The sequence below is a fragment of the Rhodoferax sp. ZS1R8 genome (assembly GCF_056521325.1).
The window spans coordinates 169,658-400,343 of record NZ_JBWMBA010000004.1; the positions used below are offsets into that span (position 1 = coordinate 169,658).

The following is a 230,686-nucleotide window of genomic DNA, read 5'->3' on the forward strand; positions in this document are numbered from 1 at the left end:
CTTGCGCGCCAGCAGGGCGCCGTTGGTGGTCAGCGTCAGGTCCAAAGGCATGCCGTCGACGGTGCGCAGCGCAGACAATTTTTCAATCAGGATTTCTATGTTCTTGCGTAGCAGCGGCTCGCCACCCGTGAGCCGTATTTTTTGGACGCCATGGCTGACAAACTGGCGGGCAATGCGCTCAATCTCCTCGAACGTCAACAGCGATGTATGGGGCAGGTAGGCGTAATCCTTGTCAAATATCTCCTTGGGCATGCAGTAGCCACAGCGGAAATTGCAGCGGTCGGTCACGCTGATGCGCAAGTCGCGCAGCGGGCGACCCCGTGTATCGGTCAACAGCCCCCGGGATGCCGGGCTTGTTGGCGCTACCGCCGCCGCGGGCACGGACAGGGTGGATGCGCGCAGGTCGCGCAGCGGCACAACTTTGGGACTGAAGCGTTCGGACATGACAGCATTGTCCCTCGTCTGTTCCGCTGTGGGTGTCACCCATGAAAAAGCCCGCTTGCGCGGGCTCACTTTGGCTTGCAGGCAGGGCGGTATCAGCCGCCGTGCACTTTCATCACCAGCGGTACGATCAGCAGCGCCACGATGTTGATGATCTTGATCAACGGGTTGACGGCGGGGCCGGCCGTGTCCTTGTAAGGATCGCCAACCGTGTCACCGGTGACCGCTGCCTTGTGCGTCTCGGAGCCCTTGCCGCCGTGGTGACCGTCTTCGATGTACTTCTTGGCATTGTCCCAGGCACCGCCGCCGGTGCACATGGAGATGGCCACAAACAGGCCGGTCACGATGGTTCCCATCAGCAGGCCGCCCAGCGCGGCGGGGCCAAGGACCAAGCCGACAACGATCGGCGCAACCACGGGCAGCAGACTGGGGATCATCATTTCCTTGATCGCGGCCGTCGTCAGCATGTCCACAGCCGTGTCGTATTCGGGCTTGCCGGTACCGTCCATGATGCCCTTGATGTCGCGGAACTGGCGGCGCACTTCCACCACCACGGCGCCGGCTGCGCGGCCCACGGCCTCCATAGCCATCGCGCCAAACAGGTAGGGAATCAGCCCGCCGATGAACAGGCCGATGATGACCTTGGGGTCGCTCAAATCGAACGTGACATGGGCACCCAGGCCTTCGAGCTTGTGGGTGTAGTCGGCAAACAGCACCAGGGCTGCCAGGCCGGCGGAGCCAATAGCGTAGCCCTTGGTCACAGCCTTGGTCGTATTGCCCACGGCGTCCAGTGGGTCGGTGATGTCGCGCACACTCGGAGGCAACTCAGCCATTTCGGCAATGCCACCGGCGTTGTCGGTGATGGGGCCGTAGGCATCCAGCGCAACCACAATACCCGCCATGCTCAGCATGGAGGTGGCAGCGATGGCAATGCCGTACAGGCCGGCCAATGCGAAGGAGCTGTAGATGGCGGCACAAACAAAGATCACAGGCCAGGCTGTCGACTTCATCGACACGCCAAGACCGGCAATGATGTTGGTGCCATGGCCTGTGGTAGATGCCTGCGCAATGTGCTGCACCGGTGCGTATTGCGTTCCGGTGTAGTACTCGGTGACCCAGACCAGCGCGCCGGTCAACACCAGGCCCACGGCGCAGGCGCCGAACAGGCTGTTGGAGGTAATCACATGGCCATCCGTTAGCGTGACCGCTGCGGGGAACAGCGCCTGGGTGACGAAATAGAACGCAACCAATGACAGCACGCCGGCAATGGCCAGGCCCTTGTACAGCGCCGGCATCACATTCTTCATGCCAGGCGAGGCCTTGACGAAGAAGCAGCCGATGATGGACGCAATAATCGACACGCCGCCCAGTGCTAGGGGGTACAAAGCAGCGCTAGCCCCCGCCGCGCCTGCCAAAAGTGCTCCTAAAACCATAGTGGCAATCAGGGTAACCGCATAGGTTTCAAACAGGTCGGCGGCCATGCCAGCGCAGTCTCCGACGTTGTCGCCCACGTTGTCTGCAATCACGGCCGGGTTACGCGGGTCATCCTCGGGGATGCCGGCTTCGACCTTGCCCACCAGATCCGCGCCCACGTCGGCGCCCTTGGTGAAGATGCCACCGCCCAGACGGGCGAAGATGGAAATCAGCGAGGAGCCAAACGCAAAACCGATCAGCGGGTTCAGCAACTGCGCAAACGCCTTGCCGTCGGCCGGCACGCCGCCCATGGTCAGGAACCAGTAAAAACCGGTCACGCCCAGCAGGCCCAGGCCCACGACCAGCATGCCGGTGATGGCGCCGCCGCGGAACGCCACGTCCAGCGCAGGGCCGATGCCCTTGGTTGCGGCTTGCGCCGTACGCACATTGGCACGCACCGACACGTTCATGCCGATGAAGCCACAAGCGCCCGACAGCACGGCACCGACGACAAAGCCGACGGCGCTCAGACTGTCCAGAAACACGGCAATCAGAATGGCCAGCACCACGCCAACAATGGCGATGGTCTTGTACTGTCGGGAAAGATAGGCCGCTGCGCCGGTTTGGATAGCGGCTGCAATCTCTTGCATGCGCGCATTGCCGGCGTCTTGGGAAAGGATCCAGCTGCGTGCCCAAACGCCGTAGATCACGGCGATCAGCCCACAGCCAAGCGCCAGAAATAGCGCTGTGTTACCCGTCATAAGAATCTCCTCTATTGTTGTTTCGCGAAGAAAGAGGCAACGCTAGTGATGGTGCCCCCACTGCGTTGCTTCCTCTAAGCTCCAGCCCAACAGAGCGTGACGGAGTTGATTGGCCAACAGGCGGACTCTAACGTGAAAAAAAGGCGTTTTTGTGAATAGCAAGAGTCGAGTCAGTAAAATGAGGGTAAATACCGAGCGCTTTCAAGCTTCGTAAACCTTTTTTTCATAGCCTAGAGAGTTCACATGTCCCTTGATAAAGTCACCCCCGGCAAGAACGCCCCCGAGTCCTTCAATGTGATCATCGAGATCCCGATGAATGCTGACCCGGTGAAGTACGAGGTGGACAAAGACAGCGGTGCCATTTTTGTGGATCGCTTCATGAGCACCGCCATGCACTACCCAACCAACTACGGTTATGTGCCCAAGACCATTTCTGGCGACGGCGATCCGGTCGATGTGCTGGTGATCACCCCCGTGCCGCTGATCCCCGGCGTCGTGGTTCCCTGTCGCGCCATCGGCATCCTGAAGATGACTGACGAAGCCGGCGAAGACGGCAAGGTACTTGCCGTGCCCATCGACAAGATCCTGTCGCTGTACAGCCAGTGGAAGAAGCCTGAAGACCTGAACCCCTTCCGCCTGAAGACCATTGCCCACTTCTTTGAGCACTACAAGGATCTGGAAGAAGGCAAATGGGTCAAGGTGCAAGGCTGGGAAGGCCCAGAAGCCGCCAAGAAGGAAATCATGGACGGCATCGCCAACTACAACAAGCAGGCCGCCTAAGTCCTTCGGCAAGCGTCCACGCAATGCCGCCCCTCGGGGCGGTATTTTTTTGTGTGTTGTCCGCAGGTACGGCGTGTATGATCATTCAAGGGGCCTGCATCGCACACTCTGGCGAGCCCTTTGCGTTAAGGAAACCGCCATGCCATCACCAACGAATACACCTTCTCTTCATCCGAAAGCTGCACCGGGTGCGGCGGTTACCGCGGATTCGGGGCAGTATTTGACTCTGCGCTTGGGCGGTGAAGAGTACGCCATCGACATCATGCGTGTCCAGGAAATCCGCTCCTACGAAGAGCCGACCCGCATGGCCAACTCGCCCAGCTTCATCAAGGGTGTGATCAATCTGCGTGGTGTCATTGTCCCCATCGTGGACCTGCGCATGAAGCTCAACGTCTCCGAGGTGGTCTACAACGAGTTCACCGTCGTCATCATCCTGAAGCTCAAGGGTTCCGTGATTGGCGCCGTTGTGGACGCGGTATCAGATGTGGTGACACTGGACTCCAACAACATCAAGCCTGCGCCGCAGTTTGAATCGGCGATCGATGCGCGTTTTATCCTGGGTCTGGCCCAGGTCGGCGAACGCATGCTGATCGTCATGAACATGGAAACCCTGCTCAGCAATGCCGAGCTGGGCATGGCCGGTTAGAGATTGCCCCCACGCTCCGCCGCTGCGCGGATCGCTGCCCCCCGGGGGCTAATTTCCCTTGGGACGGCCCGGCGGGAAATTGCGCTAGGTCGCAGTTTTCTTTTTGCGCGCTGCTGGCTTCTTGGGGGCGGGTGCGGCTTCAATGCCCAGTGCGGCTTCGAGTTCGGTGATCGCGTTCTGCGTGTAGTCCAGCATGCGCTGCAGGGCCGGCACCGAGCGGCGGCAGGCGATGTAGCCGAAGCCCAGGTTGTCTCCATAGCCGCTGATCGTGATGTTCATCGCCAGGTAGTGGGTGGGTATCGAGACCGGATACGCCTCATCCAGCCGCGCACCGTTGAGGTACAGCGTGTCCCGCGGGCCGGGGACGTTCGATATGACCAAATTGAACAGCGGGTGCTTCTCGGCCGTGCCGGTGACGATGCCCAAGCCCAGCGGCGAGATGGACGTGATGCCGTGCGCCATCTTCTGCAGGCGCGTCATCTTGGTCAGGCGTTCCTTGGCATGGGTCGTGGACTCCACGATGCGTTTAAGACGTTTCAGGGGGTCGGCAATGTGTGTGGCCAAGCTGGCTAGTAGCAATGAGACCTGGTTGCCACCCGCACTGGTTTCCCCGTGCAGCGACACTGGCACCATGGCCACCAACGGCTTCTTGGGTAGCTTGTTTTGGACCAGCAGGTATTCGCGCAGCGCACCGGCGCAGATGGCCAGCGTCACGTCGTTGACGGTGGCTCCGGCAGCTTCACCAATCTTCTTGAAACGGGCCAGCGAATACGACTGCGATGCAAAGCGGCGTGAGCCGGAAATCTCCACGTTAAACGGCGTCGGCGGCGCCTGGAAGGGCAGGGCACCGACGGTCTCTTCGTCCGATGGGCGCACGATGTCCCACAGTCCGCTGCCTATGCCCGGCAGTATGTCCTTGCCGGCCTTGGCGACCTGGCCCAGTTGTTCCAGCCAACTGGGCGGTGCCGCTTTGGCACGCGATGTGGGGTGCTGGCCAAAGGGCAGGGCCCACATGGGTGCCTTGGTGTCTTCGGCGTTTGTATTCATGGCGTTCGCCGCCATGCGTGCACCGGTTACCCCATCTATCAGCGCGTGGTGCATTTTGGAATAGGTGGCAAAGCGACCGCCCGGCAGGCCTTCGATGACATACATCTCCCACAGCGGGCGATTGCGGTCCAGCAAGTTGCCGTGCAGCCGGGAGACCATGGCCAGCAGTTCACGGATGCGGCCGGGCTGGGGCAGGGCCAGGTGGCGCAGGTGGTAGTCCAGCTCGAACTCCTTGTCCTCTTCCCAGTACCACAAACCCATGCGCAGCACGGGCCGTAGATTGAATGGTGCCAGGGCCACGGGGTGCTGGTTCCACTGGGCCAGCAACTGGCTTACAAAGTCTGGCCCTGAGCCTGGTGGCGGCGTGTAAATGCTTAAGCCCGCGACGTGCATGGGCTGGTTGCGGGTCTCCATCCACAGGAAAGCGGAATCGGTGGGGCTTAGGGCATGCATGGTGGGTTGGATGGTTTAGGCTGTTTGTCCCACGACTGTATAGCGTTCGCTGTTGTCGCGCAGCCACCGCACTGACAGCGACGTGTCCTGCTGGCGCGGGTGAAATGTCGGCGCCTTGTAGGCGCGCCAGGCCGCGGCATTGCCCCGCACCATGCCGTCCTTGGCAAACAACATCGTGAAGCCACTCTTCCACGTGCTCCACTTGAACACAGCTCCGTCGTGCCACAGGTTGCGCACGGTCTGCCGCGTGATGTCCGCGGCAAAGGTCAAGGTGATGTAGTGCAGCAGGCGCAGACGCCACTTCTCTGTGCCGTCCAGCGCGCGGTAAACGTCAAAAGCGGTGCTGCAGTGTTCGGCCTCTTCCGCGGCATGCCACATCCACAGCGTTTGCAGCCTTGGCTCGGCTCCTTGCAAAGCCTCCGGGTGGCGGAACATCCAGTCGGCAAACATGGCGGTCAGGTGCTCGGTAGCGGCGGTGGCGGCCACGTGCAGGCGCACGTCCAGGTGGGCGTTGTCGCGTATGCGCTTGGCGGCGCGCCGCTCCAGCACGTTGTTGAAACCCAGCTTGTCCAGATGGCTGTTGAACAGCGCGTGGATGCGCCGGTGCGTGGCTTCCTGTCCGACAAAGCCTTGCACCTCGGCGGCCAACGCGGTCTTTTTATCGTCGGGGAGGGCCTTCAGCCCGGCGCGCACCGAATCCATGAAGTATTGCTCGCCCACCGGGAAACTCATCGACAGCGCGTTGAACAAGGCGGATCGAAAGGCATCGCCACCATTCCAGCGCGCTGGAATGGGCGCGACCAGGTCCACCAATAGTTTGCGTACCACCAGATCGGTCATGTGCTTGCTCCTTCGATTGCTCCGTTCGCGTCGGGCTTGTCGGGGTTCAGCCCGCGCAACTGCTCGTAGATCCATCCCCGGACTGATTTGTCAAGACACATCTGCAGATGGCCAATACCGTCAAAAACGGCGGCTTCCACGCCGGGGAAAACCTGGTCCCTCTGGGGGAAAACGATGTTGTCTTGTGGCGTGATGGCAATGCGGAAGCACTCGCGCAGCGCGTCGTTTTCGCTGGCCGCCAGTTCCGCCAGCCAGGGGCTCTGCCACGCCATTTGCTTGCCGTTCGCAGTGCGTGTACGGGGTTCGATCCGTGTGCCGGCGTGGGGTGTGCCCAAAGTCAGAACCCGTGCAACGCGGTCCACACCGCAGGCACGCATCCAGGCCCTGATGGCCAGCCCGCCCATGCTGTGGCCAACCAGCGCCACCTTGGACGCACCGGTCTGCTGGCACAGTTCCATGACGGCCACTTCGATAGGCTTCACATATTTATCAATGGAGGTGAACAGCGGCTCCAGGTTCACGGCTAATACGGTGTGCCCCTGGGCACGCAAGCCCTTTGCGACGCTATCCCACACGCGGTGGTTGCACAGATATCCATGCACCAGCACCACGGGGATCTGGTGCGTGGAGCCGGTGGCCGGCAACACGCCCGGTGCATCAACTGTCCACGGCTGGCGCAACAAAAAAATCAGCACGCTGGCCCGGAACTCGCCCCACACCGAACGCAACCAGTGCCCCATGGGCTCCCCCTTGGCTTTAGACCGGAGCCCGCTGACTACGCAGACCAGGAAGGTAGAGACGATGGGCACGACCAGCGCGCCTACCAGCGCACTCCAGGGCGCAGTACCGGCAAACTGGTACAACAGAAAGCCCAGCAGCGCGCCCGTTGCAGCCTGCGTAAAAATCAAACGTCGAAGCAGGCTGGCAAGCATTTGGGGGGCCTTAGTATTGGGGTTGGTGTTTGCGGATTGCAGCTTTGACTGCGTCAGTCAGTGTAAAGCCCGCACCATAGCGTGTTGCCAGCTCGGCGGCCCGCGCTTCAAACGCTTCAATACCCATACCGTAAATGAATTGCATCGCACCGCCGGTCCAGGCCGGGAAGCCAATGCCGAAGATGGAGCCGATATTGGCGTCGTGCACCGTGGTCAGCACGCTCTCAGACAGGCAACGCGCGGTTTCCACGGCCTGGCGGTACAGCAGGCGGTCCTTTAGGTCAGTGATGTTCCACTCTGCGTCGGGCTTTTCGAACAGGTCTTTCAACTTGGGCCACAGGAATTTTTTGGCACCCTTCTTCGCTTGCTCTTCGGCAGGGTATTCGTAGAAACCACCGCCACCGGCACGGCCGGGCCGCTCATGCTTCCGAACCATGTCTGCCACCAGCAGTTCGCCCGGGGAGGGCGTGTAGGTCTTGCCCTCGGCCTCATAGTCGGCACGGGTCTGGTCCATGACGTGCAGGCTCAGCGTCAGCGCGGTTTCGTCCAGCACGGCCAAGGGGCCAACCGGCATGCCGCACTGGATGCCGGCGTTTTCCACGGCGGCCGCGGGTATGCCTTCGCCGACCATGGCCACGCCTTCCATGACAAAGGTACCAAACACGCGGCTGGTGAAGAAGCCACGCGAATCGTTGACGACGATTGGCATCTTGCCAATGGCTTGCACATAGTCAAAGGCACGCGCCACGGTCTCATCATCGGTTTGCTTGCCGCGGATGATTTCGACCAGCTTCATCTTGTCGACGGGGCTGAAGAAATGGATGCCTACAAACTTTTCTGGCGAAGTGCTGGCGGTCGCCAGGCCGCTGATGGGCAGCGTGGAGGTGTTGGAGGCAAAGAAGCCTTGCGCCGCCAGCATGGGCTCCGATTCCCGCGTGACGCGGGCCTTGAGCTCACGGTTCTCGAACACAGCCTCGATGATCAGGTCGCAGTCCTTCAGGTCGGCCACTGCGCCGGTAGCTTGGATGCGGTCCAGCACCTTTTTCTGTTCCTCGGCCGTCGTGCGACCCTTGTCGACGCGGGCCTGGGTCAGCTTGGCGGTGTAGCCCTTGCCCTGGTCGGCTTTTTCCTGGCTCACGTCTTTGAGCACCGTGGCAATACCCTTGGTCGCCTGGGCGTAGGCAATGCCGGCGCCCATCATGCCGGCGCCCAGCAGGCCTACCTTGGTGGGCCTGAAGCGCGGCGATGTGCCGGGGCGGCTGGTGCCGCTCTTGATCGCGTTGAGGTTGAAGAAAAAGGTGTTGATCATCGAGCGGGCATTGGCGCCGGTCATCAGCTTGGCCAACGCGCGGCTCTCAATGCGCAGCGCGGTTTCGATGTCCACCTGCAAACCTTCGACCATGCAGGCCATGATGGCCTCGGGGGCTGGGTACAGGCCGCGGGTTTGTTTCTTGATCATGGCCGGTGCTACCGGCAGCATTTGTGCGACCGCGGGGTTGGATGGCAAACCACCGGGCACTTTGTAGCCCTTGGCTTCCCAGGGGTGTTGGGCCGAGGGGTTGGCGGCAATCCAGGCCAGGGCCTTGGTGCGCATCTCGGCAGCAGCGTTCTCGCCGGGGGCCACCAGATCGTGCACCAGGCCGAGGCCCTTGGCTTCGGAGGGTGAAAAGATCTTGCCTTCAACCAGGTAGGGTTGCGCACCCATCAGGCCCAGGTGGCGCGTCATCTTGGTCACGCCGCTGGCGCCGGGAAGCAGGCCCAGCGTCACTTCTGGCAGGCCTAACTGGATCTTGCGGTCGTCGATGGCGATGCGGTGGTGGCCCACCAGCGCTACTTCCCAACCGCCGCCCAATGCCGTGCCGTTGATCAGGCTGACCACGGGCTTGCCCAGGGTTTCGATGGTGCGGAAGTTTTGCTTCAGGCGCTCGATTTCGGCGTAGATCGTGGGCGCATCGCTGGGTTTCAGGCGCATGGCGCCCTTGAGGTCGGCGCCGGCGAAGAAGGTGGGCTTGGCGGAGGCCAGCAGGATACCTTTGATGGCGTCCTTGTCTTTGAGCACCTGTGCGGCTAGTTCCGTCATGTCCTCCTGCCACTGCAGGCACATGGTGTTGACGGGGGAGTTGGGCTCATCAAAGGTGATGGTGGCAATGCCGTCAACGAGGGAGTACTGGATGGTTTTCATGCTGCGTTTGTTCCACAAAAGTGCTATTATTTTGGTAGCTGGTTACGCTTGATACACGAGGGCTGGCGGCCGGTTTGACTTAAATTCGCTCCACAATCGTGGCTATGCCCATGCCACCGCCCACACACAGCGTCGCCATCCCATAACGCAGCTTGCGGCGGTGCAGTTCGTCAATCAGCGTGCCCAGGATCATCGCGCCGGTGGCACCCAGCGGGTGGCCCATGGCGATAGCGCCGCCGTTTACGTTGACCTTGTCGTGCGGCACCTTCATCTCCTTCATGAAGCGCATCACGACGGCGGCAAAGGCTTCGTTGACCTCGAATAGGTCGATCTGGTCAATCGTCAGCCCTGCCTTGGCCAGCGCCTTGCGGGCTGCCGGCATAGGCCCGGTCAGCATGATGGTGGGGTCTGCACCGCTTAGCGCCGTGGACACGATGCGTGCGCGCGGCGTCAGCTTGTGGGCCTTGGCAGCGGCCTCATTGCCAATCAACACAGCCGCCGCGCCGTCGACGATGCCGGACGAGTTACCCGCGTGGTGCACATGGTGGATGCGCTCCACTTGGGGGTAACGGGTCAGCGCCACCTGGTCGAAACCCATGCCGCCCATTTGCTCAAACGCAGGCTTCAGCCCGGCCAGGCCTTCCAGCGTGGTGTTGGGTTTGATGAATTCGTCGCGCCCCAAGATGACTTGGCCCAGGCTGTCTTTCACCGCCACCACGGATCGGTCAAAGTAACCGGCCGCCTGTGCCTTGGTGGCGCGGCGTTGCGATTCCAGTGCAAAGGCGTCCACATCGGCGCGGCTAAAGCCTTCGAGCGTGGCAATCAGGTCGGCGCCAATGCCTTGCGGCACAAAGGCGGTTTGTGAATTGGTCTCGGGGTCCATGGCCCAGGCGCCGCCGTCCGAGCCAATCGGCACACGGCTCATGCTCTCCACGCCGCCAGCGACAACCAGGTCTTCCCAGCCCGAGCGGACCTTTTGCGCTGCCATATTGACGGCCTCCAGGCCCGAGGCGCAGAAGCGGTTGATCTGCACGCCCGACGCCTGGAAATCCCAGCCCGCCTTCAGCGCCGCCACCTTGGGGATGACCGAGCCTTGGTCGCCCACAGGGGACACCACGCCCATCACCACATCGTCGACCATCGCGGTGTCAAATTTATGGCGCTGTTGCAGGTCGGTCAGCAGGCCGGCCAGCAGGGTCACGGGCTTGACTTCGTGCAGGCTGCCGTCTTTCTTGCCCTTGCCGCGCGGGGTGCGGATGGCGTCAAACACAAATGCTTCGGTCATGGCGGTGGTTCTCCGGTTCAGGGGGATGTCAGTGGGGATGGGGTGGGCAAAAAGGGAGCGGTGGCTTGCCGCACCTGCTCATGGAACCAGGTCAGCGCGACTTCGGCGCGGCCTACGGTGATGTGGGTGTTGGCCTCGGTCTTGAGGCCACGCTGGATGCCGATGGCGCAGTGGATGTCTTCCTTCTGGAACACACCTTGCTCGATCAACTGGAAGGTTTTCTCCCAATGGGGTGTCCAGTCGGGTGTGGACTTGTCTGCGGGGATCAGCATGCGGTGTGTCCAGCGCAAGGTCTCCGGCCCGGTGGGCACGACGCTGATCAGGCTCATGTAGTCCGGGTGGAAGATGGTGACCGTGTTGGGGAAAATCACCTGGCTGGTGGTGGCCAGTTGGCTCAGGCCTTCCACCGTGTCGGGTGCCGGGCTGCCGGGCCTGTCTGCCCACTCCTGCGCGGCACGGCGTGCCACCAGCGAATGGATGTGAGGCCCAAAGCGCTCGGCTGCCGTGACGCTATCGACGAAGAAGGGGTAGATCGTCTTTTGGTGCAGCACGCGTATGTGGTACGACTCCAGAAACGCGTCGATGATCAGTTTCCAGTTGGCCGGGTACTCAGCCTCTATGGTGCGAAAGTGCTGCAACTTTTCGATGCCGAAGAAGGGGAGTTCGGCATTGAGACCGCCCAGATACTCATCCAAATCCAGCGTGCTTGTGGCATCGGGCACGACCCAGATCAGGCCATGGCGTTCGGCGCAGGGCACAGGTGCCAGATCGCGCGCACCCTGGGCGCAGGTGTCAAACGCCTCTGCATGCAGCATATGGCGCAGCGTGCCATCCAGCCGATACGTCCAGCCATGGTAGGGGCAGACCACGCTGTTGCGTGTCTGCGCACAGCCGGCTTCCAACATGCGCATGCCGCGGTGGCGGCAGACGTTCAGAAAGCAGCGCAATGTTCCATCGGCGTCGCGGCTCAGCAGCAGGGGCACGCCAAATGCATCGTGGGCCATGGCCTGACCGCTCGCCAGTTCGCTGCTGTGTGCGGCGATCACGGGCAGCGGCTTGAACAAAGCTTGTAATTCTGCCTGCCAGACCTCGGGCGAGAAATAGCGGGCCACCGGAATGCGCATCTCTGCGTCGGTAGAGGCTTTCCACTCCGGCTGGCCGCTGGTGAGCTGGTTGCGCACGCGCTCAAGCAAGTCTGCTGTGGCGTTGGGGAGGTCGGGTGCTGTTTTTTGCATGGAAATTGCAGTATATTATTTTTGCCAAGCAAATGCTTTGTAAAATTAAAGCCTGCCAATAACCCAAGGTAGCCACCATGATTGACAGAACCCTTTTCTCTTCTGACCACGAATCCTTTCGGGACAGCTTCCGTCGCTTTGTGGAGAAAGAGATTGCGCCCTTCCATGCCCAATGGGAAGAGCAGGGTTACGTAGACCGTGCAGTGTGGACCAGGGCCGGCGAGAACGGTTTTCTGTGCATGAGCATGCCCGAGGAGTACGGCGGCTCTGAGGCCGACAAGCTGTATTCGGTGATCCAGTTTGAAGAGATCGCGCGCGCGGGCTGCACAGGTATTGGCTACAGCCTGCACAGCGAGATCGTTGCACCCTACATCCTGCACTACGGTACGGCCGAGCAAAAGGCCCGCTACCTGCCCAAGATGGCGACCGGCGAAATGATTGGTGCCATTGCAATGAGTGAACCCGCTGCGGGCTCAGACCTGCAAGGCATCAAGGCCACCGCCATCCAGCAGCCGGATGGCAGCTATCTGCTGAACGGCAGCAAGACCTTCATCACCAATGGCTGGCATGCGGATGTGGTGGTCGTCGTGGCCAAGACCAATCCGGCAGCCGGCGGCAAGGGCACCAGCCTGCTACTGGTGGAGCGTGGCGTGCCTGGCTTCTCGGTCGGCAAACGCCTGAAGAAGATGGGCATGAAGGCCCAGGACACATCCGAGCTGTTTTTCGACAATGTACGTGTACCGGCTGAGAACCTGCTGGGCGGCGCGGCGTATGAAAACAAGGGTTTTATCTGCCTGATGGAGCAGTTGCCGTGGGAGCGTTTGCAGATTGCTATTTCCGCAGTGGCCGCTGCGCAGGCTGCAATTGACTGGACGGTGGACTATGTGAAGGAGCGCAAGGTCTTTGGCCAACCGGTGGCCAGCTTCCAGAACACCCGCTTCAAACTGGCCGAGCTCCAGACCGAGGTGCAGGTGGCGCGCGTGTTTGTCGATAAATGCTGCGAGCTGATCTGCCAGTACAAGTTGGACACCGCCACAGCCAGCATGGCCAAGTACTGGACCACCGATCTGCAGTGCAAGGTCATGGATGAATGCGTGCAGCTGTTCGGTGGCTACGGCTATATGTGGGAATACCCCATCACCCGCGCCTATGCGGATGCACGCGTGCAGCGCATCTACGGCGGCACCAACGAGATCATGAAAGAGGTCATCACCCGGGCCATGGGCTTGGGGGGCAAGTAACCGGCCCGCGGCCCGACGCCGCTACTTGGGCTTGTAAGGCTGGAAGATTTTGCTCAGTTCGCCGCTCTTGGACAGCTTGTCGAGGGCGGCGGTCAATTTCTCCTTGACGCCCGGCTGCGCTTTTTTGGAGACGATAAAGAAGCGGCCCTCGGTCGTTAGCTGCGCGGGCAGCAATTTGACCTTGTCAGACAGGTTGTCGCGCCTGATTTCATCGACTAGCGCAAAGTCGTTGTGCAGGATAAAGCGACCACGCCCGGCCACCAGCTTTTGGAGGTTTTGCGAAGTGTCTTTAGCCGATGAGTCCACCTTCAGCCCCGGCTGCGCGGAGGCCATTTCAGTCTGTACAGTTTGCGTGACCGTCAACACAACGGTGTCCGCCCCTAATTTACGGATGTTGTCAAAGCTCTTGACGTCCGCCGTGTCGTCCTTGCGGGCCGCAAAAACCAGGTGCGTGGTGTAGATGGGGATATCGATGACGTCAAATTTTTCCTTGCGGTCCTTGGTGCCGGCCAAGCCACAGATCACATCCAGCGTACCCTCCTGCAACTGGGATTCTGTGCGTGGTAACGGGGTGAAACCTGTTAAAGCAGGGAATTTGAGGTCCGGGTCGGTGCGCTCAATGGCCTTGAAAATGTCTATGCACAGGCCGGTGACAGTGGGGCCGTCCTTGATGAACTTGGGCTGGCTGTCCTGTGCAGCGGTGCGTACCTCCAGCGCATGGGCTGATACCAAAGCCAGAGCGCACAGCAATGCACTTGCGGCCGATTTTCCGATATGACCTCGCATGGGTATCCTCTTCTGGAGTGTGGACTGAGAGTCCAATGTGCACCAGTTCCGGGCGCCCGTCAATCGGCGCGTCAGAGCACGGTTTGCTTGACGGCGTGTTCCCAGCGCCCCATCAACTCCTGCGCGCGGGCTCGGTCCAGCGTCGGCAAAAACCGCCGCTCGGCACGCCACAGCGCAGACAGCTCGTCCGTGCTTTTATAGACACCCACGGTCAGCCCCGCCAAATAGGCCGCGCCGAGCGCTGTGGTTTCAATGACTGCCGGCCGCACGACCGGAATTCCCAACAGGTCGGCCTGAAATTGCATCAACAGGTCGTTGATACAGGCGCCACCGTCCACACGCAATTCCGACACGGTTGCGCCGCCCACGTCGGCTACGTCACGGCCCATGGCCTGCAACAACGCGGCGCTTTGGTAAGCAATGCTCTCCAGAGCCGCTCGGGCAATATGGGCCACCGTGCTGCCGCGTGTCAGGCCGGTGATGGTGCCCCGAGCATCCGGTTTCCAATACGGAGCGCCCAACCCGGTAAAGGCCGGGACCACGATCACGCCACCAGAGTCTGGGACGCTCTGGGCCAAGGCCTGGACCTCGCCACTTGCTTGTATGGCATGCAGGCCATCACGCAACCACTGCACCACCGCACCGCCGACGAACACGCTGCCTTCGATGGCGAACTGCGGCACGGCGTGGGTCTGAGCGCCGGGCCTCCCCAAGCCAGACCGCTCCCCCTCGGGGTACAGCGCAGTACGCGAAGCGACAAGCGTGGGGGCAATTTGCGCTGCGCTGGTGGTGATCAAGCCGTTGTGGGACGTTTGGAAGTTGCCGCCGGTGTGCATCAGCATGAAGCAACCCGTGCCGTAGGTGTTCTTCACCATGCCGGCCTTGAAGCAGGCCTGGCCAAAGAGGGCACTTTGCTGGTCGCCCGCCACGCCTCCGATAGGTATGGCGTGGCCCAGCAGCGCGGGTGCAACTTCACCGTACTGTGCGCTGGAAGCTTTGACGGTCGGCAGCATATTGGCGGGAATGTCCAGCGCCTGCAGCAGTTCGGCATCCCACTGGTTGGTGTGCACATTGAACAGCATGGTGCGGGACGCGTTGCTGACATCGGTGGCGTGCACGGCCCCATCAGTCAGCCGCCAGATCAACCAGCTGTCTACCGTGCCAAACGCCAGCTCGCCGTTGGCGGCCTGTTGCCGGGCGCCCGTCACGTTGTCCAGTATCCACTTGAGTTTTGTACCTGAAAAGTAGGCGTCCACCAGCAGACCGGTCTTGGCCTGAATCGTGTCAGCCAGGCCGCGTTCGCGCAATGCCACGCAGGTGGGTTCGGCCCGGCGGTCTTGCCACACGATGGCGTGGTGAATCGGCAGGCCGGTGCGCCGGTTCCACACCACGGTGGTCTCGCGTTGGTTGGTGATGCCAATGGCCTGTACCTGGCTGGCCTGTATGCCGGCCTTGGCAAGTGCCTCACGGGCCGTGGCCAACTGGGTGCGCCAGATCTCCTGGGGGTCATGCTCTACCCAGCCGGGCTGCGGGTAGATCTGGGTCAGCTCCTGCTGCGCCTGTGCCACGGTGCGGCCTTCGGCGTCGAACACGATGCTGCGTGAGCTGGAGGTGCCCTGGTCCAGGGCGAGTAGATAGGTCATGGATTCACCTTGAGGGTAGATGCAGGCGTAGTGCCGGATGCGACGGTGTAGCGTAGCTGTGCCTCTGCCAGCAGGTCGGGGAATGGATCGGGCGGAGTCGCGTCAGTAAACAGACGGTCAATCTGCGACAACTTTGCGACCTCCACCATCGCGGGGCGGTTGAATTTGCTGCTATCTGCTGCCACCCACACTTCACGCGCATGGGCAATGATGGTTTGCGATACCTTGACCTCGCGATAGTCAAAGTCACGCAGCGTGCCATCTGCTTCTATGCCTGAAATGCCGATCAGTGCAATGTCTACCTTGAATTGGCGGATGAAATCCACCGCCGCCTCGCCGACGATGCCCTGGTCCCAGCCACGCACGACGCCACCGACCACGATGACCTCGCTGTTGGCATTTGCACTCAGGATGCTGGCCACGTTCAGGTTGTTGGTGATGACGCGCAGGCCTGTGTGGTTGAGCAAGGCCCGCGCTATGGCTTCGGTTGTCGTGCCAATGTTCAGAATGAGCGAGCAGTCGTTCGGCACTGCGGCCGCCACCTCACGGGCGATGCGTACCTTGCCTTCGGCATTCAGGTTTTCGCGCTGTTTATGGGCGATATTTTCAATGGTGGAGCTAGGCACCCGCACACCGCCGTGGAAACGCGCCAGCAGCCCTTCGTCGGCGAGGCGCTGCACGTCGCGGCGCACTGTCTGCAGGGTCACCCCCAACGTATCGGCCAACTGCTCTACCGAAACAGTGCCATGGGTTTGCACGTAGGCAAGCAATTCAAACAGTCTGGGGTGTCGATTCATTTGTGTTCCTTTGGCGGGCCATGCCAGGGCTTACATCTTAAAACGAATTAAAAAGAACATATTTAGGGTAAATACCGATAAAAATCGAAAGCAAAAGAATAACAATCGCCTAATTCGAATTCAGACGAAACATAAAGAAAAGGTGGCGTGATGCAGTTGACCCTGGAAGGCATCAACAAAAAAGTGGGGCCGCAGACCTGGTTGCACAACATGAACATCGCGCCCCGCAGCGGTGCGGTCACGGTGTTGCTGGGCGCGACGCAGGCCGGCAAGACCAGCCTGATGCGCATCATGGCCGGGCTGGATGTGCCCACTTCGGGGCGCGTGCTGGTGGATGGCCGCGATGTGGTGGGTGTGCCGGTGCGTGAGCGCAATGTCGCCATGGTCTACCAGCAGTTCATCAACTACCCCTCGCTCAAAGTGCGCGACAACATTGCGTCGCCGCTGAAGTTGCGTGGCGAGAAAAATGTGGACCAGCGCGTGCGCGAGCTGGCGGAGAAGCTGCACATTGAAATGTTTCTGGACCGCCTCCCGGCCGAACTGTCGGGCGGGCAGCAACAACGTGTAGCCCTGGCCCGCGCACTGGCCAAAGGCGCACCGCTGATGCTGTTGGACGAACCGCTGGTGAATCTGGACTACAAACTGCGCGAAGAATTGCGCGATGAATTGACCGCGTTGTTTGCGGCCGGCAACTCCACCGTGGTCTATGCCACAACAGAACCGGGTGAAGCCTTGCTATTGGGTGGCTACACCGCAGTGTTGGATGAGGGCGAACTGCTGCAATACGGCCCCACGGCCGAAGTTTTCCACAAGCCTGCGTCTCTGCGGGTTGCCCGCGCCTTCAGCGACCCACCCATGAACCTGTTGTCAGCCACGGCTACCGCCAATGGCGTGCAGTTGGAGGGAGGCCCACTGTTGACAATCGGCCTGTCGTCCAAATCCACGCCGAAATTGACGGTTGGCGTGCGGGCGAGTGCGCTGCGCGTCCATGCCCAAGAGGGCGATGTTGCGCTGGCCGGTAAGGTTGAGCTGGCAGAAATCTCAGGCTCTGACACCTTTGTCCACGTACACACGCAGGTGGGTGAACTGGTGGCGCAGCTCACAGGTGTGCATTATTTTGAACTGGGTGCGCAGATTACGCTGCACTTCAACCTCGCACAGGTCTATGTGTTTGATGCCCAGGGAATGCTGGTGTTGGCCCCAGTGCGTGGCGGAGGACGTTGATATGGCACGCATAGAACTCGATATGGCGCACGCGTACCGGCGCGACCCCAAGCAGGATAGCGATTACGCGCTGTTGCCGCTGAAGATGGCGTTTGAGGATGGTGGCGCCTATGCGCTGCTGGGCCCCTCGGGCTGTGGCAAGACCACGCTGCTCAACATCATGTCCGGCCTGGTGACGCCATCGCAGGGGACCGTGCTCTTTGATGGACGGGATGTGACCCAGGCGTCGCCCCAGCAGCGCAATATTGCGCAGGTGTTCCAGTTCCCGGTGATCTACGACACGATGACGGTGGCCGAGAATCTGGCCTTCCCGCTGCGCAACCGCAAGATGCCCAAAGAGCAGATTGCCAAGCGCGTGGGTGAGATCGCCGAGATGCTGGAGATGAGCGGCCAGCTGAACCAGCGCGCAGCAGGTCTTGCCGCGGATGCAAAGCAGAAGATTTCGCTAGGCCGCGGCCTGGTACGGCCCGACGTGTCCGCAGTGTTGTTTGATGAACCGCTGACCGTGATCGACCCACATCTGAAGTGGCAGCTACGGCGCAAGCTCAAGCAGATCCACCATGAGTTGAAGCTGACGCTGATCTACGTAACCCACGACCAGGTAGAGGCCTTGACCTTTGCCGATCAAGTGGTGGTGATGACGCGGGGCCGCGCCGTGCAGGTGGGCTCACCCGCTGACTTGTTCGAGCGCCCCAGCCATACCTTTGTCGGTCACTTCATCGGTTCGCCTGGCATGAATTTTCTGGCTGGACATGTGGGCGGGCAGGGCGTGCAGGTTGGCGGCAGCACACTGGCCGTGCCCGCAGGCCGTACGCTGCCGGCTGGTGATATCAAGCTGGGCATACGGCCGGAGTATCTGACGCTGGTGCCCCCGCAGACCGACGGCGCCCTGCCCATGACGGTTTCGCGGGTCCAGGACGTGGGCACCCATGTGATGTTGAGTGCGGACTTTGCAGGGACTACCGTGAAGGCGCGCCTGTCAACAGATGCGGCCCAACTTACGCCTGGGGCCGCCGTGTGGCTCAAGGTGTTGAATGAGCACACCTGCATTTACAAGAATGAGGAGATCGTGGCATGAGCACAACGACCAAACCGGTGAACCAGAAGGCTTGGTTCTTGATACTGCCCGTGCTGCTGTGCGTTGCGTTCTCGGCCATCCTGCCATTGATGACTGTTGTGAACTATTCGGTGCAAGACATTATTTCTCCGGAGCGACGGGTCTTCGTGGGCACGGAGTGGTTTGCCGCCATCATGCGGGATGAGGAGTTGCATGGCGCGCTGTTGCGGCAGTTGACCTTTTCTTTCTCTGTGCTGGCGGTTGAACTCCCGCTGGGCATTTTGTTGGCTTTGTCCATGCCATCGCTAGGCTGGAAATCATCCGCCGTGCTGGTCATCGTATCGCTGTCGCTGCTGATTCCGTGGAATGTTGTGGGCACGATCTGGCAAATCTTCGGGCGGGCCGACATCGGCCTGATGGGGGCCGCGTTGCAGGGTGTCGGCATTGATTACAGCTACACCGGAAACCCGACCCATGCCTGGCTTACGGTGTTGCTGATGGACGTGTGGCATTGGACGCCACTGGTGGCATTGTTGGGCTACGCAGGGCTGCGTTCCATTCCCGATGCCTACTACCAGGCAGCCAGTATTGACGGAGCCAGCAAGCTGGATGTCTTTCGCTACGTGCAGCTACCCAAAATGCGCGGCGTCTTGATGATCGCGGTGCTGCTGCGCTTCATGGACAGTTTCATGATCTATACCGAGCCCTTTGTGCTGACCGGGGGTGGCCCCGGCAACGCGACCACGTTCCTGTCGCAATTCCTGACGCAGAAGGCCGTGGGACAGTTTGACCTGGGACCTGCAGCCGCGTTCTCGCTGATCTATTTCCTGATTATTTTGTTGCTGTGTTTCATCTTATACAACTGGATGCAGCGCGTAGGCACCCAGTCAGTGGAGGGCGGTCAATGAGCGCAGTGCCGGGCCGCCCCAAACAAGCTCGCACCCCCCTGGGGGGCTGCGAATACACGAAGTGCATCGCATGGGGGTCGCATGTCTAAGCCTAAGTTCCAGAAACGCACGCTGTTTCTGATTGCGTACATCGTCTTTGCCCTGCTGCCCATCTACTGGATGGTCAACATGTCATTCAAGACCAACCAGGAGATCGTGGCCGGCTTTTCATTGTTTCCAGAGCACTTTACCTGGGCCAATTACGTCACCATATTCACCGATTCGTCGTGGTATTCGGGCTACATCAACAGCCTGGTTTACGTAGCCATCAACACCGTCATTTCATTGACGGTTGCGTTGCCAGCGGCCTATGCATTCTCACGCTACAGCTTTTTGGGTGATAAGCACGTGTTCTTCTGGTTGTTGACCAACCGCATGACGCCGCCGGCGGTGTTTTTGTTGCCGTTCTTCCAGCTCTACACAACGGTCGGCTTGATGGATACCCATGTGGCGGTTGCGTTGGCGCACCTGTTGTTCAATGTGCCCCTGGCGGTGTGGATTCTGGAAGGGTTCATGAGTGGCATTCCGCGCGAAATCGACGAGACCGCCTACATCGACGGCTATTCATTCCCCACCTTCTTTGTCAAGATCTATCTGCCGCTGATCAAAGCGGGTGTGGGTGTTGCCGCGTTCTTCTGCTTCATGTTCAGCTGGGTGGAGCTGCTGCTGGCCCGCACACTGACCAGTGTGAATGCGAAGCCGATCGTGGCCATCATGACGCGCACGGTCTCTGCGTCGGGCATGGACTGGGCGACGCTTGCGGCCGCTGGGGTTCTGACGATAGTCCCAGGCGCCATCGTGATCTGGTTTGTTCGCAATTACATCGCCAAGGGCTTCGCGATGGGACGCGTTTGAGCCGCAACTGAACTGTTTCGCAAAGGGAATTCACCATGTTTGAATGGATGGCCTGGACTACGCCCGTGGCAGTATTTTTCAGCTGTATTGTGCTGATGCTGGTGGGTATGACCGTGTGGGAAATCAAGTCACCTACGACGCTGCGCCGCGGCTTTCTTCCGATGGAGACCACCCGTGGTGACCGCTTGTTTATCGGCTTGCTTTCAGCCGCCTATGTCAACTTGGCTTTCGTGGGCCTGAGTGGTCGTTTGGTCGAGTGGATGGGCCTGCAGGCCGAGCCTTCGATCTGGTTCAGCTTTGTTCTTTCCATGTGCTTGCTTGCGTTGATCATGCGCAAAGGCTAGTTCAAGACGGATGAAAAGGTTCGGCTTATTTCCCCCTGGAGCCGTTCAAGCCTTCTAAACAGGGGTGTTTCGACCTGAGGAGTTAGACAATGAAATTAAGGTATTCGGTATTGGCAGTCGCCCTTGCTTGCGCAGTGGGCAGCCAAGCTTGGGCTGACGAAGCCGCAGCCAAAAAGTGGATCGACGACGAGTTCCAGCCTTCGACCTTGTCCAAGGCCCAGCAAGCCGCTGAACTGAAGTGGTTTATTGACGCTGCCGCGAAGCTCAAGGCCAAGGGCGTCAAAGAGATCAGCACGGTGTCGGAAACGCTGACTACGCACAACTACGAGTCCAAGACCCTGGCCAAGGCCTTTGAGGAAATCACTGGCATCAAGGTCAAGCACGATGTCATCCAAGAAGGCGACGTTGTCGAAAAGCTGCAAACCTCTATGCAATCGGGCAAATCCATTTATGACGGATGGATTTCTGACTCGGACCTGATCGGCACCCACTACCGCTACGGCAAGATTTTGAACCTGACCGACTACATGACCGGCGCAGGTAAAGAGTGGACCAACCCCGGGCTGGATGTCAAAGACTTCATCGGCACCAGCTTCACGACGGCTCCCGACGGCAAGATGTACCAATTGCCTGACCAACAGTTCGCCAACCTGTACTGGTTCCGCGCGGATCTGTTTGCCAAGCCCGAGCTAAAGGAAAAGTTCAAGGCCAAGTATGGCTATGACCTGGGTGTGCCATTGAACTGGAGCGCCTACGAAGACATCGCCGAGTTCTTCACCAACGATGTGAAGACCATCGACGGCAAGCCGATCTATGGCCACATGGACTACGGCAAGAAAGACCCATCACTGGGCTGGCGCTTCACCGATGCTTGGTTGTCCATGGCCGGTACGGCAGACATCGGTATTCCCAACGGCAAGCCAGTTGACGAATGGGGCATCCGTGCCTCGGCAGACGGCTGCAACCCACAGGGTGCTTCCGTGGCCCGTGGTGGTGCTACCAATTCGCCAGCAGCCGTCTACGCTTTGACGAAGTACATCGACTGGATGAAGAAGTACTCGCCCAAGGAAGCCATTGGCATGACCTTCGGCGAAGCAGGCCCTGTGCCAGCGCAAGGCCAGATTGCACAGCAGATTTTCTGGTACACCGCCTTCACCGCCGACATGGTCAAGCCTGGCCTGCCAGTCGTTAATGCCGACGGCACCCCCAAGTGGCGCATGGCCCCCGGTCCCAATGGACCGTACTGGAAGCAAGGCATGCAAAACGGCTACCAGGACGTAGGATCGTGGACCTTCTTCAAGGACCATAACCCTGACCAAGTGGCTGCAGCCTGGTTGTATGCACAGTTTGTAACCAGCAAGACCGTGTCGTTGAAGAAATCTACCGTTGGGTTGACCTTCATCCGCGATAGCGACATCCGCTCCAATGCCATGACTCAAATGGCGCCCAAGCTGGGTGGCCTGGTGGAGTTCTACCGCAGCCCCGCACGCGTGGCCTGGACGCCCACCGGTACCAACGTGCCTGACTATCCCAAGCTAGCCCAGCTGTGGTGGAAAAACGTGGCTGTAGCGGTCACGGGCGAGAAGACACCCCAGGCTGCGATGGACAACCTGGCCAATGAAATGGACGACGTGATGGGCCGCCTGGAACGCGCCGGCATGGCACATTGCCCGCCCAAGCTCAACGCCAAGTCGGACCCCAGCAAATGGCTGAGCGACAAGGGTGCACCATGGAAGAAATTGGACAACGAGAAACCAAAGGGTGAAACCATTGCCTATGACACGCTGATCAACGCGTGGAAGAACGGCAAGACGCGCTGATCCGGTTTGTTCGAACTCTGATGCTCTAAAGGTCGGCCGTGTGAGCACATTTGCCACACGGCCTTTTTCTTACTTCTTATGCTTACAACCATGCAGCCCCAATTGACACGGCGCGAAACGTTGATGGACCGACTGGCACAGGCCGAGGCCTATGACATCGCTATCGTCGGCGGTGGAGCGACAGGCTTGGGCGTTGCGCTGGACGCCGCAGCCCGCGGTTTCAAGGTTGTCCTTGTTGAGTCGCACGACTTTGCCAAAGGCACCTCTTCACGGGCAACAAAGCTGGTGCACGGTGGCGTGCGCTACCTGGCCCAAGGCAACATTTCGTTGGTGCGCGAGGCATTGCACGAGCGCACAACGCTGCTGAACAACGCGCCCCATCTGGCGCAACCCCTGCCGTTCATCATGCCCTCCTACAAATGGTGGGAGACACCGTTTTATGGCATTGGACTCAAGATGTATGACGCCCTGGCGGGCAAAGCCGGCCTGGGCAAAACCGAATTTCTGAATCGCGAGCAAACGCTCAAATACCTTCCCACTGCGCTGCCGCAAGGTCTGCAGGGCGGCGTCAAATACTGGGATGGTCAATTCAACGATGCCAAGCTGGCTATGGCCTTGGCCCGCACGGCCGCAAGCCGGGGCGCACTGCTGGTGAATTACTGCCGGGCGGCTCACCTGTTGTACCAAGACGGCAAGGTGTCTGGCCTGGTATGTGAAGACACCTTAAATGGCAAGCAATACACGATCAATACCCGCTGCGTCGTGAATGCCACTGGGGTGTGGGTAGACGAACTGCGCCAGAAAGATGGCGCTGCCAGCGGCGCAAGCAGCAAGCGCGCCACCGAACCCATGGTGACGCCTAGCCAGGGCGTGCACATCGTCGTGGACCGATCATTTTTGGACAGCGATGTCGCGTTGATGGTGCCCAAGACGGCGGATGGGCGGGTGCTGTTCGCCGTGCCGTGGTTGGGCAAACTCATCTTGGGCACGACCGATACTCCGCGCAACGATCTGGCGCGAGAGCCTCTGCCGTTCAAGGAAGAAGTGGATTTCATACTTAACGAGTCGGCACGCTATCTGCGTAAGGCTCCGACCCGCGCTGATGTAAAAAGTGTGTGGGTGGGCCTGCGCCCTTTGGTCAAACCGCAGGACGATGACGGCGACAACACCAAGGGCATCAGCCGCGAACACACAGTGATGGTCAGCCGCAGCGGCATGGTCACCGTGACGGGCGGCAAATGGACCACCTACCGCGCCATGGCCGAAGACGTTCTGGATGCCTGCGCTAACAAGGCATTGCTGGAGAAGCGAGCCAAAGGTGTCACCACACATCTCAAGCTGGTGGGCTCCGGCATGCCGGCGGCGCAGATTCGGTCCATCTGCCTGGCACCGGGCCTGCATTCCTACGGCGACGAGCAGGCTGTAGTGCAAGCCATGCCCGGCGGTGACCGGCAGCTGTGCGAAGGCCTGACCGAAGGCATGGTTCGGTTTGCTGCACGGTATGAATACGCGATCACCGTGGAAGACATGCTGGCGCGCCGTTCGCGGCTGCTGTTTCTGGATGCACGCCTCGCAGCAAGCCTGGCGCAAGAAGTTGGGAATATCTTGTTGGAGGAGACGGGCATTGACCCCGAGGTTGAGGCCTTTGGCGCACTGGCTCAGCATTATCTGGACCTGCCGATTTAGGTTGTTGTCCGTCGGGTATGGCAGCCTGTTTCTACCTATTGACGCCGCTGTGCAATTACCGGACTATGGTGCCGATGCGTGAATAAAAAGGAGACAACACCGTGAAAATTTTTACGCGTCTGGCGCTGCTGGGTGGCATTTTGTCCGCACTGCTGCTGGTTGTGGGCAGCATGGGCCTCTATGGCCTGGGGGCGACCAACGAAGCTTTGCGCACGGTGTATGAAGACCGCACCGTTCCGGCCGGGCAATTGGGTGAAATAGGGGCCAAGTTGATCAGCAACCAGTTGGCTCTGTCGGCCGCGCTGATCACCCCCACGCCCGAAGTCATCGCCTCCAGTACGGCCACTGTGGACGCCAATATTGCCGCCATCTCCAAACTGTGGTCGGCCTATACCGCAATCAAACTTTCCGACGAAGAGCAGAAGCTCGCCAAGGCCTTTGTCGAAAACCGCAAGAAGTTCGAAGAAGGCCTGCAGCCCGCGCTGGTTGCGCTGCGCGCAAACGACGTGATTGAAGGCCAAAACATCCTGGTCAACAAGATTCCACCGCTGTATGCGCCTGTAAAGAAGGGTATTGATGCCCTGAGCCAATTGCAGGTGGATGGTGCGAAGAAAGAGTTCGCCGACGCCTCTGCGCGTTACGGCACTTTCAAGCTGGTATCGCTTGTTTCGATCGTAGGAGGCCTGCTGTTTGCTGCGGTGTTTGGCGGTGTAACGCTGCGCACCATCATCGGTCAACTGGGTGCAGAGCCCTCCGAGGCTGCTGTGTTGGCGCAAAGTGTAGGAGCGGGTGACCTGACCACGGCAGTGGCACTCAAGCCTGGCGACAACATCAGCCTGATGGCACAACTCAAGGCCATGCAGGACAACCTGACGCAGGTGGTGACCAATGTACGCAATGGCTCCGAAGGCGTGGCCATCGCCAGCGCCGAAATTGCGCAGGGCAACCAGGACCTGAGTGCGCGCACCGAGCAGCAGGCCAGCGCGCTGGAAAAAACCGCGTCCAGCATGGAGGAGCTGAGCTCGACCGTTAAACAAAATGCAGATAGTGCCCGCCAGGCCAACCAGTTGGCCATGAGTGCGAGCACGGTCGCGGTCAAGGGCGGCGAAGTGGTCACACAGGTGGTGGAGACCATGAAGGGCATCAACGAATCCAGCCGCAAGATATCGGACATCATCAGCGTCATCGACGGCATTGCTTTTCAGACCAACATCCTGGCGCTCAACGCGGCCGTGGAAGCCGCCAGGGCAGGGGAGCAGGGTCGAGGTTTTGCGGTGGTGGCCAGTGAGGTGCGCAGCCTGGCAGGCCGTTCTGCTGAAGCAGCCAAAGAAATCAAGCAACTCATCAACGCCAGTGTGGAGCGTGTGGAGCATGGCAGCGTGCTGGTGGACCAGGCAGGCGTCACCATGACGGAGGTAGTGAGCAGCATCCAGCGGGTTACCGACATCATGGGAGAGATCAGCGCCGCCAGCAACGAGCAATCGCTTGGCGTGTCGCAGGTCAGCGAGGCCGTGGCCCAGATGGACCAGGCGACCCAGCAGAATGCCGCGCTGGTGGAGCAGATGGCGGCGGCGGCCAGCAGTCTCAAATCGCAGGCCCATGACCTGGTAGGTACCGTGGCCGTTTTCAAGCTGGCCCACGGGGCCGCTGGCGCATCGCAGATGGCAATGCCGCGCATGCAGGCCCCCCCGTCAGTGGCCGTGCGACCCGCGGCCAGAGCGGGCGCGGCAATCACTGTCGCCAAAAAGCACGCCCCTGCTGGCAAGCCCAAAGCCCTGTCGGCACCCGTAGCTTCCAAGGCGGCGGATGATGGCAGCTGGGAGAGTTTCTGATCGCTGAGACCGGGTGGCGGCCACAGGGCGCAGGTGACTGCCCGGCCCTTTTCTCTTGGTCAAATCGGGCTGTAGCCCTCGCGGAGCGTGCGTAAGCAGCTACTAAAAACGTAGCAGCTTCAGGCGGGCGCGGCCAGAACCGCCAGCGCTTTTTCAGAAAACTCTATCCACATGGTCTCTTGCAAGATGCCGGCGCCCAGCACCAGGTGCTGCAACTGCGCTCTGCGCGAAGTGTCTCCACGGGCGAAGTCTCGGGCCTCAATGGCGCGGTACACGGCCAGCTTCTGGCGGTGCAACTCCAGCCGTCGGCGGATATCGTCGGCCAGACCGGTGGGGCCCACCACCGCCTCGGCCCGCAGGCGGACCATGAACTCGTCGCGCAGGGGTTTGGGATCCTGGTCCTCAGCTACCCAGCGTTCCAGTTCGGCGCGGCCAGCGGGCAGCACCTGATAGACCTTTTTGCGGCCGCGGCCGGATTCGGGCGGGAGGGATTCCACCCAGCCAGCAGCTTCCAGCCGCCCCAGCTCGCGGTAAATCTGCTGGTGCGTGGCATGCCAGAAGTAACCAATGGAGCGGTCAAAACGGCCCGCCAGATCGGAGCCGGAACTGGGTTGCTCGACCAGGGCGGTAAGGAGGGCGTGGGGCAGGGACATGGCCGTATTTTATGCAACCAGTTGCACAGTCGTGAGGTTTTTGCGTAGAATTGTGCAACCAGTTGCATAAAGGACCCTCGATGACCGCCCCCCATTCCCAATACGCCAACATGCTCAAGCCCCTGGACCTGGGCTTTACCACCCTGAAAAACCGTGTCCTGATGGGCTCTATGCACGTCGGGTTGGAAGAGGTGCCCAATGGTTTTGCCCGCATGGCCGCGTTCTACGCCGAGCGCGCCCGGGGCGACGTGGGCCTGATCGTGACCGGCGGCATTGCGCCCAATGAACGCGGCCGGCCCATGAAGGGCGGCGCCATGCTGACCACCGAGGCAGAGGCTGAACACCACCGCGTGGTGACCGATGCGGTGCACCAAGAGGGCGGCAAAATCGCGATGCAGATCCTGCACTTTGGCCGTTACTCGTACCAAAAGGACCTGGTGGCGCCCAGCGCGCTGCAGGCGCCCATCAACCCCTACACACCGCACGGCCTGAGCACCGACGAGGTGGAGCAGACCATTGAAGATTTCGCGCGCTGTGCAGGTCTGGCACAACATGCCGGTTACGACGGCGTGGAGATCATGGGCTCAGAAGGGTATCTGATCAACGAATTCATCGCGGCCCGCACCAACCACCGGGATGATGAGTGGGGTGGCAGTTACGAGAACCGCATGCGCTTCCCGGTCGAGATCGTGCGCCGCGTGCGAGCCCGGGTCGGGGCCAACTTCATCATCATCTACAGACTGTCCATGCTGGACCTGGTGGAGGGCGGCTCCACGCTGGACGAGGTGATCCAACTCGCCAAGGCGGTCGAGGCGGCCGGCGCCACCATCATCAACACTGGCATTGGCTGGCACGAGGCGCGCATTCCCACCATCGCCACCAAGGTGCCACGCGCCGCGTTTGCCTGGGTGACCCAGCGGCTCAAGGGCCATGTGGGCATTCCGCTGGTCGCCACCAACCGCATCAACACGCCCGAGGTGGCGGACCAGTTGCTGGCCGATGGCTTTTGCGACATGGTGTCCATGGCCCGGCCGTTTCTGGCGGACCCGGACTTTGTGCGCAAGGCGGCGCAGGGCCGCGCCGACGAGATCAACACCTGCATTGGCTGCAACCAGGCATGCCTGGACCACACCTTCGGGGGCAAGATCACGTCCTGCCTGGTCAACCCCCGCGCCTGCCACGAGACCGAGCTGGTGATAACGCCCGCGGCACAAGCCAAGCGCATCGCGGTGGTGGGCGCTGGCCCGGCCGGACTGAGCTTTGCCGTCACCGCCGCCGAACGTGGCCACAGCGTCGAGCTGTTCGACTCTGCCACGGAGATTGGTGGCCAGTTCAACATCGCCAAGAAGGTGCCGGGCAAGGAAGAGTTCTATGAGACGCTGCGCTACTTTGACCGCCAGTTGGCGCTGCGCGGCGTCAAGGTGTCGCTCAACACCCGCGTCACGGCCGATGCCCTACAGGCCGGCGGTTTTGATGAGGTGATTTTGGCAACCGGGGTTACGCCGCGCACGCCACACATTGAGGGCGTCGACCACCCCAAGGTCATGGGTTATCTGGATGTGCTGCGCGACGGCAAGCCCGTGGGCCAGTCGGTGGCGGTGATCGGCGCGGGTGGCATTGGTTTTGACGTGTCCGAGTACCTGACCCACTCCGGCACCAGCCCCAGCGTGGACGCACCCAAGTTCTATGCGGAGTGGGGCATTGATACCGCTTACGCCCAGGCTGGCGGCATCAAGGCAGCCCATGCGGAAACCTCGCCACGCGAGGTGCACCTATTGCAGCGCAAGGAGAGCAAGGTCGGCGACCAGTTGGGCAAGACCACCGGCTGGATACACCGGACCTCTCTGAAAGCCAAGCGCGTGGGCATGGCGCCCGGCGTGCAGTACCAAAAAATAGACGACGCCGGCCTGCACATTCGCGTCGGTGACCAACAGCAGGTGCTTGCCGTCGACAACATCATCCTGTGCGCGGGCCAGGAGCCGCAGCGCGAGCTGTACGGCGCGTTACAAGCTGCGGGGTGTTCCGTACACCTGATTGGCGGTGCTGATGTGGCCGCCGAGCTGGACGCCAAACGCGCCATCAACCAGGGCACACGCCTGGCTGCGACGATTTGACTTTAAACCTCAACACCAATGGAGCACACATGCACACAGCCCCAACCCAAATGAAACCCGCAGCTGCCGCATCCCTCGCCAAATGGCACGCCATGGTTGCCGCCGGCAACCTGCAAGACCTGCCCAGCATCGTCCACCCCGATGCGGTGTTCCGCTCGCCGATGGCCATCCATCCCTACCAGCCCGCGGCGGCACTGATACTGGCGCTCAACACCGTGATCAAGGTGTTCGAAGACTTCACTTACCACCGCCAACTGGCATCAGACGATGGTCTGAACGCCGTGCTGGAATTCAGTGCCCGCGTGGGTGACAAGCAGCTCAAAGGCATAGACCTGGTGCGCTTTGACGAGGAAGGAAAAATCGTCGAGTTTGAAGTCATGGTGCGCCCTTTAAGCGGCCTACAAGCACTGGGCGCGGAGATGGGTGCGCGGCTGGCGGAGAAGATGCCGGCCTTTAAGGTGAAGGGCGCTGCCTGAGTCGGTAGGTTGCAGCCCTGCCCGCAACTGCCTTTAGTTAAGTCTGACGCAGCGCTCTGGGAAGCGTTTCATAAGGTCACATTCCCGCTTGCGCATGAATTGGGCAATCGCCTGCGCGCGGGGGGAGCCTTCTGACACTCCATAGTTTGGGTGAGTGCAATATGCCGGATTGCTAGGGCACACACCCGTTTGCAGTCCGGTGGACGTATAAATGTCTTCAGCCGAAGTTGCACGCGTGACCGAGGTCTGCGCAGGCGTCGCTGTATTGTTGACCTTCATCACCTTGACCGCAGCGTCCCCTTTGTCGCACTTGTTGGCGTCGGCGTATTTGATGCCGTCGGGCGTCGTGCAATTCCAGAAGAAGCCGGCAGCGGCAAAAGCCGGCCACGCCGTGGCGAAAAGCAACAGCGCGAGCGCGAGAAGGCGAGTGAGGTTCATGGTGGTCCTGTAGGTTGGCAGCTACCGCGCACTATAGGGCATGATCCGCCGTGCTATTGCCGGGTTACGCGGCAGCCATCGCGGCCAATTCTTCCCGCAAGCGTGCGTTCTGTGCTTCCAGTTCGCGAATACGGGCTTTCACAGCCTGCACTGTGTCTTGCTCAATCGCGCTAGCGGACGCGTCGTCTTCTGTCGGAGCCCGTTTCCTGGTTTCGCGCACCCGCTTGGCGGCTTGCCGCAGCTGCTCCTTACCGCCCAGCGCAGCCGCAATCTGCTCCTGCTCGGGCAGCGTGGCCACAGCAGCGGCGGCATTCAGCGATAGGGTTCCCGATTTGACGGCAGCCACCACCTCCGGCGCCGCCTGCTTTTGGATTTTCTCGATCAGCACAACCTGGTTGCTGCTCAGGCGTGCTACTTTGGCAATGTCTTCGCGGCTTTTTAGCGGCTCGGGCGTTGTTGTCGGTGCGGCAACCGCCCCAGGGGCTGGGGTGCAGTCTGCAATTCCGTTCGGCGCGGATTTCGGTCCTCTGTCGTTCAAGATTTCGCGCTTGCGCAGCGCGAGCACACCCCGCTGAAAGTCGGACACACTGCGGCGGCCCAGGTGCTGGTCAATCATCCACAGATGGACATCTTCCATAGTCTGGAACTGCTTGCTTTGCAAGGTCTGGAACGCAATCCCGTGCTTTTGGCAAATGCCATAGCGGTTGTGGCCGTCAACCAGCACGTCGCCCCACAGTACCAGGGCATCCCTGCACCCCTCCGCCAGCAGGCTGCGCTCCAACGCATCGTGCTCTTCGGGCGTCAGGGGATCGATATAGGCTTTGAGATCAGGATTGATGACGATGGTCATGGCTTGGAAGAGGGGCTGGGTTCGGGCAAAGGGCGTGATTGTAGGGGGGGCCACTTATATCGGCTGAAAGCGGCGAGGTTGGCACAGGCATTGCTAACCCATCGGTACAACGCGCATCCCATCCACTTACACACACGAGGAGTCTGCAGCATGAACCGCATGGAAGTAACCGAAAAAATAATTAGCACCAAAGTGGCCAAAGACATTACATGGGACCATGTCGCCAAGAAGGTGGGCTTGTCCAAGGAATGGGTCACCGCCGCTTGCTTGGGCCAAATGACGCTGGACGCTAAGCAGGCCAAGGTCGTAGGCAAGATTTTTGGACTGACAGCCGAAGAGCAGAAGTGGTTGCAGGTGGTGCCCTACAAGGGCTCGCTACCCACCCCGGTGCCGACCGACCCCTTGATCTACCGCTGGTATGAAATCGTCAGCGTCTACGGCACCACGATTAAGGAATTGATACACGAAGAGTTTGGCGACGGCATCATGAGCGCCATTGATTTTTCAATGGACATCGTGCGCCAGCCTGACCCGAAAGGCGACCGCGTCAATGTGGTGCTGTCCGGCAAGTTTTTGCCTTACAAGCAGTACTGATAGCCCCGGCCAAGAATGGCCGGCGCACCAACTGCGCGCCAGTCTTGCAAACCCTAGGATAATCGTCTGAAAACATTGCGCCTGTCCCCTGCGCCTGGTTATTTTCTACGTCAGTGGTCCTGACACACCGTTTCTTGATCCGCTGAACGGACCACGTTCGCTTGTAGCGCCCACGGTACGCAGCTAACCCTTGTTCCTCCGACAAGTGGTCATCTTGGCGGCTAGGCCGGTGGTGCTCTCGCCGCCTTATTAGCTTCCGCTAACACCCCCTCAATCAACGCATCCTTGTCCCTCCACAGCTGCTGCACCCATTGTGAAAACGCCTCCCTGAACGCCGGGTCCTGCGCGTAGTCACCAACCATCAAATGCTGTGGTATGGGCAGGCTGCGCACGCGCACGATGACGCGGCGCAGCTTGCCGCGCAGGAAATCGGTGAACGTGATCGGGCCATCCGGGTAGACGATGGTGATGTCCAAAATGGCCTGAAATTTATCGCCCATGGCATTCAACGCCATGGCCATGCCGCCGGCTTTGGGTTTCAGCAGATGGCGGTAGGGTGACTGTTGCTTGGCATGCTTGGCTGGTGTGAAGCGCGTGCCCTCCAGAAAATTCATGACGCTGGTCGGAATCAGTGCGTATTTCTCGCATGCCTTGCGCGTGGTCTCCTGGTCTTTGCCGCGCATGTCGGGGTGTTTCTTGAGATATTCCTCGGTGTGGCGGCGCATGAATGGAAACTCCAGCGCCCACCAGGCCAAGCCCATGACAGGCACCCAGATCAGTTGCTGCTTCAAGAAAAATTTCAGCAGCGGTATGCGGCGATTCAGCAAGTGCTGCAGCACCAAGATATCTACCCATGATTGGTGGTTGCTGTTGACCATGTACCAGCTGTACGGGTCCAGGCCCTCCAGGCCTTGTACGTCCCACTGGGTGCGCTGGGTCAAGGCCATCCACGCGCTGTTACCCCAGATCCAGTTCTCGGCAATGCCCAACAGCAGGGGGTCTATGCGCAGGCGCACGGCCTTGAATGGCAGCAGCAGCTTCAGCGATGAGAAGACCAGCAGTATCGGCACCCAGAACAGCGCGTTCAGCACCATCAGCAGGGTTGCAATAGTGAAGATGACGGGGGAGGACAAGAAGGAAAGCATGGTGGCTGCAGGATGGGTGCTAAGAAGTGCTATCAATACAGGAGCGGGTTACGCTCGTTGGGCGAGGGCTACAGCCCATTTTCGTTGAAAAAGCACAGGGTGTTACGACCTCTGGCTTTGGCCTCGTACATCGCCATGTCGGCCTGCTTGAGTAGCTCAGGGCCGGGCGTGCTGCGACCCAGGAACAACGTAGCGCCGATGCTGGGCGTGGTGCTGTGCTGCACGCCCAGCAACAGGTAGGGTTCGTTGAGACTGGACAAAATCTTGTGGCCCACGGTAGCGGCGTGCAGTTTGGCATCGTCTTGGTTCACGCTCAAATTCTGAATCAGCACCACGAACTCGTCGCCACCCAACCGCGCCACCGTGTCCACCGCGCGGATGCATTGCAGCAGGCGGTGTGCCAGTTCTTGCAGCATCAGGTCGCCAACATCATGGCCGTGGGTGTCATTCAAATCCTTGAATTTGTCCAGGTCCAGGAACAGCAGCGCGCCGTGGGTGCTGTTGCGCTGGCTGGCGGCCAGCGCAGTGTCCAGCCGGTCGCCCAGCATGCGCCGGTTGGGCAGTCCCGTGAGCGCGTCGTGGTAGGCGAGATGCTCGATAGCTTGCTCGGCCTGTTTGCGTTGGGTGATGTTGCGCGAGATCGCGATCAGCCGTTCCTCCTCGCCCGCCAGGGTGGGTTTGCGCACCACCGACAGTTCGAACCAATGGCGCCCGTGGGGGAGCTGCAAGCTGTAGGTCTTACCTGTGGAGCGGCCAGTGTCCAAGGCTTCGCGCAAGGCAGCCATGAAAACCTCAGCCGCCTCCTGCGGCAACACTTCCGATACCAGCCTATCGATTTGCTGGGTAGCCGGCCGCAACAGCTCCTGAGAGTCATGGCTGTGGATGACGCGGTAGCGGCCCTCACCATTGAATTCGAACACCAGATCGGGCAGGGCTTTGAGCGTCGCCTGCAGTTCGGATTGGGTGGCGAGCAGTTCGCCTTCGACGTGCTTTCGCTTGGAAATATCCATCAGCGTACCCACCATGCGCAGTGGCTTTCCGTCGCGGCTGAACTGCACAACCTTTCCCCTGTTACCCAACCACACCCAGTGGTTGTCGGTGTGGCGGGCGCGGTATTCAGCCTCGTAGGCGGGCAAGGCACCACTCAAGTGGGCGCGCATGGCGTCCAGCGTGCCGGGCAGGTCGTCCGGATGGATGAGGTGGCCCCATGCGCGGCCGTGTTTGCTCTCTGACACGTCTCGGCCCAGCATGGCGCAGGAGCGCTCGTCCAGGTAGTAGCCCTTTTCGACACTGAGGTCGTGGTCCCAGCGGCCGAGGTCTGCGCTCATCAAGGCCAGCTCCAGCTGTTCGGTGGTGTCACGCAGCCGCGCTTCAGCGTCTTTGCGCGCCTGGATGCTGCGGCCCATGCCCAGCACGCCGACGATGCGGCCGTCTGCGCCACGCATGGGGGTTTTGATGACTTCGTAGATGCTGGGGTCGCTTAGCAGGGGGGAGGGCATCGGGCGTTCCTCGCTCAGCGATTGCCCGGTCTGGATGACGATACGGTCTATCCGCAGGAACTCTTGCGCAATGGCTTCGCCAACCCAATCCTTATCTTTGGAGCCCACAATTTGATCGGCGGTCGTGCCTACGTTTTCTGCAAAAGCCGTATTGCAGGCCAGATAGATGCCTTGGGTGTCTTTGAGCCAGACTCTGTCGGGTATGGTCTCCAGCAGGTTGCGCAACAGGTTTTCGCTAGTCTGCAAGGACAGCGTGGCCGCGCGCTCGCCAGTGATGTCTTCAATCGTGCCCTCTACATACAAGGTGTTGCCCTGTGCGTCGCGCACCAGGTGAGCATGCTCACGCACCCAAAACCGTTCGCCTGTTTTGAGGCGGTAGGTTTCGGACACAAAATCAGTGACTTGACCTTGGGTTTCAAGAATATCCCGGAACTCTTGGCGCCGGCCCGGCTGCACGTACGAGTCGGCACCCAGTGCGTGCGGGTGGGCCAGGCATTCGGCTTCGCTGGCGAAGCCATTGAGCCGGGCCAGCGCCGCATTGAGGCGCACAACTTTTCCCGCGGCGTCGGACCGGTAGGCCCCGATGGGCAGCAGGTCAAACAGCGTGGATAAATCGTGTAAGGCCAAGCCGCATGCTCCTGCTTTTTGTTTGCCGCTCTACTTGAGGCTGCCCGCCAAGAATTGCTGCAGGCGTTCGCTCTTGGGCGCGGCCAGCACGGTGGCCGGGTGGCCCTGCTCCTCGATTCGGCCCTGGTGCAAAAAGACCAGGTGTTTGGATACCTCTCGGGCGAAGCCCATTTCGTGCGTCACCACCACCATGGTCCGGCCCTCTTGCGCCAGGTTCTGCATGACCTTGAGCACCTCGGACACCAGCTCGGGGTCCAGCGCGCTGGTGGGTTCGTCAAATAGCATGACCTCAGGCTCCATAGCCAGCGCGCGCGCTATGGCCACGCGCTGCTGCTGGCCGCCGCTCAGGTGGGCAGGGTAGCTGTCTTCCTTGCCGGGCAGGCCGACCTTGGCCAGGTATTTGCGGGCGGTCTCAATCGCCTGTTCTTTCGGCACACCCAGCACATGCACGGGCGCCTCGATGATGTTTTGCAGCACCGTCATGTGTGCCCACAGATTGAAGTGCTGGAACACCATCGCCAGCTTGGTGCGCAGCCGAGCCAGTTGCTTGGGGTCGGCCGCGCGCAGTTCGCCATTGGATTGCTTGACCAGGTTTAGCGGTTCGCCCGCGACGGCAATGCTGCCCTCGTGCGGCTTTTCGAGCAGGTTGATGCACCGCAAGAATGTGCTTTTGCCCGAACCCGAGCTGCCAATGATGCTGATGACATCACCCGCGTGGGCCGACAGCGACACGCCCTTGAGCACCTCGTTGGCGCCAAAGCGCTTGTGGATGTTGTCAACCTGGAGTTTGAGCGGCTTTGGCGTCGTCATGGATTGGGAGAAAAGAGGAGGGTAGAGGAAGTGATGGAGGCCTCAAGCGCCCAGCAGCTCACCAGTTTTAAAGGCTTTGGCGCCAGCAATCTTGCCCAACTCACCGCCCGTGGTCACATAGCGGTCACGCACGCGGGCATACAGCACACCGCCAACGCCAGCCAGCACGCGCTGGCTGTGGTTCGCAATGGGGTCAATGATCTCTGCCACCAGGTCGCCCACCCGTAGCATTTGCCCGGGCTCTGCAGCAAACGCGACAACACCGGCCGAAGGAGCGTACAGTGTTTCGGACCCAGCCAGGGGCGTGGCCTGGCACAGTGCGGGCGGCATCGCCGGTGCATGGGCGCTGTGCACAACCTGCAGGTGCTGCAGGTAGGTCAGCAGGGCCCGGGCGTCGGTTTGGGCGAGTGCGTGGCTGACATCTGTCTCGCCGCGCAGCTCAATCGTCGTGCTGCAGCAGCCCTGCGGAAGTGGGGACGGGTTGCCGGCTGCGGCCAGGTCTTCGGCCAGGCGCCACCACACGCCGGACAGGCATTCGTCAAACGGGCCGCTACCCGAATTCTTGGCCAGCAAGATGGCCTGGCATTGCAGGAAGCGCGTCAAGGGTTCGAACTGCGGCCAGCAGGCTTCTTCGGTGTAGAAGTGCATCACCGATTCGCAGTCGCAGTGCAGGTCCAGCACGTAGTCGGCATCAAACGACAGCGTCAACAGTCGCTGGCGCAGGCTTTGCAGCTCGGTTTGGGGTTTCCAGTCTTGCAGATATTGGCCGATGGCACGGCGTACGGTGGCCACGTTGGCGTGCGCGTCGGCACCCAAACCGTCTTTGACTTCCGGCCACACGGCTTTCGACAGATCGGGGTAATGGCGGTTGAAGTTTTCAGACGTATCCAAGTCAAAGCGACCCATGGGTTTGTGGTCCAGCCGCTGCGCCAGCCCCAGCGGGTTGGCCACAGGTACCACCACTACCTCACCCATCACCTGGCCGGCGGCGTCTGCAGCTTCGAGCAAGGCTCTCAGGTGGTGGGCGACCAGCATGCCGGGCAACTCTTCGGCATGCAGACTGGCCTGGATATAGACTTTGGGCCCGCGTCCCGGTGTGCCGAAATGCAAGCTGGTCAGCGTCTTGTGGCTGCCCAGGCTGGGGGACAAGAGGGGATGGTCTACGCGTTGCATGGTGTCAGTGTGTCCGTGGTGCCAGGTAGGCCAGCAAATGCCGTTCGCCAAATTTGAACAGGCCAATCAGGCAGAACGAGGCCACCAGGTAAATGGCGGCTGCTGCCAGGTAGGCTTCAAATGGCAGGTAGTAGGTGGCATAGATGCTGCTCGCTGCGCCCGTGACGTCCAACAGCGATGGCACGGCGCTGGCCAGGCTGGTGGCGTGCAGCATCATGACCACTTCGTTACTGTAGGCGGGCAGCGTGCGGCGCAGCGCGCTGGGCAGCACGATACGCAGCATGACCTGGAATCGGCCCATGCCATAAGCCTGCGCAGCTTCAATTTCGCCAGCGCTGGTTTCGCGTATGGCGCCCGCCAGCATCTCGGCGGTATAGCCGGCGGTGTTCAGCGCGAAAGCCAGCAGTGCGCAGAAGAATGGTTCCTTGAAGTGTGTCCATGGCCACACGCTATCCCACCGCGCTTGTATCCACTCCAACTGACTCAGCCCGTAATAGATCAGGTAAACCTGGATCAGCAAGGGCGTGCCGCGGATCACATAGGTATAGGAGGCCACCAGCCAGCGCAGCGGCGCCCACGGCCCGGTCAGCAGCAATGCAAATACCAACGCCATGACAGCGCCCACCGCCAACGAGGCAAACAGCAGCGTCAGCGTGGTGGCTACACCGGTACCAAACAGCGCGATGTTTTGAGGCTCCAACAGGACGGCAAAGTTCATTTACAGCGTTCCCCGCTTGGTGCCCAGACTGAAGCGGGTATTGAGCCTGCGCAGCACAAACAGCGACACCGTGGTGTAGACGAGAAACAAGCCTGCCGTGAACAAAAAGAACACAAACGGTGAGCGCGTGGCCGCACTGGCCTGCTTGGCGGCGTAGGTCATTTCTTGCAGGCCGATCAGGCTGACCAGGGCCGTGGCCTTGATCAGCACCAGCCAGTTGTTGGTAAAGCCGGGCAGGGCGTAGCGCACCATTTGCGGTGCGGTGATGCGCACAAAGGTTTGGATACGGCCCATGCCAAAGGCCCATGCGGCCTCGGCCTGGCCTTTGGGAATGGACAACATGGCGCCGCGGAAGGTCTCGGTCATGTAGGCGCCGTAGATAAAACCCAGCGTCAAAATGCCGGCTACCAGCGGGTTGATGTCTACCGTGGCCTCACTGCCCATCCACTCCAGCGCATTGTTGATGCCAATGGTGCCGCCGTAGAAGATCAGCAGCATCAACACCAGGTCGGGGATGCCGCGAATGACGGTGGTGTAGGCCGTGGCCAGGCCGACCCAGACCGGGCGGCCCGACAACTTGGCGCCGGCACCCAGCAGGCCCAGCACGATGGCCACCAACAGGGACGCGAGCGACACGCCCACGGTCAGTACTGCACCCTGCAGAATGGCTGATACGTAGGCGTTCACGGATTGCAGTCCTCGCTAGGCGCGGGCTTATTTGCCGTAGACGTCAAACTTGAAGTACTTGTCGTTGATCTTCTTGTAGACGCCGTTGGCGCGCAGCGCCTTGATGGCCGCGTTCAGCTCGGTCTTCAGTGCGTCCTGACCCTTGCGCAGGCCGATGCCGGCGCCAGCGCCAAAGTATTTGGGGATAAACAACTCTTCCCCCTTCAACTCGTAGTCCTTGCCCTCGGGCTTGCTCAGAAAGCCGCCAGTCACTTCCACATGGTCGGCTACGGTGCCGTCCAAGCGGCCGGCGCGGATGTCCAGGTAGACCTGGTCTTGCGCCTCGTACGACACCACATCCACCCCTACGGTCTTGAGTTCACCCAGCGCGTATTTTTCCTGGGTACTAGCTTTGAGCACGCCTATCTTCTTGCCCTTCAGTGAAGCCGGGCCAGTGTAGTTAAAGGCCTTCTTGGTAACGACGCGGCTGGGGGTGCTGTAGTATTTGTCGGTGAAATCGATCTGCTTCATGCGGTCATCGGTGATGGACATGGAACTGATGATGACGTCGTATTTGCGCGCCATCAAGCCGGGGATCATGCTGTCCCACCCTTGTTCGACAAACACGCATTTGCGCTTGATCTGCTCGCACAGCGCGTTGGCAATGTCCACATCAAATCCGGCCGGTTTACCGTCCACCTTGTAGGTGAAGGGCTCATAAGTGGGGTCGATGGCGACTTTCAGGTCCTTGCCCTGGGCAAAGGATGCGACGCCAAAGGCTCCCAAAACGACGGCCAACAGTATCTTTTTCATTGCATACACCTCGGTAAAACCAAAATTTCATTCTACGGGCTGCGCGCGACCCAAATTGCCGGAGTTTTCCGCCGGTCAAGCTTTAGTGTGCGCTGTTCACTGTAAAACCTTAAAATAGGGGGTTACCCCGAAAGCACCATGAACGCCCCAGTCGACGTCTCCTTTTTCGCGCGCGCCGCAAAGCCGCTGACCAGTTACCGCAAGTACTGGGCGGCTCGCTTCGGCACGGCACCCATTTTGCCGATGAGCCGGGCCGAGATGGACAAGCTGGGCTGGGACAGTTGCGACATCGTGCTGGTCACCGGCGACGCCTATGTGGACCACCCCAGCTTTGGCATGGCCGTCATTGGCCGCATGCTCGAAGCCCAGGGTTTTCGGGTCGGCATCATCGCCCAACCCGACTGGACCAGCGCCGAGGCCTTCAAGGCTCTGGGCAAGCCGAATCTGTTCTGGGGCGTGACCAGCGGCAACATGGATTCCATGATCAACCGCTACACGGCCGACCGCAAGATCCGCAGTGACGACGCCTACACCCCCGGCGACATCGGCGGCAAGCGCCCCGACCGCGCCGCTATCGTCTACAGCCAGCGCTGCCGCGAGGCTTATAAAGATGTGCCCATCGTTCTGGGCGGCATCGAAGGCAGCCTGCGTCGCATCGCCCATTACGACTACTGGAGTGACAAGGTGCGCCGCTCGGTGGTCGTGGACGCCAAATGCGACCTGCTGCTGTACGGCAATGCCGAACGCGCGATTGTCGAAATCGCCCACCGACTGGCCGCGCGCGAGCCGGTCGAGGCCATCACCGATGTGCGCGGCACCGCCTTTGTGCGCCGCCCGGATGACGAAACCGGCAACGGCTGGATAGAGATCAACTCCACCAGCGTGGACGCGCCGGGCCGGGTCGAGTCCCACATCAACCCGTACATGACGACTTCGGAGCAGGCAGCGGGCCAAGGCAGCACATGCGCCAAGGAAGATGCCGAAAAAGATGACGCGAATGCAAACGATAAAAGCGCTATCAAAAGCGCAGCTGCTTACGCACAGCCCGCGGGGGCTACAGGCCCAAATGGCATACAGGTTCCGGTCAATGACACCATCAAACCGCTGACCTTTATGCCGAACCCCAACCTGCAGCCCGCGCTGCACGGCCTGGGCAGCTACAAGGTTCCGCCCCGCGACCGCTCGGTCATTCGCCTGCCTAGCTACGAGCAGGTCAAGAGCGACCCCATCCTGTACGCCCACGCCAACCGGGTCTTGCACCTGGAGACCAACCCCGGCAATGCCCGTGCGCTGGTGCAGGCGCATGGCGAAGGCGTCACGGCGCGCGACGTTTGGATCACGCCACCGCCGATACCGCTGACCACGGCCGAGATGGATTTTGTGTTTGACCTGCCGTACGCGCGCAGCCCACACCCCAGCTACGCGGACGAGAACGGCAGCCACGACCACGCGACCAAGATCCCGGCCTGGGAGATGATCCGCTTTTCCGTCAACATCATGCGTGGCTGCTTTGGCGGCTGCACCTTCTGCTCCATCACCGAGCACGAAGGCCGCATCATCCAGAGCCGTTCCGAAGAATCCATCATCAAGGAAGTGGAAGACATCCGCGACAAGGTCAAGGGCTTCACCGGCACCATTTCTGACCTGGGCGGCCCCACGGCCAATATGTACCGTCTGGGCTGCCGCAGCCCGGAGATCGAGGCGGCGTGCCGCAAGCCCAGTTGTGTCTACCCGGGAATTTGTCAGAACCTGACAACCGATCACGGCCCGCTGATCAAGATCTACCGCCGCGCCCGTGCGCTCAAGGGCGTCAAGAAGATCCTGATCGGCTCCGGCCTGCGCTACGACCTGGCCGTCAAGAGCCCGGAGTATGTGAAAGAGCTGGTACAGCACCACGTCGGCGGCTACCTGAAGATCGCGCCCGAGCACACCGAGCAAGGCCCTCTGACCAAGATGATGAAGCCGGGCATTGGCTCTTACGACAAGTTCAAGACCTTGTTCGAGAAATACTCGCTGGAGGCTGGCAAGAAGCAGTTTCTGATTCCCTACTTCATCGCCGCCCACCCCGGCACCACCGATGGAGACATGATGAACCTGGCCGTCTGGCTGAAGAAGAATGGTTTTCGCGCCGACCAGGTGCAGACCTTCTACCCCAGCCCCATGGCCACGGCCACGGCCATGTACCACAGCGGCCGCAACACGCTGCGCAAGATCCACCGCACGGCCGAGAGCGATGACGAGACGGTAGACATCGTCCGCGGCGAAAAACGCCGCCGCCTGCACAAGGCCTTTTTGCGCTACCACGACCCCAACAACTGGCCGCTGTTGCGCGAGGCTTTGAAAGCCATGGGCCGTGCCGACCTGGTCGGCAATGGCAAACACCACCTGATTCCGACCTTCCAGCCGCTGGGCGATGGTGGCTACCAGAGTGCACGCAAGAAGAACTCAACCGCTGCGCCGGCCAAGCCCTTTAAGTCAACGCAACCGGTAAAAGGGCAGATCCTGACCCGCCATACCGGCCTGCCGCCGCGCGACAACGGTTCGGGGCGTCCCACCGCCACCAAACTAGCGCCCAAGTTGGCGCGCAAGCCGCGTTGAAGCAATGGGGGTGGCGCCGTTTGGCACCGCCGCATCTTACCGCTCCAGGCCAAATGCCTTTGATGAAATAGGGCGCTAGCCCTCGTGGGATGTGCGTAAGCAGCTATCAATACGATAGCGCCTGTCGCAACACAAAATCCCTCTCCTGGGCCAGGCTGCTTGCTCAGGCGGGTAGGGCGGACGGGGCCGGCTTGTCGTACTCCCCAAACCACTGCAGCGCGTCCTCCCACAGCGGCTGCGCCTGGCGGCGGAAGTAGCCCATGTGGCCTATGGCGCTCAGCCCATGGTCCTTGGGGCGTATGTCCACTGCCTGCAGGTCGGTGTAGCGGTAGCCGGCCATAAAGGCGTCGCGCGACGCGGGCGGTGCCCACAAATCGTCGGTGGCGTTGGCGGCGATGATGGGTGTGGTCACGTCATCAAACAGGTCCTGCACCTGCGCGGCCATGGCCGGGTCGTCAAAGAAATAGCGAGGGTAGCCGCACCAGTGTTTCCAGTCCTTGTAGACGCCCAGCGGCAGGTCTTCCCCCATGCCCAGCTTGCTCCACGGCAAGTAGCCCTTCCACCAGGTCATCAGCGGGCCGATGACGCGCCACATCAGTTTCACCTTCCACTGTTCCAGGGCTGGCATCCATCCGTGCCAGCCGGCACCGGTGGCGAAGGTGTAGAAGCGGGCCACGCGGCGGTGGTTGGGCAGCAGGCCGAAGGCATGGCCGCCAAAGGAGTGGCCAATCATGAACAGCGGCACGGTATCGCTGGACATGGCATCCACGGCGGCGCTCAGGTCCCGGCGCGCCCAGTCCAGGTACTGCATGCGAAAGCCCCGCAGCGTGGTTGGCTTGGACAGGCCGATGCCGCGGTAGTCCAGCGTCAGCGTCGTGTACCCCTGGCTGGCGGCAAAGGTGGCGAAGTTGCGGTAGAAGCCCTGCGGCACGCCGGTGGCACCGGCCACGACCAGGTTACCGCGCAGCGGGGCAGTGGCCGGGTAACGCAGCGCGGTGATGGCATAACCGTCGTCGGTCTGCAGCGTGATGGTTTCGGCTTGGGGCGTGTTGGCCTTGTCCATGGATGTGCTCCTGTGAAAGGGGGTGGTTTGCGCGGTCAGCGCGCGGCGGCAGGAAGACTCAAGCGCACCAGATCGAGCAGGGCCTTTGACGTGGCCTGCATGGCGTCCACGTTGCCAGCCACACGGGCCTGCACCAGGGCGCCTTCGTAGGCCGACACTGTCAGCGCGGCCAGGCTGTGCGCGCGGGTGGTTTCAATGCCGGCTTGTTGCAAGGTGCTGCCAAGGCGTTCGCGGATGGCGGCAAAGCCTCTGGCGAGGGTCTCGCGGATGGCGATGTCATCGGGCCCCGACTCCAGCGCTATCGTGGCCAACGGGCAACCGCGCTCGTAGCCGCTGACGGCAAGCGCCTTCTGTGCCGACGCCATCCAGGCCTCAAGTGCCTGCACCACGTCCGGGTAGCGCTGCGTCAGTTTGTCCAGGCCGGTGGTGATCTGCGCGATGACGGCCTCGATGCTGGCGACTGCCAACTCGGCTTTGCCACCGGGAAAGTGGTGGTACAGCACGCCCTTGGGGGCCTGGGCTACGTCCAGTATTTCTTTAAGCCCCACGCCGTGGTAGCCCTTGTGACGCAGGGCGTTTTGCATGGCGGCAATCAGACGCTCGCGCGTGGTGCGCGTGTCGTCGTCGGGTAGGGGTGGCGGTGCTGGCATGGGCTTGATTCTATAGACCGGTCGGTCTAGTGTCAAGCCCAGCCAGCCACTCCCGCGCTTAGCCCGGTTGGGCGGGCTTTGTCCCTTGCGCGTTCTGGGCGCGAACGGATTCCAGAATCCGCACCTCTCGCAGTTCATCCGGGCTGAAGCGGGATTTCTCCAGGTCCTCCACCGCTAACGCCTTGGCATCCGGGCTCAGGGCAGCCTGGCTCTGGATACTGTCCTTTGCGTTGCGGTAGTTCTGCAGGCGCTGGGTCCAGGCCGCTTGCTCCTGGTCCACGGCGGCCAGGCGTTGGGCTTCTTTCGCGCCATACAGCTCGGTGCGCAGATTGCGGATCGCGTCTTCGTTGCCGCCTTGCGACTGCAGCGTTGCGATGCGAAGGTTTAGTGCTGCCTCCTTACGCTCCTGTTGCACGCGGGTACGCCTGTCTGGCGGCAGCAACTGCTCCGCCTGCACGATCAGCGCTTCTCGGTCAGCCGGGCTCAGCGACTTGTTGGCATCCGCCTCCAGCCGCTTGATGGTGTAGGCATCGTAGGCCTCGTCGTCCTTGAAGAAGACATCCGCCACCTCGGAGCCCAGGTGCTGGCGGCGAGAGGCACTGCGTCGGTCCATTGCGGCCCTGACATCCGCTACCGTGGCCATCTGGGCGTCTTGCGCGTTGCCGGCGCGGTCCGTGGAGGGTTCGAATCGCGTCAACCCGTGCTTGTAGGCCAGGTAGTTGCGAAGAATGTCCAGGGCCTCGGCCGCTGCAGTTTCCGGCAACTGGCCGCGCAGATACTCTTCGATGCGGCCCAGCGAAGTCGCCAGGCCTTCTTCGGTGTGCGCTGACAGGAAGAATTCGAACAGCGCCGCCAGGTCGGCCGAAAGTATCAGTTTGCCCTTGGCATCGGCCGCGAGATTCCAGCCAACATTGACACCGCTCAGCGAGTTCGGAAGTCGGCCGAATCGCGACTTGGCGTCGTATTCCTGTAGCGTACTGAACCGCAGCACAGGGTGGCTGTCTTGAGACTGCGGGTAGTGGCCGGTCTTGATGAAGCCGTTCGCGATGGCGGTCGCGGTGCTGGCTGTGGCTTGTGGGCCCGTCGGCGCTGGCTGGTCAGCTGAGAGGTGCCATACCACGGCACACCCTGCCAGCACGACCAGCACGCAGACGAACGCCCGTTGTGCGTTCGCTTTCATGCTTAGCGCCCGGCCTGCTTCAGGCGGTTTGCATGGGTGCGGTACACCGACACGGGGTCAGCGGCGCCCCAGGCTAACAGGCCCAGCGTCTGGTTTTGCTCGTCCACATGGTTCCACCAGTAGCTCGACGAGATGGTCTTGCCAAAGCGTGCGCTGGACACCGGTATGAACGAATCAGCGTCGCCCGTATAACCGTACCAGTTGCCGAATTTGCGGATGACCAGCAACGCCCAGTCGGCCGGGTCAGTGATCAGCGGGAAGCCCGGCGCGGTGAACGTGTCATTGTGGATATTGCCAGTAAAAGAGTAGAAAAGGATGGCATTGGGATCGGTCACCGAGCGCTCCGCACCCTGGCCATCGCCCGCCCATTTGCCCAGTGCCGTAGCGTCAGCACCATATTGTTTGGTGCCGTAGCTGCCGCCCGCAGGCACGCCTGCGCTGGGGTATTTGGCATTGAACTGTTTCATGCCGGCTTGTGTAAAGTCGTTCAGCACACCGTTGGCGTTTTGCTGGAACAGCCAGTCCAGCCGACCGCTGAACAGCGCCACCACGCTACCGGCGACGTTGATGCCGGCAATCGCCGCCATCAGCACCGGCTTGGGCAGTGTGACCGCATAGTCGGGCATCGGCGTGCCGTAGTGCGGGCCGGCAACGGTCGTGATGGACGCAATATTGTTTTCCATCAGCTTGGCCGCCACGCGGGATGTCGTCGCGCCGTGGCTGTGGGCGATGATGTTGGCCTTATGGGCTGGGGTCAGCGTCGTCACGCCGTAGTGGGTTTTCAGGATGCGGGTGATCTCGTTTTTCAGGGCCACGCCGCGCTCTTCGGTCGACATCCAGGCCGACAAGGAGACGTTGTAGGTCTTCTGTCCGTCTGAGTAGTCGCGGATGCCATCGGCAACCTTGTAGAAATACTCTATGGAGCCAAACAGGGTGTCAAAGCCCATGACCCCCGGCACCAGCACGATGGGGTATTTGGTCTTGGTGTCGCCGTTGACCATGGCCTGGGCGGTCCCGGCAGTGGACAGCAACAGGCTCAGGGCCAGGGTGGCGGACATGAGCCGCCTCAGGTAGGAATTGCGCATGGTTATGTCTCCTCGTCTTGTTGATGAACGTGCAAACGTGGACGCGCGCAGCCCTGCGCTGGAGCTGGATGGCCTGGCGATACGCGTCCGGCTGGATCAATCACGCTGCGACGGTCTTGGTGCGGGTCGTCGCTTGACGTCCCGACGCGGGCCGCGGATCACGGCAGACAGGGATGTCGTAAATAGCACGGTCGTGCTATTTGCGAATAGTAAAACGCGTTCACCCCGGTGTCACGCTGGAAAACCCGCGTGCACCGGACAGGATTTGTAACGACTTGTGTGGCAGTCGCCGTGCGGCGAGTGCCTTACAGGGTGTGCAGCGGGATGTCTTTTTCTGCAGCCAGTTGGTCGAGTTGCTGGCGTGTCTGCGTCAGCACAAAGGCAGCTACCGCTGCATGGGTCTCGGGTGCAAACATGGCCGTGATTCCCGATACCTTCAATCCCACCGCGCCGGTCAGCGCGGCCGCAAAGTGTGGCTCCAAAGCCGCCACGGCGACGCGGCCGTCCTTGCACGGATAAACGCGGTAGCCAGCATGGCCACCGCCCACTGCAGCGCCGGGTGTTGTCAGGCCCCAGGTGCGGGGCAGTGCAAGATAGCCGGCAGCGTCAGACAGCGCGATGTCCAGGCGCACGCCCTTGCCCTTTTGCAGTTGCAGCAGCCGGGCCTGCAGCACGGCCTCGGACGCCATCAGCGAGCCGCCCATGTCGGCATACAGCGTGGGCGGCAGATCCAGTCCCCTCACCAATCCGTTTTCCGCCAGATAGGTCAGATCATGACCAGGCTCCTCGGCCCGCGCCCCTGGGGCACCAACAATGGCGACCAAAGAGAGCGCGGGGTAGCGCTGGTGCAGCGCCTTCCATTCCAAGCCGATCTTGCCAAGTGCAGAGGGTCGGAACGAAGTCAGCAGCACATCGGTCTTGGCCAATTCCCGGTGCAGGGCCTTCTGGCCTTTCTCTGACTTCAAATCAGCCTGCACAATCCGCATGCCACTGTGCAACGTGTCGTAGGCCTTGCGGTTGTACAGGCCCATGGGGTCGCCCGATGTGCCTTTGGGCGCGCTGGGGTGGGGCGGCGGCTCCAACTTGACGCAGGTGGCACCCATTTGCCGGCAGCGCATCAGCGCGGCTGGGCCAGGCAAGTTCAGCGCCAGGCTGAGGATGCGGACGCCTTTGAGTGACCGCAACGGTTTGGGGTTTGAATGAGGCTGTGACGGAGTTGGCATGTGAATCTGGGGGAGGGCGCATGCCCTGCGGTCGGTGAAGGAGGCGCTGTTCGGGCCATGATAATAGGAGACAGCGCGTCATTCTTCCACGCACAAGGTAGCCCATTGAATAACAGCAACCAACTAGACTTTGCCTTTGTGGCGGACCTGCCCATAGCGCCTGTGCCTGCCAGGAAGCCCAGCGCGCGGGCGACCACACGCACCGCAACACATGTGCCTGCGCCTGCATCCCTAGCCCCGCCCACCCCTGTGCTGTTCGCCGAGCCATCGGCCGCGCCGGTGGCCGAGCCATTGGCCGATCCGCTGCGAAGTGCAGTGTCGGCTGCGACGGTGCTCCTCCCATCGGTGGACCCCGATGCGGAATCCATGGCAACAACACTCGAAGCTCACCCCGACTACCGCGTGCTGCGCCGCTTGCAGCCCAGGCTGCAGTGGCACCAGGCTTCCGAAGGGTTGGGCGTGTGCCGCGTCATCGTGCTGGATACCGAAACCACAGGTCTGGACCAGTCCAAGGACCGCATCATGGAACTCGCCCTGCTGCGCGTGGATGTCGATCTGGCCACTGGCTTGCCCGTGGGTGATGTGCAGGTCTACGACGGCCTGGAGGACCCCGGCATGCCGATACCCCAGGACGTGCAGGACATCACTGGCATCACCCCGGCGATGCTGCAGGGCCAACGCCTAGATGAGGCCCGCATCGCAACGCTGCTCGAAGGCGTGAACCTGGTCATCGCACACAACGCCGGCTTTGACCGTCCCTTTGCGGAGGCGCGCCTGGCCCAGTTTCGCGGTCTGGCCTGGGCCTGCTCATTCGCCGAGATTCCGTGGAAGACGCACGGCCGGCGCTCGTCCAAGCTGGAAAGCCTGGCACAGGACATGGGTTGGTTCTACGACGCCCACCGGGCCGAGATGGATTGCCATGCCTTGTTGGCCGTGCTGGCCGCCCAGCTGCCGCAAGCGCCGCGGACCGGCCTGGCGCATCTGGTGGAGCAGGCCTTCAAGCCCAGCTACCGCCTGATGGCAACCCACGCACCGTTTGACGCCAAGGACAAACTCAAAGCCCGGGGTTACCGCTGGAACTCCGAGCAAAAGGTCTGGCACACGCGGGTCGGCGACAGCAAGGCCCTGCAGGCGGAATTTGATTGGCTCAAGGAGCATGCCTACCACCAGCGTTCTGCAGTTGTGCAATTTGAAAAACTTGATGCCTTGGTGCGCTACTCCACCCGCGAAGGTGAGTTGCTGCACCACCAGTTGTAAGGAGCACTGCAAGTATGTCTTCTCGTAGCTATTCACTGGTCGGGGTTCAAGTCGCCCAGGCCCGCAAGGTATTGATCAGCGGGCGCACTATCCTGACCGCCATCCACAAGACGGCAGTGGCTCCTGGCCCGGTGCCCGTGGGGCCGCTGGGCCTGCTGGGCGACGAGCAAGCCGATCCGTCAGTGCACGGCGGGCTGGACAAGGCCGTTTACGCATACCCCAGCGAGCACTACGCCATGTGGCGCCAGCGGCGTGCAGATGCAGGTCTGGCGGGCATTGACGATGCATTGCCGTATGGCTCAGTGGGTGAAAACCTGACGCTGGGTGGTCTGTTGGAAGAGGATGTGTGGGTAGGTGATGTGCTGCGCTTTGCCCACTGCGTATTGCGCGTCACGCAGCCGCGCGAGCCCTGTTACAAATTCAATGCCGCCATGGGCTTCAACACCGCCGTCAAGGCCATGGCGCAAAGTGGTGCATGCGGCTTCTACTTGTCGGTAGATGAACCCGGAACCGTGGAGGCCGGCGAATCCTTTGAGCTCGTGCCTGGGCCACGGCACATGGGTATTCCGCAGCGGTTTCAGGACAAGATGTTCAAGCACATGCGCTAAAGGCTGGCCGTAACCGCAGGGGCCCCAGACCTCAGCGTTTAACGGGCGCAGTTTTACTGACTGCGCTGGCCTGGCGTTGCGCGCCTTTTACCGGTGCGAGTAGAGCCGCGCAGTTGGTGTCGTTGCCAGATCCGGTTTCGATCAGCGGCAACAGCGCAGCCAGAGGGTTGAGCAATTCCAGGGCAATTGCAGAGCCCACGCGCAGCACCAGTTTGCCCTTGTCGAGGCCGTACTGTGGATGCCTGAAACTGCCGTACAGATAGAACGGTGTACGCAGAGAAAAGATACCCGCCTTCTTCGGCTTGGGCTCAACCGTGAAGCTGAACTGCTCATCCTTCAGGTTGAAAACACCGCTGCCGTCCACCCGGGTCTGCTCGGTATCCACAACAAAAAATTGCGACGTACCCAAGCCGTCCCGCACGCCAAAAGACGCGGCGCCGCAATTGACCTTGATGTCCTTGTCGCCACCTACTAGCAGCGTGATGATCTTGCCGCCGTTGAGCCCTGCGACAGCATCCAGCATATTGGAAATACGACCATTTGCAATGGCAACGGAGATGTTGCCATCCGCATTTCCCGCCGCATCAGCGATGGACGAACCGTCTCCACTGAGCCGGATCTGGGCCCCCAGCTCGCCGGCACCCTGGGCCAACTTGGGCATGGTCGGGAATAGTTTGGCAATCTGGATATGGCGAAAATCCGCGTCCAGCGTGGAACGCAGATGCTTTTCCTGCTTGGCGTCTATCGTGATGTTGGACACGATGGTGCCCCCCGCAAAGCCGACCTGCAGAGGTTCAAGCTTGGCCACGGCATCGTGCAGGTGGAACGAAAATTTCAAGTTTTCCACCGGTAGGGCATCTGGCGCCTCCAGTCGGGCTGCAGCATAGTCCACGTCTGCATCGATGGCGCTGATGCGCCGTCCATCAAATTTGCCTCGCGGCAATATGCCATCGCCTTTGGCGGCAGCGGTGCCAGTTGGCAAAACCTTGTCGCCGGCGATCTGACGTTCCTTTGCCTGGGCTTTCCCTCGGGTTGTAGTGTCAGATGGCTGGAGCTTGGCGTCAGGCTTGTTGGCCGTGTCTTTTGTCTCCAATCCAATCAGCGGGCCCAGGTCGGACAGTTTCAGCAACTTGCTTTCCAGCTTGGCGGTCAACAATGGCCGCGGTTTTTTCTTCAGGTAGGCACCGCTGCCTTTGACGTCGGTGTCTCCGATTTTTCCGTTCAGGTCATCAATGCTGTAGCGATCACCCTGTTGCACGAGATGCCCGCGCAAGGCATAGGGCGGAGACGCTGGCAGGGGTAATAACAAAAACGGATACAGGCTGGCCAGCGTGGAACCTTCAATTTTCATTTGCATGTCGATCGCCGAGATATCCATGACATCGGCAACCGTTCCTTCCACCATCGCCCGTGTGGTACCGGCGTGCAGCCTGCCCTGGATGGGGAAGGGCGTGGCGGATTCCTGAAAGCTCAGTACGTCGCCAGTCAAGGCATCGCCGTTGAAGGCTGCGCCGTGGTATTTGCCGCTGAACTGGTAGCGGGTGGTGTAGCTGGTGTTGCGCGGCTTCGCTGCGGCTTTCACGACCCCGTCAGTAGCTGCCGGATCAAACGTGCTGGCATCGACATCGATGGCGAAGGGCTCTCCATGGTCGCTGTAGCGCAAGTGGCCTTTGTCAACAGAAAGGCTGCTGATGCGCAGGCGGCTGGCACCCGACGATTCGGAGGGCTTGCGGATCAACCAGTTCTTGCGGCCATCGGCAGCTTTCTCAAATAATAGTTTCGCGTTGGACAGAGCCACCCGCGGTACCAATATCTTGTGGTCAAACAGGTCGCGTAACGACACTGTAAATTCCAGCGAGCCCACCTGCGCCATCGGTGTGGGGTCAGACGACCAATCCGCGTTTGCAAACACCACATCCTTCATCTTGATGGTCGGCGTTAAACCCAAATCGACGTCGAGGTCGGAGATGTGGAATTCGCGCTGGGTTTTCTCTGAAACGTAACGTTCCAACGGATGGCGAAACCAGTTCCAATCAAAAACGAGCCACAGTACTACCAGCAAAGCTACCAGTGCCAAGCCAATCGCTTGCCACCGCTTGGGTCTAAACGCTGGGGTCTTCATCGTTCGGGACGATCCTTTTCTGCTGTGGGTTGGCTTTACGGTTGGGTTCCATTTTAAAGATAGGCCGGTGCGTGTCCAGCGTCGGTGCGTTGCCCTACATAGTCCAGATATAGCCTTGTCTTGTGCGACTGCGAACAGATGCCCAGCCCGCTATTTGCCATGCTATGTATGCCGTGTCCTGGTGCAGCGATGCGGCAATGTTTGATTGGCTTTTTAACTCTTGTAGGGGAACACCACCATGAACGAAACACTCAATCCCGTTAAGGACCGTGCTAACCGAGATCCCATCACGGGCGCTCCCGGGGCCCATCCGGTAGGAACAGGCGTAGGCGCTGCAGTTGGCGGCGCAGCCACTGGCGCCGCAATAGGGACCGTCGCCGGTCCAGTGGGCACAGTCTTGGGGGCTGCAGCCGGCGCTATCGTTGGTGGTCTGGCCGGCAAGGCGGCTGCTGAACAAATCGACCCCACCGTCGAAACCGCTTACTGGCGTGAGAACTACGCCTCGCGTCCGTATGTGAAAAGCGGTCATTCGTATGACGACTATGGCCCAGCCTACGATTACGGCGTCAGCTCCTCGCCCAACTTCGCTGGCCGTACCTTTGACGATGTCGAGGCAGACCTGTCGCGTAATTGGGATTCGGTGCGGGGCAAATCTTCTCTGACTTGGGACCACGCGCGCCATGCTGCGCGGGATGCCTGGGACCGGGTCCGCAATTCGGTGAGCTAAGCGCAACGGCCTGCTAGCGCAGGCATTCGAGAAGCCGTTGTACCGACACCGGCTTCACGAAGTGCAGGTCAAAGCCAGCTTCGCGTGCCCGCTGTTGGTCTGCCTGCTGGCCCCAGCCGGTCATCGCAATCAGCTTGGGGCCTGCACCGTGGAAGATGGCGCGTATCGCGCGGGCTGCCTCATAACCGTTGAGTTCGGGCATGCCAATGTCCATCAGTACCACGTCGGGTTTCTGTTCGGTTGCAAGTTGAACTGCCGTGCGTCCATCATGCGCGACCGTTGTTGCAATACCCTCGATGGCCAGTAATTCAGCAAAGCTATTAGCTGCGTCTTCGTTGTCATCGACAACGAGCACACGGCAGGGGGGTGCCTCCGTTGGCAGCCCTTTGTTGCGCACCCCAGATGCGAGCTTAGGTGCGATTGAGGCGCTCAGCGGAACGGTAATCGAAAATTCACTGCCTTTACCCGGCCCTTCGCTGCGGGCAGTGATGGCGCCGCCGTGTAGCTCTACGAAAGCCTTTGCCAAGTGCAAGCCAATACCCAAGCCGGTGGAGGGTTCACCAACAGCGCGTTCTTGCGCGAACATGCCAAAGACTGAAGTCAATGCCTTGGGCGACAGGCCATTGCCGCTGTCCCGGACAACAAAAGCCATAGTCTTTTCACGCATTTCCGCAGTGATAGTGATGTCTCCACCTGGCGGTGTGAATTTGGCCGCGTTGACGATAATATTGGCCAGACTTTGCACCAAACGCACTTGGTCTGCCAACATGGCTATGTCGTCATTCGGTACATTCATCGCAACCCGGTGCCGACGTTCACGCAGCGAAGCGCCGGCAATCTCCATAGCATGGTGGACGATGCGCTGCGCGGTGGTGGGAATCGTCTGCAAGTGGATCTTGCCGTTGTTGATGCGGGCCACATCCATCAGGTCGTCGATGAGCCGCGTCAAGTGGCTTACTTGGCGCTGCACCATTTGCACCAGCCGCGTGGTCTGCTCGGATGGGTGCAGCCGTTCGAAGATGCCGGTGGCGTTCATGATCGGGGCGAGCGGGTTGCGCAGCTCGTGGGCGAGCGTCGCCAGAAATTGGTCTTTGCGCTGGTCCATCGCCCGCACTTCGTACTGCCGGGCGCGCGCGCGCAATGCCGACTTTACGAAACTCACCAGCGCTATCGTGCGCACCGGGCGCTCCAGCAACGTAACGTTGCCCAAATGCTCCACGGCGCGCTGGGTCTCCCGAGATTCCATGCCGCTGCGGGTCAGCAACAAGATAGGTAGGTCGGACCATGCAGCCTGGGTTTCAACGGACCGCCGCACCAATTCTCCGCAGATTCCTAGGGCCTCTTCGGAAAGAAGCAAGGCACCAACGTCCTCCTGCAATTGCACGGCCAAATTTGAGGGCGTATGACACACATGCACTGTTACCCCGTTCGCACCGAGTAACTGTTCTGTCAGCGTGGCGTCGCGCCCTCCGGGCAAAAATACCAATAGCGAGTGTTCCATCAGCCGACTGCCAGGTCTGAATGTGATGCCATGGCAGCATCACCGTCGCCCAAGGGGACCGGCACGCCCGTCAGAATGCCACGGTAGCCGCGCAGCACATCGCCAATCGCAATACCATCTCGGGACATAGACAATACCCTGATCGTGCGTTCGTGCAAGCTGCCACGTTTTTTAAATACCGACAGCGCCTGGTGCACTTCTCCGTCCAGCTCGAAATAACGCATCATCAGCACGTTGTCCGCCAGGTAACTGGCGTCCAGTGCACTGGACATATTGTCGCCCAGCATGCCCTGTTGCACACCTACCAAGAAGGTAGCCACTTGGTGCTGACCCAAAAAGGTCAGGATCTCATGAAGGTGGGTCGTCATGAACCGTTCATCGGGCACAGCCTGCATGTAGCCGTTGAGGCTGTCGATGACGACAACTTTGGCACCGCGCTTCACTGCTGCCACGATGGCAGCGGAGAACTGGCCCGGCGTGAGTTCAGCAGGATCAATTTGCTGGATGGTTAGCAATCCATTGTCCAAGGAGGCGCGTAGGTTCATGCCGAGGCCGTCCGTTCGGTGCAGCAGGTTGCTGACCGACTCTTCGTACAGGAACATGGCCGCTATATCACCGCGTGCATTGGCCGCCGCCACAAACTGTGCTGCAACCGATGATTTGCCGGTGCCGGGTGGGCCTACGATCAGCGTGCTGGAACCTTCCTCGACACCGCCACCCAGCAGTGCATCCAGCTTGGGCAGGCCACTGCTCCGTTGTTGTCGCGCGTTGATGGTGCGGGTTTGTGAAGCGACGAGCCGCGGATGCACCTCCAGCCCGCCGCGTACCAGTATGTAGTCATGCAAGCCGCCCATGTACTTCTGGCCGCGGTACTTGACAACCCGCAGGCGCCGCCGCTCACTACCGTAGTCCTTCACCGCGTGGTCGAGCTGTATGACGGCGTGTGCAATGCTGCGCACTTGCAGATTACTTTGCGACGAAGTGCGATCGTCCAGCAGGATGACAGTGCATTCGCGCTTGGCAAAAAACTGCTTCAGCGCCAGCACCTGGCGGCGGTAGCGCAGCGGTGAATCGGCCAGCAACTGCAATTCCGATAGGGAATCGAGCACCACGCGGGTTGGCTTGATGCGTTCAACTGCACCCAGTATCAGCTTCAGCATGTCCGATAGCTCTACCTCGGACGGGTGAAACATCGTGTAGTGGGCATCAGCCTCCAGCAGGTTCTCGGGTGGCAGCACCACATGCACCTCTACACCCGAAATGTCCCAGCCATGGGAGTCGGCAACCGCCTGCAATTCGGACAAGCTCTCGGCCAGTGTGATGTAAAGCACCCGCTCACCGCGCCGCGCGCCCTCCAGCAAAAATTGCATTCCGAGCGTGGTCTTGCCACTGCCAGGCTCGCCCTCAATCAGGTAGATACGGTGTTCGGCTAGGCCACCGCCCAAAATGGTGTCTAGTCCGGGTATTCCGGTAAAAAGCATCTTTTTCTGCTCCGTTAATCAGTTTCTGTTGCATTGGTTTGCCGCGCGTGAGCGGTACCAACATGTGCTCCAGAACGACTGGTAGGCATGCTAATTGCCCATGCCTGATCGTTCTGTGCGTTGCGCCACACCGTCGCTTGCGTTCTCAGTGTCCAAACTCCTGCTTAGGCCGGGTTTTGTGGAACACCAGCGGCACGACTTCTGCCACGCCGGCCTGGTCTCTCCTGGCCTGGTTCAAAACCGACGTCTTGATCTTACCCACAACATGCATCTCGCAGGGCTTGCAGTCAAAGCGCAGGGTCAGCTTTTCTTTGCCGTTGATAAGCTGCAGTGGCTCAGCTTTTACTTGTCCCTGCACCCCGACTACGCCTTTGGCCTGCTTGGGACACAGGCTTAATGAGAAGCGCACGCAGTGCTTGGTGATCATCAAGCTGACTTCACCCAGCTCTTCATTGGCCTCGTAGGCTGCGGCTATTACCTTGACGCCGTGGCGGGCGTAAAAGGCGTGGGCTGCCTGGTTGTGCACATTGGCCAGATAGCTCAGGCTGTCTTGCGGGTAGGGCACGGGTGGCACTACGGGCGCGGCGCGCGCCAGGCGCTGCAGGGCCCGGGCGCGGGCTGCCTCAAGAGCTTTTACAGCCTCGCGGCGCAGTGCGTTGAGAACCGATGCCGGGACAAATAGGCCGCTAGCCCTTGCCGAATCTATCTCTAGCGCTTCAAAAATTGTAGCGCCCAGCTTTGCAATCTGATCGCGGTTATTAGCATCGGCAGCGCCGGCGTCCTTGGCACGCTGCAGCGGCATTGCGGTGTGGGCATCACCCACGCAGCCATCCTCATCGGTGTAACGCAAGCTTATGGTGCCTCGCTCTGGGCAGGCCGACAGAGACGCCCAGACGCTGATGCGCCGGTCGCTGGATTTCTTCTCCAGCACGCGGACCCAGTCCACGGCGCGGTTGCGGTTGACTTCCAGGCCTTTGCGCAGGTCCTTCAGACCAGCCACGGCGTCCTTGGGAAACACGCGCCAGCGGCCCTTGGCCGCGTTAAGGCTTTCAGCCCGGTTGATGGCCAGGCCCACCAGTTCCTTTTGCAGGTCGTAGTAGCACAAGCCGTCGCCGTTGTGTAGCACCATGCTGGTGTTACTCAGTTCCATTTCTACCCAATTCGGGCCGACCTGGGTCACGTAACCAATCGCCTGTCCCGGGTTCTTGGGAGAGTCGAAAGCGCCGATGTCTTCCTTGCGGCCCTGCACGAAGTAGTCGGTGAACTCACGGTTGAAGTTCTGGTTGGGGTCGGGTGTGAACGTGAATGTGGTGCGGCCGCTGCTGGCGCGCGCGAGTGGAAAGTGGTTGGGCTGGGCCGAGTCTTGGCGGTCTGCTATCAGCTGATCCAGCAGCTTGCGGTAATGGGCGGTGATGTTCTTCACATAGCCCAAATCCTTGTAGCGGCCTTCGATCTTGAAGCTGCGTATGCCAGCGTCCACCAACGCCGCCAGGTTTTCGCTTTGGTTGTTGTCCTTCATCGACAGCACGTGTTTATCGTGCGCGACGAAGCGGCCTTTGTCGTCCACGACCTGGTAAGGCAGGCGGCAAGCCTGGCTGCATTCGCCGCGGTTGGCGCTGCGCCCGGTGTGGGCATGGCTGATGTAGCACTGGCCGCTGTAGGCCACGCACAGCGCGCCGTGGACAAAAAATTCCAGCGTGCAACGCGTTTGGGCACGGATGGCGGCGATCTGCTTCGACGTGAGCTCACGCGCCAACACAATTTGCGACAGCCCCGCATCTTGCAGAAATCGCGCTTTCTCCGGCGTGCGGATGTCGGTCTGCGTGCTGGCATGCAACTGCATGGGCGGCATGTCGATTTCCAACAGGCCCATGTCCTGGATGATCAGCGCATCGGCACCGGCGTCATATAGCTGCCAGGCCAGCTTGCGCGCGCCTTCCAGCTCGTCGTCGCGCAATATGGTGTTCATCGTGACGAAGATGCGGCTGTTAAACCGGTGCGCATGGGCCACCAGTCGCGCGATGTCGGCAATGCTGTTGTCGGCGCTGGAGCGCGCGCCAAAAGACGGGCCGCCGATGTAGACGGCATCCGCGCCATGGTTGACAGCCTCTATGCCAATGTCGGCATCACGCGCGGGGGCCAGTAGTTCGAGTTGGTAATCGGGCAACGACATGGCGCAATTATTTCAGGCCTGCACGACCTTTTGGGTTTGCGTGCCCAAGCCGTCAATGCCCAGGTGCATGGTCTGGCCAGCGCGCAGGTACACCGGAGGCTTCTGGCCCATGCCGACGCCGGGTGGCGTGCCGGTGGAGATGACATCGCCGCTCTGCAAGCTCATGAAGCGGCTCAGGTAGCTGATCAGGAACGCTACTTGGTAGACCATGGTGGCCGTCGATCCATGTTGGTAGCGCTTGCCATCCACGTCCAGCCACAGGCCCAGCGCTTGTGGATCAGGCACCTCATCGGCCGTCACCAGCCACGGACCCAAGGGGCCAAAGGTGTCGCAGCCCTTGCCCTTGTCCCAGGTGCCACTGCGCTCCAGCTGGTATTCGCGCTCGGACACATCGTTGACGATGCAGTAGCCAGCCACATGGGCCATGGCGTCGGCCTCAGGGATGTAGCGGCCGCCCTGGCCTATGACGACGCCCAGTTCAACTTCCCAATCGGTCTTGACCGAGCCTCGGGGAATCTGCACTGCATCGTCGGGGCCGCAGATGGCGCTGGTCCATTTGTTGAAGACCACCGGCTCGGGCGGTACCTGCATACCTGCCTCAGCTGCGTGGTCCGAGTAGTTCAGGCCAATGCAAATCAGCTTGCCCGTGCGGGCCACGCAGGGGCCCAGGCGCAGGTCTTTTTGCGGTACGCCAGGCACCAGGGGCAGGGTTTTCAGGTCTAGTGCCTTCAGCCTGGCCTGTTGGGCGGGCAGCAGGGCGTCGCCGGCCAGATCGGGGACGATGCCGGACAGGTCGCGCACGCGGCCGGCCGCATCCAGCACACCGGGTTTTTCATGGCCAGAGGGGCCATAGCGCAAGAGCTTCATCTGGTGCCTTTTTTAAAAGAGTAAAAGTTTGCAACTGCCAATGAAAAACGCGGCCTTGAAGCCGCGTTTTGTCGTGCACACCATGCGTTGCCGCAGTCGGGTTTATTCGATTTTGGCTTTGGCGCGCAGTTCTTCCTGGAACTTGGCGATCTTTTGCTGTTGCAGCTGTTGGCCAATTTGCGGCTTCACATCTTCAAACTTGGGCAACTGGGCATCGCGAATGTCGTCCAGGCGGATGACGTGGTAGCCGAACTGGGTCTTGACCGGGGTCTCGGTGGTCTTGCCCTTGGTCAAACCGGTCAGCGCTTCAGAGAATTCCTTCACGTAGTTGCCGGGGTTGGCCCAATCCAGATCGCCGCCCTTGGCACCCGAGCCTGGGTCCTTGGAATCTTTCTTGGCGATCTCGTCAAACTTGGCACCCTTTTTCAGACGCGCGATGATGGCACGGGCCTGGTCTTCGGTTTCCACCAGGATGTGGCGGGCCTTGAACTCCTTGCCGGAATTCTGGGCAGCAAACTTGTCGTATTCAGCCTTGATTTCCTCGTCGGTGACGGGGTTCTTCTTCTGGTAGTCACCAAACAGTTCGCGGATCAGGATGGCCTGGCGGGCGAGTTCGATCTGGGTCTTGAAGTCTTCAGTGGCGTCCAGACCGCGGTACTGGGCTTCCTGCATGAAGATTTCACGGGCGATGACTTCATCTTTCAGCTGGCCTTGCATCTCGGGAGACACAGGGCGGCCGGAGCGCTTCACTTGCTCGGCCAGTGCGTCCACACGGGACTTGGGGATCGCCTTGCCATTGACGATGGCCACGTTCTGGGCCATGGCCGCAGGCGCCAGCGCTGCCAGCAGGGAGGCAGTCGCGAGTGCGGACAAAATTTGCTTCTTCATGCGGATTCCTTCAGGATACAAATAAATCAAAAACTGGTGCCAAAAACGGCGTGTCAAACGGATGTGGTGTTTGGCGGGTTGTCGGTCTCAATGGCCAGGGCGTGCAAGCCCCGAGCAATGAAATCTTGCAGCGCATCATACACAAGCCGGTGGCGGGCCACCCGGCTCAAACCTGTAAACAAGTGTGAAGCGATACGGACGCGGAAGTGGGTGCCAAAGCCGGTGCCATTGGCGCCAACGTGCCCAGCGTGCTGGTGACTCTCGTCCAGCACCTCCAGGCGGGTAGGTGACAGACGCTCGCGCAAGCGCGCTTCGAGCTGCTCTGCGGTAGGGCCGGTGCTCATGGAGACCCCTCTTTTTCGGCGTCGTCGTCGTTTTTGATGTGGGGTACGAGGTAAGTGCCCAAACCAAGGAAGAAGACAAGCCAGAAACCATAACCCCAGATCTTGAAATTGATCCAGGCTTCCTCGCTGTAGTACAGGACCACATACGCGTTGCTGGCGGACAGGAACAGGAAAAAGCCTATCCAGGCCGTACCGACCCGGTGCCAGACGGAATCAGGCAACTCTAGTTGGCCACCGAGCAAAGTCTTTAAAACATTTTTACCCATGCCCCACAGCATGACGGCCATGACGATGGCAGTCGCCGCGTACAGCACGCTGGGTTTCCACATGATGTATCGCTTGTCATGTATCGCCAGCGTGATACTTCCGAACAGGAGTATGGCGCCGAGCGTGAACTTGTGCAGCGCTGTCAGCTTGCGATCCAGCGCATAGATGATGGCCATTTGCACTACCGTGGCGGCCATGAGCACAGGAGTTGCGAAGTAGATGGCTTCGTCTTTGCCAACACCGAAATAGTCGTGCAGCTTGTACGCGCAGAAAAAAAGTAGAACGGGGATGAAGTCGAGCAGTATTTTCATTCAGGGCTGAAGTGTAACGAGGCGGAATTCATGCAGTAGCGCAGGCCGGTTTCCGTTGGGCCGTCGTCAAACAGGTGACCCAGGTGGGCGCCGCAGTGTCCGCACAGGGCCTCGGTGCGCGACATGCCGTGGGAGCGGTCGGTGCGGGTGGCTACGGCCCCGTCGGCAATGGCTTTGTCGAAGCTGGGCCAGCCGCAACCCGCGTCGAACTTGGTGCTGGACGTGAACAGGGGCTTGTCACAGCAGATGCAGTGGTAAGTGCCATCTTTGTAGTTGTCGGCGTATTTGCCGGTGAACGGGCGCTCGGTGGCGGCGTGGCGGGTCACTTCAAACGCGACCGGCTCAGCACCCTTGGCTTTGAGCAGGGCTTTCCATTCGTCGTCGGTTTTGGCAATGGGGTAGGTCATGGAAGGGTTTCCTTGGGGAGTGTCAGGAACTGCAGCTGATGGAGATGGTGCTGGCCCAGTCGGGCGGAAAGTCGGCAAAGGATTCCAGCGCGGGCTGCTCGTCGAACGGGGCTGCCAGCGCCTGCTGTAATTGTGCTACGACGGCATAGTCCTTGCCCTCAGCCGCGCGGATGGCCAATTCGCCCAAGTGGTTGCGCAGCACGTATTTGGGGTTGGTCTTCAGCATCAAATCGGCCGCTAGCCCTCGTGGGACGTGCGTAAGCCGCTCTGAATATCGTAGCAACCAGGCGTCGATGCTGTCCCGGTCCAGGAATAAATCCCGCACTGAATCGTCCGGGGTTACGGGGTCGTTCTCCCGGTTTTTCACCCAGTGGCTCAGGCGACGCCAGAAGATGCTGTAGTCCACGCGGTCGGCAGCCAGCAGCCGCAGCACGTCGTCCGCCAGTTCGCGCTGGCCATCCCGAACATTTTGCACGTCCGCCAAACCCAGCTTGGCCGCCATGCAGGCGTCGGCCGCTTGGGGGTAGACGGTTTTGTAGGTCTCCAGCGCGGCGATCGTCAACTCCTGGTCTTCTATCAGCGGCAACAGGGCCTGGCCCAGGCAATATAGATTCCAGTAGGCGACGTTGGGTTGCTTGTAAAAGGCATAGCGGCCCTGGTGGTCCGAATGGTTGCAAATATGGCCGGGGTCGAAGGCGTCCAAAAACTGGAACGGGCCGTAGTCAATCGTCAGGCCCAGTATGCTCATGTTGTCGGTGTTCATGACGCCGTGGCAAAAGCCCACCGCCTGCCACTGCGCCACCATCTTGGCCGTGCGCTCGGTCACCGCCTGCAGGAAGTTGGCGTAGGCGTTGCCGTTCAGGCGTGTATCGGTGCGGCAGGCCGGGTAAAACCGGTCGATGGCGTAGTCAGCCAGCTGGCGTAGCTGCGGATGCAGGTCATGGTGGCAGAAGTGTTCGAAATGCCCGAATCGGATAAAGCTGGGCGCGAGCCGGGTGACGACGGCTGCTGTCTCGGGCCGCTCGCGGTACACCGGATGGTCGGAGCCGACCACGCACAGGGCTCGGGTGGTCGGTATGCCCAGCGCGTGCGTGGCTTCACTGCACAGGAACTCGCGGATGCTGGAGCGCAGAACCGCGCGTCCGTCGCCCATGCGGGAGTAGGGCGTCATGCCAGCGCCCTTGAGCTGCACCTCTTGCGCCACGGCGTCGTCGCCCGCAGGCGGCGTCAGTTCGCCCAGCAGCGCGGCCCGGCCATCGCCCAGTTGCCCGGCCCATACGCCAAACTGGTGGCCGCTGTAAACGCTGGATAGGGGTTGCGAGCCCGGGGCGGTCTGGTTGCCAGCCAGGGTGTTGAGCCAATCGTCAGATTGCAGTGCTTGCTGCGTCAAACCCACAAGCCCGGCGGCGGAGGGACTGACGCCCACCCAGTACGGATCTGCCAAGGCTTGGGTAACCACGGGGGAGGAGAAATCGGTTCCCAAGGTGGCAAAGCTGTTGGTCCAGCGCCAGCCCGTTGCCAGGCCTGTCGGGCCGGTTTGGCCCATAGAGGTGTCATGCATGACCCTATTGTCTGGCAGCGGGTGAAACCCGTCCCGTGCAAGGGCAAGGCCGGGGAGGGCTGTGCAGTCAGGCGCCCTGCCAGTGGGTCAGCGCAGTCTCGTCCAGTATCTTGATGCGGTTCATCGACAAAGTAATAACACCGTGCTCTTGCATCGCATTGAGTACCCGGTTGGCGGTTTGGCGAGACATGCCGGACAGGCTGGCGAGCTCATCCTGTGTCAGGTCCAGTTGCCGGGTGCGGCTCCAGAACAGCCGGCTCAGCGCCAAGGCAATGCGCTGCTCGGGGCTGCGGGTACGCCCGGCATCGATCATGGCCATGGCCTGCGACAGGCGCAGGTTCAGGCAGGCTACGACGCATTGGTTAAAAGCCAGGCTGGTGGACTGCAGGTGGTGGAAGGTACCAATGGGCAGGCACAACAGTTCGGTGTCGCGCAGCGCGACGACCTGGTAGCGGCGCATTTCATTCTTCAGCGCTGCACCTTCGCCAAACCACTCTCCGGCCGCCACGCCCAGGAAATCGGAGCGCCGCCCGGCAACCGGTGGCGTCGAAATACGGACCAGGCCGCGCAGTACCCCGTACCAGCCCTGGGTGCGTTCGTTGGCTTGCAAAACGGTCTGTCCGCGCGCAGCTGACAGCGTGTAGACCTCGGCTTCCAGCACGTCCTGTTGGTCGGCGGGCATGGCATTGAACCAGGCCTGGGTTTGCAGAAAGCTGCGTACAGGGCTGCGTGTGGCGTCAAATATCAGTGAATGCGACGACGGGACGGGCGTGCGGTCAGGAGGGTGCAAAAAGGATACGGGCTCAGCATCGATGGCCCTTGGCACAAGTTGCGTATTTGCTTCGGTCATTCGAGACATTCGAGTAGATTTTGTGTGGCTTTGCAAGCTGCGACTAACCCTATCAATCCGACGCTGTCCCCATGTCGTCCAGACGACACCGTTTGCAAGTGAGCGCCCGTGCCCGCACACTCCTGCTGGTATTGGGTGCACAGGCAACGGCTGCCACGTGTGCATTAACCGCACTGCTTATAAAGGACAACAAACTACTATGATGATTTCCAGTATCCACTGTCCCAAGGAGTTTCCATGCTAGGGTTAATGCAAAGCCAACAACTGCTGATTTCGTCGCTGATCGATTTTGCCGAGCGGCACCACGCTGAGGCTGAAGTGGTGTCACGTCGGGTGGAGGGGGATATACACCGCTGTACGTACAAGGACATTGCTGTGCGCTCCCGCCAGGTGGCCAATGCACTGGATTCCATGCAACTAGCATTTAGCGACCGTGTTGCCACACTGGCCTGGAACGGCTACCGGCATCTGGAGCTCTACTTTGGCGTCAGCGGATCGGGCCGCGTGCTGCATACGCTGAACCCGCGCCTGCACCCAGAGCAGATCGCATGGATCGTCAACCACGCCGAAGACCAGGTGCTGTGCTTTGACCTGAGCTTCCTGCCCATCATCAAGGCCATACACGCCCACTGCAAAACGGTGAAGCACTTCATCGCGTTGTGCGACGCCGAGAATCTGCCGGCCGATAGCGGTGTCCCCGGACTGCAGAGCTACGAAGCCTGGATTGGTGCGCAACCCACCAGTTACGTGTGGCCGGAGTTTGATGAGAATTCAGCGTCGAGCATGTGCTACACCAGTGGTACCACCGGCAACCCCAAGGCCGCGCTGTACAGCCATCGCTCCACCATGCTGCACGCTTTGGCCGGCGCTTTGCCGGATGCGTTGAGCATGAGCGCCCGTGATTGCGTGCTGCCCGTCGTACCCATGTTCCATGTCAACGCCTGGGGCCTGCCGTATTCCGCGGCCATGACTGGCGCAAAGCTGGTTTTCCCCGGCCCGGCCATGGACGGCAAATCCATTTTTGAGTTGATCGAATCCGAAAAAGTCAGCTTTGCAGCCGGCGTTCCCACCGTGTGGCAAATGATGCTGGCCCACATGCAGGCGGGCGGTTTGCGCTTCTCTACGCTCAAGCGCACCGTTATAGGTGGCTCGGCCTGTCCACCGGCGATGATCACCGCCTTCAACGATGTCTATGGCGTCGAAGTGCTACACGCCTGGGGTATGACCGAGATGTCGCCGCTGGGCACGGTGTGCACGCTGAAGAACAAGCACTTGCCGATGGATGCGTCCGACAAGATGAAAGTCCGGCTCAAGCAAGGTCGCGGCATTTTTGGCGTAGACATGAAAATTGTGGACGAGGCGGGCCACCATCTGCCCTGGGACGGCAAAGCCTATGGTGACCTGTTGGTCAAAGGCCCCTGGGTCATTAAGGAATATTTCAAAGGGGAGGGTGGTTCGCCCTTGGTGGATGGCTGGTTTCCCACCGGCGATGTGGCCACTATCGACCCCGATGGTTACATGCAGATTACCGACCGCAGCAAGGATGTCATTAAATCGGGTGGCGAATGGATCAGCTCCATCGACGTCGAAAACGTTGCCATGGCGCACCCTGCCGTAGCCATGGCGGCCTGCATTGGCATGAAGCACCCCAAGTGGGATGAGCGCCCCATTGTTGCTGTGGTCAAGAAGCCGGGGCAAGAGGTCACCCGCGACGAATTGCTCGCGTTTTACGAGGGAAAAACCGCCAAGTGGCAGATTCCCGATGACGTGGTTTTTGTGGACGCCATTCCGCTCGGTGGCACCGGCAAAATGCAAAAGACCAAACTGCGTGAACTGCTCAAAGACTACAAACTGCCAGGTACCTGAATGGACTCGTCCCTACGCCGCCAAGTCACCAAGGTGATACGGTCTAGGGGAAACCCTCGCGTTGCAGTGCAGTAATTCTTGTACGCTCAGCTCAGTATTTTTCCAAGGAGACACTTATGAAGTTTGGTCTGAAATTCGTCGCTGCTTCGGTCGCGCTTGTCTGTGCCCAAGGCGCTTTTGCGCAAAGCGGCGAGACGGTTAAATTGGTCAGAATTGATCCATTGACAGGCCTACTCGGCCCAGTCGGTGTCAATCAGGACAAGAGCTACAAGTTCTTTGCGGAAAAATTCAGTGGCGCTGGCAACCCCGCCGGTGTCAAGTTTGAATTCACCACCATTGACAACAAGCTGAGCCCCACTGAGAGCTTGAATGCGCTCAAGGCCGCTATTGATCAGGGTGCGCGCTACATCATCCAGGGTAACGGCTCATCCGTGGCGCTGGCACTGTCTGACGCGGTCAGCAAGTACAACGAACGTAACCCTGGCAAAGAGGTGCTATACCTGAACGACTCTGCGGTAGACCCAGATTTGACCAATAGCAAATGCAGCTACTGGCACTTCCGCTTTGATGCCGACACGTCGATGAAGATTGAAGCGATGACCACCTTCATGAAGGACCAGAAGGACATACAAAAGGTATACATCCTGGGCCAAAATTACTCACACGGCGTGCAGGTTGCCAAGTTTGCCAAAGAGAACCTGGCCCGCAAGCGCCCTGATATCCAGATCGTTGGTGAAGACCTGCACCCTTTGGCGCAAGTGCGTGACTTTGCCCCCTACATCGCCAAGATCAAGGCATCAGGTGCCGATACCGTGATCACCGGCAACTGGGGCTCTGACCTGTCCTTGTTGATCAAGGCGGCCAATGAGAACGGCTACACCGGAAAATTCTTCACCTACTATGCCGGTGTAACCGGCACACCGACTGCTCTGGGTACCAATGGCGCTGGCCGCGTGTACCAGATCGCCTACAACCACTACAACATGGGCGGGCAAATGGACAAGTGGTTGAAAGAGTTTCACGACAAGTACAACGACGACTTCTACACGGGGTCCGTCATACGAATCTACCAAACCCTGGGCGCTGCGATGGCCAAGGCCAAGTCGACGGACCCCCTCAAAGTTGCGGCAGCTATGGAAGGCCTGAAAGTGGCCAGCTTCAACGGTGAAGTGGAAATGCGCAAGGCAGACCACCAGTTGCAGCAGCCGCTGTACATGTCGGTCTGGCAAAAGGCGGACAAGAAGTATCCGTACAGCCCTGAGAATACCGGCATGACTTTGGCTCCCGTCAAGGAGTTCGCGAACTATGTGTCCAGCACACCTACCAGCTGTGCGATGAAACGCCCATAAATCTCGGCCTTGGGGGCAAGCCCTTGGGGCGCTAAGACATCAGGAGCCCGAGCGGGTTTGCCGCATCGGGCTCTTTTTCATTCAACGACGATAAAGGCTTGTCGATTATGGAGTTTTTCATCATCTCGATGCTCAACGGGCTGAGCTACGGTCTGCTGCTGTTCATGTTGAGCTCCGGGCTTACGTTGATCTTCAGCATGATGGGTGTCTTGAATTTTGCGCACGCCAGCTTCTACATGCTGGGGGCCTATGTTGGCTATACGGTGTCACGCTTTGTCGGCTTCTGGCCGGCACTGGTGATAGCCCCGCTGATTGTGGGTGCCTTGGGTGCCTTGTTCGAGCGCCTGTGCTTGCGCAAGGTGCACAAGTTCGGCCACGTGCCTGAGTTGATGATTACATTCGGCCTGTCTTACGTCATCCTGGAACTGGTTCAGCTGATCTGGGGTCGCATTGCGCTCGAGTTTCAGCCGCCCGCTGCCCTGCAGGGTCCGGCTTTCACGCTGATCAACCATTCCGTCAATGGGCTGAGCCTGCTATGGGGTGCTGCGCCCGCCGAGATGTGCAGCGCTGCCGACGCCGCGGTTCGGGTGGTGTGTTCGCCATTCCCGGCGACCCGGGGCTTCATGATGCTGGTGGCGCTGGTGATGTTGTTGGGTGTATGGCTGTTGTTGACGCGCACGCGCATTGGCTTGGTCATCCAGTCGGCATTAACCCATCCCGACGCCGTGGAAGCCCTGGGCCACAACGTGCCACGCATCTTCATGCTGGTGTTCGGTGCGGGTGCCGCGCTGGCGGGCTTGGCCGGCGTCATAGGTGGCAGCACTTTCCTGACCGAACCGGCCATGGCCGCTACGGTGGGCTCTGTCATATTCGTTGTCGTGGTGGTCGGTGGCATGGGCTCTTTGTCTGGCGCTTTCCTGGCATCCGTGCTGATAGGCGTCATACAAACCTTTGCCATTGCATTTGACTTCTCGGTTGGATCCATGGCGCAGCAAATAGGCTTGAACCTTGGGGACGCCGCTCGCGACAACACCTTTGTCAAACTGACCCTGTCACAGGTGGCCCCTATCCTGCCGTATCTGTTTCTGGTCCTGATCCTGATCTTCCGGCCCAAAGGCCTCTTGGGTACACGGGAGGGATAAACAAATGAGCAACCACACACAATCCAAACCTTTCAACACAGGCCGATGGCTGGTCTGGGGCCTGTTTGCACTGGTGCTGGCGGTGGCGCCCTTGCTGTTCACCGGGGGTCTCGGCCTGACCGTGCTGTCGCAGATGGGCATTGCCATCATTGCCTGCCTTTCCTACAACATGCTGTTGGGGCAGGGCGGTATGCTGAGCTTTGGCCATGCCGTGTACACCGGTCTGGGTGCTTTTGTAGCCATCCACGCGCTCAACGCCGTGTCGGGCGGTTCTTTACCCATCCCCGTGTCTGCCGTGCCTCTGGTAGGCGGAATCGCGGGCATGGGCTTTGCCGCACTGTTTGGTTATGTCACCACGCGCAAATCGGGTACTACTTTCGCCATGATTACTCTGGGCCTGGGCGAACTGGTATTTGCCATGTCGCTGATGGTCCCTGAATTCTTCGGCGGTGAGGGTGGCGTCTCGGGCAACCGTGTCATGGGCAGTCCTTTTATGGGTATCACTTACGGGCCTGCCATTCAGGTGTATTACCTGATTGCGGTCTACACCTTTCTGTCGGTTGTGGCCATGTTTGCATTCACGCGCACACCCCTGGGCCGCATGCTCAATGCGGTGCGGGACAACCCCGAACGTGTCGAGTTTGTGGGTTACAACACGCAGCGCATACGTTACACGGCTTTCATCATTGCGGGCTTCTTTGCCGGTATTTCCGGTGGCTTGGGCGCCCTGAACTTCGAGATCGTGACGGCTGAGGTGGTCCACGCTGCGCGGTCGGGTGCTTATTTGCTGTTCACATTCCTGGGCGGCGCGACCTTCTTCTTCGGCCCCATCATTGGCGCGGTATTGATGGTGCTCGCGTTTGTGCTGTTCAGTGAGTTCACCAAGGCGTGGCTGCTCTACCTGGGCCTGATCTTTTTGTTCATGGTGATGTATGCCCCGGGAGGCATTGCCAGTCTGATCATGATGAATCTGCGCGTGGCCATGTTTGGCAAACTGCGCGGGCTGGCGCTGAACTATCTTGCGCTGGCTGTTACCGGCCTGGTTGCATTGACCGGAGCGGCCGCCATGATTGAGATGACCTACCACCTGCAGCTTAGCTCTTCACAGGGCCCAGACATTGCATTCATGGGGTTGCTGCTCAATACCACCGGCCTGGAGTCCTGGCTGGGCGCGGCGGTGGTTTTGGCTATTGGTTTGGTATTGTTTGAAATGGCGCGTCGCCGGTTTGCACAGAAGTGGGAAGGTATACAGGCCTTCATAGAGAAACAAGTAAACAAGGAGGACGCGCAATGACCGCAGCACCGGATTCTTTCGCGCTGGAACTGAAGGACTTGCGCAAGAGCTTTGGCAAGACCGAGATCATTCGCGGTGTCAACCTCGCTGTGCGCCACGGGGAGCGTGTAGCTGTCATTGGGCCGAACGGCGCAGGCAAATCCACACTGTTCAACTTGATCAGCGGCCGCTTTGGCGCCACCAGTGGCGATGTACTGCTCAACGGCACGGTAATCAACGGCCTGAAGCCCTATGAGATCAACCGCCTGGGCCTCTCCCGCAGCTTCCAGATCACGAATATCTTTCCCAAATTGAGTGTGTTTGAGAACCTGCGCTGCAGCGTGCTGTGGAGCATGGGCTACAAATACAGCTTCTTTCGCTTCCTGGCCAGCCTGCATGACGCCAATGCGCGGGCCAACGAGCTGCTGAAGATGATTCAACTGGACAAGAAGCACGACGTGCTGGCGATGAACCTGACCTACGCCGAACAGCGGGCACTGGAGATTGGCATCACCATCGGTGGCGGAGCCAATGTGATCCTGCTGGACGAACCCACGGCCGGCATGAGCCGTAGCGAAACGACCCGTTTCATTGCGCTGATCAAGCAAGTGACGGAAGGCAAAACCCTGCTGACCGTTGAGCATGACATGGGCGTGGTGTTCGGACTGGCCGACAAAATTGCGGTGGTGGTGTACGGCGAGGTTATCGCTTTTGACACCCCCGACGCGGTGCGGGCCAATCCGCAGGTGCAGGAAGCGTATCTGGGCTCTGCGGTTGCTGACGCGCAAGCGGGAGGACACTGATCGTGTTAAAAGTTTCAAATTTGCATGCCTACTATGGCAAGAGCCATGTTCTGCACGGCGTGGACATGGAGGTCAACGCTGGCGAGATCGTGGCCTTGCTGGGGCGCAACGGCTCGGGCCGCTCCACGACGGCCAAGGCCATCATGGGCCTGGTCGATTGCCAGGGATCAGTCCTGTGGAAGGGCAAAGAAGCCTTGGGCAAAAAGACCTTTGAAATCGCCCACCTGGGTTTGGGCTATGTGCCCGAGAGCCGCGACATCTTCCCCAAGCTAACCGTCCACCAAAACCTGTTGCTGGGCCAGAAGCGGGGCCAAAAGAACCCGCGCTGGTCGTTTGACGACATGTACAAGATGTTCCCACGCTTGAAGGAGCGTGAGCATACCGAGGCGGGTGTACTGTCCGGTGGCGAGCAGCAGATGCTGACGCTGTGCCGCACGCTGATGGGCGACCCTGACCTCATCATCATCGACGAGCCCACCGAAGGCCTGGCGCCCAAGATCGTGGAATTGGTAGCGGAATATTTGAAAGAGCTGCGCAAACGCGGCGTCTCTGTGCTGCTGATCGAGCAAAAGCTGACCATTGCGATGCAGATTTCAGACCGCTGCTTCGTCATGGGCCATGGCAGCATTGTTTTTGAAGGCACGCCCGAGCAACTGCGCAACAACACCGAAATCCGCAAGGAGTGGTTGGAAGTATGACCCCAACAGTCGCCCACCGTGTGCGGCCCCCCCCCATTTGTCCCAACCGTGACAAGACCGCTTCCAGCGACCGCAAAACCCCCTACAATTTAAAACGAACGATCGTTCTATTTTGAATGTTCCACTTTCTACCTTGAGGAATGCAAGCATGACCGCCCAATACCAAGTCCATGGTGACGTCGCCATCATTACGCTCGACAACCCCCCCGTAAACGGCTTGGGTCTGTCCACCCGCCAGGGAATTGCTGACGGCATGGCCAAGGCTAACGCCGATGCGGCGGTCAAGTCCATCATCATCACCGGCGCTGGCAAGGCCTTCTCGGGTGGTGCCGATATCAAGGAATTTGGCAAGCCCACCGCCATGCAGGAGCCCAACCTGAACAGTGTGATTGGTGTGCTGGAGAGTTCTGCCAAGCCCGTTATCGGCGCTATCCACACCGTGGTCATGGGTGGTGGTTTGGAGCTGGCTTTGGGTTGCCACTACCGCATCGCGGCACCCGGCACCAGCGTTGCGCTGCCCGAAGTCAAACTGGGTCTGTTACCCGGCGCTGGTGGCACACAGCGCCTGCCCCGCGTGCTGGGCGTTGAGCCAGCGTTAAACATGATCGTCAGCGGAGAGCCCATCAAGGCAGAAATGCTGGCTATGCTGCCCGGCCAAAAACTGTTCGACAAGATGGCCGCATCTCCCGAGAGCTTGGCTGAAGAAGCGCTGGCTTTTGCCCGTTCTGTGGCCGATGTACGTCCACTGCCGCTGGTCCGTGACATGAAGTGCAAGCACCCGCAGGGCGATGCCTACTTCCAATTTGCCCGCAACATGGTCAAAGGGATGTCTAAAAACTTCCCGGCGCCTGCCAAGTGCGTGGATGCTGTCGAAGCTGCCACCAAGAAGAAGTTTGACGAAGGCATGGCGATCGAGCGCGATATCTTTGTCAATCTGATGTGGACGGCCGAAAGCAAATCCCTGCGCCACCTGTTCCTGGCCGAGCGTGCTGCATCAAAAATCCCCGATGTCCCCGCAGATACTGCACAACGTGCTATCAACTCCATAGCGGTTATCGGTGCCGGCACCATGGGCGGCGGCATTGCCATGAACTTCTTGAACGCCGGCATTCCCGTCAAGATGCTGGAGATGAAGCAGGAAGCGCTGGACCGTGGCGTAGCCACCATCCGCAAGAACTACGAAGCCCAAGTCAAGAAGGGCAAGCTAAAAACAGACAAGTACGACCAGCGTATGAGCCTGCTGACTACTACGCTGAGCTACGACGACCTGAACGGCACCGATATGGTGATTGAGGCGGTGTTCGAAGAGATTGGCGTCAAGGAAGCCGTGTTCAAGGAACTGGACCGCGTCATGAAGCCCGGCGCCATTTTGGCGTCCAACACATCCACATTGGACGTGGACAAGATCGCATCCTTCACGAAGCGTCCACAAGATGTGGTCGGCCTGCATTTCTTCAGCCCTGCCAACGTGATGAAGCTGCTGGAAGTGGTGCGCGGCAAAGAGACTGCCAAAGACGTGATGGCCACCGTGATGTCGGTCGCCAAGAAAATCAAGAAAACCGCCGTGGTATCCGGCGTCTGCGATGGTTTCATCGGCAACCGCATGATCGAGCAATACGGCCGCCAAGGTGGTTTCTTGCTGGACGAAGGCTGCACGCCAGCCCAGGTCGACAAGGCCATGGAAAAATTTGGTATGGCCATGGGGCCATTCCGCATGGGAGATCTGGCCGGCAACGACATTGGTTGGGCCATCCGCAAGCGCCGCTACTCCGAGAAGCCTGACATGAAGTACAGCAAGACCGCAGACTTGCTGTGCGAAAAAGGCCGCTTTGGCCAGAAGGTAGGCAAGGGCTGGTACGACTATGTCGAAGGCAAGCGCGATGCCATCCCCAACGCTGAAGTGGTCACCATGATTGAAGAGCACCGCAAGGCGCTGGGCATCACACCGCGCAAGATTTCGGACGAAGAAATCGTGCAACGCCTAGTGTTCAGCCTGGTGAATGAGGCCGCCCACATCCTGGAAGAGGGCATTGCCAACAAGGCCAGCGATATCGACATCGTCTACATCTTTGGCTATGGCTTCCCTGCACACCGCGGTGGACCCATGAACTACGCCGACCAGGTGGGCTTGTTCAACGTGGTGCAAGCCATGAACCGTTTTGCGCAGAACCCGCTGGACGATGCCAAATTCTGGAAGCCAGCGCCCTTGCTGGCCAAGCTGGCAGCAGAAGGAAAGTCCTTCAACTAAGTCAGCCTCGTGATCAAAAGGATTCTCTTGGGCGTGCTGGCCATCGTGCTGCTGTTGGCAGCTGCGTTGACCATCAACACACTGCGCAAAGGCTCGCGCCAGATGGAGGTTGCGCCATTGGCTGCGATCGCCGTCGACGAGGTGGGTGCTTCTGCGCGCCTGGGCGAAGCGGTGCGTTTGCGCACCATTTCTTCCCGAGAGGATGCCAGCCTGAATGCCGACCAGTTCACGCAATTCCATGCGTTACTGCAAACCAAATTTCCCAAAGTCCACGCTACGCTCAAACGTGAAGTGGTCGCGGATCTGAGCCTGCTCTACACCTGGGAAGGCAGCAACCCCAAGGCCGAACCGATTTTGTTCCTGGCCCACCAGGACGTGGTGCCGGTCGCGTCCGGTACCGAAGGAGATTGGCAGGTACCGCCGTTCTCAGGCGAGGTGAAGGATGGCTTCGTATGGGGCCGCGGCTCGTGGGACGACAAGGGCAACCTGATGTCGCAGCTGGAAGCAGTAGAGATGCTGCTAACTGCCGGCTACAAACCCGAGCGCACGGTCTACTTTGCGTTCGGTGCCGATGAAGAGGTCACCGGTGCCCGCGGCGCGGCGAAGATTGCCGCGGTGCTGGCTGAGCGCAAGGTGCATGTGGGCTTCGTCATTGACGAAGGCTTGCTCGTGCTGGAAGGCGTGATGCCGGGCATCGCCAAACCCACTGCATTGATTGGTGTGGCAGAAAAAGGCTACATGTCGGTCGTGCTGAAGATGTCGGCGACACCAGGCCACTCGTCGATGCCACCGAAAAAAGGCACCAGCGCCATTGGCATGATGAGTGCCGCGCTGAAGCGCCTGGACGATGAGCAACTGCCCGGTGGCATCCGCGGCGTAGCCGGGGAAATGTTTGACACCATGGCACCCGAGATGGGTGGCTTTTCCCGCGTCGCTTTATCCAACCTTTGGTTGTTTGGCACGGTGGTGCAAAAACAGCTGGAAGGTGCAGCCAGCACCAACGCCATGTTGCGCACCACTACCGCACTGACCATTGTCAACGCGGGCAACAAGGAAAACGTGGTGCCCGGTCGTGCCGAGGCCACGGTCAACTTCCGTATCCTGCCCGGTGATACCAAAGAACAAGTTTTGGAGCACGTGCGCAGCCAGGTCACGCAGGCAGTCGGGGCAGACAAGTTTGAGTTGTTTGCATTGCCCGGCGCTGTGGATGCCTCTAAGGTAGCCCCTACCGATTCGGCCCAGTACAAGCTGCTGAACAAGACTGTGCGTGAAGTATTTCCGGATGCCTTGGTGGCGCCCGGCCTGATGGTAGCGGCGACCGATTCCGTCCACTACAGCGCCATCAGCGACCACATTTTCAAATTCTCGCCGATCCGTGCCAACGCAGAAGATCTGAAGCGCTTCCACGGCACGAACGAACGCCTAAACACCAAGCATTACGCCGACGCGATCCGTTTCTACCACCGACTGCTGAGCGAGGCCGCCCGGTCCGCGCAGCCCTGAACCCCCATTTTTTTTGAAGAAGAGGAATCCAATATGACTTCCGCAGTAATCGTATCCACCGCACGCACCCCCTTGGCCAAGAGCTGGAAGGGCGCTTTCAACATGACACACGGCGCCACGCTGGCTGGCCACGCCGTCGAGCATGCCATCCAACGCGCCGGCATTGAAGCCGGTGAGGTGGACGACGTCATCATGGGCTGCGCCACACCCGAAGGCGCAACCGGCGCCAACATCGCACGCCAGGCCGCACTGCGCGCCGGCTGCCCCGTCACCGTGTCGGGCATGACCATCAACCGTTTTTGCTCGTCCGGGCTGCAGACCATTGCAACCGCCGCGCAGCGCATCATCGCCGATGAGGGCGACATCTATGTGGCCGGTGGTGTGGAAGCGATCTCCTGCGTGCAGCAGGAGATGAACACCCACATGATGACCGACCCCTGGTTGGTGAAGAACAAGCCAGAGATCTACTGGAACATGCTGCAGACCGCCGAGAACGTGGCCAAGCGCTACAACATCGGCCGCGAGGTCATGGACGAATACGGTGCAGCCAGCCAGCAACGCGCTACCGCCGCGCTGGAGGCTGGTCTGTTCAAGGCCGAGATCGCCCCGATCACCGTCACCATGGGTGTGGCCGACAAGGTCATGGGCCTGATGACCAAGCAAGTCACCGTCAGTGACGACGAAGGCATCCGTGCCGGCACCACCTATGACGGCATCAAGGGCCTGCGCTCTGCCGTTCCCGGTGGTTTGATCACTGCAGGCAACGCCAGCCAGTTCTCCGATGGCGGCGGTGCCGTGGTCGTCATGCACGAGAAGATTGCCGAGCAAAAGGGTCTGAAGCCCCTGGGCCGCTTCCTGGGCTTTGCCGTGGCGGGCTGTGAGCCAGACGAAATGGGCATTGGCCCCGTCTTCGCTATCCCCAAGGTGCTGAAGCGCCTGGGCCTGTCGGTCAGCGACATTGACCTGTGGGAACTGAACGAAGCCTTTGCCGTGCAGGTCATCTACTGCCGCGACAAGCTGAGCATTCCCGCTGACAAGCTCAACGTGAATGGCGGCGCCATTGCTGTGGGCCACCCTTACGGCGTATCCGGCCAACGCCTGACTGGTCATGCGCTGATCGAAGGCAAGCGCCGTGGCGCCAAGCGTGTCTGCGTGACCATGTGTATTGGTGGTGGCATGGGTGCCGCTGGGGTTTTTGAAGTGCTGTAACCCTGCGCGGTTCACGCCCAGCGAAGTTGCCTCTGGTGTGAAGCACCAGGGGCGTTTTTTTTGGGCGCATGGATACACTCCCCGGGTATCTCCCACCTGGCACCTGCGTGCAGACGAAGCGCGGACTTTGATGGCCAAGTTCGCACACCCAGCGATCCTACTTCTTGAAGGCTGCAATGAAAGTTCTGCAATCGGTATTGGTGTGCGCCGCCTTGTCGGCCTGCGCAGACGCTCCGGTATCGCCCACCAAACCGGGTACGCCCGCGGACGCTATCGCCGCCAGGCCTGCGCCCGACTTGGTGCAAACCTATGCTGATTTACGGGCTGCTGGCGGTCGCGTGTTCACGCTGAACCCGAAAACATCCAGCCTGCGCATGTACGCTTTCCGTGCGGGCAAGGCTGCCAAGTTTGGCCACAACCATGTGCTGTCGGCGCCAGAGTTTCAGGGCTTCTTTAGCCTGTCGCCCGAGGGCCCTGCGGCTTCACGCTTTGACTTGGTGTTCCGTTTGGACCAGATGGCGCTGGACGATCCGCAGCACCGCGTTGCGCTGGGGCCCGCATTTGCCTCCGCGATCTCCGACGAAGACCGCGCCAGCACGCGCAACAACATGCTGGGCGACAACAACCTGCAGGCAGCACGCTTTCCTGCGCTGCGCATCCGGTCGCTGCAGATTGTCGGGGAGGTGCCCAAGTTCGCGGCAAAGATTGCGCTGGAGTTGCACGGCCAGGCGCGCGAGCTGTGGCTGCCGCTGACCGTGACGGGCCTGCCCGAAAAGCTGACGGTGCAGGGCGCGTTGGTGCTCAAACAATCGGACTTTGGCATCAAGCCTTTCTCGGTTTTCGGCGGCCTACTCGCCGTACAGGACGAAGTCGTAGTTGAATTCACGCTTTCGGGCGACGCGCCGTAAGCGCTTCGAGGTAGCGCTGCAGGCACCAGAAGCCTGGTTCCATAAATCGCTATAAGTTTAGTAGCGGCTTACGCTCGCCCCACGAGGGCTGCAGGCCGAAAAGGCTACTAACTACTTGGCGGCAGGGCAGTTGCACACTGGGTTGCCCTTGTCAAAGATGATGCGCCAGGTGTTAGGGCCTTCACGGCGCCAGATGGACGTGAAACTGGCAAACACCTTCCCGTCCGGATCTGCCACGGGCCCCGAACTGATGGCCAGGTCGCCAGCGTCCAGCACCTCCACCTCTTTGGGCTCCCACGAGAAAGGGGCCTTGGGCTCAACATACAACTTGGCCCAAAAATCCACAACCGCCTGTTTGCCATGCAACGGCGTGGGGCCAGAGAAGAATACGGTGTCGGTGGCGATAAAGCTGGCGAAGGCTTTGTGGTCGCGATCGGCCATGGTCTTGGCAAACGCTCGCTCGGTCGCCATTACCTGTTCGCGGGCGCTGGCTGCGCCCGTTGCAGGGGGTGTGCTTGTCGTTGCACAACCGGTGATCCACAGACACAAAAGCAGGGCGGCGCTGGTCTTCATCAGGGTCTCCAATCAGGTCAAAACAGTGTAGCGAGTTCCCGACAGGCCGATCCAGTGCTTTGGCCCATTTCGAAAACGGTGGCACAATCCGCAGCGTAACTAGGCCCTTCCCCCGCCACAGTCGCATCCGCCAAACGGTTCAGCCGTGCCGCGGAAGGTTAATCAAAACAGCTTTAACCAGCTAATGTTTCCTGCAGGGAAACGGAGGTCAGCGGAATATGAGTGAATCAACGTCGCAGAAGACGAGTCCAGAGTCTGTCTACAGCGCTTACGCAAGCAATACGTACCTCTTCGGTGGCAATGCGCCATACGTCGAAGAGATGTACGAAAACTACCTCGCCAACCCCGGCAGCGTGCCCGACACGTGGCGCGATTATTTTGACGCCCTGCAGCACGTTCCCGCAGTGGACGGCACCAACGCACGCGACGTACCCCATCTGCCCGTTGTCAACGCTTTTGCCGAGCGCGCCAAGCAGGGCGGTACCAAGGTGGTCATGGCCACCGGCGCCGACTCTGAGATGGGGCGCAAACGCACCGCCGTCCAGCAACTGATCGCCGCTTACCGAAACGTGGGCGCCCGTTGGGCCGACTTGGACCCGCTCAAGCGCACCGAGCGTGCCAACATCCCTGAGCTGGAGCTGTCGTTTTATGGTTTCAGCGACGCGGATCAGGAAACGGTTTTCAACACCAGCAACACCTTCTTCGGCCGCGACTCCATGAGTCTGCGTGATCTGATGAATGCCCTGCGTGAAACCTACTGCGGCACCATCGGCGCCGAGTACATGTACACCACGGACCAGAACCAGAAACGCTGGTGGCAGGAAAAGCTGGAAACCATTCGCAGCAAGCCCCACCTCAGCAAAGAGAAGAAACTGCACATCCTGGACCGCCTGACCGCGGCCGAAGGGCTGGAGCGATTCCTGCACACCAAATACGTGGGCCAGAAGCGTTTCTCGCTGGAAGGCGGCGAAAGCTTTATCGCCTCCATGGACGAGCTGATCCAGACCGGTGGAACCATAGGTTTGCAGGAAATTGTGATCGGCATGGCCCACCGCGGTCGTTTGAACGTGCTGGTCAACTCGCTGGGCAAAGTGCCCGCCGACCTGTTTGCCGAGTTTGACCATACCGCCCCCGAAGATCTGCCCAGCGGGGACGTGAAATACCACCAGGGCTTCAGCTCCGATGTGACCACCCCCGGCGGTCCGGTGCATTTGACGCTGGCGTTCAACCCCTCACATCTGGAAATCGTCAACCCCGTGGTCGAAGGCTCGGTGCGTGCCCGCATGGACCGCCGCGGCGACCCCAAGGGTCTGCAAGTGCTGCCGGTACTGGTGCACGGGGACGCCGCTTTTGCAGGCCAGGGCGTGGTCATGGAAACTTTGGCGTTGGCCGAAACCCGTGGCTACACCACCGGCGGCACGGTCCATATCGTCATCAACAACCAGATCGGCTTCACCACCAGCGACCCGCGCGACAGCCGCTCTACGCTGTATTGCTCCGACGTCGTCAAGATGATCGAAGCGCCGGTGCTGCACGTCAACGGTGATGACCCCGAAGCCGTGGTGCTGTGCACCCAGCTGGCGCTTGAGTACCGCATGGCCTTCCAGAAGGACGTCGTGGTCGACATCATCTGCTTCCGCAAACTGGGCCACAACGAGCAAGACACCCCCGCGCTGACCCAGCCGCTGATGTACAAGAAGATTGCCCAGCACCCCGGCACGCGCAAGCTGTATGCCGACAAGCTGGCCCTGCAGGGCTTTGGCGAGACGCTGGGCGAAGACATGGTCAAGGCCATGCGCGCTGCCTTGGATGCCGGCAAGAACACCTTCAACCCAGTGCTGACCAACTTCAAGAGCAAGTACGCCGTGGACTGGGCTCCCTTCGTCGGCAAGAAGTGGACCGATGCCGGTGATACCGCCATCCCCCTGACCGAGTGGAAGCGCCTGGCCGAACGGTTGACCTCCATCCCGGCCAACATCACACCGCACTCTCTGGTGAAGAAGGTGTATGACGACCGCGCCGCCATGGGCCGCGGCGAGATCCCTGTCGACTGGGGCATGGGCGAGAGCATGGCCTTTGCGTCCCTGGTGGCCAGCGGCTATGCCGTGCGCCTGTCCGGCGAAGACTGCGGCCGCGGCACCTTCACCCACCGCCACTCGGTGATACACGACCAGAACCGTGAAAAGTTCGACGTTGGTACCTACACGCCGCTGGAAAACATCACACCCAACCAGGCACCGTTTGTGGTCATCGACTCCATCCTGTCCGAAGAGGCGGTGCTGGCGTTTGAATACGGCTACGCCTCCAACGATCCCAATACCTGCGTGATCTGGGAAGCCCAGTTTGGCGACTTCGCCAATGGCGCCCAGGTGGTGATCGACCAGTTCATCGCCTCCGGCGAAGTGAAGTGGGGCCGCGTCAACGGCATCACGCTGATGCTGCCACACGGCTATGAAGGCCAAGGCCCTGAGCACAGCTCGGCACGCCTGGAGCGTTTCATGCAGTTGAGTGCGGACACCAATATGCAGGTGGTGCAACCCACCACGGCCAGCCAGATCTTCCACCTGTTGCGCCGCCAGATGGTGCGCAACCTGCGCAAGCCGCTGGTCATCATGACGCCCAAGTCGCTGCTGCGGGCCAAGGATGCCGCGTCGCCGCTGTCCGAGTTCACCAAAGGCTTCTTCCAGACGGTGATCCCAGAGAACAAGGAGCTCAAGGGCGATAAGGTCAAGCGCGTGCTGGCCTGCTCCGGCAAGGTGTATTACGACTTGGTCAAGAAGCGCGAAGAAAAGGGCCTGGACGATGTGGCCATCATCCGCGTCGAGCAGCTGTACCCCTTCCCGCACAAGGCATTTGCGACGGAACTGAAGAAGTACCCCAATGCGACCGACATCGTGTGGTGCCAGGACGAACCGCAGAACCAGGGCGCCTGGTTCTTCATCCAGCACAACATCCACGAAAACATGGCCGATGGCCAGCGCCTGGGTTACTCCGGCCGTGCGGCTTCTGCCTCGCCGGCAGTGGGCTACTCAGACCTGCACCAGCAGCAGCAAAAGGCATTGGTAGAGGGCGCGTTTGGCAAGCTCAAGGGCTTTATTTTGACCAAATAACCCAGCAGTACCCATACGCAATCAACACATTACGGAAAGAACAATATGGCAATCGTTGAAGTAAAAGTCCCTCAGCTGTCCGAGTCGGTAGAAGAAGCCACGCTGTTGCAGTGGAAGAAAAAAGTGGGTGATCTGGTCCTCGTCGACGAGATCCTGATCGAAGTCGAAACCGATAAGGTTGTGCTTGAAGTCCCCGCGCCGAGCGCTGGCGTGATCGTGGAACTGGTCGCTGCTGACGGCGCGACCGTCGCCGCCCAGCAACTGATCGCCCGCATCGACACCGAAGGCGCAGTGGGCGCGGTCGCCGCGCCTGCTGCTGCACCGGCGGCGGCCGTTGCTGCAGCGCCCGCCGCGGCTGCTGCAAACACGTCCAAGGCCGGTGTGGCCATGCCCGCCGCCGCCAAATTGTTGGCCGACAACAACCTGTCGGTTAGCGCCGTCTCAGGTACCGGCAAGGATGGCCGCGTTACCAAGGGTGATGTATTGGGTGCGGTCGCCGCTGGCGCCTCATCTGCTCCTAAAGTAGTAGCTGCATCGCCAATTCCAACGGGGGCTAAGGCGGCATTGTTGCCTCAGGTATCCGTTCCATCAGCCGATTTTGGTGACCGCCCCGAGCAGCGCGTGCCCATGAGTCGCCTGCGCGCCCGCGTGGCCGAGCGCCTGCTGCAATCGCAATCCACCAATGCGATCCTAACGACCTTCAACGAAATCAACATGGCCCCGGTCATGGACATGCGCAAGCGCATGCAGGAGAAGTTTGAGAAGGAACACGGCGTCAAGCTGGGCTTCATGAGTTTCTTCGTCAAGGCCGCAGTGCATGCGCTGAAGAAATTCCCCGTGCTGAACGCTTCAGTGGACGGAAACGATATCGTCTACCACGGCTACTTCGACATCGGCATCGCCGTGGGTTCACCCCGCGGTCTGGTGGTGCCTATCCTGCGCAATGCAGACCAGATGAGCTTTGCCGACATCGAGAAGAAGATTGCCGAATTCGGCCAGAAAGCCAAGGACGGCAAGCTGGGCATTGAAGACATGACTGGCGGTACCTTCTCCATCTCCAACGGCGGAACGTTTGGTTCCATGATGTCCACCCCCATCATCAACCCGCCGCAAAGCGCCATCCTGGGCGTGCATGCCACCAAGGACCGTGCCATGGTGGAAAACGGTGTGGTCGTGGTGCGCCCCATGAACTACTTCGCCATGTCCTACGACCACCGCATCATCGACGGCCGCGAAGCCGTGTTGGGCCTGGTGGCGATGAAGGATGCGCTGGAAGATCCGGCACGCCTGCTGTTTGATATTTAGTACACCCCCGTGCGGCTTTGCCGCCTCCCCCTTGCAGGGGGGCAACACCAGCAGCCCGGCAAAGCCGGATCTGCGGTGTTCCTGGAAGGGACTTCGCTGCGCTTGCCATGAATGAGGGCACGCGCTCCGGTCAGGGTTTTGAATGAAGTGAGAAAAGTATGAGTAAACAATTTGATGTAATCGTCATCGGCGGCGGCCCCGGTGGCTACATTGCAGCCATCCGCGCAGCCCAACTGGGCTTCAACGTGGCCTGTATCGACGAGTGGAAAAACGACAAGGGTGGCCCGGCATTGGGCGGCACTTGCACCAACGTGGGCTGCATCCCGTCCAAGGCGTTACTCCAGTCGTCCGAACACTTTGACCACGCCAACCACCACTTTGCGGACCATGGCATTTCGGCCTCTAATGTCAGCATCGACGTGGCCAAGATGCTGGCCCGCAAGGATGCCATCGTCAAGCAGAACAACGACGGCGTGCAGTACCTGTTTAAGAAGAACAAGGTCGCCTTCTTCCACGGCCGTGGCTCGTTCGTCAGCGCGGGTGCCGACGGTTATGTCGTCCATGTCGCCGGAGCAACCGAAGAGTCGCTGCTGGGCAAGCACATCATCGTGGCCACCGGCTCCAACGCCCGTGCGCTGCCGGGTGCGCATTTCGACGAAGAGCGTATTTTGTCCAACGACGGCGCGCTGCGTGTGGGCGCCGTGCCCAAGAAGCTGGGCCTGATCGGCTCTGGTGTCATCGGCCTGGAAATGGGTTCGGTGTGGCGCCGCCTGGGCTCCGAGGTGACGATTTTGGAAGGCCTGCCAACCTTCCTGGGCGCGGTGGACGAGCAAGTCGCCAAGGAAGCGTTCAAGGCGTTCACCAAGCAAGGCTTGAAGATCGAACTGGGTGTCAAGGTTGGCGAAATCAAGTCCAACAAGAAGGGCCTGTCCATTGCCTACATCAATGCCAAGGGCGAACCGCAGACGCTGGAAGTGGACAAGCTCATTATTTCCATCGGCCGCGTGCCGAACACGATTGGCCTGAACAGCGAGGTTGTGGGACTGAAGCTGGATGAACGCGGCGCCATTGTGATCGACGATGACTGCAAGACCAACCTGCCCAATGTGTGGGCGATTGGCGATGTGGTGCGCGGCCCGATGCTGGCGCACAAGGCGGAAGAAGAGGGCGTTGCCGTAGCCGAGCGCATTGCCGGCCAGCACGGGCATGTCAATTTCAACACCGTGCCCTGGGTCATCTACACCAGCCCTGAGATTGCGTGGGTCGGCCAGACCGAGCAGCAGCTCAAGGCCGGCGGCCGTGCTTACAAGGCGGGTTCATTCCCCTTCCTGGCCAATGGCCGGGCCCGTGCGCTGGGCGACACGACCGGTTTCGTCAAGGTGCTGGCCGATGCCACCACAGACGAGATCCTCGGCGTACACATCGTCGGCCCCCAGGCCAGTGAGCTGATCTCTGAAGCCGTTGTGGCGATGGAGTTCAAGGCCAGCGCGGAAGACATCGCCCGTATTTGCCACGCCCACCCGAGCCTGAGCGAGGCCACCAAGGAAGCCGCCTTGGCGGTGGACAAGCGAACCCTGAACTTTTGATCGTCAATTGAATGGAGACGACCCCACGCTGCACCGCTTCGCGGGTCGCTACCCCTGGGAGTGTTTCACCTTGGGGTAGCCCCGGTAGTGAAGAGAATCAGCCGCTAGCCCCCGTGGGACGGGCGTAAGCAGCTACTAGATTGATAGCACTCAAAAGACCTTTGTTTTGAACGTCAAACAAACCTACGAAGCCGAACTGGCCACCCGGGGCTATGTGGCCGACCCCGCGCAACTGCGTGCCGTGGATGCACTGGAGCGCTGCGCGCTGGAATGGATCGATTTCAAGGAACAGCGCTCCAACGCCTTCAAGAAGCTGATCAACCGGCCCGATATTCCCCGCGGCGTTTACCTGTACGGTGGGGTGGGGCGGGGCAAGAGCTTTTTGATGGACTGCTTCTACAACGCCGTCCCCCTCCAACGCAAAACGCGTCTGCACTTCCACGAGTTCATGCGCGAGGTGCACCGTGAACTGGCCGACTTGCAGGGCACGGTCAACCCGCTGGACGAGCTGGCCAGGCGCATGTCTAAGCGTTTCAGGCTCATCTGTTTTGACGAGTTCCACGTAGCCGACATCACCGACGCAATGATCCTGCACCGGCTGCTGGCTGCGCTGTTCGACAATGGGGTTGGCTTGGTGACCACGTCCAATTTCAAGCCGGACGACCTGTACCCTGGCGGCCTGCACCGTGACCGCGTCCTGCCGGCTATTGCGCTGCTGAACGCGAACCTGGAAGTCGTCAATGTCGACAACGGCACCGATTACCGCAAGCGCACGCTGGAGGCGATGACGCTGTATCACATGCCCAACGGTCCGGTGGCCGATGCGGAAATGGAAAAAGCCTTCAACGCGCTGGTGGAAACCCGTGACGAGGAGCCGGTGTTGCACATCGAATCACGCGACATCTGGGTGCGGCGCAAGGCTGGCGGCGTGGTTTGGTTTGACTTCAAATCGCTGTGTGGTGGACCGCGCTCGCAAAACGACTACCTCGAAATTGCCACGCAGTTTCATACGGTGTTCCTGAGCGACGTTCCGCATATGCCGCTGCGCATGGCGTCGGAAGCGCGGCGCTTCACCTGGCTGATCGACGTACTGTATGACCGGCGGGTCAAGCTGGTGATGTCGGCCGAAGTGGCACCGATAGACCTTTACACTGAGGGGCCTTTGGCTCATGAGTTTCCGCGCACGGTGTCTCGCTTAAGCGAAATGCAATCCCAGGAATACCTGTCACAGGAGCGGCGCACGGTGGATACGGGGCTGACATGAAGTATCGGCATGCCATGGTTGCGCTGTCTCTGGTTGCGATCGGTACCTGTGCCCGGGCACAGGTCGAAGGGGGACTCGCAATTGGCAATGCAGACGCAGAACGTGCGCGCATTGCATCTATCCGGGCGGAAAAGACCGCGAAGCTGGATGCCGAAGATGCCGCTTGCCTGACCAAATTTGCAGTGACGGGCTGTCAGAGCGAGGTGGGACAGCGCCGCCGCCAGATGATGGGCGAACTCAAGCGCCAGGAAGAGATTCTCAATGCCGCGCAGCGGCAGCAAAAAGGTGTGGAACAGATTCTGCGCACCGAAGATAAAGCGATTGACGATGCGCGCCGGCGTGCGGATGCAGAGGCTACGGCAGAGAAAACTGCGCAGGAAGACCGCCAAACGGCATTGGAAGACAAGCGCAAGGCCCATAAGCAACAGGCAAGCGGCAACAAGGCGCCTGAAAGCAAGTCCACATCTGTACTGGATGCGCAGGAGATTGCTAAAAACCGTGAGGCCTATCTGGAAAAACAGAGGGCACTGGACAAACGCCGCCAAGAGCGTGACGAACGCCTCAAGGACCATGGCAAGGGCGGCCCGCCACTGCCATCCAATCCGCCCTCTAATCCCTGAGATTTCGCGTTTGTTAAGGGGTCAGCGGTTCGAGCTTGACCACGACAATCGACAAATTGTCACCCACACCGCGGCCGCGGGAACGGGCTTTCTCGATCAGGAATTCAGTGGCTTCGCGCGCACTGAGCGTAGACAGTACCGAACCTAATTCACCGGTGTTGAAGTAGTGCCAGATGCCATCACTGCAGGCCATCAGCACATCGCCTGGGCGCAGCTGGGAGATGAAGTGGAAGTCCACCGGAGGATCGTTCTCGGTGCCCAGGCAACCCATCAGGATATTGGACTGTGGGTGCACCGCAGCCTGCTCTTCGGTGATCTCGCCACGGTTGACCAAGGCCTGCACGTAGGAGTGGTCCATGGTGCGTTTCACAAAGCGGTTGCCATGGAAGTGGTAAATGCGGGAGTCGCCGGTGTGGGCCCAATGGCAGTCGCCACCGGCATTGATTAAAAAGGCTGCCAGCGTACTGTGCGGCTCTTCTTCGGACGATATGGCGGTGAGCTTGATGACGACGTGGGCTTCTTGCACGACCTGCGCCAGGATGGCCGAGGCGTCGTCGGTATCGGGGTCATAACGTTCGAACAGCTGTTTGGAGGTCATCATGACCTGGTCTGAGGCTTTGCGTCCGCCGCTGCGTCCGCCCATGCCATCGGCCACGATGGCCAGAATGCAGCCGTTGACACGCGGGTGTTTGATCAGCGCGATCTGGTCCTGCTGGTACTCGCGGTCGCCCTTGTGTATGCCGGTGGAGGCTGTAAGTCGGTAACCAGTGGCCATGTTGAGTTGCTTCTGAAGCAATACTTTCTGCAAAAGGACAGTATGGTCGTATTATCAAGCCAGCACGACCTTCGATCCCGTAGTTTAAACCCGTACTTGCTGGCAATCCCCTTGGTAACAAATCTCCACTCGCCTGAGCGCCACCTTATCGAGCTGCGCATCGAGCATGCCGACCTGGATGCCATGATCGACCGCGTGGCGCACAGTTCACCGGTGGACGAACTGATGATGCGACGCCTGAAGAAGCGGCGCTTATCCTTGCGTGACGAGATTGCGCGGGTGGAACACGAACTGCAGCCCAACGAGCCTGCCTGACGCATGCTTCTCCAGGATGCGGTGGCGCGTGCTTTCAGCGCCGACGGTGCATTGGCGCGGTGCGTGGATGAGTTCAGTCCCCGCAGCGGACAGACCCATATGGCCCAGGCCGTGGCCGCCACGATGGAGGCCGGTGGTGTGCTGGTTGTGGAGGCAGGGACCGGAGTAGGCAAGACCTTTGCCTACCTGGTGCCGGCATTGCTCAGCGGCGAGCGCGTCTTGTTGTCCACAGCGACCAAAACCCTGCAAGACCAGTTGTTTGGCCGGGATATTCCGCGCCTGGTCAAAGCGCTGGGCATGCCGGTGCGTACCGCCTTGCTGAAAGGCCGTAGCAGCTACCTGTGCATGCAACGGCTGGGTGATGCCCGGCACGAGGATACGGCCTACAGGCCGTCGGTGCAGCGGGACCTGGCGCGCGTGGAGGCATGGGCGCAGGCGACCCGAGCCGGGGACATCGCAGAGTTGACGCAGCTCGATGAGCGTTCCCCCGTCATCCCATTGGTGACGTCCACCCGCGACAACTGCCTGGGCGCCCGTTGCCCGCAGATCAACAACTGCCATGTCAACCTGGCCCGGCGCGAGGCCATGGCGGCTGACGTGGTGGTCATCAACCACCATCTCTTCTTTGCCGACCTGAACATCCGCGAATCCGGCGTGGCCGAGTTGCTGCCGACGGTGCATTCGGTGGTGTTTGACGAGGCGCACCAGCTCAACGAGATCGGCGTTCAGTTCCTCGGGCGCCAGCTCACCAGCAACCAGTTGGACGGGTTTGGCCGCGACTTGGCTCTGCAGGGCCAGAAGATGGTGATGGCCCACGCGGCTTGGCCAAAGATGCTGGCCGAACTCTGCCGCAGCGTGGTGGATCTGCGTGCGCTGTGCGCCGACGACCAGGCCACCGGGCGCTTGGCGTGGGGCGCGGAACAGCCCTCCGGAATAGCCGCAGAGGATTGGCAGCGCGTGGTGGCGGACGTGCATACGGCCTTGCAACACATCGATGTTGTATTGCGCAGCATGGAGGAGTTGTCCCCCGAGCTCAAGGCCCTGCACGAGCGGGGTTCGCGTTTGATGGCAGAGCTGGACGTGTTTTCACACGCGGTCCAACCGGGTGCTGTGCGTTGGCTGGAGGCAACGGCTTCCCACGTCCGTCTGGTTCAGTCACCGTTGGATATCGCGGACGCCATGCGCACCCGGGTCATCCCGTCAGACGCTGAAGCGGGGGGCAGCCGCAAGTCGTGGATTTTTACCTCGGCCACCTTGGGGCATGACGCGACGATGGCGCATTTTGTAGAGTCTTGTGGTCTGCAGGGCGCGCAGGTCCTGCAGGTACAAAGCCCTTTTGACTACCTGACACAAGCCGCGTTGTACATACCTCTGCAGATGCCCAAGCCCAGCGACGCCGGCCACAGCGCCGCGGTGGCGCGCGTGGTGGCTCAGGGAGCGACGGCTTTGGGCGGGCGGACGCTGGTGTTAACGACCACCTTGCGTGCCATGCGCGACATTGCTGCCGCCCTGCGACAGCACTTTGATGTGTTTGCGTGCATGGACGTGTTGCTACAGGGAGAGTCGCCCAAACGGGAGCTTACGGAGCGATTTGTGAAGGGCTCCGTGGCCGGCAACAACGGGTGCATCTTGGTCGGTTCGGCCTCTTTTTGGGAGGGAATTGACGTGCCTGGCGACGCGTTGCAGATGGTGGTCGTCGACAAGCTGCCGTTTTCACCGCCTGGCGATCCGGTTGTGGAGGCGCGGGCCCGCCAGCTGGAGGCGGGTGGTAGCAATGCTTTCCACCACTACCACGTTCCCCAGGCGGCTATTGCTTTGAAGCAGGGGGCCGGGCGATTGATCCGCAGGGAAACGGACCGAGGTATCCTGGTGGTTTGCGACGTGCGCTTGAGCCAGATGGGCTACGGGCGTCGCATCCTGGCGGCACTGCCCGCCATGCGTCGCATCACAACGGAACAGGAATTTGCCGAATCTTTGGAAGAGATTGCGGTTACCAGATCTTCCACCACGGGTCATTGAGTGTGCGCGAGCCGTGCACCAGGAAGTCTGACCCTGGGTAGTTCTTCTCCAGTACACGCTTGGCATCGTCGCGCAACTGCGTCATGCCCAAGGCGTCGTAGGATCTGTACATGATGTACAGCGCTTCTTCAATCGCTGCAACTTCGCGGTAGTCAGAGACCGCCACCTGGGCCCGGTTAACGGCGGCCAGATAGGCCCCGCGCTTGTAGTAGTAGCGTGCCACGTGGACTTCGTACTGGGCCAAAGAACTCACAATGTAGTTCATGCGCAGGCGCGCGTCGCTCGCGTAGCGCGAATCAGGAAAGCGATCCACCAGCTCCTTGAACGCTTCAAAAGACTCCTTGGAGGCTTTTTGGTCGCGCTCGGTCAGATCCTGGCGCGTAAATTTGGCAAACAGACCCAGGTCATCGTTGAAGTTGATGACGCCCTTAAGGTAAATCGCGTAGTCCATGGCCGGGCTGACCGGGTGCAGCTTCATGAAGCGCTCCAGGGTTGCCAATGCCTGTGCTGTTTCAGCCGATTTGTACTGTGCGTAGGCCTTGTCCAGCTGGGCTTGCTGGGCCAACGGTGTGCCTGCAGCACGGGATTCCAGTTTCTCGAGCAGGGGTACAGCACGTTCCCATTGACCAGCTGCCATTTCTTCCTTGGCATCCGCGTAAATCTTGTTGGGACTCATCGCGGCAGTCTTGTCCACCGGTGTGCTGGAGCAACCGGCAGTCAATAGTGCGGCGGTCGCCAGCAGTGAAATACAAACGACCGATAATTTGACACGCAGCATGTTAGGAAACCTTCTTGAAACAGAGCACAGGAATTATATCTAGCGACCCAACGGTCACAGACTTCGAGGAGTTGGAGGACGCAACCGCCGAGGTGGAATGGCGCAAGCTTAGCGTGTCGGCCGCACAGCATGGCGAACGCCTGGACAAGGCCTTGGTCGAGGCCGCGCCCGAATTCTCCCGAAATTACCTGCAGCAGTTGATCGAGGCAGGGCAGGTCACGGTGAACACCCAGGTGGCCCGCAAAGCCTCGTTGAAGGTGAAGGCTGGCGATGGGCTGGTGATAGAACTGCGTCCCACGCCCCAAAGCCAGGCTTTTACCCCCCAGGCCATGCCACTGGACGTGGTATTTCAGGACGCGCACCTGTTGGTCATCAACAAGCCAGCCGGGCTGGTGGTGCACCCGGCGCCTGGCAATTGGAGCGGAACCCTGCTTAACGGCTTGCTGGCCCATGACCCGGCGATTGCTGCCGTGCCCCGGGCGGGCATCGTGCACCGGCTGGACAAAGACACCAGCGGACTGATGGTGGTGGCCCGCACCCGTGCGGTCATGGATGCGCTGGTGCAGGCCATTGCCGCGCGGGATGTCAGCCGCCAGTATCTTGCGATCGCCCACCGGCCGTGGACCGGGGCTGCGCGCCAGACCGTGGACGCACCGATCGGCCGCGACCCCCGGAACCGCCTGCGTATGGCTGTTGTCGACCTGGACAGCCAGGCCGGCAAAACGGCGAAGACCGACGTCGTGTTTCTGGACAATGCAGACGGTGGTTGCTTTGTCCGTTGCATTTTGCATACGGGGCGCACGCACCAGATCCGGGTCCATATGGCGTCCCTGGGCCACCCGTTGGTAGCAGATACGGTGTACGGTGGAACCTGCGTGGCGGGCATGCAGCGCCAGGCCTTGCACGCTGTGCGCCTGGCCTTCGCCCACCCGGTGACGGCCGAGCCAATGGTCTTCCAAGCACCGTTGCCGCAAGACTTCAAAGCCCTTCTCGCCGCGTGGGGCCTGCGTTACAATCCAGACCCACGGGTCGAAAACCCGTAAACGCCCCGGAACATTGCCGAGGCCTGGCACGGTGAATCCTTCACATCTGCTGCCGTCCGTTTGGAATCTCATTGATTGGTCACCGTGATGGTGGCGTTTCCGATAAAGCCTGACTATGAACATGGCAGACGCAAAACGGGTCTTGGAGACCGCGTTGATTTGCTCACAGCAACCTTTGCCGTTGCGCGACATGCGTTCGCTCTTCAACGAGTCATTGGGTGCAGATACGATCAAGAACCTGCTCGAAGAGATAGGCAGCGAATGGGGAGGCAAAGGTGTTGAGCTGGTGAATATTGCGTCCGGGTGGCGTTTCCAAAGCCGGCCGGAAATGCGCGAGTACCTGGACCGGTTGCACCCCGAGAAGCCACCGCGCTACACCCGGGCCACATTAGAGACCCTGGCCATCATCGCCTACCGCCAACCGGTTACGCGGGGCGATATGGAGGACATCCGTGGCGTCACCATCAACTCTTTGTTGATCAAACAATTGGAAGACCGGGGTTGGGTCGAGGTCATTGGTCACCGCGAAGCAGCCGGGCGGCCGGCCTTGTATGCCACCACGCGGCAGTTTCTGGATGACCTCGGGCTCAAGTCCTTGGACCAGTTGCCCCTGTTGGAAAGTGTCGCCAACCAGGACGGCGTGTTCGGAGCTCTGGTCGAGTCGGCCGGTGAGGCATTGGCGATGCCTGCCGCCGAAGAACCGGAAGCGAGTGACGAAAAGATGCAATTGGATATGCCGCTGGAAGCCGCGCATCCCGAGACGCCCCCACCTTTGAATGGACCTGCAGAATGAATGAGAACACGCCCGCTGAGCCAACACCTGAAGAGGTTGCGTCCGATAACAGCACCATCACCCTTGCTGCGCTGCCAGACACTGCGCCTGATACCGCGGTAGCGGCTGCGCCGCAGGACCAGGTAGTGGGCGGCAACCGTTTCAGTGATGTGATCTCGGGTCAGTTTGATGCTGATGAGGAACTCACTGAACTCACACCGCCCAAACGCGTGCTCGCGCCAATGGCCGAAACACCCAAGCTGCACAAGGTACTGGCGCAGGCGGGTATGGGGTCGCGCCTGGAGATGGAGCAGCTGATCATGGAGGGGCGGATCTCGGTCAACAACGAGCCAGCCCATATCGGTCAACGCATACAGTTTGGCGACAATATCAAGGTCAATGGCAAGCCGATTCGCTTTCGCATCGACCCGCCTCCTGCGCGCGTCATTGCGTACCACAAGCCTGTGGGAGAGGTTGTAACCCATGATGATCCCCAAAACCGGCCCACGGTGTTTCGTCGCTTGCCAAAACTGCACCAGGGCAAGTGGCAATCGGTCGGGCGTCTGGATCTGAACACCGAGGGCTTGCTGTTGTTCACCAGTTCAGGTGAACTGGCCAACAATTTGATGCACCCTCGCTTCGGTCTGGAGCGCGAATACGCGGTGCGTGTTTTAGGTTCTTTAAACAAGGACGAGAAAAAAATGCTGTTGGAAGGCGTCAAGCTCGACGACGGCATGGCCCAATTCGGCTCTATTGAAGACGGTGGCGGGGAAGGCTCCAATTGCTGGTACCGCGTCACCATTTCCGAAGGGCGCAACCGTGAGGTGCGTCGCATGCTGGAGGCCGTCGGTCACGCAGTCAGCCGCTTGATCCGTATACGCTATGGCGCCATGGTCCTGCCGCGCGGACTCAAGCGCGGGGCTTGGATGGAGCTGGATGAGGCGGATATCCGTTCGTTGGTTCAAGCCGCCGGTGGTCCCCGCACAGTCGATGGAAACCGGGAGGAGGGTGCACCGCGGCGACCCCCACAGGGCAATGGCCAACGCCGAGGTGGACGCACGGGTGGACCTCGTGGGGCAAACGCCGGCGGTCAGCCTAATCCGGTACAAAGCGGTTTCAAAGGAAGAAACGGTCAGCCGGGCAACAAGGGTGGAGGGCGACCCGATGGCAACCGTTTTGATGCGCCGAGGGGTGATCGTGGGGGAGCCTCCCAGCCGGACCCGATGAAGACCGCTTTTGGATACATAGGTGCAGACAGTTTCACCCGCCAGCGGCAAGACGGTGGGCAAAGGCCTCCCGGCGGTCCCGGTGGACAGCGCCGCAAGGGCCGTAGCCGTTAGCAGCAATGCTAAAATAGCAGGCTTTGCCCCGACTAGGGAGCAATAAGACAGATTTTCAATCAGATCAGGAAATACCATGACAATCGAACGTACTCTCTCCATCATCAAGCCCGACGCCGTTGCCAAGAACGTCATCGGCCAAATTTATGCCCGTTTCGAAGCTGCTGGCCTGAAGGTCGTCGCTGCCCGTATGGCCCATTTGTCGCGTGGTGAAGCCGAGGCTTTCTATGCTGTCCACAAGGCCCGTCCTTTCTTCAAGGACTTGGTCGATTTCATGATTTCCGGTCCCGTCATGATCCAGGCGTTGGAAGGCGAAAACGCAATTTTGAAGCACCGTGACCTGATGGGCGCCACAGACCCTAAGAAGGCTGCTCCGGGTACCATCCGTGCTGACTTCGCCGACAGCATCGATGCCAACGCCGTGCATGGTTCCGACGCCGCCGAGACCGCCGCTGTCGAGATCGCGTTCTTCTTTGCTGGCATGAACGTTTTTTCCCGCTAAGCAGTCATGCGATGACGGCCAATCTGCTTGATTACGATCTGGAGGGATTGGCCGCGTTTTGCGAGCGGCTCGGGGAAAAGCGCTTCCGCGCAACCCAGCTTTTTCGGTGGATCCACCAAAAAGGAGCTTCTCAGTTCGAGGATATGAGCGATCTCGCCAAGTCACTGCGCGAAAAGCTCAAGACCACCGCCCATGTGCAGGCACTCCCTGTGCTTTCCCAGCATATTTCTTCCGACGGAACCATCAAGTGGTTGTTTGACGTCGGCGGTGGCAATGCTATTGAGACCGTATTTATTCCCGAAGACGATCGCGGTACCCTCTGCGTGTCGTCGCAGGCCGGTTGTGCTGTAGCCTGTCGGTTCTGTTCTACAGGCCACCAGGGATTCAGCCGCAATTTGACCGCTGGCGAGATCGTCTCCCAGCTCTGGTATGCCGAGCACTTTTTGCGCAGGCATTTGAAGCAAGACGAGCGGGTCATTTCCAATGTGGTGATGATGGGCATGGGCGAGCCCTTGCAGAACTATTCCTCGTTGGTGCCTGCGCTGCGTGTGATGCTGGATGACCATGCGTATGGTCTGTCGCGCCGCAGAGTGACTGTGTCCACGTCGGGTGTAGTGCCAATGATGGACAGACTGGGCAAAGATTGCCCGGTGGCTCTGGCGGTTTCCTTGCATGCGCCCAACGATGCCCTTCGGGATGACTTGGTTCCGCTGAACCGCAAGTACCCCATTGCCGAGTTATTGGAAGCCTGCAAGCGCTATTTGGAAGTTGCCCCCAGGGACTTCATCACGTTCGAGTATTGCATGCTGGACGGCGTCAACGACACGCCTGCGCATGCGGCTGAACTGGTCAGGCTGGTGCGACCTGGCGTTGGGTCTCGAGCGTGGTGCAAGTTCAACCTGATCCCTTTCAATCCTTTTCCCGCGTCCGGTTTGGTCCGGTCAACGCAGGCGGCTGTGCTTGCTTTCTCCAAAGTTTTGAGTGATGCTGGCATTGTGACGACGATCCGCAAGACCCGGGGGGATGACATTGATGCGGCCTGTGGCCAACTCGCAGGCGATGTGCAAGATAGAACGAATATTCAGACGCGAATCAACAAGCGACGCACTATCATCATCAAGCCCGAAAATGAATTGGCTCCGCAGGGGAGCGAGGACACTGTTAATGATCAATAAACTACGCATCAGCGTCGCGACGCTTTCCTGGATCGTGTGGTCCTGTTTGGCCGGTTCTGGCGTTGTACTGGTTTCCGGTTGCGCGTCCAATATGACCGGCGCCGGCATGAATTCAGACCGCGTCACGGAATCGGATGAGCCGGAGGTCCGCAAGCGGGCGCGACTGCGGTTGGAATTAGCTGTAGCTTATTTCGACAAAGGACAGACCACCGATGCGCTGGATCACCTCAAGCAATCGATCACGGCGGACCCGACTTTGTTTGATGCGTATAACCTGCGCGGCCTGATTTACATGCGGCTCAACGATATCCCTCTTGCGGAAGAGAGCTTCCGTCGAGCGCTGTCCATCAATCCCAAAGCTGCGACGGTCCAGCACAACTATGGCTGGTTGCTATGCCAGCAATCTCGGTTTGCCGAGTCCACACAGTTGTTTAGCGCTGCCTTGGCCGAACCAACTTATGGCGAGCGCGCTAAGACCTGGATGGCCCAGGGTCTGTGCCAAATGAAAGCGGGGCAGTCCGCAGAGGCTGAGAACAGTTTTTTGCGTTCGTACGAGTTGGATGCAAGCAATCCTATTACGGCATACAACCTTTCGCAGTTGCTGTACCAACGCGGAGAATTTGTGCGTGCGCAGTTTTATGTACGTCGGCTCAACAACAGCGAACTGGCCAACGCAGAATCTTTGTGGCTGGGCATCAAGGTGGAGCGGCGCATGGAGAATCGCGACGCCATGGCACAGCTTAGTGCCCAGTTGAAGAAGCGCTACCCGCAGTCCCGTGAAAACCTGGCTTTGGAGCGAGGTGCTTTTAATGAGTGATATGGGGCTCTCCGAAGTGGTGGGTGCGGCACACAACGCCGTTTCGCCCGGTGACATGACAGCGGGTGCGATGATGCGAACTGCCCGTGAGGCCGCTGGCCTGCATGTGGCGGCCTTGGCTGTGTCGATGAAGATCCCGGTGAAAAAGCTGGAGGCATTGGAGGCAGATCGCCTGGATCTGTTGCACGACGCTGTGTTTGTGCGCGCGCTGGCCGCCAGTGTATGCCGGGCATTGAAGATCGATCCAACACCTGTATTGGGCAAGCTGCCGCTGAACGCCGCCCCCAAATTGAACTCAGACGAGGGCGGGATCAACGCGCCTTTTCACACGTCGGGTAACACGACGGGAATCTTGAGCCCGGCGCTTTTTTCCAAACCCTCGGCCATTTTGGCCTTGGCTCTTGTTGTCGCAGGCATAGCGGTTTTCTTCTTTCCGGATATCAAGTTGCCCGAGTGGTCCGGTGAGCGCACCCCTCAAGTCGCAAAGCCTGCGGACACGGTGCAGTCGATGAAGGAATCGGAGGCCTTCCCCAATAGTGGGTCGACGACAAGCACGGTACCCAACCTGAACAATACGCCCAGCCGTGAGGCGACGACAACGCCCACCGTTACGCCTTCGGCGGCTGCAGTGCCGACGGTGGCAGTGGTGCCGTCTTTTGCTAGTGCTCCGGTGGTCCTAGCCGCATCCGTGCCTGCTGTTAGCCAACCTCTGGTGGCCGCAAGTCGACCGGCCGCCGCCGCGAGCCGCGCTACCGCCGCTGCAAGCGTTCCAGCCGTGGCGGCAAGCCGAGCGACATCGGCGCCCGCCTTGCCATCAACAGGCGTGGTCGTCTTCAAAGCAAAGGGCGCGACCTGGGTCAAGGTGGTGGACGCCAAAGGCGTTGTGCAGCTGAGCAAGACGCTTGGGCTGGGCGAGGTTGTGGGCGCATCCGGTGCTATGCCGCTGTCAGTGGTTATCGGGCGCGTGGATGTGACCGACGTTGAGGTGCGCGGCCAGGCATTCAGCCTTGGCACCGTGTCCAAAGATAATGTTGCGCGATTTGAGGTGAAGTAGTGGATTCCAATTTAGCCATTGCCTTGTCGACGCCTATACGCCGTAAATCCCTGCAGGCGCGTGTGGTGTGGGGTAACCGCATTGTTACGCTCGGCGGGGATGCTCCCGTGCGTTTGCAGTCGATGACGAACACGGACACCGCTGATGCCATCGGCACCGCCATCCAGGTCAAAGAGCTTGCAATAGCCGGATCAGAAATGGTCCGTATCACGGTGAATACACCCGAGGCCGCCGAAGCGGTGCCTTACGTTCGTGAACAGTTGGACCGCATGGGCATTGACGTGCCCCTGATTGGGGACTTCCACTTCAATGGCCATCGTCTGTTGACGGACTACCCTGAGTGCGCCAAGGCCCTGTCTAAGTACCGTATCAATCCGGGCAATGTCGGCAAAGGCGACAAACGCGATAAGCAGTTTTCGCTGATGATTGAAGCGGCCCTGCGTTGGAACAAGCCGGTGCGCATCGGCGTCAACTGGGGTAGTCTGGACCAGGAGTTGCTCGCGTCCTTGATGGACGAGAACAGCCGCCGTGCCGTGCCATGGGGTGCCAAACCAGTCATGTACGAGGCTTTGATTACGTCGGCTGTCGAGTCGGCCCAGCGGGCAGAAGCCTTGGGCATGGACGCCAGTCAGATCATCTTGTCCTGCAAAGTCAGTGGTGTACAGGATCTGGTTGCCGTTTACCGCGAACTTGGACGCCGCTGCGCCTATCCCCTGCACCTCGGGCTTACAGAGGCTGGCATGGGTACGAAGGGAACCGTGGCCTCGTCTGTTGCGCTGGGTGTGTTGTTGCAGGAAGGCGTAGGGGATACGATTCGCGTTTCGCTAACCCCGGCTCCCGGCGAATCACGTTCTCAAGAGATCGTAGTCGCGTCAGAAATCATCCAGGCTTTGGGTCTGCGCAATTTTGTTCCAAGCGTGACTGCCTGTCCCGGTTGCGGCCGGACGACCAGCACGACTTTTCAGGAACTGACGCAACAAATTGACGACTTCCTGCGAGAAAAAATGCCAGTGTGGCGTAAGAGCTTCCCTGGCGTCGAGAATCTCAAGGTGGCAGTAATGGGGTGCATCGTCAACGGCCCGGGCGAAAGCAAGCACGCCGATATTGGCATTAGTTTGCCGGGCACCGGAGAGGCGCCGGCCGCTCCGGTGTTCATCGACGGCGAGAAGCGCATGACACTGCGCGGTGAATCCATCGCCGCAGATTTTCAAGCCGTGGTCGAGAACTATATCCAACAGCGTTTTGGCGCCGTGGATGCCGTGCCTACGCCTTAGCAGCTTCCCGCCGTCCCCGAACCCTTGGCGCGCGGGCCAAGCGCCTACAATCCTCGGCTTAACTGAATACTCACATGGCAAACCATCTAGACCTCGAAGAACAAGAGCAGCTTGACCAGCTCAAGCATTTTTGGAAGCAATACGGAAACCTGATCACCTGGGCTCTTATCATCGTTTTGGGCGGCGTGGCTGCCTGGAATGGTTACCACACATGGCAGCGTAACCAGGCCTCACAGGCCGCAGCGATGTTTGATGAAGTCGAAAAGGTCGTCAAAACCGGCGACGCACAAAAAGCCGAACGGGCGTTCTCTGACATGAAGGAACGCTTCGCCAAAGCAGCTTACACGCAACAGGCGGGGCTGCTGGTGGCCAAAATGACGTACGAAGCCGGTAAGACTGATTCCGCGAAAGCGACATTGAATTGGTTGGTAGAGAATGCTGCAGACAAGGGTTACGCCTCTGTGGCACGGTTGCGTCTATCTGCCGTGTTGATGGACGCAAAGGCCTATGACGAGGCGTTGAAGTTGTTGGGATCTGGCATCGCAGATGAATTTGCTGCACTGGCCTCAGACCGCAAGGGTGACATCTATATGCTGCAAGACAAAAAGTCCGAAGCGAAGGCAGAGTACGAAAAGGCCTATAAAACTTTTGATGAACAGTCAGAATATCGCCGCCTGGTCAGCGTGAAACTCAATGCACTGGGTGTCAATCCACAGGCGGACCTGAAGACCGCTGCGGCGGCGGAGGGCGCAAAGTGATGTTTTTTCGTCAAAAGTTTTGGCAACTAGCTTTGTCTGTTGGCGTCGTGTTGGCGGTAGCTGCCTGCGCTAGCTCTGACAAATCCAAGCAACTCGACTTGGGGCCTAACACCGCGCTCATTGGCGTGCGTTCCGCATGGACGGCGAATATTGGTTCGGTGAACTTTCCTCTGGAAATCCGGCCGGTAGGCAATCTGATTTTTGTTGCCAGTTCCGAGGGTACCGTTGCGGCCATCGATGCGCGAACGGGTGGCGATCTTTGGCGTACTTCGCTCGGTACCAAGCTCTCCGCAGGGGTCGGCAGTGATGGACGCTACGCTGCAGTTGTCAGCCGCGACAACGAACTCATCGTGTTGGACGGTGCCAAGGAACTCTGGCGACAAAAACTCGGCGCCGTGACATTGACCGCACCATTTGTCGCGGGGGGACGTGTGTTTGCGTTATCCGCAGACCGCTCCGTGTCAGCCTTTGATATGGTGACAGGGCGCAAGCTCTGGCAACAGCAACGCAGCGGCGATGCTTTGGTGTTGGGGCGGTCCGGCATCGTCATGGCGATCGGGGATACGCTGGTAACCGGTTTGGCAGGCCGTCTGGTGGGTATGAATCCACGGGATGGAAAAATTCGCTGGGAGGCGCAGGTGGCCAACAGCCGCGGTACCAACGAAGTGGAGCGCCTGGTGGATCTGGTATCGGGTGTCAGTCGTCTGGGGAACCAAGTGTGTGTTCGCGCGTTCCAGTCCTCAGTTGGGTGTGTGGATGGCGTGAACGGCAGCGTGGCTTGGAGCAAGTCTGCATCCGGATCTACTGGGCTGGACGGCGACGGCGCTGAAGTATTCGGCGCCGAGAGTGATGGCCGGGTCGTTGCATGGAAACGGGCAGATGGAGAACGGCTCTGGACCAATGAGCGGCTGCGCTTCCGTAGTCTGACAGGTCCCGTTCTGGTTGGGCGTTCACTCGTCATCGGCGACGAAGTCGGCACATTGCACTTCTTGTCTCGCCAAGATGGATCCCCTTTGAACCGTGTGGCGACCGATGGCTCAGCGATCCAGTCTTCTCCCGTTTTGGTTGGTCAAACGCTTGTTGCGGTGACCCAGCGGGGCGGTATTTTCGGCTTCAAACCCGAGTGATGGTATGAACCGCACAACATGAAACCTGTCATTGCATTGGTTGGCCGCCCCAACGTCGGCAAATCAACCCTGTTCAACCGCCTCACCAAGACGCGCGATGCCATCGTCGCCGACTATGCGGGCCTGACGCGGGACCGCCACTACGGCAATGGAAAACAGGGTCAACACGAATTCATCGTCATCGACACCGGTGGTTTCGAGCCCGACGCGACAGCTGGCATCTACAAGGAAATGGCCAAGCAGACGCGGCAGGCAGTGGCCGAAGCGGATGTGGTGCTGTTCGTCGTCGATGCCCGCGCAGGCCTTTCGGCGCAAGACCACGAGATTGGCAAATACCTGCGCAAGCTGGGCAAGCCATGCGTGTTGGTGGCCAACAAGTCCGAAGGCATGACCGCGGGTGCCCAGCTCGTGGAGTTTTTCGAGCTTGGTCTGGGTGAGGTGTTCCCGATCTCCGCGGCCCACGGGCAGGGCATCGCACCCTTAGTTGACCTTGCTTTAGGTCCTCTGGTCTCCGCTGAAGACGGCGCCGAAGAAGCCGAGCAAGATCCTGGCGTCATTAAATTAGCCGTTGCCGGTCGCCCCAATGTCGGCAAATCAACGCTGATCAACACTTGGTTGGGAGAAGAGCGCTTGGTTGCCTTTGACCTGCCGGGAACGACGCGCGATGCCATCTCGGTGCCGTTCGAACGCAACGGGCAGCGCTTTGAACTGATCGATACCGCTGGACTGCGGCGCAAGGGCAAAGTTTTTGAAGCTATCGAAAAATTCTCAGTCGTTAAAACCCTTCAGGCGATCGAGTCGGCCAGCGTCGTGCTGCTACTAATCGACGCCACGCAGGGCGTGACGGACCAGGACGCGCACATCGCCGGCTACGTGTTGGAATCGGGTCGCGCGGTGGTTGTGGCGATCAACAAATGGGATGCGGTAGACGAATATGCACGCGAACTCGTCAAGCGTTCGATCGAGACGCGTTTGGGTTTTCTGAAGTTTGCCGCTCTGCATCTGATCTCCGCTCAAAAGCGCCAGGGCCTGGGCCCGCTGTGGGACTCCATAGCACAGGCGCACAAGGCGGCGAACTGCAAGATGTCAACGCCGGTACTGACCCGTTTGCTGCTAGAGGCAGTACAGTTCCAGACACCTAAGAAGTCGGGCATGTACCGTCCCAAGCTTCGCTATGCGCACCAAGGTGGCATGAACCCCCCCATCATCGTGATCCACGGAAATTCTCTTGAACACGTGACCGACGCCTACAAGCGTTTTCTGGAAGGACGGTTCCGCAAGGAGTTCAATTTGATCGGTACACCGTTGCGCATTCAGATGAAATCTTCGTCCAATCCGTACTCGGACAGAGACGACAAGTAGGTGCTCCGGACATAAAGCGCCGCATTCGCATACGGTATTGTGGCTATGCGGCCGGAAGCGCTTGATTCGTGTGGTATCGTCCAATCTTCTTAATTTTTGAACACGGAGAATATCGTGAGCAACAAAGGGCAGTTACTGCAAGACCCATTTCTCAACGCTTTGCGCAGAGAACATGTTCCGGTCTCCATTTATCTGGTCAATGGCATCAAGCTGCAGGGGCAGGTTGAGTCTTTTGACCAATACGTAGTCTTGCTGCGCAATACGGTGACGCAAATGGTCTATAAACACGCCATTTCCACTATCGTGCCCGGACGCGCGGTCAATTTCGCCGCACCCGCTGGCGATACGCCAGAAGCTGCGTGAGCTCCGGGGCCTAATGGCCCCGTTTTCGAAAAGCCCGCTTTTCCGTAGTTCATTTGACAGCCGCGCTTCAAACTCCTAACACGCCCACCATCCTGGTCGGCGTAGACCTGGGCGGCTCCAACTTCGACGGGGAGCTGGAAGAGCTCGGATTGCTGGCGCAAACCGCTGGCATGGTGCCTGTGGCGCGCGTCACCTGCAAACGCAGGGCGCCTGACGCGGCATTGTTCATCGGGTCGGGCAAGGCCGACGAAATTAAATTGTTGGCCACACAGTTGGGTGCGAAAGAGGTGCTGTTTGACCAAAGCCTGAGCCCGGGCCAGCAGCGCAATCTTGAACGCCATCTTGAACTGCCTGTCAACGACCGCACCTTCCTCATTCTCGAAATATTTGCCCAGCGCGCGCGCAGCCATGAGGGCAAGCTGCAGGTCGAATTGGCCCGGCTGCAGTACCTGAGCACACGCCTGGTGCGTCGTTGGTCGCACTTGGAGCGACAAAGCGGTGGCATTGGTATGCGCGGCGGCCCCGGTGAGGCCCAGATTGAGCTGGACAGGCGCATGATTGGTGAAACCATCAAGCGCACCAAGGAACGTCTTAGCAAGGTCAAGAAACAGCGCCAGACCCAAAGGCGCCAGCGGGAGCGTCGCGATGCCTTCAACATCTCGCTGATTGGCTACACCAACGCTGGAAAATCCACGTTGTTCAATGCGATGGTCAAAGCTCGCGCCTATGCGGCAGACCAGCTCTTTGCGACATTGGACACCACAACCCGTCAGCTGTATTTGGGCGAAGCGGGCCGTTCCGTATCCCTGTCAGACACCGTGGGCTTCATCCGCGACCTGCCGCACGGGCTGGTCGATGCTTTCCAGGCAACGCTGCAGGAGGCGATAGATGCCGACCTGTTGCTGCATGTCGTCGATGCCGCCAACCCCCATTTTGCAGAACAGATCGCGCAGGTGCAAAGCGTGTTGAAAGAGATTGGCGCCGATGGGATTCCCCAGCTTCTGGTGTTCAACAAAATTGATGCGCTGGACGCTGAGCACCAACCACTTAAACGGGAAGACGAGTTTGAGATTGATGGCGTGCAAACGCCGCGCATATTCGTCAGTGCCAAGGATGCGTCTGGCCTACCAGAACTGCGTAAACGATTGGCTGAAATTGCACGCCTGCCGGCTGTTGAAGAGAATTCTGCTGGACTTTCCCCCGCAAGCCTTGGGGACGGCCATTGAGTAGGCACAATCCGGGGACAGACCTATGAAAAACGACGAAATGAAACCACCTGTTAGTGCTTTTGCACTGCCGGTACCCTCGGCACCCCGTTGGGTACAGCGAATGTTTAACTTGAACGACTCCCGTTGGGGGCGCGGTGACGACAAGCCGTCAGAGGGCGGTAAGGCCGAGGGATCACCGCCATCCGACCAAGAGCCCAGCAAGCCACCGAGCGACAACGGTCGCAAGAACGCTCCGGGTGGCGGGCCGCCAGACCTGGACGAGTTGTGGAAAGATTTCAACCGTAAATTGGGTGGTTTGTTCGGCAAGCAGCCACCGCAAGCTCCGCGGGGCGGTTCAGGCGGCGGGTTTCAGCCCGATATGAAGAACGCCGGCATCGGCGTTGGCTTGATCGCCGCAGTGCTGGTCATGATTTGGTTGGGCACCGGCTTCTTCATTGTGCAGGAAGGGCAGCAGGCTGTTATCACCCAGTTCGGTAAGTACAAGGGCACAGTTAATGCCGGCTTTAATTGGCGGCTGCCATACCCCATTCAAAACCACGAGCTGGTGTTTGTCACACAGATTCGGTCTGTAGATGTCGGTCGCGACACAGTGCTCAAAGCCACGGGATTGCGCGAGTCGGCAATGCTGACGCAGGATGAAAACATTTTGGATATCAAGTTTGCCGTGCAGTACCGTTTGAACGATGCACGGGCTTTCCTGTTTGAGAGTAAGAACCCGGCGGATGCCGTCGTGCAGGCCGCCGAAACTTCGGTGCGTGAAGTCTTGGGCAAGATGAAGATGGACGCAGCCTTGTCCGAAGAGCGCGACCAGATTGCGCCACGCGTACGCGCCATGATGCAGGCCATCCTTGACCGCTACAAAGTCGGTGTGGAAGTCGTTGGCATCAACTTGCAGTCTGGTGGTGTGCGTCCTCCCGAGCAAGTGCAGGCCTCCTTTGACGATGTCCTCAAGGCTGGTCAAGAACGCGAGCGCGCAAAGAATGAAGCGCAAGCCTATGCCAATGATGTGGTTCCCCGAGCAGTGGGTTCCGCATCGCGGTTGAAGGAAGAGGCAGAAGCCTACAAATCACGCGTCGTGGCGCAGGCCCAGGGTGATGCACAGCGTTTCAAATCTGTGTTTGCTGAATACCAGAAAGCACCGCAGGTCACACGGGATCGAATGTATCTGGACGCCATGCAACAAATTTACGGCAACGTGACCAAAGTACTGGTCGACTCTAAGCAAGGGTCCAACCTTTTGTACCTGCCGCTGGACAAAATCATGCAGATGAGTGGTGCTGTGGCGGATCCAGGGGCTGCTATGGCGCCAGCCACCCCACCTGCTGTCCAAGTGGTGCCGCCTAGCGGGGCCGGGGCAGACGTTCGAAGTCGCGAAGCGGCTCGTACACGTGATCGCGAATCTCGCTAGGAGCACCCCATGAACCGGATTGGATTGATTATTTCGTCGGCGCTGGTGCTGCTCGTGTTGGCCAGTTCCACATTGTTTGTTGTGGACCAGCGCCAGTTTGGTGTGGTCTATGCGCTGGGTCAGATCAAGGAAGTGATCACCGAGCCAGGCTTGAATGTCAAGCTGCCCCCGCCGTTTCAGAACGTGTCGTACATCGACAAGCGCTTGTTGACACTGGACAGCTCGGACACTGAACCCATGCTCACTGCGGAAAAGCAGCGTGTCGTCATCGACTGGTACGTGCGCTGGCGCATTTCCGAGCCTACAGAGTACATCCGCAATGTGGGCCTCAACGAGGGCGCAGGCACCGTGCAGCTGAACCGCGTGGTCCGCAACGCCTTCCAGGAAGAAGTCAACAAGCGCACCGTCAAGGAATTGCTGTCGCTGAAGCGTGAAGACCTGATGGCCGATGTCAAGGCCGAAGTGCTAGCCAAGGTTAAAGGCGCCAAGCCTTGGGGCATTGATATCGTCGATGTCCGTATTACCCGCGTGGACTATGTGGAAGCAATCACTGAATCCGTCTACCGCCGCATGGAAGCAGAGCGTAAGCGGGTTGCCAATGAACTGCGATCCACCGGTGCTGCCGAAGGCGAAAAGATCAGGGCCGATGCCGACCGCCAGCGCGAGGTGACCATCGCCAACGCCTACCGCGACGCGCAGAAGATCAAGGGTGAGGGCGATGCCGAGGCCGCACGCATTTATGCAGAAGCCTTTGGCAAGGATCCGCAGTTCGCCCAGTTCTACCGTAGTCTGGACGCCTACAAGGCGAGCTTTGCCCACAAGAGTGACCTGATGGTTTTGGATCCTTCATCGTCCGAATTCTTCAAGGTTTTCCGTGGTGGCACAGCGCCCGTTGCCCCTGCAGGCAAGAAATAACAGCTCGTGAGTGGTGACACGATCTGGTTTGCCCTAGCCCTGGTTCTGGTTGTAGAAGGGCTGTTTCCGTTTTTGTCACCCGCCGGTTGGCGCCGGATGTTCGTGCAGCTGCTGTTGCTCAGCGATGGGCAGATTCGCTTCTTCGGCGTGTGCAGCATCTTGGGCGGTTTGCTGATGATTTGGCTGTTGGGCAACTGAAAACCGGGCAGCAAGCCCGGTAAAATCTAGGTTTTAATAGCCTGCACTTTTCACATGTCAGCCTGGGTCTTACCGGATCACATTGCCGATGTGCTGCCTTCCGAGGCGCGCCACATCGAAGAAATACGAAGAGACCTGCTGGACATGGCGCGCTGCTATGGCTATGAACTGGTCATGCCACCGCTGCTGGAGCATCTGGAGTCGCTGCTGTCGGGCACCGGCGAGGCGCTGGATCTGCAAACCTTCAAACTTGTCGACCAAATCTCCGGGCGCATGATGGGCCTGCGGGCCGACAGCACGCCCCAGGTTGCCCGTATCGACGCCCACTTGCTGAACCGCAAGGGCGTCACCCGCCTGTGCTATTGCGGTCCCGTGCTGCACACCCGTCCCGATGGCCCCCACGCTACCCGTGAACCCCTGCAGTTCGGCGCTGAGATTTATGGCCATATGGGTCTGGAAGCCGATCTGGAAACACTGACCCTGGCGCTGGACTGCCTGAAGGCCGCCCAGGTGGGCGATATCAGCGTGGACATGGCCGATGCTCGGATCGTGCAGGACTTGTTGAAAGACCTGCCGCTTTCTTCAGCGCAATTGGCGCAAGTCCACGCTGCGCTGGCCGCCAAAGACGCCAGCGAACTCAAGGTCTTACTGCGCGACGCTCCCCCCGCCACATCGCGCGCACTGGTTGATCTGCTGCAGCTCTACGGCGATGCTTCCGTGTTGGACGAAGCGCAAAAGGTATTGCCACCCGTTCCAGATATCCAGACGGCACTGAACCATCTGAAATGGCTCTCCAGCCACGTGACAGGTGCCGACGTGTCGTTTGACCTTGCCGATTTGCGCGGCTATGCGTATTACAGCGGCGCCATGTTCTCGTTGTATGCGCCAGGTGCAAGTGACGCGCTGGCCCGCGGTGGGCGCTATGACGAAGTTGGCAAAGTGTTCGGTCGCAAGCGACCGGCGGTCGGGTTCAGCCTGGACATCAAAGCGCTGACCGCTGTAGCCGCTGATCGCCCGCTGCGGGCTGCCATCCGGGCGCCCTGGGGCGAAGCCGCGGAGCTGCGCGCAGCAATTGCCGCCTTGCGCCGCCACGGTGAAACCGTGGTCTGCGTGCTGCCCGGCCACGAGAGTGAAGTGGATGAATTCCATTGCGACCGCGAACTGCAACAGTCCGCCGGTCAATGGCTTGTAAAAGTATTGTGAAAACCTTCTGGGACAGTCCGTAGCGCAGCGAAGCTCTGTCTCCAACCAACTGGACACCAAATGAACACAACCAAAGGACGCAACGTCGTCGTCGTCGGCACGCAGTGGGGCGATGAAGGCAAAGGCAAACTGGTCGACTGGCTCACCGAGAGCGCACAGGGCGTGGTGCGCTTCCAGGGCGGCCACAATGCGGGCCACACCTTGGTCATCAATGGCGTCAAGACCGCCTTGCACCTGATTCCTAGCGGCATCATGCGCCCGGGCGTCAAGTGCTACATCGGAAACGGTGTGGTGCTGTCGGCGGCCAAGCTGTTCGAAGAGATTGAAGGCCTGGAAAAGGTGGGCGTGGAGTTGCGATCGCGCCTGCGCATCAGCGAAGCTTGCCCGCTGATCTTGCCGTTCCACGCTGCACTGGACGTAGCGCGTGAGGCCTTCCGTGAGAAGGGTGGCACCGCCAAGATTGGAACCACTGGCCGCGGCATTGGTCCAGCTTACGAGGACAAGATCGCCCGCCGCGCACTGCGCGTACAGGACCTGAAATACCCTGAGCGCTTTGCTTCCAAGTTGCGCGAGCTGCTGGATCTGCACAACCATGTGCTGACCAGCTACCTGGGCTCCGCTGCGTTCGACTTTGGTCCCACCTTAGCGCCCTATATGGCCGACGGCAAAGTATTGTTTGAGCCCGTGTTCGCCGAGGCCATGCGCCACGCCGAGCTGCTCAAGCCGATGATGGCCGATGTATCCCGCGAACTGAACGAAGCCAATCTCAAAGGCGCCAACCTGCTGTTTGAAGGCGCCCAGGGCACGCTGCTGGACGTGGACCATGGCACCTACCCCTATGTGACTTCGAGCAACTGCGTGGCCGGCAATGCCGCCGCAGGCGCCGGAGTGGGCCCGGGCATGCTGCATTACATCCTGGGCATCACCAAGGCCTATTGCACCCGTGTCGGTGGCGGCCCGTTCCCCACCGAACTGGACTGGGAAAAGCCAGGTACGCCTGGTTACCACATGAGCACCGTCGGGTTCGAGAAGGGTGTCACCACCGGCCGATCACGCCGTTGCGGCTGGTTTGACGCCGCGCTGCTCAAGCGCTCGGCCCAGGTCAATGGCCTGTCGGGCCTGTGCATCACCAAGCTCGACGTGCTGGACGGTTTGAAAGAACTGCTGCTGTGCACCGGTTACGAGATGGATGGCGAGATCGTCGACATCTTGCCGATGGGCGCGGACGACATCGAACGTTGCAAACCGGTCTATGAAGTCATGGATGGCTGGAGCGACAGCACGGTGGGTGTTACCCAGTATGACAAGTTGCCCGTGGCCGCGCGCCTGTACCTGCAGCGCATCGAGCAGGTCACCGGCGTGCCCATCCACATGGTGTCCACCAGCCCAGACCGTGACCACACCATCATGATGCGCCACCCCTACCTGGCTGAGTGATTTATACCGATTTCTCTAAGTTAAATGGGGCTGTAGCCCTCGTGGAACGTGCGTAAGCAGCTATAAAAACAGGAGCAACCCTATGTTGACAGAAGACGGTAAACATCTCTACGTGAGCTATGACGAGTACCACAACCTGATCGAGAAGTTGGCCATCAAGATCCACCAATCCGGTTGGGAATTTGACACCATCCTGTGCCTGGCCCGGGGCGGCATGCGCCCGGGTGACATCCTGTCGCGCGTGTTCGACAAGCCGCTTGCCATCATGTCCACCAGCTCCTACCGCGCCGAGGCCGGTACGCAACAGGGTAAGCTGGACATTGCCCGCTACATCACGACGCCCAGGGGCGAAATCGCCGGGCGCGTGTTGCTGGTCGACGATCTGGCCGACTCTGGCCACACGCTGAAGGCCGTGGTGCACCAGTTGAAGCACGACTACGAACCGATCAGCGAACTGCGTAGCGCCGTCATCTGGACCAAGGCCATGTCCACGTTCGAACCGGACTACTCGGTGGAATTCCTGCCCACCAATCCATGGATCCACCAGCCGTTTGAGGGTTATGACGCGATGCGGCCGGAGCAGTTGATCCAAAAATGGAGCGTGTAGTGGGCGAGGGCATATTCGCATGACCCAGCAAATCACCGGGCTGATCCACCACCCCTACCTGCCGCCCCCAGGTTTCGAGGCACCCCAGCCAGGCGTATTCAAGGCCTCGACCGTGTTCTTTCCTACCGTAGCCGCCATGCGCAGCCGGGAGTGGAAAGACAAGACGGCCTACACCTATGGCCTGCACGGCACACCCACCACCTACGCTTTGGAAGAACGCCTTTGCATGCTCGAAGGTGGCGTGCAGTGCCTGCTGGCTCCCAGCGGTCTTGCGGCAGTGGCTCTGGTGGCGCTATCGCTGTTAAAGCCTGGTGACGAAGTCCTGATGCCTGACAACGTCTACGGGCCAAATAAGACATTGGCTGAGGGCGAGTTGCAGAGCTGGGGCATCACGCACCAGTATTACGACCCGATGGACCCCGCCGATCTGGCGTCTCGCCTGTCGGACCGTACCCGCTTGGTGTGGGTGGAGGCCGCAGGATCCGTGACACTGGAATTCCCCGACCTGGTTGCCTTGGTGCGTGCCTGCAAGGCCAAGGGCGTCTGCATCGCGCTGGACAACACCTGGGGGGCGGGCCTGGCCTTCAAACCCTTTGATCTGTTGCCCGGCACAGAACCGAGCTTGGGTGTGGACATTTCGGTCCACGCGCTGACCAAATACCCCAGCGGCGGTGGCGACGTGCTGATGGGCAGCGTCACCACGCGCGACCCTGGTTTGCACCTGCGGCTCAAGCTGACCCATATGCGCCTAGGCCTGGGCGTAGGCGCGAACGATGCCGAGGCCGTGTTGCGCGGTTTGCCCAGCATTGCGCTGCGCTACGTCGCCCACGATGCTACAGCCCGCGTGCTGGCGCAGTGGTGCCAGACGCAGCCAGCGTTTGCGCAGGTATTGCACCCGGCTTTGCCGGACTCACCGGGGCATGCGCACTGGAAAGCTCTGTGCAAAAACGATGTGGGCGGTGCCGCCGGCCTGTTCAGCGTTATCGTGGACGCCCGCTACGGCCAAGAACAGGTCGATGCGTTTTGCAACGCGCTGCGCCTGTTTCGCCTGGGTTATAGCTGGGGTGGCCCCATCAGTTTGGTTGTGCCCTACGAGCTGCCGACGATGCGCAGTGGTTGGCCTGCCCATCTGGCGCGGGGCACGGTAGTGCGTTTCGCCACGGGCCTGGAGGCGGCAGACGATCTGCAGGCCGACATTGCGCAGGCCCTGCAATTCCTAGCCTGACGGACGCAGCTGCTCCGCGCGACTGTGCCTTGGTGGTACAGTGTCAACAACAACAGAAAGCACACCTTGGCAACACCCAATTACGGCTACGAAAAGCGCCAAAAAGAACTGGCAAAGAAGAAGAAAAAAGAAGAAAAGCTCAAAGAAAAAAATGAGCGCAAGGCCCATGGCCCCGGAGACGATGGCATTGCGTCCGCCGACGACGACACATCTTCTGCGGACGCTCCCCCCGAAGTTGGGCCGCAGGCAACTTAAGGTTTCACATCCAATGGCGGCTGCACAGCCCCCATCTGCAGCAGCATGCGCCGCGCCAGCTGGCCCATGGAGATGAGAGACCGGTCCTCTGACGTGATGGATTGCGCATGGGCATATTGCGCGAAATTGCGCTGCATGGACTGCAGGTAAACCGGGTCGTAATGCTGCGTCAGCAGGTCCTGCACCACCGGAGAGAAGTTTCCGGCCATCACCTGGTCTTTCCACCCCTGCACCACGGCCTTGCCGCGGAATTCGGCCAGCACATCCAGTCGGTTGCAGAAATGGGCGCTATCCTTTACAAAAAAGTCGTAGTCTTCCAGCAGCAGGGCTACGCGCTCGGCCATTGGCAGGCTCAAGTCCCAGCACGGGCTGGCACGCATGCGCTCGACCAGCGACACAGGCACCGCCACGTTTCCAACTTTTTTGCTTTCGCTCTCCACAAACACCGGACGCAGTGGATCAAACCGTCGCAAACTGTCCCAGATCAGCGTGTCGAAACGCTTTTGTGTGGGTTGGGTCTGGCCGGGAATCGCTCCTAACACCGAGCTGCGGTGACGTGCCAGGGCTTCCAGGTCCAGCACCTGGGCACCGGCCTCTGCCAGGGTCTGCAGCAGACGCGTTTTGCCTGAGCCCGTAGTGCCGCAAACCACCTGAAAATCTAATTGATTGACCCGTTGCGCAATGTCCAGCAGCATCGCCGCGCGAAAGGCCTTGTAGCCGCCTTCCACCAGCGTCACGCGAAAGCCGATCTGGTCCAGGATCAGGGACAAGGACCCGCTGCGCTTGCCGCCTCGCCAGCAATAGGCCAGCGGCCGCCATTCCTTGTGTTTGGCGACGACCTCGCGCTCGATATGGCCAGCGATATTGCGCGCTGCAATGGCCGCGCCGCGCTTCTTGGCCTCGAACGCATTGACCTGCACATACATCGTGCCGATCAGCTTGCGCTCCTCGTCATTCAGCGTCGGCCAATTTACAGCGCCGGGCAGGTGGTCCAGCGCGAACTCGGCCTCGCTGCGGGCATCGATGATGGTGTCAAAACCGTCCAGTTGCGCCAGCAGTTCGCCTGCGGGCAAGATGCGCAGGCTCATGACAACTGCTTTTTCACCGCCGGCCACACGTTGTTCAGTATCGTGGGGTGGGCTGCTTCGGTGGGGTGTATGCGGTCGTTCTGGAACAGGCGCAAAGCGTCCGGCCCATCTGCCACGTCTTTCAACATGAATGGGACAAGGCCCGCCTTGTTGGCTTTGGCGACGGTGGCATACATGGCTGTAAAGCGCGCGCCGTAGTCCTGTCCGTAATTGGGAGGCATCTGCATGCCCAAGAGCAACACCTTGGCCTTGGTGGCTTGGGCGGCCTGGGTCATGGCTTGCAGATTGTCTTGTGTCATGGTCAGTGGCAGGCCGCGCAGCGCGTCGTTGCCACCCAGCTCGATGATGACAACGGTGGGCTGGTGTTTCGCCAGCAGTGCCGGTAGCCTTGCGCGTCCGCCCGACGTGGTGTCGCCGCTGATGCTGGCATTGACGACGGTGGCCGGTATTTTTTCTTGCGCGAGGCGCTGCTCCATCAGCGCCACCCAGCCGCTGCCGCGTTTGAGGCCATACTCGGCACTGAGCGAGTCACCCACGATGAGTATGGTTGCCGGCGTGCGAGCCGGGGGTGGTGCGGCCTCTGCCGGCAAAAACCCCGCAACTGCGGCCAGCAGACCCAGCGCGATACAGTGTCGTCGAACCAAAGAGAGCCCTATGAGTGAAGAAGAAGTCATTATTTCTGTTGAGCACGTTTGCAAGTCGGTGACCGATTCCACCGGCACGTTGGAGATTTTGCGCGATATTGATTTTGCGCTCAAAGCCCGCGAGACGGCGGCCATCGTCGGGGCGTCGGGTTCGGGCAAGAGCACTCTGCTGTCCATCATCGCCGGTTTGGATACCCCCACCACCGGAACGGTGCATTTGGCCGGTACCGACCTGTTTGCGATGGATGAAGACGCCCGGGCTGGCCTGCGCGCCAGCAAGGTCGGCTTTGTGTTCCAGAGCTTCCAGTTGCTGGGCAACCTGACGGCGCTGGAAAACGTGATGCTGCCGCTGGAACTGGCCTCACGCAGGGACGCTCGCCAGGCCGCCACCGACATGCTGGCCCGCGTCGGCCTGTCACAGCGGCTGTCGTCGTATCCCAAGGTGCTCAGCGGCGGTGAACAGCAGCGTGTGGCGCTGGCCCGTGCCTTTGTTGTGCACCCGGCCGTGCTACTGGCCGACGAGCCTACCGGCAGCCTGGACTTTGCGACCGGCGAGAAGATCATGGAGCTGATGTTTGACTTGAACCGGGAGCAGGGGACGACCCTGGTGCTGGTGACACACGACCGCGCCATTGCCGCGCGCTGCGACCGGCGGATCACCATCGAGGCGGGCCGAGTCGTTTAGTGGCAATTTGGGAGCCTGGGCGGCAATACGTTCTGCTCCCCGGCTTCCACGCTGAGCTCCGCCCGCCACGCGGGCTCCCCCTTTACCTGCGCAGAACGCATTGCCACCCAGGCTCCGTGCCGTTGAATGCACGAGCGGCGATAATCCCAGCATGTCATCCCCCAAAGTCCTGTTCGGCTTCCATGCCTTGGGCGTGCGCCTCAAAACCGCCCCGCAATCCATCATCGAGATCTATTTCGAACCCTCGCGGCGGGATGCCCGCATGCGCAGCTTTTTGGACCGGGCCAACGAGGCAGGCGTCAAACTGATCGAATCCGATGGTGCGCGCCTGTCCAAGATCTGCGGTGGACACGGCCACCAGGGCATCGCGGCCAAGGTGCAAGCCATCGCCCAGGTGCATTCTCTGGACGAACTGCTGGAAGACTTGGAAGCCGCCAACGCCGATCTGCCGCCCGAGCAGCGCACCCACCCGCTGATCCTGGTGCTGGACGGCGTCACAGACCCGCACAATCTGGGCGCCTGCCTGCGTGTGGCCGATGGTGCCGGCGCCCACGCCGTGATCGCCCCCAAGGACCATGCGGCCGGCATCAACGCCACCGTGGCCAAGGTGGCCAGCGGTGCGGCCGAGACCGTGCCGTACTTCATGGTCACCAACCTGGCGCGCACGCTCAATGAGTTGAAGGAACGCAATATCTGGATCATCGGCACCAGCGACCAAGCCCAAGCCACGCTGTACCAGACCGACCTCAAGGGTCCAGTGGCACTGGTGCTCGGAGCCGAAGGCGCCGGCATGCGGCAGCTGACGGCCAAGACCTGCGATGCGCTGGTCAGCATCCCGATGCGCGGCGCGGTCGAGAGCCTGAACGTGTCCGTGGCCAGCGGTGTCTGCCTGTACGAGGCGCTGCGCCAGCGCACGGTGTAGCGGGGTGCCGCCAAGTCTGCTACCAAATCAGTAGCGGCTTACGCACATCTGACGGGGGCTACAGCCCGATTTTCCATAAATTCCTGAGCAGCAAGCTCACAACAGCCCCAGCGCGCCCAGCGCAGCGCCCACACCCAGCAGCCACAGCATATGCAGCCTGGTGCGCCACACCAGCAGCGCTGTCACCACCGTCAGCAGCCACAGCCGCCAGTGCTCCACCGGATTACCTTGCGCCGCCGCCAGAATCCAGCCGGTGGCAATCAGCAGCGCGATGACGATGGGCGCCATGCCCTGCTTGAAAGCTCGCACCGCCCTTAGCTCGCGATTCTGGTGACCCCAGCGCGCCGCCGCAAACGTCAGCGTAGTGCTGGGCAGCATGATGCCGACCATGGCAACGGCCACACCCGCCAGCCCCATCCACCATGCGTGCCAGCCAGCACCTATGCCGCCGCCGGCGTTCATGCCCACGTTCCAGCCCAGTAGCGCGATGAACAGTACGTTCGGCCCCGGTGCGGCCTGTGCCAGCGCGATGGAGGATGTGAACTGGCCGTCGCTGAGCCAGGCCTTCTCGTTGACCAGGTAGCTGTGCATCTCCGGCGCGGTGGTTATGGCGCCGCCAATGGCCAGCAGCGACAGGGACATGAAGTGCAGCAGCAGGGCCAGCCAGTCGGCCGCAGTGAACGTGACGGTCATCATGGCGGGCCCTCCGCTGCTTTGGCGCTAGCTAGCTGGCTATAGGCCCAGAGACAAGCCACGCCACCCACACCCAGCAACACCCACACCAGCGGCAGCCGCAGCAGCGCGATGGCGTTGAAACTCAGTACCGCAAACAGCCAGCACACGGCCAGCCCCATCACATTGTTTTTGAGTGCCCCGATCAACTTGATACCGGTTGCTGCAATCAGACCCGCAGCCACCGCCCCCATGCCACGTAAAGCGCCCTGGGCGGCGGCTGTATCGGCTATGCCGCCAAACAGCACGGCCAGCGCCAGCACAATCACCAGCGGAAAAGCCAGCATACCGGCCAGCGCGGACAAGGCGCCGGCAAAACCAAAATACCGGTCGCCAATCATCAGGGAGAGGTTGACCACGTTGGGACCGGGCAGGATCTGGGCCACGGCCCAGTCCTCCATAAACTCTTCCTGCGTTAGCCACCGTTTTTTTTCGACCAACTCGCGCTGCACGACGGCCAGCACGCCGCCAAAGCCCTGCAGGGCCAGCTTGGAAAATGAGACAAAGAGGTCGGTCTTCGATTGCGGGCGCGGGTGCTGCGCGGGGCCCGCAGGCTGCGGGCCAGATTCCTGGGGTGACATGGTATGACTTTAGCGGAAATACCTGACCTTGCGGTCAGATTGGTTACAGTCGCGGATCATTGAAACATGTTGGATGCATAGGAGATGCTAATGGGTCGTCGCTTTGAAAACCTGTCTGCCGTGGCGCAGACGCTCCGTTTAGTGGGCACGGGTTGCCTGGTCATGCTGCTGGGTAGTGCAGGGCACGCCGCCGAGGTGCGCCTGCGCATCATGGAGACCACCGACCTGCACATGAACCTGCTGAGCTACGACTACTACCAGGACAAAACGACCGACCAGTACGGGCTGGACCGCACGCTGTCGCTGATCAAGGCCGCACGTGCCGAGGTGCCCAACAGCCTGCTGTTCGACAACGGCGACCTGCTGCAAGGCAACCCCATGGGTGACTATGTGGCCAAGGTCAAACCGCTCAAGGAAGGTGAGACCCACCCTGCCTATCTGGTCATGAACCAGATGGGTTATGACGCGGCCAACATCGGCAACCACGACTTCAACTTTGGCCTGGACTTTTTACGCCGCGCCACCAAAGGTGCCAAGTTCCCTTACGTCAACGCCAATGTGTACATTGACGACAAGGACCGCGACACGGACCAGGCCAAACACGCCTTCACGCCATACGTGCTGCTGGACCGCCAGCTGGTCGATGCACAGGGCAAGCGCCACCGCATCAAGATCGGCATCATCGGTTTTGCGCCCCCGCAGATCATGCAGTGGGACAAGACCAACCTGGAGGGCAAAGTCATCGCCCGCGACGTTGTGGAGACCGCCAAAAAATACGTTCCGCTGATGCGTGCCCAGGGCGCACAGCTGGTCATCGCCATTCCCCACGCCGGTTTTGAGAAAGTGCCCGTGGCCCGCTTCTCCGAAAACGCAGTTGGCGCGTTGACCGACATCCCCGGTGTGGATGCCGTGCTGTTCGGCCACGCGCATGCCGAGTTCCCCGGCCCCGCATTTGCCGAGCACCCCAAGGTCAATCTGGAGCGCGGCACTATCAATGGCGTGGCGGCTGTCATGCCCGGCCGCTGGGGCGACCACCTGGGTGTCATCGACTTCACACTGGATGAGACACGGGGCAAGTGGAAGGTAGTGGACAGCAAGGCCAGCATCCGCCCCATCTTCGACAAGACCGCACGCAAGTCGGTGGCCGCCGCCGACCCGCTGATGGCTCAGACGCTGGCGGAGGCCCAGGCCGGCACGCTGGAATATGTGCGCAACAAGGTAGCCTTCAGCAGCGCCCCCATTTACAGCTATTTTGCGCTGGTGGCGGATGACCCATCGGTGCAGGTCGTGGCCAATGCGCAGATTGCCTATGTGAAGCGCGCCATGCAGGGAACCGACTACGAAAAATACCCCGTGCTGTCGGCCGCCGCACCCTTCAAGACCGGTGGCCGCCAGGGTTGGGACTACTACACCGACATCCCCGCCGGCCCGCTGGCCATCAAGAACGTGGCTGACCTGTATGTCTACCCCAACTCGCTGAAGGCCATGCTGCTGACCGGCGCCGAAGTGCAGGAGTGGATCGAAATGTCAGCCGGCCAGTTCAACCAGATCGACCCCAAGGGCGCGGCCCAGCAGACGCTGCTGAACGACAGCTTTCGCTCGTACAACTTCGATACGCTGGATGGCGTCAGCTACGAGCTGGATGTGACGCAACCGGCGCGCTACGACGGCAACGGCAAGCTTGTGGCGCCCGACGCGCATCGCGTAAAGAATCTGCAATTCGACGGGAAGCCGGTGCAAACCGACGCCAAGTTCCTGGTGGCCACCAACAACTACCGCGCCTTTGGCGGCGGCAATTTCCCGGGACTGAACGCGAGCAAGGTGGTGCTGGAGGCGCCGGAAGAAAATCGCCAGGTGCTGATTGAGTACCTGCGCATGATGGACACGCTGTCCGCCAACAAACAGGTTAACCCTACGGCCGATGGCAACTGGCGCATTGCGCCGGTGCCGGGTGTGCGTTTGACGTTCCTGTCAGCCAGTAGCGCCCAACGCTACTTGGCCAACCATCCCCAGATCCATTTGATCAAGGACAATGGCGATGGCTCGGCCTTGTATGAATTGACGCCCTGAGGTTTACCTCTTGGTAATGCGCCCCGGCTCAATCTGGTCCACAGCCTTGGGGTTGTCGTGCAGCCACTCCTCAAAGGCGTCGATATCCATGCCCACCACCTCGCGGTTGCGGCCCTGCTTGAGCACGTTCAGGTCGTTACCACCCTCGGCCATGAAAGTGTTGACGACTACGCGGTAATCCCGTGCCGGGTCCACGGGCTTGCCGTCGACGGTCAGTGATTCCAACACCGGCTCAGCACCCGGTGCCTGGCTCCATTGGTAACGCAGGTTGTGCGACACCTGCAGCGTTGCTGGCCCGCCGACGCGGCGGCCGTTCAGTTGCCGGCGAATCAATTCATGCAACTGGCTGCCGGTGAGGCTTAGCGCGATCAGCTCGTTGGTGAAGGGCTGGATCGCGAACAGGTCACTCAGCGTAGTCGTGAGGCCAGGCTCTACTGCCAAGTCCGCACGGATACCGCCCGAGTTGGTCAGTCCAATATCTACCGCCGTCCGCTTTTTGGCAAAACCCAGGTGCGAATCCGCTACCAGATTGCCCAATGTCGAATCCCCGAAAGGCGGGTTGGCCGAACGTGTCGCGCCGCGTGACAGCGTGGCTACCGGCTTATTGCGCGCGGCGGTGGTCAGTGTGGCGGCGCGCTGAACCAGGGCCACGAAGGCGGGGTTGGGTGCGTTTTCACCCTGCAACACCGGGTGGTTAACAGCCTGTGCATCCAGTAGCTTGCCCGTGGTGTCAAAGGTCAGTCGGCTCTCGGTCAGCCAACCGCCGAAGCTGCCGGCCTGCACCATCAAGCGACCGCCAATCTTGCAGGTGTACGCCTGGTGGGTGTGGCCGCTGACGATGATGGCGTAGGCCGGGTCCAGGCGCTGGGCGATGTCGACACCGCGGCCCTGCAGACCGGGGCAGGCATAGCTGGGATCATTGGCGGCGCCGTCGTACATGGCCCCCTCATGCATGATGGCTACCAGCACCTGGGCTCCCGCGGCGCGCAGCTCGGGCACCAGCGCGTTGAGCGTGTCCGCCTCATCGGCAAAGCGCAGACCCACGATGCTCTTGGGGATTACCACTTTGGGCGTGTCACGCGTCACGGCGCCGACAAAGGCGATCTTCAGACCACCCACCTCCTTGATCATGTGGCTGGGCAGCACGCGCTTGCCGCTGTCGATCTCGAACATGTTAGCGGCTAGGTACGGAAAGCCGGGACCTTTGAACTCAGGCCAGGCGCAAGCACCGTTGGGACACTCGCCGCTGGTTTTGCGCAGCAGTTCGGACAGGCCCCGGTCCAGATCGTGGTTACCCAGCGACGTGGCTACAAGACCCAGCTCGCCCAGCGCCGATAGTGTTGGTTCGTCATTCAACAACGACGACATCTGGGGCGATGCACCCATCAGGTCTCCGGCGGCTACAAACACATGGTTCTTGCGCTGCGCGCGCAGGCCGTTGAGCACGGTGGCCAAATAGGCCACGCCGCCGGCGGGCTGGGGCTTGATCTCACCGGTTTTGGGATCCGCCAGGCGTGCCATCAGCGGGGTGGGGGACTGCGGCTGGATGTGGCCGTGGAAGTCATTCAGCGAAAAAATGCTCACCTCTATATTCGAGGGAGTTGACTCTAAAGTGGATACCGGTGGCGAGGCGCAGGCCACCAACATTGCGATAAGGGAAAACCCTAGAGCTGACGTAAAAACGCACTTAAAGGGTGCGACAAATTGGTGCGATTTCAAGGGGTTGGCTCCAAAGAAGGGAGTCGCCAGCGGGCGGGCGCAGGCAGCGAAATATTGATCATCGATTGGTGTCCTGAATACAACAGTTGTCACCAAACTTTCCTGACTATATGGTTAACTTAATAGGTATATTGCAGATCTTTGCAAATATTTACACCCCACCATAAAACCCCCCGTTGGGACCCCATCGCTTAGGAGCTATCAGGATGCGCAGTATTCACCACATGAATTTTTCCAGTTTTTCGCGAACGGTGCTGAGTGCCGCGGTCGCCATCGTCGTTGCTGCGCCGGCCTTGGCGCAAAACACGACAGCGGCGATCGGTGGCCGTGTCACAGGCGGTGACGGCAAGCCCGTGGGAGGAGCGACTATCAGCGTAGTCCACAGTGAATCGGGTTCCGCCAGTAATTTGGTAACCGATGCAGATGGCCGCTATTCGGCACGTGGTTTGCGCGTGGGCGGCCCCTATACCATCATCGTTACCAAAGGCGCGGACAAAGAAACAAGAGAAGCTGTATTTTTGCAATTGGCGGAGACGGCAACTTTCGATTTCAACTTGGGTGTCGCAACACTGTCAGCGGTAACGGTTACCGGAAGCGCGGCGGCGAAAGTTTTTGACGGTGCCAACAAAGGCGCTGGCACACGATTGAGTCGACAAGATTTGGACACCTTTGCGTCCGTTCAGCGAAATCTGCAAGATTACGCCCGCCTGGATCCTCGCCTTGCTCAGACCGACAAAGAGCGTGGGGAAATTTCCGCATTGGGTCAAAATACCCGGTTCAACACCATCACCATCGACGGCGTATCCATCACGGATAGTTTTGGTCTTCAGGCAAATAACTTGCCAACGGCCAAACAGCCAATTTCGATAGATGCGATTCAGTCCGTGCAAATCAATATTGCAAATTTTGATGTGACGCAAAAGGGCTATACGGGGGCAAACATTAATGCCGTAACCAAGTCCGGAACCAATAACTTCAAGGGCAGTGTGTATTACGTTGGTCGTGACCAGCGACTATCTGGCGACCGCTATAGCCTCATTAATGACTCCTACAGTGCTACGCCAGAATTTAGAGAGAGCACCAAGGGATTCACGTTGGGCGGCCCGATCATTGAAGACAAACTGTTTTTCTTCGTGAGTGCAGAAGACTTTCGTAGCTCTAGAAGTTCCCCAGCCTTCGGGCCGGTGGGCGGTGGCCAGGCTAATGTCGGCATCACGCAAGGGCAGATCGATGCAGCTGCCGCGACGGCCAAGTCAAAGTATGGGATCGACGTAGGGGGGCTGGATATTCCGTCGGGGACCGAACTTACAGCAAAAGACTACACGCTGAAGCTCGACTGGAACATCAATGATAAACACCGGGCCAATCTCAGGGTGTCAAGAATTGAGCAGGTCGAACCGATTTTTTATGGATTCAACCCTACTGCACTATCACTCAGTTCGCACTGGACGGCAGAGAAAAAAATTCTAGAAACGGCAGTTGTTCAATGGTTCGCGGACTGGACGCCAGACTTTTCCACTGAGTTCAAGTTGTCGAATCGCAAAAATCCCAAAACGTTTGAAAACAACGCAACCCTTCCTCAGGTTAGCTTGGTATTTACTAATCCAGCGCCTGCCGGTGTGGCCAGCGGCAATCGCACATTGAAATTTGGAACTGAGCAGTTCAGGCATTTCAATGTGTTGGAAACCAAGACATTGGACACGTATTTGGCTGGAACGTTCTTCAAAGACAATCACGAAATCAAGGTGGGCTTGGATTACAGCAAAAATACGATCTACAACGCTTTCTTGCCGAATATTTACGGTGTCTACACCTACCAGGGAGCGGACCCAGTGGCGCTGTTCGCGGCTGGAAAACCAACGAATTACTCGGTGCAGGTCGCGCAACCTGGCAGCACGCTCGATGACGGTATTGCTAATTGGGCACTGACAAACCTGGGTATCTTTGCGCAGGATACTTTTGCGGTGAACGATCGGTTGAATGTGAATTATGGTGTGCGTATCGATCGCGCCACCACTGGTGACCGTCCCAAGTCAAATCCCAGCGTTAACGCTGCTTTTGGGTATGACAATACGACGACCATTGACGGCCAAAACCTAGTGCAGCCGCGTTTTGGCTTCAATTACCTCTTGGATTCCAACCCCGAGTCTAAATCGCAAATTCGTGGTGGTATGGGCTTGTTCCAAGGTGCCGCAATGACGGTTTGGTTGTCCAATCCGTACTCAAACACAGGCGTTGCCACGGTTACTTACAGCTGTAACAACGGCCAAGCCAATAATCTGTGCCCTCCCTCTTTGGTATTCAATCCCAATCCAGCAAACCAGCCAACCATTTCAGGGACCATTCCCGCAGCAAGTGTTGACATCATTTCGCCAGATTTGAAGCAGCCATCTGTGTGGAAGACCAATCTTGCCTACGAGGTATCGCTTCCGTTTGGGCTTATAGCAGGGGCTGAGTGGATTAACACCCGCAACAGAGATGCGTTGAACTACACCCAACTGAACCTGGGCGCACCGACAGCAACCGGCCCTGATGGCCGGGAGCTTTACTACAACGCTGCAGCCCGCGGCGAAAACTGCTGGACTGGTGTTGCAGGAATCAAAACCGGCTGTGGCGGAAATAACAAGGCCAATAAAAATCCGGCATTTGGCGACGTGATACTGGCCAGCAACACATCTTTGGGTGGTGGGAATTCATTGACCCTGTCGTTGCAGCGTCCTAGCACGTCTGGTCTGGGATGGATGGTGGCGTACACACGCACCGATGCGACGGAAGTCAGCCCTTTGTCTTCGACCCGCGCGATTACTAACTGGAGTGAACGCAATTCGTTCAATCCAAACGAAAACGTCGCCTCCACCTCCAATTTTCAAATCAAGGATCGCGTTAGCGGCAGCTTGAACTGGAGTAAGGCTTTTATTGGCAGCTACAAAACCACGTTTGGCTTGACCTATGAAGGACGCACTGGTAAGCCTTACAGCTGGACCTTCAACAACGATATGAATGGCGACGGCGTCAGTGGCAATGACCTGATGTACATCCCTAAGGCACCGGGTTCAGGCGAGGTCCTGTTCTATGGCGCGACAGCGGCCGATCGGCAAGCGAACGAGGATCGCTTTTGGTCTATCGTGAACAACGAATCGACGCTTAACCAAGCACGCGGTGGCGTAGTAGGGCGCAACGATACCGTCGCACCTTTTATCAACACCTTTGACGTTCGTGTGAGCCAGGAATTGCCCGGTTTTGCGCCTAAACACAAGGGATTGATCGCATTGGACATTCTCAACGTCGGCAATCTCCTGAACAGGAAGTGGGGCCGAATTGATGAAATTGCGTACCCGTCAAACCGCAGCTTCGTTAACTATGCAGGTATGAAAGACGGTAAATACATCTACAACACGATTGAGGAAGGCGTTTTAGTGACCAAGCAAACGAAGGGCGAATCCCAGTGGGCCGCTCAGATCACACTGAAATATGAATTCTGATAGCGCTTAGGCAAGGGTCGGGTTTCGGGCGGCAGCGCCTGAGGCAACTTCAAAGCTCCAGCCAGCAATGGCCGGGGCTTTTTTTCTTTTGGTGGGCCAAATTGTCTCTTTGGTGCCAGCGCTTGGCTCGGCTTTACCGTACGCTCACCCCCACCTGTTGCTGAAACCCCCGACGACCATGAACCTGCGCCCCACGATCGATTTTCTGCTCAACGATTGGCTCAACACCGAAGCCCTGACCCAGCGGCCACGTTTTGGCGACCATTCGCGCGACACCTTTGACGCCGTGCTGGACACCTGCGAGCGCATCGCCCGCGAGAAATATGCCCCCTTCAACCGCCTGGTCGACACGCAAGAGCCGCACTTTGACGGCGAAAAAGTCATATTGCCGCAGGCTACGCACGATGCAAACCGTGCCTACGCCGAATCCGGCATGCTCAGCGCGGCGCAAGACTACGATATGGGCGGCATGCAGTTGCCATACAGCGTAGAGGCTGCCTCCAACGCCTTCTTCGCCTGCGCCTCGGTCAGTATTGGCTCTGGCATGCTCACCACGGGAAATGCCAATCTGCTGATGGTGCATGGCACGCCCATGCAAAAGGACGTGTTTGCCAAGAACGAGTTTGCTGGCCGCTGGTCGGGCACCATGTGCCTGTCCGAGCCGCAGGCGGGCTCCAGCCTCAGCGATGTGGTGACCCGTGCCGTGCCAGACGGAGACGACTTCGAGTCTGACGCCCTGGGCCCGCGCTACCGCCTCAGGGGCAACAAGATGTGGATCTCCAGTGGCGAGCATGAGCTGACTGATAACATCATCCACCTGGTGCTGGCCAAGATCCCCGATGCCGACGGCAAGCTGGTGCCCGGCACGCGCGGTATTTCACTGTTCATCGTGCCCAAGAAGCTGGTAAACACGCAAGGCGAATTGACCGGTGTGCGCAACGACGTGGCGCTGGCCGGCCTGAACCACAAGCTGGGCTGGCGCGGCACGACCAACACTTTGCTGAACTTCGGCGAAGGCAAGTTCCCCGTCGCTGCGGACCGCGATGGCGGCGGCCCGTTCGGCAAGGGCGCTGGCGCCATTGGCTACCTGGTCGGCAAGCCCGGCAAGGGCCTGCAGTGCATGTTCCACATGATGAACGAGGCCCGCATTGGGGTGGGCATTGCTGCCACGATGTTGGGCATGGCCGGCTACTACGCATCGCTGGAATACGCGCGCAATCGCCCCCAAGGAAGGCCTATGGCAGCCGGTGGCAAGGATGTTGCTGCACCGCAGGTCGCCATCATCGAGCACTCCGATGTCAAACGCATGCTGTTGGCCCAAAAAGCGTACTGCGAAGGTGCGCTGGCGCTCGAGCTGTACTGCGCCCGCCTGGTGGACGAACACCATACGGCCGGCGGCGCAGACGCCGATGATGCTCGCCTGCTGCTGGAGGTGCTGACCCCCATCGCCAAGAGCTGGCCCAGCGAATGGTGCCTGGAGGCCAACTCTCTGGCGATCCAGATCCACGGCGGCTACGGCTACACGCGTGATTTCCCTGTGGAGCAATACTGGCGCGACAACCGCCTCAACATGATCCACGAAGGCACGCACGGCATCCAGGCCACCGATCTGCTGGGCCGCAAGGTGGTGATGGAGGAGGGCGGGGGCCTGCAACTGTTGGCCGCGCGGATTACCGCCACCATCGAAAAGGCTGCCGCCGTGCCGGCCCTGGCACCCCACGCCGTAGCGCTAGGCGAAGCTCTGCAACAGGTTTCTGTCGCAACACAAAAAGCGTGGTCAACGGGCAATCCGACAGAAGCGTTGGCAAACGCAGTCCCCTATATGCAGGCCTTTGGCCACACCGTGCTGGCGTGGATCTGGCTGGATGTGTGCATCGCCGCGCTGCAAGCCGACCCGGCTCAGGCGGTACCCGCTACGCAGGGGCGCCTGGGTTGCACGCGGTTCTTCTTTCACTACGAATTGCCAAAAATCGGTGCTTGGCTGGCCGTCGTCCAGTCGCGTGATCTGACGTGTGCGGATTTTCCCAATCACGCGTTTTAACGGAGCGGCTGGGTAATCAACCGCAATTCCTTCGGTTGACAGGTTCTCCCGGACCTAGTCATCAGTTCGTCATATCCGACGGAAAAAATGGGTGTTTTCCGCTGGCGGGACTGGCCTTCGAACCAGTCTCCGTGTGGGCAGCAGGGGGATGCGCATGCAGCAGCGCTGCATGCCCTATTGCTTGATCTCAACGCTTAGTCCATAGTTGACCCGTGGACCACTGCTCTACGAGCCAGTGTGTGTCTGACCAAGAACAAGTCAATCTCCCTGTGCGCTTTCTCACCAGCTGTCCGTGGTGTAAATCCGTTGAATAACTGAAAGGCGATCTATGAAGAGTCACATCCTGCACACCCCCTCGGCGGTGCGTCTACGAAGCATCTGCATGGGGGTCGCCATGCTTCTGGGCGCGACGGCCCCAGCCCTGGCGTCCATCGAAGACCACCATGAGTTTGAGGCCACGTTGCACGTGCCTTTTCGTGCCGATGCCAGCGTGCGAGCCGCTGGCGAATCGCGCTATTTCACGTTGGAGTTTGACTTTCCACTGGTCACTACCGAGCAATCCGCTGTATGGCGACTGGAATTGCTGCGGCCTAACGGCCAAGTTGTCGACCGCTGGTATGGCGTGGAGACGTTGACGGGCAAACCCGTGACGGTCAAGCAATTGTGGCCGGGTACGGCCCCAACTGGACGCGCTTTGCCGGATGGTCTTTACGACGTGCGCTTGACCGCTACCGCCAACGACTCCCGATGGCTCGCACAGTTCAACGGCCCCCGTGATCGGGTGGTTGAAAGTGCGCTGCGCGCAAGCACCAACGAAATCGTTGCACAAGTGTGGCCCATGCAAATTGGGAAGGTAGCCGCTGCAGCCTTACCCAATTTCACGCCGCTGGCTACCCGCAGTTCCACCGGGGCTGGACCGGCTACTGGAATGGGCGGAGCCAACGATTCCAAGGCACTGCGTTCTGCGGTAGCAGTGCTGGGCCTACCGTACACCGTGTACTACGGCAATCTCCATAGTCAGACCAATCACAGCGACGGAGGGGGCAACTTGTCCACCTGCACCGGAGCGCAGGCACCGCAAACAGGTGCCTATGGTCCGACGGACGCATATCAGTACGCAAAGGGCAAGGGGCTCGATTTTCTGATGGCCTCGGAACACAACCACATGTACGACGGGTCAGACTCTACGAATGCCTCCGCCAATCCGACGACTGCCAAAAATCTCTACCAATCCGGTCTTGCGGCAGCCAACAGTTTCAATGCAGCCAATCCCAATTTTCTGGCGCTCTATGGCCTGGAGTGGGGCGTGATCAACAACGGCGGTCACTTGAACATCTTCAACACCCCAGAACTGTTGGAATGGGAATACAACAGCGCGAACCAACTGATTGGAGATACCTTTGTGGCAAAGGGCGACTATGCCGCTCTGTACACCCTGATGCGCAGCAAGAACTGGATCGGGCAGTTCAATCACCCGGCGACCAGCGGCCAGTTCAATGCTGGCGGTGTCGATTTTGGCTACACCGCAGACGGCGACCAGGCCATGGCGCTGTGTGAAGTCCTCAACACATCTGCCTTTTCGACCAACACCACCGAAACCGAAACCGGACGCAGCAACTACGAGGCTGCCTGTAACAAAGCGTTGGAAGCCGGATTCCACGTAGCCTTCAGTTCGGACCAGGACAACCACTGTGCGAACTGGGGCGCCTCCTACACCAATCGAACCGGCGTTTTAATACCCAATGGCGTAGCGTTGAGCAATACGAGTTTTATGGACGCATTGCGCGCGCGCCGCGTATTTGCCACCATGGACAAGAAATCTCAAATTGTCTTGACCGCGAACGGCCATGTAATGGGTGAACGTTTTACTAACAGTGGTCCCTTGAACCTGGTCAGCAATTTTGCCAACAGCAACGGCCGTACAGCGACAAGTGTGCAGATTTTTGAGGGCGTACCGGGACGCAAGGGCACCGTCACGCAGCTGTCTGCGACGTCAACTACTACACTTACCCCGAATGTGGGTGACCATTTCTACTATGCCCGAATTACCCAGGACGACGGCAAAATCCTGTGGTCGGCTCCGGTGTGGGTCTCACAGACGACTGCGTCGACCGACACCGCACCGCCGGTGGTAACAGTGAGTGAGACGGGTAGCAGCGGCTCGATTACGCTTTCTGCCAATGCCACTGACAATGTGGGTGTCACGCGCGTGGATCTGGCGGTCGACAATGTGACCAAGGCAAGCCTCTTCAGCGCTCCCTACACGACCACGTTGAACTCCACCACGCTGTCCAACGGCACGCATAGCCTGACAGCCAAGGCCTATGACGCGGCCAATAACGTGGGTACCTCTGCCGCTGTTACGTTTTCGATCAACAACCCGGTTGCAGACACCACGGCGCCGAGTGTGAGTGTCAATACACCGGGTAGCAGCGGCACCATCACGCTCAACGCGACCGCAAGCGACAACGTGGGCGTGACATCTGTGGAGTTTTATGTCGATGGCGTGCTCAAGGGCAGTACCAACGTTGCGCCCTACAGCGTGACATTGAACTCGACTACCTTAAGCAATGGCAGTCACAGTCTGACGGCCAAGGCCTACGATGCTGCCAATAACGTTGGGACTGCCACTGCCGTGAGCTTCAACGTGAACAACAGCACTGCGCAGCAGTTGATTGTGAATGGCGGTTTTGAGAGTGGCGCCACAGGGTGGACCGCGACATCCGGGGTCATCACCAACGACAGCACCCTGGCGGGCCATGCGGGTAGCTACAAAGCGTGGCTCGATGGTTATGGCGCAACCCATACGGATAGCCTGTACCAACAGGTCACCATCCCATCAACCAGCACGAATGCCACCCTGAGCTTTTGGTTGAAAGTGGTTTCAGATGAGACCACGACAACGCAAGCCTACGACACCTTGCAGGTGCAGGTGCGCAGCAGCACGGGTGCGGTTCTGTCCACGCTGGCGACATACTCCAATCTCGACAAAGGCGGTAGCTACGTCAATAAATCGTTCAACCTCGCTGCGTACAAAGGCCAAACCATCCGCATCTATTTCTTGGGTGTCGAAGGCTCGGTTACAGCAACCTCTTTCCTGGTGGATGACGTGAGCTTGGCGGTCCAATAACTTGCAGGCGGAATCGCCAGGTCAGTACGCCGTTTTGGCCGGTCAAAATCGGAACACTGCCTGGCGCGCAGGGACGCATCGTTTGACTCCCTGCAGGGCAGCGGCGGCCTATCACCCCAGTGACAGCCGCACCTGCGTGAATCATTTAAATTCCAGCACAATGATTCTTTGGAGACATAAACGATGACACGCACCATACAAAAATTGTTTGACCTCAGCGGCAAGACCGCACTCGTCACTGGTGGCTCGCGCGGCCTGGGCTTGCAAATGGCCCACGCGCTGGGCGAAGCCGGCGCCAAGATCATGCTGAGCTCACGCAAGGCCGCAGACCTGGAAGAGGCCGCAGCCGAACTGCAGGCCGCGGGCATCGATGCCCGCTGGATCGCTGCCGATTGCGCCAAGGAAGCGGACATCCAGCGCCTGGCTGACGAAACTTTGCAGCGCATGGGTGATGTGGACATCTTGGTCAACAACGCCGGTGCATCCTGGGGTGCACCAGCCGAAGACCATCCCGCAGCCGCGTGGGACAAGGTCATGAACCTCAACGTGCGTGGCTACTTTTTGCTGAGCCAGGCTATTGCCAAGAAGAGCATGATTCCGCGCAAGAGCGGCCGCATTATCAATATCGCATCCATAGCCGGTTTGGGTGGCAACCCCACGGCGATGAAGACCATTGCCTACAACACGTCCAAGGGTGCTGTCATCAACTTCACGCGCGCGCTGGCGGCGGAGTGGGGCGTGTATGGCATTAACGTCAACACCATTTGCCCCGGCTTTTTCAAGACCAAGATGGCTGCCGTGCTGATCGAAACCATGGGTGAAGACAAGATGGCCGCCCACGCGCCGCTCAAGCGCATTGGCGATGAGGAAGACCTGAAGGGTTTGACCCTGCTCTTTGCGTCTGACGCTGGCAAGCACATCACGGGCCAATGGCTGGCGGTCGACGGCGGCGTCTCAGTTGTCACCGGTGGTTGAATCTAAAGAAGCCGTCTGGCAAAGGGCGGTCGGCTTCGGTGTCGACATCCCTTTCGTCACGTTGCTGGGCTTCGAACTCACCAGGTTCGAAGGCGGCCAGTCTGAGATTGTGTTCGCTCCCAAGCCCGAACACCTGAACTCGTTCTCGGTCACGCACGGCGGCGCGTTGATGACGCTGCTGGACGTGTCCATGGCCACGGCGGCACGCAGTCAGGTGCCGGAGATGGGCGTTGTCACGATCGAGATGAAAACCAGCTTCATGCAGCCCGCCATTCCGGGCTCGGGCCCGCTGGTCGCCAAGGGTCTGCTGATGCACCGCACGGCCACAATGGCGTTCACCCAAGCGACAGTGTTCGATGGTGCCGGACGCGCCTGCGCCCACGCCACCGGCACCTTCAAGTTCGTCAAACGGCTGCCAACCGGCGCCAAGACCAGCAACCCGCTAAATGCCCCGCCGGGGCCTATTTCTACTGACTAAATCGGCCGCTAGCCCTCATGCAGCGGGCGTAAGCAGCTACTAATTCAATAGCATAAAGATCAACCAGGAGCCAAATAACATGCCACGCAACCAACAAATTCACCTCGACAACCGCCCCGTGGGCGAAGCCGTAGCCAGCAACTTCAAGCTGGTCGTAGCCGATACCCCCGCTCTGGCCGACGGCCAGGTGCTGGTGCGCCATCACTTCCTGAGCCTGGACCCGTATATGCGCGGCCGCATGAACGACGCCAAGAGCTACGCCCAACCCCAAGCACTGGGTCAGACCATGGGTGGCGGCACGGTAGGTGAGGTGGCTGAGTCGCGCAACCCCAAGTTCGTGGTGGGCGGCAAGGTCGTCGGCATGGGCGGCTGGCAGGAATACAGCGTGGTCGACGCCACCCAACCCGGCGCGCTGCGCAAGGTTGACACCACGCACGTGCCGCTGAGCGCCTACCTGGGTGCAGTCGGCATGCCCGGCGTGACCGCCTGGTACGGCCTGGTCAAGATCTGCAATCCCAAGGCCGGGGAAACCATGGTCGTCAGCGCTGCGACGGGCGCAGTCGGGAGCGCCTTTGCTGCCTTGTCCAAGGCACGCGGCTGCCGCACCGTTGGCATTGCTGGCGGCCCGGAAAAATGCAAATACGCCGTCGACGAACTTGGTTTCGACGCCTGCATCGACTACAAACTGCACGACAACGCCGCCTCGCTGTCCAAGGCGATTGCCGAGGCCTGCCCCAACGGCATCGATGGCTATTTTGAGAACGTGGGCGGTATGGTGTTGGACGCTGTCTTGCCCCGCATGAACGCGTTTGGCCGTATCGCGGTCTGCGGCATGATCGCCGGCTACGACGGCAAGCCGCTGCCGCTGAGCTACCCAGCTTTGATCCTGACCAACCGCCTGACCGTGCGTGGCTTCATCGTCAGCGAACACATGGAAATCTGGCCCGAGGCCTTGACCGAACTGGGCACGCTGGTGGCCACTGGCAAGCTCAAGGCGCGTGAGTCCATAGCGCAGGGTATTGCCGCTGCGCCGGAGGCGTTTCTGGGCTTGCTCAAGGGCAAAAATTTCGGCAAGCAGTTGGTCAAGTTGATCTGATTGGAACCCGCCATGTCCGACATCATCCTGCACCACTACGCTACCTCTCCCTTCTCTGAAAAAGTCCGGCTGGTGCTGGGCTACAAGAAGCTGCCGTGGAAGTCCGTCATCGTGCCCGCCATCATGCCCAAGCCCGATGTGCAGGCGCTGACCGGCGGCTACCGCAAGACCCCGTTCATGCAGATCGGCTCTGACGTGTACTGCGACAGTGCGCTGATGTGCGATGTGCTGGAGCACATCCAGCCTTCGCCCACGCTGTACCCCGAATCGCACAAGGGCATGGCCCGCGTGTTGGCCCAGTGGGCCGACACCACGCTGTTCTGGGCGGCCATGGCCTACAACCTGCAGCCCAAGGGGGCGATGACCATGTTCGACTCGCTGGACACCGCCAAGGCCTTTGGCGCGGACCGTGGTGCCATGAGCGTCGGCATGACGCGCCTGCGCCCCGGCGACGCCGCCGCAGCCTACAAGTCCTACCTGCGCCGCATCGCCGGCATGCTGGACAGCGGCAACGATTTCCTGATGGGCGACGCGCCCTGCGTGGCCGATTTCGCTACCTACCACCCGCTGTGGTTCACCCGCGCACGCGTACCGGTAATGGCCGACATCTTGAACGCCACCCCCCAGGTGTTGCAGTGGATGGACCGCATGGCCGCTATCGGCCATGGCAGTTTCAGCGAAATGTCTGCTACAGAATCGATAGCTGCTTGCGCTCGCTCCGCGGGGGCTGCAGCCCAGAACGACACTATGTTTCAGGACGAACACGGCATTCCGCTGGGCAGCCAGGTCACGATCGCCGCCGAGACCTTTGGCCCTGAGGCGACCGAAGGTGAGCTTGTGGCAGCCACCCGCACCCGCTACACGCTCAAGCGCGTCGATGAACGCGCCGGCACTGTCCACGTGCACTTTCCCCGGATTGGCTACGTGCTGAAGGCGGTGCAAGCCGCATGAGTACCGCGCAGCAGAAAACGCCAGCCCCTGTTCTGGACTGGAAGCTGGCTGCGTTTGATGCGCTGTCCGTGGCCGAGCTGTACACCGTACTGCAACTGCGCACCGAGGTGTTCGTCATGGAGCAGAACTGCATCTTCCAGGACATGGACGGCGCAGACGACCAAGCCATGCACCTGCTGGGCACGCAGCATGGGCAGGTGGTCGCCTATGCCCGGCTGTTCCCGGCCGGCATCAAGTTTGCTGAGGCCAGCATAGGCCGTGTCATCACCCGCAAGAATGCCCGTGAGAGCGGCCTTGGTCACCTGCTCATGGGGGAGGCCATTCGCGCGGTGGAGCATCACTTTGGTACTCAGACCATTCGCATTGCCGCGCAGGCGCATCTGAAGAATTTTTACAGTCAACACGGCTTCGTAGACGTCGGCTTACCCTATATCGAAGACGGTATCGACCACCTGGAAATGGTGCGCAGTGCGGGCTAAATAGACAACTAAGAGGTGACGCCGGGGTATATGCTCAATGGGCTGCGACAACTGTTGACGTGTACCATTTTGAAAGTTCCGGATGACCCCAGAATCAGAGCGCCAGATTTTTGCCAAATTGGCAGAGCTGGAGACGGAATTCACCACTTTGCGCAGCAATTACCTCATTGTCAACAAACGTTACGCCGACGCCTTGCAGTCTATGAAGGCGATGTCGGCGCACACGCTTGAAGCTGCAATACGCTCTGCAATCGCAGCAGAAAAAGCGGCGTTAGCCTGCAAGAACGCAACCTCCGCTGCCATCGTGGCCTCCGCAATTCCCGTGATTGAAGCGACCCATGCTGCAGCAGAGGCTGCAGGGCTTGCTGCATTGGCAGCTTCGGAAGCTGCGGCCGCTGCTTCGGCCGCCGCTGCAGCGGCGGCGTCAGCCGCTGCGATGCAGGCGGAAGAATCAGCCCTTCATGCGTCTGCGGAAGCAGCGCGCGCCACGAGTCGAGCTACCGCGGCCGCGGCGGCCGCCGCTGAAATGGCGAACCATGCCTCCTCAATTGCACTGGCATTAAAAGGCAGCAGTAAATAGGTTTCAGGATACGTTGACATCCCCCACACCTCATGCCGCTAACCCAAGACAAAAAAATAGAAAACATCCTGGAGCGGCTGATGTGCCTGGATGCTGACGTGCAACGGCTGTATGAGTGTGTCCCGTTTGGGTCCTATTCGGTCGCAGACGATGGTACCTACACGCAGATCAATGCGCAGGAGCTAATTTGGTTGGAGTCTTCCAAAGAGGACCTGATTGGAAAAAGCAAACCAGTGGATTTTTTGTGTGCAGCCAGCAAAACCAAATTTGAAAAACATCTGAAAATGTTTGGGGTGCACGGGTTTGCTGATTTGGAATTGGCGATGCTGAGCCCTTCAGGAAAAACGCGCCCGATATCCGTGAGTCTGAATGGTTTTATGGATGTGTATGGCAAGCCACAGCACAACCGCTTCGTTTCATTTGACTTGACCGTGAGCAAGCAAATTTCGGAAAAGCAGCGCATTGCCGCAATCGCTTTTGAGTCGTTGGCGGGGATCTGCGTGATGGATGCCGCGGGCGTCTTTCTGCAAATTAACCAGGCTTTTACAACATTGACTGGGTATAGCGCAGCGGACTGTATAGGTCAAACAATGCAGCTGTTGAGTTCTGGTCAACAGGACAAGGCTTCTTATCGTGGCATGTGGGAGCTGCTGTGTAGAGACCGGCGGTGGCAGGGCGAAATAATTAACCGGCGCAAAGATGGGAAGGACATTGCTCTGTGGTTGTCTCTGTCTGCGATATCGGCGCACGATGGTGCGGTGAGTAATTTCGTCGGTATTTTTTATGACATTACGGCCAACAAAGCCGCGCAAGAGCAGGTCACCCACATGGCCTACTTTGATGTGCTCACCCAACTGCCGAACAGGAGACTATTGCAAGACAGGCTTGCGCAAAACCTTGCTGCATTGCAGCGTAGCACTTGTCATAGTGCATTGCTTTTTATCGACCTCGACAACTTCAAGGACATAAACGACTTGCGCGGTCACGAGGCGGGTGACCTGCTGCTGGTTCAGGCCGCGCGCCGTCTCGTAGCGGCAGTGCGGGAGGGCGACAGTGTTTCGCGCATGGGTGGTGATGAATTTGTTGTTTTGCTCGAACAGCTCGATGAAAACGATGCAGAAGCGGCACAGCAGGCCAAATTGATTGGCAAAAAGCTGCTGCTCGCATTGGCGTTGCCCTATCAGATTACCGATTTTGAGTTCCGGTGTTCGGCCAGTATCGGAGTTTCGCTTTTCAGAAGCGGAGCGGTGGCCTCCGCATTACTCCAGCAAGCGGATCTGGCGCTGTACCAGGCCAAAAAGCTCGGAAAGAACACATTGCGGTTTTTTGACCCTTTGATGCAAACCGCTGTATCGGCCCGCTCGGAGATGGAGCAGGCGCTGCACCGTGCGTTTGATCGTCGCGAGTTCCGTTTGTATTTTCAACCGCAGCTGAATCAGCTAGGAAACATCGTCGCCGCCGAAGCACTGTTGCGCTGGTTTCCGGCGGGCGGCAAGCCCATTTCGCCCGCCGACTTCATTCCGCTGGCAGAACAATGCGGCCTGATACTCCCCATCGGGGCTTGGGTGTTGGATTCTGCTTGTGCGCAGTTGGCGCTGTGGCAGGAAAACCCCCTTACTGTGCACCTGAAACTGTCCATTAACGTAAGCCCTCGGCAGTTCCTGGAGCCAGACTTCACAGACAGGGTGTTGGAGTCCATTCAAACGCATGGAATCAATCCTGAATTGTTGCAGCTGGAGGTAACGGAGAGTTTGGTGCTCGACGTTGTAGATGCGATCGACAGCATGAACACGCTACGTAGTCACGGGGTGACGTTTTCTATGGACGATTTCGGCACTGGCTATTCGTCCCTCTCTAATTTGACCAAGTTGCCGCTGGATCAACTGAAGATTGACCAATCGTTCGTGCGCAACATGCATGCCAGCGCGACCGATGCCACCATAGTGCGAACTATTATTGTCATGGCCCAGAGCTTGGGACTTGAAGTGATCGCGGAAGGGGTCGAAACACCGGCCCAACAGGCTTTTCTTGAACTGCAGGGTTGCACGCTGTATCAGGGCTATCTGTACAGTCCCGCGATTGATGTCTTGGGCTTCGAGAGGCTGCTGAAAACGACCCTTCACAAGCATTGAAGCGCTGAGGGTGTCGCCTACATGGCAGGTCGTATTGCGCGCTTGAACCAAAATCTCTGGTGAGTTTGCGTAGTGCGTATTCAAATTATCTTCTCCCCTATCCAACAAGACAGGTCTTGCCATCATGATTAGCAATTTCAAGGGTAAAACGGCGGTACTGACGGGCGCCGGCTCCGGTTTCGGTCTCGAATGCGCCCGCATAGGCGCCAAGCTGGGCATGAACCTGGTGCTGGCCGACGTGCAGCAGGACGCGCTGGACAACACCGTGGCCGAGATGCAGGCTGCCGGCGTGCAGGTGCTGGCCGTGCGTGTGGATGTCTCCAAGGCCGAGCAGATGAAAGCCCTTGCCGACGCCGCCTTTGCCCGCTTTGGCGCACCGCATTTTGTGTTCAACAATGCGGGGGTCGGCGCTGGTGGGCTTGTGTGGGAAAACACGCTGAAAGACTGGGAATGGGTCTTGGGGGTCAATGTCATGGGCGTGGTGCACGGTGTGCACTTCTTCACGCCCATGATGCTGGCCGCTGCCAAGGCCGACGCGGCCTACCAGGGCCATATCGTCAATACCGCCAGCATGGCCGGCCTGCTCAACGCGCCCAATATGGGTATCTACAACGTTAGCAAGCATGCAGTCGTGTCGCTCAGCGAAACCCTGTACCAGGACCTGGCCCTGGTTACCGACCAGATCAGCGCAAGCGTGCTGTGCCCCTTTTTCGTGCCCACGGGCATCAGCCAGAGCCACCGCAACCGCCCCGACGAACTCAAGGCAGCCGCCAAGCCCACGCAAAGTCAGCTGATCGGCCAAGCCATGAGCGACAAGGCCGTGGGCAGCGGCAAGGTTACGGCCGCCCAAGTTGCGCAGATGGTGTTCGACGCCATCTCCGCGAACCAGTTTTACATCTACAGCCACCCCAAAGCCATAGGCTCGGTCCAGACCCGCATGGAAGATGTGATGCTGGCGCGCAACCCCACCGATCCGTTCGCGCACAAGCCCGAGCTGGGTGTGGATTTGAAGAAGGCGCTGCGCGGTTGAAGGGTAGGCGTGCGGCAAACATACCTCTAAAAATTGGTTTTTGATTGGTATTAGTTTGCCGCGAATGTCACCGCATTTATAGCTTGTAACCAAGCGTTAACGCGCATTCAAAAGTGGTATGGTCAGTTTCCTAGCGTAAGCACTGATACCAAAAATGGCTTTGGTATTTATATTAGATACCACTATAAGATCAATTCAGACCTAATCTTGTAGCTGGTTGCCGTTGGTGCCTGCTTTGTCTTGGATGGATTCCACAACGCCAACTTACCCCGTGCGGTCTGCTTTGCGTTGGTCCATAGAAAGGCCTCTTTCATGCGAATTCGTTTTTCCCATCTTTTGACGGCGCTGGCCGTGACCAGCGGCGCCGGGCAGGCTCTGGCGTACGACTGCTCTGCCTTGCCTACTTGGACAAGCAGTGATATCTACGTTGCCAACAATTCGGTCAAATTTGACAACAAGGCCTACCAGGCCAAGTGGTGGACCCAGAACAACCCGCCGGTCACCAACTCTGGCCAGTGGGATGTCTGGCGTCCGTTAGGCGACTGCACAGGCAACCCGCCGACCGACACCACGCCGCCCACGGTACCCGGCGGTTTGACCAGTACGGGCCAGACCAGCAGCAGCATCGCGCTGTCGTGGAGTGCGTCGACCGACGCTGGAAGCGGTGTGGCCAATTACCAGGTCTTCCGCGGCGCGGCGCTGGTGGCCTCGCCCACCACGACCAGCTACAACGACACGGGCTTGAGCGCCGGCACCAATTACAGCTACACGGTTCGCGCGCGGGACCAGGCCGGCAACGTGTCTGCCGCCACTGCTGCCTTGCTGATCAACACCAGTAACGGAAGCTGCGCCAGCGCACCGGCTGCGCCCGCCGGGCTGAATTCGCCGAGCCACGATTCCACGTCGGTCAATTTGTCGTGGTCCGCATCGGCTGCCGGGCCTAATTGCACAGTGCAATACAAGGTGATGCAGGCCGGGCAACTGGCGGGGCAGTCGTCCACCACCTCTACGCTGATCGGTGGGCTGACGCCTGAGACGACCTACAGCTATTCCGTGGTGGCATTCAACCAGGCGGGTGCATCCGCACCGTCCGCAGCCATCAGCGTGCGGACCGACGCGGCAACGCAAACGGGCGCCAAGCGGGTGCTGGGTTACTTTGCACAGTGGGGAATCTATGGGCGCAACTACTTGGTGAAGGACATTGATGCCGGCGGCGCCGGTGCGCGCCTGACCCATATCAACTACGCCTTTGGCAATGTGCGCAACAACATCTGCGAGGTGGGCTTGACGGTGCCGTCCAGCGAAAGCACCGGCACGGGCGGCGATGCGTTTGCCGACTACACCAAGGCATTCCAGGCGGCACAAAGTGTGGATGGTGTGGCAGACACCTGGGATAAGCCTTTGCGCGGAAGCTGGGGCCAGCTGAAGAAACTGAAGGCCAAGTACCCCAAACTCAAGGTGTTGATCTCGCTGGGTGGGTGGACCTACTCCAGGGGCTTCAGCAGCGCGGCGCGGCCTGAGAATCGCCAGGCATTCGTGGCGTCCTGCATCGATGCCTATATCCGTGGCAACCTGCCGGTGTCGGACGGTGCGGGTGGCCCAGGGGCCGCAGCCGGTGTATTTGACGGCATCGACATTGATTGGGAATACCCGGCGGCATGCGGTCTGGCCTGTGGTGGCAGCGAAGACACTGGCAACTACACGGCGCTGCTGGCAGAGTTCCGTCGCCAACTCGATGCTGTGCGCCCCGGGTTGCTGTTGACTGTTGCAACGGGTGCCGGCATTGACAAGATCCGTGTCACCCAGCCCGACAAGTACCACCCCTACGTGGATGCCATCAATGTCATGACCTACGACTTCCATGGGGCCTTCGAAAGCACGACCAACTTCCATTCGGCGCTGTATGGCTCGCCTTCGGACCCATCCACCGGCGACGCGCGCAGCTACAACACGGACCAGGCGATACAAGCGTATCTGACGCGGGGTGTACCACCTGCCAAATTGTCTGTGGGCATCGGTTTCTACGGTCGGGGCTGGACCAACGTGCCCAACATCAACAACGGCAAGTACCAAAGCGGTACGGGCGCACCGGGCACATACGAGAGTGGCATTGAGGATTACAAGGTGTTGAAGAACCTCAACTACCCCAGCTTTGTGGACCCGGTTACCCGCGCGCAGTGGATCTACAACGGCACCACCTTCTGGAGCTACGACACGCCCGTGCAGATCGCCGAGAAGATGCAATACGCCAAGACCAAGGGACTGGGCGGAGCCTTCTTCTGGGAGTTCGGCGGCGATGACAGCAATGCAACATTGCTCAAGGCCATCAGCGATGGATTGAAGTAATAGCGCATTGCAAAGTCTGAAAGCTGCTTTACCATGTGCTGATGACCAGATCAGCACGGTGGGCAGCACTGAACGCAGGCATTGCGCTGGGCTACTTCCTGCTGGGCAAACTGGGCCTTGCGCTGGCCCTGCCGCCGGGCTTTGTGTCGGCCATCTGGCCGGCGGCGGGCTTCGCCTTTGCGGTCTCTATCGTCTGGGGCGTGCGGGCTGCCTGGTTTGGCATTCTGCTGGGCTCGGCGCTGACCAATGCCACGGTGGGTGGGGGCTTTCACCTCGGTAGCGTTGCCGTGTGCATTGCCATTGGTTCCACCTTGCAAGCGGTGGTTGGCGGTACAGCGCTCAGGCGCCTGATGCCCGACCTGGAACTGAATGACCCGCAGAAAGTAATGCGCTTTTCGCTGCTGGGCATTGGCTCCTGCCTGATCGCCGCAACCATCGGCAACCTGACGCTGATCGGGCACGGATTCATTTCACTGGCGCAACTGCCGCAGAGTTTTGTTACCTGGTGGTTGGGTGACGCGTTTGGCGTGCAGATATTTGCACCGCTGGCATTGGTAGCCCTGGCCCCCAGCGCGGTATGGAAACAACGTCGCCGGTCTGTGGGCCTGCCGCTGCTGCTGGCGTTTGCGCTGTCTGGCGTCATCTATCTGTTTGTACGGGACTCGGACGAGCGCCAGCTACAGCGCGACTTTGCGGCGGCCGTGGCGCCGTTCGATTACGAACTGCGCGCGCTGGAGAGGCATAACGGCCAGGCCCTTCAGCAACTGGCAGCCAGCTACCGCCTACGTGGCCAGGTGCCAGGCCCGGAGTTTGCAGACTTGGCGGCAAACATCAACCGATCTATTCCCACTTTGCAGGCCATCGCTTGGGCGCCCGTGTTGGACAAAAAGTCTGCTACCGGCGTGCATTGGCCCGTTGGATTTTTGCCCAGCGCAGATGGTTTGGTAGCCCCCGTCGTTCAGATTTACCCACAGCAGGGTAATGAAGCGGAAATGGGTATGGACCTGCTGGGCGAGCCCACGCGTGCGCTGGCGCTGCGCCAGGCGTTGCGCGGCGGGGAGTTGACGATGACCTCGCCATTGCGGCTGAAGCAAGACCCCAGTGGCCCCGCCGCCGTACTGCTGATGGCCCCTCTGCAGCAGGGGTCGGTACGTGGCGTGCTGACCGGTGTCATTCATTTGCGCCAGCTGGACGAGGCGCTGCGCACCGTCCCCGGAGCGGTCTGGGAGTTGCGCGAAGTGTCGGGCGCTGGCGAGCAAAGTATCTGGAAGAGCAGCGCGGTGGACATGCCCCAATTTGCGGGTGGAACTTACCTTGACCGAAGCGGTGTTTACAGCCAGCAGCGCACAGAAATCGGCGGCAAGGTTTGGCACACATTGGTGCATGTGCCTCACACGCGGCTGGTTGCCGGCGTGGGAAACAATTCGCTGCTGGTGTTGATGATGGCCCTGTTCGCCTGCGGCGTGGTTGCCAATTTTGTGCTGATACGCACCGGCGAACAGGAGCGGATCCGGGCTGAGGTGCTGGAAAAAACGGCCGCGCTGAATACCGAAATTGCTGAACGCAAAACCTACCAGGCCGCGCTGGAACAATCCACGCAGCTGGCGGAAAGCGCCAATCTTGCCAAGAGCCAGTTCTTGGCCACCATGTCGCACGAGATACGTACGCCACTGAACGGAATTTTGGGCATGGCTCAGTTGCTGATGGCGGACGATGTCGGCGAAGCCAAGCGTAGGGAGTTTGTGCGCACCATACTTGGATCGGGCAAGGCGCTGCTGTCGATCTTGAACGATATTCTGGACCTTGCAAAGATAGAGGCCGGAAAGATGGAGCTTGCGCTCGGCCCGTTTGATGCGGGGGCCTTGGTGGAAGACGTCGCAAGGCTATTCCGCCAGGCGGCGACGTCCAAGGGAATCACGCTGGTGGTGGACGCCCAAGTCTCGGGCACAGACCGCTATGTCGGTGACTCCATCCGCTTGCGGCAGATGGTGTCCAACTACGTGGGCAATGCCATAAAGTTCTCGGACCGGGGCCAGATCACGATAAGTCTGCATGCCCGGGAAGATATGGGAGCTTCAGGATTGAGCGTGCTGGAGTTTGCGGTGCGTGACCAGGGTGTGGGCATACCCCAGGATAAGCAGGATGGGCTGTTCCAACCCTTTGTGCAGGCCGACGCATCAGCCTCTCGGCGCTTTGGCGGCACCGGGCTGGGGCTGTCCATCGTGCGCAAACTTGCGCTGCAAATGGAAGGCGACGTGGGCGTGGAGAGCCGCGCGGGGGAGGGCTCGCGCTTCTGGTTCACGGTGCGCTGCCCGCGCACGGCCCAAGGGGCGGACGCCCGGAAGTCCAGCCGCCAACCTGCGTCAAGGCCCATTGCTGGTAGCGCAGAAGCAGCCGTTGGCGCTGGCTGGGTGCTGGTGGTGGACGATAACGCCATTAACCGCATGGTGGCCGAGAACATGCTTACCCGTCTGGGACTGCAGTGGCGCAGTGTAGAAAACGGTCAACAGGCGTTGGACCTCTTGCTTGCGCTCCAGTCGGACCCTCCCGCGCTAGTTCTCATGGATTGCCAGATGCCGGTAATGGATGGTTATGCTGCTACGCGAGCGATTCGCGCGCATGAGGCCGAGACCGCCGGGGCTCATCAACGCATCGTGGCGCTCACCGCCGGAGCATTTGAGTCTGATCGACAGCTGTGCCTGGCGGCCGGAATGGATGATTTTTTGTCAAAACCGATCGCCTATGAAGAATTAGCCCGTATCGTATACGTCTGATGGAATTGGAAATATGAAACCTGTACACCGTACTGCCTTCGAAGCCTGCCTGCTAACCATGCGGTTGGCATGCCTGGGCCTGGTTTGGCTTTTGGGTCCGGCGTACGCTGCTGGAATCACGGTCGGCGTCGCAGCAAGCCCTATGTCGGTGCCCTTTTATGTAGCCGAACGAGAAGGGTATTTTCGCAGCGAAGGCCTGGACGTGGCCTTGGTCGAATGCGCGACCGGCAGTGCGTGTCTCAGGCAATTGCTCGACTCCAAGGTGCAATTGGCGACCGCATCGGATTTGCCCATCATGTTTCGCAGCTTCGAGTCAGTGCCATTCAAGGTGTTGGCAACGTTTGCTACCACCAGCCAAGATGTCCGGCTTATTGCGCGCGCCAACTCCGGTATTGCATCCACCAAGGATTTGAAAGGCCGTCAGGTCGGCTTGGTGCGCGGAGCATCCGGACAGTATGTGCTGGAACTGGCGCTGCTCGCCGCTGGCGTGGATCCGCACTCCGTCACCAAGGCTGATGTGGATGTCCAGCGCCTGGATTTGGCGGTGGCCAATCCGAGCATCGCGGCGTTTGCACTATGGCAACCCGGTGCCCAACAATTATTGAAGTTGCTGGGCCCCAATGCCGTCGTGTTGCCCACACCGCGTCTCTACACGCTTACCTTCAACCTGGTTGCCCAGGCCGACAAGAGTGCAGTGTCCGCCGACGACCAGGTCAAGGTGCTGCGCGCACTGGTTCGTGCGTTGGAGTACGTTAAGGCCAATCCGGCCGCAGCCAGAGCCCTCGTGAGCGAGCGCCACAAAATCGATGCGGCGGATTTGGCAATGCTGTGGCCCGACTACCGATTTGGGATTAGCTTGAACCAGTCCTTGATCGCTACGCTGGAATCCACGGCGCAATGGGCGCTGCAAGAGCAGTTGGTGAAGGGCAGTACCGTGCCCAACTACCTGGATTTCATCGACGAGGTGCCGTTGAAACGGGCCTTGCCGTCAGCGGTTACTGTCATCAAATAGACCGACCAAGCCAGACCTAACCATGCGTGTGCGTCTTCTGCTAAAAATCGTCTGCGCGGTAAGCCTTGCTGCAACGCTGATGGCAGGATTTTTTGTCGTCCGTTTCTCGCAGCGGCTGGTTGAGACGGGGGCAGAACTACAACGGGTCAAATCCATCGCCGATAGCGTCACGTCGCTATTGCTGTTGGCCAATGACGCCGCACTGGAGCACTCGGAGCGCGCTGCCCGGCAGTGGGCAGTGCGCTACGGCCAGATCGCCACATTGATGGGCCCGCAGGATGGGGCCAGGGAGGATGATCCTGTTGCCGTTTTGTTATCCGGGCTGCGCGAACGGCATCAGCGTGTCGGCGAACTTTTTAACTCTGCGTTTGCCAACACGGTGACACTGGAGCCCGATGTCAAGGCAAGGCGTAAGACGCTGATGGTCGGGCGCTTACTGATCGAGGTTGAGGCCATGGTGGAGGACACCACCCAATGGGAAGACCGGGTTGCGGCCGAACGCGCACGTAGCGAAAGGGCCCTCAGCTGGGCAACGCTCGGTCTGCTGGCGGTCTTCGCGCTGGCTCTGGCGCTTGTCGTGGGAGTGGCGTTGCGCCGCCTGATACGGCCATTAGCGCAATTGGAGCAGGCCAGCAAATCGGTGGCCCAAGGAAATTTTGACGCCAAGCTGCCGCAAGACAGCGAAGACGAGTTCGGTGACGTGTCTCGCGCCTTCAACCAGATGACGCGCGCGTTGCAACAGCAGACCGTTGCGCTGTCGCAAGCCCGGGATGTGGCCGAGGCTGCAATGCACGCCAAGTCTGACTTTCTCGCCACCATGAGCCACGAAATACGCACGCCAATGAATGGTGTGCTGGGCATGCTCCAGCTGCTGCAGCACACCGATCTGTCGGGGCAACAGGTTGGCTACGTGCGCAATGCCGAGACCGCTGCGCGATTCCTGCTTGCCATCATCAACGACATACTGGATTTCTCAAAGGTCGATGCCGGTAAGCTGGAGCTCGACCTCACGCGCTTTGTGGTGGATGATTTGTTGCGTGAACTCGCTGTCATGCTAGGGACAGGTGCCAACAAAGCGGGCGTATCGGTGCGTTTCCATGTAGGCCAGCATGTGCCGCCCTGCCTCGTCGGGGACGTATTGCGCCTACGCCAGATACTGCTCAATCTGGCCGGAAACGCATTGAAGTTCACCGAGCAGGGTGAGGTGCTGATTGGCGTGCGTGTGCTGGACCGGGTGCCTGAAGAGGCGCCTGCCGAAGTTGCCTGCCTCGAGTTTTCCGTCAGCGATACCGGTATTGGCATAGCAAAAGACCACCTGGATTACATCTTTGAGGGGTTTAGCCAAGCTGAATCGTCGACCACGCGTCGCTACGGCGGCACTGGGCTCGGCCTGGCTATCAGCAAGCGTCTGGTGGCCCTGATGGGTGGGGAGCTGAAGGTGGATAGCGTGCTCGGCCGGGGTAGCCGTTTTTACTTCCGGGTGAACCTGGCACTTGCGCCCGAGGCGCAGCCCCTTGCTGTTACGCCGAAGGAATCCGGCGCCTCGTCCGAGAGCATCGGCCCAGGTGACGCCCCCGAATCACCACCACCGCCACCACAAGCGACGCTTGGTGCCATGCGCCTGTCTGGTTTGCGCCTGCTGGTGGTGGAAGATAACCTGCTCAACCAGCAGGTCGCCCGGGAACTGCTTGAGCGCAGCGGTGCCAATGTCGTGGTCGCCGGCGGCGGCCTGGAGGGTGTGGCGCTTGCGCTAGCCGCGGTGCCGGCGTTTGATGCCGTATTGATGGACGTGCAGATGCCTGATATTGACGGGTTAGAGGCAACCCGGCGTATCCACGCCGTGCAGGCGCTGCGTGCACTGCCCATCATCGCCATCACAGCCAACGCCATGGACAGTGACCGACTTGACTGCCGTGCTGCGGGGATGTGCGATCACGTGAGCAAGCCCATAGACCTGGAAGAGCTGACTACGACCGTGTTGCGCCATGTGGTACGACAGGTCGCGGTGCAAGAGAGCAGCCCTCCCATCGTCGACCGCGCCGTCGCCATTGAGCGTTTGGGAGGCAGCAGTAATTTCTATGCAACGGTTGTCGCGGTGTTTCGTCGGGAAGCCGTTGCGCAGCGGATAGGCCTGAACCAGGCTTTGGCGCAAGCGGATTACCCTACCGCCGTTCGCTATGCGCACACCCTGAAGGGGCTGGGCGCAACGGTGGGGGCGATGCCCTTGTCGGCGTCGGCTGCTTCTCTGGAGGCGTTGCTCAAAAGCGCAACTGTCGATGGGGGTGACCATTCGGACTTGCAGGAGCAATTCCGCGATGCGCTCACACAATTTGAAACACAGTTGTCGCTGGCATTGCAGGCCTTGGCACATGAAGGAGCGGCAGAATAGAAAATTTGCAAGGACGCGGGATGTCAGAGCACCATCAAATACCCGGACGGCCAACCCTGTTGGTGGTGGACGACCAGTCCCTGAATATCCAGATACTGGCCCATATCTTCGGGCCTGACCACACAGTGTTGTCGGCGACAAGCGGCGCGCAAGCTTTGCAAATGTGTCTGGAACACATGCCCGACCTCGTCTTGCTCGATGTGGTGATGCCGGACATGGATGGCCATGAGGTGTGCCGGCGCCTCAAGTTGGATGTCCGCACCAAAGATATCCCCATCATATTTGTCACGGTTCAAAACGACCCGAATGATGAAGCCAAGTGTTTGCGGCTAGGTGCAGTGGACTTCATTCCCCAGCCGGTCAATGCAGCGGTGGTGCGGGCACGCGTACACACGCACTTGCAACTGCGTCAGGCGTTGAAACAAGTGTGGGAGTTGGCCTTTCATGATGCGCTGACCGGGCTGCCCAACCGCCGCCTGCTGAATGACCGACTAGGGCAGGCCATGGCAGCCAGCCAGCGCAGCCAGTGCTTCGGCGCGCTGCTTTTTCTGGATTTGGACCACTTCAAACCGCTGAATGACGTCCACGGGCATGAGGTGGGCGATTTGCTGCTGCTCGAAGCCGCCAGGCGCTTGAAGGATTGCGTGCGAGAGGTAGACACAGTCGCCCGCTTTGGTGGTGATGAGTTTGTAGTGCTGCTGTGTGCGTTGACTACGGACCGCGCCGAGTCCGAGGGGCGGGCGAGGCTGGTGGCGAAAAAAATCCGCACTGCGCTGGCTGAGCCCTACAGCCTGGTCGTACCGCAGAGCGACGGCGTCGCGGCTACGCTCATTGAACACCGGTGCACCGCCAGCCTCGGTGTGGCACTCTTCGTCGGCAACGGCGCCTCTGCCTCCAATGTGATCAAGTGGGCGGATCTCGCCATGTATGACGCGAAGGAGGGTGGTCGCGACAACATCTGCTTTTACGCGCCGCCTGACCAGGCCGGCGCCTAGGCAAACCGGGCCGCAGGTCTTGCAACCTGGCTAGCGGATGAATTCTCTTTCCAGCTGCTGTGCGATGAGCTCGGCAAATATCCGCATCATGCCCAGATCGCGGTCATTCAAGGATTGGTCGGCCTTGCTGCTGAAACAGCAATAAGTGCCATAGACTTCGCCATTTTTCAGCCGTATCGGTACGCTGAGGTGCGCTCTGACCGGCAACGCTGTCGTTACTGCCATGCTCATGGCGTGCTGGTTCAGAAAAGCGTCCGGCATCAGTTCCGGCAGACGACCGTCCACGACACGTTGGCAAAAGCTGTCTTCCAGTGGGTCTGATCCGCCCACAGCGATAGGAGGATTGGGGTCGGCAGAGTCGATGTAGCGGAAGACGCGCCGCCCGTTGTTGAATTCGGAGATAAAGGCTACGTCCATACCAAGATGTGTGCGTATGGAGTGAAGCGCTGTTTGCAAAAAGTCATCGGCATCCTGCTCGTTGGCGGTTGCCCTTTCCATGAATTTAGCCATGGCCACTGGTGCCATAGTTGCAAGCGCTGCAAATGGAGCCGCTGTGGGCTCCACCGCATCCTCATCGTCGCGCGCAATGCGGAAGGTGTTGCGGCCAGATCGTTTGGCCTGGTACATGGCCTGGTCTGCACGGCGCACCAACACGTCTGCAGACAGCTTGCTGCCCGCATAGGAAGCAACGCCAATACTGGTGGTGACCTGCAGGCTTTGTCCGTTTACGTCGAAGGGTTGGGCCATGCCTTCCAAGATCTTCTGCGCGACGGTCACCGTGTCATCCTCGCACACCAGTTCCTGGGCTATGACCATGAATTCGTCGCCACCCAAACGTGCGACAAAATCGATTTGGCGCACGCTGGAACGCAACCGCGACGCGAACTGCTTCAAGACAGCGTCGCCCACATCGTGTCCCAGGCTGTCGTTTATGCCCTTGAAATGGTCGATATCCATAAAGAGGACTGCCATCAATCGGCGGGTCCGATCGACGAGCGCTACCGATTCCTTGAGCCGTTCATACAGATGGCGGCGATTTGGCAAATCGGTCAAAGAATCGGTTCGGGCCAACGCCAAAAGCCCACTCTCAGTCTTCTCCCGCTCGCTGGCGTCATGCAGGAAGGCGAAAAAAGTCTCATTCGGTGCAGTTCCACATGTAGAAATCGTCATTTCCACAGGGAACAACTCTCCGGATCGACGCAATGCTTGTACTTCGATGCGTCGGTTGATGACCTTGGCCTCGCCCGTTGTCAGGTAACGCGCCATCCCGGTTGCGTGGGCATGGCGGGCGGCGGGAGGAACAATCAAATCAGCCAGTCGCTTGCCGACAGCTTCGGCGCGGGGCCAGCCGAACATGGACTCGGACTTGTGGTTCCAATGGGTGATGGAGCCGTCTCGGTCCATACCGACAAACGCGTCATGCGAGGTCTCAATGATCGCCTCAACAATGGTTGGTTCTAAATTGGTCATCGCGCTCCGTACTCCGAAACCAAAATGCTGTAGTTATTGTGAGCCGAATTTGCGCAGGCCAGCACAGGTTTGAAACATTTTATTGTTGCTACACGTTGCACTTTGGCACAAAGCGACGTAGGCTAGTTTCTTACCACCACTCAACCCAAGAGTTTCCCATGAAACCCGCACCGGTCAAAGGCCTACGCAACTATGCACGCATCCCATTTGCCGCCGAGGTGCTGCTGCACGTGCGGGGTACCAGCCTCAAGGTGCACCTGATAGATATCGCGCTCAAGGGCGCCCTGGTACAAACCCAGCCGGGCCTGCAGCCGCCGCTGGCCCTGCATGAAAAATGCAGACTGCAGCTGCCGCTGGCAGACGATGGCGAGGGTGTTGTGATGTCCGGCAGCATTGCACACCTGGACCGCGAGCATGTGGGCATTGTGTGTGCAGACATCGACCTCACCAGCCTGACGCGGCTGCGCCGCCTGATCGAACTGAATACCGGCGACACCGAGCTGATGGACCGCGAAATCTCGCTGCTGTTTGGCTTGCCCTGAAGCCGTCTCAGCCTGTGGCACACTCCCGGCCTTGATTCAGTTTTGGCGCCGCCGCGCGGCCGGCTAGCCTTTCTTCTGTTACGTAGCGTCAGTTTTTCGTCATGCAAAAAATCATCGCGCAGCTCGCGCAAGAAATCCGTATCCGTCCCCAACAGGTCGAAGCCGCTGTGGCCTTGCTCGATGGTGGCGCCACCGTTCCGTTCATCGCCCGCTACCGCAAAGAGGTTACCGACGGGCTGGACGATATCCAGTTGCGTGAGTTGGAAGCCCGCCTGTCCTATCTGCGCGAGCTGCGCGACCGCAAAGAGGCCGTCATCAAGGCCATCGACGAACAGGGCAAGCTGACGCCCGCACTGATGGCCGCCGTGCACAACGCCGCCACCAAGCAAGAGGTGGAAGACATTTACCTGCCCTTCAAGCTCAAGCGCCGCACCAAGGGCCAGCTGGCCCGCGAAGCCGGGCTGGAGCCGTTGGCCGACGCGCTGTTCAATGACTCCACGCTCGTTCCCGCCGAGGCGGCGCAGGCCTACCTCAAGCCCCCGCTGACCGCTGAGCAGATTGCCGACAAGCAGCCCGACTTTTCCACCGTGCCCGCTGTGCTGGACGGCGTGCGTGACCTGTTGTCCGAGCGCTGGGCCGAGAACCCGGCCCTGGTGCAAGACCTGCGCGAATGGCTATGGCAAGAAGGCCTGCTGAAATCCACGCTGATGGATGGCAAGGACGAAAACAACGCCGACGTGGCCAAGTTCCGCGACTATTTTGACTACGACGAGCCGATTGGCCGCGTGCCCAGCCACCGAGCGCTGGCGGTGTTCCGGGGCAGGGCGCTGGACATTCTGGACGCCAAGCTGGTGCTGCCTGAGCCGGAGTTTACGGCCAATCGGCCGCTAGCCCTCGCCAGTAGCGCCCAAGCCGCTACGAAATCAGGAGCAACTTCTACGCCCGCCCGCGCGGCACCTGCGGGTTCGCTGGCCGAAGGGCGCATCGCGTTGAAGCTGGGCTGGAGCCATGCCGGTCGCGCCGCCGACGATCTGATCCGCAAGTGCGTCGCCTGGACCTGGAAAGTCAAGCTGTCCATGTCCACTGAGCGTGACCTGTTCACCCGGCTGCGCGAAGAGGCTGAAAAGGTCGCGATCAAGGTGTTCGCAGACAACCTGCGCGATTTGCTGCTGGCGGCACCTGCTGGCCCGCGTGTTGTCATGGGGCTGGACCCCGGCATCCGCACGGGCGTCAAGGTGGCGGTGGTTGACGCCACCGGCAAGCTGGTCGAAACCGCCACCGTCTACCCGCACGAACCCAAGCGCGACTGGGAAGGCTCTTTGCACACCTTGGGCAAGCTCTGCGCCAAACACAGCGTCAACCTGATCGCCATCGGCAACGGCACGGCCAGCCGCGAGACCGACAAGCTGGCCGGTGATTTGATCAAGCTGCTGGCCAAGATGGCCGCCCGGGCCGGCGCCCCCGAGATCAAGGTGGACAAGGTCGTCGTGTCCGAGGCCGGCGCGTCCGTTTACAGCGCCAGCGAATTTGCGTCGCAGGAGATGCCGGACGTGGACGTCAGCCTGCGCGGCGCGGCGTCCATTGCGCGCCGCCTGCAGGACCCGCTGGCCGAACTGGTCAAGATCGACCCCAAGAGCATTGGCGTGGGCCAGTACCAGCACGACGTCAACCAGAGCGAACTGGCCCGCACGCTGGACACCGTGGTCGAGGACTGCGTGAACTCGGTCGGCGTGGACCTGAACACGGCCAGCGTGCCGCTGCTCTCCCGCGTGTCCGGCCTGTCCGGCACCGTCGCCAAGGCTGTGGTGCGCTGGCGCGAGTCCAACGGGGCCTTTGGTAGCCGGCAGGATCTGCTGAAGGTTACCGGCCTGGGTGCCAAGACCTTTGAGCAGGCCGCGGGCTTTTTGCGCATTCGCGGTGGCAACAACCCGCTGGACATGACGGGCGTGCACCCTGAGACCTATCCGGTCGTGGAGCAGATCATTGCCAAGACCGGCAAACCCGTGGCCGAAATCATGGGCCGCGCCGACATGTTGAAGACTTTGCGCCCCGAGTTGTTTGCCAACGAACAATTCGGCGTCATCACCGTGAAAGACATTCTGGGCGAGCTGGAGAAGCCCGGCCGCGACCCGCGCCCGGACTTCAAGGTTGCGCGTTTCAACGACGGCGTGGACGACATCAAGGATTTGAAGGAGGGCATGGTGCTGGAGGGTACGGTCAGCAATGTCGCCGCCTTTGGCGCGTTCGTCGACCTGGGCGTGCACCAGGACGGCTTGGTTCACGTCAGCCAGCTGGCCCACAAGTTCGTCAACGATGCACGCGAGGTCGTCAAGACCGGTGATATCGTCAAAGTGCAGGTCGTGGAAGTGGATGTAGCCCGCAAACGCATCGCGCTGACGATGAAGATTGGTGCCGCTGCGGCCCGGTCGGCCAGCGACAAGGCAGGAGACAACCGTTACCAGGGCGCAGGGCGAGGCCAGAGCCAGTACAGCAACCAGCAGGGCAGTGGGTCTTTGGGCTCGTCGGCCATGGCGTCAGCCTTTGCCAAGCTGAAGCGCTAGAGATCGCTTGCACGGGATACGTTATCCGCGACAATGGCGTAAAACTCGGGAGGCAACGATGAAGAGCTTTGACGAAGTGGATGATGAGCGTCGCTTGTGGCTGATTCAGGCATTGGCTGCCGGGGTGTTTGGTGCGGCATTGCCGCAAGCCCAGGCACAGGGTTTCAGCATATTTGGAAGCAAACCTGCCAAACTGCCACCGAGCCAAAGCATTTACGGCCTTTCGGGTGATGTGATGGTGAACAGCCAGCGCGCGACGCTGGCGACACCTGTGAAGCCCGGCGACACGCTGCAAACCGGCAAAAACAGTGAAATCATCTTTGTCGTGAACTCGCATTCGATGATTCTGCGGGGCGACAGCAACCTGGTCATCGAACAGCCCGAATCTTCTGTCAGCAGCCTTGTCATCGGCGGACTTCGGCTGTTGACGGGCAAGCTGCTGTCGGTGTCCCGCAATTCCCCAATGAAGCTGACGACGCCCACGGCCACCGTCGGCATCAGGGGAACAGGTTTTTATGTCGAAAGCGATCCTGAGCGGTCTTACTTCTGCACCTGTTACGGAGCGACCGAGGTCCAGGCAACTGATGACCCGGAAAGCCGCGAATCCATCGCCGCCACCCACCATGACCGCCCGGTGTACATCGTCAAGGACGGCGGCCAGGGCAAGAATATCCGCAACGCGCCGTTTCTGAACCACTCCGATCAGGAGCTGGCTCTGATTGAAACATTGGTGGGAAGAACGACACCGTTCGTTTTCTCCAAGGACTCCTACAGCGGGCCCCGCAGGGCCTACTGATCGCTTCCGGACTCCTACGCCTGGCGACTACTATTCCGGCGCCCCGCTAAGGATCCAGGCCAAGATCTTGTCGTACCCCTGCCGGCCAAGGTCGCCGGGCTGAAGGTTTGTATTAAAACCGTCCAAGGCGCCTGCGCCTGCGCCGTGGTGGTTGCCTGAAGGCTTGCGCAACAGAGGGCTTGCGACAACATCGGTGAAATTGACCCGGCCACGCACTTCCGTATACAGCCACTGCCGGTTGGTGGCATCGGTAGCGGCACCCGTCATCGCACGGTCGTAGTCGTCGTAAAAGATCGGCGGCGTCAGAGTCTGCGCGGCTGGATTCCTAGTGCTGGTATGGCAGGTCGTGCAATTGCCCGCGTCCGTTTGCAGCAGGGATTTGATGTCGGAAAAGCTGACTGTTGAGGGATCCCACGCAAGCTTGCGGTCCACCACCAGTGTCATCGTCTGCGGCGTGCTGCTCTGTGTGCCGCTTGTGGTGACCAGTTGCAAGGTGTACACGCCATCGGTCGCCGCGGTGAAAGTGGGCTTCAACGTGGTCGCGCCCGACAGCGTGGCCCCGGCAGGCCCGGCCGTGATGGACCACTGGTATGCGGACGAATACAGGCTCATGCTGCCGTCCAGCACGGTCGACAGTGTTTTGACCACACGCCCAGTGCCGGGGTCGGCTACGGGACGCCCCGCACGGCTGGCCGCATCGGAAAATCCTTTGCTTGCCAGATAGCCCGCCATCGCGGTGTTGATGGATGGGGTACCCCAGTAGGTGTCGTACACCAGCTTGGCCAGCGGCATGTTGCCGCGGTCGATGATATGGGCCTTGATCCGGGGGGCGTACGCGTCGAAAGCCCTGAAATCTTCGAAGCTGATGTCGGACTGGTTGCCGGTGCCACGCAGGCTGTGGCACACCCGGCAGCTTTGTGTCACGGTATTGAGGTACAGGCTGCTCTGGCCATTTGCCTGCCAGGTGGCGGGCACAAAGGTGTCCAGCTTGGCACTGGTGGCAGACGGCAGGCCGTTGCCCCCGTACATGCTCTTGAGGTGCTCCGCGGCGATGCCCTGGTATTCATTGGGATTCGCGACCCGGCGGCAGTCGTCTTCGGCAAACCCGGTGGGCTTGCTGGTGCCGTTGGGCAGGCTGATGCCGCACAGCACCATCCTGTTGAATGTCTTGATTTTTCCTTCCTGGGCATCGCGTGAGTAACCCGGCAATGTGGAAAAGTCGAAGGAAGATGGCTCCAGCGCGTGCAGCTGGCCGGCAAGGTCACCGCGCATTCCCCCGCGGTCTGGTGCCCGAACGTCGGCACTGGACGCGACATTCATCAGCCGAGGGAACAAGCCGGACGGCGTCAGTGCGTCACCCCGTCCGCCATGGCAGGACGTGCAGATCGTTGGCATGGCCTTGTCGCCCCGACCATCCAGGTTGGCCATCAACAGCCGCGCCCCGGTTGTCGGGTCATAGGTGTAAAACTTGACGAAACTGACGGTGCCGCTGGGGCCGGGGCTGTACTCAATGGCGTTCGTGCCCAGGTGCCACTTGGTCTCGCCCTTGATGGCAGCTTCCAGGTTGAAGGGCGAGTAGGCCCCATAGCCACCGACCAGGTAGTTTTCGACGACAAATGCCAGGCTGCCATCCGGGTTCTGGCGCCCGGTCATCTTGCGGCCATAGCTCAGGTCGCGCTGGTCGCCGAAGATCACGCTCTCTTCAACGGCCCCGTTTGCGGTCGAGCCGAAACCATTGCGGGCCTTGAATTTGGCCAACGTGTCGCGCTCGTTGCCGGGATCAATCGCCTTGTAATACGCCACAGCGTAGTTCAGTGTGTTGACCTGAAGGCTACCGTCGGACTGCTTTTGCGGATTGGGGAACAGCAAAAAGCTGTCCGGCCCTGCGATTGCGGTCACCGGTGCATTCACGGTTGGCGTGACGTCATTGCTGGCGGGCGACGAACCCGCCCCCCCACCACCGCATCCGGCGAGCAGGGCCACCATGGCAGCGGACAAAAACAGTGCGGGGAGTGGTCGGGTGTGTTGCATGGACTTTTAGAACCGCATCAGATAGCTGATCGAGAACTGGTTGTTGGTGTAGCTGGCGGGGGAGGTGGCCCAGGCCGGGCGCAGGTCCGGCGTGGACCGCACGCGCCGCCATGACAGGTCAAACGAGTCGCGCGGGCCCAGGCCCACGTTGTAGCCTATCGTGGTCAACCATGTACTTGCGTCCAGCCGGTAGCTGGTGAAGCGACCGGCATCAAAGGAGTCATCGGCAACCAACATTTTTGCGATGGAGACATTCTCCAGCGACGCCAATCCGGTGGACACGATGTCGCCCTTGCGGTATTCGCCGCCCAGGTACAGCGTGGCGCCGCGGCCCAGCGAATAATCGATGTTGAAGCGTGCCGAGGTTTCCTTGGTGTTGAACACTTCACTGCGCGCGCGCCGGGCGTTGGCCGAGAGGGCGCCCGACAGCGTGATCCGGTCCGTCAGCGGTTGCAATATGGACGCACCGAGAGAGTAGCGATAGCCATCGCGCAACTCCGACTGGAAGTCTTCGCCGGTCACTTTCGCAAACAGTCCCCACGTGGCAGCATCAAACTCTGCAGAACCCCGGTACTGGAAGGCCGCTTCACCCGTCAGCGTGTACTTGCTGAGTCCGTTGAAATTCTGGAAGCGTTCACCCCCAGCCGCTGCAGTCAGCAATAAGCGGGTGGTACCACCTAGGCTGACGACCGTTGTTTTGCCAACATTGAGTGTGTACAAATTGTCGACAAGTATGTCGCTTGCAACTCGGCCGCGCGTGATGTTGTCGTCCCACGTGTAACCGGCGTCGACCTGGAGGTCGAGGTCGTCATTGAAATCCAGGTCAACACCCTGCAGCAACTTGGCCCCCCCCTTGGCGCCCAGTTCCTTGGTAACCCTTGCACGCAGCGCAAAACTGGACTCAGTAGCCGACACCCGGGATAGCTGGTAGTCCACCCCAAGCGACCAACCGTCGCGGAACAGGAAATCGCTGCCTATGCCCCAGACCAGGGCGTTGCGCTGGGTGCCCGTGGGGCTGATGGCGTAGCGCGTGCCGCCCACCTGGTCTGCATACGCGATGGCGGCTTCGCTGCTTTGGCGCAGGTCCTGGCGCCACTCCAGCCGGGCGCGTGGCACTGCAAATCCGAAGGGGGTGGCGTGGATGGATTCGCCGCGCAATCCCAGTACGCCCTGCATGGAGGAAGCGGGTTGTTCGAAGTAGGTGAGGGCGTAGTAGCTGGCCCCGGTTTCTGTGGTTTCACCCAGGCGGTCGGATGAGAACTCCAGGCGCGCGTATGGAGACAGCATCGTGGTCTTGCCGCGCCACTCATAACCGGCACCGATGGAACCGAAATACTGGTAGCCTTTGCGTGTACTCAGCGCAAAGTCGTCCATTGGCTGCACATAGCGCCGGGTATCAAAGTCAAACCCACCGATGCCTATAACCCCCTCTACAAACAGCTTGTCATCCGGCATGTAATTTCCATACAGCGCCAGCGAGTAGCCTTTGCTCTCGGTGCGTGAACCGTCGGTACCGATAGTGGCCGTGTCTTGTGCATAGCCCACGCCCAGGCCCACGGTCAATTTTTCATTGATGACCCGGTCCAGTCCTATCGTGATACCTGTGGAACTGAACTTTGTACCGCTGATGGTTCCGTTGGCATCCCGCGTACCGAAACTTGCGACACCTTCCACCCACAGCTTGGTGGTGTCCGGGGTTGGTGCCCCAGTATCGTTCGCGAACGACTGGTGGATGGCTCCGAGATCGATAGACCGGTTTTGAATCAATCCGCTGGCCACGGCATACAGTGGCGATCCTGCAATACCGAGGTCATTGGCCGCCATGGCAAGCCCTGTGGATATCGGCAGACTGGCGGGAGCATTACCTTGCGGCAACTGGGTGGCGTTCGGCAGCAGCGAAGCCAGCGTGTTGGGGGTCTGCAGCTTCACCGCAGGCTGCCCCAAGCCAGCCGCCGTGGTAGAGCCGGCCGTAAAGCCGGACGGAACCTGGGTAGCCCCGGAGGACCAACCCAAACGAGCAGCCTGAGATCGGCCGCGTTGCCGCTCGGCATGCAGGGCGTGGTTGGCAACCTGTGTCCGCGCCGCCCTCATGGCTGCATCGAGTTGGCCGTTGATGGCAGACATCACCGTCGGGTCCTGTGTGGGGTTGGGCTCGCCGGTGATGCTGACCTTCACCGATCCCGGCAGAGACTTGCCAGCCGCACCGTAGGCGACGAAGGTAAACGCATCCTGACCGAAAATTCCTGGTTTGGGGGTGTAGGTCACGACGGTCCCCGCCACTGCGGCAGTGCCCCGAGTGGGGGGCACATCAATGCCGATTCCGGTGATGGAGGATCCGCTGATATAGCCGGCAAGGTCAAAGCTGCCCGATGAATTCCGCGCCACGGTCAGTGTCACAGGCTTGACGGTAGGGGGTTCCAGAAACACGGTCACCGATACGGTTGCAGGCAGCGAATTCCCCGCAACGTTGTCAACACCAATGTAGGTAAAGCTATCGGTACCTACATAGTCCGTTGCTGGCGTATAGGTCACTGTAGTGCCCGCCACTTTCACCGTGCCATGCTGGGGACCCGTGCCGATGATGACGCTGCTGATGGCGTTCCCGCTAAGCTGTGCAAACAGGTCCAGCTTGGCCGATGTGTTTTGAGCGACGTTCAGCGTCGCAGGTTTGGCAGTCGGCAAGGGAACCACATCAACCGTAATCGTGCTGGCGGTCGAACTGATCGTAGACCCAACCATCGCGGTATAAGTAAACGTATCCCTTCCTGTGAAGTCCTTGCGGGGGATGTACGTGATGGTCTTTCCAACCGCATACGCAATGCCATTGGCCGGTGGCGTCACGGTAATGGTTGACAAGTTGCTTGTCACGATATCCGAGACGTCCACGGTCAACGTCTTGTTCATCGGCATAGCCCGGCTAATGGCAGACGTTACCGGCAAGGTGCTCACTGCAATGGACATTGTCCCCACGGTTGATGTGCCGCCAACCCCGGTTGCGGTAAACGTAAAAGAGTCCGAACCCGTATACCCAGCATTCGGGGTGTAGGTCACCGTGGTTCCGCTCAAGGTTGCCACACCCTTGGATGGTGGACTGACAATGGATGCCGATGAAAAAACGCCGGTGATGTAGGGACTCAGCGAAATGGCTGAAGACCCGGTGGAGAGAACGTTGACGGCACCCGAGACTACGGTGGGCGCGCTGGGGGAAGAGACGGTCACGCTGACCGTTGCCGTGCCGGCAGAGGCACCGCCCGCATTGGTTGCTGAATAATTGAAGCTCGCTGGTCCCACCGTCCCAGGGGTTGGCGTAAAGGTGATAGTGGATGGCCCTGTCGCTATTGCGGTTCCACCGACCGCGCCCGATGGCGTCACGCTGAGCACGGTCGCACCCACCGGCCCGATGGAGGACGCCAGGTTGATCGCCGTTGCCGTGTTGTACGGAATGAGGGCTACGGCGCCAGACACCGTTGGTGGCGGTGGGTTCACTGTGACTGTGACCAGTGCGGTACCCGACGTACCACCTACGTTTGTGGCGGTGTACGAAAACGTACCGGTGCCGAAGAAGCCAACGGTGGGCGTGAACTGGATGGTGGTTGTACCGGTCTGTACCGCAGCACCATTGGTTGCTGCGGATGGTGTAACCCCGGTAACCGCAGTGCCCGACGTTATCGAGCCCGCCAGATTGATCGAAATGGGTGTGTTGTACGCCGTGGTTGCCGAAGCTGCCACCACGGTGGGCGCGGCCGATACGTTGAGCGTGATGGTGCCGGTATTGGACGTGCCACCCGGCCCTGCCTTGGTGTAAGTGATCGTCGTCGTGCCGACGAATCCGCCGGGCGGCGTGTAGGTGATGACGTTGCCTGCAACGCTGGAGGAACCCGATCCACCCACCGTAGGCTGTGAGGCGGTAACAACATAGGTGGCCGGCGGGTTGCTTGCGACGACACCCGAAATAGAGGCCGTCACGTCAATATTGGTAGGACTCATGGACGACACGGTCTGCGGGCCGATATTGGCGACCGTGGGGGCGGGGGGAGGCCCAACATTCACGGTGGCGGTTCCATTGCTGCTCCCGCAGCTGTTGCCAGTGCCGTATCCTGGCCCTTCACCCTGGTAGCCTATGGTCACCTGGGCGTTATAGGTGGTAGGGTCTGCAGCGTAGCTCAGGGTATTCGTATTGACCACGCCCCCCGTTCCGTTGGCTGGCGCGCCCGTGATGGTGATACTAAGGACATTGACGGTACCCCCCAAAGGTACGGGTTGCGGGGTGGTAAGGTATGAGAGGCTGACTGTGGGGGAGGGGGCAGTGATCGTTGGAAACGGGGATATCGTGATCGGTATGGTTCTATTTGAGGTAGATGCTGTACCTTGACCAACCGCCGTAACAGTACCGGCCCCGCAATGGTTGGCAGTATGGGTGTACGTCAAAGCGCCTGTACCTGTGCCGTTGAGCGAGCCGTAGGTCGCAGTACCACCAAACGATGTAAGAACCTGATTGGGTGGGCCGTCATTGAGGGTGACATTGGGAACCATCAAAGTAGCGGTTGTCCCATGGTAGGGAACGTTAACGTTGCCACCCACAGTGGACGTTACTGAGGCAAGGTAGGACGCCATGTCGGCAAGGTTGCTGCCCGTACCTAAGAAGCCCGCCCTGTTCATGCCATGAAGCGTGTTGGCCGCTGAGATTACCGAGGTCGAATTTGCACCATTAAGCTGCGCCCCGCTTGCAGGGGTACTATGGCAGCCACCAGATGCGCCACAGTTGGCGTCCCAGGTCGCTTGATCGGCGCCTGCAAAGGCCAACGGAGCAAACAACTGCATGCTCGCGGCCAAGACCAGTATGTAGCAGGTGCGCAGTCTTGAGAGAAAACGCAGTCCACCGTTGGCAGCACCCGCACAGAAGCTCGAATATTTAAGGTTCATAGGGTGTTGTCGCGATGGAGACGGATGGATATTTGCCACATATTGCCGCCTGTCCCGCGCGGCCCCTGGGGTTGCACCCCGAAATGTAGCAGTTCAACCCCAAATTTGGCATAAATTGTTGCTGGGATGCATCTCCATCCCGATGCACGGCGCGCCCTGTCAGTGTGCTGCCGGCGCAGTCGGTTGGCGATCCAGACGCCATAATGGGTAACAAATAACGTTGGTCCCATTGAAGCCCGGAGATTGTCTGCGATGAAACTCAGTGCCTTGTTGGAGCAGCAGTTCAACCTGCCCAGCATCCCCAAGGTGGTAGCGCTGCTGCTGACCGAGCTGGACCGTCCTGAAGCGGACCTGCGCCGAATCACGCAGTTGATTAGCACGGACCCCGCACTGACCACGCGGCTGTTGCAGTTGGCCAATTCCGACTTTTTCCAGATGCAGGGCAAGATCAGTAGCGTCTCTGAAGCCCTGGCCGTGCTGGAGTTGGCGCACGTGAAAACCATGGCCCAGGCGGCGGCAGGCGTTACCTCGCCCAAGGCGGTGCCTGGCGTCCATCTGGCGCAGTTTTGGCAGTACAGCCACAACGTGGCCAAGGTTTCGCGGGCGCTGGCTGGCCTGGTGCGGCAAAACCAGCAGGCAGCCTTTACCTGCGGTTTGATGCACGCCATCGGCGAGCTGGCCATGCACTTGGCCATGCCCGACGAAATGGCCCTGCTCAATGCTGACGTGCCCCCGCTGGATCTGCGTCGCGCGCGCATAGAGCGCCGCGAGTTCGGCTACTGCTACGCCTCTGTAGGTGCGGGCTATGCGCGTATGTGGGGCTTTCCACAACCCAGCGTTGACGCGCTGGAGCACCAGTACGCGCCGTTTGAAAACAATGTCTACGAACCGCTGGCCGGCGTCATCCACTTGGCCACGTGGCGCGCCCGTGCCCGCGAGGCGAATATGGACGAGCGCGCGATGGCCGTGACTTTTCCGGACGCGGTTGGGGTCGTCTTGGACCTGGACATTGATGCCGTACTACAACAAGACCCATTCGACTGGGCAGCACATACATGATTGCCGGCCCCCACGCTCCACCGCTGCGCGGGTTGCCCAACTTCTGAAATGCAAGCACTCAACATTTACGCAGGCCCTCTTGCCCGCCAAGCCCTCGCCCAGAATGGCCTGCAACCTGGTTGTATACGTACCATCCCCGCCGCCGCCGGCGGCCCCAAAGGCCTGATCCTGGGCGCGCTGGATCGGTTCATCTTTGGCGACTGGCTGAACGCATCGACGCAGCCGATTGACTTGGTTGGCGCCTCGATCGGAGCCTGGCGCATGGCTACGGCCTGCCTGAACCAAGCGGCCTTTGGTTTTCGGCGGCTTGAGCATGATTACATCCACCAACACTACGAATGGCCGCCAGGTCAGAAGCGCCCCAGCGCGGCCATGGTCAGCGAGGTGTTTGGGAAAAATTTACAGGCCTTCTACAGCGGGCGGGTGCAGGAGATCCTGCAGCATCCACGCTACCGGCTGCACGTCGTCACATCGCGCGGCCGGCATTTGTTGAACACCGAGCACGGTCTGCGCACGCCGCTGGGCTACTTTGGTGCGTTTGTGACCAATGCCGTGCGCCGCAAGGCCATGGGGGCGTGGCTGGAGCGGGTCGTGTTTTCTACACCCGGAGCCGAAGGCGACCCTGGGGTCTGCGCCGCGCTGCCGTTTGGCACGGACGACTATCGGACCCGGCAGGTACCTTTGAGCGAACGCAACTTCAATGGAGCGCTGCAGGCCAGCTGTTCCATCCCCTTTATGTTGAAGGCTGTGCACAACATCCCCGGCGCACCGCCCGGCGCATACTGGGATGGCGGTATCACCGACTACCACCTGCACCTGAACTATCTCGCGACTCCCAAGAGTGCTACAAATTCAGTAGCGGCTCACGCTATCCCCACGAGGGCTGGAGGCTCATCTGATCAACAAGGATCGGTCCAAGATGGTCTTGTGCTGTATCCGCATTTCCAGAAGGCCGTGGTGCCAGGCTGGCTGGATAAAGGCTTGAAATGGCGCCATCGCGCCACGCACTACCTGGACAACATGGTGTTGCTGGCGCCCAACCCTGATTGGGTGCGGACACTGCCCAACGGCAAGTTGCCAGACCGCACCGATTTCACCCGTTACGGCAATGACCTGGCAGGCCGCGTGAAGGCGTGGAACGCAGCCTGCAGCGCCAGCACGCAGTTGGTCGACGAGTTTGGCGCTTGGCTTAACAAGCCCGATATGGGCCGTGTTCAGACTTTATGACGTAACGGCTTCGGAAGTAAACGCCAGGTCTTCAGCCTTGGCCGTGGTGTTCTTACGGCCCGGGTAGCTGAGCCAGGTCATTGTGGTGTTGAGATCATGGACCAGGGTTGCAGCGTCCAGCGTTGCGCCGTTCTCCAGTTCCATGGTCTTGGTAGAACGGACTTGTGACCTTCACGAACGGTTGCCATGGCGAAATCCCTCGTAGCAAATGATGGAAAGCGCTATTTATAGCGCCTGTTCGAGCATCGTTCGGTAATCGTCCGCACTGGCCATGCGTGGCCCGGTCTTGTGGCAGTGGTCGGCCAGCGCGCCGATGATGATCTGGTCAAACTGGGCTGCGGTGACACCCATCTCTGCCAGGCCACTGGGCAGCCCCAACCGTGCATTCATGTCCTTGATGGCGGCGCCGATGTCGCTGGCTGATTGCAGACCCATGGCGTGGGCCATGCGTTGCAGGCGCTGGTCCCGGGTCATGGACTCGGCACTGGCGTTGAAGGCAATGACGGCTGGCAGAAACATCGCGTTGAGCGTGCCGTGGTGCAGGCGCGGGTCAACGCCGCCCAGGCTGTGGCTCAGACTGTGCACGCAGCCCAGGCCCTTCTGGAAGGCCATCGCGCCCTGCATGGATGCACTCATCATGTTGTGCCGCGCTTCACGGTCCTGGCCATTCTCTGTGGCGCGGGCAATGGCCGACCAGCCGCGCTGCAGGCCATCCAGCGCAATGCCGTCGGCCGGCGGGTTGAACACCGGGGCCATGAAGGTCTCCATGCAGTGGGCAATGGCGTCCATACCGGTGGCGGCTGTCAGCTTGGGTGGCAGGCCAAAGGTCAGCTCGGGATCGCAAATAGCGGTCTTAGGCACGATGTGCCAAGAGTGGAAACCCAGCTTGCGGTGGTCATCGACGATGATGATGGCCCCACGCGCCACCTCGCTGCCGGTGCCGCTGGTTGTGGGCACAGCAATGATGGGTGCCACGCGATCGGTGATGCGCGACGAGCCGCCCTCAATGGTGGCGTAGTGGGTCAGCGGGCCTTCGTGCGTGGCGGCAATGGCCACGCCCTTGGCGCAGTCGATGGCAGAGCCACCGCCCACCGCTATCAGTCCATCACACCCGTTGGCCTTGTAGACGTCCACCGCTGCGCGCACGGCAGCTTCGGTGGGGTTGGATGGGGTCTGGTCAAACACGGCGACCGGCAGGCCGGGCAGGGCGTCCAGCGCCTTTTGCAACACACCAGCGGCTTTGACGCCGGCATCGGTCACGATCAGCGGGCGGGTGATGCCGACCCGTTCGCATTCCTGTTTGAGCAATTTGACGGCACCAAAATCGAACTGGACCTGGGTGATGTAGTAGATCAAAGCCATGGCGTGTTTGGGGTTAGGATTAAAAGCTGCACTGTAGCAAGAAGCCCAGAAAACATGAGTCTCCCACGCAACCCCCAGACCCCGCTCACACCCGCCATGCGCGGTGTGCTGGAGCGCATGGTCCGCGCGGGCCACCCGCCGTTGCACAGCCTGACACCGGTGCAAGCACGCGCGGCCTATGCTGCCGGCGCTGATGTGCTGGAGCTGCCGTCCCAGTCCATGGCCCGCGTCGAAAACTTCCATATCGCTGCTCGCGATGGATTTCAGATACCTGTGCGGCTGGTGGCCCCCATTCAGCACCTTAGCCTGCCAGTGCTGGTCTACTTCCACGGAGGGGGTTTCACAATCGGCAGTATTGATACCCACGACGGACTGTGCCGCCAACTGGCCTACCGCGCGCAGTGCGCGGTGCTGTCGGTGGACTACCGGCTGGCACCAGAGCACAAGTTCCCAACCGCCGTGGATGACGCTTGGGATGTGGTGCAGTGGGTCGCTCAGCAGGGCGCATCGCGCAATATGCTTACTACGCACATCGCAGTCGGTGGGGATAGCGCCGGTGGCACGCTGGCCGCGGTGTGCGCCATCGCGGCACGCGACGCCAACGTCCGCCTGGCGGCGCAGTTGCTGTTCTACCCGGGCACGGCGGCCCACCAGCACACCGATTCGCACCGCATGTTTGCGGATGGCTTTGTGTTGGAGCAATCCCATATCCAGTATTTCTTCAACCACTACCTGCGCGGCCCCCAGGATTGGGACGACTGGCGCTTTGCCCCGCTGGACGGGGTTGACGCGAGCGGCCACCCGGTGGAGCTGGACGGCGTGGCGCCGGCCTGGCTGGGCTTGGCCGAATGCGATCCGCTGGTCGACGAGGGTGTGCAATACGCTGACCGGCTACGCATGGCGGGCGTGCCGGTGGAGCTGGACATCTACCGGGGCGTTGTCCACGAATTCATCAAGATGGGCCGCGCCATTCCCGAAGCCGCCCAATCCCACGCCGATGCGGCCCGCGCATTGGCCAACGCTTTCAAGGAGATTCCATAAATGGCGATTACCCGACGATCCGACGTCCGCAACTTCCACCGCCTGCAGGTGCGTTGGGCCGAGGTGGACATGCAAAAAATTGTGTTCAATGCCCACTACCTGATGTATTTCGACACCGCCATGTCGGACTATTGGCGCCGGCTGGCGCTACCGTACGAAGCCACGTTGCACGCGCTGGGTGGCGACCTGTTTGTCAAAAAAGCCAGCGTGGAATACCACGGCTCCGCCCGTTACGATGACACCATTGATGTGGGGTTGCGCTGCGCTGGCATCGGCACCTCGTCGGTGCTTTTCGAGGGAGCCATTTTTCGGGGCGATACCCTGTTGATCACCGCAGAGCTGGTCTATGTGTATGCCAATCCGGACACCCGAACCTCGCAGCCCGTGCCCGATGCCTTGCGCGCTGTGTTTGACACCTATGAAGCCGGCAAACCGGTGACGCAACTGCAGGTCGGTGACTGGGCCAGCGTGCGCGAGTTGGCGTCGAGCCTGCGGACCGATGTGTTTGTCAATGAGCAGGGCATTGGTGCCCATATGGTGTGGGACGATGCGGATGCCACAGCCGTGCATGCCCTGGTGTGCAATGCCATGGGCCGACCCGTAGCCACGGGGCGGCTACTGCAACACGCGCCCACAACAGGTCGCATCGGGCGCATGGCAACCGACCGTGGCCTACGGGGCTCGCGGTTCGGGCGGGACGTGTTGCTGGGCTTGGTGCAGGCAGCACGCCAGCGCGGCGACACCGAGGTGATGTTGCATGCGCAGTGCAGCGCCGAGGGCTTCTATACGCGGCTGGGATTTGTAGCCCGTGGACCGGTGTTTGAGGAAGCTGGCATACAGCACATTGAAATGGTGCTGCCCCTGGTTTAGGGAAAAGGCCTAGAAGCCCAGCGAAGCCAGCAGGTCGTCCACGTCACCTTGGGCCAGGGCCTCTGCAGCGGCTTGAGGGCCTTGCAGCTGGTGGGTTTCCCCGGTAAATTCTTCGGCCTCTTTTTGTTCCCCCTGGTTGGGGGCACTGTCCACCAGCAGTTGCACCAGTTGGAGTTCGGTGCGGTTGATGATGTCGATGACCTTCTTGATCACCTGTCCGGACAGGTCCTGGAAGTCTTGCGCCATCATGATGTCGCTAAGGATGGCCCCTTGCTTGCCGGCAAATTGCGATGTGCGTTCGGCAAACTTGCCGCATACACCCATCAGGGCACGGGCCCGTTCCACGGTCAGATCTTCGGAGGCGGCCATGCGGGCCAGCGACTGGCCGAGTTCTTCTCCCCGTTTGACCAGGTCATCGCATTCGGGTTTGGCTGCATCCACCAGGTTGAGCACGGTGTTGGCCGCGTTTTCAGTCATTTTGCCGACGTGAGCCAGACGTTCGCGTGCGTTGGGAAACTCTTCCACGACGTTGTGCAGGTCGTTGCTGCCGCCCAGAACGCTGAATGCCTCGTGCATCTCACGGGTAATGGCGCCCAGGCGCGCAAACGCCTCATCTTTGCTTATCGGTTTAGACATCGTGAAACCAACCCCTTCTGGACATGTTTTCGGATTTTGGCCCAATTATGGAGGGCCAAACAACCACGTCCGGAATTTACCCGTAAATTGGGCGATTACACAAAGGCTGCGTCAAATGTCGTCGAGCAAGGCGTAAGGTAGTGGCAAGATTTGCAAGGCGGAACCTTGGCTGGAAGCCAGGTGCAGACTGCTGCGCTCCACCGCTGACAGCTGTGCCGAGACGATGGCGTCAAAGCCGCCTTGGGGCGCTGGCGCCGCCTGCACAACGGTGCCCACCGGTTGACTGTCGTCATCGGCGGCGAACACCTCCGCGCCGGCGACCATGGCCGCATCCGCGTGCACCACGAAGGCCCTGCGCTTGAGCGTGCCCCGGAACTGGCTGCGCGCGACGACCTCCTGGCCCGGATAGCAGCCTTTTTTGAAATTCACGCCGCCCACCGATTCGTAGTTCAGCATCTGCGGCACAAAGGCTTCGACCACCGGCGCGGTGATCGTGGCCACACCGCTGCGCACCTCGGTCCACAGCCACTGGTCGGCGGACAGGGCAGGGCCGTCGGGAGCAGGGGTGCCGGCCGGGGCTATCCACAGTTGGCGTTGCACACCGTCGGCTGGGTACAGGTTGACCACAGTTGCAGTATCAAAAAGGGCTGTAGCCCACGTGGAATGAGCGTAACCAGCTATTGATTTCGTAGCATCCCCGACAAGGCCCAACAGCGCATAATCGCCGCTGACATCGCTGAGTTTGGCTTTGGCCCGCATCACAAACATCGACAGGCGCTTCAGCGTCGCGGTCAGGATGTCCAAACTGCAAACCAGCAGAATCTCGGTCGCAGTGCGCTTGAAACCAATGAAGCTGGCCTGCATGCGTCCTTTGGCGGAGCAAAAAGCCGCCAGGCGCGCGGTGTGCAGGTCCAGCAGCGAGAAGTCGTGGGTCAGTTGGCCGTGGATGAATTTGGCAGCATCTTCACCTTCAACGCGGATGACGCCCAAATGCTTGATCGGGGCTACGCCCTGCAGGGAAGAAGTTTGGGTGCCGTGGGACTGGGGATGCGGGATCGTCGTGTTCATGCTCTGAATTATCATTCCTCTCCTCACTTCACAAGGCTTGTAGGGCTGTGCGCTTTTTCTTTGTTCTGTTACTGGGCCTTGCACTTGCCGCCGCAGGCGCCGGCTATCTGTGGTTGAACCAGCCGTTTGAGCTGCCCACAGCCACGGTGGATCTGTCTATCGAGCCGGGCACCGGCGCGCGCGAGGCGGCCAACGCCGTTGCGCAAGCCGGTGTGCCCGTCAATGCCACGCTGCTACACGCCTGGTTCCGGCTGTCGGGCCAATCCCGGCAGATTCGCGCCGGCAGCTACGAGCTGGACCGCAGCACGACACCGGCCACGCTGTTGCAAAAGCTGGTGCGCGGCGAAGAGGCGCTTCGCAGCGTGACACTGGTTGAAGGCTGGACCTTTCGCCAGGTGCGCGAGGCGCTGCGCAAGGCCGAGCAACTTAAACCTGATTCACAGGCCCTGTCGCCCAGCGACATCATGGCCAAGCTGGGCCAGCCCGGCGTACCGGCCGAGGGGCATTTTTTTCCCGACACCTATACCTATAGCAAGGGTTCCAGCGACCTGGCCGTGTTGCAGCGCGCGCTGCGGGCCATGGACAAAAAGCTGGCCGCAGCCTGGGCCCAGCGTGATCCCAAGTCACCTTTGACCACGCCCGAGCAGGCGCTGATACTGGCCAGCATTGTCGAAAAGGAAACTGGCACCCCCGCCGACCGGCCCACGATTTCAGCCGTGTTCCACAACCGTTTGGCCATCGGCATGCGGCTGCAAACCGATCCCACGGTGATCTATGGCCTGGGTGAGGCTTTTGACGGCAATCTGCGCAAGAAAGACCTGCTGGCCGACACGCCGTGGAACACCTACACCCGTGTCGGCCTTCCGCCGACGGCTATCGCCATGCCCGGAAAAGCGTCCCTGCTGGCAGCAGTACGGCCCGCGCCATCCAAGGCCTTGTACTTTGTGGCCCGGGGGGACGGCAGCAGCCATTTCAGCACCTCGCTGGACGAGCACAATAGGGCGGTCAACAAATACCAGCGTGGTCAATGAGCAGCGGACTTTTCATCAGTTTTGAAGGCATCGATGGCGCTGGCAAGTCCACCCACATCGACAGCTTGGCCCAGGCTTTCAAGGCGCAGGGCCGCATCGTCACGCTGACTCGCGAGCCAGGCGGTACGCCGCTGGCCGAGCGACTGCGCCAGATGGTGCTGAACGATCCCATGGACGCCATGACCGAGGCCTTGCTGGTTTTTGCAGCGCGGCGTGACCATGTCCAGACCGTCATCCTGCCCGCGCTGGCCCGTGGGGACGTGCTGCTGTGTGACCGCTTTGCCGATGCCACCTTTGCCTACCAGGGCGCGGGCCGCGGATTTGATTGGCAGATGTTGTCGGTGCTGGAGGCCTGGGTGCAGGGCAGGGCGGCAGATGATGCACCGGATGTACCGTCCGCCACCTTGCAGCCGCACCTGACGATCTGGTTCGACCTGCCCCCGCGCGTTGCCGCCGAGCGGCTGAGCACAGCCCGCGTTCCAGATAAATTTGAATCGCAACCGCAGGACTTCTTTGAAAATGTGGCCGGCGGTTATGCCCGGCGCCTGGACGCCGACCCCGCACGGTTTGCCCGCATCAACGCCGACCAGCCGCCCACTATGGTGTGGCAAGACGTGCTGCAGGCCGTGCAGGCCAGGGGTTTGTTGACGCCATGAGCGACGCCACGCCCACCACCCCGCCACCGTGGATTGCCGTGCAGACGCAGCAGCTGCTGGCGCAACGGGGCCATGCCTGGCTGCTGCACGGTCCGTCCGGTTTGGGCCAATATGGTCTGGCGATGGAGCTGGCGCGGGCCTGGCTGTGTGAGCAGCCGGGCAAGGTCGGTGCCTGCGGTGTCTGCGGCAGCTGCCATGCGATTGACGTGCGCACCCATGCCGACCTGTGCGCGCTGATGCCCGAGACCACGCTGCTTGAACTGGGCTGGCCGCTGGGCGAAAAGGCGCAAAACGAGATTGACGACAAGAAGCGCAAGGCCAGCAAGGAAATCCGTGTCGACGCCATGCGCGACACCGTGGAGTTTGCCCAGCGCACCAGCGCGCGGGGGCGGGGCAAGGTCGTACTGGTGTACCCCGCCGAGCAGATGAACACCATCACCGCCAACGCCTTGTTGAAGACGTTGGAGGAGCCGCCGGGCGAAGTGAAATTTGTGTTGGCCAGCGAATCGGCCCACCAATTGTTGCCCACGATACGTAGCCGTTGTCTGGGGCACGCGATGCGCTGGCCCGACGCCCAGGCCAGCGAACAGTGGCTGCAGTCCCGCGGTTTCGATGCTGGCCAAGCCCAGCTGTTGCTCAAGGCCATGGGTGGCCGGCCCGAGGATGCCGCAGCGTTCGGGGCTTCTGGCCGTGACCCTAGCGCATGGGCGGTGTTACCCAAGGCCGTGGCCAGAGGCGATGTCGGTTTCTTCAAGGACTGGAGCATGGTCCAGACGCTGGATGCCTTGCACAAGCTGTGCCACGATTTGATGGCCGTACAGGCCGGCGCAGCGCCCCGATTTTTCGCCAAGGCTGACCTGACAAGTGCTGCATCCCTGGCCACGTTGAGCGCATGGGCGCAGACTCTGTCGCGTGCGATGCGCACTGTTGACCACCCATTTAATGCAGGCTTGATGTTGGAATCGCTTGTGGGGAAAGCCCAAACGGTTTTAAACTCAAGGCACTAGCGAGATTTCATGAGCACAGCCCCAACAACCACTCCACCCCGGCCCAGCGTCATCCAGCTCTCCATCAAGGAAAAAGCTGCGCTGTATGCGGCCTACATTCCGGTGTTTGCCGAAGGTGGTGTCTTCATCCCCACGGCCCGTGAATACGCGTTGGGTGATGACGTGTACGTGTTGCTGTCTTTACCCGAAGACATGCAGCGCTACCCGGTGGCTGGCAAAGTGGCTTGGGTTACCCCTGCCAAAGCGGCCGGCGGGCGTACCCAGGGCGTTGGAATCACTTTCCCCAAAGACGAGAAGTCGCACGCGCTGAAAATGAAGATAGAAGAAATTTTGGGCGCCCACATGGCGTCTGAGCGTCCCACTCAAACCATTTGAGTTTTTTGCCGCGGCCCCTTGCTGCGGCGCAGCTATAGGGCGCAATGCATGTTTACTGATTCCCACTGTCACCTGAGCTTTCCCGAGTTGGTGGCTTCGCTGCCAGCCATTCGCCAATCCATGGCCGAGGCCAGCGTGGACCGCGCCCTGTGCATCTGTACGACGCTGGAAGAGTTTCCTGACGTGCACCGACTGGCCACCACGTACGACAACTTCTGGTCCAGCGTCGGCGTGCACCCGGACAACGAAGGCGTCACCGAGCCCACGTTGGACGACTTACTGCAACGCGGACAACTGCCCCGCGTCGTTGCCATCGGCGAAACCGGGTTGGACTATTACCGGTTGGGCGACCGAACCATCGCAGACATGCACTGGCAGCGCGAGCGCTTTCGCACCCACATACGGGCAGCGCGGCAGTTGCAAAAGCCGCTGGTGATCCATACCCGCAGTGCGTCGGACGATACGCTGGCCATCTTGCGGGAGGAGGGTGAAGACGGCTCGGCAGGGTCTGCAGGCGGCGTGTTCCACTGTTTTACAGAAAGCCATGCGGTCGCCCGCCAGGCGCTGGACTTGGGGTTCTACATTTCCTTCTCTGGCATCCTCACGTTCAAGACTGCGCAGGATTTGCGTGATGTGGCGACCTGGGTGCCAATGGATCGCCTGCTGATTGAGACCGACAGCCCCTATTTGGCGCCGGTGCCGTACCGCGGTAAAACCAACAATCCATCCTATGTACCTTTTGTCGCCAAGCAGCTCGCAGCCCTGAAAGATTGCAGCGTGGAAGAAATTGGACAGGCCACCAGCCACAACTTTACACAGCTGTTTTCGGGTGTTCAGTTATGAGAAATTACTTTAAATATGCTACGTATCTAATTGTTTTGCCTTGGTTTTCTATTGCCTCAGCTGGTTCTTATGATGACTTCTTTTCGGCGCTGCAACGCGACGATATTGTGGTGGTGCGCGGGCTGCTGAATCGCGGTTTCGACCCAAACACGGTCAACCCCAAGGGCGACCCGGCACTGATCGCAGCGCTGCGTGAACCGTCGTTGAAGGTGGTTAGCGCCCTGGTCGAAGACCCAAAAACAAAGGTCGAGGTGCGCACCGCGCAAGATGAAAGCCCGTTGATGCTGGCAGCCCTGGAGGGCTACGATGCGATTTGCAAGCAACTGATAGCGCGGGACGCCGATGTCAACAAGACCGGCTGGACACCGCTGCACTACGCGGCAACCGGGGGGCACGTCGCCGCCATCCGTTTACTGCTGGAAAACTATGCCTATATCGATGCCGCATCGCCGAACGGCAGCACGCCACTGATGATGGCGGCCCGGTATGGCGGCAACGACGCTGTAAAGCTGCTGTTGGAAGCCGGAGCGGATCCAGCATTGAAAAACGCTTTGGGTTTAACCGCCATTGATTTCGCAGCACAAGTCAAGCGGGACGACACCGTGGCGTTGATCGCTGCTGAGGTGCGCAGGCAGCGCAAAAGCGTATGGTGACGTGCCGTAATTACTTTATACGATGTATATTATGTTAAGTAATGTCAGCACGATGAAACCTCTTTTCTAGAGAATCTCGAACGTTACGGTTGGCACGCTGGCGTCGGCAAAAGACGCGCCCAGCGCCAATTCTCCCTTGCCGTGCAACACGCACTCCGCACGCCGCAACAACACGTCTGCTCCCTTGGTCCCCTCAAAACGGACCCAACTGCCGTAGCTACTGGCATCCACAAACACCACACTGCCATTGCGCCACTCCAGGCGCGCGTGGATGCGGGACACGCGTGGATCGTTGACAACAAAATCAGCATCGTGTACTCGACCTAGCTGGACCGGTAGCTCAAAGGACTTGAAGCGGCGCATGTTTCCAGACCAGGTCAGTTCCACCTCGCGCCCGAGGGCGTCCCGTTCGCCCAAAACCTGCGCAGGGTCAAAAGTGCCTTGCATCGTCAGAAAGTCCGATGCGATGTCCTCATGCCACTCGATCTGGTAGACAACACACGGCTCGGCGCGGCCGCGGATATTGATGGGCCCCAGCATGCGAAAGCTTGTTCCCTGGGTTTCGGTGGCCGAGGACAAAGATGCTGCGTTGGCCCAAATCTGGTACGGCCCGCACAGATCGCACAGTCGGGACGCGACATTGACGGCATCTCCGTAGCAGTCGCCTGCAACAATCTCAACCTCGCCGCTGGCCACGCCGATGCGCATGGGCATACGCAACTCTGTCGGTGTGCGCAGCATGCGGGCAGAATGCGTGCGTTGGATATCGACCACCGCGGTAACGGCGCTCAGGCCATCGGGAAACATCGCCAACACCCCATCTCCGAGGGTTTTGACCACACGACCACCGTTTTCGATACATTGCTGGGAAATACGCGAGGTGATCTCGGTCACTGTCTCGGTCGCAAGAGCATTGCCCAAGGCCTCAAACACCGCTGTGCTGCCATGCAGATCCGTAAATACAACGGTGGTTTGAACGCCCATTCCCGATAGTTCCGATTCGTGTCTAGGGTTAGAGTTTAGGTCATTGCGGCAATCTTGAGAACCTTAGCCAAAACGCCGCTGAAGCCGAGCTAGGCCCTATTGCACTGATCGCGCTTTATTTGGTATGGTACGACCACTTTGTCTCTGAATTAAAAAAATGAGTTGGATTCGTTCTTCCCTGATGACAGGGGTGCACAGTTTTTTCAACAGCCAGACTGGCGACCACGAGTCGAGAATGCAAGCCGCATTGGAAGACATCCGTGAAGTCATGCTGGAGAACTTGAGTGTGCCCGGCGCCGCGACCGCCTCCAAGCTGGAGCTAAAGGTAACCTATGCCAGTGATTTGAACGATCTCTGGTATTTGCGCGGCGATGTCATGGCAGCCATCGCGGCGGTAGACGGTGAGGCCGTTGCGCGCCAGAAACTCGATCAGATCAGTGGCATGTTCAAAGGTTTGTTGCCCAAATCACTGACTACGCGCGCCAGCAGCCTTCGGGACTGAACAGCGCGCATGCGGTCATAGGACTCAATGGTGGTGACCGTGGTCATCACCATGTTCGTGGCTGTGGTCATGGCCCCAAAACAGCAGCACATCCCTGCCCTCAGCCAGTAGATCGGCTTTGGCACCGACCGGTAGCAGCACTTTGGTGGCCACATGTCCGTAGGGCAAATTGGTCAGAATGGGCGTCTTGATCTGGCTGCGCAGCCATTGCACTACCGTGGCCAGTTTGAATCCCTTGTCGTGGGCAGACAGTTTGTATTCGGTGAACTGGCCCAGCACAATCGCCTTTTGTCGCGCCAACACACCAGCGTGCAGTAACTGGGTCAACATGCGTTCGATGCGGTAGGGGTGCTCTCCGACATCTTCCAGAAACAGGATGCCGCCCTTGATTTCGGGAAAATATTCTGTCCCCATCAGCGACGTCAGCATGGCCAGATTGCCGCCCCAAATGGTGGCCTTGCTGGCACGCACGGTGGCGTCTTGTGGTTGTCCGGGCTCGCGGTTCTGGCGCCAACCCGTGCCCTCGCCCTGCCCCGTCACCATGTCGTTGAAGCAGTCTTCCATGATGTCGTCAGGGACTGCGGCTTCCGCGTGGCCATGGCCGTCCAGCAGATCGGGCTTGCCGCCTACGCCAAAGCCTTCACACAGTGCCGGGCCGGCCCATGTGGTGCTGCCGGTCTTGGCCAGCATTGCCAATTGCAGGGCCGTGAAATCGCTGATGCCGACAAACTGGGTGCCACGTTCAATCGACTTGGCCAAGGCCTTGTAACGTATGCCGCCCAGGATGCGCGTCAGTCCGTAGCCTCCTCGGGAAATCATCGCGACATCGGCACCACTGGCGGCCGCACGGTGGATGGCGGCTAAGCGGGTTTCGTCATCGCCGGCAAAGCGCAGGTGGCTCTTCAATGCGTCAGCATCGACTTCCACGTCGTGGCCCAGGAACTGCAGGCGTTGCACACCGCGTTTGAAAGCGGCTTTGTCGCGAACGGCGCCGGAGGGGGAATAGATGTAGATGTGTTTCTTTTTCACCGCCCCATTATCGGGCAGTGACGGCGCCGTTTTTGGGCTCAGGCGGCCGCGCCGCGCGCTGCGATCCACTGCACCAGGTCTTGCGCTACCATGGGCTTGGCATACAGGTAACCCTGCCCCTCATGGCAACCCATCTTCAACAGGGTCTGCGCCTGCTCTTCTTCCTCGATACCTTCGGCAATCACCGTCAGGTTGAGGTTGCGCCCCAGTTCAATGACCATGGACGCAATGTGCCCGCCCATCACCGCACGATTGAGCTCGGTAACGAAGGCGCGGTCGATTTTCAAGCGGTCAATCGGCAATTGGCGCAAGTGGCTAAGCGACGAATAGCCAGTGCCAAAGTCATCGATGGCAATCGAAATATCCATCTTGCGGACCTTGTGCAGGGTTTCTAGCATGAAGTCCGGGTCTTCCATCGCGACCGACTCGGTGATCTCCAACTCCAGGCATTTGGGGTTGATGCCGGTCTCAGTCAGTGCGGAACGCAGCTTGTCCAGGAAGCCCGGATGACGGAACTGGATCTGCGACACGTTGACCGACATGCGAAGATCAGGCAAGCCCAGGGCCTGCAGGCGCGCAAGCTCCATACACGATACCCGCAACACCCAGTCACCAATGGCAATGATCATCCCCGAGGCTTCAGCTAGCGGGATGAAACGGTCCGGTGGCACAAAGGTGCCATCCTCGTTGCGCCAGCGGATCAGGGCTTCCACGCCAACCAATTTGCCGCTGAGCAGATTGACCTGCGGCTGGTAGACCACGAACAGGCGTTCGCTCTCAACTGCATGTCGCAGGGCCTGCAACAGGCGCACGCGTTCGCGGATATCGGCACCCATCTGGGCGGAGAACATCACAAAACCGCCACGCCGATTTTTCTTGGCCAGCTTGAGTGCGATGTTGGCGTCCTTGAGTGCATCGCGCCCCGCGATACCAGTCCCCAGTTCCTGCGTCAACCCCATAGTTGCCGTAACGACCATGGTGTCGTCTTGCACGTTGAATGGTGCGCGGAACAAGTCCAACACCGTCAATGGATCCAATACGCAGCTGTCGCCCATCAGGCCAAATGTGTCGCCGCCCAGGCGGGCGAGGATCACGTCGGAACCTAACTCCAGCTTCAGACGCTCGGCGACGGCTTGGAGTAGGCGATCGCCCTGCTGGTGACCCAGCGCGTCGTTGATTTCCGAAAAGTCGTCGATGTCCAGAATGGCAATGACATCAGACATGAACTGACCGGAGAACAGGCGTTCGTCGGCCAGATCGATGAATTTATTGCGGTTAGGCAAACTGCACAGCCGGTCATAAAACGCCAACTGATCCAGCTTGCGAATCTGCTCGTACGCCCGCACCGCCGCTGTCACGGTGGCATAGAGCTTGGTGCGGGTGAGCTCGGATTTGGTCTTGTAATCGTTGATGTCGAAATCGTGGATGGTTTCGATCTCAGGTGCATAGCCGGGTTGACCCGTGCGCAGGATGATGCGCAACTCCGCCAGACGCAGGTCTTGCCGAATGGTTTTGACCAGGGCCAGGCCAGCATCTTCCCGCTCCATCACAACATCCAGCAACACCACGGCGACGTCGGCTTCAGAGCCCAGCAACAGGGTTGCTTCGGCGGCGGAGTAGGCGTGCAGGAACTGTAAAGGCCGCCCGAGAATTTTGACGCCAGACAACGCAAAGGTCGTGGCCCGGTGTACGTCCGGTTCGTCGTCGATGACCATCAATCGCCAGACCAGTCCCGCGGCGACTCCGGTATCGGTTTCGTCATCCAGGAAATGTAGCGTGTCAGTATCGGTGTGCATTCAAACTACAAGTGTTGTCTGTCCGTCGGTTGCCTACCGAACATTGTGCACCACCAATTCCCAAAATGTCGGTAATGCGATAAAACAATGCAAAACATTTGGCAGCCCAGGTTGGGTTCTACCGCGATAAGCCTTGCGGACCCGCCTGCGAGCAGACAAACAAGTTAACGGCCGCCCTGGCTATGGGCTCGCCCATTTCCTGCACAAAATGCCCACCTTCTTCGACGTACAAAGGTTCCGGGCAGCCGCGCAGGGAGTGCCGTAGCTGCTCCATGACCGGCGCGCCCAGCACAGGGTCCTGCATGCCCACGGCCATCAGGGTTTGACCTTGCCACTGCAACTGCCAGAACCCGCGCGCAGCGCGCGATACCGCGGCGCCGTCGGCATCCAGGTTATTTGGCACCAGGGGCGGAAAGGCACGGGTGGCTGCCCGGTGGCCTTTGTCTGGAAACGGGGCTGCGTAAGCCGCGCATTCAGCAGCTGACATGTGGGGATTCCCTCGCGCAAAAAGGCGGGCTATGTCAAAGTCGGGGTTCTTGGCGCACATTTCGCGCCAGGCCAGAAAACCGGGCGGTAACGGCGCATCCCCCGTGGCCAAGGTGGTGTTCATAACCAAGAGTCCAGAAAAGCGTGTCGGCATGGCCATGGGCAAGGTCAAACCGATCAGGCCTCCCCAATCCTGCACAACCAGGACGACGCGCTGCAAATCCAGCCGTTCGACCAGCTCCAACAGCGTCTGGCGGTGGAAGCTGAAGCTGTGCGCAGACTCCTTCTTGAATTTGTCGCTCTTGCCGAACCCAATCAAGTCTGGCGCCACGACGCGGTGCCCAGCCTGCAGGAAAACCGGGATCATCTTGCGGTACAGATAGCTCCACGCCGGGTTGCCGTGCAGGCACAGGTAGGTGAGTCCGCTCTCCAGTGGGCCCTCGTCCAGGTAATGCATGCGCAGGCCGGCCAGCGCGGGCAGGTCGCTAACGTAGCGTGGTAACCACGGGTAGTCAGGCAAGTTGACGAACCGGTCATCTGGCGTGCGGACCGCATCGTCGCGCAAGGGGTGCTGCGCCCTCCTCTCGTGCGTTTTCGCATCCCGCCGGTTTTGGAAAAAGCTCTGCAGTGTCGTAGCGCAGGCTTCTGCCTGTACGCCACCGCGGACCTGTGTCTGGTGGTTGAGTTGCGTCTGCGCGAAGAGGTTGACGACCGACCCGGCCGCACCGGTCTTGGGGTCTGCAGCGCCAAACACCACCCGTGCCAATCTTGCGTGCAACATGGCGCCGCTGCACATGGCACACGGCTCCAGCGTGACATAGAGTTCACAGCCATCCAGCCGGTAATTGCCCAGCGTCGCCGCCGCTGCACGCAGCGCAACGATCTCGGCGTGGGCCGTAGGGTCGTGCGAAGTTATGGGCGCATTGCGGCCGGTGGCGATAACCTGGCCGTCTTTGACCAGCACCGCACCTACAGGAACCTCGCCTGCATCTGCGGCTGCCTGCGCCTGTTCCAAGGCCAGTTGCATGAAATCCGCATCGCCCAAATTTGCTACCATTTTAGGAGCTGCTTACGCACGCTGAACGGGGGCTACAAGCCAATTCGGCTTAAACCTATTTGTCATCCGTCGGCATGGGCCGGGCCTCTTGCATAGTGTTCTCCACACTTTGCTTTACCTGTTGTTGCAGCAATTGGCTTTGCTCTTTGACGGTGGCGCCTGCCGGAGCGCTGGCCAGGCCGGCTGGCGGGGCTACGGTGGTCACCGACGACAGGTTCTTCTTGGCCAGCACGCCCACAATGGCCAGCGTCAGCAGCAAGCCCACTACCCCAAACATTCCACGCATGTCAGTCTCCTGCCTTGTGTCTAATGGCTGCCGCAAGCAAGCGGCCCTAATCACCCGATTTTGCCCACTTTTGCTGGACTCTTTTGTCACTCACCGGCGCAATGCCCAGCGCGCCAGCGGTATGTGTTCTGTTTTGTTCAGCAGGCTGTGCACGAGGACGAATTCGTCAGCAACCCAACGCACTGTCTCGACCGGATGTTCTTCTACACTTTTTGCGTCGTACAACAAGGTCATATGCGGCGTGTAGGACTGTGAGTTGCCGATCTTGAGCCCCGCCTTTGCCATCGCCACGCGCAGGGTGCGCTGAAAATCGATCAACGTTGCGACCCCGTCACCGCCGAGCAAAACGTAAGGATTTTTGTCCCGCTTGGCTGCGAAACTGGCGGCGCGATCCAGTGCGATCTCAAACGGGGGTATGGCAACCGCTGCGGCCGCCCCTGCCTCTTTGGCCATGGCCACGATATGCGGCGGTAATCCGGCAAAGTCACCGACGTGGTACAGCGTCACATGGAAGCGCTCCGTCAGCAGCGGCTTGCCACTGAGCCCGTGCTCGGCGCGGAGCCGGGCTGCCAACTGTTGTACGTCGGGCGCTACGCTAGCCGTCGGGTAAATACCGAAGAAAATACGGTCTGTAGGCTCCGGCTCTGCATCGAAACCGGGCAATGCGGACTGCACCGGGCCACCCGCACGCGCCTGTCTTTGGTTGCTAGCCATGGTCCTGACAGGAACGCCTGCCTATTCCCACTCGATCGTGGCTGGCGGTTTGCTGGACACGTCGTAGGTCACGCGGTTGATGCCCCGCACTTCGTTGATGATGCGCCCCGATACCTTTTTGAGCAGCGCATAGGGCAGCTCGGCCCAGTCGGCGGTCATGAAATCACTGGTCTGCACGGCGCGCAGAGCCACGACATAGTCGTAGGTGCGGCCGTCGCCCATGACGCCGACGCTCTTGACGGGCAGGAACACGGTAAAGGCCTGGCTGGTCAGTTCATACCAAGTCTTGCCGGTGGTGTCATCCCGGAAGTTGCGCAGCTCTTCGATAAAGATCGCATCAGCCCGGCGCAGCAGGTCGGCATATTCTTTTTTGACTTCGCCCAAAATCCGCACGCCCAGGCCGGGGCCGGGGAATGGGTGGCGGTAGACCATGTCGTGTGGCAAACCGAGGGCAACGCCCAGCTCACGTACCTCGTCCTTGAACAATTCGCGCAGCGGCTCCAGCAGTTTCAAGCCCAGTTGCTCGGGCAAACCGCCCACGTTGTGGTGGCTCTTGATGGTGACGGCTTTTTTGTTGCCGGCACCGCCGGATTCGATAACATCCGGGTAGATCGTTCCCTGGGCCAGCCATTTGGCACCTTTGGCGCCTTCGCCCTTGAGTTTGGCAGCCTCTTGTTTGAACACGGTGACGAATTCGCCACCAATGACCTTGCGCTTGGCTTCCGGGTCGCTGACGCCTGCCAGCTTGCCCAGGAACAAATCGCTGGCGTCGGCGCGGATGACCTTGGCATGCAGCTTGCCGACAAACATGTCCATCACCATGTCGCCTTCATTGAGGCGCAACAGGCCGTGGTCCACGAACACACAGGTCAGTTGGTCGCCAATGGCGCGGTGGATCAGGGCTGCGGCTACCGATGAATCGACGCCGCCAGACAAGCCCAGGATGACTTCTTCGTCGCCCACCTGGGCACGGATGCGCTCCACCGCCTCGGCGATGTAGTCACCCATGATCCAGTCGGCACGCGTGCCGCAAATGCCCAGCACAAAACGGTTCAGGATGGCCTGGCCTTGTTTGGTGTGCGTGACTTCGGGGTGGAACTGAACAGCGTAGAAGCGTCGGGCCTCATCCGCCATGGCGGCTATGGGGCAGGCGGCGTTAGATGCCATCAGCGTAAAGCCGGGCGGCATCTCGGTGACCTTGTCGCCGTGGCTCATCCAGACGTCCAGCATGCCGTGCCCCTCGGCTGTGGTGCTGTCCTGTAGGCCTTCGAAAAGTTTGGTGTGACCGCGCGCACGGATCTGCGCCGACCCAAATTCGCGGGTGTGGCCCGCTTCAACCTTGCCACCGAGCTGCTGGGCCATCGCCTGCATGCCATAGCAAATGCCCATAACCGGAACGCCTAGTTCGAATACAACTTGGGGTGCCTTGTCCGTAGTTTCTTCGTAGATGCTGGCGTGGCTGCCGGACAGGATGACGCCCTTCAACAATCCGTCTTTGGCATAGTTGCGCACCCATTCTTCGCTTACATCGCAGGGATGCACCTCGCAGAACACATGGGCTTCGCGGATGCGGCGGGCGATGAGCTGGGTGACCTGGGATCCGAAATCGAGAATGAGGATGCGTTCGTGTGTCATGGGAAAAAATTCAAGCTTGAGAAATGCTGCCAGCCCGCAGCGCGCGCTGGCGTTGAAAGTGCCACACCGCCAGGCCCAGGGCCAGCATTTGTATCAGGCCGCCCACGAAGAAGGGCAGGCCCAGGCGGATATCGCCGCGCGGCGCATCGGACACCAGCGCAAGCATGCCGCCACCAGCCACGGGCGCCAGCACCGCCATAAGGCTGTTGACTGAGGACACAGCGCCCAGTGTGCGGCCCTGTATTTTCTCGTCCGCCGCGCCGGACACGATGCTTTGCAGGTTGGAGCCGGTGGCTGCCGAGAACATGTTCAATACGATGATGACAAACAGCATCCACGATTCGGTTGCTAGACCGTAGGCCACATACGCCATGCTGGCGCTGCACATGCCGATCACGGCTAGGCGTTGCGTCGAAATGCGCTTAAGTATGTGTTTCAGCAACACGCCCTGCATCAGCACGCTGACGACGCCTACCACCATCAGCGACCAGCCGGTCTCTCTCGGGCCCCAGCCAAACTTGAACGTGGTGTAGAGCACCCAGGTGGCGTGCAGCATGAATTGCGCGAGTGTGGTCAAGGCCAGCACGGCGACCAAAGGCCCGATGCCGCGCAGATCGATCAAGCCCATCAACGAGGCGATGGGGTTGGCTTTGCGCCACTCAAATGCGCTGCGCTTGGCTTGCGGCAAGCTCTCGGGTAACACAAAGTAGCCGTAGATCCAGTTGATGACGGCCAGTGAACCGGAGGCCACAAACGGAAGGCGCAAATCGACGTCGCCCAGAATGCCGCCCAGGGCGGGCCCGAGGATGAAGCCCAAGCCCATCATGGCTCCCAGCAGTCCGAAACGACGGGCCCGGTCCGGCGCTGGCGTAATGTCGGCCACATAGGCGTTGGCCACCGCGATGTTCGCCTGCATGGCGCCGCCAATCAGGCGCACGACGACCAGCAACCACAGGCTGTGGGCCGCAGCCGTCATAAAGAAGGTGAAGGCCAGGCCGCAAAAGCCGAGCAACAACACCGGGCGACGCCCATAGCGGTCGGACAGTGCCCCAAGAATGGGCGCGCCAAAGAAGTTGGCAATGCCGAATGCAAACATCATGGCCCCAAACCAGAAGGCTTGGTCGCCCTGCGAATGCGTGAACTGGCCGACCAGGTGCGGCAATACCGGAATCATCAAACCAATCGACATCATGTCGATCAGCACGGCGATCATGATGAAGCGCATCGCAGCTGGCCGGCCCTCGGCCGTGGCTACTAAGTTGTCAGTCGGCGCGGTAATTGGGGGCCTCTTTGGTGATCTGCACGTCGTGGACGTGGCTTTCGCGGATGCCGGCGGTTGTGATTTCTACAAACTCAGCCTTGTCCTGCATGTCCTGGATCGTCGCGCAACCGCAGTAGCCCATGCTGGCCCGGATACCACCTGCCATCTGGAACACGATGGAGACCATCGAGCCCTTGTAGGGCACGCGGCCTTCAATGCCCTCGGGCACCAGCTTGTCGGCATTCGGGTTGCCGGTGCTGGATTCCTGGAAGTAGCGGTCCGCACTGCCCTGCTGCATGGCGCCGATGGAGCCCATGCCGCGGTAGCTCTTGTAACTGCGGCCTTGGAACAAAATGACCTCGCCGGGGGCCTCTTCGGTACCGGCAAACATGCCGCCCATCATCACGGTACTGGCACCGGCGGCTATGGCCTTGGAGATGTCACCGCTGTAGCGAATGCCGCCGTCGCCGATCAACGGCACGCCGGTGCCCTTGAGTGCGGTGGCCACGCTGTCGATAGCCATGATCTGTGGCACACCCACACCCGCGACGATGCGGGTGGTGCAGATGGAACCGGGGCCAATGCCCACCTTCACTGCATCGGCGCCGGCTTCAACCAGCGCCAGCGCAGCGGCGCCAGTGGCGATATTGCCGCCCACCACGTCGACTTGGGGGAAATTCTGCTTGACCCAGCGCACGCGGTCGATGACGCCTTTGCTATGGCCGTGTGCTGTGTCCACAACGATGGCGTCTACTCCTGCGCGGACCAGCGCTTCAACACGCTCTTCGGTGCCCTCGCCCACGCCCACCGCTGCACCTACGCGTAAACGGCCAGTGGCATCGCGTGCGGCGTTGGGAAAGTTGAGTTGCTTGGTGATGTCCTTGACGGTGATCAGACCCTTGAGCTCGAATGCGTCGTTCACGACCAGCAGACGCTCCAGCTTGAACTTGTTGAGCAGCGCCTTGGCGGCTTCAGGGGTGGTTCCATCGGGCACGGTGATCAGACGCTCGCGCGGCGTCATGATCTCACGCACGGTCTGCTCGTAACGGGTCTCGAACCGTAGATCGCGCCCGGTGACGATGCCGACGACCTTGCCCCCATCCACGACCGGGAAGCCCGATACGCCGAGCTGCTCCGACAGTGCGATGACTTGGCGTACCGTGGTGTCGGGGGTGATAACGACCGGGTCGCGCAAAAGGCCAGACTCGTAGCGCTTGACCTTGGACACCTGAGCCGCTTGCTCGGCGGCCGTCAAATTCTTGTGGACGATGCCCATGCCGCCCTCTTGCGCAATAGCGATTGCGAGACGGGCTTCAGTGACCGTATCCATAGCTGCAGACACCAGGGGCAGGTTCAGCGCAATGTTGCGGGAGAAGCGGGTGGCGAGGGAGGTGTCCTTGGGCAGGACCTGGGAATACGCGGGGACCAACAACACATCGTCGAAGGTGAGCGCTTTGCCGAGGAGGCGCATGTCAAAGCTCCAAATGTCGAAATTGTACCCGTGGTGCAAGTCAACCAATCAGTGGGGGACAACCGTTGAACTCTATAAATGCCGCCGATCGTTACAATTTTGACACCGCCTTCGGTGTGCAACGCTACACTTCTGCCATGAAACTGACTCAAACACTACTGGTTATAACCTTGACTAGCCTAAGCTTTGCGGCGTCGGCCCAGTGGCAGTGGTTGGACAAGGACGGACGCAAGGTTTACAGCGACCGCGCGCCACCATCGGACATACAGGATAAGAATATCGTCAAACGGCCGAATAGTGCGAAGCGGCCCGCCGCACCGGGCGCAGAGACGGCTGCCGAGCCAGAGGGTGCAGCCTCAGCACCAGTCGCGGCAAACCCTACCCCGCCGGCCTCCGGCGCCAAGGTAGGGGGTACGGATAAAGACCTCGAAGCCAAGAAAAAGCAGGCGCTGGATGCAGAAGCCGCCAAACGCAAGGCTGCTGAAGAACAGTTCACCAAAGCAAAGATTGAAAGTTGTGCCCGTGCAAAGCAAGCCAAGACCATGTATGAGTCCGGCGTGCGTGTGGGGACCACTAACGCTGCAGGTGAGCGAGAAATTATGAGCGATGCAGCGCGCGCTGAGGAAATGAAGCGCATACAGGCTATTCTGAACAAAGACTGCAATTAGTCAGTACCCCGCCTTGGCTCCCACGCGGCGCTTGGCAAACAAGCCCGCGGCCTTCTTGGCACCCTGACCGACAAAACGTTCCCTGCGCGCAACCTTGGGATCAACGGTCAGAGGGCGGTAAACCTCGACACGATCCTGGTTGCACAGCACCTGCGTCAGCTCCGCTTTTTTGCCCCAGACTCCGACGCCCACGGTCGCGCAAGCCGCTTCAGGAAACTTCGCGCCCAGCCCGCTGCGCTGCAAGGCCTGCGCCACGGTAGCGCCCTCCTCCATTTGGACTATTTCTTCGGCGACTTGCCTAGGCCCAGCCGAATACAGGACGGTGATGGTCAGCGGCATGTCAGCTCCCGTAAACCTGTTCGGCGCGTTTGACAAACGCATCTACCAGATCCGTTGCGATCCGGTCGATGGCCGGAGCTGCCAGCTTGCCCAGTGTGGAGCTGTTCAGGCGGTAGTTGACGGCCAGCTCGACCTTGCAGGCGCGCTGTGAGCCATCGCCTAACGGAATGAAATTCCACTGACCATCGAGGTGCGAAAACGGTCCGTCCAGCAGCTCCATGTCGACCTGGCTATCGGTGATATGCACATTGCGCGTGGTGAAAGTTTGGCGCACGCCACCAAATGACATCGCAACTTCAGCCGTCATCCCGCCATCATGTTCTTCAAGGATGCGAGCCCCTTCGCACCAGGGGAGAAATTGGGAATACCGCTGTACATCGGTCACCAGGTCATACATCTCACGCGGGCTGTACCAGATTAAAACGGACTTGTTAACGGTTTTCATAGAATGGAGGTCTGCGCGGGATTGTAGACAAGCACTCAAGCACACCTTTCAATCCCGTCTGTCACCCCTATTTAAGTTCCATGGCCAAAAAACCCGCGATCAATACCCGCATTGCCGACAACAAAAAAGCTGCGTTTAACTACTTCTTCGAAGAACGCTTTGAGGCGGGTCTGGTGCTGGAAGGCTGGGAGGTCAAGTCGCTGCGCGAAGGCAAGGTCCAGCTGACCGATGGCTATGTGGTTATACGCGGTGGCGAGCTGTTCATCATCGGCCTGCAGATCAACCCCTTGCACACCGCATCCAGCCACGTCAGTCCGGACAAGGTGCGCACCAAGAAGCTGTTGATGCACAAGGAGCAGATCCAGCGCCTGATTGGTAAGGTTGAGCAAAAGGGCTACACGCTGGTGCCAATCAACCTGCACTGGAAAGACGGCAAGGTCAAATGCGAGATTGCGTTGGCCAAGGGCAAGGCCGAACACGACAAGCGCGACACGATCAAGGACCGTGAAGGCAAGCGGGAAGTTGAGCGTGCTATGAAGAGCAAGGCGCGCTAAGAAGAGGCTGGGCGCCAGGGGGTTTTGCGCAGGTAAAGGAGGAGCCCGCGCAGCGGGCGGGGGACACGGAGCAAAACGCTCTGGTGCCCAGCCTCTTCCCAGACTCCTAGGCCAGATCTTTCAGCGGGTGTTTCCCTGCAGGCCAGGGGCTGACAAAGAATGGTGCCACCATATCCGGCGTTACGTCCGCTATACGCGCGGGGTTCCACACAGGCTTGTGGTCTTTGTCGATGGCCAGGGCGCGAATGCCCTCTACCGTTTCGCTGGACACACCAGAGCGGTCCAAATGGGCTGTGTAGAAGCAATGCTGCACCAGGTCGCGCTCCATACGCAGATCGTCGGCTAGCGTCATCGTGCGGGCGCGTCGAATCTGCTCCAGCACCACGTGCAACATCAGCGGGCTGCGGTGGCGCAGGGTTGCTGCCATGGCGCGTGCCGATTTAGTGCCTGAGGCTTCTAGTGCGGCGACGATGGCGGAAATACCGCCCAGGCCGAAAGCAGCGTAATTCTTTACGTCGAATTCGGCTGCAGCCCCCGCGGGTTGCGCGTAAGCAGCTATTACATTTGTAGCAATCCAGGACTGCAAAGCTTCCTGTGAACCCTGTGTTTGCAGCGCAGCCCACAACTCTGGCAGTGCTGCAGACGGCACACACACATCGGCCAGACCCCATGCCACGGCTTGGGCGCCGGTGATGGTGTCGCCGGTCAGCGCCAGGTACTCCCCGACATGGCCGGGGCAACGGCTCAGGAAGTAACCGCCGCCGACGTCCGGGAACAAGCCAATGCCCGTTTCCGGCATGGCCATCTTGGTTGTTTCTGTGACGATGCGCAGACTGCCCCCTTGGCTAATCCCCATGCCACCGCCCATGACGATCCCATCCATGAAGGCGATATAGGGCTTAGGAAAGTTGTGGATCAGGTGGTTGAGCGTGTACTCCTCGGTGAAAAACGTGTCCAGCGCCGTGTCACCCGACAACGCGGCTTGGTGGAAAAAGCGGATATCGCCACCGGCGCAGAAGCCACCGAACAAGGCCTCGGGGGTGCCAGGTCGACCGATTTTGTTGCTGCCGCGGATGGCAACCGCGATCACGGCCGGGTCGTCGCGCCAAGCCAGCAGTGTGGCCAGCAGGGTTTGCACCATGGGCAGGGACAATGCATTCAGCGCCTTGGGGCGGTTCAGCGTGATCAGGCCTATGCCACCCGCAACAGCGGTGTGGACTTCAGCAATGGTGTTGATGGTTGTGGTATTCATGGTGTTTGATGACTCCTTTGTTTCCAGCCCAGCAGCTCGTTGGCAACCAGGGCACCGATAACCAGTGTTCCGCCGACCAGCACCGTGCTGCCCGGCGTTTCACCTGCCCCTACCCAGACCAGCAGGATGCCGAACAGCACCTCCAGCAAGGCCAGCAGCGACAGTTCTGGCGCCTTCAGCACGCGGGCGCACAGCACCGACAGCACGCAAGGGATCGCCAACTGAAAAGCGCCTAAATAGGCCAGCAGGCCCAGATCGTGGGATGTGGCTTGGAACGGATAGGCCAGTGGCAACGTGAGCAGCGCACTGATGACGGCACCGACAAAAACCGCCGGAACGAGATCCACGTCCTGTCCCTGGGCATTTGCATTCTGTGTGACCGTCCAGTTCGTGGCGCCGGCAATGGGCACACACAGGGCCACCAACGTACCCAGCATCTGGCCGCCGGCGATCTGCGGGGCATACATGTAGGCGATACCGAAACCTGCCACGGCGATGGCGGCCCAGGTGCGCGCCGCAATTCGGTGGCCAATGAAGATGCGTGCAATCAAGGCCGTCATCAGCGGGCCCAGCGACATCGTAATCAACACATTGGCGACGCTGGTCAGCGTCAGCGCCACCATGTAGGCGGTAAACATCACGCTCCAGCAGACGCCCGAAATCCAGAATGCACGGCCAGCGTGGCGGATATCGGCAAAGACCGTGCGCCCACGCATCAGCGGCAAGATGAACAGCAACGACACTGCCGTGAACAAGGCACGCCAGAAGGTCACTTCAAAACTGCGCGCACCATCCAGGTGCCGCGAAACCACGCCCGCAGTCGACCACATGAAGGTCACAATGACCATCAGCAGCACAGCCCGGTTATGTGTCAGTTTCATAGCTAAAAGTGACGAGACGTCACGCAGCAGGTGTCTTCGACCAGGGTTACAGCGGAACCGGCTCCGCCGGGCCGCAGGTAACGCCCCCTGGGGGGAGGCGGCCGCTAGGCCGCTTCGGGGGGTTACGAGCGCGAAGCGCGTTTTCGATCGCTCTCGCTCAGATGGCGCTTGCGCAGACGCACGCTCTTGGGCGTGATTTCAACCAGCTCATCATCCTCGATGAATTCCACGCCGTATTCCAGCGTCAATTCGATCGGTGGCGTGATCTTGATCGCGTCTTCCTTGCCGGACACGCGGAAGTTGGTCAGCTGCTTGGTACGTGTGGCGTTGACGACCAGGTCGTTGTCACGGCTGTGGATGCCCACAATCATGCCTTCGTACACCGGGTCATTGGCGCGCACAAACATGCGGCCGCGGTCGTCCAGCTTGCCCAGCGCATAGGTGAAGATTTCACCGGCGTCCATGGAGATCAGCACACCATTCTTGCGGCCACCGATGTCGCCCTTGTGTGGCTCGTAGCAGTCGAAGATATTCGAGATCAGGCCGGATCCGCGGGTCAGATTCAAGAATTCGTTGGTAAAACCGATCAGGCCACGGGCCGGGATGCGGTATTCCAGGCGGACACGGCCGCGTCCGTCCGGCTCCATGTTCACCAGCTCGCCCTTGCGTTCGCCCAGTGCCTGCATCACGCCGCCCTGGTGGGTTTCTTCGATGTCAGCCGTCACCATTTCAATGGGCTCGTGCTTGACGCCGTCGATGTCCTTGAACATCACGCGCGGCTTGGACACGGCCATTTCATAGCCTTCGCGGCGCATGTTTTCCAGCAAGATGGTCAGGTGCAATTCGCCCCGGCCCATGACTTCGAAGATACCTTCTTCGTCGGTTTCGCTGACGCGCAGCGCCACGTTGTGTTGCAGTTCCTTTTGCAGGCGGTCCCAGATTTGGCGGCTGGTCACGTATTTGCCTTCGCGGCCAGCCAGCGGGCTGGTGTTGACGCAGAAATTCATCGTCAGCGTCGGCTCGTCCACCTTCAGCATCGGCAGTGGTGCCGGGTTGGTTGGGTCGGTGACTGTCACGCCGATGCCGATGTCTTCAATGCCGTTGACCAGCACGATGTCGCCTGGGCCGGCTTCCAGGGTTTGCACACGGTCCAGACCTTGGAAGGTCAGCACCTGGTTGATGCGGCCCTTGATGGACTTGCCATCCGGACCTTCGGCAACCAGCACGTCCATGCCAGGCTTGATCGTGCCCTGGCTGATACGTCCAACGCCGATGCGGCCGACAAACGACGAAAAGTCCAGCGCCGAAATTTGCAGCTGCAGTGGTGCCGCTGGGTCACCGGAGTTGGCTGGCACGTGTTTCAGAACGGTATTGAACAGGGCCGACATGTCGGGGCCCCACTGTTCACCCTGACCGCCCTCTTCCAGCGACGACCAGCCGTTGATGCCGGATGCGTAGACCACAGGGAAATCCAGTTGCTCATCAGTAGCGCCCAGCTTGTCAAACAGGTCGAACGCCGCGTTGACGACCTTGTCCGGGTTGGCGCCGGGCTTGTCCACCTTGTTGACGACGACGATGGGTTTGAGGCCCAGAGCCAATGCCTTCTTGGTCACGAAGCGGGTCTGGGGCATGGGGCCTTCTTGCGCATCGATTAGCAGCAGCACGCCGTCTACCATCGACAGCGCACGTTCCACTTCGCCGCCGAAGTCCGCGTGTCCGGGGGTGTCGACGATGTTGATGTGCGTGCCTTCCCAGCTGACGGCACAGTTCTTGGCCAAGATCGTGATGCCACGCTCTTTTTCGATCGCGTTGTTGTCCATCACCGTGTCGACGATTTTCTCGTGCTGGGCAAAGGTGCCGGACTGGCGCAACAACTGGTCAACCATGGTGGTCTTGCCGTGGTCAACGTGGGCGATGATCGCGATATTGCGGATTTGTTTGCTACTGCTCATGGTTCACTACTTTCTCGATTGAATCTGTTGTCTGCCAGACGCCGCGGGCGCTCAGGCGGCTTCCTTGTTGCTGTCTGCTTGCTGGGTTTGAGACTGTGCAATCTCAAGCGGGCTCAGCAAGCGCCCCGGTATCAACTCTCCTGCCTCAGTGTGGGCCGTGCCCAGCAAAGCGTGTGGCTCGGCGCTGTACACCGCCACCTGCTGTGCATCCGGCCAGTTTCCGCGACGGCGCACGCCGCTCAAAAACCGAACCGTATTTTCGCTGTCCAGCATGACCGGCGTGTGGCGCCCCAGCAGCGCATCCACCGGCAGCAGGCAGGCCAACCGCTCGTCTTCGCTCATTGCCTCCAGCGCCTCCAGCGTCACGCACTGCGCGGCGGTGAAGTCACCGGTTGCGGTTCGGCGCAAGCGGGTCAGGTGGGCACCGCAGCCAAGGGCCTCGCCGATGTCTTCACCCAGGGTGCGGATATACGTACCCTTGCTACACTTCACTACCATATTGATAGCAGGATGTTCAATATTGGCGAGGGCTAGCGCCACATCCAGCTTGTGGATGGTCACGCTGCGAGCCTCCCGCTCGACTTCAATCCCGGCGCGCGCGTACTCGTACAACGCTTTGCCATCCTTCTTCAGTGCACTGTGCATGGGTGGCGTCTGGCGAATAGGCCCGGTAAACAGGGGCACGACCCGCACAATATCAGCCGCATCCACATGGACGGGCCGCACCGCAATCACATCGCCTTCCGCATCGCCGGTACTGGTTTTGCTACCCAACAGCGCCGTTGCTTCGTACTCTTTGTCTGCCTCCAGCTGCATCTGGCTGAACTTGGTGGCTGCACCAAAACACAGCGGCAGCACGCCAGTCGCCAGCGGATCCAACGTTCCTGTGTGACCTGCCTTTTCTGCCCGCAACAACCATTTCACCTTTTGTAGCGCGTCGTTACTCGACCAGCCCAATGGCTTGTCCAGCAACAGCACCCCATGCACGGGGCGCCTAGTGACCCGTGCACGTGGCGCTTGAACCATGTTCTAGCCCTCGTCCTTCGAACGGGACGCCACGGCCTGGGCGATCAGCGCATTCATATCGGCCGCACGCTCCGTCGTACGGTCAAAGTGGAAGTGCAAGGTCGGTACAGTATGGATGTGCAGGCGCTTGAACAAACCAGCACGCAGAAAGCCTGCCGCCTGGTTCAAGCCTTCCGCGCAGGCGACAGGGTCCCCGGTCAGCAGGCTGAAGAACACCTTGGCGTGCGCGTAGTCCGGCGTCACCTCCACTGCCTGGATGGTCACCATACCAACGCGTGGGTCTTTCAACTCGCGCGCGATCAGCTCGGTCAGATCCCGTTGGATCTGATCGGCCACGCGGAAACCGCGGTGGGGGGTGGAAGACTTTTTCTTCATTCACAGACTCCGCACGCCGCCGGGCCTCCCCAACGCGGGCGACAGCCCCCTCGGGGGGCAGCGCAGTACACGCAGTGACAAGCGTGGGGGCTCATAAGGTACGGGCAATTTCGCGGATTTCGAAGAATTCCAACTGGTCACCGACAGAGATGTCGTTGTAGTTCTTGAGCTTGATACCGCACTCGAAACCTTCCTTGACTTCGCGCACATCGTCCTTGACACGCTTGAGCGAGTCCAGTTCGCCGGTGTAGACCACCATGTTGTCGCGCAACAGGCGGAAACGTGCCGTGCGATTGACCAGGCCAGAGGTGACCATACAACCCGCCACAGTGCCGATCTTGGATGCCACAAACACGGTACGGATCTCGGCAGTGCCCAGAATTTCTTCGCGCTTGTCCGGCGTCAACATGCCAGACATGGCCAGCTTGAGGTCGTCCACAGCGTCGTAAATGATGTCGTAGTAGCGGATGTCCACACCGTTGTTTTCGGCCAGTTTGCGGGCACCTGCGTCAGCACGGGTGTTGAAGCCGATGATGACGGCCTTGGCGGCAATCGCCAGGTTGACGTCGGACTCACTGATGGCGCCCACCGCGGCGTACACCATCTGCACCTTGACTTCGTCGGTCGACAGCTTGAGCAGCGACTGTGCCAGCGCTTCCTGTGAACCCTGCACGTCGGCCTTGACGATGATCGGAACCATCTTGACTTCGCCGGCATTGACGTCGGAGAACATGTTTTCCAGCTTGGCGGCTTGTTGCTTGGCCAGCTTGGTATTGCGGAACTTGCCGGCGCGGTAGGTTGCGATTTCACGGGCCCGACGCTCGTCGGCCAGCACCATGAATTCATCACCGGCCTGCGGCACTTCGGTCAAGCCCTGGATTTCGACCGGAATCGAAGGGCCTGCCGTCTTGATGGACTTGCCATTCTCGTCCAGCATGGCGCGCACGCGGCCATAGGTTTGACCCGCCAGCACCACATCGCCGGTCTTCAGCGTGCCGGATTGCACCAGGATGGTGGCAACCGGGCCACGGCCCTTGTCCAAACGGGCTTCGATCACCAGGCCCTTGGCCATGGCATCGACAGGTGCCTTGAGTTCCAACACTTCGGCCTGCAGCAACACCTGCTCCAGCAGTTCGTCGATGCCCTGGCCGGTTTTAGCCGACACGGACACGAAGGGTGAACTACCACCGAATTCTTCGGGAATGACTTCTTCCACCACCAGCTCGTTTTTCACACGCTCGGGGTTGGCATCTGGCTTGTCGATCTTGTTGATGGCCACGACGATAGGAACACCAGCCGCCTTGGCGTGCTTGATGGCTTCCTTTGTCTGTGGCATCACGCCGTCGTCGGCCGCAACTACCAGAATCACGATGTCGGTCGCGTTTGCGCCGCGGGCACGCATGGCCGAGAAGGCCTCGTGACCCGGGGTGTCCAGGAAGGACACGACACCGCGCGGTGTTTCCACGTGGTATGCGCCGATGTGCTGGGTAATGCCGCCGGCTTCACCGGATGCCACCTTAGCGCGGCGGATGTAATCCAGCAACGATGTCTTACCGTGGTCGACGTGGCCCATGACGGTGACGACTGGCGCACGTGGCAAGGCTTCGGCGTGCTGCTGCAGCACTTCGTCATCGGTAAACGCTTCGGCATCGTCCAACGCGGCAACCACGGCCTTGTGGCCCATTTCCTCAACCACGATCATCGCGGTGTCCTGGTCCAGCGGCTGGTTGATGGTGACCATCTGGCCCATCTTCATCAACGCCTTGATGACTTCCGAGGCCTTGACCGCCATCTTGTGAGCCAGTTCAGCAACGGTGATGGTTTCGGGCACGTGCACTTCCAACACGCGCGCTTCCACTGGAGCGGATGCCTGCTGGTTGTGGTCGCGGTCACGGTCATTGCTGCCTCGGCGGCCACGTGGACCCGCGCGCCAGTTGGTAGAGCGTCCTGCGCCTGCACCGGTGTCGCCGCGGGTAGGAATAGCCTTTTTCTTGGCCGGATCACCAGCCCAGCTGGAGGACAGCTTGGCGGATTTAACTTCTTTACCTGCACCGGGAGCCGCATTGGCGGGGCCGCCAGCTGCCGGTTTGGCGGGCTTGGCAACGACAGCGCCTGCTGCCGGCTTGTGCAGTGTGCCTTTCATGCCGGCCTTGGCGTCTGCAGCGGGCTTGACTTCTTCAGGCTTCTTCGCAGTCAGCACCCGTTTAGGGGCAGACATCATCGAACGGATGGCAGCAGCTTCCGCCTCCGCCTTGCGGCGACGGTCATTGAGGTCCACCGCGCGGGCAGCTTCTTCTTCGGAACGGGCCTTCGATTCGGCAGCAGCTTTTTCACGCACCTCTGCTTGGGCTGCAGCGCGTGCGACGGCTGCTTCAGCGGCCTCCGCGCTGGCCTCGGTCTTGCTCAACGTGGCCTGGCTCTTCTTTTCCTGCTCGGCAGCGGCATAGCTTGCAGCGCGCTCATCCGCCTCGCGGTGGCGTTGTTCCTCTGCTTCACGTTTGCGCCGCTTCTCTGCGAGCTCTTCCTCTTGGCGGCGGATCAGCTCGGCCTGGCGGCGGGCTTCCTCTTCGCGACGCGCCAGTTCGGCATTGTCGATCAGGGGTGCTGCGGCAGCTGACTCCTGGGGTTCCACACTCTCAGGCACCGGTGCCACGTCGTCATCACGCCGCACGAATGTACGTTTCTTGCGCACTTCCACCTGGATCGTGCGGGCTCTACCTGTGGCGTCGGCCTGCTTGATTTCCGTAGTCTGCTTCTTGACCAGGGTAATCTTCTTGCGATCCGGGCTCACGGTGCCGTGGCTGCTCTGCAGGAAATTCAGCAAGCTGTGCTTGTCCGAATCGGTCAGGACATCGGAGGCGGCCGCTTTGGCGACTCCGGCCGACTTCAGCTGCTCAAGCAGCGTGTCAGTGGATTTTTTGAGTTCGTTGGCAAACTCGGCGACGGTCGTACTGGACATTTGTGTGTGTAACCTTTGGCGGCAGCCCAACTGCATAGACGCAGTTGGTAGCCATGACTGAAATTTAATTTACATAACCACTACTCTTGAGAAGCGGCTTCATCGGTAAACCAATGTTCGCGCGCTTTCATGATCAGGGTCTTGGCGTCGTCCGCAGACTGGCCAGTGATATCGGTGAGCTCGTCAACCGCCAGATCGGCCAGGTCGTCGAGTGTGTGCACGCCACCGTCCGCCAGCTTACCGATCAATTCGGGCGTCAGGCCCTCCAGATCGCGCAGGTCTTGCGACACTTCTTCTACGCTCTCTTCATGCGCGATTTCCATGGTCAGCAAAGCGTTCTTGGCACGGTTGCGCAACTCGGTCACGGTCTCCTCGTCGAAGCTTTCAATCTCCAGCATTTCCTGCAGCGGCACATAGGCCACTTCTTCCAGGCTGGTGAAACCTTCTGCGATCAGGATGTCAGCGATTTCCTCGTCCACATCGAGCTTTTCCATGAACAGCTTGCGGCCCTGGTCGGTTTCGCTGGCCTGCTTTTGGGCAGACTCAGCGGCGTCCAAAATATTGATACGCCAACCGGTCAACTCAGACGCCAAACGCACGTTCTGGCCGCCACGCCCAATCGCGATCGCCAAGTTTTCTTCGTCGACGACGACGTCCATGGCGTGGCGTTCTTCGTCCACGACGATGCTGGACACATTGGCCGGGGCCAGGGCGCCAATCACGAACTGGGCCGGGTCTTCGCTCCACAACACGATGTCGACGCGTTCGCCAGCCAGCTCATTGGTCACGCCGTTGACACGGGTGCCTCGCACGCCGACGCAGGTGCCGATGGGATCCACGCGCTTGTCATGCGACAGCACGGCGATCTTGGCGCGTGAACCGGCGTCACGGGCGCAGGATTTGATCTCCAGCAGGCCTTGTTCGATTTCGGGCACTTCCTGGCGGAACAGCTCGATCATGAACTCAGGGCTCGAGCGCGACAACACGATGGGTGCGCCGCGCAAGGTCAGGTCCACTTCCATGATCATGGCGCGCACGCGGTCACCGGTACGCAGGTTTTCCTTGGGGATCATCTCGCTGCGGCGCAGACGCCCTTCGACGCGTCCGCTCTCGACAATCAGATCACCCTTGTCCATGCGCTTGACGGTGCCAACAAAGATCTTTTCGCCGCGCGACATGAAGTCGTTGAGCAGCATTTCACGCTCGGCGTCACGGATCTTTTGCAGAATGACCTGTTTGGCCGCCATGGCGCCAATACGGCCAATCGGAACGGAAGGTATGGATTCTTCAATGTGCTCGTCCAACTCGATGTCGGGTATTTGCTCTTTGGCTTCAAACAGCAAAATTTCCTGGTCGGGCAATTGCAGGCCAGCCTCATCGGGGACGACATGCCAGCGGCGGAAGGTTTCGTAGTTGCCACTATCGCGGTCCAGGGCGACGCGAATATCCACGTCGCCGGGATACAGCTTTTTGGTCGCTTGGGCCAGGGCTGCTTCCACAGCGCCCAACACCACATCACGTTCCACGTTCTTTTCACGTGAAATTGCTTCTACCAGCATCAACAGTTCGCGATTCATGCCATGACTCTCCTGAACACTCGATTTAACCAATACAAAACTTGAAACCCCTGTGGATGCAGAACCCGGGAAGGTCCGCCACCCTTACTCGTTATTCCGTGTCGCCTTCTAAGCCTATTTCTGCGCCGTCCGTTCCGCCTGGCCCACCGCGGCCTTTGAAACTGACAATGGGCGCAAGACGCGACTCACGCACCTCATCTAGCGTGAAGCCCAAGGCCTGCAGCGGTGGCGGTACGCGCTTCTTGCTGACTTTTTGGCCCGGCTTGACCGGCGGCGCATCGCTCCAGACGATTTGCCAACCTGCAGCGCCATCGGCCGCTACAACTTTTTCCAGCGTGCCCCGAAACTTTTTGCGGCTGGCGTGCACCTGGCCGCCGGCTGCAGAACCCATCGGGGCCTTCAGCGTGATGTCAACGACATGGCCAACAAAACGCTCGTAATCCTGCAAATGGCGCAGCGGGCGATCGATACCGGGCGAGGAAATCTCCAGCCGCTTGTACTCAATACCGTCCACTTCCAATGCAAACTGCAACTGGCGATTAACCTTCTCACAATCTTCAACGTTGATGAATTGCACTGTGGCCGCAGCACCCGCTTGGGGCTGCACCCAGGGCAGATCAATCGTGATGCGCAGCAGGCCTCCGGCAGAGCGCTCGACCTCTACCAAGTCATATCCCAAACCACTCACGGTCTGTTCAACAATGTCCTGCAATGCCACTTCTAATCAATCCGTTCAAAAACAATCGCCCAAAAAAAACGGGCGGTAATTACCCGCCCGTTTGGTCGTGAGCCCGAATTGTAACGCAGAAATGTGTTAAGGACCTTGATCTGTAAGGGTTATTCAGTCCCTGGCCTCGAAATATGGGCAATTTTGGCCAGCCGCAGCAATTCTGGTACACGGGCGGTGTGCACAAATCCATTCCCCCGGCATGGGCATGCGACAATTCTGGATTGAGACAAGCACTACACATGAGGACGAAATGGGATTTTTAGCAGGCAAAAAGTTATTGATTACGGGTGTGTTGTCCAACCGCTCCATTGCGTACGGCATCGCCAAGGCTTGCCACGACCAAGGCGCCGAATTGGCCTTCAGCTACGTCGGCGAACGTTTCAAAGACCGCATCACTGAATTTGCGGCCGATTTCAACTCCAAGCTGATTTTTGACTGCGATGTGGCGGATGACGCCCAGATCGACAAGCTGTTTGCAGACCTCGCGGTGCACTGGCCCAAGTTTGACGGTTTTGTGCACAGCATTGGTTTTGCCCCGCGCGAAGCCATCGCCGGCAACTTTCTGGACGGTCTGACCCGCGAGAACTTCCGCATCGCCCACGACATCAGCGCCTATAGCTTCCCCGGCATGGCCAAGGCTGCCCTGCCCTACCTCAACGACAACGCTTCCCTGTTGACCCTGTCCTACCTGGGCGGTGTGCGCGTCGTGCCCAGCTACAACACCATGGGCTTGGCCAAGGCCTCGCTAGAGTCCTCGGTGCGCTACCTGGCTGAGGCTGTGGGCGCCTGTGGCATGCGGGTGAACGGCATCAGCGCCGGTGCCATCAAGACCCTGGCCGCCAGCGGCATCAAGGACTTTGGGAAACTGCTGGCCATCTCCGCCAACGCGGCACCGATGCGCCGCAACGTGACGATTGAAGAAGTAGGGAATGTGGCAGCCTTCCTGCTCAGCGATCTGGCATCTGGCATGACGGCGCAGATCACATACGTGGATTGCGGCGTCAGCCAGGCGGCGGTGGCTGTTCTCGAAGCGCCGTAGATCAAATCAGCCGCTAGCCCCCGTGGAAAGCGCGTAAGCAGCTATCAAAAAAATAGCGCCTTCTGGCGCTATTTTTGTTGGGGCATCTGTCTGGGCTACTTCACGCAATCCGCGAAGTAGTGGACAGACCCATCCTCGCGTCGCTCTTCCACCAGACCGTGGATGTCAGTCTCAAATCCGGGGCACTTGGCATTGAACTCGCGTGAAAACTTCAGGTAATCAACGATCTTCTTGTTGAACACTTCGCCGGGGATCAGCAGTGGAATACCGGGCGGATACGGCGTCACCAGCCCCACCGTGATGCGGCCTTCCAGCTGATCGATCTCTACCCGCTCGGTTTGGCGCAACGCGATGTGCGCATAGGCGTCGCTGGGCTTCATGGCCGGCGTCAGGTCGCTGAGGTACATGTCCGTGGTCAGACGGGCAATGTCGTACTTGGCATACAGCGCGTGCACGTACTGGCACAGGTCCGCCAGTCCCATCTGCTCGTACCGAGGGTACTTCTGGCAGAACTCGGGCAGGATGCGCCACATAGGTTGGTTCTTGTCGTAGTCGTCCTTGAACTGCTGCAGCGCGGTCAACATGCTGTTCCAGCGGCCCTTGGTGATGCCGATCGTGAACATGATGAAGAAGCTGTACAGCCCGGTCTTCTCGACCACCACGCCGTGCTCGGCCAGGAATTTGGTCACGATGCTGGCCGGGATGCCGGTCTTGGCAAATTTGCCGTTCAGATCCATGCCGGGCGTGACCACCGTGGACTTGATCGGGTCCAGCATATTGAAGCCGGTAGCCATTTTGCCGAAGCCGTGCCAATTGACACCGGCCTTGGCGTTCTTGGACTCGCCCTTGATGATCCAGTCGTCCGAATGGCCAATGCCCTCCTCGGCCAGCTTGTCCGGCCCCCAGACTTTGAACCACCAGTCTTTGCCGTACTCTTCGTCGACCTTGCGCATGGCGCGACGGAAATCCAGCGCCTCCGCAATGCTCTCCTCGACCAACGCCGTACCGCCGGGTGGCTCCATCATGGCAGCGGCTACATCGCAGCTGGCGATGATGCTGTACTGCGGGCTGGTACTGGTGTGCATCAGATAGGCTTCGTTGAACAAATGCTTGTCCAGCTTCACCGTTTGCGAGTCCTGCACCAGCACCTGGCTGGCCTGGCTGATACCTGCCAGCAGCTTGTGGATCGAGTGCGTGGCATAAACCATGGCGTGCTTGGGCCGCACGCGGCGCTTGCCCATGGCGTGGTAGGAGCCATAAAACGGATGGAAGGCTGCGTGTGGTAGCCAGGCTTCGTCAAAGTGCAGGTTCTCAACGTAGCCGTCGAGCATCTTCTTGATGGTCTCAGTGTTGTACAACACACCATCGTAGGTGGACTGTGTGATGGTCAATACCCGCGGTTTAACCGACTTGGCATCCACACCCATCAACAACGGGTTCGCAGCAATTTTGCGCTGGATGGACGCAGGTTCAAACTCTTCCTTCGGTATAGGACCGATGATGCCAAAGTGGTTGCGCGTAGGCTTCAAAAACACGGGGATAGAACCCGTCATGATGATGGCGTGCAGGATGGACTTGTGGCAGTTGCGGTCCACCACGACAACATCGCCCGGCGCCACCGTATGGTGCCAGACCATCTTGTTGCTGGTGCTGGTGCCATTGGTCACAAAGAAGCAATGGTCGGCGTTGAAGATGCGCGCAGCATTGCGCTCGGACGCGCCCACGGGGCCGTCGTGGTCCAACAACTGCCCCAGCTCTTCGACCGCGTTGCAGACGTCGGCACGCAGCATGTTTTCACCAAAAAACTGGTGGAACATCTGGCCCACCGGGCTCTTCAGAAACGCCACGCCACCCGAGTGACCGGGGCAATGCCAGGAGTAGGAGCCATCCTCCGCATAGTCCAGCAAGGCCTTGAAGAACGGGGGTTGAACACCTTCCAGATAGCTTTTGGCTTCCCGCAGGATATGGCGCGCCACAAATTCCGGCGTGTCCTCAAACATGTGGATGAAGCCGTGCAACTCGCGCAGGATGTCATTGGGAATGTGGCGCGAAGTCTTGGTCTCGCCATATACATAAATAGGCACGTCCAGATTCTTGCGGCGCACTTCCTCGATGAAGTGGCGCAGGTTCAGCACGGCGGGGTCCAAGTCGGGGCCGGGTGTGAACTCTTCATCGTCAATCGACAAGATGAAGGCACTGGCGCGGCTCTGCTGTTGCGCAAACTGGCTCAGGTCGCCGTAACTGGTGACGCCCAACACTTCAAAGCCTTCGGTTTCGATCGCCTGGGCCAATGCACGTATGCCCAGTCCCGAGGTGTTCTCGGAGCGAAAGTCCTCGTCGATGATGACGATGGGAAAGCGAAATTTCATGGGAAGGCTCCAGCCGCAGGCGCGATAAATAAGAAAACAGGCGCGAAGTGTAAGGACATATTGTGTCTCGCCGCTTGCGAGGGGCACCTTTTGCCCACAAAATGTGGTGATCTCAACACATGCAAGGAATGTATGGCCCCATCCACTCTCTGGTGGCTGCTTGCCGGCACCGCGGTAGGCATCGAATTGGCGACTGGCACCTTCTACTTGCTGATGCTGGCTATCGGTCTGGTTGCGGCGGCTATCTGCGCCCATGCAGGCGGGAGTTTGACCGTGCAGATTGTGGTGGCTGCGCTGGTCTCCACCGGGACCGTGCTGGGCTGGCGCCAATACAAGAAAGGCCAGCCTGCAAACTTGCCCGCCAATGCCAACCGCGACGTGAATCTGGACATTGGCGAAACCGTACAAGTTGACAACTGGAACACTGATGGCACCAGCACCGTCAAGTACCGCGGCGCAAGCTGGGCAGTGGCCAGCGTACCGGGCGGGCCGCTGGCTGCAGGACCACACCAGGTGGTTGAAGTCATAGGCAGCCGTCTGATTGTCCGAAAACTGTGAACCTACGCCCGGCTTCGGTTGGGCTGTATCCCTAGATCTCTTAAGGAAACCCCATGGAATATGGACTTATCTTGCTGATCGTCGCCGTGATCTTTGTCTTCAAATCAGTCAAGGTGGTGCCCCAGCAGCACGCCTGGGTCATAGAGCGACTGGGCAAGTACAACGGAACGCTGACGCCCGGCCTGAGTTTTCTGATGCCCTTCGTAGACCGCGTGGCCTACAAGCATCTGCTCAAGGAGGTGCCACTCGACATTCCGAGCCAAGTCTGTATCACGCGCGACAACACGCAGCTGCAGGTGGACGGCATCCTGTATTTCCAGGTGACCGATGCGATGCGCGCCAGCTACGGCTCCAGCAACTACGTGGTCGCCATCTCACAACTGGCGCAAACCTCGTTGCGGTCCGTCATCGGCAAACTGGAGCTGGACAAGACCTTCGAAGAACGCGACATCATCAATGCCCAGGTGGTGCAGGCTATTGACGAGGCGGCGCTGAACTGGGGTGTCAAGGTTCTGCGCTACGAGATCAAAGATTTGACGCCACCCAAGGAAATTCTGCATGCGATGCAGCAGCAGATCACCGCCGAGCGTGAAAAGCGCGCCTTGATTGCTGCATCCGAAGGCCGCCGCCAGGAACAGATCAATATTGCGACCGGTGAACGTGAAGCCTTCATCGCACGCTCCGAGGGCGAAAAGCAGGCCGCCATCAACAACGCACAAGGCCAAGCTGCCGCGATTTTGGCAGTGGCAGAAGCCAATGCCCAGGCCATCGAACGCGTGGCCGCCGCAATACGCCAACCTGGCGGTGAGCAGGCTGTTCAATTGAAAGTGGCCGAACAAGCGGTTCACGCGTATTCAAAAGTCGCTGCCGACGCGACCACCACGCTGATTGTTCCCAGCCACATGGCCGAGGTGGCTACTCTGATCGGCTCGGCCATGAAGATGACGCAACTGCCAAAGTAGCGAACCCAGGCCGTAATGGCCAAAGAAAAAGCCCCGTAGCGCAAAACGCTACGGGGCTTGTCTTTTTTCTGGCGGAGCAGGCGGGATTCGAACCCGCGGAGGGTTTTACCCCTCGCACGCTTTCCAGGCGTGTGACTTAAACCGCTCATCCACCGCTCCAGAGCCTTCGATTATAAGTCGGCTTTGGGTCGATTTCAGGACATTGGTCCGGTAAAACTTAAAAAAGGTGAAATCAGTCTTTGGGCTGTCCCATGCTGGCCAGGGACTGGGCCACAGCCGCGTTGACGGCCGCTTCCACATGCTGCTGCATGCCCGGCGCTGCCGCACGCAGGTGCTGCTCGACCAAGGCCTGTAGCGATGCCCGCAATTGCTGCTCAAGCCGCGGTCTGACCAGTTGCAGCACTTGTTCTGCCAAGCGCTCTGTGTCGATCGCAGCGGGGCTGGCCGATAGACCCGGTTGGACTACCTCGGTCAGCGTGGGAACAAATCGCGGGAGAGGATTGTTCGCTGGCATCAATCCGCACGTTTGACGGTTAGATCATGGCGCTTGATGGTGTAGCCCTGCTCGGTGTACTGACGCCAGCGCCGTCGCGCATGATCACGATCAGTTGCGTCGGTGCTTACAACTTCAATCACGCGTGCAAACCGCTCGAAGCCCTCGGGTATCGCTTCGGTCAGGTTGACCAGCACGTCTGAAAGCTGGGGGGCCTGCTGCGCATGGGTGGTCAACACCACTGGCGAACGCTGCTGCAGCTGTGCCGCTGCAGTGGCTACACAGTGCGGCACGAACTCGGTGGCCGACAAGGCCCACAGGTCGACATCGATCTGCGCAATGGCGTCGGGTTCAGCGACCAATACCACTTTTGCCCCGCTACCCACCGCCTTGCGCAACAGGCGGCAGGTATAGGCTAGCTTGTCCGGTGCACCGAAATGGAAAGCCAGTTCGGTCACTTGGCCTGTGCCTGGTCCAACAAATATTCGACCAACAGACCGACCGGGCGGCCGGTGGCGCCCTTCGCCGAGCCACTTTTCCACGCTGTACCAGCAATATCAAGATGCGCCCATGGAAACTTCTCGGTAAAGCGCTGCAGGAACTTGGCCGCCGCAATGGCACCACCCGCACGTCCGCCCAGATTGGCGACATCGGCAAAGTTGGTCTTCAAGCCTTCGGCGTACTCTTCGTCCAGCGGCATTCTCCAGCAGCTGTCCTGCGCAACTTCACCCGCTGCAAACAGGGCATTACCAAGGTCTTCATTCGCTGCAAACAAGCCGCTGCGCACGCCGCCCAGAGCGATGACACAAGCGCCAGTCAGCGTCGCGATATCCACCACAGCCGTGGGCTTGAAGCGCTCTGCATACGTCAGCGCGTCGCACAAAACCAGACGCCCTTCCGCATCGGTGTTCAAAATTTCGATAGTCTGACCACTCATGCTGGTGACCACGTCGCCCGGCTTCACGGCGCTGCCGCTGACGAGGTTTTCGCACGCGGCGATCAGCCCGACCACGTTGATGGCCGGCTTCAGCGCGGCCAATGAACGGAACACGCCCAGCACGCTTGCGGCGCCAGACATGTCGAACTTCATCTCGTCCATCTCGGCGGCGGGTTTGATGGAGATGCCTCCGCAGTCAAACGTGATGCCCTTGCCCACCAGCACGGTTGGGGCCTTGGTCTTGGCTGCGCCGTTGTACTTGAGCACGACAAAACGCAGTGGCTGGTCCGAGCCTTGGGCCACGGCCATGAAGGCTCCCATGCCCAGCTTGGCGACTTCCTTGGGGCCCAGCACCTCGCAGCTGATCTTGGGAAACTGTGCCAACTCTTGCGCTGCCTGGGCCAGCAGGGTTGGTGTGGCGTGGTTGGCGGGGCGGTTGGCCCATTCCTTGGTCAGCTCTGTACCAGCAACGATACCCACCGCGCGGTCAAATGTTGCCTGCACCTCGCTTGCGTTGGCGACGGCCACCTGTACCTTGGATAGCGTGCGGCCTTCGGGCTTGGATTTGGTTGTGGTGTAGGCGTAGCTTGCGTCCGCCACTGCTGTCACCACGGCGCGCACGGCCTCTTCGCGGGCCGCAGCGGCGAAGCTCACGACCAGTTTTTTCAGTGAAGATGATTTGACCAGCGACACGGCCGACAGCACTGCGCCACGGACATCGCGCGCAGAACCCGAGCCGATGCCGACCAGCACCACACGGCTTGCATTGGCCTGAACGGGGCGGTACAGAGACAGCGACTTGCCGGGCTTGGTTTCCAGATCGCCCGATTTGATGGCCTGTGCGATCAGCAGTGACAAATCATCCTTGCCGGCTTTGAAATCCTGGGGTACCAGGATGATCAGTGCATCGCATTTCTCGGTAGAGACCCCTGCGAGGCCGGTAGCTTTCAGTTCAAAGTTCATAATTCAGGTTTTCCTTTGCCGCCATGTTATTCCATTCCTCCATACGCAAAGAACTCGCACGCAGTTTCGGCGCAACCCTGGTTGTGCTCGTCACGGTGGTGATGACCTACACCTTGATACGCACTCTGGGTGAAGCCGGACGCGGCGTATTCAGCCCGTCGGATGTGATGATTATCATGGGATACACCGTGCTGTCCCAGATGCCGGTGATCGTGACGTTGTGCCTGTTCATCGCCGTGTTAAGCGTGTTGACGCGCATGTTCCGCGACAGCGAAATGGTGATTTGGTTTGGTAGCGGCAGGGGCCTGACCTCGCTGTTCAACCCGCTGTTCCGCTTCGCCTGGCCCATTCTGGTGGTCATCGCTGTCCTGGCCTTTTTGATCTTGCCGTGGGCCCTGAGCCGTATTGAGGACATGCGTGACCGATTTGACAAACGCGGTGATATTGCACGCATCGAGCCGGGGCAGTTCCAGGAGTCTGCTAACGGGGAGCGCGTTTTTTTCATCGAGAAAGATGCCTCCATTACCCACCCCGGCAGCAACGTATTTATCGCCACCCACAAGGACAACAAGGAAACCATTACCTCAGCCCGTAGCGGTCAGTTGAAAGAACTGCACGGTGAGAAATATCTTGTGCTACAAAATGGCCAACGGCTCGAAAAAACGGCTGGCAAGCCCGACTTGACGGTGGCCGCCTTCAGCACCTACGGCGCACAGGTGGACGCACCGGACCAATCCGCCCGCAGTTTTGTGCCGTCCGGCGCGAAGGGCACGCTGGAACTGTTTGAGCAACCGGGCAACGCGCATTGGGCCGAACTGAGCTGGCGCGCGGGTCTGGCGCTGGCCGGTATCAATTTTGTTGTCATCGGTCTGGCGGCTGCCGGCGTAAACCCCCGCGTGGGGCGCACGGCCAATTTGGGCTTTGCCTTCGGTGCCTTCATCGTGTACTACAACCTGCTAATACTGGGCAAGAGCTGGGTAGAAACCGGCCAGGTGCATGCGGGTGTCTATCTGGTGCTGCTGCACGGGGGGGCGCTGGCTTTGGCGCTGCTGTGGCTGACCAAACGGCATAACAACTGGGAATTGCAGATGCCCGGCGCTGCCCGGCGTAAAAAATGCGCTGCCAAGGACGCCGCAGCATGAAGACCCTACGCAGACTCCTGTATGGCGAAGTAGTGATGGCCGTGGTGCTGGTCACGTTGGGATTTGTCGCACTTTTCTATTTCTTCGACTTCGTCGAGGAGCTGCAGGCCGTCGGCAAGTACCGGGACACCGGTTACACCGTCGACAAGGCGCTGGTGTACGTTGCCTTGCTGCTGCCCAGCCATCTGTACGAATTGCTGCCGATCACCGTCCTGATCGGCACTATCTTCGTCATGGCACGCTTGGCGCAAAGCTCGGAGTTCACCATCTTGCGCACCAGTGGCCTGGGTCCTGGGCGGGCACTGCGCGTCTTGCTGCTGCTGGGCTTGGGTTTTGTCGTGTTCACATTTGCGGTCGGTGACTACCTCGCGCCTATGGCGGACAAGTCGGCACAGTTGCTCAAGTCTCGCTACCAGGGCAAGGTCACAGTTGGAAAGACCGGGGCTTGGCTCAAGGAACGGCAGGCTTACAGCGATTTCGCCGTGAACGTTGGCGCGCTGGCGCCAGACGGCAGAATGCGCGATGTGCGCATTTTCGAATTCGACAACCAAGGCATTCTGGTGTCAATGACGCAGAGCGAGAGCGCCATGTTTGGCGTAGACGACTCTTGGCTACTGCTGAAGGCAGACCATACAGAATTCACCAGCGCCAACGCCAGTGCCTCCAAAGTTGACCGCGCGCTGCTGGAAAGCTTCCGTTGGTCGACGCAGATCAGCAGTGAAATGGTGGCCACGGCCGTGCTGCGTCCGGAACGCATGGGTACGATTGATCTGTTCCAGTACGTACGCCATCTGGATGCCAATGGCCAGGCAGCCCAGAAGTATGAAATTCAGTTTTGGAAAAAAGTCTTCTACCCCTTGAGCTGTTTAGTCATGGTGGTGCTGGCGCTACCCTTCGCTTACCTCCATTTCCGGTCGGGCAGCGTAGCCACCTACGTATTTGGCGGCGTCATGGCCGGTATCAGCTTTGTGCTGCTAAACAACGTGCTGGGTGACCTGGGGGCGCTGCGGGGCTGGTGGCCGTGGATCACCGCTGCCCTGCCCGGCCTGATTTATTCCATCGTGTCGCTGACGGCGTTTTCATGGCTGGTGATCAGACGATGACGCCGCTCACTACCAATCGTGGCATTGTCTTGTTCGCGCATGGCTCGCGCGACCCGCTGTGGCACAAGCCCATCGAAGCGGTAGCCGCGCATATTGCGATCCTTTCGCCCCACACACCCGTGGTCTGCGCTTACCTGGAGTTAAGCGCCCCTGACTTAGCTACGGCGACCCAAACTTTGGTGAACCGCGGGGTGCGTGCCATCACCGTGCTTCCAATGTTCCTGGGCGTGGGCAAACATGCCCGTGAGGACTTGCCGTTATTACTGGCCGATCTACAAGCCGCACATCCGGATGTGGAAATCGCGTTGAAGCCGGCCGTCGGCGAAGACCCGCGGATGGTGCAATTGTTGGCACAAATCGCGCTGGACGGCTTATAGAAGCGCTTCATCCGGCATAATGAATCTCTTCTTTAGCTGAGATTCGATATGAACCTGCACCAGTTTCGTTTTGTCCAGGAAGCCGTCCGCCGCAACCTCAACCTGACGGAAGCCGCCAAGGCCCTGCACACCTCGCAGCCCGGCGTGTCCAAGGCCATCATCGAACTGGAAGAAGAATTGGGCATAGAAATCTTCGCCCGCCACGGCAAGCGCCTCAAGCGCGTGACCGAGCCGGGTCAGCACGTACTCAAAAGCATAGACCTGATCCTGCGCGAGGTAGGCAACCTCAAGCGCATTGGCGAGCAATACAGCGCCGAAGACAGTGGCACGCTGTCCATAGCCACCACCCACACCCAGGCCCGCTATGTGCTGCCCGAGAAGGTAGCCGCACTGCGCACCGCCTACCCCAAGGTCAACATCAGCCTGCACCAGGGCTCGCCCGACCAGGTGGCCCGCATGCTGATCGACGAGATCGCCGAAATTGGCATCGCCACCGAGTCGCTGGCAGACTACAGCGAACTGGTCACCCTGCCGTGCTACGAATGGCAACACATGCTGGTGCTGCCCACCGACCACCCTCTGGCGCGCAAAGAGCGCATCACGCTGGAAGACGTGGCGCAGGAGCCGCTGATCACCTACCACCCGTCGTTTACCGGTCGCACCAAGATCGATACAGCGTTCGCAACCCGCAAACTCACCCCCCGCATTGCGCTGGAAGCGATCGACTCGGACGTGATCAAGACCTATGTGCGCCTCGGGTTGGGCGTAGGCATTGCTGCCGAGATGGCGGTGCGCGATGTGATGGAAGACGGCGGCAAGAGTGGTCTGGTCGTGCGCCCCGGTGGGGGCCTGTTTGGCCAGAATGTGGCCCGCGTCGCCTTCAAACGCAGCGCCTATTTGCGCAACTTCGTGTTCACCTTTGCCGAACTGCTGAGCGACCGCCTGGACCGCAAGCTGATCGCCCGGGCGATGGATGGACATACCGAAAACTATGACTACTGAAAACCACGACACCGGCCGCCGCGCCGCGGGGCCCCAAGCAAGGGCGACACTCTCGGGGGGCAGCGCGGAGCGCACAGCGACGAGCGTGGGGATACTGCAAAGTCGGTTGCCCAACGTTGGCACCACCATCTTCAGCGTCATGTCGGCACTGGCTAGCCAACACAAGGCCGTAAACCTGGGCCAGGGCTTCCCGGACTTTGCTTGCGACCCGGTCCTGATCAACCACGTGACGCAGGCCATGCTGGACGGTCACAACCAGTATCCGCCGATGCCCGGCGTGACACTGTTTCGCGATGCTATTGCTAGCAAAATAGAAGCACTGTATGGCCATTCTTACAGGGCTGCAGACGAAATCACCATTACGGCGGGCGCGACCCAAGCCATCATCACTGCCATACTGGCCACGGTGCACCCAGGTGACGAGGTCATCGTGCTGGAGCCCTGCTACGACAGCTATGTGCCCAATATCGAACTGGCCGGTGGCACCGCGGTGCGCGTGCCGCTGACGCCCGGCAGCTTCCGGCCCGACTTTGACGCCATCTCCGCCGCCATCACACCCAAGACTCGCGCCATCCTCATTAACAGCCCGCACAACCCCAGCGCAACCGTATGGTCTCACCAGGACATGCTGCGGCTGCAAGAGATGCTGGCGCCGACGAATGTGCTTGTGATCAGCGACGAGGTCTATGAGCATATGGTGTTTGACGGCGTGCCACACGAAAGCGTGGCGCGGTATCCTGGCCTGGCCGCGCGCGCCTTCATCGTCTCCAGCTTTGGGAAGACCTACCACGTGACCGGTTGGAAGGTGGGTTATGTTGCGGCGCCCGCCGCGCTGATGGCCGAGTTCCGCAAGGTACACCAGTTCAATGTATTTACCGTCAACACGCCCGTGCAATATGGCTTGGCGGCTTACATGGCTAACCCCTCCCCGTATCTGGATCTACCTGCCTTCTACCAGCGCAAGCGCGACCTGTTCCGCGCGGGCCTGGCGGGCACCCGCCTGCGCCTGCTGCCGTCGCAGGGCAGCTACTTCCAGTGCGTGGACATTTCAGACGTTAGCGACCTGGGTGAGGCTGATTTCTGCCAATGGCTCACGGCCGAGATCGGCGTGGCGGCTATTCCGCTGTCGGCCTTCTATGGCAATGGCTTTGACCAGCGCGTGGTGCGTTTCTGCTTCGCCAAACAGGACGACACGCTGCTTGCAGCGTTGGAGCGGCTAAAGGCACTCTAGGGGTTTCTTCAGGCCAAATCGGCCGCTAGCCCCCGTGCAGTGAGCGTAACCCGCTATCTAAAGTGTAGCAATTTTCCACCACTCGGGCAGCCGTGAGCGGTAGCGGTGCTGCCGGTAGCGCTCATCGAGCAGCAGCACGGCACCGGTGTCCGTCGGCGTGCGTATCACCCGCCCGGCCGCCTGCACCACCTTTTGCATGCCGGGGAACAGGTAGGTGTAGTCGTGGCCGCGCCCGAACATGGACTGCATGCGCGCGCAGATGGCCTGGTGCACATCATCAAACTGCGGCAAACCCAGCGTCGCGATGAAGGCGCCAATCAGCCGCTTGCCCGGCAGGTCAACGCCTTCGCCGAACACGCCGCCCAGCACCGCAAAGCCGATGCCCCGCCCCCGCGCATCAAACTGCTGCAAAAAAGCCTCGCGGCTGGTCTCGTTCATGTAGCGCTGCTGGGCCCAGACTGGCAGCTCCGGGTGGCGCAGCTGCAGTCTTGCCAGCGCCAACTCCAAATAGTCAAAGCTACTGAAGAAAGCCAGGTAATTGCCGCTATGCCGCGCGTACTGCTGTGCCATCGTGTCGACCAGTGGGTCCAGTGTCAGCAGCCTGTCGTCGCGGCGGGTAGACAGCGGGTAGACGCTGACCGCCAGTTGCGCCGGGTCGAACGGGCACGGCACATCCATGGACTGGGTGGTGTCTGGTAGGCCCAGCAGGTTGATGTAGTAGTCTGCGGGGTGGAGTGTGGCCGAAAACAGCACCAGGGAGTCAGCCGCCTCCACCCGGTTGCGAATGAAGGGTGCTGGCACGATGTTGCGCAGCGTGAGGCTGCCGGCGATATCTGCGCCCTTGGCGTCGGAGCGTGTTTCAAGGCTCAGTTCGCACAGCGAATGCTCGCCAAAGTCTTCTGCCAGCGTGGCAAATGCCAGCGTCTTGAAAAAGAACGGCAACCACGTACCGGGTCTGTCGGCCGCATGGTCGTTAAGATATTCGCCCACCGCATTGTTGAAGCGCTGCAGGCTGCGCAGCCAAGCATCGGGCACTTCTTTTTGCAGGCTCCACGGCTGGACCGGTTGCTGGCGTTGTGCGGCCGCTACCAGCGCATCCCATTGGTTGAGCAGCTCGTCCGCGAAGCGGCGCAGCGCCTTTGGCAACTCAGCATGCACCGCTGCCGCCTCGGCCCGCGTCACGTCGCCGCTGTACATGCTACAGGCGCGACCGTACAAATTGTGCGCCTCGTCCACCAGCACGCTGACGCGCCATGCATTGGCAGCAGTCAGAGCGTACAACATGGCGCTGCGGTCAAAGTAATAGTTGTAGTCACCCACCACCACGTCTGCCCAGCGCACCATCTCCTGACCCAGGTAGTAGGGGCAGACCCCATGCTCCAGCGCTACCGTACGCAGGCTTTGCTGGTCCAGCCATGCGCGTTGTGCAGCGGCCTGGCGGGCTTGGGGCAAACGGTCGTAAAAACCTTGCGCCAGCGGGCACGCATCGCCGTGGCAGGCCTTGTCCTTGTGTTCGCACGACTTCTCCTTGGCGACCAGTTCGACGACGCGCAGCGCCAAGCCTGTGTGCGCCCCACGCACCGTGTGCAAGGCTTCCAACGCCACCCGGCGCCCGGGTGTCTTGGCTGTCAGGAAAAACAGTTTGTCGACGCCCCGCTGGGGCATGGCGCGCAATGCAGGAAACACGGTGCCAATTGTCTTGCCAATGCCCGTGGGCGCCTGAGCCAGCAAGCTGCCTGCTTGTACGCAGGTGCGGTATACGCCGCCCGCCAGTTCGCGCTGGCCGGGCCGGAACGGCAACTGTGGGAACTCCAGCGCCTGCAACGCCGCGTCACGGCGGTGGCGGTGCGCGGCCTCCATCTGCGCCCAGACCAGGAAGCGCGCGCACAGTGAGTCGAAAAAGATTTTCAGATCGGTAGCTAGCCAGTTTTCGTTGAAGGCATGCTCGGTCTGCTCGACGACGTCAAAATAAACCAGGCTCAAGGTGGTGTGCTGCAGGCCGCGGCTGTCGCACATCAGCCAGCCATAGACCTTGAGCTGGGCCCAGTGCAGGGCGCGGTGGTTGGGGGGAATGGCCGAGACAGCGCCCCGGAAGGTCTTGACCTCTTCGAGCACATTGCTGGCTGGGTCGTAGCCGTCGGCACGGCCACTGACGCGCAGCGTGTCCTGCGGGTCAGCAGCGTTGACTTCTGGCAGACAGGCGTACAGGCCAGTCAGCGTTACTTCCGCCTCATGCCCTGGCGGCCTCCGGCTGGCTACGAGCAGGTGGCCCTCCCTGCCCTGCTGTGCACTCGGCGACGGTGTGAAACGCAAATCCAGGTCGCCGGACTTGGCTGCGAATTCACACAGGTTGCGCACCGAAACACGGTGGCATGCTTCGTCGCTCATGGCGCCGGATCGGCAGCTTGTTCCTGCAGCATGGACTGGTCGGGCCCATCTGGGGAGCCCAGGTCGGCATGTGGGCGCAACGGGGCGGCTTTGGCCAGTACCATCCACAGCGCAAAGGGCAAGTCCGCAACCACGCGTTTGGGCGCATTGCGCAACACTTCCAGTCGGTCATTCTGCAGCGCCATGACGCCACACTCCGTAGGAATTTCATCGGCCTGGGCAATCGGCTTGCCCTTGCGATCGCAGCCCAGCACATACCAGCATTGGCCACCGGCATCGAGGTAGCTGTCGCGTTTGTCCTTGGATTTAAGGTCACCCAGCAGGTCGGCCCGGCTGACCTTGACCTCGTGCACGATGGGCTCCAGGTAGCCCGCCACCGTGGTATTGCGGATCGAGAATACATCGGGCATGCAAATCTTCCAGCGGGCAACGGCCTCGGGCTCCATGGGCAGGCGCGCGCGAATGCTCAGATCAGTCCAGACGATGCGGCCATCGCGCAGCATCTGTTGTGCCACGCGGTCCACCAACATCTCATGCGCTGAGCGCGCCTGCCGGTTGGTGTGGAACGCCTCTGCGAGAAAGGTGATACCGGCATCGGTGAGCAACACCTTGGCGTGTCCACTTGGCTCTGAAACCCTCTGCAACAAACCTGCTGCCAGCAGTTCCACCTCCACGCTGTCCAGGCACGGCCAGCCAGCAGAGCGATAGACGTCGCGCAAGCGACGGGCGTGGGTGCGACTTAAGGCGATGTCGTTAATAACGGTGGTGCGGGGCATTGGGGCTGCTGCGACAGTGCAGCCCCAAGCATACTGTATAAATAGCCAGTTATGCAAGCGCCCAAGGCTTACTTCCCGGGCTTTGCGACTTCCTTCGGCTTCTTGGCTGCGGCTTCTGCAGCGGCTCTCTCATTCTCCCTGCGCCCGGCCGCTGCGCGGTGCAACGCTGCCGCCTCATCTTCGGTCAGCGCTCGGTCGTCCGCCTGCCGCCTCGCTATTTCCTCCGCGCTATTGCAATCAACTCCGCGGTTCGCTTCACATTCGGCCACTGTCTGCTGGACACTCTTCGAAGGTCCGGAGGCCTTTGCTGCAATTGCGGGAGCGGAAGCCGACGCCGATGCAGTTGCTGCTTTAGCCCTTGCATTGGAGGCGGCGTTTTCCGCTGCCCAGTCCCGTGTTTTTCCAGGCTGGGCGGCTGGCGGCGGTAATAAGGGCACAACGGCTTCTTTGGCTCCCTCCGCTGTGCAGGGTCGTGCCGAATAGCTGACCTTGCCGTCGGTTGTAGTGCATTTGAATACGTTCGCCGCCCACGATGGCGTTGATAGTGTCAGGAGAGTAAAGGCCAACAATTGAATCCGTGACGATGTAGACATATGGTTCCAAGCTATCTTGATGGGGTCTTTTGGCGAGAGCTGCTCCACCGTATCAGAGATGCCAATTATGTGACGGCAAGATCAGCGCTGCATGCCCGCATGCAGGCTGCGTTAGCACATTCTTACAAATTTGCCCAAAAAAAAGGGCCAGCACCTTTTGATGTTGGCCCCTGCGTCAGTGCAAATCTATTGCAACTAGTCTCAGAACCGTTTCCAAAACTTAGCAAAGTAAGACGCGCCGTTCAGACCGAACTGCACGCTGTCATAAATGAAACCATTGTCGGTTTCATTGGCATCTTGCTTCGTGGGCTTGACGTTAAAGATGTTGTTGCCCCCGATAGTCAGCTTGGTATTCTTGTCAAAGCTGTAGGTTAAGGCCAGGTCGGCAGAGGTCTTGGGCTCGTAATAGGCGTTGGGCACGCCGTTCTCGGTACCCGAGAATGTGCCCAGGGTTTGGCTACCGAAGTGAATGATCTTCAGGTTGGTTTCCCAAGCACCTTGGCTGTAGTCAAAGCCCAGCGTGGCCTTGGTGCGCGGACCCCCTTGTTCGATGAACAGTCGTTCGCGCTCGGACAAGAGTACCGATTCATAGCCCTTGAGCGATGCCGGTGCGTGCACGCTGACCACATCGGTCTGGCTCAAGTTCAATGCCAGGAAGGTGTTCAGCTTGCCGCCACCCAAGTCGGCCTTGTTGGATACAGTCAGATCCAGCCCCTTGGTCTTGGTGTCAATGGAGTTGACGAAGAACTGGGCCTGGCCCACGCCCAAGCCTGCCAGCGTGGCGCCCAGCGCCGGGAAATTGTTGGCATCAAAGCGACCCGACAGGCCGATGCGGTCGGTGATGTCGATCTGGTACAGGTCGGCCGTGATCGACGTGGTCTTGCTCGGGCTCAGCGTGAAGCCCAGAGTGGCGTTCTTGGAATTTTCTTCCTTCAGCTTGGGCAAGCCAGCCGCATTGGCAATGACGCCACCGTTGGGAGCCAACACCACGTCCTGGGCTTTGCCACTGATGAAGTCAGTGAAGGTGGACGAGAAGTAGACCTGTTGCAGCGAGGGTGCGCGAAAACCCGAGCTTACCGAGCCGCGGAACAGTAGCTGTTCGCCCGCCTTGAAGCTGGCAGCCAGTTTGCCCGTCGTGGTGTTGCCAAAGTCGCTGTACTGCTCTGAGCGCACAGCGGTTTGAACCTTGAAACGTTCGGTCACGTCGGTTTCGATATCTGCGTACACGGCAGTACTGTCGCGGTTGCGGTTGGTTGCATCAGCGGGCTGAAAGCCGGGGAAACCCTGGCTGCCGGCATTGCCGCCGAAGCCTACGCCGTCGGCGTCGATGTAAGAGCCAGGCTCACCAGCGTAGATCTGGTAGTTCTCACGGCGGTACTCGGCGCCAAAGGCGATGTTGGACCCACCCAAAAAGCCGTCAAAGAAACGGCTGAAGTCGAGGTTGGTCGTGGCCTGGGAGAACAGAAATCCTCCGGCTTGGAACACGCTGGCGCTGCGGCCAGCACCGCCGCCCTGCAGGTCTTTGTTGGCGATGGAGGCATTGATGGTGTTGGAAATACGGTAGCGCATCTCGTTGGAGCCGTAGGTCTGCGACAGGTCTGCCACCCACTCGCCCACCTGCCACTTGTGACCCACGATGGCGTAGCGGTCACTGATGTCGCCATTGATGAAGGGCACGAAACCGGCGGGGTACATGGCTGCGGAATTGCGTGTGGGGATGTCGTCCGAGCCGACGCCACCGCGTGCAAACGCAGCCGATGATGCATCACGGTTTTGCGCACCGAGAGTGAAGTACAGCTTGCCGGTGCTGCTGGTGGGCAGTTCGCCGTTCAGGTACAGCGTGGCGTTCTTTGACTGGGTGTCGCCAATGATGCGCGGGTTGCCCGGGTCGGCGCGGTTGGAACGGCCACGGTCCGAGTACTCGGCGGTGATGCCCAGCACGCCGCTCTCGCCAATGCCGAAGCCGCAATAGGCCGATGGCAAGTAATTCTTGCCGTCGCCTACCGAATACTGGCTGTAGCCCAGAATGGCTTCGCAACCCTTGCTCTTCTTCAGGGAGATGTTCATAACGCCGGCGATGGCGTCCGAGCCGTATTGGGCGGCGGCACCGTCGCGCAGGATCTGCACGTTGTCGATAGCCAGCACCGGAATGGCGTTCAGATCAGTACCCGTATTTCCGCGGTTGCGCGCACCAAACAGGTTGACCAGGGCCGTTGTATGGCGGCGTTTGCCGTTGACCAGCACCAGCGTCTGGTCTGAGCCCAGGCCGCGAAGCGACGCGGAGTCGATCAAGTCAGCACCGTCAGCGCCAGTCTGGCGCGTGGAGTTGAAGGATGGCGACAGGTATTGCAGCGATTGCGACAAGTCAAATTGGCCGCCCTGCTCCGACGTTTTGGTCATCGGAATAAAGTCGATAGGCACAGGAGTATCGGTGGCGGAGGCATTGGCCCTGCGCGAGCCGATGATGGTCACGCTTTCCAGGCCTGGGGCGGCAACGGCGCCGGTGGTCTGGGCGACCGCAAAAGAAACCGGGGTCAGCGTGGCGACCGCCGCCGCGCCATACAGGCCTAGTGATAGTGCTTTGCGCAATACAGTCATAGCTCGCCTTTTGGGTATTGTGTGGATGGGGTTCGAGCTGAAATTCTAGGGGTGGGCGCGCCGCCACGGGCACGCTTGTTTCCGCCTTACCACACCGCCATGACGATTTAGTCAAACGGATACGGCCCTTTAATGGCCGTTCAGTTTTGCTAATAGAAGCCAGCGGCACCAACGCCGGGGCGCGACGCACGATTGCGTGCGCAACCCCCTGGCGATGCACCTAAACAGGGTTTATTGCGCGGTGGCGACCGCTTTGGCCAGGTCCGTGGTCTCAAAGCAATTAGCGCACAGGGCCTGTAGCTTGGCCAATTGTGTCTGGGCCTGGGCCTTTTGGCCGGTCTTCAGATACGCAATACCCGAATACTGCAGCGCGCCGCGGTGGTTAGGTTCCAGTGCGAGGGCCTTTCCATAGGCTGCAAAAGCCTCATCGTATTTGCCCAGCCAGCGGTTGGCGAAGCCCAGGTAGTTATAGGCATCGGCATTTTTGGGGTTTCGGGCCACGACTTTGTCGAAACGGGCCACCGCCTCCGTCCATTGCTTGGCATCGATGGCGGCTTTGCCAGCGGCAAAATCGTCGCTTTGGGCGTTCAGGACCGGTGTGGTCTGCATGTCCGCCGCCAGTACGGGGGCGGTTGCGGCGCCTGTCAGAAAGAAAGCTGCGAGGATTTGCAGAAAACGAGAAGAAGCGCGCATGGGTTTGGATCCTTAAAAAAGTTGTTGCGTCAGTGCGCTGCAGGGCAGCACCTGGGACAAACGATGCAAACAAGCAAACGGATGCAAAGCCGCAACAAATTATTTATGGCGAGAACCGAATGCGGGCTAGGGTCGCGCTATTTATCGCGCTATTTATCGCGCTTGTTGCGCCGTTCCATGTACGCCTGGATCTCACCTACTACGCCCTTGCGGAAGGCCATCACACACAAGACAAAGATGACACCGATGATCACCGTCACCCACGAGCCCACTTTGTCGGCCAGCATGTCCTGCAGCGCGATCACAATGCCGGCACCCAGCACCGGGCCAAAAAAGGTGCCCACGCCGCCCAGCAGCGTCATCAGGATCACCTCACCCGACATGGACCAGTGCACATCAGACAGCGTGGCAAAGCCCATGATCAGCGTCTTCAGCGAGCCCGCCAGGCCGGCCAGCGCCGCAGACAACACAAACGCAAGCAGCTTGTACTGGTCGACGCGGTAACCCAGCGATATGGCACGCGGCTCGTTCTCCCGGATCATCTTCAGAACCTGGCCAAACGGCGAATGCACGATGCGCGAAATCGCTAGAAAGCAGGCCACGAAGATGGCGACCACGACGTAGTACAGCGCGGTGTCCGATTCCAGCGGTAACACACCCAGCAAGCGGCCCCGCGGCACGCCCTGCAGCCCGTCTTCGCCACCGGTGAACGGCGACTGCAGCAGCGCAAAAAACACCATCTGCGCCATGGCCAAGGTGATCATCGCAAAGTAGATGCCCTGGCGGCGGATGGCCACCGCGCCAACCACGAGACCGATCAGGCCCGCAGCCACGGTGCCGGCCACGATGCCGACCTCAGGTGTAACGCTGTGGGTCTTGATCAACCAACCGGTCACATACGCAGCCGACCCGAAAAAAGCCGCATGCCCGAAAGACAGTAAACCGGTAAAGCCCAGCAGCAGATTAAAGGCGCTGGCAAAGATGGCGAAGCACAGCAGCTTCATCACAAACACGGGGTACAAGCCCAGCAGCGGAGCCACGACCGCAAAGACCAGCAGTGCGATGTAGGTGGCGCGTATGAGTTTGGCAGTTTGTGTCATGGACGGAATGGCTGAGATCGAAGGAGAAGTGGTGTTCATGGTTCAGGCCTCTTTGCCAAACAGGCCAGCGGGGCGGAACATCAACACAATGACCATGATGACAAACACCACAATGCTCGATGCCTCCGGGTAGAAGACCCGGGTCAGCCCTTCGATAACACCCAGGCCGAGGCCAGTCAGGATCGAGCCCATGATGGAACCCATGCCGCCAATCACGACGACGGCGAACACGACAATGATCAGGTTGGAACCCATGAGCGGGCTGACCTGGATGATTGGTGCGGCCAACACACCAGCCAGGCCCGCCAGTGCTGCACCGGCGCCATAGGTCAGCATCACCATCAACGGCACATTGATACCAAATGCTTGCACCAGGGCGGCGTTTTCGGTACCAGCGCGCAAGTAGGCGCCCAGACGGGTGCGCTCAATCAGGTACCAGGTGCCCACACACACGACCAGCGATGCAAACACCACCCAGGCGCGGTAGTTGGGCAGAATCATGAAGCCCAGGTTGGTTGCACCCTGCAGTAGCTCAGGTACCGGATATGACTGGCCGGACGCGCCAAACAGCTCGCGAAACACGCCTTCGATGATCAGCGCAAGGCCAAAAGTCAGCAGCAAGCCATAGAGTGGGTCCAGCTTGTACAGCCGCTTGAGGAACAGCCGCTCCACGACCACGCCCAGCGCTCCGACTGCCAGGGGCGCAAGCACCAGTGCAAACCAGTAGTTCACGCCGAACTTATCCAAAAGGAACCAAGCCGCGAACGCACCCAGCATATAGAGCGCGCCGTGTGCGAAATTGACCACACCCAGCAGGCCAAAGATGACCGCCAGCCCGAGACTGAGCATGGCGTAAAACGCGCCATTAACCAGGCCCAGCAATAGCTGGCCCAGAAACGCTTGGTGGGGGATGCCGAAAATTTCCATGGGAGCCCGTCAGTTCATACCTTGCAAAAAACACGCGGCCGGCCAGCAAGCCAACCAGCCGCCTGAAACGCTCGACTACTTCTTCAGCAGCGCGCACTTGGATTCAGCTGGCGTCGTAAACGCCTGCTCGCCCGGCACTTTGGCCATGAGCTTGTAGTAGTCCCAAGGCGTCGTCGCGTCCTTAGGCGCCTTCACTTGGTACAGGTACATATCATGGATCATGCGACCGTCAGCGCGGATCGTGCCCTTGTTGTAGAAGTCGTCCACCTTGGTCTTCTTCAGGGTCTCCATCACCTTGTCGCCATCGGTGGTGCCGGCAGCCTTGACGGCCTTCAGGTAGGTCATAGTTGCGGAATAGTCGGCTGCCTGCAGGCTCGAAGGCATGCGCTTGTATTTTTCGAAGAAACGCTTGGCGAACGCACGGGATGCGTCGTCCTGGTTCCAGTACCAGCTGTCCGCCAGCTGGAGACCTTCGGTGTTGGCCAGGCCCAGGCTGTGCACGTCGTTGATGAACACCAACAAGCCGGCGATTTTCATGGTTTTGTTGATGCCGAATTCCTTGGCGGCCTTCATGGCGTTGGTGAAGTCACCGCCAGCGTTGGCCAGCGCCAGGATCTGCGCCTTGGAGGATTGGGCCTGCAGCAGGAAAGACGAAAAGTCGGACGCGTTCAGCGGGTGGCGCACGGCGCCTGCCACGGTACCGCCGTTGGCCTTGACCACGGTGGAGGCATCACCTTCCAGTGAATAGCCAAACGCGTAGTCAGCAGTCAGAAAAAACCACTTGCTGTTTCCCTCTTTGACCAGCGCGGTGCCAGCGACCTTGGCCAGCGCAACAGTGTCGTACGCGTAATGCACGGTGTAGGCGGTACAGGCGTCATTGGTCAAGCGGGCCGAGCCGGCGCCGATGGCAATAAAGGGACGCTTCTTTTCTTCTGCCACCTTGGCCATGGCCAATGAGGTACCGGAGCTGGTACCGCCGACCAGCATGGCCAGGTCTTCTTTGTCGAACCATTCACGGGCCTTGGTACTGGCCACATCGGCCTTGTTCTGGTGGTCAGCGGTGACCACTTCAATGGTGCGGCCCAGTACCTTGCCACCGAAGTCTTGCGCAGCCCACTTGATCATCTCGGCGCCGGCGGGGCCGTCAATATCGGCATACAGGCTGGACATATCGGTGATGAAGCCGATCTTGACGGGACCGGTGGCTTGCGCCGAAGCTACGCCGGTGAAAGCTATAGCTAATGCAGCGACTAGAACGTTGAGTTTCATGGTGATTCCTGTTGAGTAAGGTGAGGGAAAGGCGGAAAAAATCGTAAGGTTAATAACCAGTATCTGCGGCGATCACACGCCCAAATATTCTTGCAACATGCCCATGTTCTGGGTGAGCTCCTGCTGTGCAAACTGTTTAACGATGGCGCCATGCTCCATCACATAGAAACGGTCTGCCAGCGGTGCAGCAAAACGGAAGTTCTGCTCCACCAACACAATGGTGTAGCCACGCTTCTTGAGGGTCAGGATCATCTCGCCGAGCTTCTGCACGATGACGGGGGCCAGGCCCTCAGATATCTCGTCCAGCAGCAAGAGGCGCGCACCGGTGCGCAGAATACGCGCCATGGCCAGCATCTGCTGTTCACCACCCGACAGGCGTGTGCCGGGGCTGCCGGCGCGCTCCTTCAGGTTGGGGAACATGGTGTAGATCTCGTCCACACTCATGCCGCCTTCAGAAATGGTGGGTGGCAGCATCAGGTTTTCTTTGGCCGTCAGGCTGGCAAAAATGCCGCGTTCTTCGGGACAATAGCCCACGCCCAGGCGGGCAATCTTGTGCGGTGCCAGCTTGATGGATTCTTCGCCGTTAATCTTGATCGAGCCATTGCGCGCGCCGGTCAGGCCCATGATGGCGCGCATGGTGGTGGTGCGTCCGGCGCCGTTGCGCCCCAGCAGTGTCACCACCTCACCCTGTTGCACGCTCAGGTTGACGCCGTGCAGGATGTGGGATTCGCCGTACCAGGCGTGCAGGTCTTCAATACGTAGGAGTTCTGTAGTCATGTTGTTCAGTGCGCACCCTGCAAGGCAGTATCCACGGTGCCCATATAGGCTTCAATCACCAGCGGGTTGCTCGATACCTCGGCATAAGGGCCGTCGGCAATGATGGCGCCGCGCTGCAGCACCGTGATGCGGTCGGCAATGGAAGACACCACATTCATGTTGTGCTCCACCATCAGAATTGTGCGTCCGACCGATACCTTCTTGATCAGCTTGGTGACGCGGTCGACATCTTCGTGGCCCATTCCCTGCGTGGGCTCGTCCAGCAGCATCAGCTCGGGCTCCAGGGCCAGCGTGGTGGCCAGCTCCAGTGCGCGTTTGCGGCCATAGGGCAGGTTGACGGTCAGCTCGTTGGCAAAGTCTTGCAGGTCGACTTCCTGCAGCAGTTGACGGGCGCGGTCATGCAAATGGAACAGCGTGCTTTCGGGTTTCCAGAAGTGGAAGGAGTTGCCCTCGTTGCGCTGCAAGGCTGCGCGCACGTTCTCCAACACCGTCATATGCGGGAACACTGCCGAAATCTGGAACGACCGCACAATGCCGCGGCGGGCGGTCTGTGCGGGTTTTTCGAACGTGATGTCGTTGCCGTTGAAAGTGATGGACCCCGAGGTTGGCGGCAGGAACTTGGTCAGCAGGTTAAAAAACGTGGTCTTGCCTGCGCCATTGGGGCCGATCAAGGCGTGGATATGACCCCGCTGAACCCTCAGATCCACTTGGTTGACCGCAACGAACCCCTTGAATTCCTTGGTCAACTGGCGCGTTTCAAGAATAATTTCCGACGACAAATGACTCTCCCGTAGACTTTAGCGCGCCCTGCCCTTTGCATCGGCACGCTGCTATATAAGCACGGATGCTACGCAACAACCATAGGGATAACGAGGGGGTAACAACCTACGTAGTTTTACGTCAGCGTCCGTCAGGACACTGACAGCCAGCCGGTGCTAGTTGGGAGAGCTGGGGCTTGGGGTACAGGTTTCACTGCCGGGCCTCCGCAGTGGGGCAGCACCACTACCCGTTCAGTTGGGTCCAGGCCTTGTCCAGCCTTTTGACACTGACGGGCTGCGGCGTGCGCAGCTCTTGTGCAAAAAAACTGACGCGCAACTCTTCCATTAACCAGCGGAACTCTTGCATGCGCTCGTCGACTGCCCCCTTGCGCTCGGCCACCAGGCGCCAATAGCGTTGCTCCAGCGGCCGCAACTCGGCAAGTCGTGCAGCGTCGCGGGCCGGGTCGGCGCGGTATTTCTCCAGCCGCAGCGTGATGGCCTTCAGGTAGCGGGCCAGATGCTGCAAGCGCGGCCACGGCGCGGCCTGCAGAAAGCGCTTGGGCACCAGCCGGTTGATCTGCTGCGCGCAATCGGCCACGGCGTCCGGCGCGTTCTTGGTGTCCTTGATCTTGCGGGCGGCAACTGCGTGCTCCAGCAGAATCGTGCCTGCCAAGCGCGCTACCTCGTTGGCGATCAGCGTCAGGCGGCCACGGCCCTCTTCCACCCGACGCTTGAAGGCGAACTCATCCGTGGGCAGTGGATCGAGTAGAAAGGCTCGGTCCAGCGCCACGGAGATGATCTGCTCGCGCAGTTCCTCGACCGTCCCTCCGCCAGTTCCGTTATCAGCCTTGCCCACGTTCATGTAGGCAACGGCCATCTTCTGCAGGTCAGGAATGTTTTTCTCCAGATACTTCAATGCGTCTTTGATTTGCAGCGCAAACAGGCGGCGCAGGCCGGCGCGGTGCTTGGCGGCCGATACCTCGGGCTCGTCAAACACCTCGATGGTGACAGCGTCGCCCTGGTCAATCAGCGCGGGGAAACCAATCAGCGTCTGGCCGCCCTTGCGAATTTCCAGCAGCTCGGGCAGTTCGCCGAAGGTCCAGGCGGTGTGCCGCTGCTCGGTTGCGGCGGTGGGCGCAGGTTTCGATGTTGTCGAAGCTGCTCCGTTTTTGATAGCGGCTTGTGTTTGCTGCGCGAGGGCTACAGCCTGATTTGGCTTAAGGTTTTGGTGGGAATCGCCGTGTGGGCCGTTGCCACCTGCCGGAGCTTGCGCCGAGCCTGTGGCCGCCAGTTTGAGTCCGGCCAGTGCCTGGAATGCACCGCGGGCTTGCGCACCCAACTCTGCCTTCAGCGCACCCAGATTGCGACCGTGCCCCAACTGACGGCCATGCTCGTCAACCACGCGGAAGTTCATGAAGAAATGTGGCGTCAGCATGTCGGCCTTGATGTCTGCCCGGGCCACATCCACTGAGGTGGCCTCACGCACCAGCTTGCATACAGCGTCTATCAGCGCGCCACTTCCGAAGCGCTCGGGAGCGTTCAGCGCTTCGGCAAACTTGGTGGCGGTATCAGGCAGCGGCACCAGGCGAGAACGCGGGCGCTGGTGCAAGGTCTTGAGCAGCACCTGGATCTTGTCCTTCAGCATGCCGGGTACCAGCCACTCGCAGCGTTCGTCATTGACCTGGTTCAGCACGAACAGCGGCACGGTCACGGTCAGGCCGTCGCGCGGGTCGCCGGGTTCGTGCAAATAGGTGGCGGCGCAGTCCACACCGCCCAGGCGGATGGTTTTGGGGAAGGATGCGGTGGTGATGCCGGCGGCCTCGTGGCGCATCAGCTCTTCACGGGTCAGCAGCAACAGCGAACTGGCACCGGATGCTGCCCCACGCGGCCCCGCCAGTGCGTACTGCGGCTTTTTGGACTCTTCGCGGTACCAGCGCTCAAAGCTGTGGCCGCTGCAGACGTCGGCCGGTAACTGCTGGTCGTAGTAGGCGTAGATCAGCTCGTCGTCGACCAGCACATCTTGCCGGCGGGCTTTGTGTTCCAGCTCTTCGACCTGGCGCACCATCTTCTGGTTGGCAGCCAAAAATGGCAGCGGGGTTTCCCATTCGCCGCCCACCAGGGCCTGGCGGATGAAGATCTCGCGGGCGCCGGCCATGTCGACGCGGCTGTAGTTGGTGCGCCGGCCGTTGTAGATGACGATGCCGTACAGCGTGGCCCGCTCTAGTGCCACAACCTCGGCGGCCTTCTTCTCCCAGTGGGGGTCGAGCAATTGTTTCTTGAGCAGATGTTCGCCGACCTGTTCCAACCACTGGGGTTCGATATTGGCTATGCCACGGCCGAATAGGCGCGTGGTTTCCACCAGTTCGGATGCAACGATCCAGCGGCCGGGCTTCTTGGACAGGTGCGCGCCGGGGTGGGCAAAAAACTTGATGCCGCGTGCGCCCAGGTACTCACCGTTTAGGCCTTCTTCCAGCTTGCAGCCGATGTTGCCCAACAGACCGGACAGCATGGACAGGTGCAGTTGTTCGTAGCTGGCGGGCTTGGTGTTCAGTCGCCATTTGTGCTCGGCGACCACGGTGTGGAGCTGGCTGTAGATGTCTTTCCATTCGCGGACGCGGCGGATGTTGACGAAGTTTTGGCGCAGGAGCTGTTCGTATTGGCGGTTGCTAAGTTTGTGCGTGGTATGCGCTGGGAGTTGAGCCGCCAGGGCATTCTGCTCCGTGTCCCCCGGCCTCCGGCCTCCTCCTTTTACCTGCGCAGAACGCCCTGGCGTCCCAACTCCCGGTATCGCGGAGGTTGGGCCGCCACGGGCGTCGTGGATCCACTTCCACAGTTTCAGGTAGCCGGTGAACTCACTCTTTTCGTCGTCAAACTTCTGGTGCGCCGTATCAGCCTGCTGCTGCGCCTCCATAGGTCGGTCGCGCACGTCCTGCACGCTCAATGCAGAGGCAATGACCAGCGCCTCGTCCAGCGCTTCACGGGACCGGGCTTCCAGGAGCATGCGACCTACCCGGGGGTCCAGGGGCAAGCGGGACAGCTCTGTACCTAACGGCGTCAACTCATTCGCATCATCCACAGCGCCCAATTCATTGAGCAACTGGTAGCCATCTGCGATCGCGCGGCCACTGGGTCGCTCCAGGAAGGGGAAGTCTTCAACAATGCCCAGATGCAGCGACTTCATGCGCAAAATGACACCCGCCAAAGACGACCGCAAGATCTCGGGGTCGGTAAACCGTTCGCGTCCGTTGAAGTCTTTCTCGTCGTAGAGCCGGATACAGATGCCGTTGGCCACGCGCCCACAACGCCCCGAGCGCTGGTTGGCGGATGACTGGCTTATGGGCTCCACCAGCAGTTGCTCCACCTTGCTGCGAAAGCTGTAACGCTTGACACGTGCGGTGCCTGCGTCGATGACGTAACGAATGCCAGGCACAGTCAGCGAGGTCTCGGCCACATTGGTGGCCAGCACCACGCGCCGGCCGGTGTGGCCGTCAAAAATGCGGTCCTGCTCGGCCGGGCTTAAGCGCGCGAACAGCGGCAATACCTCGGCATTGCGCATGACGGGCTGGTGGCTCAGGTGTTTGCGCAAATGGTCGGCAGCATCGCGAATCTCACGTTCACCGGGCAAGAACACCAAAATGTCGCCTTGGTTGTGCACATCGCGCCAGAGTTCGTCCACACCGTCGGCAATCGCATTGTTGAGGTCGTATTCACGCGACTCTTCAAACGGCCGATAGCGCTGCTCCACGGGGAACATACGGCCTGACACCATGATGACCGGAGCCGGGCCCTTGCTGGACTTGAAATGCTCTGCAAAACGCTGCGCATCAATGGTGGCCGAGGTCACCACAATCTTCAAATCCGGCCTGCGCGGCAGGATCTGGCGCAGGTAGCCCAGCAAGAAGTCGATGTTCAGACTGCGTTCGTGTGCTTCGTCGATGATGATGGTGTCGTAGGCATTGAGCAGCGGGTCGGTCTGTGTTTCGGCCAGCAGGATACCGTCGGTCATCAGCTTGACTGAGGCATCCTTGGACAGGCGGTCCTGGAACCGCACCTTGAAACCCACCACCTCGCCCAGCGGTGTATTCAGCTCCTCGGCAATGCGTTTGGCGACACTGCTGGCCGCAATACGACGCGGCTGGGTGTGGCCGATCAGCTTGGCGCGCTGACCCGCCGGGTAGTTGAGCTTGCCGCGTCCCATGGCCAGCGCGATCTTGGGCAGTTGGGTGGTCTTGCCCGAGCCGGTCTCGCCACACACGATGATGACCTGGTTCTGGGCCAGTGCTTGCTCAATTTCCTCGCGACGCTCGGATACGGGTAAAGACGCAGGAAATTCTATTTTTAACATCCTGCAATTATCCGGGCTGCGCGCCCTTGGGCCAGTGCAGTGCCCGCAGCTATAAGCGTGGGGGGTATGGAGCCTCGCATGGCTATACTGCCGCGACCCTTGCCGCCAGTCCCAGCGCGGCTGTGCACCAACCAAACCCCTGTGATTCTTCGCGCATCCTTTCGCCAATTGCTGTTCCTGGCATTCGTACTGATTGCCGTGTTGCTTGGTGCCGTTTCGCTCAGCGGCTTGCAGTCCTTGCAAGGTCTTTTGGCCCAAAGCCGCGCCGCAGGTTTGCAAAGCATCCAGCTCAGCCTGTCCACCCGGGGTCTGGCCGAGCGCCGCATAGACATGGAGCGCGCCGCGCGGCAGTACCTGGTGCTGGGAGATCCCGCCTTGCGCCAACGTTTTGACGACGCCGCCAGCCAGGCACAGGCGCTGCTGCCTCCGTTGGCCGACTACCCGCCCACCAGCGAATTGGCGGCCCAATGGCAATTGGTAGTGCAGCGCATTCGCACCCAGTTGCTGGACAGATACGTGCCCGTGGTCAGCCGCAACCAGAACGTGGTGACCGACTTCAACATGCTGGACGACATCACCCGCAGCATGAGTCTGCAGGTGCAGCAAAGCATTGCCGAGCACAGCCAGGAACTGCAGGACGCGCTGGAATTGCAGCGCAGCCAGCAGGTGCGCCAGGTCCTGCTGGCGATTGCCGTATCGGCCGCGGCGGCCGTGCTGTTCGGCCTTTGGCTGACCCGCCCGCTGCGCGACTTGGGTGCAGCCATAGTTGCCCTGGGCGAAGGGCAACTGAAACGGCCCATTTCCATTCACGGGCCTGCCGATCTGGCCAGTCTGGGGCACCAGTTGGATTGGTTGCGCCTGCGCTTGACCGAACTGGATGAAGACAAGGCTCGGTTTTTGCGTCATACCTCCCATGAACTCAAAACGCCGCTGGCCGCACTACACGAAGGGGTAGCCTTGTTGCAAGAGGGCGTGGGGGGTACGCTGGGTTCCGGGCAAGCGGAAATTGTGGGCATCCTCGCGCACAACACCGCCATCCTGCAGCAGCAGATTGAAGACCTTTTGCGCTACAACGCTGCGGCATTTGACGCACGCCGCCTCAAACGCAGCGCCACCGTGCTGCACAGCCTGGTTGCCAGCGTGGTCGAGGCACAGCGCCTGAGTTGGCAGGCCAAGGGTCTGGAGGTGCGCGTAGAGGGCGACACCGAACTGACCCAAGCCGTGGACCCCGAGCGTCTCGGTATGGCGCTGGGCAACCTGATGTCCAACGCCGTGCGTTTCAGCACAGCCGGGAGAACGATTGTGTGGTACATCGGTACTGAGGCGGGCCATGCCGTGATCCAGATCAGCGATAAGGGTCCGGGCGTAGCGCTGGCGGACCGTGAACACCTGTTCGACCCGTTCTACCGCGGCAGCATCCAGCCCCAAGACCACCCGCGCGGCAGCGGTATTGGCCTGGCCATCGTGCGTGAGCAAGTATCCGCGCACGGTGGCACGGTCCAGTTGCTGCCGCCCTTGCCGGCCCACACCACGGGGGCCCATTTTCAAATTCTTTTGCCTTTGGATCCAACGCATGTCTAAGTTTTTTGTCACTCTGTACAGCCTGGGCTGCCTGTTCAGCCTCGCGGCTTGCAGTGCATTAGGGCCGCCTGCGCCACCCCAGGTAATCGCCGTGCCGGTCGTCATCACCGAGCCACCAGCGCCCTGCCCCGTCCCCGCTGCGGATGCCGCCGGGCGTGAATTGGCGCAATGGCAAAGAGAACTGCGCACCACCCCCCCTGATGCGTTGGTTGCCATGGCCACACAGCTCGCGGGTAGCACCGCCGTTGGTGACACGGTGCACCTGGTGCTGGTACTGCTGCACACCCGCAACCCGGCCGACACCACACGCGCACTGGCCTTAGTCGACGGCCTGTCGGCAGCGGCGGGGACGACCGCCACCGCATGGTCCACCTGGCTGCCCCTGCTCAGTGCGCGTGCCACCGAGCAAAAACGCATGGAAGACCAGGTTGCCCGGCAGAGCCAACAACTGCGTGACGGCCAACGCCGCATTGACCAGTTGACCGAACAACTGGAAGCGCTTAAAGCCATAGAACGCCAGCTGTCCCCCCGCAACAACGGCAGCAAAACACCATGACTGCCGCCAAAGTCCGCATTCTGGTGGTCGATGACGACCCCGACATGCTGCGCCTGCTGTCCCTGCGCCTGGAGGCGGCCGGACACGCCGTGGTGGCGGAGACCAGCGCCGAGACTGCACTGGCGCGCCTGGAGGTGATGCGCCCGCAGCTGGTGCTGAGTGATGTGCGTTTGCCCGGCATGGATGGCTTGGCACTGTTTGACGCGATACAGGCGCGTTTTGCGGGCCTTCCGGTGATTTTGCTCACCGCCCACGGCAGCATCCCCGATGCGGTGGACGCCACCTTGCGCGGCGTGTTCAGCTATTTGACCAAACCCTTCGAAGGCAAGGAACTGCTGGCAGCGGTGAGCCGTGCGCTGACGGTTTCCAGCGTGAACCGCCCACAGGCCGGTACACACAACGACACCTGGCGCGAGGAAATTGTCAGCCGTTCGACCGCCATGGACGAAGTGCTGGCTGAGGCCCGTATGGTCGCACCCAGCGATGCATCGGTCCTTATACGCGGCGAAAGCGGCAGTGGCAAAGAGCTGCTGGCCCGTGCTATCCACCGCGCCAGCCCGCGCAGCAATGGTGCGTTTGTGGCCGTGAATTGCAGCGCCATCCCGGAGGCGCTGCTGGAGTCCGAGTTGTTTGGACACGTCAAAGGCGCATTCACGGGGGCCGTGGCCCACCACCGCGGTCTGTTCCAGAGCGCTGACGGTGGGACGTTGTTTCTGGACGAGATTGGCGACATGCCGCCGGCCTTGCAGGTCAAGCTGCTGCGGGTTTTGCAAGAGCGCCAGGTGCGACCGGTGGGTGCGCAGCAGTCCATAGCGGTCGATGTCCGCATCCTGTCGGCCACCCACCGTGATCTGGAGACAGCGATGACCCAGGGGGACTTTCGCGAAGACCTGTACTACCGCCTGAATGTGGTCACGCTGTCGCTACCGCCTTTGTCCGAGCGACGCGAAGACATTGCGTTGATGGCGCAGCACTTTTTGCAGCGGCTGGCCCGCAAATACCACAAGCCGCTGAACGGGTTTGCGCCGGAAGCCCTGACGCTGTTGACCAAGGCCGTATGGCCTGGCAATGTGCGGCAGCTGCATAACGTGGTGGAACAAGTGTGCGCCTTGGCCACGACACCGTTGATACCGGTGGCCCTGGTGCAGCGCGCCATGCGGGTGCCCAGTGTGGAAATCCTAGGTTTCGTCGAAGCACGCAACCGTTTTGAGCGCGACTACTTGGTCGGCCTGCTGAAGTTGACCGATGGCCAGGTTGCCGATGCCGCGAGGCTGGCGCGCAAGAACCGAACAGAGTTCTACCGTCTGCTCCAAAAGCACGGTTTGACGCCCGGTTTATTCCGCACGGAAGCGACTGACGAAGCGCCAATGGACGGTCTGTCGCAAAACAGCGACGTCTAATATATCCATACAAATCAATGGCTTGCATTGATTTATTGAAGTGACCCAAAGATACCAGTCGCCAATCGGCGACGCTTAACGGCTGTAATCAACGCCCACAATACCACCCATTTCTCTAAGTCTTTGATTTAAAAGGACTTTTCAACTTGGCATGGTGATTGCGAAATAGGGTTCATGCACCCTATTTTTCGCTTTCCGATAGCAGTGGGCATGGTCCTTGTGCTGGTGGGTCCCAGTGCCTGGGCAATCGACTTCGAAGCCTTGGCCGACCGCGCGCGCACGCTGGCCGCTGCCCCGTACCGCCCTGCCGCGAATCAGGTCCCCGCTTCACTGCGCCAACTCAATTACGACCAGATGCGCGAGATCCGCTTTCGCCCAGAACGGGCTGTATGGCGGAACGAAAAACTGCCGTTTGAACTGATGTTTTTCCATCTGGGGGGGCAACAGACAGAGCCAGTCAGTCTGTCTGACCAAACGGCAGGTGCCGAGCGCCCTCTGCGCTACGACCCGGCCAACTTCAGCTTTGGCACCAACGCCATGCCCAAGCAGCCATGGGGCGACCTGGGTTACGCCGGGTTTCGGGTGCACTACCCGTTGAATACGCCCGACTACAAGGATGAACTGGTCAGTTTTTTGGGTGCCAGTTATTTCCGTGCACTGGGCCGGGGGCAGCACTATGGTCTTTCTGCCCGCGGCTTGGCGGTCGACACGGTCGGCAACGGTCTCGAAGAGTTTCCCCGGTTCACGGAATTCTGGATTGAGCGCCCCAACGTCGGCGCGGATGTATTAACCGTGTTTGCGCTGCTGGACTCGCCCCGCGTCGCTGGCGCTTACCGCTTCGACATCCGCCCAGGTGTTGCCACGCAAATGGCAGTGCAGGCGAAGCTGTACTTGCGTGCATCGGCACACAACCCGGTCCGCACCTTGGGGCTAGCACCCTTGACCAGCATGTTTTTCTTTGGTGAAAACCAGCCCAAACGCGATGACTTTCGCCCCGAAGTGCACGACTCCGACGGCTTGATGGTCGCGACCGGCGAAGGCGAGTGGCTGTGGCGTCCGTTGCACAACCCCCGGCAAACACTTGTAACCTCGTTTGCCACGCGCTCACTGCGTGGTTTCGGCCTGATGCAGCGCGACCGCAGTTTCGCCAGCTACGAGGACAGCGAGGCGCATTACGAGCGACGGCCCTCGGCTTGGGTGACTCCTTTGGGCGAATGGGGCCCGGGCCGTGTCGAGCTGGTGCAGTTGCACGCTTCCGATGAGGCGGCGGACAACGTCGTGGCCTACTGGGTTCCGACTCAGCTACCTGCTGACGGCCAGCCGCTGGACCTGCGTTGGCGCATCGACTGGGCTGGCGACGGGCAGCAGCGCCCACCATTGGCATGGGTGGCCCAAACCCGCGCCGGTCGCAGCTTTGCGGCCCTGGCGGCCGACGAACAGCAGTTCCTGATCGACTTTGTCGGCCCTGCATTGCCCACCGCGGCTGGTGTGCAGGCCGTGGTGCATGCCGACGGCAATGGACAGATCGTCAAACAAACCCTTTACCCCGTCCCCGCTACCGGTGCTTGGCGACTCGCGCTCACCGTGAAAACGCGGGATACCAAGCGCCCTGTCGAACTTCGCGCGCACTTGGTGGACGGCTCCCGCACCCTGAGTGAAACCTGGACCTACGCACTAACCGCCCCATGAATACCTCTACGACACACAACACCACATCCCAAGGCTGCCCGGCCATCAACCGTGCATCCATGCCATCGCTCTCCTGGTCTGGCCCCCTGGCGCGCCACGCGGGGTACACCGCAGCGCCTGACGCGCCGTGGCGTGCCAGCGCGGCCCAATGGAAGGACGCACCAGCAACATGGGAGGCCGTTGCGGCCCGCAGACGGCGATGGTTGTTGTTGGGGGTGGTGGGTGCCACCTTGTTTGCCACGACCTTGCAGTGGCGCTCGCAAGTGGGCGTCGGCAGCGACGTGTTGCTCACCACCCAACTGGTTTTGTTTGCCTTGCTTTTTGCGTGGGTATCGGCCGGCACGGTGACCGCGGTGATGGGTTTTTGGGTCATGCTCCGGGGTAACCCACACGCCATGTCGGCGCGCAGCGCCCAGGGTGTCGCATTGCCCGCGGATGCACGCACCGCACTGATCATGCCCATCTGCAATGAAGACGTGGCCACCGTGTTCGCCGGTCTGCGTGCCACCTGCGAGTCGCTGGCCGCCGCGGGGGCTGAGCGTGTCTTTGATGTGTTTGTCCTCTCGGACACCAGCGACCCCGACCTGCGCATTGCCGAACTCAGCGCCTGGAAGGCCCTGCGCGAGCAACTGCGGTCCGATGGCACGACGCTGCAAGTCCACTACCGCTGGCGGCAACGCCGCACCCACCGCAAGGCTGGCAATGTGGCTGACTTTTGCCGCCGCTGGGGGCGCAGCTACCGTTACATGGTGGTCTTGGATGCGGATAGTGTGATGACCGGCGACACCTTGGTGACCCTGGCCCGGTTGATGGAAGCCCACCCGCGCGCCGGCATCATCCAGACTGCACCGCGCACCTGCGGCCATTCGACCTTGCATGCCCGGGCCCAACAATTTGGCAGCCGCGTCACGGGCCGCCTGTTCACGGCGGGCATGCAGTTCTGGCAATTGGGTGAGGCCCACTACTGGGGACACAACGCGATCATCCGGGTCGCGCCCTTCATGGCGCATTGTGGCTTGGCAAGCCTGCCGGGCAAGGGCGCCTTAAGTGGTGAAATCATGTCGCACGACTTTGTGGAGGCGGCCCTGATGCGCCGTGCTGGGTATGAGGTCTGGCTGGTCGATGACCTGGAAGGCAGCTACGAGCAGCAGCCACCCCATTTACTGGCCGAGCTGCAGCGTGATCGCCGTTGGTGCGGAGGCAATCTGCAAAACGCGCGCCTGCTCACCGAGCCGGGCCTGCGTACCGTGCACCGTGCCATGCTGGCCACAGGTGCCATGGCCTACCTGTCAGCCCCACTGTGGTTGCTCTACGTCGTGCTGGGCGCGTGTCTGTGGCTGCATGGCAGTGAACTGGCCCCGTGGTCCAACCAGAGCGTGCTGATGTTGTGGGCCTCCACGGTGACCATGCTGGCATTGCCACGGGCGCTGGGGCTTGCTGCTGTCATGTTGCGTAAAGAGCAAAACCAGTTTGGTGGTTACCGGACCATGGTAGGCAGCGCACTCCTGGAGGCCACCCTGTCCATCGTGCAGGCACCGCTGCGCATGGTGGCCCACAGCCTGTTTGTGCTGGGTGCTGTGACCGGGTGGGCGCTGGATTGGAAGTCGCCCCCCCGCGAGGCGGTGGACCTGCAATGGCGTGAAGCCAGCCAGGCGTTTGGTGGGTTGAGCCTGGGGGTCTTGTGTCTGCTCATTGCCATCGGTTTTTGGTCGTTGCCAACCGTGGCTTGGTTGTTGCCGATTGGACTGCCGCTGTTGCTGGCCGTGCCCTACACGGTGCTTAGCAGCCAGGCGGGCGCGGGACAGTGGTTGCGCCAGGCGGGCTGGTTGTTGGTCCCTGAGGAAAAGCGCACACCGACCGTACTGCAACGGGCCGACGCCTATTCTCGCGACCGAGGTGCGCACTCGGCCGCCTCTGCGTGGATCCGTGACCTGCCTCGCCTGGCCAGTCTGGCATTACACGCCTTGGGTCCACGCCACACCGGGTTGGGATTGCGGGGCCAGGTGCGCCGGCAACAGGTATTGCAGTGGAGCCGCCACGGCAGTCCAAACGCCAGTGCCTCGGAGAAGATGCGCTTTCTGAATGAGCCGCATAGCCTTCGCATGCTGCATGCAGCTCTCGTAGGTCAGCATTTCACGGGGGCTTGGCCTGCAAGATAGGCCGTGGTGTCGACGGGCTGGCTTAGAACACCAGACCCGGATTCAGCATCACATCACGGATCGGGAGTAGGTAGCGTAAGCGTGTCATGCCGCGTCCACGGCGTTTTCAAACAGAAGCGATGGTTTTGCACGAGAGGGTGGCTGATACACTTTTCAGATATCAGACGACCGCAGCCAGGCTTAATACTCCCCATGACCACCGTTTTCAACTTCACCTTCGTTCCATGGTTCCGCTCGGTCGCACCCTATATTCACAAGTTTCGCAACCAGACCTTTGTTGTCGGTATTGCGGGTGAGGCTATTGCAGCAGGCAAGCTGCCCCATCTGGCACAAGACCTGGCCATGATCCAGAGTATGGGTGTCAAGATCGTGCTGGTGCACGGTTTCCGGCCGCAGGTGAATGAGCAGCTCAAAGCCAAGGGCCATGCAGCCAAATACTCGCATGGCATGCGTATTACCGACGAGGTGGCGCTGGACTGTGCGCAAGAGGCCGCCGGCCAGCTGCGCTACGAGATCGAGGCCGCGTTTAGCCAGGGCCTGCCCAATACGCCCATGGCCGACTCCACGGTGCGTGTGATTTCCGGTAATTTCATCACTGCCCGGCCGGTCGGCATTGTGGATGGCGTGGACTTCCAGCACAGCGGGCTGGTGCGCAAGGTTGACATTGCGGGCATCACCCGCACGTTGGATATGGGGGCGATGGTGCTGCTGTCGCCATTTGGTTTCTCTCCAACGGGTGAGGCGTTCAACCTGGCCATGGAAGAGGTTGCGACTTCTGTGGCGACCGCCTTGCAGGCCGACAAGCTGATCTTTGTAACCGAAGTGCCTGGCATCCGCATGCGCCCTCTGGAGGCCGTGTCCGAAGACAACCCGATAGATACCGAGTTGCCGCTGGCCGCAGCGGAGCAGCTGCTGCGCCAGCTCCCAGCGGCCAACCAGCCGACAGACACCGCTTTCTACCTCCAGCACTGCGTCAAAGCCTGCAAAAACGGTGTGGAGCGCAGCCACATCATCCCGTTTGCGGTGGATGGCTCCATCCTGCTGGAGGTGTACGTACACGACGGCATTGGCACCATGGTGGTCGACGAAAAACTGGAAGAATTGCGAGAAGCATCGGTGGACGATGTGGGCGGCATCCTGCAATTGATTGAACCGTTTGAGCAGGACGGCACGCTGGTCAAACGCAGCCGCACCGAGATCGAACGCGACGTGGGTAACTACACCATCATCGAACACGACGGCGTCATCTTCGCCTGTGCAGCGCTGTACCCCTACCCAGAAGCCCGCACCGCAGAAATGGCAGCGCTAACCGTGTCACCAGATGTGCAGGGGCAAGGCGATGGCGAGCGAGTGCTTAAGCGTGTGGAACAACGAGCCAAGGCCGCCGGGCTGGACAGCATCTTTGTGCTGACCACCCGCACCATGCACTGGTTCATCAAACGCGGCTTCGTGCAGGTGGATCCGGACTGGCTGCCCGAGGCCCGCAAGCGCAAGTACAACTGGGACCGCAAGAGCCAGGTTTTGGTGAAGAAACTAGCCTAGAGCGAATTCGATTTTGGGCTTTGCGTCCGGGGCCCGTTCGGCCGCTACCACCGTGAATGGCTTCTTGCTTTCCACATGGTCCGCCATGCGTTGCCAGCTGTGTGTGCGCTCGAACGCGTTGTCACAGACGCGCAGGTTGACGATGAACTCGATGTCATTCACCAGTGTGTCGTAAAAGTCCGCACAGGCAAAGTCGATGAACCCCTGGCGGGACAGTTCCGCGAACAGCGACGCGAAGGATGCCGGGGTGAATACCCAGCAATGCACATCGTGGTAGTTGCCGTTTTCCAGAGCATCCTTGGCAAGCCACAATGCGCCTTCGAGCGTATGGAACCTGGTCATTGAATCCGTGTTCAGCATACCCGCCCACGCTGCCGCACAGTCCACCGTGACCGCGTTCAGGCAAAAATCCAACACGCACTGTGTGTTGGGTATGCGTGTTTTGCTGACAAAGGCCGCCAGCACGTCAGTGAGATTGCTGGTGCGGCGCAAGTAGTCAAAGGTATAACGCCGATCGGGTACGGCCAACCTGACTTCGCCATCGGTTTTCAGTATGGACCGGATTTCGCGCAACCATGTCACCAGATCGGGGACATGCTCAATAACGTGGGAGGCCACGACATAGTCCAGCGCCCGGGGCTGCGCGCCTGAGCGGGAAAAATAATCTTCGATGCCTTGCTGCAGTGTCTGGGCGCCCCACACGGCATCGACATGGATATTGTCAATGTTGACGGTCTTGTCCGTGGCGTACTTCTTGCGCAGTTGTTCGCCATCGCAGTGGTCGACGTAGATCACCTGCCCTGCCTCCTTGCCAACCAGTGGGTTGTGCAAGGGGCCAATCTCGGCACCCACCGAATTGGAGAGGTCCAGACCCCCTAGGAGTTTCTCTTTCCTCGTCTTCATTCCATCCCTTTCCGTGTTTTTTTTGGACCATACCACACGGTTGTGACTGCTCTCCCCCGGGACAGAATTGCGATGTTAGTTCTTGTAAACGGTGCGGATCAGCCCTTGCGACTGCGCCGCCAAACCAGCAGGCTACCCAGAACAGCCAGGCCGCTGAAACACAGGAAGGACCAGTTGGCAATGGACCCGCCGAGAAAAGTCCAGTCGACTTTGGTGCAATCGCCACCGCCTTTGAAGATCATGGGGATCGCGCGTTGCAAGGGAAAGGTTTCTATCATGCCGTATAGGTCACGCCCGCAGGACACGACCTCGGGTGGATACCACTGCAGCCAGCTTTGGCGCGCAGCCACATAAGCCCCCGCCACAGACAGTGCCACCAGCAGCACGCTGCCGGTAACGTGTATACCTTTTCGGCCGCTAGCCCCCGTCACCGCTGCACATATAGCTACCAAAATGAGAGCATATCGCTGCACAATGCACATTGGGCACGGGTTCAGCCCCACTACATGCTGCAGGTACATGCCGAAGGCCAGCATGGCAACGCAGGCCAGGCAGATGGTCGCGAGGATGCGCCGTGGCGCCGTGTCAAAGAGTGCCAAAACGAAGTTCAAAATCAGAATCCTGTAAAAAATTACGCGCGCTGCAGTAGGCGCGTTGCGGTGGTTGGTAAACATTTTGCCCGCTAAGTTCCCCGGGCAATGCCTGGTGCGCAGTCCACACCGGACAAACCGAATTAAGATTCAGCCTATGGGCTCCCTTTGAGCCCGCTATTTTTTTCAAACAGAGGTTTCTCCATGGCACGCACCGTTAACTGTATCAAGCTGGGCAAAGAGGCTGAGGGCATGGACTTCCCGCCGTACCCCGGTGAGCTGGGCAAACGCATTTGGGAAAGCGTCAGTAAGGAGGCTTGGGCCGCTTGGCTCAAGCACCAGACCATGCTGGTCAATGAAAACCGGCTGAACCTGGCCGATGCCCGTGCCCGCCAGTACTTGGCCCGCCAGATGGAGAACCATTTCTTCGGTTCGGGTGCGGACGCCGCCCAGGGCTATGTGCCGCCTGCGGCCTGAACGGGCTTAGGCCTAACCCCGTTTGGGCCGACACGTGGCGCCACCCGACTTGGCGTCCTGCGGCCTGCCAGAGGCCTGGGCCGGGCGCCCTGCGTGGATAGTGCTAGACACCGACTTCGGAGACGGTCAGCATTTCTTGAATACGTGGCGTGCGTGGCAGAACGATTCACTACGGCCGCGCATGCTGCACTACGTCGGCATTGCCGCGTCAGCACCTGAAATTGCAGCTGCTGCCGCCTTGCCTCTGCCCACGCCCATTTCAAGCATGGGCCCCGGTTTCCACCGAATCCTGCTGGATGGAGGCCGCGTTTCTTTGACGCTGTGCCTGGGCAACGTGACGTCTATGTTGACCGAGCATGTGTTCCAGGCAGATACAATTTTTGTACGCGAACCCGCTGACAAATGGCAAGTTCAGGCGCTCGCCCGTCGTTGCAAGCGGGGAAGCCGCATCAGCATCCCAGCCGTTGCTTCCTGTGACGTGCGGACCTTTCTTTTAGCCGCGGGTTTCCAACTGGATACATCGGGGCACGACGCCGCTATCCTCACCGGCCGTTTCGATCCGCATTGGGACATCTCCACCAGCCGCACCCCTTCGCAACATGTTCAACCCGGGCCGGCACGCTGCGCCATCATTGGCGGCGGTATCGCAGGCGCGAGCGTCGCACACGCACTCGCGCTGCGCGGTTGGCAAGTCACGGTGTTTGACCAGGCTCCGCATCCCGCAGCGGGCGCGTCCGGCCTGCCTGTCGGGTTGGCTGTTCCCCATGTGTCGGGCGACGATAACCCGCGCTCGCGCCTTTCGCGCAGCGGCGTGCGCTTGTTACACCAGCATGCGAACCGTATGTTGGTTCAAGGTGAGGATTGGGACCCAGCCGGCGTAACAGAGCATCGGCCCGACGGCAGCACGCTGTGGCACGCAAAAGCCTGCTGGATCAAGCCCGCGCAATTAGTGCGGGCATGGCTGGCTGAGCCCAGCATACGGTTCGTGGGTAACAGCGCGATCGCTAAGCTGCAGCGCCACGGCGAGCTTTGGCAACTAGGCGATGAACGCGGGCGCGATCTCGGCGGATTCGAGGCGATTGTTATTGCGAACGCCATCGGCAGCGCCGAGTTGCTTAGCAATATGGCTCCAGACGCCCCCGTCAGCCAAGACCTCCATGCCAAGCTCGAGGCGTTGCAAGCGGTACATGGCACACTGAGCCATGGCAGTTACCCACAAGAGCAGTTTGATGGCGTGCCCTCCACCCCCGTCAACGGCAACGGCTGCTTTGTTCCCCAAGTGCCCGGTGCTGAAGGTACGGAATGGTTTGCCGGCTCCACCTTCGAGACCGATACCGCACGCGCAGCGGACGGCGCAGCGCAGCACATCGCCAATATGGAGCGTCTGCAGCAGCTGCTGCCCATGGACGGTTCGAACGATTTTGTCAAATGGCTGAACCGCAATCCAGCTGCGTTGTGGGCCGGCACACGCTGTGTCACCCACGACCGCTTGCCCCTGGTTGGACCTGTTGACACGGCATCGGGTCCCGGGCTG

The 230,686-nt window shown here is 60.2% G+C and carries 193 protein-coding genes, 1 tRNA gene and 1 pseudogene (2 of these 195 cut by a window edge); 107 read left to right on the forward strand and 88 right to left on the reverse strand.

Going from position 1 to position 230,686, the window contains the following annotated elements:
- On the reverse strand, positions 1 to 444 hold the beginning of the coding sequence (gene moaA, locus AC097P_RS14980) for a GTP 3',8-cyclase MoaA (protein WP_479611228.1). Its footprint begins 717 nt before the window's first position; the window shows 444 of its 1,161 coding nt (coding positions 1–444); its start codon is at positions 442 to 444; the stop codon falls past the left edge of the window.
- Positions 445 to 536: 92 nt separating this feature from the next.
- Complete coding sequence (locus tag AC097P_RS14985; protein ID WP_479611229.1) at positions 537 to 2,615, reverse strand: sodium-translocating pyrophosphatase; 2,079 nt, start codon at positions 2,613 to 2,615, stop codon at positions 537 to 539.
- Positions 2,616 to 2,858: 243 nt separating this feature from the next.
- On the opposite strand from AC097P_RS14985, the gene ppa reads away from it, so the two are divergent.
- Both ppa and AC097P_RS14995 read left to right on the forward strand, forming a co-directional pair.
- Complete coding sequence (gene ppa, locus AC097P_RS14990; protein ID WP_479611230.1) at positions 2,859 to 3,395, forward strand: inorganic diphosphatase; 537 nt, start codon at positions 2,859 to 2,861, stop codon at positions 3,393 to 3,395.
- A 139-nt stretch (positions 3,396 to 3,534) separates the two neighbouring features.
- A complete protein-coding gene (locus AC097P_RS14995) occupies positions 3,535 to 4,041 on the forward strand; it encodes a chemotaxis protein CheW (RefSeq protein ID WP_479611231.1) in 507 nt (168 codons plus the stop codon).
- An 84-nt stretch (positions 4,042 to 4,125) separates the two neighbouring features.
- Here AC097P_RS14995 and AC097P_RS15000 read toward each other — a convergent pair whose 3' ends face one another.
- From AC097P_RS15000 to AC097P_RS15025, 6 genes are all read right to left on the reverse strand, one after another.
- The gene (locus AC097P_RS15000; protein ID WP_479611232.1) at positions 4,126 to 5,541 is read right to left on the reverse strand and encodes a WS/DGAT/MGAT family O-acyltransferase; all 1,416 of its coding nucleotides are present in this window, start codon (positions 5,539 to 5,541) and stop codon (positions 4,126 to 4,128) included.
- A gap of 15 nt (positions 5,542 to 5,556) precedes the next feature.
- Entirely contained in the window at positions 5,557 to 6,381 is an 825-nt protein-coding gene (locus tag AC097P_RS15005) for a metal-dependent hydrolase (protein WP_479611233.1), read from the reverse strand.
- Positions 6,378 to 7,313, reverse strand: coding sequence for an esterase/lipase family protein (locus tag AC097P_RS15010; RefSeq protein WP_479611234.1), 936 nt, complete (start codon positions 7,311 to 7,313; stop codon positions 6,378 to 6,380). The genes AC097P_RS15005 and AC097P_RS15010 overlap by 4 nt, the downstream gene beginning before the upstream one ends.
- Positions 7,314 to 7,323: 10 nt before the next feature.
- Positions 7,324 to 9,495 carry a 3-hydroxyacyl-CoA dehydrogenase NAD-binding domain-containing protein gene (locus tag AC097P_RS15015; RefSeq protein WP_479611235.1) on the reverse strand — a complete coding sequence of 724 codons (2,172 nt, stop codon included), beginning with the start codon at positions 9,493 to 9,495 and terminating at the stop codon, positions 7,324 to 7,326.
- Positions 9,496 to 9,574: 79 nt separating this feature from the next.
- Positions 9,575 to 10,780: an acetyl-CoA C-acetyltransferase gene (locus AC097P_RS15020; protein WP_479611236.1), complete on the reverse strand. Its 1,206-nt coding sequence runs from the start codon at positions 10,778 to 10,780 to the stop codon at positions 9,575 to 9,577.
- 17 nt (positions 10,781 to 10,797) lie between these two features.
- A complete protein-coding gene (locus AC097P_RS15025; RefSeq protein ID WP_479611237.1) occupies positions 10,798 to 12,015 on the reverse strand; it encodes an aromatic ring-hydroxylating oxygenase subunit alpha in 1,218 nt (405 codons plus the stop codon).
- Positions 12,016 to 12,092: 77 nt separating this feature from the next.
- On the opposite strand from AC097P_RS15025, the gene AC097P_RS15030 reads away from it, so the two are divergent.
- On the forward strand, positions 12,093 to 13,256 hold the full coding sequence (locus tag AC097P_RS15030) for an acyl-CoA dehydrogenase family protein (RefSeq protein ID WP_479611238.1): 1,164 nt from the start codon (positions 12,093 to 12,095) through the stop codon (positions 13,254 to 13,256).
- A 21-nt stretch (positions 13,257 to 13,277) separates the two neighbouring features.
- On the opposite strand, the gene AC097P_RS15035 is transcribed toward AC097P_RS15030, so the two are convergent.
- From AC097P_RS15035 to AC097P_RS15045, 3 genes are all read right to left on the reverse strand, one after another.
- Positions 13,278 to 14,042: a substrate-binding periplasmic protein gene (locus AC097P_RS15035; protein ID WP_479611239.1), complete on the reverse strand. Its 765-nt coding sequence runs from the start codon at positions 14,040 to 14,042 to the stop codon at positions 13,278 to 13,280.
- Positions 14,043 to 14,113: 71 nt separating this feature from the next.
- Positions 14,114 to 15,685 carry a glycerol kinase GlpK gene (gene glpK / locus AC097P_RS15040; protein ID WP_479611240.1) on the reverse strand — a complete coding sequence of 524 codons (1,572 nt, stop codon included), beginning with the start codon at positions 15,683 to 15,685 and terminating at the stop codon, positions 14,114 to 14,116.
- Positions 15,682 to 16,482, reverse strand: coding sequence for a DeoR/GlpR family DNA-binding transcription regulator (locus AC097P_RS15045; RefSeq protein ID WP_479611241.1), 801 nt, complete (start codon positions 16,480 to 16,482; stop codon positions 15,682 to 15,684). Before AC097P_RS15045 ends, glpK begins: the two co-directional genes overlap by 4 nt.
- A 150-nt stretch (positions 16,483 to 16,632) precedes the next feature.
- Here AC097P_RS15045 and AC097P_RS15050 point away from each other — a divergent pair, with 150 nt between their 5' ends.
- The 8 genes from AC097P_RS15050 (at position 16,633) to AC097P_RS15085 (ending at position 26,247) form a co-directional block, all read left to right on the forward strand.
- Positions 16,633 to 17,706 (forward strand): ABC transporter ATP-binding protein, encoded by a 1,074-nt coding sequence (locus tag AC097P_RS15050; protein WP_479611242.1) that lies wholly within the window; start codon positions 16,633 to 16,635, stop codon positions 17,704 to 17,706.
- Position 17,707: 1 nt separating this feature from the next.
- Entirely contained in the window at positions 17,708 to 18,784 is a 1,077-nt protein-coding gene (locus AC097P_RS15055) for an ABC transporter ATP-binding protein (RefSeq protein WP_479611243.1), read from the forward strand.
- Entirely contained in the window at positions 18,781 to 19,671 is an 891-nt protein-coding gene (locus AC097P_RS15060) for a carbohydrate ABC transporter permease (RefSeq protein WP_479611244.1), read from the forward strand. Before AC097P_RS15055 ends, AC097P_RS15060 begins: the two co-directional genes overlap by 4 nt.
- An 81-nt stretch (positions 19,672 to 19,752) precedes the next feature.
- Entirely contained in the window at positions 19,753 to 20,565 is an 813-nt protein-coding gene (locus AC097P_RS15065) for a carbohydrate ABC transporter permease (RefSeq protein ID WP_479611245.1), read from the forward strand.
- 35 nt (positions 20,566 to 20,600) lie between these two features.
- Positions 20,601 to 20,909 (forward strand): DUF2160 domain-containing protein, encoded by a 309-nt coding sequence (locus tag AC097P_RS15070; RefSeq protein ID WP_479611246.1) that lies wholly within the window; start codon positions 20,601 to 20,603, stop codon positions 20,907 to 20,909.
- A gap of 89 nt (positions 20,910 to 20,998) precedes the next feature.
- The gene (locus tag AC097P_RS15075; RefSeq protein WP_479611247.1) at positions 20,999 to 22,729 is read left to right on the forward strand and encodes an ABC transporter substrate-binding protein; all 1,731 of its coding nucleotides are present in this window, start codon (positions 20,999 to 21,001) and stop codon (positions 22,727 to 22,729) included.
- A gap of 78 nt (positions 22,730 to 22,807) precedes the next feature.
- On the forward strand, positions 22,808 to 24,415 hold the full coding sequence (locus AC097P_RS15080; RefSeq protein WP_479611248.1) for a glycerol-3-phosphate dehydrogenase/oxidase: 1,608 nt from the start codon (positions 22,808 to 22,810) through the stop codon (positions 24,413 to 24,415).
- A 101-nt stretch (positions 24,416 to 24,516) separates the two neighbouring features.
- On the forward strand, positions 24,517 to 26,247 hold the full coding sequence (locus tag AC097P_RS15085) for a methyl-accepting chemotaxis protein (protein ID WP_479611249.1): 1,731 nt from the start codon (positions 24,517 to 24,519) through the stop codon (positions 26,245 to 26,247).
- Positions 26,248 to 26,366: 119 nt separating this feature from the next.
- Here AC097P_RS15085 and AC097P_RS15090 read toward each other — a convergent pair whose 3' ends face one another.
- On the reverse strand, positions 26,367 to 26,900 hold the full coding sequence (locus AC097P_RS15090) for a PadR family transcriptional regulator (RefSeq protein WP_479611250.1): 534 nt from the start codon (positions 26,898 to 26,900) through the stop codon (positions 26,367 to 26,369).
- Positions 26,901 to 26,980: 80 nt separating this feature from the next.
- Here AC097P_RS15090 and AC097P_RS15095 point away from each other — a divergent pair, with 80 nt between their 5' ends.
- Positions 26,981 to 29,014 carry an oxidoreductase gene (locus tag AC097P_RS15095; RefSeq protein WP_479611251.1) on the forward strand — a complete coding sequence of 678 codons (2,034 nt, stop codon included), beginning with the start codon at positions 26,981 to 26,983 and terminating at the stop codon, positions 29,012 to 29,014.
- Positions 29,015 to 29,043: 29 nt separating this feature from the next.
- Complete coding sequence (locus AC097P_RS15100; protein ID WP_479611252.1) at positions 29,044 to 29,490, forward strand: nuclear transport factor 2 family protein; 447 nt, start codon at positions 29,044 to 29,046, stop codon at positions 29,488 to 29,490.
- Positions 29,491 to 29,523: 33 nt separating this feature from the next.
- Here the strand turns inward: AC097P_RS15100 and AC097P_RS15105 are convergent, their stop codons facing one another.
- On the reverse strand, positions 29,524 to 29,928 hold the full coding sequence (locus AC097P_RS15105) for a hypothetical protein (protein WP_479611253.1): 405 nt from the start codon (positions 29,926 to 29,928) through the stop codon (positions 29,524 to 29,526).
- A 64-nt stretch (positions 29,929 to 29,992) separates the two neighbouring features.
- Positions 29,993 to 30,778, reverse strand: a complete 786-nt coding sequence (locus tag AC097P_RS15110) for a plasmid replication/partition related protein (protein WP_479611254.1) — start codon at positions 30,776 to 30,778, stop codon at positions 29,993 to 29,995.
- Between the two features lie 150 nt (positions 30,779 to 30,928).
- Between AC097P_RS15110 and cynS the strand changes: the two genes are divergently transcribed.
- On the forward strand, positions 30,929 to 31,372 hold the full coding sequence (gene cynS, locus AC097P_RS15115; RefSeq protein WP_479611255.1) for a cyanase: 444 nt from the start codon (positions 30,929 to 30,931) through the stop codon (positions 31,370 to 31,372).
- Between the two features lie 221 nt (positions 31,373 to 31,593).
- Here the strand turns inward: cynS and AC097P_RS15120 are convergent, their stop codons facing one another.
- The 7 genes from AC097P_RS15120 to AC097P_RS15150 form a co-directional block, all read right to left on the reverse strand.
- Positions 31,594 to 32,517 (reverse strand): acyltransferase, encoded by a 924-nt coding sequence (locus tag AC097P_RS15120; RefSeq protein WP_479611256.1) that lies wholly within the window; start codon positions 32,515 to 32,517, stop codon positions 31,594 to 31,596.
- 68 nt (positions 32,518 to 32,585) lie between these two features.
- The gene (locus AC097P_RS15125; protein ID WP_479611257.1) at positions 32,586 to 34,643 is read right to left on the reverse strand and encodes a diguanylate cyclase domain-containing protein; all 2,058 of its coding nucleotides are present in this window, start codon (positions 34,641 to 34,643) and stop codon (positions 32,586 to 32,588) included.
- A gap of 30 nt (positions 34,644 to 34,673) precedes the next feature.
- Positions 34,674 to 35,453 (reverse strand): ABC transporter ATP-binding protein, encoded by a 780-nt coding sequence (locus AC097P_RS15130; protein WP_479611258.1) that lies wholly within the window; start codon positions 35,451 to 35,453, stop codon positions 34,674 to 34,676.
- A gap of 42 nt (positions 35,454 to 35,495) precedes the next feature.
- A complete protein-coding gene (locus AC097P_RS15135) occupies positions 35,496 to 36,626 on the reverse strand; it encodes a M14 family metallopeptidase (RefSeq protein WP_479611259.1) in 1,131 nt (376 codons plus the stop codon).
- 4 nt (positions 36,627 to 36,630) lie between these two features.
- Positions 36,631 to 37,344, reverse strand: a complete 714-nt coding sequence (locus AC097P_RS15140; protein ID WP_479611260.1) for an ABC transporter permease — start codon at positions 37,342 to 37,344, stop codon at positions 36,631 to 36,633.
- Positions 37,345 to 38,031 carry an ABC transporter permease gene (locus AC097P_RS15145; RefSeq protein WP_479611261.1) on the reverse strand — a complete coding sequence of 229 codons (687 nt, stop codon included), beginning with the start codon at positions 38,029 to 38,031 and terminating at the stop codon, positions 37,345 to 37,347.
- Between the two features lie 27 nt (positions 38,032 to 38,058).
- Positions 38,059 to 38,823, reverse strand: a complete 765-nt coding sequence (locus AC097P_RS15150) for a transporter substrate-binding domain-containing protein (RefSeq protein WP_479611262.1) — start codon at positions 38,821 to 38,823, stop codon at positions 38,059 to 38,061.
- 138 nt (positions 38,824 to 38,961) lie between these two features.
- Here AC097P_RS15150 and AC097P_RS15155 point away from each other — a divergent pair, with 138 nt between their 5' ends.
- Positions 38,962 to 41,421 (forward strand): YgiQ family radical SAM protein, encoded by a 2,460-nt coding sequence (locus AC097P_RS15155; protein WP_479611263.1) that lies wholly within the window; start codon positions 38,962 to 38,964, stop codon positions 41,419 to 41,421.
- A gap of 163 nt (positions 41,422 to 41,584) precedes the next feature.
- Here AC097P_RS15155 and AC097P_RS15160 read toward each other — a convergent pair whose 3' ends face one another.
- The 5 genes from AC097P_RS15160 to AC097P_RS15180 form a co-directional block, all read right to left on the reverse strand.
- A complete protein-coding gene (locus AC097P_RS15160; RefSeq protein ID WP_479611264.1) occupies positions 41,585 to 42,484 on the reverse strand; it encodes an alpha/beta hydrolase family protein in 900 nt (299 codons plus the stop codon).
- Positions 42,485 to 42,519: 35 nt separating this feature from the next.
- Positions 42,520 to 43,134, reverse strand: a complete 615-nt coding sequence (locus tag AC097P_RS15165) for a TetR/AcrR family transcriptional regulator (RefSeq protein WP_479611265.1) — start codon at positions 43,132 to 43,134, stop codon at positions 42,520 to 42,522.
- 58 nt (positions 43,135 to 43,192) lie between these two features.
- Positions 43,193 to 44,314 carry a lipase secretion chaperone gene (locus AC097P_RS15170; protein WP_479611266.1) on the reverse strand — a complete coding sequence of 374 codons (1,122 nt, stop codon included), beginning with the start codon at positions 44,312 to 44,314 and terminating at the stop codon, positions 43,193 to 43,195.
- Positions 44,315 to 44,316: 2 nt separating this feature from the next.
- Positions 44,317 to 45,399 carry an esterase/lipase family protein gene (locus AC097P_RS15175; RefSeq protein WP_479611267.1) on the reverse strand — a complete coding sequence of 361 codons (1,083 nt, stop codon included), beginning with the start codon at positions 45,397 to 45,399 and terminating at the stop codon, positions 44,317 to 44,319.
- 305 nt (positions 45,400 to 45,704) lie between these two features.
- A complete protein-coding gene (locus AC097P_RS15180; protein WP_479611268.1) occupies positions 45,705 to 46,622 on the reverse strand; it encodes a CoA transferase in 918 nt (305 codons plus the stop codon).
- Positions 46,623 to 46,727: 105 nt separating this feature from the next.
- Here AC097P_RS15180 and AC097P_RS15185 point away from each other — a divergent pair, with 105 nt between their 5' ends.
- Together AC097P_RS15185 and AC097P_RS15190 are read left to right on the forward strand one after the other, a co-directional pair.
- A complete protein-coding gene (locus AC097P_RS15185) occupies positions 46,728 to 47,879 on the forward strand; it encodes a 3'-5' exonuclease (RefSeq protein WP_479611269.1) in 1,152 nt (383 codons plus the stop codon).
- Between the two features lie 14 nt (positions 47,880 to 47,893).
- Positions 47,894 to 48,487 (forward strand): MOSC domain-containing protein, encoded by a 594-nt coding sequence (locus AC097P_RS15190; protein ID WP_479611270.1) that lies wholly within the window; start codon positions 47,894 to 47,896, stop codon positions 48,485 to 48,487.
- Between the two features lie 31 nt (positions 48,488 to 48,518).
- On the opposite strand, the gene AC097P_RS15195 is transcribed toward AC097P_RS15190, so the two are convergent.
- Positions 48,519 to 50,609, reverse strand: coding sequence for an AsmA family protein (locus AC097P_RS15195; protein ID WP_479611271.1), 2,091 nt, complete (start codon positions 50,607 to 50,609; stop codon positions 48,519 to 48,521).
- Between the two features lie 238 nt (positions 50,610 to 50,847).
- Here AC097P_RS15195 and AC097P_RS15200 point away from each other — a divergent pair, with 238 nt between their 5' ends.
- A complete protein-coding gene (locus AC097P_RS15200) occupies positions 50,848 to 51,336 on the forward strand; it encodes a hypothetical protein (protein ID WP_479611272.1) in 489 nt (162 codons plus the stop codon).
- A 13-nt stretch (positions 51,337 to 51,349) separates the two neighbouring features.
- Here AC097P_RS15200 and AC097P_RS15205 read toward each other — a convergent pair whose 3' ends face one another.
- The 10 genes from AC097P_RS15205 to AC097P_RS15250 form a co-directional block, all read right to left on the reverse strand.
- A complete protein-coding gene (locus AC097P_RS15205) occupies positions 51,350 to 52,837 on the reverse strand; it encodes a hybrid sensor histidine kinase/response regulator (RefSeq protein ID WP_479611273.1) in 1,488 nt (495 codons plus the stop codon).
- Positions 52,837 to 54,318, reverse strand: a complete 1,482-nt coding sequence (locus AC097P_RS15210; RefSeq protein ID WP_479611274.1) for a DUF7125 family protein — start codon at positions 54,316 to 54,318, stop codon at positions 52,837 to 52,839. Before AC097P_RS15210 ends, AC097P_RS15205 begins: the two co-directional genes overlap by 1 nt.
- A 145-nt stretch (positions 54,319 to 54,463) precedes the next feature.
- On the reverse strand, positions 54,464 to 56,491 hold the full coding sequence (locus AC097P_RS15215; protein WP_479611275.1) for a peptidase U32 family protein: 2,028 nt from the start codon (positions 56,489 to 56,491) through the stop codon (positions 54,464 to 54,466).
- A gap of 12 nt (positions 56,492 to 56,503) precedes the next feature.
- Positions 56,504 to 57,358 (reverse strand): fumarylacetoacetate hydrolase family protein, encoded by an 855-nt coding sequence (locus AC097P_RS15220; protein WP_479611276.1) that lies wholly within the window; start codon positions 57,356 to 57,358, stop codon positions 56,504 to 56,506.
- A gap of 102 nt (positions 57,359 to 57,460) precedes the next feature.
- A complete protein-coding gene (locus tag AC097P_RS15225; protein ID WP_479611277.1) occupies positions 57,461 to 58,246 on the reverse strand; it encodes a peptidylprolyl isomerase in 786 nt (261 codons plus the stop codon).
- Positions 58,247 to 58,299: 53 nt separating this feature from the next.
- Entirely contained in the window at positions 58,300 to 58,590 is a 291-nt protein-coding gene (locus AC097P_RS15230) for a BolA family protein (protein ID WP_479611278.1), read from the reverse strand.
- Complete coding sequence (locus tag AC097P_RS15235; protein ID WP_479611279.1) at positions 58,587 to 59,168, reverse strand: septation protein A; 582 nt, start codon at positions 59,166 to 59,168, stop codon at positions 58,587 to 58,589. Before AC097P_RS15235 ends, AC097P_RS15230 begins: the two co-directional genes overlap by 4 nt.
- Positions 59,165 to 59,575, reverse strand: a complete 411-nt coding sequence (gene msrB / locus AC097P_RS15240) for a peptide-methionine (R)-S-oxide reductase MsrB (protein WP_479611280.1) — start codon at positions 59,573 to 59,575, stop codon at positions 59,165 to 59,167. Before msrB ends, AC097P_RS15235 begins: the two co-directional genes overlap by 4 nt.
- Before the next feature lie 22 nt (positions 59,576 to 59,597).
- The gene (locus tag AC097P_RS15245) at positions 59,598 to 61,136 is read right to left on the reverse strand and encodes a protein adenylyltransferase SelO (RefSeq protein WP_479611281.1); all 1,539 of its coding nucleotides are present in this window, start codon (positions 61,134 to 61,136) and stop codon (positions 59,598 to 59,600) included.
- A gap of 67 nt (positions 61,137 to 61,203) precedes the next feature.
- Entirely contained in the window at positions 61,204 to 61,986 is a 783-nt protein-coding gene (locus AC097P_RS15250; protein WP_479611282.1) for a Crp/Fnr family transcriptional regulator, read from the reverse strand.
- Positions 61,987 to 62,223: 237 nt separating this feature from the next.
- On the opposite strand from AC097P_RS15250, the gene AC097P_RS15255 reads away from it, so the two are divergent.
- From AC097P_RS15255 to AC097P_RS15300, 10 genes and pseudogenes are all read left to right on the forward strand, one after another.
- A complete protein-coding gene (locus AC097P_RS15255; protein WP_479611283.1) occupies positions 62,224 to 63,852 on the forward strand; it encodes a 3-(methylthio)propionyl-CoA ligase in 1,629 nt (542 codons plus the stop codon).
- 116 nt (positions 63,853 to 63,968) lie between these two features.
- Positions 63,969 to 65,201: a branched-chain amino acid ABC transporter substrate-binding protein gene (locus AC097P_RS15260; RefSeq protein WP_479611284.1), complete on the forward strand. Its 1,233-nt coding sequence runs from the start codon at positions 63,969 to 63,971 to the stop codon at positions 65,199 to 65,201.
- Positions 65,202 to 65,308: 107 nt separating this feature from the next.
- Positions 65,309 to 66,176, forward strand: a pseudogene (locus AC097P_RS15265) (branched-chain amino acid ABC transporter permease); the annotation flags it as partial.
- Between the two features lie 171 nt (positions 66,177 to 66,347).
- Complete coding sequence (locus AC097P_RS15270; protein ID WP_479611285.1) at positions 66,348 to 67,637, forward strand: branched-chain amino acid ABC transporter permease; 1,290 nt, start codon at positions 66,348 to 66,350, stop codon at positions 67,635 to 67,637.
- On the forward strand, positions 67,634 to 68,419 hold the full coding sequence (locus AC097P_RS15275) for an ABC transporter ATP-binding protein (RefSeq protein WP_479611286.1): 786 nt from the start codon (positions 67,634 to 67,636) through the stop codon (positions 68,417 to 68,419). The genes AC097P_RS15270 and AC097P_RS15275 overlap by 4 nt, the downstream gene beginning before the upstream one ends.
- A gap of 2 nt (positions 68,420 to 68,421) precedes the next feature.
- Positions 68,422 to 69,117, forward strand: a complete 696-nt coding sequence (locus tag AC097P_RS15280) for an ABC transporter ATP-binding protein (RefSeq protein ID WP_479611287.1) — start codon at positions 68,422 to 68,424, stop codon at positions 69,115 to 69,117.
- 148 nt (positions 69,118 to 69,265) lie between these two features.
- Entirely contained in the window at positions 69,266 to 71,365 is a 2,100-nt protein-coding gene (locus AC097P_RS15285) for a 3-hydroxyacyl-CoA dehydrogenase NAD-binding domain-containing protein (protein ID WP_479611288.1), read from the forward strand.
- Between the two features lie 9 nt (positions 71,366 to 71,374).
- The gene (locus tag AC097P_RS15290) at positions 71,375 to 72,868 is read left to right on the forward strand and encodes a M20 family peptidase (protein ID WP_479611289.1); all 1,494 of its coding nucleotides are present in this window, start codon (positions 71,375 to 71,377) and stop codon (positions 72,866 to 72,868) included.
- A 33-nt stretch (positions 72,869 to 72,901) separates the two neighbouring features.
- A complete protein-coding gene (locus AC097P_RS15295; RefSeq protein WP_479611290.1) occupies positions 72,902 to 74,077 on the forward strand; it encodes an acetyl-CoA C-acyltransferase in 1,176 nt (391 codons plus the stop codon).
- A gap of 176 nt (positions 74,078 to 74,253) precedes the next feature.
- Positions 74,254 to 74,985 (forward strand): YceI family protein, encoded by a 732-nt coding sequence (locus tag AC097P_RS15300; protein WP_479611291.1) that lies wholly within the window; start codon positions 74,254 to 74,256, stop codon positions 74,983 to 74,985.
- Positions 74,986 to 75,096: 111 nt separating this feature from the next.
- Here AC097P_RS15300 and AC097P_RS15305 read toward each other — a convergent pair whose 3' ends face one another.
- The gene (locus AC097P_RS15305; RefSeq protein ID WP_479611292.1) at positions 75,097 to 75,558 is read right to left on the reverse strand and encodes a YybH family protein; all 462 of its coding nucleotides are present in this window, start codon (positions 75,556 to 75,558) and stop codon (positions 75,097 to 75,099) included.
- 218 nt (positions 75,559 to 75,776) lie between these two features.
- Between AC097P_RS15305 and AC097P_RS15310 the strand changes: the two genes are divergently transcribed.
- From AC097P_RS15310 to AC097P_RS15330, 5 genes are all read left to right on the forward strand, one after another.
- Entirely contained in the window at positions 75,777 to 78,668 is a 2,892-nt protein-coding gene (locus AC097P_RS15310) for a 2-oxoglutarate dehydrogenase E1 component (protein ID WP_479611293.1), read from the forward strand.
- A gap of 45 nt (positions 78,669 to 78,713) precedes the next feature.
- On the forward strand, positions 78,714 to 79,973 hold the full coding sequence (gene odhB, locus AC097P_RS15315; RefSeq protein ID WP_479611294.1) for a 2-oxoglutarate dehydrogenase complex dihydrolipoyllysine-residue succinyltransferase: 1,260 nt from the start codon (positions 78,714 to 78,716) through the stop codon (positions 79,971 to 79,973).
- A gap of 158 nt (positions 79,974 to 80,131) precedes the next feature.
- Positions 80,132 to 81,559: a dihydrolipoyl dehydrogenase gene (lpdA, locus tag AC097P_RS15320; RefSeq protein ID WP_479611295.1), complete on the forward strand. Its 1,428-nt coding sequence runs from the start codon at positions 80,132 to 80,134 to the stop codon at positions 81,557 to 81,559.
- 166 nt (positions 81,560 to 81,725) lie between these two features.
- Positions 81,726 to 82,823, forward strand: coding sequence for a cell division protein ZapE (gene zapE, locus AC097P_RS15325; protein ID WP_479611296.1), 1,098 nt, complete (start codon positions 81,726 to 81,728; stop codon positions 82,821 to 82,823).
- The gene (locus AC097P_RS15330) at positions 82,820 to 83,443 is read left to right on the forward strand and encodes a hypothetical protein (RefSeq protein ID WP_479611297.1); all 624 of its coding nucleotides are present in this window, start codon (positions 82,820 to 82,822) and stop codon (positions 83,441 to 83,443) included. Before zapE ends, AC097P_RS15330 begins: the two co-directional genes overlap by 4 nt.
- 13 nt (positions 83,444 to 83,456) lie before the next feature.
- Here AC097P_RS15330 and AC097P_RS15335 read toward each other — a convergent pair whose 3' ends face one another.
- On the reverse strand, positions 83,457 to 84,218 hold the full coding sequence (locus tag AC097P_RS15335) for a PP2C family protein-serine/threonine phosphatase (protein WP_479611298.1): 762 nt from the start codon (positions 84,216 to 84,218) through the stop codon (positions 83,457 to 83,459).
- 111 nt (positions 84,219 to 84,329) lie between these two features.
- Between AC097P_RS15335 and AC097P_RS15340 the strand changes: the two genes are divergently transcribed.
- Together AC097P_RS15340 and AC097P_RS15345 are read left to right on the forward strand one after the other, a co-directional pair.
- Positions 84,330 to 84,533 (forward strand): YdcH family protein, encoded by a 204-nt coding sequence (locus AC097P_RS15340; protein WP_479611299.1) that lies wholly within the window; start codon positions 84,330 to 84,332, stop codon positions 84,531 to 84,533.
- Between the two features lie 3 nt (positions 84,534 to 84,536).
- On the forward strand, positions 84,537 to 86,552 hold the full coding sequence (locus AC097P_RS15345; RefSeq protein ID WP_479611300.1) for an ATP-dependent DNA helicase: 2,016 nt from the start codon (positions 84,537 to 84,539) through the stop codon (positions 86,550 to 86,552).
- Here AC097P_RS15345 and AC097P_RS15350 read toward each other — a convergent pair.
- Positions 86,524 to 87,330: an outer membrane protein assembly factor BamD gene (locus AC097P_RS15350; protein ID WP_479611301.1), complete on the reverse strand. Its 807-nt coding sequence runs from the start codon at positions 87,328 to 87,330 to the stop codon at positions 86,524 to 86,526. The two genes, AC097P_RS15345 and AC097P_RS15350, sit on opposite strands and share 29 nt — an antisense overlap.
- A 14-nt stretch (positions 87,331 to 87,344) precedes the next feature.
- On the opposite strand from AC097P_RS15350, the gene AC097P_RS15355 reads away from it, so the two are divergent.
- The 21 genes from AC097P_RS15355 to AC097P_RS15455 all read left to right on the forward strand — a co-directional run bounded on the left by AC097P_RS15355 (position 87,345) and on the right by AC097P_RS15455 (position 107,394).
- Positions 87,345 to 88,373 carry an RluA family pseudouridine synthase gene (locus AC097P_RS15355; protein ID WP_479611302.1) on the forward strand — a complete coding sequence of 343 codons (1,029 nt, stop codon included), beginning with the start codon at positions 87,345 to 87,347 and terminating at the stop codon, positions 88,371 to 88,373.
- A gap of 115 nt (positions 88,374 to 88,488) precedes the next feature.
- On the forward strand, positions 88,489 to 89,166 hold the full coding sequence (gene scpB / locus AC097P_RS15360; protein ID WP_479611303.1) for an SMC-Scp complex subunit ScpB: 678 nt from the start codon (positions 88,489 to 88,491) through the stop codon (positions 89,164 to 89,166).
- A complete protein-coding gene (locus AC097P_RS15365) occupies positions 89,163 to 90,485 on the forward strand; it encodes a pseudouridine synthase (protein ID WP_479611304.1) in 1,323 nt (440 codons plus the stop codon). Before scpB ends, AC097P_RS15365 begins: the two co-directional genes overlap by 4 nt.
- Before the next feature lie 76 nt (positions 90,486 to 90,561).
- A complete protein-coding gene (gene ndk, locus AC097P_RS15370; protein WP_479611305.1) occupies positions 90,562 to 90,987 on the forward strand; it encodes a nucleoside-diphosphate kinase in 426 nt (141 codons plus the stop codon).
- Between the two features lie 11 nt (positions 90,988 to 90,998).
- Positions 90,999 to 92,162, forward strand: coding sequence for a dual-specificity RNA methyltransferase RlmN (gene rlmN / locus AC097P_RS15375; RefSeq protein WP_479611306.1), 1,164 nt, complete (start codon positions 90,999 to 91,001; stop codon positions 92,160 to 92,162).
- Complete coding sequence (gene pilW / locus AC097P_RS15380; RefSeq protein ID WP_479611647.1) at positions 92,152 to 92,979, forward strand: type IV pilus biogenesis/stability protein PilW; 828 nt, start codon at positions 92,152 to 92,154, stop codon at positions 92,977 to 92,979. Before rlmN ends, pilW begins: the two co-directional genes overlap by 11 nt.
- Positions 92,972 to 94,033, forward strand: a complete 1,062-nt coding sequence (locus AC097P_RS15385; protein WP_479611307.1) for a helix-turn-helix domain-containing protein — start codon at positions 92,972 to 92,974, stop codon at positions 94,031 to 94,033. The genes pilW and AC097P_RS15385 overlap by 8 nt, the downstream gene beginning before the upstream one ends.
- A complete protein-coding gene (gene ispG / locus AC097P_RS15390) occupies positions 94,033 to 95,307 on the forward strand; it encodes a flavodoxin-dependent (E)-4-hydroxy-3-methylbut-2-enyl-diphosphate synthase (protein ID WP_479611308.1) in 1,275 nt (424 codons plus the stop codon). Before AC097P_RS15385 ends, ispG begins: the two co-directional genes overlap by 1 nt.
- A gap of 74 nt (positions 95,308 to 95,381) precedes the next feature.
- Positions 95,382 to 96,065 carry a YfgM family protein gene (locus tag AC097P_RS15395; RefSeq protein ID WP_479611309.1) on the forward strand — a complete coding sequence of 228 codons (684 nt, stop codon included), beginning with the start codon at positions 95,382 to 95,384 and terminating at the stop codon, positions 96,063 to 96,065.
- Positions 96,065 to 97,192: an outer membrane protein assembly factor BamB gene (gene bamB, locus AC097P_RS15400; protein ID WP_479611310.1), complete on the forward strand. Its 1,128-nt coding sequence runs from the start codon at positions 96,065 to 96,067 to the stop codon at positions 97,190 to 97,192. Before AC097P_RS15395 ends, bamB begins: the two co-directional genes overlap by 1 nt.
- 18 nt (positions 97,193 to 97,210) lie before the next feature.
- Positions 97,211 to 98,554 (forward strand): ribosome biogenesis GTPase Der, encoded by a 1,344-nt coding sequence (gene der, locus AC097P_RS15405; protein WP_479611311.1) that lies wholly within the window; start codon positions 97,211 to 97,213, stop codon positions 98,552 to 98,554.
- A gap of 114 nt (positions 98,555 to 98,668) precedes the next feature.
- Positions 98,669 to 98,917 (forward strand): RNA chaperone Hfq, encoded by a 249-nt coding sequence (gene hfq, locus AC097P_RS15410; RefSeq protein WP_479611312.1) that lies wholly within the window; start codon positions 98,669 to 98,671, stop codon positions 98,915 to 98,917.
- Positions 98,918 to 98,970: 53 nt separating this feature from the next.
- Positions 98,971 to 100,143: a GTPase HflX gene (hflX, locus tag AC097P_RS15415; protein WP_479611313.1), complete on the forward strand. Its 1,173-nt coding sequence runs from the start codon at positions 98,971 to 98,973 to the stop codon at positions 100,141 to 100,143.
- Positions 100,144 to 100,183: 40 nt separating this feature from the next.
- Complete coding sequence (hflK, locus tag AC097P_RS15420; RefSeq protein WP_479611648.1) at positions 100,184 to 101,554, forward strand: FtsH protease activity modulator HflK; 1,371 nt, start codon at positions 100,184 to 100,186, stop codon at positions 101,552 to 101,554.
- 9 nt (positions 101,555 to 101,563) lie between these two features.
- Positions 101,564 to 102,469: a protease modulator HflC gene (hflC, locus tag AC097P_RS15425; RefSeq protein ID WP_479611314.1), complete on the forward strand. Its 906-nt coding sequence runs from the start codon at positions 101,564 to 101,566 to the stop codon at positions 102,467 to 102,469.
- 6 nt (positions 102,470 to 102,475) lie between these two features.
- Positions 102,476 to 102,667 (forward strand): DUF2065 domain-containing protein, encoded by a 192-nt coding sequence (locus AC097P_RS15430; RefSeq protein WP_479611315.1) that lies wholly within the window; start codon positions 102,476 to 102,478, stop codon positions 102,665 to 102,667.
- 54 nt (positions 102,668 to 102,721) lie between these two features.
- Complete coding sequence (locus AC097P_RS15435) at positions 102,722 to 103,870, forward strand: ATP phosphoribosyltransferase regulatory subunit (protein WP_479611316.1); 1,149 nt, start codon at positions 102,722 to 102,724, stop codon at positions 103,868 to 103,870.
- A 60-nt stretch (positions 103,871 to 103,930) separates the two neighbouring features.
- Positions 103,931 to 105,307, forward strand: coding sequence for an adenylosuccinate synthase (locus AC097P_RS15440; RefSeq protein WP_479611317.1), 1,377 nt, complete (start codon positions 103,931 to 103,933; stop codon positions 105,305 to 105,307).
- A gap of 82 nt (positions 105,308 to 105,389) precedes the next feature.
- Positions 105,390 to 105,914 carry a phosphoribosyltransferase gene (locus tag AC097P_RS15445; RefSeq protein WP_479611318.1) on the forward strand — a complete coding sequence of 175 codons (525 nt, stop codon included), beginning with the start codon at positions 105,390 to 105,392 and terminating at the stop codon, positions 105,912 to 105,914.
- 19 nt (positions 105,915 to 105,933) lie between these two features.
- Positions 105,934 to 107,139, forward strand: a complete 1,206-nt coding sequence (locus tag AC097P_RS15450; RefSeq protein ID WP_479611319.1) for a PLP-dependent transferase — start codon at positions 105,934 to 105,936, stop codon at positions 107,137 to 107,139.
- A gap of 66 nt (positions 107,140 to 107,205) precedes the next feature.
- Complete coding sequence (locus AC097P_RS15455) at positions 107,206 to 107,394, forward strand: hypothetical protein (protein ID WP_479611320.1); 189 nt, start codon at positions 107,206 to 107,208, stop codon at positions 107,392 to 107,394.
- Here AC097P_RS15455 and mnmH read toward each other — a convergent pair.
- Together mnmH and AC097P_RS15465 are read right to left on the reverse strand one after the other, a co-directional pair.
- On the reverse strand, positions 107,391 to 108,482 hold the full coding sequence (mnmH, locus tag AC097P_RS15460; RefSeq protein ID WP_479611321.1) for a tRNA 2-selenouridine(34) synthase MnmH: 1,092 nt from the start codon (positions 108,480 to 108,482) through the stop codon (positions 107,391 to 107,393). The two genes, AC097P_RS15455 and mnmH, sit on opposite strands and share 4 nt — an antisense overlap.
- The gene (locus AC097P_RS15465; RefSeq protein ID WP_479611322.1) at positions 108,479 to 109,156 is read right to left on the reverse strand and encodes an arylesterase; all 678 of its coding nucleotides are present in this window, start codon (positions 109,154 to 109,156) and stop codon (positions 108,479 to 108,481) included. The genes mnmH and AC097P_RS15465 overlap by 4 nt, the downstream gene beginning before the upstream one ends.
- On the opposite strand from AC097P_RS15465, the gene AC097P_RS15470 reads away from it, so the two are divergent.
- On the forward strand, positions 109,137 to 109,811 hold the full coding sequence (locus tag AC097P_RS15470) for an ABC transporter ATP-binding protein (RefSeq protein WP_479611323.1): 675 nt from the start codon (positions 109,137 to 109,139) through the stop codon (positions 109,809 to 109,811). The genes AC097P_RS15465 and AC097P_RS15470 overlap by 20 nt on opposite strands.
- 151 nt (positions 109,812 to 109,962) lie before the next feature.
- Positions 109,963 to 110,733, forward strand: a complete 771-nt coding sequence (gene rlmB / locus AC097P_RS15475; RefSeq protein WP_479611324.1) for a 23S rRNA (guanosine(2251)-2'-O)-methyltransferase RlmB — start codon at positions 109,963 to 109,965, stop codon at positions 110,731 to 110,733.
- A gap of 96 nt (positions 110,734 to 110,829) precedes the next feature.
- Here the strand turns inward: rlmB and AC097P_RS15480 are convergent, their stop codons facing one another.
- Both AC097P_RS15480 and AC097P_RS15485 read right to left on the reverse strand, forming a co-directional pair.
- Positions 110,830 to 111,429: a chromate transporter gene (locus tag AC097P_RS15480; RefSeq protein WP_479611325.1), complete on the reverse strand. Its 600-nt coding sequence runs from the start codon at positions 111,427 to 111,429 to the stop codon at positions 110,830 to 110,832.
- A complete protein-coding gene (locus AC097P_RS15485) occupies positions 111,426 to 112,046 on the reverse strand; it encodes a chromate transporter (RefSeq protein ID WP_479611326.1) in 621 nt (206 codons plus the stop codon). The genes AC097P_RS15480 and AC097P_RS15485 overlap by 4 nt, the downstream gene beginning before the upstream one ends.
- 90 nt (positions 112,047 to 112,136) lie before the next feature.
- On the opposite strand from AC097P_RS15485, the gene AC097P_RS15490 reads away from it, so the two are divergent.
- Positions 112,137 to 114,116: a bifunctional 2',3'-cyclic-nucleotide 2'-phosphodiesterase/3'-nucleotidase gene (locus AC097P_RS15490; RefSeq protein ID WP_479611327.1), complete on the forward strand. Its 1,980-nt coding sequence runs from the start codon at positions 112,137 to 112,139 to the stop codon at positions 114,114 to 114,116.
- Between the two features lie 3 nt (positions 114,117 to 114,119).
- On the opposite strand, the gene AC097P_RS15495 is transcribed toward AC097P_RS15490, so the two are convergent.
- Entirely contained in the window at positions 114,120 to 115,700 is a 1,581-nt protein-coding gene (locus AC097P_RS15495; RefSeq protein ID WP_479611328.1) for a bifunctional metallophosphatase/5'-nucleotidase, read from the reverse strand.
- Between the two features lie 341 nt (positions 115,701 to 116,041).
- On the opposite strand from AC097P_RS15495, the gene AC097P_RS15500 reads away from it, so the two are divergent.
- The 16 genes from AC097P_RS15500 (at position 116,042) to AC097P_RS15575 (ending at position 141,725) form a co-directional block, all read left to right on the forward strand.
- The gene (locus AC097P_RS15500; RefSeq protein ID WP_479611329.1) at positions 116,042 to 119,317 is read left to right on the forward strand and encodes a TonB-dependent receptor; all 3,276 of its coding nucleotides are present in this window, start codon (positions 116,042 to 116,044) and stop codon (positions 119,315 to 119,317) included.
- A 178-nt stretch (positions 119,318 to 119,495) separates the two neighbouring features.
- Positions 119,496 to 121,358: an acyl-CoA dehydrogenase gene (locus AC097P_RS15505; protein ID WP_479611330.1), complete on the forward strand. Its 1,863-nt coding sequence runs from the start codon at positions 119,496 to 119,498 to the stop codon at positions 121,356 to 121,358.
- Between the two features lie 328 nt (positions 121,359 to 121,686).
- Positions 121,687 to 124,488: an Ig-like domain-containing protein gene (locus AC097P_RS15510; RefSeq protein ID WP_479611331.1), complete on the forward strand. Its 2,802-nt coding sequence runs from the start codon at positions 121,687 to 121,689 to the stop codon at positions 124,486 to 124,488.
- Between the two features lie 183 nt (positions 124,489 to 124,671).
- A complete protein-coding gene (locus tag AC097P_RS15515; RefSeq protein ID WP_479611332.1) occupies positions 124,672 to 125,463 on the forward strand; it encodes an SDR family oxidoreductase in 792 nt (263 codons plus the stop codon).
- Positions 125,456 to 125,941, forward strand: a complete 486-nt coding sequence (locus AC097P_RS15520; protein WP_479611333.1) for a PaaI family thioesterase — start codon at positions 125,456 to 125,458, stop codon at positions 125,939 to 125,941. Before AC097P_RS15515 ends, AC097P_RS15520 begins: the two co-directional genes overlap by 8 nt.
- 79 nt (positions 125,942 to 126,020) lie before the next feature.
- Complete coding sequence (locus AC097P_RS15525; RefSeq protein WP_479611334.1) at positions 126,021 to 127,037, forward strand: NADP-dependent oxidoreductase; 1,017 nt, start codon at positions 126,021 to 126,023, stop codon at positions 127,035 to 127,037.
- Between the two features lie 12 nt (positions 127,038 to 127,049).
- Positions 127,050 to 127,988 carry a glutathione S-transferase family protein gene (locus AC097P_RS15530; RefSeq protein ID WP_479611335.1) on the forward strand — a complete coding sequence of 313 codons (939 nt, stop codon included), beginning with the start codon at positions 127,050 to 127,052 and terminating at the stop codon, positions 127,986 to 127,988.
- On the forward strand, positions 127,985 to 128,467 hold the full coding sequence (locus AC097P_RS15535) for a GNAT family N-acetyltransferase (RefSeq protein ID WP_479611336.1): 483 nt from the start codon (positions 127,985 to 127,987) through the stop codon (positions 128,465 to 128,467). Before AC097P_RS15530 ends, AC097P_RS15535 begins: the two co-directional genes overlap by 4 nt.
- Positions 128,468 to 128,585: 118 nt before the next feature.
- Positions 128,586 to 129,047: a hypothetical protein gene (locus tag AC097P_RS15540; protein ID WP_479611337.1), complete on the forward strand. Its 462-nt coding sequence runs from the start codon at positions 128,586 to 128,588 to the stop codon at positions 129,045 to 129,047.
- 32 nt (positions 129,048 to 129,079) lie between these two features.
- Complete coding sequence (locus AC097P_RS15545; protein ID WP_479611338.1) at positions 129,080 to 131,179, forward strand: EAL domain-containing protein; 2,100 nt, start codon at positions 129,080 to 129,082, stop codon at positions 131,177 to 131,179.
- A 124-nt stretch (positions 131,180 to 131,303) separates the two neighbouring features.
- Complete coding sequence (locus AC097P_RS15550; protein WP_479611339.1) at positions 131,304 to 132,209, forward strand: SDR family oxidoreductase; 906 nt, start codon at positions 131,304 to 131,306, stop codon at positions 132,207 to 132,209.
- 312 nt (positions 132,210 to 132,521) lie between these two features.
- Positions 132,522 to 134,555: a glycosyl hydrolase family 18 protein gene (locus AC097P_RS15555; protein ID WP_479611340.1), complete on the forward strand. Its 2,034-nt coding sequence runs from the start codon at positions 132,522 to 132,524 to the stop codon at positions 134,553 to 134,555.
- Positions 134,556 to 134,596: 41 nt separating this feature from the next.
- A complete protein-coding gene (locus AC097P_RS15560) occupies positions 134,597 to 137,329 on the forward strand; it encodes an ATP-binding protein (RefSeq protein WP_479611341.1) in 2,733 nt (910 codons plus the stop codon).
- A 13-nt stretch (positions 137,330 to 137,342) separates the two neighbouring features.
- Positions 137,343 to 138,341 carry an ABC transporter substrate-binding protein gene (locus tag AC097P_RS15565; RefSeq protein WP_479611342.1) on the forward strand — a complete coding sequence of 333 codons (999 nt, stop codon included), beginning with the start codon at positions 137,343 to 137,345 and terminating at the stop codon, positions 138,339 to 138,341.
- 22 nt (positions 138,342 to 138,363) lie between these two features.
- Complete coding sequence (locus AC097P_RS15570; RefSeq protein ID WP_479611343.1) at positions 138,364 to 140,730, forward strand: ATP-binding protein; 2,367 nt, start codon at positions 138,364 to 138,366, stop codon at positions 140,728 to 140,730.
- A 20-nt stretch (positions 140,731 to 140,750) separates the two neighbouring features.
- Positions 140,751 to 141,725, forward strand: coding sequence for a response regulator (locus AC097P_RS15575; protein ID WP_479611344.1), 975 nt, complete (start codon positions 140,751 to 140,753; stop codon positions 141,723 to 141,725).
- Between the two features lie 30 nt (positions 141,726 to 141,755).
- Here the strand turns inward: AC097P_RS15575 and AC097P_RS15580 are convergent, their stop codons facing one another.
- Positions 141,756 to 143,195, reverse strand: a complete 1,440-nt coding sequence (locus AC097P_RS15580) for a diguanylate cyclase domain-containing protein (RefSeq protein ID WP_479611345.1) — start codon at positions 143,193 to 143,195, stop codon at positions 141,756 to 141,758.
- Between the two features lie 158 nt (positions 143,196 to 143,353).
- Here AC097P_RS15580 and AC097P_RS15585 point away from each other — a divergent pair, with 158 nt between their 5' ends.
- The 3 genes from AC097P_RS15585 to AC097P_RS15595 all read left to right on the forward strand — a co-directional run bounded on the left by AC097P_RS15585 (position 143,354) and on the right by AC097P_RS15595 (position 147,094).
- Positions 143,354 to 143,737, forward strand: coding sequence for a PilZ domain-containing protein (locus tag AC097P_RS15585; RefSeq protein ID WP_479611346.1), 384 nt, complete (start codon positions 143,354 to 143,356; stop codon positions 143,735 to 143,737).
- A 101-nt stretch (positions 143,738 to 143,838) separates the two neighbouring features.
- On the forward strand, positions 143,839 to 146,298 hold the full coding sequence (locus AC097P_RS15590; protein ID WP_479611347.1) for a Tex family protein: 2,460 nt from the start codon (positions 143,839 to 143,841) through the stop codon (positions 146,296 to 146,298).
- 58 nt (positions 146,299 to 146,356) lie between these two features.
- Entirely contained in the window at positions 146,357 to 147,094 is a 738-nt protein-coding gene (locus AC097P_RS15595) for a FecR family protein (protein ID WP_479611348.1), read from the forward strand.
- Between the two features lie 30 nt (positions 147,095 to 147,124).
- Here AC097P_RS15595 and AC097P_RS15600 read toward each other — a convergent pair whose 3' ends face one another.
- Both AC097P_RS15600 and AC097P_RS15605 read right to left on the reverse strand, forming a co-directional pair.
- Entirely contained in the window at positions 147,125 to 149,125 is a 2,001-nt protein-coding gene (locus AC097P_RS15600; protein ID WP_479611349.1) for a PKD domain-containing protein, read from the reverse strand.
- 6 nt (positions 149,126 to 149,131) lie between these two features.
- A complete protein-coding gene (locus tag AC097P_RS15605) occupies positions 149,132 to 153,310 on the reverse strand; it encodes an autotransporter family protein (RefSeq protein WP_479611350.1) in 4,179 nt (1,392 codons plus the stop codon).
- A 990-nt stretch (positions 153,311 to 154,300) separates the two neighbouring features.
- Between AC097P_RS15605 and AC097P_RS15610 the strand changes: the two genes are divergently transcribed.
- Both AC097P_RS15610 and AC097P_RS15615 read left to right on the forward strand, forming a co-directional pair.
- A complete protein-coding gene (locus AC097P_RS15610; RefSeq protein ID WP_479611351.1) occupies positions 154,301 to 155,107 on the forward strand; it encodes an HDOD domain-containing protein in 807 nt (268 codons plus the stop codon).
- A 48-nt stretch (positions 155,108 to 155,155) separates the two neighbouring features.
- Positions 155,156 to 156,334 (forward strand): patatin-like phospholipase domain-containing protein, encoded by a 1,179-nt coding sequence (locus AC097P_RS15615; RefSeq protein ID WP_479611352.1) that lies wholly within the window; start codon positions 155,156 to 155,158, stop codon positions 156,332 to 156,334.
- Here the strand turns inward: AC097P_RS15615 and AC097P_RS15620 are convergent.
- Positions 156,329 to 156,478 (reverse strand): hypothetical protein, encoded by a 150-nt coding sequence (locus tag AC097P_RS15620; RefSeq protein WP_479611353.1) that lies wholly within the window; start codon positions 156,476 to 156,478, stop codon positions 156,329 to 156,331. The genes AC097P_RS15615 and AC097P_RS15620 overlap by 6 nt on opposite strands.
- Before the next feature lie 81 nt (positions 156,479 to 156,559).
- Entirely contained in the window at positions 156,560 to 157,696 is a 1,137-nt protein-coding gene (locus AC097P_RS15625) for an iron-containing alcohol dehydrogenase (protein ID WP_479611354.1), read from the reverse strand.
- Positions 157,697 to 157,750: 54 nt separating this feature from the next.
- On the opposite strand from AC097P_RS15625, the gene AC097P_RS15630 reads away from it, so the two are divergent.
- Positions 157,751 to 158,737, forward strand: a complete 987-nt coding sequence (locus AC097P_RS15630) for an alpha/beta hydrolase (RefSeq protein WP_479611355.1) — start codon at positions 157,751 to 157,753, stop codon at positions 158,735 to 158,737.
- A complete protein-coding gene (locus AC097P_RS15635) occupies positions 158,738 to 159,607 on the forward strand; it encodes a YbgC/FadM family acyl-CoA thioesterase (protein WP_479611356.1) in 870 nt (289 codons plus the stop codon).
- A gap of 9 nt (positions 159,608 to 159,616) precedes the next feature.
- Here the strand turns inward: AC097P_RS15635 and AC097P_RS15640 are convergent, their stop codons facing one another.
- Both AC097P_RS15640 and ygfZ read right to left on the reverse strand, forming a co-directional pair.
- On the reverse strand, positions 159,617 to 160,243 hold the full coding sequence (locus tag AC097P_RS15640; RefSeq protein ID WP_479611357.1) for a protein phosphatase CheZ: 627 nt from the start codon (positions 160,241 to 160,243) through the stop codon (positions 159,617 to 159,619).
- Positions 160,244 to 160,354: 111 nt separating this feature from the next.
- Positions 160,355 to 161,311 carry a CAF17-like 4Fe-4S cluster assembly/insertion protein YgfZ gene (gene ygfZ, locus AC097P_RS15645; RefSeq protein WP_479611358.1) on the reverse strand — a complete coding sequence of 319 codons (957 nt, stop codon included), beginning with the start codon at positions 161,309 to 161,311 and terminating at the stop codon, positions 160,355 to 160,357.
- A 47-nt stretch (positions 161,312 to 161,358) separates the two neighbouring features.
- On the opposite strand from ygfZ, the gene mltG reads away from it, so the two are divergent.
- The 6 genes from mltG to AC097P_RS15675 are packed head-to-tail and all read left to right on the forward strand — an operon-like array spanning position 161,359 to position 165,876.
- Complete coding sequence (mltG, locus tag AC097P_RS15650) at positions 161,359 to 162,342, forward strand: endolytic transglycosylase MltG (RefSeq protein ID WP_479611359.1); 984 nt, start codon at positions 161,359 to 161,361, stop codon at positions 162,340 to 162,342.
- Complete coding sequence (gene tmk, locus AC097P_RS15655; protein WP_479611360.1) at positions 162,339 to 162,998, forward strand: dTMP kinase; 660 nt, start codon at positions 162,339 to 162,341, stop codon at positions 162,996 to 162,998. The genes mltG and tmk overlap by 4 nt, the downstream gene beginning before the upstream one ends.
- Positions 162,995 to 164,005: a DNA polymerase III subunit delta' gene (locus tag AC097P_RS15660; RefSeq protein WP_479611361.1), complete on the forward strand. Its 1,011-nt coding sequence runs from the start codon at positions 162,995 to 162,997 to the stop codon at positions 164,003 to 164,005. The genes tmk and AC097P_RS15660 overlap by 4 nt, the downstream gene beginning before the upstream one ends.
- 9 nt (positions 164,006 to 164,014) lie before the next feature.
- Positions 164,015 to 164,380, forward strand: a complete 366-nt coding sequence (locus AC097P_RS15665; RefSeq protein WP_479611362.1) for a PilZ domain-containing protein — start codon at positions 164,015 to 164,017, stop codon at positions 164,378 to 164,380.
- Positions 164,381 to 164,428: 48 nt separating this feature from the next.
- Positions 164,429 to 165,223 carry a TatD family hydrolase gene (locus AC097P_RS15670; protein WP_479611363.1) on the forward strand — a complete coding sequence of 265 codons (795 nt, stop codon included), beginning with the start codon at positions 164,429 to 164,431 and terminating at the stop codon, positions 165,221 to 165,223.
- The gene (locus AC097P_RS15675; protein ID WP_479611364.1) at positions 165,220 to 165,876 is read left to right on the forward strand and encodes an ankyrin repeat domain-containing protein; all 657 of its coding nucleotides are present in this window, start codon (positions 165,220 to 165,222) and stop codon (positions 165,874 to 165,876) included. Before AC097P_RS15670 ends, AC097P_RS15675 begins: the two co-directional genes overlap by 4 nt.
- 66 nt (positions 165,877 to 165,942) lie before the next feature.
- Here the strand turns inward: AC097P_RS15675 and AC097P_RS15680 are convergent, their stop codons facing one another.
- Positions 165,943 to 166,860 (reverse strand): adenylate/guanylate cyclase domain-containing protein, encoded by a 918-nt coding sequence (locus tag AC097P_RS15680; protein WP_479611365.1) that lies wholly within the window; start codon positions 166,858 to 166,860, stop codon positions 165,943 to 165,945.
- 157 nt (positions 166,861 to 167,017) lie between these two features.
- Here AC097P_RS15680 and AC097P_RS15685 point away from each other — a divergent pair, with 157 nt between their 5' ends.
- Positions 167,018 to 167,362, forward strand: coding sequence for a hypothetical protein (locus AC097P_RS15685; RefSeq protein WP_479611366.1), 345 nt, complete (start codon positions 167,018 to 167,020; stop codon positions 167,360 to 167,362).
- 24 nt (positions 167,363 to 167,386) lie between these two features.
- Here AC097P_RS15685 and AC097P_RS15690 read toward each other — a convergent pair whose 3' ends face one another.
- The 8 genes from AC097P_RS15690 to guaB form a co-directional block, all read right to left on the reverse strand.
- Positions 167,387 to 168,391, reverse strand: a complete 1,005-nt coding sequence (locus AC097P_RS15690) for an LD-carboxypeptidase (protein ID WP_479611367.1) — start codon at positions 168,389 to 168,391, stop codon at positions 167,387 to 167,389.
- 38 nt (positions 168,392 to 168,429) lie between these two features.
- Complete coding sequence (locus tag AC097P_RS15695; protein WP_479611368.1) at positions 168,430 to 170,187, reverse strand: putative bifunctional diguanylate cyclase/phosphodiesterase; 1,758 nt, start codon at positions 170,185 to 170,187, stop codon at positions 168,430 to 168,432.
- A 118-nt stretch (positions 170,188 to 170,305) separates the two neighbouring features.
- Complete coding sequence (gene tadA / locus AC097P_RS15700) at positions 170,306 to 171,730, reverse strand: tRNA adenosine(34) deaminase TadA (RefSeq protein ID WP_479611369.1); 1,425 nt, start codon at positions 171,728 to 171,730, stop codon at positions 170,306 to 170,308.
- 55 nt (positions 171,731 to 171,785) lie between these two features.
- The gene (locus tag AC097P_RS15705; protein ID WP_479611370.1) at positions 171,786 to 172,016 is read right to left on the reverse strand and encodes a hypothetical protein; all 231 of its coding nucleotides are present in this window, start codon (positions 172,014 to 172,016) and stop codon (positions 171,786 to 171,788) included.
- Between the two features lie 90 nt (positions 172,017 to 172,106).
- Positions 172,107 to 172,730, reverse strand: coding sequence for a 2'-5' RNA ligase family protein (locus AC097P_RS15710; RefSeq protein WP_479611371.1), 624 nt, complete (start codon positions 172,728 to 172,730; stop codon positions 172,107 to 172,109).
- 21 nt (positions 172,731 to 172,751) lie between these two features.
- Positions 172,752 to 174,365, reverse strand: a complete 1,614-nt coding sequence (guaA, locus tag AC097P_RS15715; RefSeq protein ID WP_479611372.1) for a glutamine-hydrolyzing GMP synthase — start codon at positions 174,363 to 174,365, stop codon at positions 172,752 to 172,754.
- 10 nt (positions 174,366 to 174,375) lie between these two features.
- Entirely contained in the window at positions 174,376 to 175,590 is a 1,215-nt protein-coding gene (locus AC097P_RS15720) for an MFS transporter (protein WP_479611373.1), read from the reverse strand.
- A 37-nt stretch (positions 175,591 to 175,627) separates the two neighbouring features.
- Complete coding sequence (gene guaB / locus AC097P_RS15725; protein ID WP_479611374.1) at positions 175,628 to 177,097, reverse strand: IMP dehydrogenase; 1,470 nt, start codon at positions 177,095 to 177,097, stop codon at positions 175,628 to 175,630.
- A gap of 65 nt (positions 177,098 to 177,162) precedes the next feature.
- On the opposite strand from guaB, the gene AC097P_RS15730 reads away from it, so the two are divergent.
- On the forward strand, positions 177,163 to 177,765 hold the full coding sequence (locus AC097P_RS15730; protein ID WP_479611375.1) for a DUF4124 domain-containing protein: 603 nt from the start codon (positions 177,163 to 177,165) through the stop codon (positions 177,763 to 177,765).
- Here the strand turns inward: AC097P_RS15730 and AC097P_RS15735 are convergent, their stop codons facing one another.
- Together AC097P_RS15735 and AC097P_RS15740 are read right to left on the reverse strand one after the other, a co-directional pair.
- Positions 177,766 to 178,104 carry an RnfH family protein gene (locus AC097P_RS15735; protein WP_479611376.1) on the reverse strand — a complete coding sequence of 113 codons (339 nt, stop codon included), beginning with the start codon at positions 178,102 to 178,104 and terminating at the stop codon, positions 177,766 to 177,768.
- 1 nt (position 178,105) lies between these two features.
- Positions 178,106 to 178,549 carry a type II toxin-antitoxin system RatA family toxin gene (locus AC097P_RS15740; RefSeq protein ID WP_479611377.1) on the reverse strand — a complete coding sequence of 148 codons (444 nt, stop codon included), beginning with the start codon at positions 178,547 to 178,549 and terminating at the stop codon, positions 178,106 to 178,108.
- Between the two features lie 80 nt (positions 178,550 to 178,629).
- Here AC097P_RS15740 and smpB point away from each other — a divergent pair, with 80 nt between their 5' ends.
- Positions 178,630 to 179,103, forward strand: coding sequence for an SsrA-binding protein SmpB (gene smpB, locus AC097P_RS15745; RefSeq protein ID WP_479611378.1), 474 nt, complete (start codon positions 178,630 to 178,632; stop codon positions 179,101 to 179,103).
- 106 nt (positions 179,104 to 179,209) lie between these two features.
- Here the strand turns inward: smpB and AC097P_RS15750 are convergent, their stop codons facing one another.
- The 8 genes from AC097P_RS15750 to rimP all read right to left on the reverse strand — a co-directional run bounded on the left by AC097P_RS15750 (position 179,210) and on the right by rimP (position 189,843).
- A complete protein-coding gene (locus AC097P_RS15750) occupies positions 179,210 to 180,355 on the reverse strand; it encodes an enoyl-CoA hydratase/isomerase family protein (protein ID WP_479611379.1) in 1,146 nt (381 codons plus the stop codon).
- On the reverse strand, positions 180,352 to 181,236 hold the full coding sequence (locus AC097P_RS15755; protein WP_479611380.1) for a DMT family transporter: 885 nt from the start codon (positions 181,234 to 181,236) through the stop codon (positions 180,352 to 180,354). The genes AC097P_RS15750 and AC097P_RS15755 overlap by 4 nt, the downstream gene beginning before the upstream one ends.
- Before the next feature lie 122 nt (positions 181,237 to 181,358).
- Positions 181,359 to 183,188, reverse strand: coding sequence for a translational GTPase TypA (typA, locus tag AC097P_RS15760; RefSeq protein WP_479611381.1), 1,830 nt, complete (start codon positions 183,186 to 183,188; stop codon positions 181,359 to 181,361).
- A gap of 51 nt (positions 183,189 to 183,239) precedes the next feature.
- On the reverse strand, positions 183,240 to 184,214 hold the full coding sequence (truB, locus tag AC097P_RS15765) for a tRNA pseudouridine(55) synthase TruB (protein WP_479611382.1): 975 nt from the start codon (positions 184,212 to 184,214) through the stop codon (positions 183,240 to 183,242).
- 3 nt (positions 184,215 to 184,217) lie between these two features.
- Positions 184,218 to 184,589 carry a 30S ribosome-binding factor RbfA gene (gene rbfA / locus AC097P_RS15770; RefSeq protein ID WP_479611383.1) on the reverse strand — a complete coding sequence of 124 codons (372 nt, stop codon included), beginning with the start codon at positions 184,587 to 184,589 and terminating at the stop codon, positions 184,218 to 184,220.
- A 91-nt stretch (positions 184,590 to 184,680) separates the two neighbouring features.
- A complete protein-coding gene (gene infB / locus AC097P_RS15775; protein ID WP_479611384.1) occupies positions 184,681 to 187,548 on the reverse strand; it encodes a translation initiation factor IF-2 in 2,868 nt (955 codons plus the stop codon).
- Positions 187,549 to 187,628: 80 nt separating this feature from the next.
- Entirely contained in the window at positions 187,629 to 189,125 is a 1,497-nt protein-coding gene (nusA, locus tag AC097P_RS15780) for a transcription termination factor NusA (protein WP_479611385.1), read from the reverse strand.
- Between the two features lie 91 nt (positions 189,126 to 189,216).
- Positions 189,217 to 189,843 (reverse strand): ribosome maturation factor RimP, encoded by a 627-nt coding sequence (rimP, locus tag AC097P_RS15785; RefSeq protein ID WP_479611386.1) that lies wholly within the window; start codon positions 189,841 to 189,843, stop codon positions 189,217 to 189,219.
- A gap of 262 nt (positions 189,844 to 190,105) precedes the next feature.
- Between rimP and fabI the strand changes: the two genes are divergently transcribed.
- Complete coding sequence (fabI, locus tag AC097P_RS15790) at positions 190,106 to 190,894, forward strand: enoyl-ACP reductase FabI (protein WP_479611387.1); 789 nt, start codon at positions 190,106 to 190,108, stop codon at positions 190,892 to 190,894.
- A 95-nt stretch (positions 190,895 to 190,989) separates the two neighbouring features.
- Here fabI and AC097P_RS15795 read toward each other — a convergent pair whose 3' ends face one another.
- Entirely contained in the window at positions 190,990 to 193,263 is a 2,274-nt protein-coding gene (locus AC097P_RS15795) for an Orn/Lys/Arg family decarboxylase (protein WP_479611388.1), read from the reverse strand.
- Between the two features lie 132 nt (positions 193,264 to 193,395).
- Here AC097P_RS15795 and AC097P_RS15800 point away from each other — a divergent pair, with 132 nt between their 5' ends.
- On the forward strand, positions 193,396 to 193,821 hold the full coding sequence (locus tag AC097P_RS15800) for an NfeD family protein (RefSeq protein ID WP_479611389.1): 426 nt from the start codon (positions 193,396 to 193,398) through the stop codon (positions 193,819 to 193,821).
- 53 nt (positions 193,822 to 193,874) lie between these two features.
- Positions 193,875 to 194,783 carry an SPFH domain-containing protein gene (locus AC097P_RS15805; RefSeq protein WP_479611390.1) on the forward strand — a complete coding sequence of 303 codons (909 nt, stop codon included), beginning with the start codon at positions 193,875 to 193,877 and terminating at the stop codon, positions 194,781 to 194,783.
- Between the two features lie 69 nt (positions 194,784 to 194,852).
- On the opposite strand, the gene AC097P_RS15810 is transcribed toward AC097P_RS15805, so the two are convergent.
- The 4 genes from AC097P_RS15810 to AC097P_RS15825 form a co-directional block, all read right to left on the reverse strand.
- Positions 194,853 to 194,942 (reverse strand) — tRNA-Ser (locus AC097P_RS15810).
- Positions 194,943 to 195,015: 73 nt separating this feature from the next.
- A complete protein-coding gene (locus AC097P_RS15815; RefSeq protein ID WP_479611391.1) occupies positions 195,016 to 195,297 on the reverse strand; it encodes a hypothetical protein in 282 nt (93 codons plus the stop codon).
- Positions 195,297 to 195,734, reverse strand: coding sequence for a DNA polymerase III subunit chi (locus tag AC097P_RS15820; protein WP_479611392.1), 438 nt, complete (start codon positions 195,732 to 195,734; stop codon positions 195,297 to 195,299). The genes AC097P_RS15815 and AC097P_RS15820 overlap by 1 nt, the downstream gene beginning before the upstream one ends.
- Complete coding sequence (locus AC097P_RS15825) at positions 195,731 to 197,176, reverse strand: leucyl aminopeptidase (RefSeq protein WP_479611393.1); 1,446 nt, start codon at positions 197,174 to 197,176, stop codon at positions 195,731 to 195,733. The genes AC097P_RS15820 and AC097P_RS15825 overlap by 4 nt, the downstream gene beginning before the upstream one ends.
- A gap of 23 nt (positions 197,177 to 197,199) precedes the next feature.
- On the opposite strand from AC097P_RS15825, the gene lptF reads away from it, so the two are divergent.
- From lptF to AC097P_RS15850, 5 genes are read left to right on the forward strand one after another with little or no spacing between them, the layout of a single operon-like run.
- Positions 197,200 to 198,318 (forward strand): LPS export ABC transporter permease LptF, encoded by a 1,119-nt coding sequence (gene lptF, locus AC097P_RS15830; protein WP_479611394.1) that lies wholly within the window; start codon positions 197,200 to 197,202, stop codon positions 198,316 to 198,318.
- Positions 198,315 to 199,421, forward strand: a complete 1,107-nt coding sequence (lptG, locus tag AC097P_RS15835) for an LPS export ABC transporter permease LptG (RefSeq protein ID WP_479611395.1) — start codon at positions 198,315 to 198,317, stop codon at positions 199,419 to 199,421. Before lptF ends, lptG begins: the two co-directional genes overlap by 4 nt.
- Complete coding sequence (locus AC097P_RS15840) at positions 199,418 to 199,798, forward strand: sirohydrochlorin chelatase (protein ID WP_479611396.1); 381 nt, start codon at positions 199,418 to 199,420, stop codon at positions 199,796 to 199,798. Before lptG ends, AC097P_RS15840 begins: the two co-directional genes overlap by 4 nt.
- Positions 199,799 to 199,846: 48 nt before the next feature.
- A complete protein-coding gene (locus AC097P_RS15845) occupies positions 199,847 to 200,800 on the forward strand; it encodes a CysB family HTH-type transcriptional regulator (protein WP_479611397.1) in 954 nt (317 codons plus the stop codon).
- Entirely contained in the window at positions 200,790 to 202,031 is a 1,242-nt protein-coding gene (locus AC097P_RS15850; protein WP_479611398.1) for a pyridoxal phosphate-dependent aminotransferase, read from the forward strand. Before AC097P_RS15845 ends, AC097P_RS15850 begins: the two co-directional genes overlap by 11 nt.
- Positions 202,032 to 202,088: 57 nt before the next feature.
- Here AC097P_RS15850 and AC097P_RS15855 read toward each other — a convergent pair whose 3' ends face one another.
- The 10 genes from AC097P_RS15855 to hrpA form a co-directional block, all read right to left on the reverse strand.
- Positions 202,089 to 204,419, reverse strand: a complete 2,331-nt coding sequence (locus AC097P_RS15855) for an ATP-dependent DNA helicase (protein ID WP_479611399.1) — start codon at positions 204,417 to 204,419, stop codon at positions 202,089 to 202,091.
- Positions 204,416 to 205,195, reverse strand: coding sequence for a hypothetical protein (locus AC097P_RS15860; RefSeq protein WP_479611400.1), 780 nt, complete (start codon positions 205,193 to 205,195; stop codon positions 204,416 to 204,418). The genes AC097P_RS15855 and AC097P_RS15860 overlap by 4 nt, the downstream gene beginning before the upstream one ends.
- Before the next feature lie 794 nt (positions 205,196 to 205,989).
- The gene (locus tag AC097P_RS15865; protein ID WP_479611401.1) at positions 205,990 to 208,386 is read right to left on the reverse strand and encodes a TonB-dependent receptor plug domain-containing protein; all 2,397 of its coding nucleotides are present in this window, start codon (positions 208,384 to 208,386) and stop codon (positions 205,990 to 205,992) included.
- A 231-nt stretch (positions 208,387 to 208,617) separates the two neighbouring features.
- The gene (locus tag AC097P_RS15870) at positions 208,618 to 209,079 is read right to left on the reverse strand and encodes a tetratricopeptide repeat protein (protein WP_479611402.1); all 462 of its coding nucleotides are present in this window, start codon (positions 209,077 to 209,079) and stop codon (positions 208,618 to 208,620) included.
- 149 nt (positions 209,080 to 209,228) lie between these two features.
- On the reverse strand, positions 209,229 to 210,179 hold the full coding sequence (locus tag AC097P_RS15875) for a branched-chain amino acid ABC transporter permease (protein ID WP_479611649.1): 951 nt from the start codon (positions 210,177 to 210,179) through the stop codon (positions 209,229 to 209,231).
- 42 nt (positions 210,180 to 210,221) lie between these two features.
- On the reverse strand, positions 210,222 to 211,106 hold the full coding sequence (locus AC097P_RS15880; RefSeq protein ID WP_479611403.1) for a branched-chain amino acid ABC transporter permease: 885 nt from the start codon (positions 211,104 to 211,106) through the stop codon (positions 210,222 to 210,224).
- A gap of 75 nt (positions 211,107 to 211,181) precedes the next feature.
- The gene (locus tag AC097P_RS15885; RefSeq protein WP_479611404.1) at positions 211,182 to 212,375 is read right to left on the reverse strand and encodes an ABC transporter substrate-binding protein; all 1,194 of its coding nucleotides are present in this window, start codon (positions 212,373 to 212,375) and stop codon (positions 211,182 to 211,184) included.
- Positions 212,376 to 212,447: 72 nt separating this feature from the next.
- Positions 212,448 to 213,152, reverse strand: coding sequence for an ABC transporter ATP-binding protein (locus AC097P_RS15890; protein WP_479611405.1), 705 nt, complete (start codon positions 213,150 to 213,152; stop codon positions 212,448 to 212,450).
- A gap of 5 nt (positions 213,153 to 213,157) precedes the next feature.
- On the reverse strand, positions 213,158 to 213,931 hold the full coding sequence (locus AC097P_RS15895; RefSeq protein WP_479611406.1) for an ABC transporter ATP-binding protein: 774 nt from the start codon (positions 213,929 to 213,931) through the stop codon (positions 213,158 to 213,160).
- A gap of 223 nt (positions 213,932 to 214,154) precedes the next feature.
- Positions 214,155 to 218,255 carry an ATP-dependent RNA helicase HrpA gene (hrpA, locus tag AC097P_RS15900; protein WP_479611407.1) on the reverse strand — a complete coding sequence of 1,367 codons (4,101 nt, stop codon included), beginning with the start codon at positions 218,253 to 218,255 and terminating at the stop codon, positions 214,155 to 214,157.
- Positions 218,256 to 218,333: 78 nt separating this feature from the next.
- Here hrpA and AC097P_RS15905 point away from each other — a divergent pair, with 78 nt between their 5' ends.
- The 6 genes from AC097P_RS15905 (at position 218,334) to argA (ending at position 227,182) form a co-directional block, all read left to right on the forward strand.
- Positions 218,334 to 219,836 carry a HAMP domain-containing sensor histidine kinase gene (locus AC097P_RS15905; protein WP_479611408.1) on the forward strand — a complete coding sequence of 501 codons (1,503 nt, stop codon included), beginning with the start codon at positions 218,334 to 218,336 and terminating at the stop codon, positions 219,834 to 219,836.
- Entirely contained in the window at positions 219,829 to 220,392 is a 564-nt protein-coding gene (locus tag AC097P_RS15910; RefSeq protein ID WP_479611409.1) for a hypothetical protein, read from the forward strand. Before AC097P_RS15905 ends, AC097P_RS15910 begins: the two co-directional genes overlap by 8 nt.
- On the forward strand, positions 220,389 to 221,792 hold the full coding sequence (locus tag AC097P_RS15915; protein WP_479611410.1) for a sigma 54-interacting transcriptional regulator: 1,404 nt from the start codon (positions 220,389 to 220,391) through the stop codon (positions 221,790 to 221,792). Before AC097P_RS15910 ends, AC097P_RS15915 begins: the two co-directional genes overlap by 4 nt.
- A gap of 174 nt (positions 221,793 to 221,966) precedes the next feature.
- Complete coding sequence (locus AC097P_RS15920; protein ID WP_479611411.1) at positions 221,967 to 223,481, forward strand: glucan biosynthesis protein G; 1,515 nt, start codon at positions 221,967 to 221,969, stop codon at positions 223,479 to 223,481.
- Positions 223,478 to 225,640, forward strand: coding sequence for a glucans biosynthesis glucosyltransferase MdoH (gene mdoH / locus AC097P_RS15925; RefSeq protein ID WP_479611412.1), 2,163 nt, complete (start codon positions 223,478 to 223,480; stop codon positions 225,638 to 225,640). Before AC097P_RS15920 ends, mdoH begins: the two co-directional genes overlap by 4 nt.
- Positions 225,641 to 225,832: 192 nt before the next feature.
- Complete coding sequence (argA, locus tag AC097P_RS15930) at positions 225,833 to 227,182, forward strand: amino-acid N-acetyltransferase (protein ID WP_479611413.1); 1,350 nt, start codon at positions 225,833 to 225,835, stop codon at positions 227,180 to 227,182.
- Here the strand turns inward: argA and AC097P_RS15935 are convergent.
- Complete coding sequence (locus tag AC097P_RS15935) at positions 227,174 to 228,085, reverse strand: methyltransferase domain-containing protein (RefSeq protein WP_479611414.1); 912 nt, start codon at positions 228,083 to 228,085, stop codon at positions 227,174 to 227,176. The two genes, argA and AC097P_RS15935, sit on opposite strands and share 9 nt — an antisense overlap.
- A 98-nt stretch (positions 228,086 to 228,183) precedes the next feature.
- Positions 228,184 to 228,702 (reverse strand): disulfide bond formation protein B, encoded by a 519-nt coding sequence (locus tag AC097P_RS15940; protein ID WP_479611650.1) that lies wholly within the window; start codon positions 228,700 to 228,702, stop codon positions 228,184 to 228,186.
- Between the two features lie 177 nt (positions 228,703 to 228,879).
- On the opposite strand from AC097P_RS15940, the gene AC097P_RS15945 reads away from it, so the two are divergent.
- A complete protein-coding gene (locus tag AC097P_RS15945; protein ID WP_479611415.1) occupies positions 228,880 to 229,152 on the forward strand; it encodes an oxidative damage protection protein in 273 nt (90 codons plus the stop codon).
- Between the two features lie 34 nt (positions 229,153 to 229,186).
- Positions 229,187 to 230,686 carry the 5' portion of an FAD-dependent oxidoreductase gene (locus AC097P_RS15950; RefSeq protein WP_479611416.1) on the forward strand. The gene runs 147 nt beyond the window's last position, so 1,500 of the gene's 1,647 nt are visible here — the first part of the coding sequence; the start codon lies at positions 229,187 to 229,189; the stop codon falls past the right edge of the window.

Coding starts and splice junctions, on each gene's coding strand:
- AC097P_RS15855 (WP_479611399.1), bottom strand. CDS start 204,419: ATGAGCGACGAAGCATGCCACCGTGTTTCGGTGCGCAACCTGTGTGAA.
- AC097P_RS15045 (WP_479611241.1), bottom strand. CDS start 16,482: ATGAATCGACACCCCAGACTGTTTGAATTGCTTGCCTACGTGCAAACC.
- AC097P_RS15470 (WP_479611323.1), top strand. CDS start 109,137: ATGAGTGAAGAAGAAGTCATTATTTCTGTTGAGCACGTTTGCAAGTCG.
- AC097P_RS15850 (WP_479611398.1), top strand. CDS start 200,790: ATGACTACTGAAAACCACGACACCGGCCGCCGCGCCGCGGGGCCCCAA.
- AC097P_RS15750 (WP_479611379.1), bottom strand. CDS start 180,355: ATGAATACCACAACCATCAACACCATTGCTGAAGTCCACACCGCTGTT.
- AC097P_RS15875 (WP_479611649.1), bottom strand. CDS start 210,179: ATGACACAAACTGCCAAACTCATACGCGCCACCTACATCGCACTGCTG.
- AC097P_RS14985 (WP_479611229.1), bottom strand. CDS start 2,615: ATGACGGGTAACACAGCGCTATTTCTGGCGCTTGGCTGTGGGCTGATC.
- AC097P_RS15210 (WP_479611274.1), bottom strand. CDS start 54,318: ATGCTTTTTACCGGAATACCCGGACTAGACACCATTTTGGGCGGTGGC.
- AC097P_RS15200 (WP_479611272.1), top strand. CDS start 50,848: ATGAACGAAACACTCAATCCCGTTAAGGACCGTGCTAACCGAGATCCC.
- lptF (WP_479611394.1), top strand. CDS start 197,200: ATGTTATTCCATTCCTCCATACGCAAAGAACTCGCACGCAGTTTCGGC.
- AC097P_RS15570 (WP_479611343.1), top strand. CDS start 138,364: ATGCGTGTGCGTCTTCTGCTAAAAATCGTCTGCGCGGTAAGCCTTGCT.
- AC097P_RS15000 (WP_479611232.1), bottom strand. CDS start 5,541: ATGCATGCCCTAAGCCCCACCGATTCCGCTTTCCTGTGGATGGAGACC.
- ygfZ (WP_479611358.1), bottom strand. CDS start 161,311: ATGAACACGACGATCCCGCATCCCCAGTCCCACGGCACCCAAACTTCT.
- AC097P_RS15665 (WP_479611362.1), top strand. CDS start 164,015: ATGAGCACAGCCCCAACAACCACTCCACCCCGGCCCAGCGTCATCCAG.
- tadA (WP_479611369.1), bottom strand. CDS start 171,730: ATGGTAGCAAATTTGGGCGATGCGGATTTCATGCAACTGGCCTTGGAA.
- AC097P_RS15910 (WP_479611409.1), top strand. CDS start 219,829: ATGTCTAAGTTTTTTGTCACTCTGTACAGCCTGGGCTGCCTGTTCAGC.
- fabI (WP_479611387.1), top strand. CDS start 190,106: ATGGGATTTTTAGCAGGCAAAAAGTTATTGATTACGGGTGTGTTGTCC.
- AC097P_RS15300 (WP_479611291.1), top strand. CDS start 74,254: ATGAAAGTTCTGCAATCGGTATTGGTGTGCGCCGCCTTGTCGGCCTGC.
- AC097P_RS15205 (WP_479611273.1), bottom strand. CDS start 52,837: ATGGAACACTCGCTATTGGTATTTTTGCCCGGAGGGCGCGACGCCACG.
- AC097P_RS15890 (WP_479611405.1), bottom strand. CDS start 213,152: ATGACTACAGAACTCCTACGTATTGAAGACCTGCACGCCTGGTACGGC.
- AC097P_RS15675 (WP_479611364.1), top strand. CDS start 165,220: ATGAGAAATTACTTTAAATATGCTACGTATCTAATTGTTTTGCCTTGG.
- AC097P_RS15585 (WP_479611346.1), top strand. CDS start 143,354: ATGAAACCCGCACCGGTCAAAGGCCTACGCAACTATGCACGCATCCCA.
- mdoH (WP_479611412.1), top strand. CDS start 223,478: ATGAATACCTCTACGACACACAACACCACATCCCAAGGCTGCCCGGCC.
- AC097P_RS15510 (WP_479611331.1), top strand. CDS start 121,687: ATGAAGAGTCACATCCTGCACACCCCCTCGGCGGTGCGTCTACGAAGC.
- hflC (WP_479611314.1), top strand. CDS start 101,564: ATGAACCGGATTGGATTGATTATTTCGTCGGCGCTGGTGCTGCTCGTG.
- AC097P_RS15845 (WP_479611397.1), top strand. CDS start 199,847: ATGAACCTGCACCAGTTTCGTTTTGTCCAGGAAGCCGTCCGCCGCAAC.
- AC097P_RS15525 (WP_479611334.1), top strand. CDS start 126,021: ATGCCACGCAACCAACAAATTCACCTCGACAACCGCCCCGTGGGCGAA.
- AC097P_RS15105 (WP_479611253.1), bottom strand. CDS start 29,928: ATGAACCTCACTCGCCTTCTCGCGCTCGCGCTGTTGCTTTTCGCCACG.
- mnmH (WP_479611321.1), bottom strand. CDS start 108,482: ATGAGCCTGCGCATCTTGCCCGCAGGCGAACTGCTGGCGCAACTGGAC.
- AC097P_RS15270 (WP_479611285.1), top strand. CDS start 66,348: ATGAGCAACCACACACAATCCAAACCTTTCAACACAGGCCGATGGCTG.
- AC097P_RS15560 (WP_479611341.1), top strand. CDS start 134,597: ATGACCAGATCAGCACGGTGGGCAGCACTGAACGCAGGCATTGCGCTG.
- AC097P_RS15095 (WP_479611251.1), top strand. CDS start 26,981: ATGACCGCCCCCCATTCCCAATACGCCAACATGCTCAAGCCCCTGGAC.
- AC097P_RS15670 (WP_479611363.1), top strand. CDS start 164,429: ATGTTTACTGATTCCCACTGTCACCTGAGCTTTCCCGAGTTGGTGGCT.
- AC097P_RS15550 (WP_479611339.1), top strand. CDS start 131,304: ATGATTAGCAATTTCAAGGGTAAAACGGCGGTACTGACGGGCGCCGGC.
- AC097P_RS15350 (WP_479611301.1), bottom strand. CDS start 87,330: ATGCTGCGTGTCAAATTATCGGTCGTTTGTATTTCACTGCTGGCGACC.
- AC097P_RS15180 (WP_479611268.1), bottom strand. CDS start 46,622: ATGCCAACTCCGTCACAGCCTCATTCAAACCCCAAACCGTTGCGGTCA.
- AC097P_RS15635 (WP_479611356.1), top strand. CDS start 158,738: ATGGCGATTACCCGACGATCCGACGTCCGCAACTTCCACCGCCTGCAG.
- AC097P_RS15150 (WP_479611262.1), bottom strand. CDS start 38,823: ATGAAAAAGATACTGTTGGCCGTCGTTTTGGGAGCCTTTGGCGTCGCA.
- AC097P_RS15620 (WP_479611353.1), bottom strand. CDS start 156,478: ATGGAACTGGAGAACGGCGCAACGCTGGACGCTGCAACCCTGGTCCAT.
- AC097P_RS15275 (WP_479611286.1), top strand. CDS start 67,634: ATGACCGCAGCACCGGATTCTTTCGCGCTGGAACTGAAGGACTTGCGC.
- AC097P_RS15175 (WP_479611267.1), bottom strand. CDS start 45,399: ATGCGCAATTCCTACCTGAGGCGGCTCATGTCCGCCACCCTGGCCCTG.
- AC097P_RS15480 (WP_479611325.1), bottom strand. CDS start 111,429: ATGATGACCGTCACGTTCACTGCGGCCGACTGGCTGGCCCTGCTGCTG.
- AC097P_RS15630 (WP_479611355.1), top strand. CDS start 157,751: ATGAGTCTCCCACGCAACCCCCAGACCCCGCTCACACCCGCCATGCGC.
- AC097P_RS15660 (WP_479611361.1), top strand. CDS start 162,995: ATGAGCGACGCCACGCCCACCACCCCGCCACCGTGGATTGCCGTGCAG.
- AC097P_RS15215 (WP_479611275.1), bottom strand. CDS start 56,491: ATGTCGTTGCCCGATTACCAACTCGAACTACTGGCCCCCGCGCGTGAT.
- AC097P_RS15070 (WP_479611246.1), top strand. CDS start 20,601: ATGTTTGAATGGATGGCCTGGACTACGCCCGTGGCAGTATTTTTCAGC.
- AC097P_RS15260 (WP_479611284.1), top strand. CDS start 63,969: ATGAAGTTTGGTCTGAAATTCGTCGCTGCTTCGGTCGCGCTTGTCTGT.
- AC097P_RS15130 (WP_479611258.1), bottom strand. CDS start 35,453: ATGACGACGCCAAAGCCGCTCAAACTCCAGGTTGACAACATCCACAAG.
- AC097P_RS15535 (WP_479611336.1), top strand. CDS start 127,985: ATGAGTACCGCGCAGCAGAAAACGCCAGCCCCTGTTCTGGACTGGAAG.
- AC097P_RS15230 (WP_479611278.1), bottom strand. CDS start 58,590: ATGAGCACCGGCCCTACCGCAGAGCAGCTCGAAGCGCGCTTGCGCGAG.
- AC097P_RS15385 (WP_479611307.1), top strand. CDS start 92,972: ATGAGTGATATGGGGCTCTCCGAAGTGGTGGGTGCGGCACACAACGCC.
- AC097P_RS15365 (WP_479611304.1), top strand. CDS start 89,163: ATGAATGAGAACACGCCCGCTGAGCCAACACCTGAAGAGGTTGCGTCC.
- AC097P_RS15545 (WP_479611338.1), top strand. CDS start 129,080: ATGCCGCTAACCCAAGACAAAAAAATAGAAAACATCCTGGAGCGGCTG.
- AC097P_RS14995 (WP_479611231.1), top strand. CDS start 3,535: ATGCCATCACCAACGAATACACCTTCTCTTCATCCGAAAGCTGCACCG.
- AC097P_RS15165 (WP_479611265.1), bottom strand. CDS start 43,134: ATGCCAGCACCGCCACCCCTACCCGACGACGACACGCGCACCACGCGC.
- AC097P_RS15020 (WP_479611236.1), bottom strand. CDS start 10,780: ATGACCGAAGCATTTGTGTTTGACGCCATCCGCACCCCGCGCGGCAAG.
- AC097P_RS15685 (WP_479611366.1), top strand. CDS start 167,018: ATGAGTTGGATTCGTTCTTCCCTGATGACAGGGGTGCACAGTTTTTTC.
- AC097P_RS15100 (WP_479611252.1), top strand. CDS start 29,044: ATGCACACAGCCCCAACCCAAATGAAACCCGCAGCTGCCGCATCCCTC.
- typA (WP_479611381.1), bottom strand. CDS start 183,188: ATGAGCAGTAGCAAACAAATCCGCAATATCGCGATCATCGCCCACGTT.
- odhB (WP_479611294.1), top strand. CDS start 78,714: ATGGCAATCGTTGAAGTAAAAGTCCCTCAGCTGTCCGAGTCGGTAGAA.
- rlmN (WP_479611306.1), top strand. CDS start 90,999: ATGACGGCCAATCTGCTTGATTACGATCTGGAGGGATTGGCCGCGTTT.
- AC097P_RS15945 (WP_479611415.1), top strand. CDS start 228,880: ATGGCACGCACCGTTAACTGTATCAAGCTGGGCAAAGAGGCTGAGGGC.
- AC097P_RS15225 (WP_479611277.1), bottom strand. CDS start 58,246: ATGAAGAAGCAAATTTTGTCCGCACTCGCGACTGCCTCCCTGCTGGCA.
- AC097P_RS15015 (WP_479611235.1), bottom strand. CDS start 9,495: ATGAAAACCATCCAGTACTCCCTCGTTGACGGCATTGCCACCATCACC.
- AC097P_RS15720 (WP_479611373.1), bottom strand. CDS start 175,590: ATGCGCTTCATCATGATCGCCGTGCTGATCGACATGATGTCGATTGGT.
- rbfA (WP_479611383.1), bottom strand. CDS start 184,589: ATGAAGAAAAAGTCTTCCACCCCCCACCGCGGTTTCCGCGTGGCCGAT.
- AC097P_RS15740 (WP_479611377.1), bottom strand. CDS start 178,549: ATGAAAACCGTTAACAAGTCCGTTTTAATCTGGTACAGCCCGCGTGAG.
- AC097P_RS15345 (WP_479611300.1), top strand. CDS start 84,537: ATGCTTCTCCAGGATGCGGTGGCGCGTGCTTTCAGCGCCGACGGTGCA.
- cynS (WP_479611255.1), top strand. CDS start 30,929: ATGAACCGCATGGAAGTAACCGAAAAAATAATTAGCACCAAAGTGGCC.
- AC097P_RS15160 (WP_479611264.1), bottom strand. CDS start 42,484: ATGGACAAGGCCAACACGCCCCAAGCCGAAACCATCACGCTGCAGACC.
- AC097P_RS15140 (WP_479611260.1), bottom strand. CDS start 37,344: ATGAACTTTGCCGTCCTGTTGGAGCCTCAAAACATCGCGCTGTTTGGT.
- AC097P_RS15305 (WP_479611292.1), bottom strand. CDS start 75,558: ATGAAGACCAGCGCCGCCCTGCTTTTGTGTCTGTGGATCACCGGTTGT.
- AC097P_RS15805 (WP_479611390.1), top strand. CDS start 193,875: ATGGAATATGGACTTATCTTGCTGATCGTCGCCGTGATCTTTGTCTTC.
- ppa (WP_479611230.1), top strand. CDS start 2,859: ATGTCCCTTGATAAAGTCACCCCCGGCAAGAACGCCCCCGAGTCCTTC.
- guaB (WP_479611374.1), bottom strand. CDS start 177,097: ATGCGCCTCCTCGGCAAAGCGCTCACCTTCGACGATGTGTTGTTGGTC.
- AC097P_RS15010 (WP_479611234.1), bottom strand. CDS start 7,313: ATGCTTGCCAGCCTGCTTCGACGTTTGATTTTTACGCAGGCTGCAACG.
- glpK (WP_479611240.1), bottom strand. CDS start 15,685: ATGACCTATCTACTCGCCCTGGACCAGGGCACCTCCAGCTCACGCAGC.
- AC097P_RS15485 (WP_479611326.1), bottom strand. CDS start 112,046: ATGTCACCCCAGGAATCTGGCCCGCAGCCTGCGGGCCCCGCGCAGCAC.
- AC097P_RS15625 (WP_479611354.1), bottom strand. CDS start 157,696: ATGGCTTTGATCTACTACATCACCCAGGTCCAGTTCGATTTTGGTGCC.
- AC097P_RS15615 (WP_479611352.1), top strand. CDS start 155,156: ATGCAAGCACTCAACATTTACGCAGGCCCTCTTGCCCGCCAAGCCCTC.
- lptG (WP_479611395.1), top strand. CDS start 198,315: ATGAAGACCCTACGCAGACTCCTGTATGGCGAAGTAGTGATGGCCGTG.
- guaA (WP_479611372.1), bottom strand. CDS start 174,365: ATGACACACGAACGCATCCTCATTCTCGATTTCGGATCCCAGGTCACC.
- AC097P_RS15735 (WP_479611376.1), bottom strand. CDS start 178,104: ATGCCGCTGACCATCACCGTCCTGTATTCGGCTGGGCCTAGGCAAGTC.
- AC097P_RS15190 (WP_479611270.1), top strand. CDS start 47,894: ATGTCTTCTCGTAGCTATTCACTGGTCGGGGTTCAAGTCGCCCAGGCC.
- AC097P_RS15795 (WP_479611388.1), bottom strand. CDS start 193,263: ATGAAATTTCGCTTTCCCATCGTCATCATCGACGAGGACTTTCGCTCC.
- pilW (WP_479611647.1), top strand. CDS start 92,152: ATGATCAATAAACTACGCATCAGCGTCGCGACGCTTTCCTGGATCGTG.
- AC097P_RS15505 (WP_479611330.1), top strand. CDS start 119,496: ATGAACCTGCGCCCCACGATCGATTTTCTGCTCAACGATTGGCTCAAC.
- nusA (WP_479611385.1), bottom strand. CDS start 189,125: ATGAATCGCGAACTGTTGATGCTGGTAGAAGCAATTTCACGTGAAAAG.
- AC097P_RS15195 (WP_479611271.1), bottom strand. CDS start 50,609: ATGAAGACCCCAGCGTTTAGACCCAAGCGGTGGCAAGCGATTGGCTTG.
- AC097P_RS15110 (WP_479611254.1), bottom strand. CDS start 30,778: ATGACCATCGTCATCAATCCTGATCTCAAAGCCTATATCGATCCCCTG.
- AC097P_RS15640 (WP_479611357.1), bottom strand. CDS start 160,243: ATGTCTAAACCGATAAGCAAAGATGAGGCGTTTGCGCGCCTGGGCGCC.
- AC097P_RS15245 (WP_479611281.1), bottom strand. CDS start 61,136: ATGCATGACACCTCTATGGGCCAAACCGGCCCGACAGGCCTGGCAACG.
- AC097P_RS15865 (WP_479611401.1), bottom strand. CDS start 208,386: ATGACTGTATTGCGCAAAGCACTATCACTAGGCCTGTATGGCGCGGCG.
- tmk (WP_479611360.1), top strand. CDS start 162,339: ATGAGCAGCGGACTTTTCATCAGTTTTGAAGGCATCGATGGCGCTGGC.
- AC097P_RS15080 (WP_479611248.1), top strand. CDS start 22,808: ATGCTTACAACCATGCAGCCCCAATTGACACGGCGCGAAACGTTGATG.
- AC097P_RS15920 (WP_479611411.1), top strand. CDS start 221,967: ATGCACCCTATTTTTCGCTTTCCGATAGCAGTGGGCATGGTCCTTGTG.
- AC097P_RS15440 (WP_479611317.1), top strand. CDS start 103,931: ATGAACACAACCAAAGGACGCAACGTCGTCGTCGTCGGCACGCAGTGG.
- AC097P_RS15335 (WP_479611298.1), bottom strand. CDS start 84,218: ATGGCCACTGGTTACCGACTTACAGCCTCCACCGGCATACACAAGGGC.
- AC097P_RS15600 (WP_479611349.1), bottom strand. CDS start 149,125: ATGCAACACACCCGACCACTCCCCGCACTGTTTTTGTCCGCTGCCATG.
- msrB (WP_479611280.1), bottom strand. CDS start 59,575: ATGACCTACCCCATTGCCAAAACCGACGACGAATGGAAAGCCCTGCTC.
- AC097P_RS15565 (WP_479611342.1), top strand. CDS start 137,343: ATGAAACCTGTACACCGTACTGCCTTCGAAGCCTGCCTGCTAACCATG.
- AC097P_RS15050 (WP_479611242.1), top strand. CDS start 16,633: ATGCAGTTGACCCTGGAAGGCATCAACAAAAAAGTGGGGCCGCAGACC.
- AC097P_RS15515 (WP_479611332.1), top strand. CDS start 124,672: ATGACACGCACCATACAAAAATTGTTTGACCTCAGCGGCAAGACCGCA.
- AC097P_RS15695 (WP_479611368.1), bottom strand. CDS start 170,187: ATGCACACCGATACTGACACGCTACATTTCCTGGATGACGAAACCGAT.
- rlmB (WP_479611324.1), top strand. CDS start 109,963: ATGTCATCCCCCAAAGTCCTGTTCGGCTTCCATGCCTTGGGCGTGCGC.
- AC097P_RS15120 (WP_479611256.1), bottom strand. CDS start 32,517: ATGCTTTCCTTCTTGTCCTCCCCCGTCATCTTCACTATTGCAACCCTG.
- AC097P_RS15595 (WP_479611348.1), top strand. CDS start 146,357: ATGAAGAGCTTTGACGAAGTGGATGATGAGCGTCGCTTGTGGCTGATT.
- AC097P_RS15840 (WP_479611396.1), top strand. CDS start 199,418: ATGACGCCGCTCACTACCAATCGTGGCATTGTCTTGTTCGCGCATGGC.
- AC097P_RS15235 (WP_479611279.1), bottom strand. CDS start 59,168: ATGAAAATACTGCTCGACTTCATCCCCGTTCTACTTTTTTTCTGCGCG.
- AC097P_RS15575 (WP_479611344.1), top strand. CDS start 140,751: ATGTCAGAGCACCATCAAATACCCGGACGGCCAACCCTGTTGGTGGTG.
- AC097P_RS15295 (WP_479611290.1), top strand. CDS start 72,902: ATGACTTCCGCAGTAATCGTATCCACCGCACGCACCCCCTTGGCCAAG.
- AC097P_RS15825 (WP_479611393.1), bottom strand. CDS start 197,176: ATGAACTTTGAACTGAAAGCTACCGGCCTCGCAGGGGTCTCTACCGAG.
- hrpA (WP_479611407.1), bottom strand. CDS start 218,255: ATGTTAAAAATAGAATTTCCTGCGTCTTTACCCGTATCCGAGCGTCGC.
- ndk (WP_479611305.1), top strand. CDS start 90,562: ATGACAATCGAACGTACTCTCTCCATCATCAAGCCCGACGCCGTTGCC.
- AC097P_RS15680 (WP_479611365.1), bottom strand. CDS start 166,860: ATGGGCGTTCAAACCACCGTTGTATTTACGGATCTGCATGGCAGCACA.
- AC097P_RS15065 (WP_479611245.1), top strand. CDS start 19,753: ATGTCTAAGCCTAAGTTCCAGAAACGCACGCTGTTTCTGATTGCGTAC.
- AC097P_RS15755 (WP_479611380.1), bottom strand. CDS start 181,236: ATGAAACTGACACATAACCGGGCTGTGCTGCTGATGGTCATTGTGACC.
- AC097P_RS15705 (WP_479611370.1), bottom strand. CDS start 172,016: ATGCGTGGAATGTTTGGGGTAGTGGGCTTGCTGCTGACGCTGGCCATT.
- AC097P_RS15885 (WP_479611404.1), bottom strand. CDS start 212,375: ATGAAACTCAACGTTCTAGTCGCTGCATTAGCTATAGCTTTCACCGGC.
- AC097P_RS15030 (WP_479611238.1), top strand. CDS start 12,093: ATGATTGACAGAACCCTTTTCTCTTCTGACCACGAATCCTTTCGGGAC.
- AC097P_RS15155 (WP_479611263.1), top strand. CDS start 38,962: ATGAACGCCCCAGTCGACGTCTCCTTTTTCGCGCGCGCCGCAAAGCCG.
- bamB (WP_479611310.1), top strand. CDS start 96,065: ATGTTTTTTCGTCAAAAGTTTTGGCAACTAGCTTTGTCTGTTGGCGTC.
- smpB (WP_479611378.1), top strand. CDS start 178,630: ATGGCCAAAAAACCCGCGATCAATACCCGCATTGCCGACAACAAAAAA.
- AC097P_RS15435 (WP_479611316.1), top strand. CDS start 102,722: ATGTCAGCCTGGGTCTTACCGGATCACATTGCCGATGTGCTGCCTTCC.
- AC097P_RS15800 (WP_479611389.1), top strand. CDS start 193,396: ATGGCCCCATCCACTCTCTGGTGGCTGCTTGCCGGCACCGCGGTAGGC.
- AC097P_RS15445 (WP_479611318.1), top strand. CDS start 105,390: ATGTTGACAGAAGACGGTAAACATCTCTACGTGAGCTATGACGAGTAC.
- AC097P_RS15170 (WP_479611266.1), bottom strand. CDS start 44,314: ATGAAAGCGAACGCACAACGGGCGTTCGTCTGCGTGCTGGTCGTGCTG.
- AC097P_RS15555 (WP_479611340.1), top strand. CDS start 132,522: ATGCGAATTCGTTTTTCCCATCTTTTGACGGCGCTGGCCGTGACCAGC.
- AC097P_RS15490 (WP_479611327.1), top strand. CDS start 112,137: ATGGGTCGTCGCTTTGAAAACCTGTCTGCCGTGGCGCAGACGCTCCGT.
- infB (WP_479611384.1), bottom strand. CDS start 187,548: ATGTCCAGTACGACCGTCGCCGAGTTTGCCAACGAACTCAAAAAATCC.
- AC097P_RS15710 (WP_479611371.1), bottom strand. CDS start 172,730: ATGGCTAGCAACCAAAGACAGGCGCGTGCGGGTGGCCCGGTGCAGTCC.
- AC097P_RS15285 (WP_479611288.1), top strand. CDS start 69,266: ATGACCGCCCAATACCAAGTCCATGGTGACGTCGCCATCATTACGCTC.
- AC097P_RS15075 (WP_479611247.1), top strand. CDS start 20,999: ATGAAATTAAGGTATTCGGTATTGGCAGTCGCCCTTGCTTGCGCAGTG.
- AC097P_RS15310 (WP_479611293.1), top strand. CDS start 75,777: ATGAGTGAATCAACGTCGCAGAAGACGAGTCCAGAGTCTGTCTACAGC.
- AC097P_RS15035 (WP_479611239.1), bottom strand. CDS start 14,042: ATGCGAGGTCATATCGGAAAATCGGCCGCAAGTGCATTGCTGTGCGCT.
- AC097P_RS15060 (WP_479611244.1), top strand. CDS start 18,781: ATGAGCACAACGACCAAACCGGTGAACCAGAAGGCTTGGTTCTTGATA.
- der (WP_479611311.1), top strand. CDS start 97,211: ATGAAACCTGTCATTGCATTGGTTGGCCGCCCCAACGTCGGCAAATCA.
- AC097P_RS15250 (WP_479611282.1), bottom strand. CDS start 61,986: ATGACCGAAGCAAATACGCAACTTGTGCCAAGGGCCATCGATGCTGAG.
- AC097P_RS15815 (WP_479611391.1), bottom strand. CDS start 195,297: ATGCCAGCGAACAATCCTCTCCCGCGATTTGTTCCCACGCTGACCGAG.
- AC097P_RS15580 (WP_479611345.1), bottom strand. CDS start 143,195: ATGACCAATTTAGAACCAACCATTGTTGAGGCGATCATTGAGACCTCG.
- AC097P_RS15870 (WP_479611402.1), bottom strand. CDS start 209,079: ATGCGCGCTTCTTCTCGTTTTCTGCAAATCCTCGCAGCTTTCTTTCTG.
- AC097P_RS15860 (WP_479611400.1), bottom strand. CDS start 205,195: ATGCCCCGCACCACCGTTATTAACGACATCGCCTTAAGTCGCACCCAC.
- truB (WP_479611382.1), bottom strand. CDS start 184,214: ATGGTTCAAGCGCCACGTGCACGGGTCACTAGGCGCCCCGTGCATGGG.
- AC097P_RS15025 (WP_479611237.1), bottom strand. CDS start 12,015: ATGCAAAAAACAGCACCCGACCTCCCCAACGCCACAGCAGACTTGCTT.
- AC097P_RS15220 (WP_479611276.1), bottom strand. CDS start 57,358: ATGAAGCTCTTGCGCTATGGCCCCTCTGGCCATGAAAAACCCGGTGTG.
- argA (WP_479611413.1), top strand. CDS start 225,833: ATGACCACCGTTTTCAACTTCACCTTCGTTCCATGGTTCCGCTCGGTC.
- AC097P_RS15905 (WP_479611408.1), top strand. CDS start 218,334: ATGGCTATACTGCCGCGACCCTTGCCGCCAGTCCCAGCGCGGCTGTGC.
- AC097P_RS15610 (WP_479611351.1), top strand. CDS start 154,301: ATGAAACTCAGTGCCTTGTTGGAGCAGCAGTTCAACCTGCCCAGCATC.
- AC097P_RS15330 (WP_479611297.1), top strand. CDS start 82,820: ATGAAGTATCGGCATGCCATGGTTGCGCTGTCTCTGGTTGCGATCGGT.
- AC097P_RS15590 (WP_479611347.1), top strand. CDS start 143,839: ATGCAAAAAATCATCGCGCAGCTCGCGCAAGAAATCCGTATCCGTCCC.
- AC097P_RS15935 (WP_479611414.1), bottom strand. CDS start 228,085: ATGAAGACGAGGAAAGAGAAACTCCTAGGGGGTCTGGACCTCTCCAAT.
- AC097P_RS15500 (WP_479611329.1), top strand. CDS start 116,042: ATGCGCAGTATTCACCACATGAATTTTTCCAGTTTTTCGCGAACGGTG.
- AC097P_RS15915 (WP_479611410.1), top strand. CDS start 220,389: ATGACTGCCGCCAAAGTCCGCATTCTGGTGGTCGATGACGACCCCGAC.
- AC097P_RS15135 (WP_479611259.1), bottom strand. CDS start 36,626: ATGCAACGCGTAGACCATCCCCTCTTGTCCCCCAGCCTGGGCAGCCAC.
- AC097P_RS15090 (WP_479611250.1), bottom strand. CDS start 26,900: ATGTCCCTGCCCCACGCCCTCCTTACCGCCCTGGTCGAGCAACCCAGT.
- AC097P_RS15530 (WP_479611335.1), top strand. CDS start 127,050: ATGTCCGACATCATCCTGCACCACTACGCTACCTCTCCCTTCTCTGAA.
- AC097P_RS15465 (WP_479611322.1), bottom strand. CDS start 109,156: ATGACTTCTTCTTCACTCATAGGGCTCTCTTTGGTTCGACGACACTGT.
- scpB (WP_479611303.1), top strand. CDS start 88,489: ATGAACATGGCAGACGCAAAACGGGTCTTGGAGACCGCGTTGATTTGC.
- hflK (WP_479611648.1), top strand. CDS start 100,184: ATGAAACCACCTGTTAGTGCTTTTGCACTGCCGGTACCCTCGGCACCC.
- AC097P_RS15055 (WP_479611243.1), top strand. CDS start 17,708: ATGGCACGCATAGAACTCGATATGGCGCACGCGTACCGGCGCGACCCC.
- AC097P_RS15395 (WP_479611309.1), top strand. CDS start 95,382: ATGGCAAACCATCTAGACCTCGAAGAACAAGAGCAGCTTGACCAGCTC.
- lpdA (WP_479611295.1), top strand. CDS start 80,132: ATGAGTAAACAATTTGATGTAATCGTCATCGGCGGCGGCCCCGGTGGC.
- AC097P_RS15005 (WP_479611233.1), bottom strand. CDS start 6,381: ATGACCGATCTGGTGGTACGCAAACTATTGGTGGACCTGGTCGCGCCC.
- AC097P_RS15255 (WP_479611283.1), top strand. CDS start 62,224: ATGCTAGGGTTAATGCAAAGCCAACAACTGCTGATTTCGTCGCTGATC.
- AC097P_RS15880 (WP_479611403.1), bottom strand. CDS start 211,106: ATGGAAATTTTCGGCATCCCCCACCAAGCGTTTCTGGGCCAGCTATTG.
- AC097P_RS15450 (WP_479611319.1), top strand. CDS start 105,934: ATGACCCAGCAAATCACCGGGCTGATCCACCACCCCTACCTGCCGCCC.